Source organism: Achromobacter sp. (assembly GCF_050285565.1).
In the GTDB taxonomy this organism is placed as follows: Bacteria; Pseudomonadota; Gammaproteobacteria; order Burkholderiales; family Burkholderiaceae_B; genus Achromobacter.
The window spans coordinates 1-194,383 of record NZ_JBLZXG010000012.1; the positions used below are offsets into that span (position 1 = coordinate 1).

A 194,383-nucleotide genomic window follows, 5' to 3' on the forward strand; every position below is an offset into this window, starting at 1 on the left:
TGGAGGTAAGCGGGATCGAACCGCTGACCTCTTGCATGCCATGCAAGCGCTCTCCCAGCTGAGCTATACCCCCGTTCTTCTAATCAACTCCTGCTCCGTTTTACGCATTTTCGAGCACTTTCGTGTTCGTCGATTCGTATCTCGTTGCCGGTTTTGTTTAGTGCCGTTGGCGAAGAAACGAGATTATGCACGAACTAATTTCGGCGTGCAAGTCGATCGAATGCAAAAAATGAAAAAGTTGCGCGGATGTCGTTTTCAAGGGGACATATGCGCGGGGAGCCTGGGCCGCGAGGGGGAGGCCGACGCGGGCGGGCGGCAGGGCAAGCGCCGCGTGCGTGAGTGCTATCGTGAGAGGAGTGTCGGCACGCGCGCGGTGTCCCGCGATGGCCTGGCCGGCAGGAGATTTTCCGCATGAGCACCAAGACTTCTTTTCCCACGCGTTCGTTGGGGCGCAGCGACATGTCCATCACGCGCATCGGGCTGGGCGCCTGGGCCATGGGCGGCAACGCCTGGGCCCTGGGCTGGGGCCCGCAGGATGACCACGACTCGATCGCCGCGATCCGCCTGGCGGTGGACCGCGGCATCAACTGGATCGACACCGCCGCCGTCTACGGGCTGGGGCATGCCGAGGAAGTGGTGGGGCGCGCGCTGGCGCAGATGAGCCCAGGCGACCGGCCCTATGTCTTCACCAAATGCGGCCTGACCTGGTCCGCCGACCAGCCGCGGGCGACGCCGCGGCGCAATGGCGCGCCGGCCAGCATCCGTCGCGAAATCGAGGGTTCGTTGCGGCGCCTGGGCGTGGAGCGCATCGACCTCTACCAGATGCATTGGCCGGCCGGCGACGGCACGCCGCTCGAAGCCTATTGGCAGGAACTGCTCGACCTGAAGCAAGAAGGCAAGGTGCGCGCGGTGGGGCTGTCGAACCATAACCTGGCGCAGTTGCAGGATGCCGAGGCGCTCGGCCATGTGGATTGCCTGCAGCCGCCGTTCTCGGCGATCCAGCGCGGCGCGGCCCTTGACCTGATTCCGTGGTGCGCGCAGAACGGCACCGGCGTCATCGTCTATAGCCCGATGCAGTCGGGCCTGCTCAGCGGCGGTTTTTCCGCCGAGCGCGCCCAGGCCCTGCCGGCTGATGACTGGCGCTCACGCAACGCTGAATTCCAGGCGCCCAACCTGGCGCGCAACCTGGCATTGGCCGAAGCGCTCAAGCCCATCGCCGAACGCCACGGCACCACCCAGGCGGCCGTGGCCATCGCCTGGACGCTGGCGTGGCCGGGCGTCACCGGCGCCATCGTCGGCATGCGCAACGCGGGTCAGGTCGACGGGGTGCTGGGCGCGGCGGAACTGGAACTGGACGACGACGACATGGCGCGGATCGCGGCGGCGATCGAACTTACCGGGGCGGGCGCCGGCCCGCTGCGCCCGGTCGATGACAGCGGCGCGCTGCCCGACCTGTTGCGCTGAGCACGGCCGGAAACGACCGGCCGGGCAACGGGGGCGCGGCAGGCACGACCGGGGACGGCCCGCGCGTGCCATGGCCCGGCCGCGCCTCAGGGACGGCGCGCGCGGCCGGCGCCGAAGGCGGCGATGAGGGTCAGGCCGATCAAGGCCAGCGCCGATTTGTCGCCGAAGCGGGCGTAGGGTGTCAGGCCGGTCATGCCCTGCACCGAGACCGGCAGCACCCCCGGCTGCAACGGCGCTAGCTGGGCCGCCACGTGGCCCTTGGCGTCGATGGCGGCGGTGATGCCGGTGTTGGTGGCGGTCAGCATGGGGCGCGCGGTTTCGATCGTGCGCAGGCGCCCGATCTGCAAGTGCTGGCGCAAGGCCCAGGTATCGCCGAACCAGCCCAGGTTGCTGACGTTGACCAGGATGGTGGCCCCCGGCTCGCCATTGGCGCCGGGTTGCAGCGCCGGCAGCAGGTCGGGGCCGAACAGGTCTTCGTAGCAGATGTTGAAGGCAATGTGCTGGCCGCCCACCGCGAACGGCGTCTGGCGCGCGGGACCGCGGTCGAAATCGCCCAGCGGGATGTTGAGCATGTCGACGAACCAGTGGAAGCCCGGCGGCACGTATTCGCCCCACGGCACCAGGTGGCGCTTGTCGTAGCGCATGGGGGTGCTGCCGCCGGTCAACTGCTCCAGCGGCGTCTGGCCGTCGAAACCCATGACGCTGTTGGTATAGCGCTCGCGCCCGTCGCGCACGTCGTGGATCGGCACGCCCATGGCGATCACGGCGTTCTGCCGCGCCGCCACCTGGCGCCAGACGTCCCACACGCGGGGATCGAGCTGGTTCTGGAAGATCGGCAGCACGGTTTCCGGCAGGATCAACATTTGCGGCGGCGGCACGCCCGGTGCCGGCGGCAGGGCCGCCAGTTCGAGGTGGCGGCGTAGGCTCTGGTCCAGCAGCGCCGGGTCGAATTTCTGCGATTGTTCGATGTTGCCCTGGACCAGCCGCACGTTCAGCGCCTCGCCGCTGGGGGCGGACCAGTCGATGCGCGACAGCGGCCAGCCGGCGGCGGCCAGCGCCAACGCCACGCCGGCGGCCAGCGCGCGGCGGCCGTCGCGCGGCTGCTTCTGGAGGCCCGCCGGGCGCCACAGGCTGGCGATGGTGGCGGCGGCGAAGGCCGACAGCAGCGCCATGCCGTGCACGCCCAGCAGCGGCGCCCAGCCGGCGATGGGACTGTCGACCTGCGCGTAGCCGATATTGAGCCACGGGAAGCCGGTCAGCAGCACCGCGCGGATCCATTCGAAGCCAGCCCACAGCGCGCCCCAGGCCAGCGTGCCGGCCAGTACCCGCCGCGGCGCCGAGTCCGCGTCCAGGGGGGCGTAGCGCCGCGCCAGCGCGCCGGCCGTGGCCGGGAACAGCGCCAGGAAGGCCGACAGCGCCAGCACCGCCGCCACGGCCAGCGGCGCGGCCAGGTCGCCGTAGCGGTGCAGGCTGATGAAGATCCAATACAGCCCCAGCGCGTAGGTGGCGAAGCTGAACAGCCAGCCGCGCAGCCAGGCCTGGCGCGCCGAGGGCGCGTACAGCGTGACGCGGGCGGCCACGGCCAGCGCCAGGATCTGGGTGATCGCCAGGGCCCAGTCCGGCAGCGGGCCGGGGGCGAAGGCGAGGGCGTGGATGGCGCCGGCCAGCGTCAGGCCGGCCGCGCCCAACAGCGCGGGACCGCGGGCGGCGCGGCTCATGCGTCGGCGTCGGCCGAGATGCCGCGGGACGGCGCCACGCGCTTGACGCGCAGCCAGATGGCGCGGCGCGCGTCGCCACGCGCCACCTCCAGTTTCAGTCCGTCGAATTCGGCGACGTCGCCGCGACGCGGGATGCGGCCCAACTGGCCGCCCATCCAACCGCCGACGCTGTCGTACTCGTCGTCGGGCAATCGGCAGCCGAACACGTCGTTGAAGTGCGAGATGTCGGTGGCGGCCAGCACGCGCCACTGGTTTTCGCCTTCGGGGAAGATCGAGTCTTCCTCGGTTTCATCGAATTCGTCTTCGATGTCGCCGACGATCTGTTCCAGCACGTCTTCCATGGTCACCAGCCCGGAGATGCCGCCGTGCTCGTCGATGACGATGGCCTGGTGGTTGCGGCTGGCGCGGAATTCGTGCAGCAGCACGTTCAGGCGCTTGGATTCGGGAATGAACACGGCCGGGCGCACCAGCGAGCGCACCTCGATATTGGGTTCGAGCATGCAGCGCAAGAGGTCCTTGGCCAGCAGGATGCCGATGATGTTGTCGCGGTCGCCTTCGTAGACGGGGAAGCGCGAATGGGCGGTCTCGATCACCGAGGCCACCAGGTAGGGGATGGGCTGCGTGACGTCGAGCAGATCCATGCGCGAGCGCGGCACCATGATGTCGCCGACGGTGCCTTCGGACACGGCCAGCGCGCCCTTGATCATCTTGTAGGACTCCGCGTCCAGCAGGTCGCGGTCGTGCGCGGCTTCCAGGATGGCCTTGATGCCTTCGCGGTCCTCGGGCTCGCGGCGCACGAGGGAAAGCAGGCGGTCTAGAAGGGATTTGGTGGCGGGTTTGGATGAGCGAGAGGGATTCGCTTCGGGGGCAGGATAAGGGTCAGACATCGTCCGGGAGGACAAGTTATGGAGGGGCCAGCATAACCGAATCTGGCGCGCAATTTGTAACGCGGCCCGTGAAAATGGGGCCAACCGACGCGATCTGCGCCTTGCAGGCCGCCATTTCGCGTCGATTGCTCAGGGTTGACCCCAGGGCGGTTTCAGGCCGCCTGATACGGGTCGGCGATGCCCATGCGCGCCAGCGTGGCGGTCTCCAGGCCCTCCATGCGGCGCGCGTCGCGGGCCTTGATGTGGTCGTAGCCAAGCGCGTGCAGCACGCCGTGCAGGGTCAGGTGGGCGGCGTGGTCGAGCAGCGCCTTGCGCTGTTCGCGCGCCTCGCGCACCAGTACCGGCACGCACATCACGATGTCGCCGCGCGCCACGCCCTGCGGGTCGACGCCGTACTCGAACGTCAGCACGTTGGTGGCGTAGTCGCGCTGGCGGAAATCGCGGTTCAGGCGGCGCCCTTCGGCCGCGCCCACCAGGCGCAGGCTGAGTTCGGCGGCGCTGAAGTCCACCAGCCCGTCCTCGGCCGCGGCGGCCAACGCCCGCTCGGCCCAGCGGCGCAGCCGCCAGCGCGGCAGGCGGGGTTCCTCGACCCCGTACTGGACGGAAAGGGACAGATCAGGCGTCATTTTCGGCGGCCCGGTCGTAGGCATCGACGATGCGCGCCACCAGCGGATGGCGCACCACGTCGCGGCTGGTGAAGCGGGTGGTGGCGATGCCCTGCACCTCGTGCAGCACTTTGACGGCGTGCGCCAGGCCGCTTTCCTGGCCGCGCGGCAGATCCACCTGCGAGGGGTCGCCGGTGATGACGGCCTTGCTGCCGAAGCCGATGCGCGTCAGGAACATCTTCATCTGTTCCGGCGTGGTGTTCTGCGCTTCGTCCAGGATGACGAAGGCGTGGTTCAGCGTGCGGCCGCGCATGTAGGCCAAGGGGGCGATCTCGATGGTCTGCTTCTCGAACAGGCGTTGCACCTTCTCGAAGCCCATCAGGTCGTACAGGGCGTCATACAGCGGGCGCAGGTACGGGTCGACCTTCTGCGCCAGGTCGCCGGGCAGAAAGCCGAGCCGCTCGCCGGCCTCGACCGCCGGGCGCGTCAGCACCAGGCGCTGCACCGTGTCGCGCTCCATCGCGTCGATGGCGCAAGCCACCGCCAGCCAGGTCTTGCCGGTGCCGGCCGGGCCCACGCCGAAAGTGATGTCATGCTTGAGGATGTTGTTCAGGTAGTCGCGCTGGCGCGGGGTGCGCGGCCGCAGGTCGCTGCGCTTGGTGCGCAGGGCGATGGCGTCGCTGTCGTCGTCCAGCGCCGGCAACGGCTCGGCCTCGCGGGCGGGCGCTTGCTGCAGCTTGTCTTCCTGGCGGCCGATGCCGATCTCGACCAGTCCCAGCTGGATGTCGTCGACCGACAGGGCGCGGTGCACGGCCTGTTCATGGAAGCGGCGCAGCACGCGTCCGGCCAGCTCCGCCCGTTCGCCTTCGATGGTGACGCGGCTGCCGCGGCGCGCGAGCTTCACGCCCATGCCGTCGGCCAGTTGGCGCAGGTTCTCGTCCAGCGGGCCGCACAGATTGGCCAGGTGGGTGTTGTCGCCGTCCAGGACGACGACGGCGGGCAGGGGGCGGCGGGCGCGGGGGCGGGAAGTGGTCATTCGGCCTCTTGGGAGTCGCGGTCGATGTCGGCCACCCGGGCGCGCAGCGAATTGGTGTGCGCGTCGGTGATGATGACGTCGACCATCTGTCCGATGAGCCGCGCGGGCGCGGCGAAGTTGACGATGCGGTTGTTCTCGGTGCGGCCCATCAGCTCGTTCGGGTCGCGCCGCGAGGGGCCTTCGACCAGCAGGCGCTGGCGGGTGCCGATCATGTTGCGGGCGATGGCGGCGGCCTGCTCGTTGATCAGCGCCTGCAGGCGCTGCAGGCGGCGCAGCTTGACGTCCTGCGGGGTGTCGTCGTGCAGGTCGGCGGCCGGCGTGCCGGGGCGGCGCGAGTAGACGAACGAGAACGAGGTGTCGAAGCCGACGTCCTCGATCAGCTTCATGGTCTTTTCGAAGTCTTCCTCGGTTTCGCCGGGAAAGCCGACGATGAAGTCGGACGACAGCGTCAGGTTGGGGCGGGCGGCGCGCAGGCGGCGCACCACCGACTTGAATTCCAGGGTGGTGTAGCCGCGCTTCATCGCCGCCAGCACGCGGTCGCTGCCGGCCTGCACCGGCAGGTGCAGGAACGACACCAGCTTGGGCAGGCGGGCGTAGGCGTCCACCATGCGCTGGGTCATTTCCTTGGGGTGCGAGGTGGTGTAGCGGATGCGCTCGATGCCGGGGATCTCGTGCACGTATTCCAGCAGCATGGCGAAATCGGCGATTTCGCCGCTGTCGCCCATGCGGCCGCGGTAGGCGTTGACGTTCTGGCCCAGCAGGGTGACTTCCTTGACGCCCTGGTCGGCCAGGTCGGCCACTTCGACCAGCACGTCGTCGAACGGCCGCGAGACTTCCTCGCCGCGCGTGTAGGGCACGACACAGAAGCTGCAGTACTTGCTACAGCCTTCCATGATCGAGACGAAGGCGGTGGCGCCGTCCACGCGCGGGGGCGGCATGTTGTCGAACTTCTCGATCTCCGGGAAGCTGATGTCGACCTGCGAGCGGCCCTCGGCGCGGCGGCGCTGGATCAGGTCCGGCAGGCGGTGCAGGGTTTGCGGGCCGAACACCACGTCCACGTAAGGCGCGCGCTTGACGATGGCCTCGCCTTCCTGGCTGGCGACACAGCCCCCCACGCCGATCACCAGGTTCGGGTTGGCCTTTTTCAGGTGCTGGACGCGGCCCAGGTCGGAGAAGACCTTTTCCTGGGCCTTTTCGCGTACCGAACAGGTGTTGAACAGGATGACGTCGGCCTCTTCCGGGTTGTCGGTCAGTTCCAGCCCCTGGTCGCCGCGCAGCACGTCGGCCATCTTGTCCGAGTCGTACTCGTTCATCTGGCAGCCAAAGGTGCGGATGTACAGCTTGCGGGGGGCGCCGGTGGCGGGGGCGGGGGGGACGGCGGCGGCGCCGTCTTGCGCGTGCGGCACGCGCTTCAGGGAGGTTTCTTGCATGTCGGTCGCCGTGACGGGTGTAGATCCCGGGGGCTGGGGAGAAAGGAAAAGCGGAATTTTACCCCTTGCAGCAAATTTCCTTCATCGATATGCAATGCAGAGTTACGATAGTTGGCCCTCGCCGATTCCTTTCCGAGAACAATTATCCCTACGCGACCGGTCCGATGACGACGAATCCCTCCCTTCCGCCGGCAGCCGCGCTGGCCCCCGGCCGCGCGCGCATCGCACCGGACGAATTCCGCAACCCGCTGTCGATCCGCGCCTGGCTGCTGGCTGGCGTCGCGGTGGCGGTGCTGGCGGCGGTCTGTGCGCGCTGGGTCGACCTGCCCTTGGCGATCTGGATCCGGCAGTCGGTCAGCGACGGCGTCAACACGTCGTTCGAATGGATCGGTGAATTGGGCGAAAGCGGCCGCTACATCGGCGTGGCGCTGGCGTTCTACATCATCGGTCTGGCGGGCCTGGCGCGCGGCTGGCGCAATCCGGTGCGCATGAGCTACGCCAGCATGGCGCGCGGCAGCCTGCTGATGCTGTCGACCATGGCGGTGGGCGGGCTGGTGGTGCTGGCGCTCAAGCGCTCGGTGGCGCGGGCGCGCCCCGAACTGTTCTTCGAGAAGGGCATCTACGGCTTGGGCGAATCGTTCTCGCGCGCCAACCAGTTCAATTCCTTCCCGTCCAGCCACACCTATGCCGCGTTCGCGGTGGCGGTGGTGCTGGGTATCCTGGCGCCGCGCTGGCGCTGGGCCTTCCTGGCATTGGCCGCGCTGGTCGCCGCCAGCCGCCTGGTCAACCTGGATCATTATCTGTCCGACGTGCTCACCGCCGCCGCCATCGCCATCGCGGTCGGCCATCTGCTGGCGCCGCGGGTGCTCTGTAGCAAGTATCAGTGGCCGCTGCGCGGGCCGTGGCGCTGGTGGCAAAAGGGCTGAGCGGGCTGCGCTTGCCGGTCAACGAGGCCGCCTTCATGGCGGCCTTTCGTTTGGCGGGCGTCCGCCACGCCGATGGCGGGCAAGCGAGGATCAGGCCGGCGCGAACGCCACCACCACGCGCCGGTTGCTGCGGCTTTTCTTTTCGATCTTGGTGATGATCACCGGGCCGATTTCGCGGGTGTTGGCCACGTGCGTGCCGCCGCAGGGCTGGCGGTCCACGCCGGGAATCTCGATGATGCGGATGCGCTCGGCGCCGGCCGGCGGCGCCGCGCCGATGGTGCGCACCAGGTCCGGCTGCGCCGCCAGTTCCTCGGGCGTGATGGCGTTGACGCTGACGTCGGTGGCGGCCGCGATCAGCGCGTTCAGGCGCTCGGTCAGGTCGGTCTTGTCCAGCGTTGACTCGGGCAGATCGAAGTCGATGCGCGCCGAATCGGGCGAGATGCTGCAGCCGGTGACGGGCGCGGGCACCAGCGCCCCGAGCAGATGCAGACAGGTATGCAGGCGCATCAGCCGGTGGCGGCGCGGCCAGTCGATGGCCACGGTGACGCGCGCGCCGACCTGGGGCGCGGCCGCGCCTTCGGCCAGCACGTGCACGATGCGGCGGCGGTCGTCGGCGTAGACCGTGTCGGCCAGCGCCAGCACGCGGCCGTCGGCCAGCGTCAGCGTGCCGCTGTCGCCGGCCTGGCCGCCGCTGCGGGCGTAGCAGACGGTCTGGTCCAGTTCGACGCCGTCGGCGCCGACGGCGATGACGGTGGCGTCGCACTGCCGTTCATAGGGCGCGTCGTCGAAGCGCTTGCGGGTCACGCTCATGGGGGAAGTCTCCGTGTCGTTGTCGGTGTCAGGCCAGGGTTCTGATGCCCTGCGGGGTGTCGATGGTGGCGCGCAGGCGCGGCGGGCCGTCCGCCTGCTCGACGCTGATGAGGTGGCCTGCCCCCAGCCACGCCAGTCCCTGGCGCAGCAGCGCCGCGCGCGGATGGCTGCCGGCCAGCGCCGCCAGGGTCAGCGGTTGGGGCGGCAGACTGACGCCGGGATAGGCGTCCACATCCCACTGGATCAGCGTCGGCAGCAGGCCGTCGCCGGCTGCTTGGCCGCCTTCGCGCCAGGCCGGCAGGCTGCCGTCGGCGGGCACGGTAAGGCGCCAGCGCAGGTCGCCGCGGGTCATGGGGATGGCGGGCGCGATGCGCTCAGGGTGGCGCGCCTGCCATGCGCTCAGGTCATCGGGGGCCGTGACGCGGGCCGCCCAGTGCGCCAGGAACGGCCCTTCGGCCAGGCGCGCCCGCATGGCCGGCTGGTCCAGCCCGAACCAGCGCGGCCGCTGCGGCGCCGGCGCGTCCGGATCGATGGCGATCACCTCCAGGTACACGCCGCCGGCCATGCCCAGCACGCGGTTGTGGGTGCCCATGCGCGGATGCGCGCCGCCGCCGGCCGGCGCGATGCCCAGCAGGTCGGCCACGTGGCGCGCGCCGCTGTCCAGGTCCGCGGCGGCGACGACGAGATGATCGAGAGCGAGTTTCATGAGGCCTATGGTAGCGAATAAGGGGACGGCCGTACCCGTACAGCGGGTGGGCGGGGCGTCTGTACAGTGGCCTTGCCACGCATAAAAAAACCCGCCACGCGGCGGGTTTTCCAAAAAAAGGGAAACGGTTCAGGCGACTTCGCCTTCCTCGCCTTCCTTCTTGACCGGCTTGACCAGGTCTTCGCGCTTGACGCCCATCCACATGGCCAGCGCGGCGGCGACGAACACCGACGAGTAGATGCCGAACCAGATGCCGATGGTCAGGGCCATGGCGAAGTAGTGCAGGGTGGGGCCGCCGAAGAACAGCATGGCCAGCACCATCATCTGGGTCGAGCCGTGGGTGATGATGGTGCGCGAGATGGTCTGGGTGATCGCGCTGTTGATGACTTCGTGCACGTCCGCCTTGCGGTACTTGCGGAAGTTCTCGCGGATCCGGTCCATGATGACCACGGATTCGTTCACGGAGTAGCCCAGCACCGCCAGCACGCCCGCCAGCACCGACAGCGAGAACTCCCACTGGAAGAAGGCGAAGAAGCCCAGGATGATGACCACGTCGTGCAGGTTGGCGATCACGCCGGCCACGGCGAACTTCCATTCGAAGCGAAAGCCCAGGTAGACCATGATGCCGATGACCACCACCAGCAGGGCCATCAGCCCGTTGTGCAGCAGTTCCTGGCCCACCTGCGGGCCGACGAACTCGACGCGGCGCAGTTCCACGCCCTGGTCGGCGGCCTTCAGGGCGGCCATGACGGTCTCGCTCTGGGTGGCCGACGTCTGGCCTTCCTGCAGGGGCAGCCGGATCATGACGTCGTGCGAGGTGCCGAAGTTCTGCACCTGGAAGTCGGTGTAGCCGAGCCTCGAGACCACGCCGCGCACGCTTTCGAGCTGCGCCGTCTGGGCGTAGTTGACTTCCATGACCGTGCCGCCGGTGAATTCGATCGACAGGTGAAAGCCGCGCGTGAGGATGAAGAAGACCGCCGCCACGAAGGTGACGAGGCTGATGATGTTCAGCACCAGCGCGTGGCGCATGAACGGGATGGTGCGGTGAATCCGGAAAAATTCCATGTTTTGCCCTGGCTAGTCGGCGGCGGGCGGCGTGGCCGCCCGCATCCATGTTCAGTTGGTCTTCGGCTTCCAGACTTCGCCGATGGAGATCGACGTGAGCTTCTTCTTGCGGCCGTACCAGAGGTTGGCCAGCGCGCGCACGCCCACGACCGACGAGAACATCGAGGTCAGGATGCCCAGGCAATGGACTACCGCGAAGCCGCGGATCGGGCCGGAACCGAATGCCAGCAGGGCCAGGCCGACAATCAGCGTGGTGAGGTTGGAGTCGAGAATCGTGCCCCAGGCGCGCTCGAAGCCTTGGTGGATGGCTTGTTGCGGCGTCGCCCCGTTGCGCAGTTCTTCCCGTATCCGCTCGTTGATCAGCACGTTCGAGTCGATCGCCATGCCCAGTGTCAGCGCGATGGCCGCGATGCCCGGCAGTGTCAGCGTGGCCTGCAGCATCGACAGCAGGGCCAGCAGCAGCAGCACGTTCAGGGTCAGGCCGACGGTCGAAAACACGCCGAACAGGTGGTAGTAGATGATGATGAAGACGGCGATCGCCAGGAAGCCGTACAGCGTCGAATGGAAGCCCTTCGAGATGTTGTCGGCGCCCAGGCTCGGGCCGATGGTGCGTTCCTCGATGATCGACATGGGCGCGGCCAGCGCGCCGGCGCGCAGCAGCAGCGCGGTGTCGGCGGCTTCCTCGGAGCTCATGCTGCCCGAAATCTGCACCTGGCCGCCGGCGATTTCGCTGCGGATGACCGGGGCCGTGACCACTTCGCCCTTGCCGTTTTCGAACAGCAGGATGGCCATGCGCTTGCCGATGTTGTCGCGGGTGACGTCGCGGAAGATGCGGGCGCCCTTGGAGTCCAGCGTCAGGTGGACGGCGGCCTGCTGGGTCTGCGAATCGCGGCCGGGTTGGGCGTCCTGCAGGTTTTCACCGGTCAGGACCACCTGGCGGCGCACCAGGATCGGGCGGCCGTCGCGGTCGGAATAGCGCTCCAGGCCGAACGGCACGGTGCCGCCCAGCAGCGCGGCCTGCGCGGCGGGCGAGTCGTCGACCATGCGGATTTCGAGGGTGGCGGTGCGGCCCAGTAGTTCCTTGGCCTTGGCCACGTCCTGCACGCCGGGCAGTTGCACCACGATGCGGTCCGAACCCTGTTGCTGGATGACCGGTTCGGCCACGCCCAGTTCGTTGATCCGGTTGTGCAGGGTATTGATGTTCTGCTTGAGGGCCGAGTCCTGCACGCGGGTGACCGCGGCCGGGTTCAGCGCGCCCAGCAGCAGCAGCTTGCCGTTTTCCTCGCTTTCGGTGAATTCCAGGTCGGGCAGGCGGCTGCGCAGCGTCGAAATGGCGCGGTCGCGGTCCTGCGCGCTGGCGAAGGTGGCGGCCACGCTCATGCCCGAGCGCTCGACGCCAGCCACGTTGACTTTCTGGTCGCGCAGCACCGAGCGCACGTCGGCGGCCAGCGAGTCGTAGCGGGCGGTCAGGGCGCCCTGCATGTCCACTTGCAGCAGGAAGTGCACGCCGCCGCGCAGATCCAGGCCCAGGTACATGGGCTTGGGCGCGAACCAGCCCATCGCGCGCATCCAGGTGGGCGAGGCCGGCAGCAGGTTCAGTGCCACGGTGTAGTGCGGGTCGCCCGGCACGGTATTGAGGGATTTGTCGATCAGGTCGCGCGCCTGCAATTGCAGGTCGGTCGAGGTGAAACGGGCGCGCACGGTGCCGAGCGTGCCGTTCTGTTCGTAGTAGACCCCTTCATTGGGGATCTTGGCGTCGGTCAGGATCTGCTCGACCCGGCTCAGCATGGCCGGATCCACCTTGATGGTGGCCTTGGCGCTGGAGACCTGGACGGCGGGGGACTCGCCGTAGAAATTGGGAAGCGTATACAGCAGGCCGATAAGGACCGCGATCAGGACCGTAATGTACTTCCAGAGGGGATAGCGGTTCATTGCCGGCTACGTCATGTAAGAGTGGAGAAAAGGCCGCCCGGGCGGCGGGGCGGCTGCCGTCGGACCCGGGGCCCGGCGGCGGCGCTCCCATGGGACGCTTACAGGGCCTTGATGGTTCCCTTGGGCAGAACGGTCGAGACCGACGACTTCTGCATGATGATCTCGACCGGCTTGTCGGCCAGTTCCGAGACTTCGACGGTAACGTAGCTGTCGTTCACCTTGGTGACCTTGCCCAGCATGCCGCCGGCGGTGACGACTTCGTCGCCCTTGGCCAGGGCGGCGATCAGGTTGCGGTGTTCCTTCTGGCGCTTCATCTGGGGACGGATCATCAGGAAATAGAGGATCACGAACATCAGGATGATGGGCAGCATGCCCATCAGCGCATTGCCTTCGGGGGCGGCGGCCTGGGCCACGACGAGGCTGGCGGTATCGATAGCGGACATGTAATTCTCCTGCGTTTGGTCTGTTTGGGTTTGTTTGTTTGTATCGTGCTGTCGCCGATCTTGTTCTGCGCCCATCCCCGCGCGAGCCATGGATAGGGCAAGCCGACTATTGTAGCGAGGTTTAAGGGCCCCCACGCCGCGCGCACGTCGTGCGCTGGCTGCCCCCCGAGGGGGCTGCCCCGCCTTGGGGCGGCCCGGCGGCGGGTGGCTGTTCTTGCGTAGCGTTCGGCCTGTGCGCAGTGATGGGGGCGGATTCTCAAATAAATAGCCCCCGGCGGTCTCGTGGTTTTCACTAGGTTGGCTGGCGCCGCGCCCCGCTACTCCACCCCGCGCGCCCGATCTGCCGCGAATTGCGCGCGCCAGGCGTCGAAGCGGCCCTCGGCGATGGCCTCGCGCATTTCCTTCATGATGGTCAGGTAGAAGTGCAGGTTGTGCAGCGTGTTCAGGCGCGCGCCGGTGATCTCGTTGGCGCGCTGCAGGTGGTGCAGGTAGGCGCGCGAGAAGTTGGCGCAGGTGTGGCAAGCGCAGCTCGGGTCCAGCGGACGGGTGTCGTCGCGGTACTTGGCGTTGCGGATCTTGACGTCGCCGTAGCGGGTGAACAGCCAGCCGTTGCGGGCGTTGCGGGTCGGCATGACGCAGTCGAACATGTCGACGCCGCGGCTCACGCCCTCGACCAGGTCTTCCGGCGTGCCCACGCCCATCAGGTAGCGCGGCGCCTGGGCCGGCAGCTTGGGGGTGACGTGCGCCAGGATGCGCATCATGTCTTCCTTGGGCTCGCCCACCGACAGGCCGCCGATGGCGTAGCCATGGAAGCCGATGTCCTGCAGGCCGGCCAGCGATTCGTCGCGCAGCGATTCGTACATGCCGCCCTGGACGATGCCGAACAGCGCGTTGGGGTTCTGCAGCCGGTCGAATTCCTCGCGCGAGCGGCGCGCCCAGCGCAGCGACATGCGCATCGAGCGGGCCGCTTCCTCGACGGTCGCGGGGCGGCCGTCGATCTCGTAGGGCGTGCATTCGTCGAACACCATGACGATGTCCGAGTTCAGCGAGCGCTGGATGCGCATCGATTCCTCGGGCGTCAGGAACAGCCGCGCGCCGTCGATGGGCGAGGCGAACTTGACGCCTTCCTCGGTGATCTTGCGCATGCCCTGCAGGCTGAACACCTGGAAGCCGCCCGAGTCGGTCAGGATGGGTTTGTCCCACTGCATGAAGCCATGCAGGCCGCCATGCTTTTCCATGATGTCCGTGCCCGGGCGCAGCCACAGGTGGAAGGTGTTGCCCAGCACGATCTGCGCGCCGATGTCCTTCAGTTCGTGCGGCATCATGGCCTTGACGCTGCCATAGGTGCCCACGGGCATGAAGATGGGCGTTTCCACCACGCCGTGGTTGAGCGTGATGCGGCCGCGGCGGGCGCCGCCGTCGGTGGCGAGCAGTTCGAAATTCAGTTCGGTCATGGGGCGGGGGCTTCGATGAACATGGCGTCGCCGTAGCTGAAGAAGCGGTAGCGCTGGGCCACGGCGTGGGCGTAGGCGCGGCGGATCGGCTCGACGCCGGCCAGCGCCGACACCAGCATCAGCAGGGTCGACTGGGGCAGGTGGAAGTTGGTGACCAGCGCGTCGATGACGCGGTATTGGTAGCCAGGGGTGATGAACAGGCGCGTGTCGCCTTGCGCGGCGGCCAGCGGCAGCCCGGGGGCGGTGCGGCCCTCGGTCTGGGCGGCGGCCGATTCCAGGGCGCGCACGCTGGTGGTGCCGACCGCGATGACGCGGCCGCCACGGGCGCGCGCGGCGGCGATGGCGTCCACCGCGGCCTGCGGCACGGTGAACCATTCGGCGTGCATGATGTGGTCGGCCAGCTTGTCCACGCGCACCGGCTGGAAGGTGCCGGCGCCCACGTGCAGGGTGACGAAGGCGCGTTCCACGCCCTTGGCCGCGAGGCGGTCCAGGGTGGGCTGGTCGAAATGCAGGCCGGCGGTCGGGGCCGCCACGGCGCCCGGTTCGCGCGCGTAGACGGTCTGGTAGCGGTCGTCGTCGCCGGCATCGGCGGCGTGGGTGATGTAGGGCGGCAGCGGCGTGGCGCCGTGGGCATCCAGCAATTCCAGCACCGGGCCGGGGAAGCGGATGTCGAACAGCTCGCCCTCGCGGCCCAGCACCGTGGCGTCGAAGGCCTCGGCCAGCCGCAGCACCATGCCGGCGCCGGGCGACTTGCTGGCGCGCACGTGCGCCAGGGCGCGGTCGGTGTCGGTGATGCGCTCGACCAGCACCTCGACCTTGCCGCCGGTGATCTTGTGGCCGGCCAGGCGCGCCTTGATGACGCGGGTGTCGTTGAACACCAGCAGGTCGCCGGGGCGCAGCAGGCCTTCCAGGTCGGCGAACTGGCGGTCATGCAGGTGGCTGGCGGCGTCCAGATGCAGCAGGCGGCTGCCCGTGCGCTGGGCGGCGGGCGTCTGCGCGATGAGCTCGGGAGGCAGCTCGTAGTCGAAATCGGAAACGGTAAGGGCTTGCACGGGTATCGGAGTCAGGGGCGGGCGCGGCGTGGGCCGCCGCCGGGCCGCCGGCCAGGCGGGCGGCAAAAAAGCGAGCCGGACCTGTCGGGGCGGCTCTGGGCAACTGGCTATTGTAAAGGGGCTGGCGAAAAGGCCGGCCGCGGCGGCGCGGCCGCCGGTTCGGCGGGGGGCGAAGGGCGCTGCGGCATGGCGCATCCGCGCCGGGGCGCCGGCAGGCAGGCTTTTGTGGGGCGCCGTCTGCGGACGGGGCGGTTGCCCTTCAACGCGCGCCGCGCCAGCCGAGCCGGCGCGAGCAGTCGGCGGCCGCGGCCGTCAGCGCGCGCAGCGGCGCGCCCTCGGGCGCCAGGTCGAAGCCGCCATGCAGCCCCAGGCCGGTGATGGCGCCGGCCAACTGCCCCTGGGCATCGAACACCGGCAACGCGGCCGAGTCGATGCCATGCAGCAGGTGGCCGCTGACGCAGGCGTAGCCGCGGTCGCGCGTTGCCTGCCAGCGGGCCCGCAGGGCGGCGGCGGGATCGGCCGGATCGAGCGGCACGCCTGGCGCGGCGGGATCCGCCAGCAGTTGGACGGGGTCGGCGCCCTGGCGCCGCGCCGTGTCCCATTCGGCCAGGGCGCGCGGCAGCGCCAGCGCTTGCGACAGCCAGGCGGCGAAGACGCGTCCGGTGGCGCTGTTGAGCAGCGGCAGCACCGAGCCGACGCGCACGTTGACGGTGACCGGCAGCCGCGCGTCGCGCCATTGGACGATGGTGGGGCCGTGCTGGCCCCAGACCGAGATGAAGACAGTCTGGCCGATGGCCGCGCTCAGGTCTTCCAGGCAGCCGGCCGCGACTTTGACGAAATCCACCTCGGCCAGCGCCGCCAGCCCGGTATGCAGCGCCTGCGGCCCGAGCCGGTAGCGGGCGCTGGCGGGGTCCTGCTCGACGTAGCCGCGCCGCTCCAGCGATACCAGGTAACGGTGCGCCTTGGCACGCGGCATGTCCAGGCTGCGGCCCAGTTCCGACACCGACACGGCGCCGCCCAGTTCGGCCAGCCGGGTCAGGACGTCCAGGGCGATTTCGGCGGACTGAATCCCGGTGCTGCTTTCTGTTGACATCAATTCGTCTCTTATTAGAATACGTGTATCACTAAAAAATACATGAACCTGCCGTGGCGGACAAATATCCGCCCACGCGCGGACGGACAACGACGGAGACAAGCAATGAAGATGTCCATCTTCTCGGTGCAGGACCACTACCCCGACCAGCCGCGCAGCCTGGGCCAGCTCTACGGCCAGGTGCAGGAGCAGGCGCGCCGCGCCGAGCAACTGGGCTATGACACCTTCTGGGTGGCCGAGCACCACTTCCACGAATATGGCGCGGTGCCGAATCCGGCGGTGTTCCTGGCGGCGCTGTCGCAGCAGACGACGCGGCTGCGGCTGGGCACTGCGATCTCGATCCTGACCTTCCACAACCCGCTGACGGTGGCCGAAAACTATGCCCTGGTGGACCAGCTTTCGCAAGGCAGGCTGTCGCTGGGCGTGGGCTCGGGCTACCTGAAGCATGAGTTCGAGGGTTACGACGTCGATCCGGTCACCAAGCGCGAGCGTTTCGACGAGAATCTGATGCTGGTCGAGCGCCTGCTGGCCGGCGAACGCGTCAGCCACGAAGGCAAGTACAACCGCATCCACGAGGTGCGCCTGAACGTGCAGCCGGTGCAGCAGCCGGTGCCCGTTTACGTGGCGATCCTGCGCCGCGAGGCCGCCTACCACGTCGGCCGCCAGGGCCGCCGCATGCTGTTCGTGCCGTACGCGGCGGTGGACAACTTCGAAGAGATCGGCCTGATGATGCAGGACTACCGCCGCGGGCTGGCCGAGGCCGGCATCGAGAACGCCGCCGGCATGGCCGCTGTGGCGCTGCACACCCACGTGGCCGAGACCGACGCCCAGGCGCGCGAGCGCGCCGCCCGCGCCTTCGACCTGTACGTGGAAACCCGCCTGTACGCGCGCAGGCAAGTCTACGACGACATCATCGGCAGCGGCCTGTCGCTGTTCGGTTCGGCCCGCACCGTGGCCGACAAGCTGGCGCGGCTGGCCGACATGGGGCTGGACCACGTCATGAGCCTGCACAACTTCGGCCTGATGCCGCAGGAGCGGGTGCTCGATTCGATGCAGCGCCTCATGACCGAGGCCCTGCCGCTGTCCGGCGTGCGCGCCGCCAGCGCGCTGCCGGCCTGAGCGGCGCGCACGCGCGAGCCGCCATGAGCGCCAGCCTCGATCTCAGTCCGGCCCGCCTGCGCCGGGCGCTGGGGCGCTACGCCACCGGCGTCACGGTGGTGACCGCCGCCGGCGCCGACGGCCCCATCGGCCTGACGGTCAACTCCTTCGCGCCGGTGTCGCTGGAGCCGCCGCTGGTGCTGTGGAGCCTGCGCCGCGCCAGCATGCACTACGCCGACTTCACCACCCGCGGCGGCTTCGCCATCCATGTGCTGGGGGCGCGGCAACGCGATCTGGCGCGGGTGTTCTCGCAGCCGGTGGCCGACCGCTACGCCGGCCTGGACTGGTACGCCACCGAGGACGGCATTCCCGTGTTCGACGACTGCGCCGCCCGCTTCGAGTGCGCCACCCACCAGGTGCTGGAGGTAGGCGACCACGCCGTCCTGATCGGCGCGGTGCGGCGCCTGCATGCGCCCGACGCGCATGGCGGCGCCCTGGTTTTCCATGATGGCGCCTTCCTGCCACAGCGGGAGGATCCCGTCGTATAACGCTTTTACGCCGTAGCGGATCGGCCAGACGCATAACGATATCCGCGCCCCAAAGGAGACACCGCATGACCCCTCGTAGCACTCTGACGGCCGCGTTGGCGGCCCTGCTGGTCGCGGGCGCCGCGCCCGCGCTGGCGCAGGTGAAGATCGGCGCCACCCTGTCCACCACCGGTCCCCAGGCCTCGCTGGGCATCCCCGAACGCAACACCATCAGCCTGCTGCCCGCCGAGATCGGCGGCGCCAAGGTCGAATACGTGGTGCTGGACGATGCCTCGGACACCACCCGCGCGGTCAGCAATTCGCACAAGCTGATCTCGGAAAACCAGGTCGACCTCATCATCGGCTCGTCCACCACCCCCAACACCATGGCGATGCTGGACACGGTGGCCAGCGGCGCCACCCCGGTGATCACGCTGGCCTCGTCGGCGCGCCTGATCGATCCGGTCGACGACAAGCGTCGCTGGGTCTTCAAGACGCCGCACTCCGATTCCCTGATGGCCGAGGGCATCGCCCGCCACGCCGCCGCCAACGGCGTCAAGAAGCTGGCCTTCATCGGTTTCAACAATGCGCTGGGCGAGACCTTCTGGGTCGAAGTGGAAAAAGCCGCCAATCAGCACGGCATCGAGATCGTCGGCAAGGAAAGCTTCGCGCCCGCCGACACCTCGGCGGTGGCGCAGACGCTCAAGCTGGTCGGCGCCGCGCCGGACGCGGTGGTGGTGGGCGCCTCCGGCACGCCGGCGGCGATGCCGGCCCGGGCGCTGCGCGAACGCGGTTTCAAGGGCAGGATCTATTTCAACCACGGCGTGGCCAACAACGACTTCCTGCGCGTCTGCGGCGCGGCCTGTGATGGCGCCTGGGTGCCGGTGGGGCCGGTGATGGTGGCGGATCTGCTGCCGGACAGCCATCCGGTCAAGGCCACTGCCCAAGCCTTTGCCAAAAAGTACGAGGCCGCCAACGGCGCGGGCAGCGTTTCCCTGTTCGCCGCCTATACCTGGGATATCGGCCTGTTGTTGCAGCAGGCGGTGCCGGCGGCGCTCAAAGTGGCCAAGCCGGGCACACCGGAATTCCGCGCGGCGCTGCGCGACGCCCTGGAAAACGTCAAGAACCTGCCCACCGCCACCGGCGTGGTCAACATGAGCCCGACCGACCACAACGGCCTGGACGAGCGCGCGCTGGTCATGGCCACCGTGGCCGGCGGCAAGTGGAAACTGCAGTAGCCGCCCTCCGGCGGGGGCGGCCGGCGCGCGCTTTCGGCGGGCGCCGCCGCCCGTAACCGTCCCAGGTTTTGTATGCTCACGGTTTTGCAGGACGAGCAACCGGGTGGACAGGGCATGACGGGACGAGGGAAAAAGCGTGTGGGCGGGCCGCGGCAATGGCTGGCCGGTGGACTGCTGGCCCTGGCCGCCGGCGCCGCCTGCGCCCAGGTGCCGGGCCTGCCGCCCAGCGTGGTCAACGCCTGGAAGGCCAGCAAGCTGCCGGACAGCTCCCTGTCGCTGGTGGTGCAGGAGGTCGGCGGCCCGCGGCTGGCGGCCCTGAACGCCAAGGAGGCGCGCAATCCGGCCTCGGTGATGAAGCTGGTCACCACCTGGGCGGCGCTGTCCGAGCTGGGCCCCAATTATGTCTGGCGCACCGCTTTCATGACCGAGCCGGGCGCCCGGCCCGATGCCAAGGGCGTGCTGCCGGGGCCGCTCTACCTGCGCGCCGGCGGCGATCCGCAATTCCTGATGCAGGACCTGTGGGTGCTGCTGCGCGAACTGCGCCTGCGCGGCGTCAAGCAGATCAATGACCTGGTGATCGACCGCAGCATCTTCGGTCAGGTCGCCATCGACCCCGGCGCCTTCGACGGCGCGCCCGACCGAGCCTACAACGCCAGCCCCGACGCCCTGATGGTGGGCTTTGGCGCCGTGCGCATCCTGTTCACCCCCGACCCCGCCGCCAACAAGTGGGTGCCGCTGATCGACCCGCCCTTGCCCGGCCTGAAGATCGAGGGCCGGGTCGAATGGAGCGACGCCCGCTGCCCGGGCGCGCCCGTCGTCAACACCGACCCGGTGATCACCCAGCAGGGCGTGACCCTGCGCGTCAGCGGCAAGGTGGCCGGTTCCTGCGGCGAATTCGACCTGTACCGGCTGGCGCTGTCGCAGACCGACTACGCCACCGAGCTGTTCCGCCTGCTGTGGAAGGAACTGGGCGGCACCTTCAAGGGCCAGGTGCGGGCCGGCATGGTGCCGGGCGATGCCGTGGTGCTGGCCTCGCACGATTCGCCGACGCTGGCGGAAGTGATCCGCCAGATCAACAAGCGCAGCAACAACGTCATGGCGCGCACGCTGCTGCTGACGCTGGGCGCCGAGCGCGGCCGCCGCCCCGCCACGGTGGCCAGCAGCGGTACCGTGGCCAAGGATCTGTTGGCCCGGCAGGGCCTGGACATGCCGGAGCTGGTGATCGACAACGGCGCCGGCCTGTCGCGCGATGCGCGGGTGTCGGCCGACAGCCTGGCGTCGATGCTGACCCTGGCCTGGAATTCCCCCGTCATGCCCGAGTACATTTCGTCCCTCGCCATCGCCGGCGTCGACGGCACGGTGCGGCGTCGCCTCAAGGGTGAAGGCACGCTCGGCATGGCCCACCTGAAAACCGGCTCATTGCGCGACGTGCGCGCGATCGCCGGCTATGTGCTTGGCGCCAGCGGCAAGCGCTACGTGGTGGTCAGCATCGTCAATCATGAGCAGGCCGGCGCCGTGCGGGCCTTCGACGATGCCCTGATCGCCTGGCTGGCCGAACAATAAAGGTTGACGCGGCCCCCTGCATCCACCCGGTAAACCGATTACGATTCCCAGGCGCGCGCCGCATTCGCGGCGGCGCCTGAGGCGAACCAACCCTGCCTATCAATAATTCTGGAGATTTACGCACATGCCCGTGCACGAAATCCGCCATCCGCTGATCCGCCACAAGCTCGGGATCATGCGGCGCGCCGACCTCAGTACCAAGAGCTTCCGTGAACTGTCGCAGGAAGTGGGCGCGCTGCTCACCTACGAAGCGTCCAAGGATCTGCCGCTGGCGCCCGCCACGGTCGAAGGCTGGTGCGGCCCGGTGCAGGTCGAGAAGATCGCCGGCAAGAAGGTCACGGTGGTGCCGATTCTGCGCGCCGGCATCGGCATGCTGGACGGCGTGCTCAGCCTGATTCCCGGCGCCAAGGTGAGCGTGGTGGGCGTGGCCCGCAATGAAGAGACGCTGGAAGCCCACACCTACCTGGAACGCCTGGTGGGCGAACTGGATCAGCGCCTGGCGCTGATCGTCGACCCGATGCTGGCCACCGGCGGCTCCATGGTGGCCGCCATCGACCTGCTCAAGCGTGCCGGCTGCAAGGAAATCCGCGCGCTGGTGCTGGTGGCCGCGCCGGTCGGCATCGACGCGGTGCTGTCCAAGCACCCGGACGTGCACATCTACACCGCGTCCATCGACGATGGCCTGAACGAGCACGGCTACATCATGCCGGGCCTGGGCGATGCCGGCGACCGCATCTTCGGCACGACCCAGAAGACCGATTGACCTTCCCGGCGGGCGGCGAGGCCCGGCGATGCCGGCGGCGGCCGTGAGCGGTCGCGCCAGCCGGGCGCTAAGCCGCCAGCCGTTGCGGCGCGCCTTCCAGGTGTTCGCCGAACCAATGCAACGATTGCGCCAGTCCCGCCACCTCGCCCACGATCAGCAGGGCGGGCGAGCGGATGGCGTGCGCCCGCGCCAGTTGCGGCAGGTCGCGCAGCGGACCCGACAGCACCCGCTGCTCGGGCCGGCTGCCATTCTCGATCAGCGCGAACGGCGTGTCCGGCGCGCGGCCGTGGCGGATCAGCCGCTGCGTCAGCAGTTCCAGTTGCCCGACCCCCATGTAGAACGCCAAGGTCTGCCGCTCGCGCGCCAGCGCCGGCCAGTCGAGGTTGTCTTCGTCCTCGCGGCAGTGCGCCGTCACCAGCCGCACCGACTGCGCGTGCTCGCGGTGCGTCAGCGGAATGCCGGCGTAGGCGGCACAGGCCAGTGCCGCCGTGATGCCGGGCACGACTTCGTAGCGCACGCCGTGCGCGCGCAGGTGTTCCAGTTCCTCGCCGCCGCGCCCGAAGATGAAGGCGTCGCCGCCTTTGAGCCGCACCACGCGGCGACCGGCGCGGGCGTGCTCGACCAGCAGGGCGTGGATGCGCGCCTGGGTGGCATGGTGATCCTCGCCCGGCAGCTTGCCCACCGATACGCGTTCGGCGTCGCGGCGTGCCAATGACATGACCTCGTCGCTGACCAGCCGGTCGTACAGGATCACGTCGGCCTCGTTCAAGGCGCGCAGCGCCTTCAGGGTCAGCAGGCCCGCGTCGCCGGGCCCGGCGCCCACCAGCACCACGCTGCCTTCGGCCGGCGTCAGCGGTTGCGCCAGCGCCGCCTCCAGGGCGGCGGCGGCGGCCTCGGGCCGTTGCTGGCGCAGCAGGCCGGCCACCGGGCCGTCCAGCAGCCAGTCGTAGAAGCGGCGCCGCGCGCCCAGGTCGGGATGGCCGGCGCGGATGCGCGCGCGATAACGCTCGGCCAGCGCGGCCAGGCGGCCCAGGCTGTGGTCGAACAGCGATTCGATGCGTTCGCGCAGGCGCCGCGCCAGCACCGGCGCCACCCCCGACGAAGAGATGGCGACGATCAGCGGCGAGCGGTCGACGATGGAAGGCACCTGGAACGAGGACAGTTCGGGGTCGTCCACCACATTGCTGAAAATACGGCGGGCCGCGGCGGCGGCCGAGACGGCGGCGTTGACGCTCCGGTCATCCGTGGCGGCCACCGCCAGCCAGGCGCCGTCGAGCCAGGCGGGATCGAAAGGGCCGGGCAGATGGCGGATGCGGCCCTCGGTGACCAGGGCGGCCAGGGCCGGGGTCAGGGCGGGCGCGCCGACGGCGACCGTGGCGTGCGCCTCGAGCAGCGCGAGGGTCTTGCGCTCGGCCACCGCGCCACCGCCCACGACCAGCACGGGCCGGTCTTTCAGATCGGCAAAAATCGGGAAAAGCTTCATTACGCAGCCTCGGGCGCACCCGGCAGAAGGTCGAACGATCATAGGGACGGGGTTTCATCCCCACAACTTCTGATTTCTTGAATCCATATAGCCATAACTTATTTGGCGCGCCGCGTTTGCGTGTTTGCGTGTTTGCGTAGTTGCGCGTCGCGCCAGCGCAGGCCATGCAAGATCCATGCCCACGCGCAGGGGCGGGGCAAGGCAGGGCGCGCGGCGGGGGCGCGGCGCGCGGGCGGAAAGCGCCGCGAGGGCAACCGGGCCGCCGGGCGCCACGCCATGGGCCCGGTCCGCACACCGATGGTGCGCCGCGGCAGCCGTTCGCGCACCAAGTTGGATCGACCGCCGCGCCGGCGGACCCCGGTTGGGGGACCCGACCCGGCCCCGCGCGAGCCCGCGGCCCGCCGCAAAGCCAATGGGCGCGCGGGTGCGAGGCCAGCGAGAGGGGCGCGGCAGCGGTCTTGGCACGCCGATTGCTTAACGGTTCATGGGCGGGCCCGAGCGCTTCGTCCACGCCAAGTGCCGCGATCCGCGGCAGGGAACAACGACGTTCCGCAGCGCCAACGGGAGCATTCCCGCGGGGCGCGCGGGACGTTTTTTTTTGCCAGGAGCCTCGTATGACGCCAGTGAAACCCCGCCTTCCCGCCACCGTCGCGGGCCCGGATTCGACCACCGACGCCAGCCGCCGCAAGTGGCTGGCCGGCTCCGCGCGCGCGCTGGCGGGCGCTGGCCTGTTGTCGCTGGTCGATCCGCTGGTGCGCGCCGGCGCCTGGGCCGCCGGCAGCGACGCGCCCGAGAAGACCGAGGTCAGGATCGGCTTCATTCCCTTGACCGACTGCGCCTCGGTGGTGATGGCCTCGGTGCTGGGCATCGACAAGAAATACGGCGTGACCATCACGCCGTCCAAGGAAGCCTCCTGGGCGGCCGTGCGCGACAAGCTGATCAATGGCGAACTGGAGATGGCTCACGTGCTGTACGGCCTGATCTACGGCGTGCAGATGGGCGTGGGCGGCCCGAAAAAAGACATGGCCGTGCTGATGAGCCTGAATCAGAACGGGCAGGCCATCACCCTGTCGAACAAGCTGCTGCAGGCCGGGGCCCGCGATGGCGAGTCGCTCGCCAAGCTGATGGCGTCCGAGCAGCGCGAGTACGCGTTCGCCCAGACTTTCCCCACGGGGACCCACGCCATGTGGCTGTACTACTGGCTGGCGGCCTACGGCATCGACCCGATGAAGGACGCCAAGGTCATCACCGTGCCGCCGCCGCAGATGGTGGCCAATATGCGCGTGGGCAACATGGACGGCTTCTGCGTCGGCGAGCCGTGGGGCGCGCGCGCCATTCTCGACAAGATCGGCTTTACCGCCGTGACCTCCCAGGCTATCTGGACCGATCATCCCGAAAAGGTGCTGGGCACCAGCGCCGACTTCGTGGCGCGCAACCCGAATACCGCGCGTGCCGTCACCGCCGCGATCCTGGAAGCCGGCAAGTGGATCGACGCTTCGCCCGAGAACCGCCGCAAGACCGCCGAGACCATCGCGGCCAAGTCCTACGTCAATACCGACGCCAGCGGCATCGTCGACCGCATGCTGGGCCAGTACGACGACGGCCTGGGCAAGCGCTGGAGCGATGCCCACGCGATGCGCTTCTCGGGCGACGGCGCGGCCAATTTCCCTTACCTGAGCGACGGCATGTGGTTCCTGACGCAGCACAAGCGCTGGGGCCTGCTCAAGAACCATCCCGACTACCTGGCCGTTGCGCGCCAAGTCAACCGTATCGATATCTACAAGCAGGCCGCGCAGGCCGCCGGCATCGCCGTGCCCGCCAGCGAGATGCGCAGTTCCAGGCTGGTCGACGGCGTGGTCTGGGATGGCAGCAACCCGGCGGCCTACGCCGACGCTTTCAAGGTCAAGGCCTGAGCGCCGCCACGCATAGGAGAGACTCGCGATGTCTACCGTAACGAATATGGAACGCGCCGCGCCCGCCGCCGCGGCCGCGCGGGCCGTGCCCTGGACCGATGCCTGGCGCGAACGGCTGGAAGCGGCGCTGCGCGCCGTGGTCGGCCCGGTGGCCGGTTTCGCGCTGTTCGTGCTGGTGTGGCAGGTGGTGGCCATGCGTATCCCGGAGATCCCCACGCCCGGGGTGACCTGGCGTGCGGCGGTGGAACTGTTCGCGGATCCGTTTTACGACAACGGCCCCAACGACAAGGGCATCGGCTGGAACCTGCTGGCTTCGCTGCAGCGGGTCGGCAGCGGCTTCGGCCTGGCGGCGCTGGTGGGCATCCCGGTGGGGTTCGCCATCGGCCGCTACGCGCCGGTGCGGGCGATGTTCTCGCCCATCGTCAGCCTGCTGCGGCCGGTGTCGCCGCTGGCGTGGCTGCCGCTGGGGCTGCTGCTGTTCAAGGCCGCCAACCCGGCGGCGATCTGGGCGATCTTCATCTGTTCGATCTGGCCCATGATCATCAATACGGCGGTCGGCGTGTCGCGCGTGCCGCAGGACTACCTGAACGTGGCGCGCGTGCTGAACCTGTCGGAATGGAAAGTGACCACCAAGGTGCTGCTGCCGGCCGTGCTGCCCTACATGCTGACCGGCGTGCGGTTGTCGATCAGCACCGCCTGGCTGGTGATCGTCGCGGCCGAGATGCTGACCGGCGGCACCGGCATCGGCTTCTGGCTGTGGGACGAGTGGAACAACCTCAAGGTCGAACACATCGTCATCGCCATTTTCGTGATCGGCATCGTCGGGCTGATCCTGGAAACGCTGCTGGTCGCGCTGGCCCGCCGCTTCACCTATACCGAGGAGTAGCGCCATGAAGAAATTCGTACGCATCGAGCGCGTCGGCCAGACCTTCGCCACCCGCAAGGGCGCTTTCGTCGCGCTGCGCGACATCGACCTGACGGTGGCGCAGGGCGAGTTCATCACCCTGATCGGCCATTCCGGCTGCGGCAAGTCGACCCTGCTGAACCTGATTGCCGGGCTGACGCGCCCGACCAGCGGCGTGCTGCTGTGCGCCGAGCGCGAAATCACCGGGCCCGGCCCGGACCGCGCGGTGGTGTTCCAGAACCATTCGCTGTTGCCCTGGCTGACCTGCTTCCAGAACGTGCACCTGGCGGTGGAGCGGGTCTTCGGCGTCACCGAGAAGCGCGCCCAACTGGCCGAGCGCACCCGCGCCGCGCTGGACCTGGTGGGCCTGCTGCCGGCCCAGAACAAGCTGCCGCGCGAGATCTCGGGCGGCATGAAGCAGCGCGTCGGCATCGCCCGCGCGCTGGCGATCGAGCCCGGTGTGCTGCTGATGGACGAGCCGTTCGGCGCGCTCGACGCGCTGACCCGCGCGCATCTGCAGGACGAACTGCTCAAGATCGTCGCCAAGACCCGCACCACCACCATCATGGTCACGCATGACGTGGACGAGGCGGTGCTGCTGTCCGACCGCATCGTCATGCTGACCAACGGCCCGGCCGCCACCATCGGCGAGATCCTGGCGGTGCCGCTGGCGCGCCCGCGCGACCGGGTGCGCCTGGCCAACGACCCGGTCTATCTGTCGTGCCGCGCCGGGGTGGTCGACTTCCTGCATCGGCGCCATGGCAACCCCGAGCGCGCCCAGCCGGTGGCGCTGGCGGTCGTGCCCGAATCGGCGGGCGAGGCGCGCGAGGCCGGCGCCTCGCCCGCCGTGGCCTGAGCGGACGCGGCGGCCGGTGCGCGGACGCCGGCCGTGCGAACTGGCCGCCCGAGCCGGGCGCCCGTCATCGGCAGCGGCGGTTGCGCGCCGCGCGCCTGACACGTTCGGTCATGCGCCGCCCGGGCCAACCGGTGTAGTATCAAGCCAGCCGCGCGTCGACGGCGCGCGGCCTTTTCTGGATTTCTGGAGTGGCTTGTGGCGTTGCGAAAATTGGCATCCCTGGTAGTGGCTGTGGCTGGCGCGTCGGGCGCGGCCGGCGTGGCGCAGGCCGGCGTCTGCGACGCGCAGTTCATGCACGAGGGCGGCGCGGTTCAGCTCACCGGCTCGGGCAACATCGCGTTGGGTGCCGACTTGAACTTCTCCGAAGTTACAAAAAGCAATGGCGACAACTGCCGGGCGCGCGTGCAGGGCGTGGCCCGCTTCAGCTACGCGGGCCTGCCGCCGGGCAAGTCCAATCTCGACTACCTGATGACCGTCAAGGGCGGCCAGGCCACCTTCCTCAAGTACGCCAGCGCCGGCGAAGCGCCGCGCCCCGCCGAAGGCCAGTTCGACCTGCGCATGCTGGGCCTGTTCGCCTACGACGGCAAGCTCAACGCCGGCCAGAAACTGCCCGGTTCGTCCTTCCGTCTGAAAATCGGCAAGGATGCCCCGGTGGGCGGCCAGCCCAGCACCACGGTGCGCATCGGCGAGAAAATCGTGGGGCGCCTGGCCAGCATCAAGACCGCGCTGGGCCAGCATTCCTGCCATCCCATCTCGTACTCGCGCAATTCCGATCCCACCATGGCCACCTTCCAGGGGCTGACCATCCCCATTCCCGGCATGAACACCACGGTCACCGACTGGTTTTGTCCGGCGCTCAACCTCGTCATGAAGCAGGATATCGACCAGGGCGGCGTCAAGTCCGCCGTTGAGATTACGCAAATCAAGTAGCACACGGTAGCAAGCCGGCCGAGCCTGATGCGAGACGGCTGGTATGATGGTTTCGTCATAGACACACTACAGGAGCTCAAAACATGGCCACGAGAAAATCCGAAGACGTCGCAAAAGAAAAACTCATCGACAGTGTCAAGACCAGCCTGAACGATGCGGAAAGCCTGCTGCGCGAAGCCGCCAGCAGCACCGGCGACAAGGCCGCCGAGTTGCGCGAACGCGCCATGACCTCGCTCAAGCGCACCCGCGAAGCCTTGTACGAGGCCCAGGACGCGGTGCTCGAACGCGGTCGCAAGGCGGCGCGCGCCACCGATGACTACGTGCACGACAATCCCTGGCAAGCCATCGGCATCGCGGGCGTGACCGGCCTGCTGCTCGGCTTGCTGGTCAGCCGCCGCTGACAAGGCAGGACTTCCGGGCGGGTGGCGCCGGCGTGTTGCCGGCTCGCCCGCCCGGTGTCCTTTTTGCCATGGGTCTACGCAAATCTGTGTTTGGCGTGGCGTCCAGCCTGGTCGGGTTGATGCGCACGCGCCTGGAACTGCTGGCGCTGGAGGCGGCGGGCGAAAAGGCGCGCCTGCTCAAGCTGCTGGGCATGGCGTTCGCCGCCTTGCTGTTCCTGACGCTGGCGGTGCTGGTGTTCACCATCACGGTCGCGGTGGCGTTCTGGCCCACCGAAGACCGCTACCTGGCCTTGGGCCTGCTGGCGGCCTTCTACCTGGTGGTGGGCGTGGGGTTGCTGCTGGTGGTGCGTCACGGCCTGGTCTACGGGCCGGCGCCGTTTGCCGCCACCCTCGAAGAGCTGGGCCGTGACGCCGAACTGCTCGAACGGGTGCGCGACGCGCAGGACGATGACCGCGCGCAGCGGCGCCAGGAGGACTGATCATGACGAAAAGGTCTCCCACCGTCGACCGCGCCGTGCGCATCGAACTGCTGCGCGCCCGCGCCGCGATCGAGCGGGAATCGCTGGCCCAGGGCATCGTGTCCGCCGGGCGCAAGCTCGAACCGGCCGCCTTGTTCCGCAGCCTCTTGCCGGGCCTGGCTTCGGGCGGCGCGTCGCGCTGGGCCATGCAGGCCGTCGGCCTGGCGCGGCGTTACCCCATCATCAGTTCGTCGCTGTCGGCGCTGTTCATGCGCGGCGGAGGCAAGTCGAAATTGCTCAAGCTGGCTGGCAGCGCGCTGGTGGGCTGGCAGTTGTTCAAGCTCTGGCGCGATTCGCGCGACGACGCGCGCTGAGTTCCCGCGCCGCGCCTGCGCCAAAAAGAAGACCCCGCCAAGCCACCCGGCGGGGTCTTCTTTTTGGCGCAGGCGTGGCTGCCCGGCCTACAGGCCCAGCTGGCTCCACATGGCGTCCACGCGTTTCTTGACGTCGGCGTCCATGGCGATGGGCGTACCCCATTCACGCTGGGTCTCGCCCGGCCACTTGTTGGTGGCGTCCAGGCCCATCTTGCCGCCCAGGCCGGACACCGGTGAGGCGAAGTCCAGGTAGTCGATGGGGGTGTTCTCGACCAGCAGCGTGTCGCGCACCGGATCCATGCGGGTCGTCATGGCCCACACCACTTCCTTCCAGTCGCGCGGATTGATGTCCTCGTCCACCACCACGATGAACTTGGTGTACATGAACTGGCGCAGGATGCTCCACAGTCCGAACATGACGCGCTTGGCGTGGCCGGCGTACTGCTTGCGGATCGACACCACCGCCAGCCGGTAGCTGCAGCCTTCGGGCGGCAGGTAGAAGTCGACGATCTCCGGCAACTGGCGCCGCAGCAGCGGCACGAACACTTCGTTGAGCGCCACGCCCAGCACGGCGGGCTCGTCGGGCGGTTTGCCGGTGTAGGTGGAGTGGTAGATGGGGTTGCGGCGCATGGTGATGCGCTCGACCGTGAACACCGGAAACCAGTCCTGCTCGTTGTAGTAGCCGGTGTGGTCGCCGTAGGGGCCTTCCAGCGCCATCTCGTAGCCGCTGTCGGGCGGCGGATTGACGCCGTCAGGCACCACGGGGGCGATGGCGCGCGGATCGGACGACGGCAGCAGATGGCCTTCGAGCACGATCTCGGCCCAGGCCGGCACCGACAGATTGCTGCCCAGCGCCTGCGCCACCTCGGTGCGCGAGCCGCGCAGCAGTCCGGCGAACTGGTATTCGGACAGGCTGTCCGGCACTGGCGTGACCGCGCCCAGCGTGGTCGCCGGATCGGCGCCCAGCGCCACGGCCACGGGGAAGGGCGTGCCGGGGTGGGCCAGCGCATGGTCGCGGAAATCAAGCGCGCCGCCGCGGTGCGACAGCCAGCGCATGATCAGCTTGTTCGGGCCCAGCAGTTGCTGGCGGTAGATCCCCAGGTTCTGGCGGCGGGCGTTGGGGCCGCGCGTGATCACCAGGCCCCAGGTCAAGAGCGGCGCCACGTCGCCGGGCCAGCAGGTCTGGATCGGCAGACGCGTCAGATCCACGTCCTTGCCTTCCCAGACGATCTCCTGGCAGGCCGGGCCCTTGACGGTCTTGGGGCTCATGTCCCACAGGGCCGACTTCAACATCGACACCTTGGCCAGCGCGTCGCGCAGGCCCTTGGGCGCCTCGGGCTCGCGCAGCGAGGCCAGCAGTTCGCCGATGTCGCGCAGGGCGCTGACGTTGTCGGCGCCCATGCCGCGCGCCACCCGCGATGGCGTGCCGAACAGGTTGGCCAGCACCGGCATCCCGGCCGGCCGGCCGTCATGCTGGGCATTCTCGAACAGCAGGGCGGGGCCTTCGGCGCGCAGCACGCGGTCGGAAATCTCGGTCATTTCCAGGCGCGTCGAGACCGGCGCGGCGATGCGTTTGAGTTCGCCCATGCGTTCGAGTTGAGCGAGGAAGTCTCTAAGGTCGCGGTATTTCACTACAGATCCCGGCGATTTGGTTACATTTTGGTCGGAAAGAGAGGTTAACATTGACTCCCTCTTTTTCCACGCAGGAGGTTTTCATGCCCGATGCGTCAGTGGCCAGCCTGTTCAGGAACATGGCCCAAGGAGTGCACCAATATCTTGCCGAGTCGCTGCGCATCTGCTCCGTTTATCTGGGCATCGCGGTGATTGTGACGGTAAGCATGGGATTCGCCCTGCCTGGTTTGCGCGACCAGGCATTGCAAGTGCACAAAGCCTTGTTGACCGCCCTCGCGCCTTCATCCATGCAGCCTGGCATCGAAACCGAAGCCGGGTCCGAGTCCGGCGCCGATTCCTCGTCGGCGATTGCCATGGCCGTACCCACCGCGCCGTCCAGCAATGCGACGGGCATGCTCGGGCCTGCCCGCAGCGCGCCGGCGACGCCCAAGAAGCCCGCCATGGTCGCCACCGGCCCGCAGGCCGAAGCGTTGCGCAACTACATTTCGCGCAAGTACAAGGTCGCCTATGACGCCACCGGCCCGCTCTTGAATACCGTGTACAAGGTCGGCCGCGACAAACAGCTCGACCCCCTGCTGCTGCTGGCGGTGATCGCCATCGAGTCGCGCTATAACCCGCTGGCCGAGAGCCACGTGGGCGCGCAAGGCCTGATGCAGGTGATGACCAGCGTGCACCAGGACAAATTCGACGCGGTAGGCAAGAACCCGCTCGATCCGGGCGCCAACATCACGGTGGGCGCGACGATCCTGAAGGACTGCATCAACCGGCGCGGGTCGGTCGATGGCGGCCTGGCCTGCTACGTCGGCTCGACCGGGCCGGACGACAACGGCTATGGGGCCAAGGTGCAGGCGGAGCGGCGGCGGTTGGCGCTGGCTTCCGGGATCGCGTTGGCGCGGGACTGATCAGCATTGTCTCGCCGGCTGTCTCGCAGAGGGGCCGCTTCTGTTGGAGCGGCCTTTTTTCCGGCTTATCGGCCGAGCAGCTTGCCCATGCGGGCCACGGCCTCTTCCAGCCGGTCCAGGCCGGTGGCGTAGGAAAAACGCATGGTGTGGTGGCCGTGGGCGGGGCCGAAGTCCAGGCCCGGGACGGCGGCGATGCCGGCTTCGAGCAGCAGGCGTTGCGAGAAGCTGGCGCTGTCGGTGCCGAGCCCGCTGATGTCCGCGTAGATGTAGAAGGCGCCGTCGGGCTTGACCGGCACTTTCAGGCCCAGGCGCTCGAATTCGGGCAGCAGGTAGTCGCGGCGCTGCTTGAAGGCTTCGCGGCGGTGCTCGAAGGTGCGCAGGGCGTCGGGCGCGAAGCAGGCCAGCGCCGCGTGCTGCGCCAGGGTGGGCGCGCAGATGGCGAGGCTGCCGGCGATCTTCTCGACGGGGGCGACCATGTCTTCGGGCACGATCATCCAGCCCAGGCGCCAGCCGGTCATGTGGAAGTACTTCGAAAAGCTGTTGATGACGATGATGTCGTCGTCCAGCGTCAGCGCCGAGCGCGGCTGGCCTTCGTAGGACAGGCCCAGGTAGATTTCGTCGACGATGGCGAAGCCGTTGCGGGCACGGACCTGGGCCAGCAGTTCGGCCAGCTCGCCGTGGTCGATGGAGGTGCCGGTGGGGTTGCTGGGCGAGGCCACCAGCACACCCTGGGTGGCCGCGGTCCAATGCCGGGCCACGTCGTGCGCCGACAACTGGAAGCGTTTGTCGGCCGAGCTGGGGATCAGGCGCGGCCGGCCGCCGGCGGCGAGCACGAAGTTGCTGTTGGCGGGGTAGGAGGGATCCGGCATCAGCACTTCGCCGCCCGGGTTGACCAGGGCGGCGCAGGCCAGCGTCAGGGCGCCGGAGGCGCCGGCCGTGACGATGACGCGCTTCGGGTTGATCGTGGCGCCGAACTGGTCGTGGTAGAAGCGGGCGATGGCCTCGCGCAGCGGCATCAGGCCGGCGGGGGCGCTGTAGCCGCTCTGGCCAGCGTGGGCGGCGCGTTGCAGCGCTTCCACGACCTGGGGCGGCGCGGTAAAGTCCGGTTCGCCGATGCCCAGGCTGATGATGTCCTTGCCCGCCGCCTGCAGCGCTTGCGCCTGCTTGAACAGTTCGACGACCTGGAAGGTCAGGAATTCGTTGGTGCGGGCGGCAAGGCGGGGCATTGGACTCTCGAAGGCTACTTGAAGCGGAATAAAGGGAATTGTAGTCATGCAGCCATCGCGGCGCGCTTTCCTCCTGGGCCGCAGGCCCGTCCAGACGCCCTGGGCCACGTTTCTGCAACGGCTGGCGCTGCGGTGCCAGGGGACGGTGCGCGATCAGGGCGGACTGCCGGGCCAGGCGCCGCGCGCCGTGCTGGCGCCGTTGCGCGAGGCCGACGTGGTTCATGCCCGCGCGCTGTGCGCCGAATACGGCGTGGTGCTGGCGCTGGCGGATGCCGAGGGGCCGTTCGCGCCGGCCGCCGGCGCGCTGCTGCGGGTCGATCCCGGCCGCTTGGCGGGGTTGGCGCGGCTGGCCGGCGCGGCGCCGCGCTGGCGCGCCCAGCCGGGCGTGCCGCTGGCGGCGCTGGCGCAGGCGGGGCTGCGGCAGTTCGATGGGCTGCCCGGCGCCATGACGCTGGCCCAGTGGCTGGCGGCGCCGGCCCCCTGGGCGGCGGGCGACTGCGCGGCCTCCGGGGTGCTGGGGGTCGATCTGCTGTTAGCGGACGGGGTGGAGGAATCGCTGGGGCCCTTCGGGGCCGACGACGTGCAGCCCTTGCGTTCGGCCACGGTGCAGCGGCTGGTGCCGGCGCTGTTCCAACTGGCAGGAGGAGAACTGGCCGCCGCCTGCCGCGGCGCCGACCGCTGGCAGGCGCGTTACCGCTTGGATGCCCTGGCTCCGCGGGCGCCGGCCGGCGTGAATCTGGCGCACTTGTTGCTGGGGCACGGCGGCACGCTGGCCTGGGTGCGGTCGGTGACGCTGGCCGCCGCGCCGGCGCCCGGCAGCGCGCGCGCGGAAAGTGGGGAGGGCGGGGCGTGGCCCTCGCACGCCATCGCCTTGCAGGCGCGAATCAAGGCCCTGTTCGATCCGCATGGGCGTTTTCCCGCATTGGCGGCGGGTCCGGATGGCGACAATTTGTAAACCGAGGGGGTAAGATGGGCCGCGCCCGCAGCCGCCCTGGATGTGCGCCCTGGAGGCTGCAGGGGAACGTTTCGCCCGGTTCGCCATCGGAATAGAATTGCCTCCTTTCCGTCCTCACTCTAGCCAGTAGCCGCCCCTATGGATGCCAACCTCCGCAAAGCCGCCCTTGAATACCACGAGCACGGCCGTCCCGGCAAAATCTCGGTCACGCCGACCAAGCAACTCACCAACCAACGCGATCTGGCCCTGGCATACTCGCCGGGCGTGGCGGCGGCCTGTGAGGAGATCGTGGCGGACCCGGCCAACGTGTTCCGCTACACCGCGCGCGGCAACCTGGTGGGGGTGATCACCAACGGCACCGCGGTGCTGGGCCTGGGCAACATCGGCGCGCTGGCCTCCAAGCCGGTGATGGAAGGCAAGGCGGTGCTGTTCAAGAAGTTCGCCGGCCTGGATGTGTTCGACATCGAGATCAACGAAACCGACCCGGACAAGCTGGTCGAGATCATCGCCGGCCTGGAGCCGACCTTCGGCGGCATCAACCTCGAAGACATCAAGGCGCCCGAGTGCTTCACGGTCGAGCGCAAGCTGCGCGAGCGCATGAAGATCCCCGTCTTCCATGACGACCAGCACGGTACCGCCATCACCGTGTCCGCCGCCTTCATCAACGGCCTGAAGGTCGTCGGCAAGCAAATCGACAAGGTCAAGGTGGTCACGTCCGGCGCCGGCGCGGCCGCGCTGGCCTGCCTGGATCTGATGGTGGACCTGGGCCTGCCGCTGGAGAACGTCTGGGTCACCGACATCGAGGGCGTGGTCTACGAGGGCCGCACCGTGCTGATGGATCCGGACAAGGCGCGTTTCGCGCAAAAGACCGACGCGCGCAAGCTGGCCGAGGTCATCGAGGGCGCGGACGTGTTCCTGGGCCTGTCGGCCGGCGGCGTGCTCAAGCCGGAAATGGTGGCCAAGATGGGCCCGCGCCCGCTGATCCTGGCGCTGGCCAATCCGACGCCGGAAATCCTGCCCGAGCTGGCCCATTCGGTGCGCGACGACGTGGTCATGGCGACCGGCCGTTCGGACTACCCGAACCAGGTCAACAACGTGCTGTGCTTCCCGTACATCTTCCGCGGCGCGCTGGACGTGGGCGCCACCACCATCACCCGCGAGATGGAAAAGGCGGCGGTGCACGCCATCGCCGCGCTGGCCGAGGAAGAGCAGAACGAAGTGGTGGCCGCCGCCTACGGCACCTACGACATCTCGTTCGGCCCCGAATACCTGATTCCCAAGCCGTTCGACCCGCGCCTGATCGTGCGCATCGCGCCGGCGGTGGCCAAGGCCGCCATGGAAGGCGGCGTGGCCACGCGCCCGCTGGCCGACCTGGAAGCCTACGAAGAGCAGTTGCAGCAGTTCGTGTACCACTCCGGCGCTTTCATGAAGCCGCTGTTCTCGGCCGCCAAGCGCATCGTGCGTGGCGGCGGTAAATCGCGCATCGTCTTTACCGAAGGCGAAGACGAGCGCGTGCTGCGCGCGGTGCAGGTGGTGGTGGACGAAGGCCTGGCCCGGCCGATCCTGGTGGGCCGTCCCGCCGTGCTGCTGTCGCGCATCGAGAAGTTTGGCCTGCGCCTGCGCCTGGGCGAGGATGTCGAAGTCACCAACCCCGAATACGACGAGCGCTTCCACCAGTACTGGACCACGTACTGGGAGCTGATGTGCCGCCGCGGCATCACCAAGGAAATGGCGCGCGTGGAAATGCGCCGCCGCCTGACCCTGATCGGCGCGATGATGGTGCACCTGGGCGACGCCGACGGCATGGTCTGCGGCACCGTCGGCGCCTATCACGATCACCTGCGCTTCATCGACGAAGTGATCGGCCGCCGCCCCGGCGCCAACGTCTACGCCGCGATGAACATCCTGCTGCTGAACGAGCGCACGGTGGTGCTGGTGGACACGCACGTCAACGATGAACCGACCGCCGAGCAGATCGCCGAGTTCACCATCGCCGCGGCCAAGGAAATGCAGCGCATGTTCCTGGCGCCCAAGGTGGCGCTGCTGTCGCGCTCGAACTTCGGTTCGGGCAGCTCGGCCTCGGGCGCCAAGATGCGCCGCGCGCTGGAATTGGTGCGCGAAGCCGAGCCGGAGCTGGAGATCGACGGCGAGATGCACGGTGACTGCGCCTTGGACGAGGCGCTGCGCCTGCGCATTCTGCCGTCCTCGACCCTCAAGGGCCAGGCCAACCTGCTGGTGTGCCCCAACGTGGACGCCGGCAACATTGCCTACAACCTGCTCAAGACCGCGGCCGGCGGCAACGTGGCGGTGGGCCCGTTCCTGCTGGGCGCCAACGCGCCGGTGCACATCCTGACCTCCAGCTCGACCGTGCGCCGCATCGTCAACATGACCGCGTTGACGGTGGTCGATGCCAATACCCCACGTTGAAGTCACCCGCGGCGGTCCGGCGTGCCCGCGTACGCCGACCGGCCTGGTTCTGACCGGGGGCGGCGCCCGCGCCGCCTACCAAGTGGGCGTGCTCAGCGCCATCATGGAACTGCTGGACCCCGACTGGCATTCGCGTTTCAGGAATCCCTTCGACATCATCTGCGGCACCTCCGCCGGCGCCATCAACGCCGCCGCGCTGGCCTGCCGCGCCGAGCGGCCCCACCTGGGCGTGCGCCGCATCCGGCGGCTGTGGTCTTCGCTCCATACCGACATGATCTACCGGGCCGACGCGCCCGGCCTGATCCGCACCGGCGTGCGCTGGCTGGGCCTGCTGGCGCTGGGATGGATGTATTCCGGCCTGACGCGCAAACGGCCCCAGTCGCTGCTGGACAACAGCCCGATGCAGATGCTGCTGAACCGGGTGCTGAACTTCGACCACCTGCAGTCCAGCCTGGAGAGCGGCGCCCTCTCGGCCCTGGCGATCACGGCCTCGGGCTACACCAGCGGCGAACACTTGACCTTCTACCAGGCGCACACGCCGATCCAGCCGTGGCGCCGCTACCTGCGGTTGGCCATTCCCACCCCCATCACCATCGACCATCTGATGGCCTCGTCCGCCATCCCCTTCGTCTTTCCGGCCCGGCAGATCACGGTGCACGGCAAGGGCGAGTGGTGCGGCGACGGCTCCATGCGGCAACTGGCGCCGATCAGCCCCGCCATCCACCTGGGCGCGCACCGGGTGCTGGTGATCGGCACCGGTTTTCGTGACGATACCCACCCCGAGCACCGCGAGGATTCACCCCCGTATCCGTCGCTGGCCCAGGTCGGCGGGCACGCCCTGTCCAGCATCTTCCTGGATGGCTTGTCGATGGACGTCGAGCGCCTGGAGCGGATGAATTACCTGGTCGACCATGTCATTGCCCGGGAGGGCGGCGAAGCGGTCGCCGTGCGCCGCATCCAGGTGCTGACGATCACCCCCAGCCGTTCGCTGGATTCGCTGGCCCTTGAGCATCTGGACGATATGCCGCCCCAGGCCCGTGCCCTTTTTCGCGTACTCGGTGTATCGTCCGACCCAGGCCGCCCCGGGGGCGGCGCGCTGATGTCCTACCTGTTGTTCGAGTCCAGCTACACCAAGCGATTGATCGAACTGGGTTATGCCGATACGATGCAGCGTAACGATGAAGTGATCGCCTTTTTCAAGGAGGCACAGGCATGACGCGCAACGCCCAATCCACCCTGCACAAGCAGTTGAAGCGAGGTGGTGCGCTGCCCCATGACGGGCTGGACAAAAAGGCGGTGGTCGACGCCGCGCACGAGCTCGGCCTGGCACTGTTTGTGGCCAATTGCGACCCGGCCCGCAGCCGCTCGGCGGTGCTGCGCGCCATCGTCAAGGCGGTGGACTTCCCCGAGTATTTCGGCGGTAATCTCGATGCGCTTTACGACTGCCTGTGCGACACCGTGCTGGACCACAAGACCGGCGTGGTGCTGTGGCTGTACAAGCTGCATTCCGGCGATCCGGCGCTGGAGGAAGACGCCGCCCGCATCGAATCGGTGTGCGCCGACGCCGCGGAATTCGCCCACGAAAATGGTCGTACGTTCGCGTATGTGGTGGAGCACGCGGGCAAGCACCCGGATCCCGAGCCCGGCGTGGCCGCCGCGCCCTACGGTGAGAACGACTGACGGCCCTGGCTGGTGGCATTCGCGCCACCCGCCCGTCATGCGCCTGTCATGCACTATGGACGGGGCGGCCCGTTCCCTGGCCTGTTCCCCGACCGATTCCTCATCACCAGCCCAGCAGCGCCCCGCAGGCTGAAATCAAGGCCAGGCCAGCCGTTTCCGTGCGCAGCACGCGCGGGCCGAACCTGACGGCCTGCACGCCCGCCTCGCGCGCCAGGGCCAATTCCTTGTCCGACCAGCCGCCCTCGGGGCCGACCAGCAGGGTCAGTGAAGCCAGGCCGGGTGTGGCGCCGAGCAGGCCGGCCAGGTCGGTGTCGGCCTCCGGGTGGCACAGCAGGCGCAGGCCATCGGCGGGCTGCGCCAGCCAGTCGGCCAGCGCCACGGGCGCGTCGACGGCCATCAGGCGGTTGCGGCCACATTGTTCGGCGGCCGACTGGGCGATGCGCTGCCAGTGGGCCACCCGTTTTTCGAGCCGCGGGCCGGCCAGTTGCAGCACGCTGCGCTGCGCGGCGATCGGGCTGACCCGGGCGGCGCCCAGTTCCACGGCTTTTTCCACCACCCAGTCCATCTTGTCGCCGGCGGGCAGGCCCTGCACCAGCGTGAGGCGGCCGGCCAGCTCGGCTTCGCGCGGATCGAACGCGCCCAACTGGGCGAAACCGGCCTTGCCCTCGATTTCCAGCACTGCCTGGTATTCGCCGCCCTGGCCGTTGAACAGCGCCACGGTTTCCCCCGCGCGCAGCCGCAACACCCGGATGGCGTGGTGCGCCAGGGCCTCCGGCAGGGCGATGCGGGCGCCAGCGGACAGGGGAGCGTCGCAGAAGAAGCGGGGGACGGACATGGGTGTTGCGGCGATGAACGGACGGTGGACGTGGGGCCGGGCGCAGACCCGGGGCGCGGCACCGGGCGGCGGCCCGGAGACTCAGGGGCGGGCCGGTGGCCCGGTCACCTGAGCGCGTAGCCTACCACCTTGATGCCCCAGTCGATCAGGTTCGGAGCGCTGGACGCCAGTTGCAGCGTCAGCAGGGTCAGGAAGCCGACCGTCATTTTCTTGTCCAGGCGCAGGACTTGCTCGACGGTGGCGAAGCGCTTGAGTTCTTCGCGGGTGGGCAGTTGCGCGACGATCTTGGCGAGTTTGTCGAAATGTTCCTGGGAGGCGCGCTTGGCGATGTCGCGTTCGAGTTCGGCACGTTCGCGAGCGAAGTCGACGCGTGAGAGGGCATAGGCCTGCAGTTCGGCCCGTGCCTCCTCGTGCGCACGCTTGATCAGTTCCGCTTCGCCCTGCAGGCGGGCATGTTCCAGCGCCTGCGCCACCGCGATGGCGCGTTCCTCACCCAGCGCGTTGCGCAGGGCCAGGATACCGGCGGCGGGAATGGTGAAGCTCAGCATGGCAAGCATGATACGGATTCCAACAAAGGGCTGTGCCAAGCCATCATGAATGTCGGACGGCCCCACCGCAATTGTGGGAACTACGCCATGCCGTTGGGGTCTCCACCCCGGGAGCCCGTGTTTCACCCAGGGGGCGCCGTCCATTTGGCGGACCCCGCCGCCCGCCGCCGGCCGGCCCATCCCCAGGTGTTAAAATCGTCTGCTTCGCAACCTACTCAACTGGCCCCCATTTCCTGCGTGGGCGCGCCAGCCTCAAAGAGCCTTCCGAATGAGCAATCCGACCGCCCCTAAACTTGCCTTGGCGGATGCCATCCGCGTCCTCGCGATGGATGCCGTGCAACAAGCGAACTCCGGGCACCCGGGCGCTCCCATGGGCATGGCGGAAATCGCCCAGGCCCTCTGGATCGGCAATCTGCGCCACAACCCCAAGGATCCCGCCTGGGCCAACCGCGACCGCTTCGTGCTGTCCAACGGCCACGGCTCGATGCTGATCTACGCGCTGCTGCACCTGACCGGCTACGACCTGCCGATCGAAGAACTGAAGAATTTCCGCCAGTTGCATTCCAAGACGCCGGGCCACCCCGAAGTGGGCATCACCCCGGGCGTGGAAACCACCACCGGCCCGCTGGGCCAGGGCCTGGGCAATGCCGTCGGCATGGCGCTGGCCGAAGCGCTGCTGGCCGCCGAATTCAACAAGCCCGGCCACACCATCGTCGACCACCACACCTACGCCTTCACCGGCGACGGTTGCCTGATGGAAGGCATCTCGCACGAAGTGTGCTCGCTGGCCGGCACGCTCAAGCTGTCCAAGCTGGTGGTGCTGTATGACGACAACGGCATTTCCATCGACGGCCACGTCGAGCACTGGTTCGCCGACGACACCGCCAAGCGCTTCGAAGGCTACGGCTGGAACGTCATCCGCGGCGTCGACGGCCACGACGCCGCCGCCGTGGACGCCGCCATCAAGGCCGCCCGCGCGCAATCGGAAAAGCCCACGCTGATCGTCTGCCGCACCGTCATCGGCAAGGGTTCGCCCAACATGGCCGGCACCCACAACGTGCACGGCGCCCCGCTGGGCAAGGACGAGATCGCCGCCACCCGCGCCGCGCTGGGCTGGACGGCCGAGCCGTTCCAGATCCCGCAGGACATCTATGACGGCTGGGACGGCCGCCAGGCGGGCGCCGCCGCGCAGGCCGAATGGCAGTCGGCGTTCAACGCCTACGCCGCCGAATTTCCGGCCGAGGCCGCCGAGTTCACCCGCCGCATGAAGGGCGAGCTGCCCGCCGGCTACGCCGAACAGTTCCAGGCTTTCCTGAACGCCACGCTGGAAAAGGCCGAGACCGTCGCCACGCGCAAGGCCTCGCAGTTCGCGATCACGGCGCTGGCCGCCGCGCTGCCGGAGCTGCTGGGCGGCTCGGCCGACCTGACCGGCTCGAACTTCACCGACTGGAAGGGCGTGGCCGCCGTGCGCGCCGGCGACAAGGGCATCCAGTTCGGCCGCCACATCAACTACGGCGTGCGCGAATTCGGCATGGCCGCCATCATGAACGGCGTGGCGCTGCACGGCGGCTACCTGCCGTTCGGCGGCACCTTCCTGACGTTCTCGGACTACTCGCGCAACGCCATCCGCATGGCCGCGCTGATGAAGCAGCGCGTGGTGCACGTGTTCACGCACGACTCCATCGGCCTGGGCGAAGACGGCCCGACCCACCAGTCGATCGAGCACGCCGCCAGCCTGCGCCTGATCCCCAACCTGTCGCTCTGGCGTCCCTGCGACACGGCCGAGACCGCCGTGGCCTGGAACGCTGCCGTGACGCGTCCGGCCAGCATCGGCATGGACGTGCATGACGGCGGCCCGACGGCCCTGCTGCTGTCGCGCCAGAACCTGCCGTTCGTGCAGCGCGACGCCGCCACCGTGGACGCCATCGCCCGCGGCGGCTACGTGCTGCGCGACGCCGAAGGCGCCCGCGCCGTGATCATCGCCACCGGTTCCGAAGTCGCCATCGCCCTGGACGCGCAAGCCCAACTGGCCAAGGAAGGCATCGCGGTGCGCGTGGTGTCCATGCCCAGCACCGACGTGTTCGACAAGCAGGATGCCGCCTGGAAGCAGTCGGTGCTGCCCAAGGGCCTGCCGCGCGTGGCCGTCGAGGCCGGCGTGACCGCCTTCTGGCACAAGTACGTGGGCCTGGAAGGCGCCGTGGTCGGCATCGACCGCTACGGCGAATCCGCGCCCGCGGGTGCGCTGTTCAAGTTCTTCGGGCTGACCGCCGACAAGGTGGCCGAGACCGTCAAGCAAGTTCTGTAAAAAAGGAGCCTAGTTATGACCATTCGCGTCGCCATCAACGGTTACGGTCGCATCGGCCGCAACATCCTGCGTGCCCACTATGAAGGTGGCAAGAAGCACGATATCGAAATCGTCGCCATCAACGACCTGGGCGATCCCAAGACCAACGCCCACCTGACCCGCTACGACACCGCCCACGGCAAGTTCCCGGGCACCGTCGAAGTCGACGGCGAGTACATGGTCGTCAACGGCGACAAGATCCGCGTGCTGGCCAACCGCAACCCGGCCGAACTGCCGTGGGGCGAGCTGAAGGTCGACGTGGTGCTGGAATGCACGGGCTTTTTCACCACCAAGGAAAAAGCCGGCGCGCACATCAAGGGCGGCGCCAAGAAGGTCATCATCTCGGCCCCCGGCGGCAAGGACGTTGACGCCACCGTCGTCTACGGCGTCAACCATGGCGTGCTGAAGTCGACCGACACCGTCATCTCGAACGCGTCGTGCACCACCAACTGCCTGGCCCCGCTGGTCAAGCCGCTGAACGACAAGCTGGGCCTGGAAAACGGCCTGATGACCACCGTTCACGCCTACACCAACGACCAGGTCCTGACCGACGTCTACCACGAAGACCTGCGCCGCGCCCGTTCGGCCACCATGAGCATGATCCCGACCAAGACCGGCGCCGCCGCCGCGGTTGGCCTGGTGCTGCCGGAACTGAACGGCAAGCTGGACGGCTACGCCATCCGCGTCCCGACCATCAACGTGTCGATCGTCGACCTGTCCTTCGTGGCCAAGCGCGACACGACCGTCGAGGAAGTAAACAGCATCCTGAAAGCCGCCTCGGAAGGCGAGCTCAAGGGCATCCTGGACTACAACACCGAACCCCTGGTCTCGGTGGACTACAACCACAACCCGGCCTCCAGCACCGTTGACGCGTCGCTGACCAAGGTCTCGGGCCGCCTGGTCAAGGTCTCGTCCTGGTACGACAACGAGTGGGGCTTCTCGAACCGCATGCTCGACACCACCGTCGCGCTGATGTCGGCCAAGTAAGCATCGCTGTCGGATCGAAGGGGACGAACGGGTTTTCCGCCACGGCGGAAAGCGGGTTCGTCCCCTTCGTTCGCCAACTCTAGGAGACGCAAAGCATTATGTCCAAGGTCAATACCCTGTCCGCGCTGGCCAAGGCCGGCGCCCTGTCCGGCAAGCGCGTGTTCATCCGCGCCGATCTGAACGTGCCGTTCGATGACGCCGGCCGCATTTCCGAAGACACCCGCATCCGCGCCTCGGTGCCCGGCATTCGCCTGGCGCTGGACGCCGGCGCCGCGGTGATGGTCACCTCGCACCTGGGCCGCCCGAAAGAGGGCGTGCTGACCGAGGCCGATTCGCTGGCCAAGGTCGGCCAGCGCCTGTCCGAGCTGTTGGGCATGCCGGTGCCGCTGGTGCGGGACTGGGTCGACGGCGTCAAGGTCGAGCCGGGCCTGGTGGTGCTGCTGGAAAACTGCCGCGTCAACGTCGGCGAGAAGAAGGACGACGAGGCGCTGTCGCGCAAGATGGCGGCGCTGTGCGACGTCTACGTCAATGACGCCTTCGGCACGGCGCACCGCGCCGAGGCCACCACGCACGGCATCGCGCGCTTCGCGCCGGTGGCCTGCGCCGGCCCCTTGCTGGAAGCCGAGCTGGACGCGCTTGGCCGCGCGCTGCACGAACCCAAGCGCCCGCTGGTGGCGATCGTCGGCGGCTCCAAGGTGTCGACCAAGCTGTCGATCCTGCAATCGCTGGCCGACAAGGTCGACCAGCTGGTGGTGGGCGGCGGCATCGCCAACACCTTCATGCTGGCCGCCGGGCTGCCGATCGGCAAGTCGCTGGCCGAGCCGGACCAGGTGGACCAGGCGCGCGCCGTGATCGAACTGATGAAGCAGCGCGGCGCGGATGTGCCGATCCCGGTGGACGTGGTGTGCGCCAAGTCGTTCGGCGCGGATGCCGAGGCCACCGTGAAGGCGGCCGACGATGTGGCGGCCGACGACATGATCCTGGACATCGGCCCGCAGACCGCGCAGCAACTGGCCGCGATCCTGAAGCAGGCCGGCACCATCGTCTGGAACGGCCCGGTGGGCGTGTTCGAGTTCGACCAGTTCGCCAATGGCACCAAGGTGGTGGCGCAGGCGATCGCCGATTCCGAGGGCTTCTCGATCGCGGGCGGCGGCGACACGCTGGCGGCGATCGCCAAGTACGGCATCGGCGAGCAGGTGGGCTACATCTCCACCGGCGGCGGCGCGTTCCTGGAGTTCCTGGAAGGCAAGACGCTGCCGGCGGTGGCGGTGCTGCAAGAGCGGGCCAAGTAATCGGCCTGCCTGTCGCGCGCCAAAGCCGCTCCTTCTGGAGCGGCTTTTTTTTCATGGTCGGCCGTGGCGGCGCGCCGGGCGAGAATCGCGCCCGGCCCCGCGCAACGGGGCGCCTACTCCATCTTCGCGCCCGACAGCTTGACGATGTCGGCGTAGCGGTCGATCTCGGCGCGCATGAAGGTGCCGAAGGCGGCCGCGGTCTGCCCGGCGGGGACGATGGCGCCCATGGCTTCCATGCGCTGGCGCATGGCGGGGTCGGCGGTGATGGCGTTGATCTCGCGGTTCAGGCGGGCAACGATATCGTCCGGCGTGCCGGCGGGGGCGACGATGCCGTACCAGGCCGAAGCGTACATATCGCTGACGCCGGCCTCGGCGAAGGTGGGCACGTTGGGCAGGGCCGGCAGGCGCTGGCGCGAGGCGACGGCCAGGGCGCGCAACGCGCCGGCCTGGACCTGGGCGAGCGAGCCCGTATCGATCATCATGTCCACCTGGCCGGCCAGCAGGTCGGAGACGGCCGGGCCGCTGCCCTTGTACGGAATGTGCAGGATATCGACGCCCGTGCGGGCCTTGAACATGGCGCCGGCCAGGTGCTGGGACGAGCCCACGCCGCCCGACCCGTAGTTGAGCTTGCCGGGCGCGGCCTTGGCCGCATCGATCAGTTGCCGCACGGATTGGTAGGGCGACTGCTTCGGCACTTCGAGGATGTTCGGAATTTCGGCGACAAAGGCGACGGGGGTGAAATCCTTGACCGGATCGAAGCCCAGGCGGGCATACAGGTGCGGGTTGGCGGCGTTGGTCGAGCTGGTGGCGACCAGCAGCGTATAGCCGTCGGGTTTCTCGCGCACGAAGGCCGCGGTGCCGATGTTGCCGCCGGCGCCGGCCTTGTTGTCGACGATGACGGTCTGCCCCAGGCGCTCGGTCAGGCGCTGGGCCAGCATGCGGCCCAGGGCGTCGGTGGCGCCGCCGGGAGGCCATGGCACCACCAGCTTGACGGGGCGATCGGGGTAGGCCTGGGCCTGCGACAGGGCGGGCAAGGCGGCAAGGGCGGCGAATGCGAGCGCGGCGCCGACGGCGCGGCGCAGGAAGGCGTGGGGCATGCGGGGGGTCTCCTGGTGCGCGGTCCGGTGCTCGGCCGCGCTGTTGTTCATGGGCCGCCCGGGCGGCCCCGTGTGCGGCGATGAGGCCGCGTTTGTTGTGCCCACGACTCTACGCAATCCCCAACTTGATAAAAAGGGATAAATATTTAAGAAAATACATTCCTTTTCGGAATGAAGTGTCGAGGCGTGGGCGCATGCCGCTTGATCCGCCACCGCGATCGGCGACGCGGACTGGTGTAGGCTTGGCGCTCGCCCGCCCCGCGCGGATTTCCTGTTCCCGTTTCGCCTGCCCGCAGCACCATGAACCTACGATTCCTTCCCGGCCTGAACAACCTGCGAGGCATGACGCGGGCGTCCGCCGGCCGCGACATCGCCGCGGGCCTGAGCGTGGCCGCGGTGGCGCTGCCGGTGGGACTGGCGTATGCCGCGATGATGGGGGTGCCCCCGGTGGCAGGGCTGTGGGCGGCGATCGCGGGCATGCTGGGTTACGCGCTGTTCGGTTCCTCGCGCACGCTGATCGTGGGGCCGGACACGGCCACCTGCACGCTGATCGCGGCCACCTTGACCGGCATGGCGCTGACCACGCCCGAGGATCGCCTGATGGCGGCCACCGCCATCGCGCTGACGGTGGGCGTGGGCTGCCTGATCGCGCGGCTGCTGCGCCTGGGCGTGCTGGCCAACCTGCTGTCGCGGCCGGTGCTGATCGGCTACATGGCGGGCGTGGCCGTGACCCTGGCGTTGTCGCAATTGAGCGGCCTGACCGGGGTTGGGCTGCGCAACAGCGGCCTGGTGCATCCGTTCCTGGAACTGTCGCGGCGCGTGTCCGAGATCCGCATCCCGACCCTCTGCCTGGGCCTGGCCTCGTGTCTGTTGCTGGTGGCGATCAAGCGTTGGCGGCCAAGCTGGCCCGGGCCGATCCTGCTGGTGGTGGGCGCCTGTCTGCTGTCGTGGTTGTTCGATTTTCCCAGTCTCGGCATCGCCGTGGTAGGCGAGGTGCCGGCGGGCTTGCCGGCCTTGCGCCTGCCGGTGCGCCTGGAAGGCGTGGACGACATTCTGCTGGGCGCGGCGGGAGTGTTGGTGGTGAGTTTTTCCAGCGGCATCGTGACCGCGCGCAGTTTTGCCGCGCGCACCGGCGAGCACGTCGATCCGAACCGCGAGCTGGTCGGCTTCGGCGCGGCCAACGTGGCTGCCGGGCTGTTCCAAGGCTTCGTGGTCACGGGCGCCGACTCGCGCACGGCCGTGGGCCTGGCGGCCGGCGGCTCGTCGCCGTTGGTGGGCGTGAGCGCGGCGGTGGCGCTGGCGGTGGTGGTGGGCTTGCTGAGCGCGCCACTCTATTGGCTGCCGCAGGCGGTGCTGTCCGCGATCCTGCTGCTGGCGGCGGCCAGCCTGTTCGATGGCCAGGCTTTCTTGCGGCTGGCGCGCATCTCGCGTATCGAGCTGGCCTTCGGCATCCTGGCGGCGGTGGGCGTGGTGGGTTTCGGCGTGCTGCAGGGCGTGGCGGTGTCGGTGGGCGCGACCCTGCTGTATGCCATGTACGTGTCGGGCAATCCTCGCGACGCGCTGCTGGGCCGCCTGCCGGGCGAGTCGGTGTTGGGCAAGATGCACCTGAATCCCCAGGCGCGGCCGGTGCCGGGCACGGTGATCTGGCTGTTCGAATCCTCGGTATGGTTCTTCAACGCCGACGCATTCCGGCGGCGCGCGCGCGAGATCATCGCGCAGGCCGGCGATGCCACCTGGTTCGTGCTCGATGCCGAGGCCATGACGCAAGCCGACGCCGATGCGATCGAGGCGCTGTACGAGCTGCGGCGCGAGTTGCGCGATCGTGGCATGGTGCTGCTGGTGGCCGGCGGCCATGGCCAGTTCCGCATGGCGCTGGAGCGCTCCGGCCTGGCCGAGCGCATCGGCCGCGACAAGATCTTCCCCACGCCCGAGCAGGCGGTCGAGGCCATCGAGCGCTGGCGCCAGGGCCCGGCGCCGGCCACGCTGGCGTAGCGCGGTCGGCGGGCGGCGCGGGCCCCGCATGTGGCCGGCGCGTGGCCGCCGCGGCTTTTCAATCGATGATGTGGTAGCCGCCGTCGATGTACAGCGTCTGCCCGGTCATGCGGCGGGCGGCGTCGGTGGCGAGCCAGGCGGTGGCTTCGCCGACATCGTCGATCGACACCAGGCTGCGCGCCGGCGCCTTGGCCTGGGCGCGGTCGAGCAGCGCATCGAACTCGGCGATGCCCGAGGCGGCGCGGGTCTTGAGTGGTCCGGGGGAAATGGCGTGCACGCGGATGCCCCGCGGGCCGAGTTCGGCCGCCAGGTAGCGGGTGGCCGATTCCAGCGCGGCCTTCACCGGGCCCATCATGTTGTAGTGCTCCACCACCATCTGCGAACCGTAGTAGCTCATGCAGAACAGGGTGCCGCCCGCCGGCATCAGGGGCTCGGCCAGCTTGGCCATGCGGATGAACGACCAGCACGACACATCCATGGCCGTGAGAAAGCCGCTGCGCGAGCAGTCGGTGACGCGGCCGTGCAGGTCTTCGCGCGGGGCGTAGGCGATGGAATGCAGCACGAAGTCCAGCCCGCCCCATTGCGCGGTGATGCGCTCGAACACGGCCTCGAGTTCGCCTTCGCGCAACAGATCCAGCGGCAGCAGCAGCGGCGCCTGGACCTGCCGCGCCAGCGGCTCGACGTGCGGGCGCGCCTTGTCGTTCAGGTAGGTCACGGCCAGTTCCGCGCCCATCGCGCGGAACGCCTTGGCGCAGCCCCAGGCGATGGAGTCGGCGTTGGCGATGCCGGTGACCAGGCCGCGCTTGCCGGCAAGAGGCAGGGCGGCGCTCATCGTTGTTTCACCAGGGCCAGCGTGTGCTGGGCGATGATCAGCTCTTCGTTGGTGCGCACCACGTACACGCCGATGCGGCTGTCGTCGCTGGAAATGCGCGGTCCGTGATGCGCGTTGCGCGCCGGGTCGAGCTTGATGCCGAGCCAGCCCCAGTGCTCGCTGATGGCCTGGCGGATCTCGGCCGAGTTCTCGCCGACGCCGGCGGTGAAGACGATGCCGTCGATGCCATTCATGGCGCAGCCCAGCCCGATCATGCCCTCGGCCACGCGCCAGGCGAAGTACTTCAGCGCCAGCTTGGCCGACGGCGCATCGCTGGCCAGCAGCTCGCGCATGTCGTTGCTGATGCCCGACAGGCCCTTCATGCCGCAGTCGTGGTACAGCATGTGTTCGATGTCGTCGTGCGACATGCCCTGTTCCATCATCCACAGCACCACGCCGGCATCCAGGCGGCCCGGCCGCGTGCCCATGGGCAGGCCCTCCAGCGCGGTGAAACCCATGGTGCTGTCGACGCTCTTGCCCTGGTGCATGGCGCAGGCCGAGACGCCCGAGCCCAGGTGCGCGGCGATGATCCTGCCCATGGCGATCTCGGGCAGGGCCTGGCGCAGCCGCTGCGCGATGTACTCGTACGACAGACCATGGAAACCATAGCGCCGCACGCCCTGCTGGTACAGGCTTTCCGGCAGGGCGTAGCGGTCGGCCACGTCGGAATGACTGCGGTGGAAGGCGGTGTCGAAGCACGCCACCTGCGGAATCCAGGGGCGCCGCTCGCGGATCACGCGGATCGGCGCCAGGTTGTTGGGCTGGTGCAGCGGCGCCAGCGGCGTGAAGGTATCCAGCCTGGCGAGGATGGCGTCATCGATCAGCACCGGCTCGGACAGGTCGGGACCGCCGTGCACCACGCGGTGGCCCACGGCCAGCGGCGCGCCGCCCAGATGGCCGCTGAGCCAGGTGCCGACCACTTCCTGGCCGTTGGGCACGTCGGGCGCATGGCTGGGCGCGATGTCACGCTCCACCAGCGTCTGGCCGGCGGCATCGCGCACCCGCAGGCGCGGATGGCTGGTGCCGATGCCTTCGAGCTGGCCGCCCAGGCGCGGCGCCAACCCCTGCTTGTCGTCGATGTCGTACAGGTAGAACTTGATGCTGGAACTGCCGGCGTTGATGACGAGAATGGTGTCGGACATGGAGTCGATCGCTTCTTGATACAACGGACAAGGCGGGGCCGCGGCCCCGCCGCTTCAGGCCAGTGGGCGCGCCTGCTGCGTCGCCAGATGGTGCGCGTAGATCGCCGCCACCGCGCACGACGCCAGTCGCGAACGGGGGCTGTCGGCGCGGCTGGTCAGGATGATCGGCACGCGCGCGCCCAGCACGATGCCGGCGGCCTCGGCATTGGCCAGGAAGGTCAGGTTCTTGGCCAGCATGTTGCCGGCTTCCAGGTCGGGCACCACCAGCACCTGCGCCACGCCCGCCACCAGCGAACGGATGCCCTTGATGCGGGCGGCCTCGGGGCTGATGGCGTTGTCCAGCGCCAGCGGGCCATCGAGCACGCCGCCGACGATCTGGCCGCGATCGGCCATCTTGCACAAGGCGGCGGCCTCGATGGTGCTGGGGATCCTGGGCGTGACCTGTTCCACCGCCGACAGGATCGCCACGCGCGGCTCGCCCAGGCCCAGGCCGTGGTGCAGGTCGATCACGTTGCGGATGATGTCGGCCTTGGTTTCGAGGTCCGGGAAGATGTTGATGGCCGCGTCGGTGATGAACAGCGGCTCGGGGTAGGTCGGCACTTCCATGATGAAGACATGGCTGATGCGCCGGCCGCTGCGCAGGCCGGTGGTGCGGGCCACTACCTCGTGCATCAGCTCGTCGGTGTGCAGGCTGCCTTTCATCAGCAGCGCGGCCTGGCCGCCGCGCACCAGGGCGACGGCGGTCTCGGCCGCGGCGTGGCTGTGCGGCGCGTCGACGATGCGGGCGTCACCCAGATTCAGCTTGTATTGCGCGGCCGTGTCGCGGATCTTCTGTTCCGGGCCCACCAGGATCGGGCGCAGCAGGCCCAGGTCGCGCGCTTCCAGCGCGGCCGATAGTGACGGCTCGTCGCAGGGATGGGCGATGGCGCAGAACGCGGGCGCCAGGGTCTGCGCGCGCGCGATGAGCTTGTCGTAGTGCGTGGAGGTGGGCAGGCTCATTCCGGTTTGGCCTTGGCGGTGGCGGGTTTGCGGACGCGCGCGGGCGCGGCTTCGTTGTTGCGGGCGGCGGCCTTGACGGCGGCCTGCGGCGTGGACTTGGCGGCGGCCGAGACCTTGGCGCCGCGTCGCGCCGGGGCCGCTTTGCGGGCGGCAGGCCGCGGTGGCGCCGAAGGCTCCAGGCTGGGGCTGGCGGCACGCGCCGCCCGGCGCGCGGCGGACGCCGGTTTCTGCGCTTGCGCGCGGCGCGCGGCGGTTTCGAAGATCTGCTCCATTTCGGCCAGGCTGGCGCGCGCGGCCGGGCTCAGCGGCTCGGCGGCTTCCAGCACGTGCTTCATGCTCTCGAGCGCCTCGCGGATGGCGGCCGGCGACGAGCCTTCCAGCAGCGTCGGCATGGTCTGCAGCACCGCGGCCGAATCGAGCCGCATCATCATGGCCTGATCGCGGGTGATGTCCTTGAATTCCTGCAGCGTCATGGCGTTGCCGGCCTCGGCGCGCATCTTGCGGATCAGCGCGAAGCTGCGCTCGTCCAGGCCGCCCTCGGCGCCGGCCACGTACAGCAGCATGCGGATCGCGGCCACGCGCAGGCCGCCTTCCTGCAGCAGCGAACGCAGCTCGGCGGCGCGCTCCTGCATGAAGCGGCGGTGTTCCGGCGACACGCCAGGGTGGCGGCGCGGCTGGCCGTCCTTGCCGCCCAGGCCGGCCAGGTCCTGCACCAGCGGCGAGCCGTAGACGCTCATGAAGGTGCGCTCGTCGGCCGAGTCGCGCAGTTCCTGGTAGATGTTCAGGCTGGTTTCGATCAGCGAGGAGAACATTTCCTGGGCCAGCAGGAACGGGTTGTCCGGCGACACCGGCTGGCGGTGTTCGCGCACCTGTTCGGCCACCTGCGCGATCGGCGCGATCAGCGGGTTGCGGTCGGACACCAGTTCGTAGGGCAGGCGCAGCGGGTGCAGGCGCTGGCTCCATTCGGCCGATTGCGGCGTCACCAGGGCGCGCACCCAGGGCTGCAGGAAACTGCGGTACAGGCCCAGGTTGATGTCGGAGATGCGGGCCACGGCGGCAAAGCGGCGGTCGTCGTCTTCCTTGCGCTCGACGATGGCGCGCACGTCTTGCATGGTGCGCTGCGCGAACGACAGCACGTAGTTGCCGTAGGCCAGGTCGGCGTTGGGCGTATCCGGCGTCTTGTCGGTGATCTCGGCCTGGTAGATGCCCGGCGGCAGCACATCGATCATGTCGATGTTGGAGGTGAATTCCTGGTGTTCCTTGCGCGCCACGCTGCCGGACACGAAGATGCCCAGGTGGCCGATGCTCTCGTGCACGGCGTAGACGATGGTCTGGTCGTGCGCCAGCACCTCGGTGTCGTCCTGGTACAGGTCGGGAATCCAGCCCAGCGCCTGCGGCGGCGGGGTGATGTTGTCGCCCTTGGAGCAGAACACCACGATCGGCGAGCGGATGTTGCGCAGGTCGATGCGGATGCCGTCGGACGTCACCAGCCCGGCGGTCGACAGGCGGTTGCCGACGAACAGGTTGTCGACGATGTACTGGATTTCCGGCCCGTTCAGGAAGACATGGCCGCCCCACCATTTCTCGAAGCTCAGGTAGCGGCCGGCTTCGGTGTCGACCTTGGCGTACAGGTTGTACTGCTTGGACCAGAGCGTGTTGGCGGGATTGAGGTTCTCGAAGTTCTGCACCAGCCAGGCGCCGTCGAACTTGCCGTCTCCCAGGTCGCTGGTCAGCGCGGTGAGCCAGCTGCCGCCGAGCAGGCCGCCAGCGTAGCGCATCGGGTTCATGCCGCGCCAGCCGGCCCAGTAGGACAGCGGCGCGCCGGCGATGATGATGGGGCCGAACAGGTCGGGACGCATCGCGGCGGTCATCATGATCTGCCAGCCAGCCTGGCAATTGGCCACCACCACCGGCTTGCCTTCGGCATCGGGGTGGCGCGCGATGATCTGTTCCAGGAAGTGCGCCTCGGCCCGCATCACGTCCTCGACGGTCTGGGTCGGCACGGGCTGCGGCAGGAAGGTGGCGAAATAGCAGGGGTGGCCGGCGCGCACCGCCACGCCGATCTCGCTTTCGGGCTTGAAGCCGCCGATGCCGGGGCCGTGCCCGGCGCGCGGATCGACCACCAGGAAGGGCCGCTTGATCGGGTCGACCGTCACGCCCTCCGGCGGCTTGATGCGCAGCAGGCCGTAGTTGACCGGGCGCGGCAGTTCGCGGCCGTCCAGCACCAGCTCGTACTCCATGCTGAGCACGTTGGGGGCCCGCTTGGCCATGTGGTCGTGATACTGGTTGCCGCGTTGACGCATCACGTCGGCGTACAGCACGCCGCGCTGCCAGGCATCCACGGCATATTCATAGGCGGCCGTCCAGGGGTTGAAGGACGGCGCTGCGATGCGATCGGTGCCGGATCCGGCCATGGCGATCTCCTGTAGGTAGCACCCGGCAGCGGGTTGCTACCGGCCCGGTTCCGCAAGTGGAACCAGCTGACTTGACCTCCCATTACACCTGAATGGATGTTGCATCGCAACATGGGGACGGTTGATGCAGGTCAAATGCCCGGAACTATCCGTCCCTGCTTGATTGCGGCCGCGCCCTGGGGCTGCAGGGCGCGTCGTGGCAGACGGCTTCGATACGGTTGCCGGACGGATCCGACAGGAAGGCGGCGTAGTAATGCGGATGGTAGTGCGGCCGCGGGCCCGGCGCGCCCGCGTCGCGTCCGCCGTGGGCCAGTCCGGCCGCGTGGAACGCGTCCACGGCGGCCCGGCTGGCGGCCTTGAAGCACCAGTGGCGGCGCGCCGGCGCCGTCGGCGCTGCCGCCGGATCGGCCTGCACGCTCAGGTACGTATGGCCGCTGTCACCGGGACCGCAACGTTCGCCGTAGCCCAGCGCGTCGGCATGATCGTAGACCTTGGCCGCGCCCAGGGCGGCCATGACGGCGTCATAGAACGGCCGGGCGGTGTCCAGTCCGGCGACGCTGATGGAGACGTGATCCAGCAACTGCATGGCGGCGCCGGCGCGGCGATCAGGCGCGGGCCGCCGCGTTGTGTTCCCGCCATTGGCGGATCGAGGGCCGCTGCCACTGGGATTCGACATAGTCGCGCAGCGGATCGGGCAGGCCGTCCTGCCACAGGCGCCGCAGCGCCACCGCCAGGTCCAGGTCGGCGATGCTCCAGGCCTCGAACAGGCGGGTCTGGCCGGCGCCGATCAGGGCCCCGGCCACGTGGATCAGCTTGGCCGCGGCCGCATGGCCGGCATCCGACAGCGGCTGGCCGGCATCGCCGTAGAACACCGCTTCGGTGGGGCGTTCCTGGCGCAGGGCGGCCAGGTCGCTGCGCAGCCAGGCCTGCAGTTGGCGCGCGCGCGCGCGCTCGCGCGGCGGGACCGGGTACAGGGCGGTGCTGGCCGGCGCCGGGTACAGGTCTTCCAGGTATTCCGCGATGGCGGTGGATTCGGTCAGGTTGAAGTCGCCGTGGGTCAGGGCCGGCACGCGCGCGGTCAGGGCGCGGCATTGGTACGGCTGCATACGCTGTTCGCCCGCGTCCAGATCGATCAGGCGCACCTCGAAGGGCAGTTGTTTCTCGGCCAGCGCCACATAGGCCGACATGGCGTAGGGGCTGAGGAACTGGGAATCGACGTACAGCGTAAACGGGGCGCCCAAGTGCATCTCCGGTCCGGCGGTTGAAAAAAAGCCTCCCCTCAGGCTGCGCTTTCGGCGTGCCGCCCCCCGAGAGGGGCGACTTCATCGTGAGGCGGCTCGGCGATGAAAAAGGGGTGCGTAGCGCAAAGCGTAACGCAACTGAAATTTCGCGTGTCGCGCCGGCGCGTCAGTCGACGATGAACAGTTTGGCGCCGACGGCGGTGGACGAGCGGTGCGGTTCGGCCTGGTCGGCCACCTGGTAGCTCATGCCGGGCGTCAGCACGAAGGTGCGGCCGTCTTCCAGCTCGGTATGCAGCTCGCCTTCCAGGCACAACAGGATGTGGCCCTTGCTGCACCAGTGATCCGCCAGGTAGCCGGGCGTGTATTCGACCATGCGCACGCGCAGGTCGCCGAACTGGAGGGTGCGCCAGTAGGCCATGCCGGTGTCGCCGGGGTGCTCGGTGGCTTCGATTTCGGCCCAGTCGGTGGTGCCGAAGGGGATGTTGCTCATTTTCATGCTGATATTTTCCCTTGGGGGCGGCGCGCCCCGCGCGCCGCGAAAACCATGCAAGACTCAGGCGGCCAGTTTCTTTTGCCAGAACATGGCGCGGCCAGTGTCCTCGTCCAGCGAATAGCCTTCATAGCCCAGTTTGCGGTACAGGCCCTGCGCCACATCGTTGCCTTCCAGCACTTCCAGCGTGATCTTGCAGCAGCCCAAGCGGCGGGCGCGGTCTTCCAGCGCGGCCAGCAATTGCTTGCCCACGCCCTGGCCCTGGAAGCGCGGCGACACGGCCAGGTCGTGCAGGTTCAGCAGCGGCCGGCAGGCGAAGGTCGAAAAGCCTTCGAGGTAGATGGCCACGCCGGCCGCCGCGCCATCGACCCGGGCCAGCAGCGCGCGCGCCGTCGGCCGTTTTGCCAGTTCCGCGATCAGGTTGCGCCGCGTGTACTCGGGCAAGGGCGTATTGCCGCCCATGGGGCCGCTGGCGTACTCGTTGAGCATGGCCAGCACCTGCTGGCCGTGTTCCGGGTTGTTGAAGTCGACGTCGATGATTTCCAGCACGATCGGTTCCTGTTCGTTGGCGATGGCTCGCCGCGCCCGGCGGCGGGCGATGCAACCGTCCATTATGCTCGAAGCGGCGCGACTGACGAAACGCATTGAAAAATCGCCCTGTAACCCCTATCGTCTTTCCAATCAGGGCCGAATCCGGCGCGAGCCGCCTTTGGCTGCAACCCTTACCATGGGCTGGAAAATGGAGTTCAAGGACTACTACAGCATTCTTGGTGTGGAGCGCGGCGCCACCGAAGACGAAATTCGCCGCTCCTACCGCAAGCTCGCCCGTAAATACCACCCCGACGTCAGCAAGGAAAGCGACGCCGAGGCGCGCATGCGCGACGTCAACGAAGCCTACGACGTGCTGCGCGACAAGGAAAAGCGCGAGGCCTATGACAATCTCGCCGCCGGCGTGTCGCCGGGCGGGGGCTTTCAGCCGCCGCCGGGTTGGGACGAGGGCTTCGAGTTCCATCGCGGCCCGGCCTCGGGCGAAGAAGCCCAGTTCAGCGAGTTCTTTTCGTCGCTGTTCGGCGGCCGCGGCCGCCGCGGTCCGGGCCGCGCACACGAACAGGAGTTCCGCGCCCGCGGCGACGACCATCACGCGGCGATCGAGGTCGACCTCGAAGACGCGCTGCAAGGCGCCACCCGCGACATCAGCCTGCGTTCCATGAAGGTCGACGAGCAGGGCCGTCCGCAGATGCAGACCCGCACACTCAGCGTGCGGATCCCGCCCGGGGTGCGCGAAGGCCAGTTCATCCGCCTGTCCGGGCAGGGCATGCCGGGCTATGGCGGCGGCGAAAACGGCGACCTGTACCTGGAGGTGCGCTTCAAGCCGCACCCCCGTTACCGCGTCGAAGGCCGCGACCTGTACATGACGCTGCCGGTGGCGCCCTGGGAAGCGGCACTTGGCGCCAAGGTCAACGCGCCTACGCCGGGCGGCACGGTCGAGGTCGCGGTGCCGGCCGGCTCCGGCAACGGCCGCAAGCTGCGGCTGCGCGGCCGCGGCATCCCGGGCGACCCGCCCGGCGATCTGTACCTGGTGCTCGAACTGGCGTTGCCGCCGGCCGACAGCGAGGCGGCCAGACAGGCCTACCGCAAGCTGCAGCAAGACCTGCCGTTCAACCCGCGCCGCCACCTGGGGGTCTGACATGAAGAAAATCGTCATCAGCAGCGCCACCGTGGTGGGCAAGTCGCAGCCGCTCAGCGCCGACGATCTGGCCCGCGCCTGCGGCGCCGAGGTGGACTGGGTTGCGCAACTGGTCGAGGTCGGTATCGTCGCGGCCAGCGGCCCGCGCCCGGCCGAGTGGCGTTTCTACAGCATGGATCTGCAACGCGCGTTGCACGCGCGCCGCCTGGAGCGTGATTTCGGCGCCGGCCTGGATGCCGTGGCGCTGATCCTGGACCTGAGCCAGGAGGTGCGCCGCCTGAAGGCGCAGTTGCGCGCGCTGGGCGCCGAGGAATAGGGCGCGGGCCTGTCACGGTGGCCCCGCCTGGGCCCGGTGGTGGGTGATCGGCGAGGCGGCCCATGCCTGACCTGGCTGTGGCCTATTCCACCGGCGTATTCGAGCCGGCCATGACCGAACGCGCCTTCAAGGCGGCGCGCCAGCAGGGCTGATCACGTCAGGCGCGCGCGCAGATCCGCCTGCCATTGCGACGGGCGCCCCAGGAAGCGGGCCGGTTCCAGCAGCTCACAGACGCCGTCCCGTTCCAGCGCCAGCGTCGGAAAGCCCGAACCGCGCACGCGCCCGAGCAGGGCGCGGCTCTCGGCAATGTGGCGTTCGGTGGCCGCGCCTTCGGCGGCGGCGTAGGCGGACTGGAAGGCCGCGCCGTCCAGCCCGATCTGCTCGGCCTGGCGCCGTAGTTCGGCCGGGTCGGCGATACGCCGGCCCTCGATGTAATGGGCGCATTGCAGCCGCTGCAGCAGATCCAGGCCGCGGCGCTCCAACGACTGTGCCGCCAGGATGGCGGTGGTGGGCGGGGCCGAATCGAACACCGCGCCGCTGTCGCGCAGCAGACCGTCGAAATAATCCGGGCCGAACACCTGGCCGGTCAGGCCGGCGATGCGTTCGTCATGCGGCATGACATAGCGGCGCAAGGCCTCGGTGACCGGCTGGCGGTTGCCGCCGGTCATCATGCCGCCGCCGTGCAGCGCAAGGGCCAGGCCGTCGATGCCGCGGGCGGCCTGCACCAGCGGCGCGGCGCCGTAGCACCAGCCGCAGAGCGGGTCGTAGATGTAATGCAGGATGGGGGAAGAGGTCGCCATGGCGCCATGGTAGGGGCGCGTGCGCGCCGGCGATAGCCCGGCGCGGTAGCCACTGTGTTGCGCCGGCCGGGCAGATGCGGCGCGCGGCCGACGGGGGGGTCAGCCCGCGATCTGCACGCCGATCCAGAACAGGCCGGCCGCCAGCAGCATCGAGGCCGGCAGGGTCAGGATCCAGGCCAGCAGGATGTTGCGCACGGTGCCGCCCTGCAGGCCGCTCTTGTTGGCGACCATGGTGCCGGCCACGCCGGAGGACAGCACGTGGGTGGTGGACACCGGCAGGCTGAATACGTTGGCCAGGCCGATGGCGCCGACCGCCGTCAATTGCGCCGACATGCCCTGGGCGTAGGTCATGCCCTGCTTGCCGATTTTCTCGCCCACCGTCAGCACCACGCGGCGCCAGCCGACCATGGTGCCGGCGCCCAGCGCCAGCGCCACCGCCACGATCACCCAGAAGGGCGCGTATTCGGTAGTGGCGGTCAGGTCGGCGCGCAGGCGCTGCAGGTCGGTGCGCTCGCGCGCCGGCAGGCCCTCGATGCGCGCCACCTTCTTGGCCGTGTCGTCCAGGCACAGCAGGTAGCGGCGCACGTCGATGCGCTTGGCCGCGGGCAGGTCGGCGTAGTTGCTGACGCCGCGCAGGTCGGCCTGCAGCGCGTCGATGGTGGGCAGGGTCAGTTGCGGATCGCAGCGGAAGTTGCGCGGCAGGTCCGAGGCCGAGCCGGCGCGCTTGAGCGCCAGGAAGTCGCCCAGCATGGCTTGGTTGCGCTGGTAGAACGCGCTCAGGTGGGCTGCGGCGTCACGCGTGCGTTCGATCTGGTAGGTGGTGCTGTTGGTGTCCAGCACGAAGTTGGCCGGCACGATGCCGATCAGCACCAGCATGATCAGGCCGATGCCCTTCTGGCCGTCGTTCGAGCCGTGCACGAAGCTCACGCCCATGGCCGACAGCACCAGCACCAGGCGGTTCCAGAACGGCGGATGCTTTTTATTGTCGATGGCGCGGCGCTGCTCAGGCGTCTTGTGCATCTTGGACAGCGGCAGCCAGCGCTTGAGCGCCAGCAGCAGGCCGCCGGCCACCAGGAAACCGGCCACCGGCGACACCACCAGCGAGGCGCCGATGTCGATCGCCTTGCCCCAGTTCACGCCGTCGGCCAGCGGCAGGTCGGTGATCAGCGCGTTGGCCAGGCCTACGCCCAGAATCGAGCCGATCAGGGTGTGCGAGCTGGAGGCCGGGATGCCGAAATACCACGTGCCCAGGTTCCAGGCGATGGCCGCGGCCAGCATGGCGAACACCATGGCCAGCCCGCGTCCGGTATCGACGTTGATCAGCAGTTCGACCGGCAGCAGGTGGACGATGGCATAGGCCACGCCCACGCCGCCCAGCAGCACGCCGAGGAAGTTGAAGATGCCCGACAGCACCACCGCCAGGTGCGGTGGCATGGCCTTGGTGTAGATGACCGTGGCGACGGCATTGGCCGTGTCGTGGAAACCGTTGATGAATTCGAAGGCCAGGACGAATGTCAGGGCCAGGACGAGGCTGAGGCCGACCCAGAGATCTAGGCCGTGGAAGAGGGTGGACATTGGGGGGCGGGGAGAGGTTCCGGCGAGCCCAGATTATTACAGATTTGTGACCTGTCCCCGGTTGCGTGCGGCAAATTTCTCGGCCCGGTCGCGCCCCGTCCCGCGCGGCCGTACCGCCGCGCCGCTAGAACTTCTGGTACTGGAACTCGATTTCCAGTGGCTTGCCCAGGTTGGCCGAGGTATCGGCCTGGATCAGCATGACCGCCAGCAGTCCCAGGTAGAGCAGGCACAGCCACAGGGTTTTTTTCATCACGCGGCGTCCTTGGCGGGGTTCGGCGGGTGGGGTGGGCGGCTTCATGGGCGGAAGACCTCGGCGATGCGCTGGTTGACCCGCAGCCAGCCCAGCTCGCCCAGGTGCTGCACGTCGCGCAGGGTGCCGATTTCGTAGGGCGCGTCGTACATGTTCATGCAGGCCATGGCGTAGCGCGCGCACAGCGCGTCCACCTGGCGTTGGATCGGGGTGAAGCGGTCCAGATCCTTGAATACCAGCGGGTGCAGCGGCTGCATCACGAACAGCGCGTTGACGCCGTGGTGGTGCAGCAGCCGCATCAGCGTCTCCAGTTCGCGCAATTCGTCCTTGCCGGTCAGCGGTTGCGGCAGGAAAGCGGTCTTGCCGCCGGCCGGCACCGCCTGCAGGTACTTGTCGAAGAACTCGTTGCGCACGGCATAGCGGTTGCGCGTCATCTGCGCCTGCTCGGCCTCCTGCGCCTCGCGCGCCAGACCTTCCCAGTCGACCACCCGCGCCGCGGCCGCCGGGCCCACGGCTTGGGCCTCGGGCGCGGGCGCGGCATGGGCCGGGGTCCACAAGTCGACCAGCCGCTGGCGAAAGACATAAGCCTGTTCGGCCGCCATCGACCACGCCACCCGGGCGTCGCCCTTGTCGCGCAGCCAGCGCGTCAACTGCTCGCGGCCTTCGGGCTGGCGCACCAGGCGCGGCAGCAGGGGATTGGCGTGTTCGCGGAATTCGTCCGGCCCCAGGCCGCCGTCGCCATCGAACCAGCCGGGCGAGACCATGACCACCACGCGCGAGGCCGGCGACAGGTCTTCGGCCAGCGCCGCCAGCACCAATTGCATGCCGAGCGACTGGAAACCCGAATGGCCATAGGCCATGACCGGCATGCGCAACTCGTCGGCCAGGAAGCGGTAGGGCACGAAGCGCAGATCGGTGCTGGTCAGTTCCGACGAACCCAGCACCACCAGCCGGTCGCCGGTGCGCAGCGCCTGGCTCAGGCGCGACAGGTTGCGGGTCTGATCCTGCAGGGTGTTGCCAAGGTTATGGATATAGACGCCGTTGGCGGCATCCGGCACCGGGCCGGTGCGCAGGGCCAGCGCATGCCAGGCGCCCCAGCCCGCGGCCAGCGCGACCGCCAAGGCCAGCGCCGCCGCCAGCGCATGCTGCCCGAGGGTGCGTGTGAACATGAGAAACCAGTAAGGCGCGGCGCGCGGGTCGGGGTGGAAGAGAACAATGTGAGCGGATGTTATCCAGCCGCCATGACCGAGACAAGCGCGCAAACCCGGGGTTTCCCCTTTTTGCCACAGGGCGCCGGCCCGGCGGCCGCCACGCCGGCGGGGGAGAATGCGCTAGCATCCCCTGTCCGACCTCTTTACTTCCGCCTGCCATGACCTCTCCCGCCCGCATCGCCCGCCGCCACCCCGACGAACTGATCATCGGCCTGGTGTCGATCTCCGACCGCGCCTCGGCCGGCGCCTACCAGGATCAGGGCCTGCCCGCCCTGCGCGAATGGCTGGGCGGGGCGCTGGCCTCGCCGTGGCAGGCAGTGGACCGGTTGATTCCCGACGAGGCGGCGCGCATTTCCGAGACCCTCATCGAACTGGTCGACACCTGCGGCTGCGATCTGGTCCTGACCACCGGCGGCACCGGCCCGGCGCGGCGCGACGTCACGCCCGAGGCCACGCTGGCGGTGGGCACCAAGGAAATGCCCGGCTTTGGCGAGCAGATGCGCCAGATCAGCCTGCGCTTCGTGCCCACGGCGATCCTGTCGCGGCAGGTCGCCGTCATCCGCGAGCGGCCGGCGCACGCCGCGCTGATCGTCAACCTGCCGGGCCAGCCCAAGGCGATCCGCGAAACCCTCGAAGGCCTGCGCGCCGACGATGGTTCGGTGCTGGTGCCGGGCATTTTCGCCGCCATTCCCTATTGCATCGACCTGATCGGCGGGCCCTATGCCGAGACCCGCCCCGAGGTCATTGCCGCGTTCCGCCCCAAGTCGGCGCGCCGGCCGCAACCGTCGCCGGACGCTGCGGTATAGTTGGCCGCCTCTTTCCATTCATCGCCAGAGAGTCCTGATATGAAGGCCCGTACCGCCTTGTCCCTTACCGCCGCCGTGCTTGCCGTGTCGGCCTGCGCCAACGTCAAAGACGTCCGCGACCGCGATCCGGTGTTCTACGGCTCGACCCACCGTACGGCCGAGGACTACACCAATTGCGTGGCCGACGCCTGGAAAAGCCTGAACGTGAATTTCGAGCGCAAGCCGGTGCGCAACGGCTTCGAGCTGATCCAGTCGGACAGCCTGGGCGTCGAGGCGGTGCTGACCACCACCACCTGGAAGGGCAAGACCGAGGCCCGCCTGTCGACCCGTATCGCGCGGCGCGACCAGAGCCTGATCGAACCGGCCAACCTGTGCCTGCAACAATGATGCCGCAGCGCCGCGACATGCTGCGGCTGGGCCTGGCCGCGGCGGCCGTGTGTCTGGCCCTGCCGGCCCGCGCCAGGCAGGCGCCCGCCGCGCCGGCCGGCGGCTTCATCAGCCGCAAGCTGAACGCGCCGGTGCCGGGCGGCGTCGCCGTGCTGGCGCTGGGCGATGCCGCGGCGGCGCCCGAGGTCACTTACCGCGACCGTCGGGTGCTGGTGGTGCGCGAGGACGGCAAGCAATGGATCGCCGTGGTCGGCATCCCGCTGGCGGTCAAGCCCGGTCCGCAGGAAGTCTTCGTGCGCGACGCTGCCGGTACGCGCCCGTTGCCGTTCACCGTGCGCGCCAAGGAATACGTGGCGCAGCACATCACGCTGAAGAACCCGCGCCAGGTCAATCCCGATCCCGACGACATGCGGCGCATCGAGCGCGAAATGGCCGAGCAGAGCGCCGCCAACCGGGCCTATCGCGCCGGCGTCACGCCCAGCAACCTGTTGTTGGATCGCCCCGTCAGCGGCGGCCGCCTGTCCAGCCCGTTCGGGTTGCGCCGCTTTTTCAACGGCGAAGAGCGCAATCCGCACTCGGGCCTGGATTTCGCCGTGCCGGCCGGCACGCCGATCAAGGCGCCGGCCGCGGGCGTGGTGTCGCTGGTGGGGGACTATTTCTTCAACGGCAAGACCGTTTTCCTGGATCATGGCCAGGGCTTCGTGAGCATGTTCTGCCACATGTCGGCGATCGATGTGAAGGTGGGCGACAGCGTTGCCCGGGGCGGGGTGGTCGGCAAGGTCGGGGCCACCGGCCGGGCCACCGGTCCGCACCTGCACTGGAACGTCAGCCTGAACGACGCGCGTGTCGATCCCGCCATCTTCATCGGCGCGTTCAAGCCCTGACGGCGCGGCCGAGCCCGGCGAGGCAGGCGCCGCCTCAGGCGGTGGCGGCCTGGGGCCGCGCCGCGGCGGCGTCCTGCGCTTGCTGCATGGCGATGCGATGCAGGATGTACTGGTGCATGCGCTCGGCGTAGCGCATCTGTTCCAACATGTCGTGCAACTGGATTTCCTGCTCGTCCAGGCAGTTGTCGTACTTGGTTTTGGCTTCGGCGTAGGTCAGGCCGGTATTGCGCAGGCTGTTGATGAACGCCTCGCGCGATTGATGCAGCAGGCGCAAGCCTTCTTCTCCCTTGGCGAAGCGTCTTCGCGTCAGGGAAAGCTGGTCGGCGGCGTCTTTCAGTTCCTGTGTCAGATCCATCTTGCTGCGTCATGCGTTGCCGCCGGGCCGGGCGCCGGGCGCAGCGCCATTCTTTCATGAACCGGGGTCTTGCGCATTACTACGGCAGCGCGCGGGCGGGTTTAAGGCCGCGTGGCGCGCGAGCGGGGCGGAGGGCCGGCGGGCGCCGGCCCCGCGCTTCAGCGGCGGTGGTGGTGCTGGGGACGGCTGGGGGCGGGGCCGCGCTCGTCCTTGTGGCGGAAGTTGATGCGGCCCTTGGTCAGGTCGTACGGTGACATTTCCAGCGTGACGCGGTCACCGGCCAGGATGCGGATGCGGTGCTTGCGGATGCGGCCGGAGGCGTAGGCGCCCACTTCGATGCCGTTGTCCAGGGTGACGCGGTAGCGGCTATCGGGCAGCACTTCGTCAACGATGCCGTCCAGTTCGATGAGTTCTTCTTTAGCCATTTTCTACTCCTTGATCAATACGCGCCGCCATGCCGTCGGCATGGCGCGCCACCCGGGGATGGCGTGCGCGTCGGACTCTGTTAGCCAGGTCCAGCGGTTGAACGTAAAACGTCCGGGCAAGCGCGGGTAGGGGCCACGGCATCCCGATTGGATGTCTGAAATGACGGATACTCGCGCCGCGAGGGCTGTGTGCGCGTGATGCGCAGCTTGGTCGCGGCTTGGCGCTTGTGGCGCGTCGCCGGAAGAAGCGGTTGGAGTGTCTGCTGCAACGCCGGGCGGTGCGCAATGCGCCGCGGGGCGGGGGCAGGGTTCACCCAAGAAAACCGGTTGCCACGCTACAGGCATGGCGGGCGTAAGTCCGACATGACCCACGACTGCGGGGGCGGTACTCAGACTGCCACCGTGGGTTGGCACTCAATGCTGGGAACAAAGCCCGGTTTTTGCGGAAAAATCACGCACTTATGTTACTGCAAAGCGCAATGATTAGCCAGTTTTTATGCGCCAGGACGGCGTGATAGTTGCTGGTGAACGACTGCGCCGCGCCCTCGCCCTGGGCGGGGCCACGCCGCCTCGCCCGCGCAGAGGACGTGGCGCGCGCCCCGGGTGGCAGCGCTAACGCGCCGGGATGCGCGCCTGGTAGTCGGCTTCCCAGCGCAACAGCGCCGACCAGAACGGGCCGGGCGCGCGGCCGGCCAGACGCGCCGCCAGCACTCCCAGGTGCGTGTGCCAGCCGCCGGCCACGTCGATCATGTCGGCGCGCGAGGCCAGCTTGCGATGGGTCAGCACCAGCCGCGTGTCGTTCCCCTCCGGCGACAGTTCGAATGTGACCTCGGATGGTTCGCCCTGCGAGCCGCCCCAGGTGAACGCCAGCAGCCGCGGCGGCTCGCAGCGGGTGATGACGCCATGGGTGGTGACGCCGTTCTCGTAAGGCCGGTACGGTTCGGGCGTGGGTTCGGCCACCGAGGAAAGATCGGCGTGCACGAAGCGCAGCGTGACGCCTCCGCCCTCGCGCAGTTCCATGTCGCCGCCCGCCAGCCACTGGCCCCGCTTGTCGGATTCGGTCAGGAAGGCCCACACCCGTTCCACGCTGCCGGGCAGGATGCGGGTGAAACAAAGGGACGTGGGGCTGGTGACGACAGCGTGATCACTCATGTTGCTCTCCTGGGGGGCGGGCCGGGGGCGCATGGGCGGCCAGCGCGGCAGCAAGCGCGTCCAGGCGGCCCGACCAGAAATGTTCATAGAATCGCAGCCATTGCATGGCATCGGCCATCGGGGCCGGATTGAGGCTGCACACGTGGCTGCGGCCCTTGACGGTGCGCCGCAGCAGGCCGGCCCGTTCCAGCGCCTGCACGTGCTTGGAGGCGCCAGCGAAACTCATGCGCAGGGGCGCGGCCAGTTCGCCGATGGTCTGGTCTGCGCCAGCCAGGCGGTGCAGCATCTCGCGGCGCGTGGGGTCGGCCAGCGCGCGAAACACGGCATCGAGGGACGGGGAAGGCAAAGATTCAACCATGGGGTTGAATATAGGCCCTTCGCCCGTCTTTATTCAACCGCATGGTTGAATTTTTATGTAACCGCGCTAGGCGGCCGCCTCAGGTGACCGCGTGCGGCAAGGCGTTTCCGGCGTCCGGGTAACCCTCGCGGTAGCGCGGCAGGCCGTCGGTGATGTCGAACCAGGGGGCCTTGTTCGCCACGTGGCAGTGCGCGCCGGGTTTGACGCCGGGGTCGTCGTCCAGGGCGCCCAGGGGCAGGCCGTAGATGTCGGGCGTCTGGTCGAAGCGGCTGAGCAGCGGCGTGCCGCAGGCTTCGCAGAAGCCGCGGTAGTTGCCCGGCGACGAGCAGTACCAGGTGACGTGGTTTTCCCCCTTGATCCAGGCGAAGTCCGTGGCCTGCACGGTGGCGCGGCTGCGGAACGCGGCGCCGTGCGACTTGCGGCACATGGCGCAATGGCAATTGAGGGCGTCGGTAAGCGGGCCGCTGACCTGATAGGCAACGCGGCCGCAAAGGCAGGAACCGTTGAGCATGATGACCGCCTGTTGGAAAGAGGGGATGGTTCGAATATACCCGCGGCCCGCGACGGTGGCGCGGCCGTATGTGACGGATGTTTTTCAGTCGGTTGCCATGCCCCTATTTTCCGCCAACGGATTCGATTGCCGGGTCATCGCGCTGTCATGCCGCCAAAACAGAATGCGCGAATGAACCATTCCTGGGGGATTGACCGATGACCTACGCCATCGAAGTACAGGGGCTGAGCAAGTCCTTCCATCCCGGCGCGCTGGCGCTGGACAACGTCGACCTGCGCGTGGCCGACGGCGAGATGGTGGCGCTGCTGGGGGCCTCGGGCTCGGGCAAGTCGACCTTGCTGCGCCACCTGGCCGGCTTCGTGGCCGGCGATGCCGGGCACGGCAGCGTCAGCGTCAATGGCCACCTGATCCAGCGCCACGGCCGCCTGTCGCGCAATGTGCGCGCGGCCCGCGCCGGCATCGGTTTCGTGTTCCAGCAATTCAACCTGGTGGGCCGCCTGCCGGTGATCACCAACGTGCTGACCGGCCTGCTGCCGCGGGTGCCGCTGTGGCGCAGCCTGGCGCGCGTGTTCCTGCGGGCCGAAGTGCGCCAGGGGCTCGACGCGCTTGCCCAGGTTGGTATAGACGACTACGCATTTCAGCGCGCCTCGACGCTGTCCGGCGGCCAGCAGCAGCGCGCCGCGATCGCCCGCACGCTGGTGCAGAACGCCCGCGTGATCCTGGCCGACGAGCCGATCGCCTCGCTCGATCCGGAATCGTCGCGCCGCGTGATGGACACGCTGGCGCAGATCAACCGCAGCCGCAAGGTGGCCGTGGTGGTGTCGCTGCACCAGGTCGAGGTGGCCCTGCGTTACTGCCCGCGGGTGGTGGCGCTGCGCCATGGCAAGGTGGTCTACGACGGCCCTTCGGCCGACCTGACGCCGGCCATGCTGCGCGATCTGTACGGCTCGGAATTGAGCGAATTGTTGCCCGAATACGCGCAGCCGGTCCTGCCCATGCCGGGCCTGGCGCCGCTTGCCCGCCAGGCCTGCGCGGCCTGACGACACCTGTTTCCTACCCGGAGCTTTCCATGCTACGCAGAACCTTTCTCGCCCTGATCGCCGCCGCTGCCCTGTCCACGCACGCCCAGGCGCAAGACGCCAAGCCGCTGAACTTCGGCATCATCTCGACGGAGTCGTCGACCAACCTGAAGTCGGTCTGGCAGCCCGTCATCGACGACCTGAGCCGCGCCATCGGCGTGCCGGTCAAGCCGTTCTTCGCCTCCGACTACGCCGGCATCATCGAAGGCATGCGCTTCAACAAGGTGCAACTGGCCTGGTATGGCAACAAGTCGGCCATCGAGGCGGTGGATCGCGCCGGCGGCGAAGTGTTCGCCTCGGTGATCGACAAGGACGGCAACCCGGGCTACTGGTCGCTGCTGATCGTCAACAAGGACAGCGATCTGAAGACCCTGGACGACGTGCTCAAGCGCCGCGGCCAATTGACCTATGGCGCCGGTGATCCCAACTCGACCTCGGGCACCGCCGTGCCGGGCTATTACCTGTGGGCCGCCAACAAGATCGAGCCGAAGACCTTCTTCAAGGCCGTGCGCGTCAGCAACCACGAGACCAACCTGCTGTCGGTGATCAACAAGCAGGTCGACGTCGCCGTCAACAACACCGAGGCGCTGGAACGCTATCGCCTGAGCACAGGCAAGGACGCCAATGACAGCGTGCGCATCCTGTGGAAGTCGCCGCTGATTCCGGCCGATCCGCTGGTCATGCGCAGCGACCTGCCGGCCGACCTGAAGGCCAGGATCCGCGACTTCTTCGTCAACTACGGCAAGGGCAAGGACGCCGCGCGCGAACTGGCCAACCTGAAGGCGCTGACCTACCAGGGCTTCCGCGCCTCGGACAACCAGCAGTTGGTGCCGATCCGCCAGATCGAGCTGGCGCGCGAGAAGGCCAAGATCGAAGCCGATGCCACCATTGGCCAGGCCGAGAAGCAGAAGCAGTTGGCCGAGCTGGACGCCAGGCTGGCCAGCCTGGGCCAGCCTGGCGCCAAGCAGTAACGGTGCCGCGCCGGCGCCTGCCCGCCGGGCGCCGGCGCGTGTTCATCCGATTTTTCCACTCCGGAATTCCCATGTCCCTGGCCGTGCCTTCTTCCCGTTCTCCCGCCGCGCCGCGCTCGTCGCTGCCGGTTCTGCTCGTATGGGCCTTCGTGCTGGCGCTGCTGGTGATGTCCTGGCGCGGCGCCGACATGCGGCCGCTGGATCTGCTGCGGGACTCGGGCAACATGGCCCGCTTCGCCGCCGACTTCTTTCCGCCCAATTTCCGCGACTGGCGCATGTACCTGGACGAGATGATCGTGACGGTGCAGATCGCGGTCTGGGGTACGTTCCTGGCGATCGTGGTGGCGGTGCCGCTGGGGCTGCTGTGCTCGTCGAACATGGTGCCGGCCTGGGTCTACCAGCCAATGCGGCGCCTGATGGACGCTTGCCGCGCCATCAATGAAATGGTGTTTGCCATGCTGTTCATCGTGGCGGTGGGCCTGGGGCCCTTCGCCGGCGTGCTGGCGCTGTGGGTGCACACCACCGGCGTGCTGGCCAAGCTGTTCTCCGAGGCGGTCGAAGCGATCGACCCGCGCCCGGTGGAAGGCGTGCGCGCCACCGGCGCCAATGCGCTCGAGGAGATCGTCTATGGCGTGATCCCGCAGGTGCTGCCGCTGTGGATTTCGTATTCGCTGTACCGCTTCGAGTCGAACGTGCGCTCGGCCTCGGTGGTCGGCATCGTCGGCGCCGGCGGCATCGGCACGGTGTTGTGGGAGATCATCCGCAGCTTCCGTTATGCGGAAACCTGCGCGGTGATGATCATCATCGTCGGCTTCGTGGTCGTGATCGATATGGCGTCGGCCCGCATTCGCCGCGCCTTGATCTGAGCGCGGGGCGCGGCGTGCCGCGCCCCTTTGTTCCGGCTCAACCCGCCGGCGTCGGCGCCAGGAAGGCCGGCAGGGCCAGCAGGCCGGCCAGCCGGGCGGCGGCCAGGTCGGCCGGCGCCAGCGCCGCGCGCGGCATCAGGAAGTTGACGGTGCCCAGGCAGGCGCCGTCGAACACCACCGGCACGTTGATTACCGAGCGCAGGCCGAGTGCCTGGATGGCGGCGTGATCGTCGAAGAACTCGCGGATCGCCTCGCCCCCCTCGCCGACAAAGACCTTGCGTTCGAGCAGCACGTGGCGGCCCCAGGCGGTGCCGCGCTTGTCTTTGCTGCCGCCCGGGGGATAGGCGGCCGGATTCGAGCTGTACAGCCGCACCACCCGCATGCGTTCGGCGTCATGGCGGTTGATGGTGCACAGCGTGTGCCCCAGGGTGGCGTGGGCGTGCGCGTCGAGCGCGGCGAAGGCGGCCGGCGCCGAGGCCTCGGCATAGGCTTGCGCGAGGCGCTCGACGGCGGCGGTGTCGGATGGGGCGGTCATTCGGCGGTGATTCCCAGTTCCTTGATCAGCTTGCCGTACTTGTCGGCATCGCGCGCCAGGACTTGGCCGAATTGCGCCGGCGTGGTGTCCAGCAGCAGCACGCCCATGTCGCCCATCTTCTTGATGACTTCCGGGCGCTTGAGAATCTTGTTGATCTCCTGGTTCAGGCGCGCCGTCAGTTCGGGCGGCATGCCGGCCGGGCCGAAGGCGCCGTACCAGACCGCCAGCTCGTAGCCGGGCAGCGTCTCGGCCACGGTCGGCACGTCCGGCAGCAGCGGCGAGCGCTTTTCCTCGGTGACGGCCAGCAGCTTGAGTTTGCCGCTTTGCACGTGCGGCAGCGTCTGTGTGCCGGCGCTGAACAGCACCTGGGTGCGGCCGGCCACCGTGTCCAGCACCGCCGGCGCGCCGCCGCGGTAGGGGATGTGCATCATCTTCACGCCCGCGGCCTTCTCGAACAGCGCGGCGCTCAGGTGGTTGGTCGATCCCTGGCCGGCCGAGGCATAGGCGACCTTGTCGGGGTTGGCCTTGACGTAGTCGATGAACTCCTTGACGTTGTTGGCCGGCACCGACGGATGCACCACCAGCGTGTTGGTGACCAGCGCCAGTTCGGCGATGGGCGTGAAGTCCTTGACGCCGTCGAACGGCATGCTGCTGTACAGCGCCTGGTTCATGGTGTGGGTACTCATCGAGCCGACCAGCAGCGTGTAGCCGTCCGGCTTGGCGCGCGCCACGAAGGTGCTGCCGATGTTGCCCGAGGCGCCCGAGCGGTTTTCGACGATGACGGGTTGGCCCAGCGATTGCGTCAGGCCTTCGGACAGCACGCGCGCGAGGATGTCGGTGGAGCCGCCGGCCGCCCACGGCACGATCAGGGTAATGGGCTTTTCGGGCCAGGCGGCGTGGGCCAGCGCCGGCGCGGCGCAGGCCAGGGTCAGGGCGCAGGCGCGCAATAGTCGTCGGATGGTCTTCATGGTGTTTACCCCTTGCGAGAAGGCCGGTCTGGTCGCCGGCTGGATGGAAAATCGGTTCATCGGCCGACCGCGTAGCCCTGCATGCCGCGCGGGTTGGCGGCGGCGCGCAGCAGCAGGCCGCCGCCGGCCGCGGGTTCGCGGGTGCAGGCGCTGATGCGGCCTTCCGACCAGTCGGGCCCGACGCGCAGGTCGTGGCCTGCCGCGCGCAGCGCCTGCCGCGTGGCTTCGGGCAGGCGGCCCTCGACGGTCAGGCGGTTCAGCGTCAGCGCGCGCGGCCAGAACGAGCCCGGGAAATGGTCGATGTGCCAGGACGGCGCATCGATCGCTTCCTGCAGGTTCAGTCCCATGGCGTGGCGCAGGAAGAAGGCCACGGTCCACTGGTCCTGCTGGTCGCCGCCCGGCGTGCCGAAGGCCATGTAGGGCAGGCCGTCGCGCAGCACCAGGCCGGGCGACAGCGTGGTGCAGGGCCGCTTGCCGGGTTGCAGTTGGCCGGGCACGCCCTCGTCCAGCCAGGTCATCTGCAGCCGCGTGGTCAACGGGAAGCCCAGCGCCGGCACCACCGGGCTGGACGACAGCCAGCCGCCGGACGGCGTGGCCGCGACCATGTTGCCGTGGCGGTCGATGACGTCGATCTGGCAGGTGTCGCCGACGAAGATCTCGCGCTGGGCCCATTCGGCCACCGGTGGCAGCGCGGCGAAGGTCGGCTCGCCCACGCCGAAGCGGGTGTCGGATGCGGCCAGCGTGCGCGCGGCGGCCTCCAGGTCGGGCAGGCGCGGCGCGCGGCCCGCGGGGGCGCCGGGTTGCAGTGTGGTGGCGGCGCGCGGGCCGATAGCGGCGGCGCGCGCGCGGGCATAGTCGTCGCTCAGCAGCGCGGCCAACGGCACGTCGACGAACTCCGGGTCGCCGTACCAGGCGGCGCGGTCGGCGAACGCCAGCTTGGCGGCTTCGGCCACGCGGTGCACGAACTGCGGCGAAGCCGGGTCCAGTGCGTCCATCTCCAGGTGGCGTAGCAGCGCCAATTGTTGCAGGTGCACCGGGCCTTGCGACCACACGCCGCACTTGGCCACGGTGTAGCGCCCGTATTGCAGTGTGACGGGATCGTCATAGCGGGCGCGCCAGTCTGCCAGGTCGGCCTTGCGCAGCAGGCCGCGATTGCGCTGGCCGGTGGTGTCGCGCACCGCCTCGTGGGTGTAGTAGTGGTCGATTTCGTCGGCGACGAAGCCGCGATACCAGATGGCCAGCGCGGCATCGATGCGGCCCGCGCGGTCGGTCGCGGCCGCGTGCGCCTCGTCCAGGATGCGGGTGTAGGTGGCGGCGATGGCCGGCGTGCGCAGCAGCGCGCCAGGGGCGGGCACCTTGCCGTCGGGCAGCCAGACGGCGGCCGAACTGGTCCATTCGTCGCGGAACAGGGCCTGCACCGCCAGGATGGCCTGCGAAATACGCGGCACCAGCGGAAAGCCGTTGCGGGCATAGTCGATGGCCGGGCGCAGCACGTCGGCCAGCTCCCAGGTGCCGTAGTCGCGCAGCAGGGTCAGCCAGGCGCCGAAGGCGCCCGGCACGGTCGCGGGCAGCAGGCCGATGCCGGGTACCAGGTCCACGCCCAGCCCGCGGAACCAGGCTGGCGTCGCCAGCGCCGGCGCCGGCCCTTGCCCGCACAGCGCGCGCATGCGGCCTTCCTGCTCGCTCCACAACAGGATCGGCACTTCGCCGCCGGGGCCGTTCAGATGCGGCTCGACGATCTGCAGCGTGAAACCGCCGGCCACGGCCGCGTCGACGGCGTTGCCGCCGCGTTCGAGCACGCCCATGGCGACCTGCGAGGCCAGCCAGTGGGTGGAGGAGGCGACGCCGAAGGTGCCGCGGATTTCCGGACGGGTGGTGAATTGGGACATGGGGGGTCGGCGAGGATGGCTTGGGTCGCAGTATAGGAGCCGGAAATAACTCGAGTGACCATTATTGGCATAATTGAATAACCAATCATTTATAGGATCAGGCAGTGACCTGGGATGCCGCCCGCCTCGCCAACCGCCTGCGCCCACGCCATCTGGCGCTGCTGCAGAACATCGCCCGCCATGGCACGTTGACGCGCGTGGCGGCGGCCACTGGCATCAGCCAGCCGGCCGCCACCAAGGCGCTGGCCGAACTCGAGGCCATCTTCGGCGCGCCGTTGTTCCTGCGCACCGGACGCGGCTTGCAGCCCACGCCGCTGGGCGAACTGGCGCTGGTGCGCGCGCGCCGCATGCAGAGCGATCTGGAACTGTGGGCGCGCGAGGTCGAGGCGCTGCACGACGGCCGCGCCGCCCATCTGCACGTGGGCGTGGTGCCTTATGTATCGAGCGCGCTGCTGACGGCCGCCATTGGCCGCCTGCACCAGCGCCACGGTGTCACCCTGACGCTGCACCGGGCCACCACCGATCACCTGGTGCCGATGCTGCGGCGGCACGAGCTCGATTGCATCATCAGCCGCGCCACCTCGACGCTGGCGCAGGACGACCTGACGCATTGCGTGCTGTACCGGCAGCGGCCGCGCGTCATCGCGCACAGCCGCCTGGCGCAGCGCCTGGCGCGGCGGCCACCGGACTGGGCGGCGCTGGCGCGGATGGACTGGGTGTTGCCGGCGGTCAACACGCCGACCCGGCAGCTGATCGTCGAACATTTCATCCGCGCCGGCTTGCGCTCGCCGTCGCCAGTGCTGGAAGCCTATTCGACCGATGTCATCGAGGGCATGCTGAGCGCCAACCCCGCGCTGGTGTCGGTGGTGCCCGAGGACATCGCGCGCGAACTGTGCCAGCGCGGCAAGCTGGGCATGGTGCCGTGGGATTTCGGTTGGGAACTGCCGCCCATCAACCTGATCCGGCGCCGGCGCGAACAGGCGCTGGCCGCCGAAGCGCGTTTTTCCGACATTCTGCTGGAACTGTGCGCGGATCCGGACCCCGGCGCGCGGCCGCGCGACTGAAGCGGTCGCGGCGGGCGCGGGGCGGGGTCACGGCGCCAGCCGCGCGCGGGCGATGTCGAGCAGAGCGGCGGCGGCGGCTTGCGGCGCGCCGTTGTTGCCCACGCGCAGCAGGCGGCAGCCCGCGGGCACCGGGAAATCCTGCGTGGCGCGGCGCAGGCGCTCGGCGATCTGCGCCGGGTTCTCGCGGCCGCGCGCGGCCAACCGGCGCGCCAGCACGCCGGGTTCGACGGTGATTTCCACGGCGGTCAGCATTGGATAGCGCCGGTGCGCTTCGCCCAGGTGGGCGCGCGAGCCGTTGATGATGACCGCCGCGCCGCCCTCCAGCCAGGTATCGACCTCGATGCCGATGCCGTAGTGCAGGCCATGGCTGGCCCAGCGCAGCGCGAAGCAGCCTAGCGCGGCGCGGCGCGCGAACTCGTCGACGCTCAGGCGCAACGCATCCTCGGTGGCGCCGCTGTCGCGCGTGATGTAGCGGTGTGCCACCAGCACCGGCTCGCCTGCGCGCAGGCCGCTGCGCAGCAGGCGCAGCAAGGTGTCTTTGCCACTGCCCGAGGCGCCCATCAGGTAGACCAGGCGCGCGCCGTTGGCGGGAGCGGTGGGGGTCATGCGGTCGCGGGGCCTTGCAGGTAGGCGGCGCCGGCCGCGTCCGTCAGGCCGCCGTCGAAGTGGTAGTGGCGCGCCGCGATGAAGTCGGCCCCCGCTTGCGGCTGCACGTAGACGCTGACGCCGGGCACCGCCATCGGCCGGCCGCGCAACGGATCGGCGAAGGCGGCGATGCCCGCCCGGGCCCGTTCCAGCGTCTGGCCATCGAGCTTGCCGGTCAGCGTGATGTGGAAGGTGAAAGTGTCGAACACGTACGGATAGCCCCAGCGCGCCAGCATGGCCTGCTGTTCGGGCGACAGCGCGTGCGCCTGGCGCCGCGCCAGTTCGTCGGCGCCGGGCGCGGCGCGCAGGTCGTCCAGCCCGCGCACGGCGGCGGCGGCCAGGGCGTTGATGCGGGCGCGGCCTTCGCCGTCGGCCGGCGCGATGCGCCAGGCCAGGAAGCCGCGCAGCGGCTCGCATTCGAGCTCAATGGCGAAGGCGCTGTCGCTGGCGGCGAGGCGGCGCGCGGCGGCATCGACATCCTGCGGCGTGGCGCCGGGGCGCAGCCGGAACGGCGGCTTCAGCGTGGCGTGCAGGCCGTAGTGGCGCGGTGCCTCCGTCCAGGCCCGCGCGGCCTCGGGCTGGCCGGGCAGTGGCGGCAGGGCGGCGCCGGTGTCGGCGCAACGGCCCAGCCAGCGGCTGCCGAGTTCACGCCAGGGGCCGGTGGGGGCGAGATACAGCGCGTAGCGGTGGGCCGACGGCATGATCAGGCCGCCATGCGCTGGGGGCGGTCGTCGCCGAAGGCGCGGGTGGCATAGCGCAGCTCGCCGCCGACGATGGCGGCGCAGACCCGCGGCAGGCCCGGCACCTGATCGTCGACCACGATGGCGTCGGCGATCAGGCCGGGCGCCAGCATGCCGCGATCCTGCAGGCCGGCGGCGCGCGCCGGATTCAGCGATACCAGGTTCCAGGCCTGTTCCAGCGGCAGCACGCCGTCGTTGGCCAGGCGCAGCACCGCCGCCAGCGGCGCGGGGTAGTAGTAGTCGGAGGTCAGGATGTCGCACAGGCCGGCGCGGATCATTTCAGTGGCGCTGGGGGCGTTGGTGTGGCTGCCGCCGCGCACCACGTTGGGGGCGCCGAACACCACGGCATTGCCCAGGTCGCGGGCGACGCTGGCGGCCTCGCGCGTCAACGGGAATTCCGCCACGCCGCAGCCCAGTTGGTGGTAGTAGCGGCGGGTGGCGGCGTCGGGGTCGTCGTGCGAGGCGACCCGCAATCCGGCCGCCTGCGCGCTGGCGGTCAGCTCGCGCATGGCATCGGCCACCGCATCGGCCGCGCCCATCGCTCGGCGGATGCGTTCCTGGAAGGTGTCCAGGTCGCATTCGGCGCGGTCGGCGTATTGCAGCAGCTTGCGGTCGTCGCCCAGGCGGCGCGCCATGCTGGGCAGGTGGTCATTGAGCGCCACGAAGCGCACGCGGCCCTCGCGGATCCATTGCCGGGCGGTCGCGACGCCGCCGATGTGGTGGGTCTCGAAGCGCAGGTGCACGTAGTGGCGCGCGCCCATGATGGGCTGCATGCGTTCAAGGGCGGTGAACATGCGCTCGGCATAGGCCTCGCCGCGCAGGCCGCCTTCCCACGACAGCGTGACGCCGTGGAATTCGGTGGTGATGCCGTTGGCCAGCAACTGGCGGTCGACGTCGAACAGCGCGCCGTCGTAGGGAAAGGTGACGCTGGGCCGGGGCATGATGGCGCGCTCGAAGGCGTCGCCATGCAGGTCGACGATGCCGGGCAGCACCAGCAGGTTGCCGGCGTCGAACCAGGCCGCGCCGCGCGCGGGCGCGCCGCCGGCGTCGTCGATCAATCCGCCATGGAATCGCAGGCTGGCGGGCGCGATGCCGCGCGGGGTCAGGATACGTTGGCCTGTGACACCGGCCAGGGGCGAGGGGGCGTGTGCGGGGTTCATGCGGAAGAAGTTAGCGGGGTTGCATTACAACCAGATGTCTAGATGAGTAAAACGCGGCGCGGCGCGCCAGGCCGCCTGGCGGCGGCCTCGACCGGACTCAACCGTCGTCAGCCACCATGAGCTGTACCAGGTCGCCGACGAAGCGGGTGATGCTGTATTGCAGCGGCGCGCCGGCCTGGTCGACGTTGAGCGCTTCCACCTGCAGGATCGGGCGGGTCTTGGGCTGGCCCAGGATGCGCGCCACTTCCGGCGACGGCAACGTGGCGGTGATGCGCGACCATTTGCGGGTGTAGTCGCCGATGCCATAGTGGGCGTAGACCTTGGACACCGAGCGCAGGGCGTTCATGCGCTCGATGAAGTCGGGGAAGCGCTTGTCGTCGAAGTAGTGCTCCGAAGCGCTGATGGGGCGGTTCTCGGCCTTGCCGACCATCTGCACCCGCAGCAGCGGCGCGTTGCGCGCCAGGCCCAGGTGCTTGGCGATGTCGGCGGCGCGCAGCGTTTGGCTGCCCAGGGCTTCGAGGTGGCCGAGCATGCCCTGGCTGCGCAGGTTCTCGGAAAAGCGCGTGCGCTTGCCGATGGCGTAGTCGATGGCGTGTTCCTGCACGAAAGTGCCTCGGCCCTGCTCGATGCGTACCAGCCCGCTCTGCTCCAGTTCGCCCATGGCGCGCCGGATGGTATGGCGGTTGACGGAGAACTTGGCGGCCAGCTCCGGTTCCGAGGGCAATTGTTCGCCCGCCATGTACAGCTTGTTGCGGATGTCGTCCGCGAGGGACTCGCCAATCTGTCGCCACACGGCGATACCGGAACCTCTTTCGACCATGGGATGTGCTCGTGCTGTCATGTCAGCTTCATCAAGAATGGCTGTGATTGTGCACCATGCGGCGGGCGCCGGATAGGCGAGGCGTCCCCGCCGCAACTGTCATCAAAGATTCACGCCAGGCTGTTGAACTTCGGCCTGAACGCGATCATACTCCATCCGGTCGTCTAGACGTTTAGAGGAAAAAATGGATCATCCACAGACCGCGCCGGCTTCGGACCCGGCGCAACGGGCCGCCTGGATGCGAGTGCTGGCACTGGCCGATCCGGCCCTGCTGGAGGGGGCGTTCGGCTCCCTGGGCGGCCTGCCGCCGCACCGGCTGCTGCGCCCGGCGCAGACCGGCATGGCCATGGTGCGGGCCCGCGGCGGCGGCACTGGCGCCCGCTTCAACCTGGGCGAAATGACGGTGACACGTTGCGCCGTCAGCCTGGATAGCGGCGTGGTCGGCATCGCCTACGTGCAGGGCCGTTCGCTGCGCCATGCCGAACAGGCGGCGCTGGCCGACGCGCTGCTGCAACTGCCCGACTGGCACGACACGGTGCAGGCGCAGCTGATCCGGCCGCTGGCGCGCGAACGCGCCGAGCGCGTCGAGCGCCAGGCGCGCGTGGCCGCGCAGACCAAGGTCGAATTCTTCACGATGGTGCGAGGCGAGGACTGACATGCATCGACAACTTCCTGGCGCCGCAGCCGCCAGCCGCCGACTGCTGCCGGGCTTCGCGGATCCGGTGAACGATGCGCAGGCCACCTTCCGCACTGCGCTCGACGCCATGGCGCATCCGGGGCGCGTGTACGAAGTGGCTGCCCACAGCGGCGTGCCGGCCGGACTGTCGCCGGCGCAGACGGCGCTGCTGCTGACGCTGGTGGATGGGGACACGCCGTTGTGGCTGCCGCCTGGCCTGGATGGAGGCGTGCTGGATTTCCTGCGCTTCCATTGCGCCTGCCCGGTGGTGCCGTCGGTCTCGCTGGCGCGTTTCGCCGCGGTGCCGGCCGGTCGCGTGGCGCCGTCGCTGGCGTCCTGCCACCCGGGTGATCCGGCCTATCCGGATCTGTCCGCCACGCTGCTGATCGAGGTCGCGTCGCTGGACGCCGGGCCCGAGGTCTGCCTGGCCGGCCCGGGCATCCAGCGCCGCCAGGCGCTGCGCGCCGCCGGCTTGCCGGACGGCTTCTGGCGCGACTGGCGCCTGAACCATCAACGTTTTCCGCTGGGCGTCGACGTGTTCCTGACGCACGGGCGGCAACTGTGCGCGCTGCCCCGCAGCACGCGCCTGGAGCGCTGACATGTATGTAGCCGTCAAAGGGGGCGAACGCGCCATCCTCAATTCCTACCGCATGCTGGACGACTACCGGCGCGGCGACCGGGGCCTGCCCGAACTGAGCCTGGATCAGATCCGCGAACAGATGCCGCTGGCGGTGTCGCGGGTGATGGCCGAAGGCTCGCTCTACGATCCGCAACTGGCGGCGCTGGCGCTCAAGCAGGCGGCCGGCGATGTGATCGAAGCGGTGTTCCTGCTGCGCGCCTATCGCACCACCCTGTCGCGCTATGGCTACACCCAGCCGATCGATACCGGCGCCATGCGCCTGCAACGCCGCATCTCGTCGACCTTCAAGGACGTGCCGGGCGGCCAGATCCTGGGGCCGACTTACGACTACACCCAGCGCTTGCTGGACTTCTCGCTGCAAGCCGAGCGCGAGGCCGACGCCCTGCCGGCCAGCGGCGAGCCGCTGGACAGCGCCATGCCGCGCGTCACCGACCTGCTGGCGCACGACGACCTGATCGACGCCGAGCCGGTGCCCGAGGGCGATCCCGAGCCGTTCGACCTGACGCGCCAGCCGCTGGATTTTCCCGCCTCGCGCGCCGCTCGCCTGCAGAACCTGGCGCGCGCCGACGAAGGCTTCCTGCTGTCGATGGGCTATTCCACCCAGCGCGGCTACGGCAATACGCACCCGTTCGCCGCCGAGATCCGCTACGGCTTTCTGGAGGTCGAGATGCATATCGAGGAACTGGGCTTCGCCGTCACCGTGGGCGAGATCGAGATCACCGAATGCCAGATGGTGAGCCAGTTCGTCGGCACCGCCGAGGACGGCCCCAAGTTCACGCGAGGCTATGGCCTGACCTTCGGCTACGGCGAGCGCAAGGCCATGTCGATGGCGCTGGTGGACCGCGCCCTGAAGGCGCGGGAGCTGGGCGAACGCGCCGACGCGCCGGCCAACGATCACGAGTTCGTGCTGTACCACAGCGACAACGTCGAGGCCTCCGGTTTCGTGCAGCACCTGAAGCTGCCTCATTACGTGGACTTCCAGGCCAACCTGGAACTGCTGCGCCGCCTGCGCGCCGAGCGCGCCGCGCCGGCTCCCGAGAACACCCGCCCGTTGGATGAGGCCGTTGCGCCATGAACACTTGCCACACTCCCGCCGCGGTCGAACGCGACGCCCACTACAACTTCGCTTACCTCGACGAATCCACCAAGCGCATGCTGCGCCGCGCGCTGCTCAAGGCGGTGGCGATTCCCGGCTACCAGGTGCCGTTCGGCAGCCGCGAAATGCCGCTGCCCTATGGCTGGGGCACGGGTGGCATCCAGGTCACGGCGGCCATCATCGGGCCGGACGACGTGCTCAAGGTGATCGACCAGGGCTCGGACGACACCACCAACGCCATCAGCATCCGCCGCTTTTTCGGCCGCGTGACCGGCGTGGCCACCACCGAATCGACGCGCGAGGCCAGCATCGTGCAGACGCGCCACCGCATTCCGGAAACGCCGTTGCGCGCGGGCCAGATCATGGTGTTCCAGGTGCCGATCCCCGAGCCGCTGCGCTGGCTTGAACCGAGCGAGACCGAGACCCGCACCATGCACGCGCTGGCCGAATACGGCGGCATGCACGTCAAGCTGTACGAGGACATCGCCCAGCATGGCCACATTGCCACCACCTACGACTACCCCGTGATCGTCAACGACCGCTACATGATGCGGCCGTCGCCCATCCCCAAGTTCGACAACCCCAAGCTCGACAACAGCCCGGCGCTGATGTTGTTCGGCGCCGGCCGCGAAAAGCGCGTCTACGCGGTGCCGCCGTACACGCGGGTCAAGAGCCTGGATTTCGAGGATCACCCCTTCACCGTCGAGAAATGGTCGGAATGCTGCGACCTGTGCGGCTCGCGCGACAGCTTTCTCGACGAGATCATCCTGGACGACGCCGGCGCCCGCCGCTTCGTCTGCTCCGATACCGAATACTGCAACGACCGCCAGGCCGCGCAAGCCGCAAAGGAAGCCGCCGCATGAACGCCCAACCCTTGCTTTCCGTGCGCGGCATGACGCGCACCTGGGACGGCGTGCACGGTTGCCGCAACGTCAGTTTCGACCTGTTCCCCGGCGAAGTGCTGTGCGTGGTGGGCGAATCCGGATCCGGCAAGAGCACGCTGCTGTCGGCCGTGTCGTACCAGACCCGGCCCGACGCCGGCAGCGTCTGGTACGACACCCGCGACCAGGGCTTCACCGATCTGGCGACGCTGCCGGGCGCGCGCCTGCGGCTGCTGGCGCGCACCGACTGGGGCTTCGTGCGCCAGAATGCTCGCGACGGCCTGCGCATGCAGGTCAGCGCCGGCGCCAACATCGCCGAGCGTCTGATGGCGGTGGGCGAGCGCCACTACGGCGAGTTGCGCCAGGCCGCCGGCAACTGGCTGCGCAAGATGGAGATCGACGCCGGCCGCCTGGACGACGCGCCGGCCGCGTTCTCGGGCGGCATGCAGCAGCGCCTGCAGATCGCCCGCAACCTGGTGACCCATCCGCGCCTGGTGTTCATGGACGAGCCGACCGCGTCGCTGGACGTGTCGGTGCAGGCCCGCCTGCTGGACCTGCTGCGCCAGCTGGTGAGCGACCTGGGCCTGGCCGCGATCGTCGTCACCCACGACCTGGCGGTGGCGCGCCTGCTGGCGCACCGCACGCTGGTGATGCGCGGCGGCGAGGTGGTGGAAAGCGGCCTGACCGACCAGATCCTCGACGACCCGCAGCATCCCTACACCCAGTTGCTGGTGTCTTCCATTTTGCAGAGCTGACCATGACTGTTGCGACTCCCATGATCGAGGTGCGGGGCCTCGGCAAGACGTTCACCCTGCACAACCAGGGCGGCATGCGCCTGCCGGTGCTGCAGGCGGTGGACTTCGACGCCGCCGCCGGCGACTGCCTGGTGCTGGCCGGCCCGTCGGGCACCGGCAAGAGCACGCTGCTGCGCTGTCTCTATGGCAACTACCTGGCTACCGAAGGCAGCGTGCGCGTGCGCGCCGGCGATGACTGGGTCGAGCTGGTCGGCGCGCCCGAGCAGCGCATCCTGGCGCTGCGGCGCGAGGTCATCGGCTACGTCAGCCAGTTCCTGCGGGTGATTCCGCGCGTGTCGGCGCTGGACGTGGTGGCCGAGCCGCTGCGCACGGCCGGCGCCGAGGCTGACGCGGCGCGCGAGCGCGCTGCCGCCATGCTGCGGCGCCTGAACGTGCCGCAGCGGCTGTGGGGGCTGGCGCCCGCCACCTTCTCCGGGGGCGAGCAGCAGCGCGTCAACATCGCCCGCGGCTTCATCGCGCGGCATCCCATTTTGCTGCTGGACGAGCCGACCGCGTCGCTGGATCCGGACAACCGCGCCGTGGTGGTGGATTTGATCCGCGAAGCGCGCGCCGCCGGCCGCTGCCTGCTGGGCATCTTCCACGATGCCGAGGTGCGCGACGCGGTGGCATCCCGCATCCTGGCCCTGCGTCCCGCGCCGGCCGCCGTCGAACGGGAGTGAGCATGCAAAGTACCTATCTGACCCACGCCCGCGTCGTGCTGCCTGACCGAGTGCTGGAGGACAGCGCCGTCCTGATACGGGACGGTGTCATTGCCGCCATCGCGCCGGACGGCGCCGTGGCCGACCGCGAGATCGACCTGCAAGGCCTGACCCTGGTGCCGGGCCTGGTCGACCTGCATTGCGACGCCATCGAGAAGGAGGCCGAGCCGCGCTCGAAAGTGCTGTTCCCGCTGGATTTCGCGGTGGCGCAAGTGGACCGCCGCAACGCCGCCGCCGGCATCACCACGCCGTACCACGCGCTGTCGTTCGCCAACAGTGAGTGGGGCGTGCGCAACAACGAGACCGCCGCCCAGGTGGTGCGCGGCGTGCGCGCCTTCGGCCAGCACAGCCTGGTCGACAACCGCGTGCATTGCCGCTATGAAGTCACGGACGCCACCTCGGTGCCGGTGTTGCAACAACTGATGGACGAGGGCGCGGTGGATCTGCTCTCGGTGATGGACCATTCGCCGGGTCAGGGGCAGTTCAAGACCCTGGAGTCGTACCTGCAATACATGATCGGCAACCATGCCATGAGCCGCGAGCAGGCCGAAGCGGCCGCCTGCGCCAAGACCCGGGCCAAGGACGGCGCGGTGGCGCGCGTCCAGACCCTGTTGGCGCATGCGCGCGGCCTGGGCATTCCGACCGCCAGCCATGACGACGACTCGATCCACCGCATCGCCACCATGCGCAATCTGGGCGTGGCGATGAGCGAATTCCCGATCACGCTGGACACGGCCCGCGCCGCCGTCTCCTGCGGCCTGCCCACCATTCTGGGCGCGCCCAACGTGCTGCGCGGCAAGAGCCAGAGCGGGTCGATGCGCGCCATCGACGCGATCCGGGCGGGCGTGGCCAGTTGCCTGTGCTCGGACTACCAGCCGGCGACCCTGATCGCCGCCGCCTTCGCGGTGGCGGCGCAGACCGACCTGACGCTGCCGCGGGCGATCGCGCTGGTGACGGCGAATCCAGCCGACGCCTGCGGCCTGACCGATCGCGGCCGCATCGCGGTCGGCCAGCGCGCCGACCTGGTGGCGGTGGCGCAGGTGGGCGCGTTGCCGCTCGTCAGCCACACCTGGAGCGCCGGCCGCCTGGTGTTCTCGACCCACTACGCGCCCAGCCGCGCGGCGGCGCCCGCGGTCGGGGCCGGCGCCTTGGTGGCGGCCTGAGGACGCGAATCCTTGCCGCCGGACAAGCGGCGGACACGCGCATCTGGTTAAATGGGTGATCGAGGATGTGGCCGCGGTTGCGAGCGGCCCGTCTGTCTCATTTTCCGGAGCGCGCAATGGCACGATTCAATTTCACCCAGGACCCCGAAGAACCCGATCTCTGGGCCGCCGAAAACGTGCCCGTGGGCGAGGGCCGGCCGCCCATTCACATCATGGTTCAGACCGACGGCGAAGAACCCTCGGGCGCGGCCGCCAAGGTGGTCAAGGCCATCATCGACAACCTCGATGAGCAGATCCTGGCCGCGGCCGACTTCCTGCTGGACAACTATTCGTACGAGCACTGCAAGAAGCTCGGCATCGAAGACGATCAATTGCCGCGCGAGGAAACCGCCGAAGAAATGGCCGGGAAAGCCGTGTTGCGCGCATTGTGGCTGTTCGACGAGGACGGCGACGGCTACGAACTCTGGTTCACGCTGCCGTGGGACCCCGTGCACACCTATGACGTGGAGTTCGAGGACGGCGCGCCGGTGTCGTGTTCGGTGAACGACTGAGCCAGGGCGGCGTGCGCGCGCGGCTCACTGCCGCCCGCGCGCGCCGCCGGCCGTGGGATGGCGGCGCGCGCCTGGGTCAGGCCTCGCGCGAGGCCGCGCGGGCCGCTTGCGTCTCCGTTTCGGCGGGCGAACGGGCCGTGGCGTCGGCCGCCAGGTCCTCTTGCTTGCCTTCCATCTTGGCGATGACCGCCGTGGCCAGGCTATTGCCGACCACGTTGGTGGCGGTGCGGCCCATGTCGAAGAACTGGTCGATGCCCATGATCAGCAGCAGGCCGGCCTCGGGCAGGTGGAACATCGGCAGCGTCGCCGCCACCACCACCAGCGAGGCGCGCGCCACGCCGGCCATGCCTTTGCTGGTCACCATCAGCACCAGCAGCAGCGTCAGTTGCTGCGAGAAGCTCATTTCGATGTTGTAGGCCTGCGCGATGAACAGCACCGCGAACGACTGGTACATCATCGAGCCGTCCAGGTTGAACGAGTAGCCCAGCGGCAGCACGAAGCCGGAGATGCGCTTGGACACGCCGAAACGCTCCAGCGCCTCGATGGTCTTGGGGTAGGCCGATTCGCTGCTGGCGGTCGAGAAGGCCAGCAGGGTCGGTTCCTTGATCAGGCCGCCCAGGCGGAAGGTGGACTTGCCCAGGAACAGGTAGCCCACGCCGAACAGGATGGCCCACAGCAGCGCCAGGCCCAGGTAGAACTCGCCGATCAGCTTGCCGTAGCTGACCAGCACGCCCAGGCCCTCGGTGGTGATGGCGGCGGCCATGGCGGCGAACACGCCCAGCGGCGCGAAGCGCATCACGTAGTCGGTCACGCGGAACATGATCTTGGCCAGCTCGTCGATCATGTTGTAGATCGTGTTGTGGCCCTTGCCGCGAATGAACGACAGCGCCGCGCCGAAGAACAGCGAGAACACCAGGATCTGCAGGATCTCGTTGTTGGCCATGGCTTCGGCGATGCTCTTGGGGAACACGTGCGCGATGAAGGCCTTGAGGGTGAAGTCGCCGGTCTTCAGGCCGGCGCTGGCGGCCGCGTCGGGCAGCGCCAGGTTCAGGTGCGCGCCCGGCTGGAAGATGTTGACCAGCGCCAGGCCCAGCAGCAGCGAGATGGCCGAGGCGGCGATGAACCAGAACATGGCGCGCAGGCCGATGCGGCCGACGGCGCTGGCGTCGCTCATGCTGGCCAGGCCCGACACCAGGGTGGCGAATACCAGGGGCGCGATGATCATCTTGATCATGCGCAGGAAGATGTCGGTGATCAGGTTGAAGTACGAGGCGATGTCCTTGGCCTCTTGCGCGTTTTGCGCGTACTTGTTGCAGAAATAACCCACCACGACGCCCAGCACCATGGCGATGCCGATGTAACGCGTCAGCTTCTTAGTATTCATCTTCAAAAACAGGAGAACGGGGATCGCCGCGGTCGGCCCGGGGCAGGCCTTACCCGCCGGCATGGGGCGGGGCGGAGCGGTCCAATGACGGATATGCCGGAGGGCAACCGGAGCGCGGGTTAACCCTTGGGGCGCGATGTTAACGCCGCCAACCTGACAGCCAGTTGTCAGGTTGGGGACGGGTCAACCCCGACTGCCGCCGCGCCGGCGGCATGACAAAATGGCCGGGCCCGGATCGCGCAAGCGCGCCCCGGGAACCTTCCTCAATAAAGATAAAGACAGGGCCATGCCGGCCCACCGCCACGATCAGGAGACTAAGCCATGCCGCAACGCGAATTGTCCGTCTTGGCCTCGGGGTACACCTACCTGGAGGGCCTGCGCTGGCGCGACGGGCGCCTGTGGGCGTCGGACTTCTATACGGGCAAGGTGATCGCCGTCGACCTGCAGGGCCGGGTCGAGGTCATCTGCCGCGTGCTGGAACAACCGTCCGGCCTGGGCTGGCTGCCCGACGGGCGCCTGCTGATTTCCTCCATGAAAGACCGCAAGCTGCTGCGGCGCGAGCCCGACGGCCAGCTGGTCACGCATTGCGATCTGTCCGCCCTGACCGGCGGCCCGGTCAACGACCTGGTGGTCGACGAGCAGGGCCGCGCCTACGTGGGCAATTTCGGCTTCGACCTGATGGCCGGCGAGCCCTTCGCCACCACCACCCTGGTGCGGGTGGATCCGGACGGGGTGGCGCAGGTGGTGGCGGACGGACTGTGGTTTCCCAATGGTTCCTTCATCACCCCCGACGGCAAGACCCTGATCGTCAACGAGACCTTCGGCAACCGCATCTCGGAATTCGACATCCTGGCGGACGGCGCGCTGGGGCCGCGGCGCGACTGGGCCCATTTCGGCGCCTTGCCGGAGTTGGACGACCTGGCGGTGCTGATCGCGGCCTCGGCCATCGGGCCGGATGGCGGCGCGCTCGACGCCGAGGGCGCGCTGTGGGTGGCCGACGCCATCGGCAAGCGCATCGTGCGGCTGGCGCGCGGCGGCCGGATTCTGGAACAGATCGATACCGGCGAGCTGGGCATCTTCGCCGCTGCCCTGGGCGGCCCGGACGGCAGGACGCTGTTCATGGCGGCGGCGCCGGACTTCATCGAGGCCAACCGCCGCGCCAAGCCGGAAGGGCGGATCCTGATGACCGAGGTGGATGTGCCGCGCGCCGGACGGCCGTAGGGCGGGCGCGGGCCGGACGGGGAGACGGTGCGGCGGCGGGTCGGACCGCTGGTTTAGTCCTGGTGGATAGGGATACCGGCCGTTTCAAGACCTTTCTTCGAATCCCCCGTAAAATCCCACCATTCCGCTCGATTTCAACCATCTTTCAATCGACAGTACCTAAGGAGGACCACACATGGCCCTAGTCTCCATGCGCCAGTTGCTCGACCACGCCGCCGAGCACGGCTACGGCATTCCGGCATTCAACGTCAATAACCTGGAACAGGTCCAGGCCATCATGGAAGCCGCGGCGGAGACCGACAGCCCGGTGATCATGCAGGCCTCGGCCGGCGCCCGCAAGTACGCTGGCGAAGGCTTCCTGAAGCACCTGATCCAGGCCGCCGTGGAGTCCTACCCGCACATTCCCGTGGTCATGCACCAGGATCACGGCCAGTCGCCCAAGGTCTGCCAGGGCGCCATCGACCTGGGCTTCTCCAGCGTCATGATGGACGGCTCGCTCAAGGAAGACGGCAAGACCATCGCCGACTACGACTACAACGTCGAGGTCACCAAGAAGGTGGTGGACGTGGCCCACAAGCTGGGCGTGACGGTCGAAGGCGAACTGGGCTGCCTGGGCTCGCTCGAAACCATGGAAGGCGACAAGGAAGACGGCCACGGCGCCGACGGCAAGCTGACCATGGACCAGTTGCTGACCGACCCGGAGCAGGCCGCCGACTTCGTGCGCCGCACCCAGTTGGACGCCCTGGCCATCGCCATCGGCACCAGCCACGGCGCCTACAAGTTCACGCGCAAGCCCACCGGCGACATCCTGTCGATCTCCCGCATCAAGGAAATCCACGCCCGCCTGCCCAACACCCACCTGGTGATGCACGGCAGCTCCAGCGTGCCGCAGGAACTGCTGGCCGAGATCCGTGAATTCGGCGGCAACATGAAGGAAACCTACGGCGTGCCGGTCGAGGAAATCCAGGAAGCCATCAAGTACGGCGTGCGCAAGATCAATATCGACACCGATATCCGCCTGGCCATGACCGGCGCGATCCGCCGCTTCTTCGCCGAGAACCCCGAGAAGTTCGACCCGCGCGAATACCTGAAGCCGGCCCGCGCCGCCGCCAAGGCGATCTGTGTGGCTCGCTACACCGAATTCGGCACCGCCGGCAACGCCAGCAAGATCAAGGCGCTGCCCCTGACCGAAATCGCCGCCCAGTACGCCTCCGGCAAGCTGGCCCAGGTGGTGCAGTAAGCCGTCCGCCGCTTTCCTTCACGGGAGGCGGTGCGCAAAAAAGGCGGGCCCGCGAGGGCCCGCCTTTTTTTGCGCGTCACGGCCGCGTCAGGCGGGCGGGGCGTTCCTGGGAAAATGCGGCACGGTTCTGTCGACGTGGTGCCAGGACGGCGCCGAGTCCGTCCACAGGCTGACACGGGTGCGGAAAGCTTCGGGGTCGTCGAGCGAACCGGCCCGCACCACTTCGTAGGCCATGCCTTCCGAGGCGCCGAACAGCGGCGTGCCGCAGTCCGCACAGAAGCTGCGCATCACGGTGTGGCCGGAATCGCCCTGGTAGCGGTGTTCGCGCGCCTGGCCGCGCAGCAGGGTGACCGCGCCGGCCGGCAGGATCAGCGCGTGGGCCGGCGCGCCGCCGCTGGAATACTGGCAGTCGCGGCAATGACAGGTGGCCGCCATGATGGGTTCGTCGGTCACCGCGTAGCGCACCGCGCCGCATTGGCAGCCACCGGTCAGGTGGATCTGCGCGTCGGCGTGGGCCGGGCGTTTCTGGGTTGCATCCTGCATACGACTGAGTCTCCTCCAGGGGTAAAGGGGACGCCGTGACGCGGGTGCGCGGCTGGCGCATTTTTTGGAATCCGGCCAGACTAACCCGCGCTCCGCCGCCCGGCAAGACGGGACTATTTGCAGTAACCTATGCGCTTTGCGCGACCCCCATTTTTGCCATAGGCCATTTTTCCGTGACTTCTGCTTTGCATCAATCCAGCATCAAGTCCTTGCCGCTGCTGGGCCGCGGTAAGGTCCGCGACATGTACGCGGTGGGCGACGACAAGTTGCTGATCGTCGCGTCGGACCGCATCTCCGCGTTCGACGTCATCCTCGACGATCCCATCCCCGGCAAGGGGCAGGTGCTGACCGAACTGACCGAGTTCTGGCTGCAGAAGCTGGCCCACATCCTGCCGAACCACTCCACCGGCATCAAGCCCGAAGACGTGGTGGCGCCCGACGAAGTCGAACAGGTGCGCGGCCGCGCCGTGGTGGTCAAGCGCCTCAAGCCGATCCTGGTGGAGGCGGTGGCCCGCGGCTACCTGATCGGTTCGGGCTGGAAGGACTATCAGGCCACCGGCGCCGTCTGCGGCATCAAGCTGCCGGCCGGCCTGCAGCAGGCCAGCCAGTTGCCCGAGCCGATCTTCACGCCGGCGGCCAAGGCTGAATTCGGCATGCACGACGAAAACGTCGATTTCGCCCACGTGGTCAAGGAAGTCGGCCAGGAAATGGCCGAGCGCATCCGCGATGTCACGCTCAAGCTGTACACCGAGGCCGCCCGCTTCGCCGCCACCAAGGGCATCATCATCGCCGACACCAAGTTCGAGTTCGGCCTGGACGACGACGGCACGCTGCACCTGATGGATGAAGTGCTGACGCCGGATTCCTCGCGCTTCTGGCCGGCCGACGGCTACCGCGTCGGCATCAGCCCGCCCTCGTTCGACAAGCAATTCGTGCGCGACTGGCTCGAGACCCAGACCTGGGACAAGACCCCGCCGGCCCCGCGCCTGCCCAAGGATGTGCTGGAAAAGACCGCCGCCAAGTACCGCGAAGCGCTCGACCGCCTGGTGGCCTGACGCGCGCGTCGCCCCGACAACCGCCCGCGAGCCGGGCGGTTTTTTTTGTCCGCGGCCGTCGCGCAGTCAGGGAAATCCCTGCGTTTCGGTAAGAATTATTGCTTATTGTTACGCTATACTCGCCGGCAACCTGCATCCGGAGGCTGGCGGCGCGTCCGCGCGGCTTCCGCTTTGTCAACTTGCCGGACGCGGCCCGCAGCCGCCGCGTGGGCGTCGCGCCCACCGGACAAAGAAAGGAGCTGCGCATGATCATGATGTTGCCTTTCCTGACCGGACTGGTCGCCGTGTGGTTCGGCATGCTGGGCAAGCGCCGCGCGTGCGTCGCCTTCTGGCTGATCACGCTGGCGGTGTTCGCCGCCTGGTGCCAGTTCCACATGACCAGCCCGCTGGCCCTGTCACTGTAGGCCGGCCACCATGATCTTCTCCCGCAATCCGGCGCGCGGTTCACGCGTGCTCAACGGCCTGGCCCTGCTGGGCGTGACCGCGATCCTGGGCATGGCATTCGCCTGGCAGTTCGCCTACGACGAATTGCCGTGCCCGCTGTGCCAGCTGCAGCGCGTGGCCTTCATCCTGGCCGGCGTGGGCCTGCTGCTGAACCTGCGGTTGGGGCCTTCGCCGATGCACTACGCCATGACCATCGCCGCCGCGTTGGGCGGCATGGTGGCGTCGGGGCGCCAGGTGCTGCTGCACATCGCCCCGGGCGACGCCGGCTATGGCATGCCCTTCCTGGGCCTGCACTTCTATACCTGGGCCTTCATCGCTTTCTGCGCGTTGATCGTGTTCTGCGTGCTGATGCTGTCGGCGGACCGTAAATGGGGCGACAACATGCTCAAGCGGCCGCTGTCGGCGCTGGGCGTGATCGTCATGGCCCTGTTTTTCCTCCTGGTGCTCGCCAACCTGGGCAGCACCACGCTGCAATGCGGTTTCGGGCCTTGCGAAGACAACCCCACGCGGTATCTCTGGCTGGATTCGGGCAGCGCGCCGTAGGCTTGGCGCCGACGCCGGGTAAAATACCGGGTTTCGCGGCACGGCCGCGGCCTTTCAACGACTCGACACCGGTTATGACAGCCAAGACTTCCGCAGCGGCAGAGGCCCCCCCCGTGGTGGGCGTGATCATGGGTTCTTCCAGCGATTGGGAGGTCATGAAGCACGCCGTCACCATGCTCGAAGACTTCGGCGTGCCGTACGAGGCGCGCGTGATCTCCGCGCACCGCATGCCGCAGGACATGGCCGAATACGGCGCCGCCGCGTTTGATCGCGGCTTGCGCGGCATCATCGCCGGCGCCGGCGGCGCGGCCCACCTGCCGGGCATGATGGCGGCCCTGACCGACGTGCCGGTGTTCGGCGTGCCGGTGCCGTCCAAATACCTGCGCGGCGAGGATTCGCTGCTGTCCATCGTGCAGATGCCCAAGGGCGTGCCGGTGGCCACCTTCGCCATCGGCGAGGCTGGCGCCGCCAACGCCGCGCTGCACCTGATCGCCACGCTGGCGGGCACCGATGCCGGCCTGCGCCAGAAGCTGGTGGCGTTCCGCGCGCGCCAGACGCAGGCGGCGCGCGACATGAAGGTTCCGCCCGAGGCTTGATCCCCATGACGCAATCGACTGCTTTCACCATTGCTCCTGGCGGCTGGCTCGGCCTGCTGGGCGGCGGCCAACTGGGCCGCATGTTCTGCCACGCGGCGCAAAGCCTGGGCTACAAGGTCGCGGTGCTGGACCCGGCCGCCGAATGCCCCGCGGGCATGGTGGCGGATCTGCACATCCAGGCCGCCTATGACGACGACGCCGGCCTGGCGCGCCTGGCGCAGACCTGTCAGGCCGTCACCACCGAATTCGAGAACGTGCCGGCCGCCAGCCTGCGGGCGCTGGCGACGCGTTGCCGCGTCAGTCCGGCCGCCGACGCGGTCGCCATCGTGCAGGACCGCATTTCCGAGAAAGCCTTCATCGCCGGCCAGGGCATCGCGGTCGCGCCGCACGCCGCCATTCGCGGCGAAGCGGACCTGCGCGCCGCGCCCGACAGCCTGTTTCCCGGCATCCTCAAGGTGGCGCGCCTGGGCTACGACGGCAAGGGCCAGGCCCGCATCGACACGCGCGAGGCCGCGCTGGCCGCGTTCGCCGAGTTCGGCGGCGTGGCCTGCGTGCTCGAAGCGCTGATGCCGCTGGACTACGAAATCTCGGTGGTGATCGCGCGCGGTTTCGACGGCGCCAGCGTGGTGTTCCCGGTGGCGCGCAACGTGCACCGCGACGGCATCCTGGCGGTGTCGACGGCCGCGCCGGTCAAGCTCGACGCTGCCCACGCCGAACGCCAGGCGCAGGCCACCGCGGCCGCGCAGGCCATCGCGCAGGGGTTGGGCTACCACGGCGTGCTGTGCGTGGAATTCTTCGTGCTCAAGGACGGCAGCCTGATCGTCAACGAGATCGCGCCGCGTCCGCACAACAGCGGCCACTACACCATGGACGCCTGCGTCACCAGCCAGTTCGAACAGCAGGCGCGCGTCATGGCCGGCCTGCCGCTGGGCAGCACCGACCTGCTGGCGCCGGCGGTGATGCTGAACCTTCTGGGCGACATCTGGTATGCGTCGGCCACCGGCGATGCGCAGCGCGAGCCCGACTGGGCAGGCGCGCTGGCGGTGCCCACGGCCAAGCTGCACCTGTACGGCAAGCGCGAGGCGCGCCGCGGCCGCAAGATGGGCCACGTCACCATCGTCGCGCCGACGCTGCAACAGGCCCAGGCCGATGCGGCGCGCGTGGCCGCCGCGCTGGGCATGCAGGCGCCCGAGTAACGCCATGTCCGCTTCGTCCGACTCCGCCAGCGCCGCGGACATCGCCGACGCCGCAAGGCGCCTCCTGGCTGGCGAGCTGGTTGCGTTCCCGACCGAGACCGTCTACGGCCTGGGCGCGGATGCCGAGAATCCGCTGGCGGTGGCCCGGATCTACGCCGCCAAGGGCCGGCCGTCGAACCACCCGGTGATCGTGCACATCGCGCCGCGGGCCGATCTATCGTACTGGGCGGCCGAGGTGCCGCCCGAGGCGCGCCGGCTGATCGACGCCTTCTGGCCGGGTCCGCTGACCTTGATCCTCAAGCGCGCGCCGCACATCGCCGACACGGTCAGCGGCGGCCAGGACAGCATCGGCATCCGCTGTCCCTCGCATCCGGTGGCCCAGGCGCTGCTGGCGGCGTTCGCGGCCGGCAAGCCGAACGGGCAGGGCGGCGTGGCCGCGCCGTCGGCCAACAAGTTCGGCCAGGTCTCGCCGACCCGCGCCGATCACGTGCGCAGCGAATTCCCCGACGAGGTCGCGGCCGGCATGCCGGTGCTGGAAGGCGGCGCCTCCGAGGTCGGCATCGAATCCACCATCCTCGACCTGTCGCGGCTGGATCGCGGCGCTGGCCCGGTGCTGCTGCGCCCCGGCCACATCAGCGCCGCGCAGATCGAAGCCGTGCTGGGCACGCAGGTGTTCGCGCCCGACGCGGCCGCGCCGCGCGCCTCGGGCACGCTGAAGGCCCACTACGCGCCGCGCACCGCGCTGGAACTGGCGTCCGATGCCCGTCTGCAAGCGGTGCTGCAAGGCCGCGGCCTGCCGCCGGGCAAGGTCGTGGTGGTGGCGTACACGCCGCCGCCAGCGGCCTGCGATGCGCGCATCCAGTGGCAGCAGGTGCCGGCCGATCCGGCGCGCTATGCGCAGGCCTTGTATGCGCTGCTGCGCGACCTGGACGGCAAGGGCTTCGAGCGCATCATCGTGCAGGCGCCGCCGGCCAGCGACGACTGGCTCGCGGTCAACGACCGCATCGGCCGCGCCGCCGCCGCGTTCACGCTGGATACGACCGACCTGTAGGACGGGGCGGCGGTTCAGGCCGCCAGGAATTCCCCGATCCTGGCCACCGCCTGGCGCATCGGCTCCAGGAATTCCTCCGTCAGCCGCTCCAGCGGCACCCGCGCCGCCTTGACGCTGACGTTGACGGCGCCGCAGGCCTTGCCGCTGGCCGAACGCACCGGCACCGAGATGGCGCGCACATTCAGTTCCAGTTCCTGGTCGACCACCGCGTAGTCCTGCTCGCGGATACGCGCCAGCTCGGCCCGCAGCCGCGCTTCGCTGGTGAGGGTGAACTCGGTGTACGGCTGCAATTCGGTGGCGGCGAAGTAGCGCGCCAACGCCGGCTCGGAGAGTTGCGCCAGCAGAACGCGGCCGATCGAGGTGCAGTGGGCCGGCAGGCGGCTGCCCAGCCCCATCGAGGTGGCCAGCAGGCGGTTCACTTCCGAGCGCGCCAGGTAGAGCATCTCGTGCCCTTCCATGATGGCCAGGGCACAGGTTTCATTGACGCTGGCGCTCAGTTCTTCCAGCACCGGCTGCGCTAGCGAGACGAACGGCGTCGACGAGAAATAGGCATAGCCCAGCCCCAGGATGCGAGGCGTCAGGATGTACTGGCGGCCATGCTGTTCGGCGATGCCAAGCAGGATCAGCGTATGCAGGCAGCGCTGCACCACCGCGCGCGGCAGGGCGGCGCGGCGCGCCAGTTCGGCCGCCGTTTGCGGATGGCGGCGCGTGCCGAAGGCGCGGATGATGTGCAGGCCGCGCGCCAGCGTCAGCATGTAGTCGGGATCGCCGCGCAACTGGTCGGGGTGATCCTCGGGGGCGAGGGGCGCGGCGTAGCCGGGCGGGGGGAGGTTGGGCGGCATCAGCCTGCGCGCAGCGGCGCGCCGGTGCGCGCCTGCAGCGCGGTCAATGTCATGCCGTCGATCATATCCCGGACGAGCAGGCCGCCGGGCGTGACGTCGATCACGGCCAGGTCGGTGTAGATGCGGTCGACCACGCCGGCGCCGGTCAGCGGGTAGGTGCAGCGCTCGACGATCTTGGGCGAGCCGTCCTTGCTGTTGTGCTCCATCAGGATGTAGACGCGGCGCGCGCCCACCGCCAGATCCATGGCGCCGCCCACGGCGGGCGCCTCGCCGGGTTTGGCGAGCGACCAGTTGGCCAGGTCGCCGTTGGCCGCGACCTGCATGCCGCCCATGACGCAGATGTCCAGGTGGCCGCCGCGCATCATGGCGAAGGAGTCGGCGTGGTGGCAGTAAGCGCCGCCTGCGAGCAGCGTCACCGGCTGCTTGCCGGCGTTGATCAGGTCCAGGTCTATGTCGTCCTCGGCGGGCGGCGGGCCCATGCCGAGAATGCCGTTTTCGCTGTGCAGCACGATTTCGCGGCCGGCGGGCAGGTGCGCGGCCACCAGCACCGGCATGCCGATGCCCAGGTTGACGTAGCTGCCGTCGGGGATGTCTTGCGCCAGGCGCCGCGCCATGGCGTCGCGGGAAAGGGGAGTGGGCATGGGAGTTCCTTCAGCTCGAAAACGCGGAGTGTTCCACCTGCGTGACACGCTGCACGAAGATGCCCGGCGTCACCACGGCTTCCGGCGACAGTTCGCCCAGCGCCGCCTTGGCGCGCACCTGCACGATGGTGGTTGTCGCGGCCATGCACATGATGGGGCCGAAGTTGCGCGCGCTCTTGCGGTAGGTGAGATTGCCCCAGCGGTCGGCCTGGTCGGCCTTGACCAGCGCGAAGTCGCCGCGCAGCGGCGTCTCGAAGACATGGCCACGGCCGTCGATGATGCGGGTTTCCTTGCCGGCGGCCAGGTCGGTGCCATAGGCGGTGGGGGTGAAGAAGCCGCCCAGGCCGGCGCCGGCGGCGCGCAGCCGTTCGGCGATGGTGCCCTGCGGCACGCATTCCAGTTCGATGGCGCCGCGCCGGTACAGATCGTCGAAGACCCACGAATGCGAGGCCTTGGGAAACGAGCAGATCACCTTGCGCACGCGGCCGGCCTTGATCAAAGCCGCCAGGCCGGTTTCGTGGTTGCCGGCGTTGTTGCTGACCACGGTGAGGTCGCGCGCGCCCTGCTCGATCAGGGCGTGCAGCAGTTCGGTGGGCATGCCGGCGCCGCCGAAGCCGCTGACCAGCACCGTGGCGCCGTCGTGAATGTCGGCCACGGCGGCCGCGGCAGTGTCGATGAACTTGTCGATCATGGTTGTTGCTTCCGAGGAGGGCGCGCGGGCGGCGCGCCCCGTGTGGCTCAATCCACGGTGATGCGGGCCTGCTTGATGATCCCGGCGTAGCGCGCCGCGTCCTGCTGCATCAGTTCGGCGAACTGCGCGCAGGTGCCGCTGGCCGGCAGGAAACCCGCGTCCAGGAATTTCTGGCGCACGTCCGGCTCCTGCACGATCTCGCTGATCTCGCGCGCCATGCGTTCGATGATCGGCCTGGGCGTGTTGGCCGGCGCCATCAGGCCGGCCCAGGAGCCGGTGACGAAGCCCGGCATGCCGGCCTCTTCCATGGTGGGTATCGATGGCTCGGTCGGCCAGCGCTGCTTGCCGGTGAAGCCGAGCGCCTTCAGGCGGTTCTGCTTGACGTACTGCATCGGCACCAGGATCGGGTCGAACACCATCGACACCCGGCCGCCCAGCAGGTCGGTCAGGATCGGCGCGCTGCCCTTGTAGGCCACGTGCGTCATGGTGATCTGGTTGCGCAGCGCGAAATCGGCGCCGGTCAGGTGGGCGCTGGAACCGTTGCCGCTGGAGGCGTAGGTGAGCTTGTCGGGATGTTTGCGGGCGTATTCCACCAGCTCGGCCACGCTGTTGACGGGCAGGTCCTGCGCCACGAACAGGAACAGCGGCAGGTCGGCCATCTGCGCCACCGGCGTCAGATCCTCGGGCTTGTAGCCCAGCTTGTAGAGGTGGAAGTTGATGATGTAGGCCGGCAGGATCGACAGGAAGGTATAGCCGTCCGGGTCGGCCTTGGCGGCGATCGCCGCGCCCACGCTGCTGTTGGCGCCGGGGCGGTTCTCGACGATGATGGTCTGCTTCAGGCGCGGGCCGAGCTTTTCCATCACGATGCGGGTGACGATGTCGGTGGAGCCGCCCGGCGTGTAGGGCACGATGATCTTGATGGGTTTGCTGGGCCAGTCGTCCGCGTGGGCGGGGCCGGCGGCCAGGCCGGCGGCGGCCAGGGCGGCGCACAACAGGGTCTTGAGGGCGTGGCGGCGATACCTTGCCGCGCGGCTGCGAAGCTGCGGTTGCCTTGCGAGTGCCATGGATTTGTCTCCTCCATGAATCGGTCGATTTCCGGCATGCGTCCCGCGGTTTTTGTTGTGGCGCGGCCGGTTTTTTCCGTGAGTCGGTGAGTGCGCCGTCCAGGGACAGGGCGCAAAAAAAGTATGGCACGCAGGGCCGCGCCTGCCGTGCCAAAGGCCCATCGATAAAGTTCGATCACCGGACTTTGCGTGCATGTCTCGAACCGCTTGCTACTCGGGTTTCCACTAGGCCCGCGCGCGTTGTTCACACCGTGGACATGGCGTAATCTGGCGGCCGGCCCGCAAAGCATGGGCTTGGTTTCAGCCGCCGCGGGCCTACAGGCCGGCGCGGGCATCTAATTCAGGAGAAGCAATAATGAAGCGGTTGATTTCGTTTGCTGCCGGCGCGCTTGCCCTGGCGTGCGCATCCCAGGCGGCGGTGGCCGGCCCCACGCTGGATGCGGTCAAGAAGAAGGGTTACGTGCAGTGCGGCCTGACCGACGGCGTTTCGGGCTTCTCGGCCACCAATAGCAAGGGCGAATGGGAAGGCATGGACGTGGACATCTGCCGCGCCGTCGCCGCCGCCGTGTTCGGCGACCCGACCAAGTTCAAAGGCACCGCGCTGTCGACCCAGCAACGCTTCACCGCGCTGCAATCGGGCGAAGTCGACGTGCTGCTGCGCACCGTCACCCTGACGCAGACGCGCGATACCTCGCTGGGCCTGTCGGCCGTGGCGGCCAGCTTCTACGACGGCCAGGGCATTCTGGTGAACAAGAAGCTGGGCGTGAAAAGCGCCAAGGAACTGAACGGCGCCACCGTCTGCGTGCAACCGGGCACCACCACCGAGCTGAACCTGGCCGACTGGTTCCGCGCCAACAACATTGAATTCAAGCCGGTCGTGATCGACAAGGTCACCGAGGTCGTGCGCGCCTTCGAATCGGGCCGTTGCGACGCCTTCACCGACGACGCCTCGCAACTGGCCGCCGTGCGCGCCACCCAGGTCGCCAAGCCGGACGACTACGAGATCCTGCCCGAACGCTTCTCCAAGGAGCCGCTCGGCCCCATGGTGCGCCAGGGCGACGAGAACTGGCTGGGCATCGTGCGCTGGACGCTGTTCGCGTTGCTGGAAGCCGAGGAATACGGCATCACGCAGAAGAACGTGGACGAAATGCTCAAGAGCAACAACCCCAACATCTCGCGCATCCTGGGCGTGACGCCGGGCGCCGGCAAGAACATGGGCCTGGACGAGAAGTGGGCCTACAACGCCATCAAGGCCGTGGGCAACTACAGCGAAGTGTTCGAGCGCAACGTCGGCAAGGACAGCAAGCTGGGCCTGCAACGCGGCACCAACGCGCTGTGGAGCAAGGGCGGCGCCATGTACCCGTGGCCGATCCGCTGAGCGCGGTGACCTGAGCACCAACGCCAACGGCCCGCTTTGCGCGGGCCGTTTTGTTTGGCGGCGGGCGCCACGCGATGGGATCGTCATGCGATATGACCGAAGCGTTATGCGGTACGCTATGCGCTTTTCCACCGGACGCATCCCGCGCAATGACGCAGACCCGACCCGAGGATTCCCCGTTGTTCATCGCCGCGCTGGCGCGCGGCGTTTCCGTGCTGCGGGCCTTCAGCGAAGGCCGGCCGGCGATGACGCTGCCGGAACTGGCCGAGGCCACCGGCCTGAGCAAGAGTTCGGTGCAGCGTTTCACGCACACCCTGTGGACGCTGGGCTATCTGCGCAAGGACCCGGCCAGCAAGAAATTCTCGCTGGGCCCGTGGTCGCTGGAACTGGGCATGAAGTACGTGCAGACCAGTCCGCTGGTGCTGGGCGGCAACCCGTTCCTGCATACGCTCAACCGCAATTGCCAGGAGACTTGCAGCCTGGCCGAGCCCGACGGGCTGGACATGGTCTACGTGGCGCGCTTTGCCACCCACAAGGAAATGTTCGTCAACATGCCGGTCGGCATGCGGTTGCCGCTGTACTGCACCGCGGCCGGGCGCGCGGTGCTGGCGCGGCTGGACCCGCAGGTGGCGCGCGACCTGCTGGAACGCGGTGAGCGCAAGGCCTATACCGCCGCCACCCTCACCGACCTGGATGCCCTGCTGGCCGAAGTCGATTTCGCGCGGCGGCACGGCTTTGCGCGCTCGAACGGCGAGTTCTATCCGGGCGACATCACCGTCAGCGCGGCCGTGCTGGATGCGGGCGGCACGCCGCTGGGCGCGGTCAATGTCTCGGTGCCGTCGAGCCGCTGGTCGTTCGAGCAGGCGCAGGCCGTGTTCGGGCCGCAGGTGGTGGAGACCGCGCACGCCATCAGCGCGTCGCGCACCCTGGGGCGCTCGCATCCCTTCTACGAACTCGAACCGCCCGGCGGCGCTTTGCGCGCCGCGCCCTTGGCCGACGACAGCGCCTGACACGGCAAACGGCCGCCGTTGCCGGCGCGCCGGCCGCACTGGATAGGTGCCGGCACGCGCTAAATCCATACTGATTCTGTCGGATATTTGATGCGCAATTCAGGGGAACACCCTAATTGGCGCGCTATCTTTCTGCGCGTTAAGCTATTTCTGACACGATCGTATCGCTATGCGATTTGATCGAATCTAAATATTCGACCTGCCGCTTTGCCGCCAGGTCGTCGACCTGGAGCCGCGCCGTGCCGCCGTCCGCTGAAGTCCGCTTTCATCCCGTGCCCGGATTCATGGGCCTGCCGCCGTCCCGCCCGGCCGGAACCGGCGCCGCCCGCGCCTGCGTGGTGGGGATTCCATTCGATTGCGGCACCCATCCGTTCCGGGTCGGCTCGCGCCAGGGGCCGGACGCCATCCGCGAACAGTCGCGGCTGCTGCGGCCGGTGGACATCTTCCGTCGCCAGGGCATCGACAACCCGCCGGAGTTCCTGCGCGCCATCGACGTCGGCAACGTGGCCTGCCATCCGGGCGACCCCGAGGCGTCGTACCCGCTGATCGAGGCCGGCATCGGCGCCATCCTGGACGCCGGCGCGATCCCGATCTCGATGGGCGGCGACGGCGCCGTGACGCTGCCGCAACTGCGCGCCGTGGCGCGGCGCCATCCGGATTTCGTGGTGCTGCATTTCGATTCGCACACCGACACCTATCCAATTCCGGGCTACAACACCGCCACCACCTTCACCCGCGCCGCCGAAGAGGGCCTGCTGGACGTGCGGCGCAGTTTCCATGTGGGCACGCGCGGCAGCTCGTTCATGCCGGGCGTGATCGAGTTCGGCCGCGAGGTCGGCTACACCATCGTCCCCTTCGACGAGTTCGATGAAGACCAGAAGGGCGCGCTCGACGACATCAAACAGCGCATCGGCCAGCGGCCGGTGTACCTGTGCTTCGACATGGACATCTTCGATCCCTCCTGCGCGCCGGGCGTCTGCACGCCGGAGTGGGGCGGCCTGTCGCCCAAGGAAGGGCTGGGCCTGTTGCGCCAGTTGGCGGGCCTGAACTTCGTGGCTTTCGACGTGAACACCGTGTCGCCGCCGCAGGACGTGCAGGGCGCCACGGCGTTCCTGGCGGCCACTGTCATGCAGGAATTCTGCGCGCTGGCGGCGGTGGCGGTACGGCAGTACCCGCAAGGACGCCCGGACTGAACCGGCGCATTGCGGCATCCATTTCATACAAGGGGAATTGCATGAAACTCAAATCCATCCTGCTCGGCCTGGCTTCGGCCGCGCTGCTGGCCCAGGCCGGCGCCAGCATGGCGCGCACGCTCGACGAGGTGCGCGCCGACAAGACCCTGAACGTGGTCACCACCGCGTCGGCGCCGCCGCACGGCTTCAAGAACCCGCAGTCGAACCGGCTCGAAGGCATCATGGTCGACGTGGCGGCGGCGGTCGCCAAGCACCTGGGCGCCAGCGACAAGCTGGCCGACGTGCCGTTCTCGGGCCTGATCCCGACGCTGACCTCGGGCCGCGCCGACCTGATGTCGGCGCCGCTGTTCATCACCGAGGAACGGGCTCGCGCCATCGACTTCTCGGCGCCCGTGTACGAATGGGGCGAAGGCATCGTGGTCAGCGACAAGGCCAAGCGCCGCTACGCCAGGTTCGAGGACATGCAGGGCCAGAAGGTCGGCGTGCTGGTGGACTCGGTGCAGTTCAACATGATCAAGGACATGCCGGGCACCAAGGTGTCCACCTACCAGGACTATTCCACGCTGCTGGCCGACGTGCGCGCCGGCCGCATCGACCTGGGCATTGTCGATCCGCCCAGCATCATCTACCAGATCAAGACCAAGAACATCCCCGGCGTGATGCTGGATACCGGCTACCAGCCGCAGCGCAAGTGGCAGGTGGGCATGGCGGTGCAGAAGGGCAACACGGCGCTGCTGGAGGCCGTCAACGCCGCGCTGGCCGAGATGAAGCGCAACGGCGAACTCGCCGCGATCGGGCAGAAGTGGGGCGTGTCCGACCTGCTCAGCAAGTAAGCCCGTTGCGGTATCGACAAGGAGCCCGAATTGGATCTCGCTACGTTGCGCATGTACCTGAGTCCCCTGGCCGAGGGCACGCTCTGGACCCTGGCGCTGTTCTTCTGTTCGGCCTTCCTGGCGGTGGCGCTGGGCCTGGTCGTGTGCCTGTGCCGCCTGTCACGGCGGCCGCTGGTGAGCCGCGCCGCGCGCGTCTACATCGACGTCATTCGCGGCACGCCGCTGCTGCTGCAATTGTTCTACATCTACTACGGCCTGCCGGAGCTGGGCGTGGTGATCAACGGCTTCGTGGCCGGCGTGCTGGGACTGACGCTGAACTTCGGCGCCTACCTGGCCGAGCTGTTCCGCAGCGGCATCCAGTCGGTGGACGCGGGCCAGTACGAGGCGGCGCGCGCGCTGGGTCTGCGGCGCGCGCAGCGGCTGCAGCGCATCGTGCTGCCGCAGGCGCTGCGCACCATCTTCCCTGCGCTCGGCAACTACGCGCTGGTGCTGGTCAAGGAGACCTCGCTGGTGGCGGTGATCAGCGTCTACGAACTGATGCGCGCCGGCGAGATGCTGGCGGGCGCCACCTTCCAGGCGCTGACGGTCTACACCATGGTGGGCGTCATCTATTTCGCGCTGTGCAGCGTGCTGGCCTACCTGTTCCGCCGCTCGGAAAAGCGCCTGACCGTGCCGGGCTACTGGAGCGGCGCCGGCGACAACCATGACATTTCAAAGGCCTGAGGCGATGGACGGACTGAACTGCGCGGCGCCCATCATCACGATGCGGGGCGTGTCCAAATGGTATGGCGACTTCAAGGTGCTGGACGGGCTGGACCTGGAGGTGCGGCCCGGTGAAAAGCTGATCCTGTGCGGCCCGTCCGGCTCGGGCAAGTCCACCACCATCCGCCTGCTGAACCGGCTGGAAGAACACCAGCAGGGCACCATCGTGGTCGACGGCATCGAGTTGAATGACGATGTCGGCAATATCGAGCGCATCCGCGCCGAGGTCGGCATGGTGTTCCAGCACTTCAACCTGTTCCCGCACCTGACGGTGCTGGAGAACTGCACGCTGGCGCCGATGCTGGTCAAGGGCGTGGCGCCGGCGCAAGCCGAAAGCCGCGCCATGCAGTACCTGGAACGCGTCAAGATCCCGCAGCACGCCGCCAAGTATCCGGGGCAGTTGTCCGGCGGCCAGAAGCAGCGCGTGGCGATCGCCCGCGCGCTGTGCATGCAGCCGAAGATCATGCTGTTCGACGAGCCCACCTCGGCGCTCGATCCGGAGATGGTCAAGGAAGTGCTGGATACCATGGTGGCGCTGGCGCGCGACGGCATGACCATGGTCTGCGTGACCCACGAAATGGGGTTTGCGCGCGAGGTCGGCGACCGGGTGGTGTTCATGGACCAGGGCGCGATCGTCGAGACCGACACGCCCGACAACTTCTTCCGGGCGCCGCGCTCGGAACGCGCGCAGGCCTTTCTCGGGCAGATCCTGGCGTAGGCCCGGCTCCGATGGCGCCGGGGCCGGAATTCCGGTTGCCGGAACCTATCGAATGGTTCCATGCCGGCCGGCGCAAATGGCTCTACCGGGTTTGCGCTACGCTACCTATCATGCCAAATCGGGCCGGCGCGCCGCCGCCGGCCCGAGCCTATGTAAAAAACAACCAGGGAAACACGATGAACGGCGCTGATAGTCTTTGCGATACCCTTCTGGCCAATGAGGTGGATGTGTGCTTTGCCAACCCGGGCACGTCCGAGATGCACTTCGTCGCGGCGCTGGATCGCAAACCGAAGATGCGCTGCGTGCTGGGCCTGTTCGAAGGGGTGGTGACGGGCGCCGCCGACGGCTACGCGCGCATGGCCGACAAGCCGGCCGCCACGCTGCTGCACCTGGGCCCGGGCCTGGGCAACGGCCTGGCCAATCTGCACAACGCCAAGCGCGCGCGCACACCGATGGTCAACATCGTCGGCGATCACGCCACCTATCACGTGCAGTACGACGCGCCGCTCACCAGCGACGTCGAAGGCGTGGCGCGGCCTATGTCGCACTGGGTCAAGCGCGGCATGTCGGCCGAATCGATGTCGGCCGACGCCGCCGAGGCCATCGCCGTGGCGCGCCGCCATCCGGGCAACATCGCCACCCTGATCCTGCCGGCCAACGCCGCCTGGACCGAACTGCCGGCCGGCACCGCGGTGGCCAAGGTGGCCGACGAGGCCGTGCCGCACACCAGCATCGAGGCGGTGCGCGCCGCCGCCAAGGCGATCCGTTCCGGCGAGGTCACCACGCTGCTGTTGGGCAGCACGGCGCTGCGCGAGCGCGCGCTCAAGGCCGCCGGCCGCATCGCCCGCGCCACCGGCGTGCGGCTGCTGTCCGAGACCTCGAACCGCCGCGTCGAGCGCGGCGGCGACCGCACGCCAGTGGATCGGCTGCCTTATCCGATCGACCTGGCCGTGGCCAAGCTCAAGGACGTGCGCCACCTGGTGCTGGTCGGCGCCAAGGCGCCGGTGGGCTTTTTCGCCTATCCCGGCAAGCCCAGCCTGCTGGCGCCCGAGGATTGCGAGAAGGTCGTGCTGGCCACCGTCGAGCAGGACCTGGCGCATGCGCTGGAATGGCTGGCCGACGAACTCGGCATCGCCGCCGACGCGCCGCGCCTGGCCGCGCCGGCGCCGGCCTACGAGGTGCCGGCCAGCGGCAAGCTGACCGGCGCCGCCGTCAACATCCTGGTGGCGCATCACCTGCCCGAGAACGCCATCGTCTGCGACGAGTCCATCACCCAGGGCCGCGAATTCCCCATCTACAGCGCCAGCAGCGCGCCGCACGACTGGCTGATGCTGACCGGCGGCGCCATCGGCATCGGCCTGCCGCTGGCGGCCGGCGCGGCGGTGGCCTGCCCGGAGCGCAAGGTCATCACCTTGCAGGCCGACGGCAGCGGCATGTACACGCTGCAGGCGCTGTGGACGCAGGCGCGCGAAAACCTGGACTGCCTGACGGTGATCCTGGCCAACCGCTCCTACGCCACGCTGCACGGCGAAATGAAGAACGTGGGCGTGCAGGAACCGGGCCGCAACGCGCGCCGCATGCTCGATCTGGAAGAGCCCTATCTGGACTGGACCCACCTGGCGCGCGGCATGGGCGTGGAGGCGGTCAGCGTCGATACGGTCGAGGGCTTCGCCCGCGCCCTGCAGGACGGCCTGAAGCGCCGCGGCCCGTTCCTGATCGAAGCGCTGATCTGATGCCACCCGCCCCGCGCCGGCAGGGTCCGGCGCGGGGCGTTCAGACGCCCAGGTAGCGCGTCAGTTGTTCGGGCCGGGCGGCCAGCGCTGCGCTGTCGCCGTCTTGCACGATCAATCCCTTTTCCATCACCAGGCAGCGGTCGGTGTGCGCCAGCACCGCGCGGTAGTTGCGGTCGACGATCAGCGTCGACATGCCGGTGGCGCGGATCCGCCGGATGATCTTCCAGATCTCGGCCACGATCAGCGGCGCCAGGCCCTCGGTGGCTTCGTCCAGGATCAGCAGGTCGGGGTTGGTCATCAACGCCCGGCCGATCGCCAGCATCTGCTGTTCGCCGCCTGACAACTGCTGGCCGCCATGGCCCAGCCGTTCCGTCAGGCGCGGGAAGGTCTCCAGCACCCGCGCATAGGTCCAGTCGCGCCGCCCCCGTTCGCCGGCGCGCGCCGCCACCAGCAGGTTCTCGCGCACGCTCAGGTTGGGAAAGATGCCGCGGCCCTCGGGCACGTAGGCCACGCCCATCCGCGCGATGGCGTGCGGCCGGGCGCGGGTGCAATCGGCGCCACGCACCGCCACGCGGCCCTGGGCGCTGCGCAGCTGCCCGACCAGGCTGCGGATCAGGGTGGTCTTGCCCATGCCGTTGCGGCCCACCAGCCCCACCGATTCACCTGCGGCGATGCGCAGGCCGACGCCGCGCAGCACGTGGCTGGCGCCGTAATACACATGCAGGCCGTCGGCCTCGATCAGTGCGCCCATGCGTGCTCTCCGTCCAGGTCTTCGCCCAGGTAGGCGGTGCGCACCTCGGCGTTGGCGCGGATCCGCGCCGGGTCGCCGCTGGCGATGCTGCTGCCGTTGACCATCACCGTGATGGTGTCGGCGATGCGGAACACCGCGTCCATGTCGTGCTCGACCAGCAGGATGGCGTGGTTGGCCTTGAGCGATTGCAGCAGCGCCAGGATGCGGTCGGTTTCCTCCGGGCCCATGCCGGCCAGCGGCTCGTCCAGCAGCAACACCTGCGGTTCGCCGGCCAGGCACATGGCGATCTCCAACTGGCGCTTGCGGCCATGCGGCAGCAGGCCAGCCAACCGAGCGGCGTCGGCCGTCAGGCCGGTGCGTTCGAGCGCCTGCGCGGCCAGCCCGGCGCTGGCCGCGCAGGCCGAGGCCGGCCGCCACCAATGCCAGAAGCGCTGGCGCCGCGCCTGCGCGGCGAGGCGGCAGTTCTCGAACACGCTCAGTTCCGGGAACAGGGTCGAACGCTGGTAGCTGCGGCCCAGGCCGGCGCGGGCGCGTTCGGGCTGGCCCCAGGCGGTGATGTCGCGCCCGCCCAGCGACACCTGGCCGCTGCTGGGCGCGAGTTCGCCGGACAGGATGTTGATCAGGGTCGACTTGCCCGCGCCATTGGTGCCGATGACGGCATGCACTTCGCCGCGCCGCAGCGCCAGCGACACGCCGTTGACGGCAGTCAGGCCGCCAAAGCGCCGGGTGACCGCGTTGGCGGCCAGCAGGGAATCAGGCATGGGGCTCTCCTTGAATCGGCAGCGGCAGGGGCTTGGCGGCGGCCGAGGCGGCCGGTGGGGGCGAGACAGCCGCCGTGCTGGGGGCCTGGCGCGCGCGGCACCGGCGCCACTGCGCCGGCAGGCCGGCCAGTCCGTCCGGCAGCAGCGCCACCAGCGCGATGATGGCCAGGCCCAGCGGCAGGTGCCAATGGCGCGCGTAGTCGCCGAACAGCGCCTGCGACTGGAACAGCTCCTGCAGCAGCACCAGCGTTGCCGTGCCCAGCACCGCGCCGCCCAGGCTGCCCATGCCGCCCAGGATCACCATCAGCAGCACCAGCCCCGACTGTTCCCAGGCCAGCAGCTCGGGCGTGACGAAGCCGTCCTTGAGCGCGAACAGCAAGCCGGCCAGGCCCGCCAGCGCGGCGCCGATCACATACGCCGCCAGCTTGTACGGATAGGTCGAATAGCCTGCCGCCCGCATGCGCTGTTCGTTGCCGCGGATGCCGGCCAGCGCCGCGCCGAACGGCGAGCGCCGCAGCAGCGCCAGGAAACCCCAGGTCAGCGCCAGGCAGGCCAGCACGAAGAAGTAATAAGCGTGGCCCTGATCCAGGTCGAACGGCAGCCAGCCGGCGATATAGGCTTGCGGCCGGAAGTACAGGTAGATGCCGTCGCTGCCGCCGCCGACCTTGGTGTCGTGGAACACGTAATAGGCCATCTGCGCGAAGGCCAGCGTCACCATGATGAAGTACACGCCGCGCGTGCGCAGCGCCAGCGCGCCGGTCAGGGCGGCGTAGGCGGCCGCGGCCAGCAGCGCCGCCGGCAGAAGCAGCCACAGGCTGGCCGCCTCCGACTGCGGCGACAGCAGCGCGGCGACGTAGGCGCCGATGCCGAAGAACGCCGCATGGCCCAGGCTGACCAGCCCCGCGCCGCCCACCAGCAATTGCAGGCTGAGCGCGAACACCGCGTAGATCATGATCTTCACGGCCAGGCCGGTGTAGTAGTCGCTGCCGCTCCAGGCGAAGGCGGCCAGCGCCAGCAGGGTCGCGACAGGCAGGAGTCGATTCACATTCATGGTCAGCCCTGTTTGAACAGCCCTTCGGGCTTGCACAGCAGAATCGCGGCCATCAGCACGTACACCAGCACGCCGGCGGCGGCCGGGAACAGCACCTGACCGAAGGTCTCGACCACGCCCACCAGCATCGCCGCCAGGAACGCGCCGCGGATCGAACCGATGCCGCCGATCACCACCACCACGAAACAGATGATCAGCACGCCGTTGCCCATGCCCGGATACACCGACGACACCGGCGCGGCGATGCTGCCGGCCAGCGCCGCCAGCGCCACGCCGGCGGCGAACACCAGCCGGTACAGCTTGTTGATGTCGATGCCCAGCGAGCCGGTCATCTCGCGGTTGCTGGCGCCGGCGCGCAGCATCATGCCCAGCCGCGTGCGCGCGATGACCCAGTACAGCAGCAGCGCCACCGCGATGCCCACCGCCGAGATGAACAGCCGGTACACCGGGTAGGTCATCACCTCGCCCAGCGCGATGCTGCCCTGCAGCCAGGACGGCAGCGGCACGCCGTGGACATCGTTGCCGACCAGGATGCCGCGCAGTTCCTCGAACACCAGGATCAGGCCGTAGGTCATCAGCACCTGCTGCAGGTGGTTGCGGCGATACAGGTAGCTGAAGAACGCCGCCTCCAGCAGGTAGCCGAGCGCGGCGGCGGCCAGCACGCACACCGCCAGCGTGGCGATGAAGCCGCCGCCCAGCCAGCGGTCCACCGCCGGCCCGAGCGCGAACGCCATGTAGGCGCCGATCATGTAGAAGCTGCCGTGCGCCAGGTTGATGATCCCCATGATGCCGAAGATCAGCGTGAGCCCGCTGGCCACCAGGAACAGCAGCAGGCCGTACTGGAAGGCGTTCAGGCTCTGGATGAGCAGGATGCCGAGGTCCATGGGGCCGCCGTTCCTAGAGCTTGCAGCCGCGCGCGGGGTCGGCCAGCTTGCGCACGGCGACCTCGACCACCTTGTTCTCCAGGCCGTCGACGCGGCGCAGGTAGATGTCCTGCACCGGGTTGCCGGCCTTGGACAGCGTGAACGCGCCGCGCGGGCTGTCGACCGTGGCGCCGCGCATGGCTTCGCGGAACGCCGCCTTGTTGCCGAAGTCGCCCTTGACCGCCGCCAGCCCCGACTGCATCAGTTGGGCCGCGTCGTAGCCCTGCACCGCGTAGACGTCCGGCTGCATGTTGTAGGCCTTGCCGTAGTCGGCGCGGAAGGCGTTGTCGCGCGGCGTGTTCAGGCCGTCGGCGTAGTGCAGCGTGGTCAGCAGCCCCTGCGCCGAGGCGCCCTGCGCCTGCAGCGTGCCGTCTGTGAGAAAGCCCGAGCCGTACAGCGCAATGGTCTTGTCCAGGCCGGCGGCGTGATAGTCCTGCACGAATTTCACCGCGCCGCCGCCGGCGAAGAAGGTGAACACCATGTCGGGCTTGAGCGCGGCGATCTCGGTCAGCAGCGACTGGAATTCGACATTGGGAAAGGGCAGGCTCAGTTCCTTGACCACCTTGCCGCCGGCCTGCTCGAAACCTTCCTTGAAACCGCCGATGGCCTCGTCGCCGGCCGCGTACTTCCAGGTGATGGTGACCGCCGTCTTGTGGCCGCGTGCCTTGGCCACCGGGCCCATGGCGTAGGCCGGCTGCCAGTTGGTGAACGAGGTGCGGAAGATGCCGGGGCCGCACAGCGGGCCGGTGATGGCGTTGGCGCCGGCGTTGGTCACGATGAGCGTGGTGTCGGCGTCCTTGGCGGCCTTGGCCAGCGCCATCGCCACGCCCGAGTGCACGGTGCCGATCAGCACGTCGACCTGGTCACGCTTGATCAGGCGGTTGGCGTTCTCGGCGGCCTTGGACGGATTGGATTCGTCGTCGACCTTGAAGTATTCGATCTCGCGCCCGCCGAGCTTGCCGCCCTGTTCGGCCACATAGAGCTTGAAACCGTTCTCGATGGCGTTGCCCAGTGCGGCGTAGGTGCCGCTGTAGGGCAGCATGAAGCCGACTTTGAGCTTGTCGGCGGCCAGCGCGCCGCCGCTTGCGGCCAGCATCAGCGCCGCGCCTAGCGCGGCCCGGGTCAGGGCGTGGGTCATGGTGGAGTCTCCGTGCTTGTCATGGGCTGCCACTGGGGCGGCCGGGTTGATCCAGCGCGCCGACGAAGCCGGCGATGGCCTGGATAACGGTGGCGGGCTGGTCCTTGTGCGGCGAATGGCGGCAGTCGGGAATCTCCAGCAGTTGCGTTTGCGGCGCGGCGCGGCGGATGCCGCGGATCTGTTCGAGCGTGCCGTATTCATCGTCCACGCCCTGCATCGCCAGGACCGGGCAGGCGATGCGCGGCAGGTATGCTTCGATGCTCCAGCGCCGGAAGGCGGGATCGAGCCAGATATCGTTCCAGCCACGGAAGGCCGAATCGACGTCGTCGTGATGGCGCGCCAGCCGCGCGCGCAGGTCGGTGTCGCGGTAGGCCTGGCGCGCCTGTTCGATATGCGCCACGGTGCGATCCTCGACCAGGATGTGCGGCGCGGCCACCACCACGCCCGCCACCGCGGCGGGATGCATCGCGGCATGAAGCAGGGCGATAGAGCCGCCGTCGCTGTGGCCGAACAGGATGGGACGGTCGCGGGTCGCGTCGATGCCGAGCGCGGCGAACAGCGCCGGCAGCACCTCGGCGGCCTCGCGGTGCATGAAGTCGACCGGCCGTTTTTCGCCCGCGGCCAGCGGCGTGGAGCGGCCATAGCCGTAGCGCGAATAGACCAGGCCGCGGCAGCCGGCGGCCGCACAGGCCTGCCGTGGCCAATCCTTCCACATCGACACCGAGCCCAGCCCTTCGTGCAGGAACACCAGCAGCGGCGCATCCGGGCGCGATGCCGCGATCCACTGGTATTCCAGCCGCAGGGGACGGCCGAGCGCGCGCAGGCCGGCGCTGGCGCCGGATGCGGGAAGCGGCAGGGCGCTCATGGCGTGACCTGTTCCAACTGCCGCAGCCGGAAGCGCTGGATCTTGCCCGTGGCGGTCTTGGGCAGTTCGTCGGTGAAGTCGATCTGGCGCGGGTACTTGAAGGGTGCCAGGTGCTGCTTGACGTAGCGTTGCAGGTCGGCGCCCGTGTCCGCGTCCGGCACGTAGCCGGGCCGCAGCACCACATAGGCCTTGGTCTTGACCAGCCCGTCGTGATCGGGCACGCCGATCACCGCGGCCTCCAGCACCGCCTCGTGCTGCACCAGCACGTTCTCGACCTCGACCGGCGACACATATTGGCCGCTGACCTTGATCATGTCGTCGCTGCGGCCCGCGTAGGTGTAGTAACCGTCGGCATCGCAAAGGTATTTGTCGCCGCTCTTGAGCCAGTCACCCAGGAAACACTGGCGCGTCTTGTCGCGGTTGTTCCAGTACATCAGCGCGGCGCTGGGGCCCTTGATGTAGAGGTCGCCGATGGCGCCGGGCGCGACCGGCGCCCCGTTGTCGTCGCGTAATTGCACCTCGTAGCCGGGCACCGGCTTGCCGGTGGTGCCATAGCGCAACTGGCCGGCGCGGTTCGACAGGAAGATGTGCAGCATCTCGGTCGAGCCGATGCCGTCCAGGATGTCACAGCCGAAATGGCGCTGGAAGCGTTCGCCGATGTCGCGCGGCAGCGCTTCGCCGGCCGAGGTGCAGACGCGCATCGCCACCTGTTCGCGCGACGGCAGATCTGGCGCGGCCAGCATGCTGGCGTACAGGGTCGGCACACCGTAGAACACGGTCGGCCGGTGCCGCACCAGGCGCTGGAACACGGCTTGCGGCGTGGGCCGCTCGGCCATCAGCACGACGGTTGCGCCGACCGACAGCGGAAAGGTCAGTCCATTGCCCAGGCCGTAGGCGAAGAACAGCTTGGCGGCCGAAAACGCCACGTCGTCCTCGCGGATCCCCAGGATCGGCTTGGCGTACAGCTCGGCGGTGTGCCACAGGTTGCCGTGGGTGTGGACCACGCCCTTGGGTTTGCCGGTGGAACCGGAGGAATACAGCCAGAAGGCGATCTCATCGGACAGCGTGCGCGCCGCAGGGGCCAGCGGGGCGGCGGCCAGCAGCGCCTCGAAGGCATGCGCGCCGTCCGGCAGGGCCGCCGTGGGCCGCGACACCACCAGGTGTTCAACCTCGCCAGGCGCCTGCGTCAGCGCCGCTTGCAGCGTCGGCAGCAGGACGCCCGACACGAAAGCCGCCCGCACCCGGCTGTGGTTGAGGATGTAGGCGTAGTCGTCCGGCGTCAGCAGCGTGTTGATGGCCACTGGCACCACGCCGGCATGCAGCGCGCCCAGGAACACCACCGGCCAGTCGGCCGTGTCCTGCATCAGCAGCAGGATGCGTTCCTCGCGCCGCAGGCCCAACTGGCGCAGGGCCCCCGCCATGCGGGCCACGCGCTCGGCCAGTTGGCCGTAGGTGATCTGGCCGGTGTCGTCGATGTAGGCCGGCTTGGCGGCGCGCGCCGCATTCAAGGCGGCCAGGTGGCTGGCGAAATTCAGTTCGGCGGGGCAGGCATTCACGGTTGTCTCCTGGTGTCCTGGCGGGCGGGGCGGCCGTTGCGGCGGTCCGCAAGCGTCTGGCGGCTTGTCGTGACCGGCGGCAAGGCGTGCGGCGTGGGTCAGCCCGCGCCGGCGGCGGGCCGGCCGCGCGCGGTGCGGCTGCGGCGGGGATGCGGGCGCGGCTTCATGACCGGGTGAACTCGATGGCGCCGCCCGGCAGCAGGTACAGCACCAGCGCGCGTCCCTGAGTCACGGTGGGGCGGTGGGCGCTGCCGGGGCCGTAGACCAGCCAGCCGGCGCCGTGGCCGTCAAAGCGGGCGCCGGCGGTCAACGGCATGATCATGTCGATCTCGCCATTGGGATGGGCGTGATGCGGGCCGGCCAGGTCGTCCATGTCGACCACATCGACCGAGCAGCCCGCCAGGTCGTCGGCCGGCTTGATGACGCGCCCGTAGCGGATGCCGCCGCCTTCGCGGTCGCACATCCAGCCCTCTGCCACGCCCTGCCGACAGGTGGCGAAGATGTCGTCGTACAGTGCGCTGCCGGGGCCGGCCTCCTGGTTCAGGCGTTGCTGCAGGGCGCCGTCCAGCGCCTGCCCGGCCATCAGGCCGGTCACCTGGCGCATCAGCGCGTGGAATCGTTCTGGCGTGCTCACCCCGTCTCCTCCTATACACTGTCGGCGCTTCAGCGAGCGGATGCAATCCAGTGCTGTTTTGCCGCACCTGACGCCTTGTTGAAGCTGTTGAAGGAAAAATAGTGCTTCCATTGATGTGGGTCAAGCACTATAGTGCATAAATCGGGTGTTATCAGGGTTTTTGCGGAGTCAGCCACACCATGAACCAAGCGCTAGAAGACGCGGCGCCAACCGAACCCAGGCGGGAAGCTTTCCTGGTGGCATTGGGCGAGCGGGTGCGCCGCCTGCGGGCCATCCGCGGCATGACGCGCAAGGGGCTGTCGCAGGTGACGGGCGTGTCCGAGCGGCACCTGGCCAATCTTGAGCACGGCGTGGGCAATGCCTCGATCCTGGTCCTGTTGCAGATCGCCAAGGCCTTCAACTGCGCGCTGGCCGAACTGGTTGGCGACGTCACCACGGAATCGCCCGACTGGTTGCTGATCCGCGAGCTGCTCAGCGGCCGCACCGAATCCGACCTGCAACGCGCCCGCGAGGCGCTGATTCAACTGTTCGGCGTGGGCGCCGGCGCCCAGCGGCCCAACCGCACCCAGCGCGTCGCGCTGATCGGCCTGCGCGGCGCCGGCAAGTCCACCCTCGGCCAGATGCTGGCCGATGATCTGGGCTATCCGTTCGTCGAACTGAACCGCGAGATCGAGCGCGTGGCCGGGTGCAGCATCCTGGAAATCCACAATCTCTATGGCCCCAACGCCTACCGCCGCTACGAGCGCCGCGCGCTCGAAGAAGCGGTGCAGATCTACCCGGAAATGGTGCTGGCCACGCCGGGCGGCCTGGTGTCCGAGCCCGCCACGCTCAACCTGCTGCTGGCCCACTGCTACACGGTGTGGCTGCGCGCCACGCCCGAGGAGCACATGGGCCGGGTGATGGCGCAGGGCGATTTCCGGCCCATGTCCGGCAATAACGAGGCGATGGCGGACCTGAAGCGCATCCTGGCCGGGCGCGAGGCGTTCTACGCCAAGGCCGACCTGACCTGGGTCACCAGCCACCTGGACGTGCAGGAAAGCTTTGCCGGCCTGCGCGCGCAGGTACGCAAGGCTTGTGGACTGCCGTTGTAACGCACGCCTCTTCCGGCGGACACCGGGGCCGCCCTTTGGGGTGGCCATTCCTGGGGCGGCCATTTCTGGGGTGGCCATTTCTGGGGTGGCCATTTCTTTGCGCCAGCGGCGCGTGCCGCTGGCCGCGGCGGCATTGTTGGACGCGGCCGGCCTTCCTTGATCTGCACTTTTATGCATCTTTTGCTTGACGCGGCTTCTCGCCTGCACTAATCTGCATAATAATTCATGTCCTGCAGTATTTTTCCTATCCCGCCAGGGCGCCAGGAGACAAGCGATGAGCAGCACCGCCAGCAAGGTCGACTTTCGAACCGATCCCACCCAGTACCGTCATTGGCGCTTGTCGTTCGATGGCCCGGTCGCCACGCTGGCGATGGACGTGGCCGAGGACGGCGGCCTGCGCCCCGGCTACAAGCTCAAGCTCAATTCCTACGACCTGGGCGTGGACATCGAGCTGCACGACGCGCTGCAGCGCGTCCGCTTCGAGCACCCCGAGGTGCGCAGCGTGGTTGTCACCAGCATGAAAGACCGCATCTTCTGTTCGGGCGCCAACATCTTCATGTTGGGCCTGTCCTCGCACGCCTGGAAGGTCAACTTCTGCAAGTTCACCAACGAAACCCGCAACGGCATCGAGGACTCCAGCCGTCACAGCGGCCTGAAGTTCATCGCCGCGCTCAACGGCGCCTGCGCCGGCGGCGGCTACGAGCTGGCCCTGGCCTGCGACGAAATCCTGCTGATCGATGATCGCTCGTCCTCGGTCGCCTTGCCGGAGGTGCCGCTGCTGGGCGTGCTGCCCGGCACCGGCGGCCTGACCCGCGTCACCGACAAGCGCCGCGTGCGTCACGACCACGCCGACATCTTCTGCACCCTGGTCGAAGGCGTGCGCGGCCAGCGCGCCAAGGACTGGCGCCTGGTCGACGACGTGATCAAGCCGGCGCAGTTCGAGGCCGCGGTGCGCGAGCGCGCGTTGGCGCTGGCCGCCGGCAGCGACCGTCCGGCCGGCGAGGCGGGGGTGAACCTGACGCCGCTGGCGCGCGCGGAAAGCGCCGATGCCTTGGCCTACCGCTACGTCGACGTGCGGCTCGATCGCGCCAAGCGCCAGGCCACCTGGACGGTGCGCGCGCCGCAAGGCCCGGTCGAATCCGAACTGGCCGACATCCTGGCCGCTGGCGCGGCCTGGTGGCCGTTGCAGATGGCGCGCGAACTGGACGACGCCATCCTGTCGCTGCGCACCAATGAACTGGACATCGGCACCTGGATCTTCAAGACCGAGGGCGACGCGCAGGCGGTGCTGGCGGCCGATGCCGCGTTGCAACGCCACGCCGATCACTGGTTCGTGCGCGAAACCGCCGGCCTGCTGCGCCGCACGCTGGCGCGCCTGGACGTGACTTCGCGCAGCCTGTTCGCGCTGGTCGAGCCGGGCTCGTGCTTTGCCGGCACGCTGTTGGAACTGGCGTTGGCGGCCGATCGCAGCTACATGCTGGACAACGAGGGCGAAGAGGGCGACGCGGCGCATCTGATCCTGGGTGACACCAACTTCGGCGCCTACCCGATGGTCAACGGCCAGAGCCGCCTGCAACGCCGCTTCCACGAGGAAACGGCGCCCTTGGAAGCGGTGCGGGCCCGCGCCGGCCAGCCACTGGCCGCCCGCGAGGCGCTGGAACTGGGGCTGGTGACCTACGCGCCCGACAGTATCGACTGGGACGATGAAGTGCGCTTGATGTTGGAAGAGCGCCGCGCGCTGTCGCCCGACGCGCTCACCGGCCTGGAGGCCAACCTGCGCTTCGGCGGCCGTGAAACCATGGAAACGCGCATCTTCGGCCGCCTGACCGCCTGGCAGAACTGGATCTTCAACCGCCCCAACGCGGCCGGCGAGAAGGGCGCGCTCAAGCTGTACGGCAAAGGCGAACAGGCGGCGTTCGACTGGAACCGCGTCTGAGCGGCGGCGCACGTCCGCGCGCCGCAAGTCCCGCACCACACGGCGCCGGCCACCGCAGCGCGGCCGGCGCCCCACGTACCCGACGCCGCCACGACGCGGCCTTCCATCCAGGAGCAGAGACAATGTCAGGCATCAACTACAGCGACAGAATTCCCAACAACGTCAACCTGTCCGGCGACCGCACGCTGCAGCGCGCGCTGGAGCACTGGCAGCCCAACTACCTGCAATGGTGGCAGGACATGGGCCCGGACGGCTCGCACGGCTTCGATGTCTACCTGCGCACCGCCGTCAGTGTGGAACCCGATGGCTGGGCCCACTTCAACCACGTGCGCATGCCCGACTACCGCTGGGGCATTTTCCTGGCGCCGCAGGACAGCCAGCGCAAGATCCACTTCGGCGAAAACATGGGCCGCGACGTATGGCAGGACGTGCCGGGCGAACACCGCGCCAACCTGCGCCGCATCATTGTCACGCAGGGCGACACCGAGCCGGCCTCGATCGAGCAGCAGCGTCATCTGGGCCTGACCGCGCCGTCGCAGTACGACCTGCGCAACCTGTTCCAGATCAACGTCGAGGAAGGCCGCCACCTGTGGGCCATGGTCTACCTGCTGCACCGCTACTTCGGCCGCGACGGCCGCGAAGAGGCCGACGCGCTGCTGCAACGCACCTCCGGAGATTCCGACAACCCGCGCATCCTCGGCGCCTTCAACGAGAAGACGCCCGACTGGCTGGCGTTCTACATGTTCACCTACTTCACCGACCGCGACGGCAAGTTCCAGTTGTGCGCGCTGGCCGAATCCAGCTTCGATCCGCTGGCCCGCACCACCAAGTTCATGCTGACCGAAGAGGCGCATCACATGTTCGTGGGCGAATCCGGCATTTCGCGCGTGATCCAGCGCACCTGCGAAGTGATGAACCAGCTCAAAACCGACGACCCGGCCGCCGTGCGCGCCGCCGGCGTGATCGACCTGCCGACGATCCAGCGCTACCTGAACTTCCACTACAGCGTCACCATCGATCTGTTCGGCGCCGACCAGTCGTCCAATGCCGCGATCTTCTACGGCTCGGGCCTGAAGGGGCGCTACGAAGAGAGCAAGCGCAACGACGACCACCAGCTCAAGAACGACACCTACCGCGTGCTGTCGGTCGACCACGGCAAACTGCGCGAAATCGAAGTGCCGATGCTGAACGCGCTGAATGAAGTGCTGCGCGACGACTTCATCCGCGATTCGGTGGCCGGCATCGGCCGCTGGAACAAGGTGATCGAGAAGAGCGGCATCGCTTTCCGCCTGCAGGTGCCGCATAAGGCTTTCAACCGCCAGATCGGCACGCTGGCCGGCATCCGCATGTCGCCCGAGGGCGAGATCCTGTCCGAAGCGCAATGGCAGGCGCATCGCCACCAATGGCTGCCCACCCCTGAGGACCGCGCGTTCGTCGCTGCGCTGATGGGCCGCGTGACCGAGCCCGGCAAGTTCGCCAACTGGATCGCGCCGCCTGTCATGGGCATCAACCGCCAGCCCGTGAACTTCGAGTACGTTCGTTTCAACTAAGGCCGGGGCGGCGGCGCCCGGCGCCGCCGCCCGCGCAATCGGATGACCGCGATGAACGCCGCCCTGCCCGTAGCAGTCCTGAAGCAGCACCTGATCGATCCCGAGATCTGCATCCGCTGCAATACCTGCGAAGAAACCTGTCCCATCGACGCGATCACGCACGACAGCAACAACTACGTGGTCGACCCCGATATCTGCAACGGTTGCATGGCCTGCGTGCCGCCGTGCCCGACCGGCTCGATCGACAACTGGCGGCTGGTGGTGCGCAGCGACGCCTACTCGGTGCAGGACCAACTGGGCTGGGACGAACTGCCGCGCGAGCAACCCTTGCCGGACGCCTTGGCCGCCGCGCAGCCGGCCGTGGATGCGACCGTCGAGCCCGCGCCGGCCGCTTCGGCGGCAGCGCAGGCCGCCGTGACGCCTGGCGCCAGCGTGCCGCCCTGGTCCGCCGCGCATCCCTACGTCAATCTCTACACTCACAAGGCCCCGGTCACCGCCACCGTGGTCGGCAACTACCGCGTCACCGGCGCCGACACCGACAGCGACATCCATCACATCGTGCTGGACTTCGGCGAGCTGCCATTCCCGGTGCTGGAAGGCCAGTCCATCGGCATCCTGCCGCCCGGCACCGACGCCCAGGGCCGGCCGCACCACGCGCGCCAATACTCGCTGGCCAGCCCCCGAGATGGCGAGCGCGCCGGCTACAACAACCTGTCGCTGACGGTCAAACGCGTCACCCAAGACCACCAGGGACGGCCGGTCAACGGGGTGTGCTCCAACTACCTGTGCGACCTTGCCAAGAACGACACGGTGCAGGTGATCGGGCCGTTCGGCCATACTTTCCTCATGCCGAACCACCCGCGCGCCAACCTCATCATGATCTGCACCGGCACTGGCTCGGCGCCGATGCGCGCGATGACCGAGCGCTGCCGGCGCCGCATCGAGACGGGCGAGAACGGCCGCCTGATGCTGTTCTTCGGCGCCCGCACCGAACGCGAACTGCCGTACTTCGGCCCGCTGATGAAGCTGCCGCGCGACTTCATCGACATCAACCTGGCCCTGTCGCGCGAAGCCGGCCTGCCCAAGCGCTATGTCCAGGACCTGATCCGCGAACGCGCCGCCGACGTGCGCGACCTGCTGGCCGATCGCAATACCTGCATCTACGTCTGTGGCCTGAAGGGCATGGAAATCGGCGTACTGGACGCCTTGCGCGAGGTGACAGTGCAAGCGGGACAGGATTGGACTATCCTGCACGATGTGCTGCGCCGCGAGGGGCGGCTGCACTTCGAGACCTATTGAACGCGCGGCCGCCGCAAAGGCCGGCGTCGATCGGTCGCACACGCCAGGGGAAGTCCACCAATGAAGTTCGCTGATTTCAAGGACGGCATGCTGATCAAGGCCGGCCCGGTCACCATCACGGAAGCCGAAATCCTCGAGTTCGCCCGCAAGTACGATCCGCAGTGGTTCCACACCGACCTCAAGCGCGCCGCCGAAGGCCGCTGGGGCGGTCTCATCGCCAGTGGCTGGCATACCTGCGCGCTGGCCATGCGCATGGCGGTCGATGCCGCCTTGCACGATTCCGAATCGTTCGGTTCGCCCGGCCTGGGCGAAGTCCGCTGGCGCACGCCGGTGCGCCCCGGCGACCAACTGCGCCTGGAAGCCCGCGTGCAGGGCGTGCGCACCTCGTCATCGCGTCCCGACCTGGGCATCATCACCTGGGCCTGGACGGTGATCAACCAACACGACGAAGGCGTGCTGGAGCTGGACGCCACGAGCTTGTTCGATCTGTCGGGGGACTAGGCCGCTTCGGCGATCAGGGCCGCCGCATCGCCTTCAGGATATTCACTCCATCCGCCCCTGCCGCCGCTTCCCATTGTTTCACCGAATCCGCCGCCGCTTCCTTGAGCGCGCGGCGTACCGGCGTGGGCACCGCGGTATCGATGGTCACGCCGTTCTTGCGCATGTTGGCGTAGTTCTGCTGCAACCTGCCCTCGATGCGCTTCCATTGTTCGGCCTCGGTCTGCGCGGCCGCCTGGTCGATGGCCTTGCGCGAATTGGCGTCCAGCGCCTGGTAGGCCCCCAGGTTCATCGTCGCCACCGAAATCGGCATGGCGTAGTGGATCTCGGCAAAGCGCGGCAGGTGCTCCCATAGCTTGCGGCCGGCGCCGCCGTCGCCCGAGGACAGCACCGCGTTGACCTCGCCCGAGGCGATGCGCGGCATGGCGTCGGCGAACGAGATGTTCTGCGCGCGCGCGCCGGCCTTCTGCATCACGGCCTGCGAGGTCGCGTCGTAAGTGCGGATGCTCAGGGCCTTCAGGGCCGCCACGCTGTCGACTTTTTCCTTGGACCAGATGCCCGAGGCCGGCCAGGGCGTGGTGTAGAGCAGCTTCTGGCCATGCGCGGCCAGCAGTTTCTCGTAGGCCGGGCGCGCGGACTTGTTGAGCGCGCGGGCCTTGGCCAGCGAATCGGCCAGGAACGGTAGCGAGGACACGCCGAACAGCGGGTATTTCGTTGCCAGCGCGCCGGCGAAGGCGTCGCCGGCATCGACCTTGCGCGCCTGGACGGCATCGATCATGTCGCCCGACTTGATGCCGCGGGCGGCGTCGAAGCTGGTGTCGATCAGGACCTGGCCGCCGCTCTTGCTGCGCACCAGGTCGGCGAAGGTGGACACGCCTTGCCCCGGCATCGAAGTAGCGGGGTACTCGGTGGTCATGGTGAGGGTGGTGGCGGCGAATGCGCCGTGGCTGGCAAAGACGATGACGATACCGGCCCACAGGCGCAACGAGGGACTGCCGTGCATGCGCGACTCCTGGTCGTGACGAAAAATCCGGGGTCGGGCAGGCCGATGCAGCGGGCCGGCGCCAGGCCAATGCCGCACAGCGTACGGCAAGGGCCGCAAGCCGGCTAGTTCCTGATAACCCTAGGTCGCCATGGTGTCGTGGGTCCGCGCGGCGAACGCGCATTGCCGGGCCGGCCAGCCGGGCAATGCGCGCTTAGAACTTCAAGCTGGCGCTCAGCCCGTACGTGCGAGGGTCGCCGGCCTTGACGTAGTTGGGACTCTGGTACAGCCAGTAGCGCTTGTCCGCCAGGTTGTTGATGCCGGCCCGGAAGGTCGTCTCGTAGCCACGGATGCGGGTGTCGTAGGTGGCGCCGATGTTGACGATGGCGTAGCCGGGCACATCGATCTGATTGGCGGGATCGAGCATGGTCTTGCCGGTGTACTTGACGTCGGCGCGCAGCTTCAACCCTGGCAGATGCGGCACCGAGTACGCGACCTGCGCCGCCGCCACGAACCGCGGCGCGCCGGCCACGCGGTTGCCGCTGAAGCCGACGCCCTTGCGATACTCGGAATCCAGCAGCATCACGCTGCCGCCCACGTTCCAGTTCGTCGCGACGCGGGCGGAACCGGCCAGTTCCAGTCCCTGGTAGACCGACTTGCCATCCTGCACCAGCACGCGGTCGGCGTTCGAATACTCGGCCTTTTTCTCGATGCGGAACAGCGCCGCCGATGCCGCCCAGTCCTCCTGTTCGGTCTTGAGGCCAAGTTCATATTGCTTGCTTTTGAGCGGATCGAGCAGGGCGCCGTAGTTGGCATACTGCGTGCCGACCGAGGAGCCCGGCTCCAGCGACTCCATGTAGCTGGCGTAGGCCATGGCCTGCGGCGTGATCTTGAACATCAGCGCGACCGTGGGGGTGGGCACGCCGTTCTTCTGGTAGCGCGAGGTGCGGGTCCCGCTCGTGTCGAAGCCGGTCTGCTCGTAGTGGGTGTAGCGCACGCCGCCCAGCACCGACCAGCGTTCGGTCAGGTCCACCGTGTCGCTGGCGAACAGCGCCTTCTGGGTGATCTCGGCGGCGCGGTACAAGTGCAGGTTGCCGTCGCTGTAGTAGGTGTTGGTGTTCTGGATGCGCAGGTTGCCGGTGCCCATCAACTGGTACACGCCGTTGGCGCTGTAGTCGTTCTTCTGCTTCTGCCACGAGGCGCCCAGCACCACGTGGTGCCGCAGCGGACCGGTCGTGAACTTGCCCTCGGCCATGCCCTGCCATTGGTTGTACTGGTAGGCCTCGCCATAGTCGGAGCGGTAGTCGTCGTAGTCGCCGGCGCCATTGCGCAGCGTCAGCACGGACTCGTTGCGCCGCGTCCGCGTGGAGCTATAGCTGTAGCTGGTGCTGAATGTCCAGGCGTCGTTCAATTGGTACTTCAGGCCGGTGGCGTAGAAGCGGAAGTGGTTGTTGGCGTAGGGGCCTTCGCCCACCAGGGTGTCGCTGTTGCGCACGGTGCCGGGCAGTTTGCCGCCCGTCATGGCGCTGGTGGTGATGGTGGGTTCGATGCCGATCGCCTTGCGATCCTGGTAGATCGATTGGAAGTCCCAGGTCAGGCGCTCGCTCAGGCGCGCGTCCAGCGCCAGCGAAACGGAATCGCGGTAGAGCGAACCGTCGTTGTAGGTCTTGCCTTCCTCGTGGGTCGCGTTCAGGCGGTAGCCGAAGGCGCCGCTGGCGCCGGCACGGCCACCCAGGTCCACGTGTTCGCGCAGCAACCCCTTGGACACATAACCCAGGTCGATGGCGCGCACGGGCTCGTTGGTTGGCTTCTTGGTCACGTAATTGATCAGGCCGCCGGGCGTGCCGAAACCGTACATGAAGCCCGACGCGCCCTTGAGCAGATCGATCTGTTCGAAATGCTCGTAGGGCAGCGTGGTCACATAGCTCAGGAACGGTTTGCCGTCGATGCGGTAGGAGTTCTGCCAGTCCAGCGGCAAGCCGCGCACCGTCAGGTAGCTGGCCCAGGCGCCGTTGGCCGAGCTGTTGTCGGAGACCGAGGCGTCCAGCGCGAACACGTCGCCCAGCTTGCCGACTTGCCGTGCCTCCATATCCGCCGCCGTGACGACGGTGGTGGAGAAGGGGGTTTCCAGTTGGCTGCGGCTGCCCAGCGCGCCGCCGTTGACCGGGCGGTTCAGGTGGATCAGCGTGTCGTCAATCGCCGCGGCGTTCACCGTTACCGCCGGCAACTGTACGGCATCGGCGGATTGGGCCACCGCGCCGCTCGCGGGGGCCAGGCCCAGCGCCGTGGCCAGCAGGGCGGGCGTGAAAAAGGGACGTGGGCAGGGGAAGGGCTTCCCTGGGGCGGGGAACGGGCGGGCCAAGATGGGTCTCCAGCGGAAAGGGATGAATATTATTGGTGGCGCGAATCATTATCAATAATTATTTCTCGTTGTTGCTTCGGCGCCGCCTGGCCTGCGCTGGTCCCGCCCTGGACGCCCGCGCCAAAAAAAAACGCCCCTCGAAAGGGGCGCCCAATCTTCGCCACGCCGGCGAACCGCGCGTCGGGAGCAGAGCCGGGCTCCGTCCGCGCGGCGTACTGCAAATCAAATCAATAGAAGGCCTGGATGCCGGTCTGCGCGCGGCCCAGGATCAGGGCGTGCACGTCGTGGGTGCCTTCGTAGGTGTTGACCACTTCCAGGTTGACCAGGTGGCGGGCCACGCCGAATTCATCGGAGATGCCGTTGCCGCCCAGCATGTCGCGGGCCAGGCGGGCGATGTCCAGCGCCTTGCCGCAGGAATTGCGCTTCATGATCGAGGTGATCTCGACGGCGGCGGTGCCTTCGTCCTTCATGCGGCCCAGGCGCAGGCAGCCTTGCAGCGCCAGCGTGATCTCGGTCTGCATATCGGCCAGCTTCTTCTGGATCAGCTGGTTGGCGGCCAGCGGGCGGCCGAACTGCTTGCGATCCAGGGTGTACTGGCGGGCGGTGTGCCAGCAGGCTTCGGCGGCGCCGACCGCGCCCCAGGCGATGCCGTAGCGGGCCGAGTTCAGGCAGGTGAAGGGGCCCTTCAGGCCGGACACGCCGGGCATCATCTGGTCGGCGGACACTTCCACTTCGTCCATCACGATTTCGCCGGTGATCGAGGCGCGCAGGCCGACCTTGCCGTGGATCGCGGGGGCGGACAGGCCCTTGGTGCCTTTTTCCAGGATGAAGCCGCGGATCTTGCCGTCGAACTCGCCGCCGACGCACTTGGCCCACACCACGAACACGTCGGCGATGGGCGAGTTGGTGATCCACATCTTGTTGCCGGTCAGCTTGTAGCCGTCGGCGGTCTTGACCGCGCGCGTTTCCATGCCGCCGGGGTCGGAGCCGTGGTTGGGTTCGGTCAGGCCGAAGCAGCCGATCCACTCACCGCGGGCCAGCTTGGGCAGGTACTTCTGCTTTTGCGCTTCGCTGCCGAATTCGTTGATCGGCACCATCACCAGCGACGATTGCACGCTCATCATCGAGCGGTAGCCGGAGTCGATGCGTTCGACTTCACGGGCGATCAGGCCGTAGCTGACGTAGTTCAGGCCGGCGCCGCCGTATTCGGCGGGAATGGTGGCGCCCAGCAGGCCCAGCTCGCCCATTTCGGAGAAGATTTCCGGATCGGTCTTTTCGTTGCGGAAGGCGTTCAGCACGCGCGGAGCCAGCTTGTCCTGCGCATAGGCGTGGGCGGCGTCGCGCACCATGCGTTCTTCTTCGGTGAGCTGCTGGTCCAGCAACAGGGGGTCTTGCCAATGGAACGAGGGATTCGAGGACATGCTGGGTCTCCGCTATGGATTTCCGTTTTCGGAATCTGGAAAGTTTAAACCTAAAATAATTGGCGCGGCAACCCGGGGTTTACACGACGCGCGCGGGCGCGTCGCCGTGGGTTGCCGCCGCCCCGGGTATCAGTGCTGGGCCTTGAGCGCCGCGTCGCGGATCTTGTCCAGCGTGGTCGACGGCGTGATCGTCTGCGGATCGATGAAGCAGTGCAGGATGGCCGGCTTGCCGCTGGCCAGCGCGCGTTCGAAGGCCGGGGCGAATTGTTCGGTGGTCTCGACGCGTTCGCCGTGGCCGCCGAAGGCGCGGGCGTAGTCGGCGAAGTCCGGGTTCTTCAGCTCGGTGGCGGAAATGCGCCCGGGGTAGTGCTTTTCCTGGTGCATGCGGATGGTGCCGTACATGCCGTTGTCGACCAGCACCACGATGATGGGCAGGTCGTACTGCACGGCGGTGGCGAATTCCTGGCCATGCATCAGGAAGCAGCCGTCGCCGGCGAAGCACACCACGGTCTTGTCGGGCCAGACGCGCTTGGCGCCCACGGCCGCCGGCAGGCCGTAGCCCATCGAGCCCGAGGTCGGCGCCAGCTGCGTGCCGAAGCGCGTGAAGCGGTGGAAGCGGTGCAGCCAGGTGGCGTAGTTGCCGGCGCCGTTGGTCATGATGGCGTCGGCCGGCAGGGTCTTTTCCAGGTAGGCCATGACCTGGCCCATCTGCAGCGCGCCGGGGGTGGTGATGGTGGCGGGGTCGCTCCACTTCAGGTACGACGCGCGCATGGCCTGCGTGCCTTCGGCCCAGGCCGGCTGGGCGGGCGCCTTCAGGCCGGCCAGCGCCGCGGCGAAGGCGGCCGGCGAGGTGTTGATGGCCAAGGTCGGGCGGTACACGCGGCCCAGTTCGGCGGCGTCCGGATGCACGTGCACCAGCTTCTGCCTGGGCACCGGGATGTCCAGCAAGGTATAGGCCTGGCTGGGATTTTCGGACATACGGCCGCCGACCAGCAGCACCAGGTCGGCGTCGGCCACGCGCTTGAGCAGCGCCGGGTTGATGCCCAGGCCGACGTCGCCGATGAAGCACGGATGGTCGGCGGGGAATAGCATCTGGCGTCGGAACGACACCGCGGTGGGCAGCGCATGGCGCTGCGCGAAATCGGCGAACTGCTGCACCGCGCGGGCGTCCCAGCGCGTGCCGCCGAGAATCGCGACGGGGTTCTTGGCCTGCGCCAGCAGTTGTTCCAGGTCGGCCAACTGGCCGGCGGTGGGAGCGGAGTCGATGACCTCGTAGCGCGGCGCGTCGGCCACCTGGGCGGCTTCGACCAGCATGTCCTCGGGCAGCGCGATCACCACCGGGCCGGGACGGCCCGAGGTGGCGATGTGGAAGGCGCGCGAGATCAGTTCGGGGATGCGTTCGACCTGGTCGATCTCGGTGACCCACTTGGCCTGCGTGCCGAAGACGGCGCGGTAGTCCATTTCCTGGAAGGCTTCACGCTCGCGCATGCCGCGCTCGATCTGGCCGACGAACAGGATCATCGGGGTCGAGTCCTGCTTGGCGATATGCACGCCGGCCAGCGCGTTGGAGGCGCCCGGGCCGCGGGTCACCATGCAGATGCCGGGTTCGCCGGTCAGCTTGCCATGGGCGTCGGCCATCATGGCCGCGCCGCCTTCCTGGCGGCAGACCGTGACCTTGATATCGGCGTCGTGCAGGCCGTCCAGCACCGCCAGATAGCTCTCGCCGGGAACGCAGAAAACGTGTTTGACGCCTTGGGCGACGAGCTGGTCGACCAGGATGTGGCCGCCGAGGCGGGATGCTTGCTGGGACATGGTGGGTGTCAGGATGAGCCGAGATTAAGACCCCCGAGCATAATGTTCCTTGATCGCACAAAGCAATTGATAAAATTGCACAATCTATTGAGCCGCCGGCACGACCCGGCGCCAGGCGCCACGCGGCGCCCGGCGGCGGTTTCCGGCTTTGTTGCGTCCCTGGATCCATGAGAAACGGCATCCCCAATCTGAGCGCCCTGCAGGCCTTCGAGGCATCGGCCCGGCTGGGCAGTTTTTCGCGGGCGGCCGAGGAACTGGCGTTGACCCACAGCGCCGTCTACCGGCAGGTGGCCAGCCTGGAGGCGCGGCTAGGGGTGCAATTGTTCACCCGGGTGCGGCGGCGCATCGTCCTGACCGACCACGGCGCGGAATATGCGGGACGCATCCGGCACCATCTCGACCAGATCGAGAAAGACACCTTCGGCCTGGTCAGCCGCACCGGCATGGGCCGCAGCATCCACATCGCCGTGGTGCCGACCCTGGCCACCACCTGGCTGATCCCGCGGCTGGCGGATTTCCAGCGCGCGCAACCGGACATCACCGTCAGCCTGTCGGTGCGCACGCTGCCATTCCAGTTCAAAGACCAGCCGTTCGACGGCGCCCTCTACCACGGCGACACGCTGTGGCCGGGCACCCAGGGCGTGCTGCTGTTTCCGGAGCGCGAGCTGGTGCCGGTCTGCGCGCCCCAACTGGCGGCCCGCGTGACCGAGGCCGGAGCCGGCGCGCTGACCGGAATGACCCATCTGCATCTGAGCTCCCGCCCGGACGCCTGGCGCCAGTGGTACGGCGCCAACAGCTACCTGTATGGCCCGCAGGCCGCCGGCGGGCCGCGCTACGAGTTGTTCACCATGGTGATGGCGGCGGTGCAGGCCGGGCTCGGCGTGGGCCTGATGCCGCGTTTTCTGGCGCAGCCGGCGCTGGACCAGGGCACGCTGGCGATGCCGGTGCCGCAGTCGCTGACGGTCAGCCAGGGTTATTACTTCGGTTATCCGCAGCGCAGCGACCGCTCCGAGGCGCTGAAACTGTTCGAGGCCTGGCTCAAGTCGGCCGCCGCTCCCCTTTCCTGACGCATCGCATCCCATGCCCGACGCCCACCCGCCGCTCGCTTCCCAGGCCGACATCGACGCATTCATTGACGCCGTCTGGCTCGAGGACGGGCTCTCGGCCAACACCCTGGCGGCCTATCGGCGCGACCTGACCGGTTTCGCGCGCTGGCTCGAAGACCCCGAGGCCTACGCCCGCGAGATGGCCGGCCGTTACGGCGATGCGGCCGCGGCGCACGCCTTGCCGGCCGGTCCCGCCAAGGCGTTGGCCGAGGCCGATAAGGCCGACATCGAAGCCTGGTTCGCCTTCCGCCATGAGGAAACCCGCGCCACCACCGCCAACCGCCGCCTGGCCGCGCTGCGGCGCTTCTACGCCTGGGCCTTGCGCGAGCACCGCGCCGCGCGCGACCCCTGTCTCACGTTGGTGGCCGCCAAGCAACCACCGCGCCTGCCCAAGACGCTGTCCGAACAGCAGGTCGACGCGCTGTTGCGCGCGCCCGACCTGAAGCAGCCGCGCGGCCTGCGCGATCGCGCCATGCTGGAAACGTTGTACGCCACCGGCCTGCGCGTGTCCGAGCTGGTCGGCCTGCGAGCGCTGGACGTGAGCCTGAACGAGGGTGTGGTGCGCGTGGTGCTGGGCAAGGGCGGCAAGGACCGCCTGGTGCCGCTGGGCGCGGAGGCGGCGCACTGGATCGACCAGTACATGAAGATCGCGCGCCCCGAACTGGCCGCCGGCCGCGTCAGCGACGCGCTCTTCATCACTGGCCGCGCCGAGGCCATGTCGCGCCAGGCGTTCTGGCAACTGGTGAAGAAATACGCGGTGCTGGCGGGCGTGCACGCGCCGCTGTCGCCGCATGTGCTGCGCCACGCTTTCGCCACCCATCTGCTGAATCACGGCGCCGACCTGCGCGTGGTGCAGATGCTGCTGGGCCACGCCGACATCTCCACGACGCAGATCTACACCCACGTGGCGCGCGAACGCCTGAAGGCGTTGCACGCCGCGCATCACCCGCGCGCTTGACGCCGGCGTTTGCGCGCCGTCGTCCGCCTGCCTACACTTTTGCCTTCGCCATCCACCGCACAGCCATGAGCAAAGCCCGCCACGTCTCCGAAACGCCCGCCACCCAGTTCCTCAAGCAGCACAAGGTGGCGTACACCGAGCACACCTACGACTACGTTGACCACGGCGGCGCTGGCGAGGCCGCGCGCCAGCTTGGGCTGGATCCGCACGCGGTGGTCAAGACGCTGGTGATGGAAGACGAAGCGGCCAAGCCGCTGATCGTGGTGATGCATGGCGACCGCGAAGTCTCCACCAAGAACCTGGCGCGCCAGGCCGGCCTGAAGAAGGTCGAACCGTGCAAGCCCGAAGTCGCGCAACGCCATTCCGGTTTTCAGGTGGGCGGCACTTCGCCGTTCGGCACGCGCAAGAAGATGCCGGTGTGGGTCGAGGCCGAGGTGTTGCAGTACCCGGTGGTCTACATCAACGGCGGCCGCCGTGGTTACCTGGTCGGTATCGACCCGAACGTGCTGGTGAGCCTGCTGGGCGCCAAGCCGGTGACGGTGGCGCTGGAATAAGGGTCGGCACCGTCCCAGGGTATCGCCGGCCGCGTGGTATCCCGTTACCACCCCGGCGCGCGCCGGCGGGGGCACAATGGTCGCAGAACATCAAGAACCGGCCGCCCGATCCGCGGGCCCCACAGCCGGCGATTCCCCCATCCCCAGGAGACAATCATGAGCAAAAGACTATTGATGCTGGTCGGCGATTACGCCGAGGACTACGAAACCATGGTGCCGTTCCAGACGCTGCTGGCGGTGGGCCATACGGTGCACGCGGTCTGCCCCGGCAAGAAGTCCGGCGAGAGCATCGCCACCGCCATCCACGACTTCGAGGGCGCGCAGACCTACAGCGAAAAGCGCGGCCACAATTTCGCGCTGAACTACGACTTCGATCGCGTCGAGGCGGGTTCCTATGACGGCCTGGTGATCCCGGGCGGCCGCGCGCCGGAATACCTGCGCCTGAACGAAAAGGTGCTGGAGATCGTGCGCGCCTTCGACCAGGCCAAAAAGCCGATTGCCGCCGTCTGCCATGGCGCCCAGTTGCTGGCGGCGGCGGGCATCCTGGAAGGCCGCACCTGCTCGGCCTATCCCGCGTGTGCGCCGGAAGTGCGGCTGGCCGGCGGCACCTATGCCGAGATCGGCATCGACCAGGCCTATACCGATGGCAACCTGGTGACGGCGCCGGCCTGGCCCGCGCATCCGGCGTGGCTGGCGCAGTTCCTGGCCGTGCTCGGCACCAAGATCACGCCTTGAGGCGCTACGCGCGCGGCGCGGGTCATGCCGCGCCGGCGCTGCAACGCAAAGGCGCCTGCCGTGGCAGGCGCCTTTTGCATGGCGCGACGGAAATTACGCCGCCATGTCCAGCACGATGCGGCCTTCGATCTGGCCCCGGCGCATGCGCTCGAACACGCTGTTGATGTTCTCCAGCTTCTCGGTGGCGACGGTGGCGTGCACCTTGCCTTCGGCGGCGAACTGCAGCGATTCCTGCAGATCCAGGCGCGAGCCCACGATCGAGCCGCGCACGGTCACGCCGTTGAGCACCATGTCGAAGATCGACAGCGGGAAGTCGCCGGGCGGCAGTCCGTTGAGCGCCACCGTGCCGCCGCGCCGCACCATGCCCAGCGCCTGCTCGAAGGCCTTGGGCGAAACCGCGGTGATCAGGGCGCCATGAGCGCCGCCAATCTCCTTCTTCAGATACGCTGCCGGATCGGTGGTCTTGGCATTCACCACCACCTCGGCGCCGAGGCGCTTGGCAAAGGCCAGTTTGTCGTCATCGATGTCCACCGCCGCCACGTTCAGGCCCATGGCGCGCGCATACTGCACCGCCATGTGGCCCAGGCCGCCAATGCCGGAGATCACGACCCAATTGCCCGGCCGCGTGTCGGTCATCTTCAGTCCCTTGTAGACGGTGACGCCCGCGCACAGTACCGGCGCGATGTCGACGAAGCCCACGTTCTTCGGCAACAGGCCCACGTAGTCGGCCGCCGCCAGCGCGTACTCGGCGAAGCCGCCGTTGACGGAATAGCCCGCGTTCTGCTGCTGTTCACACAGCGTTTCCCAGCCGCCCAGGCAATGCTCGCAATGCCCACAGGCGGAATACAGCCATGGAATGCCGACGCGATCGCCTTCCTTGACGTGCGTCACGCCTTCACCCACCGCCACCACGTGACCCACGCCTTCGTGACCAGGAATGAACGGCGGATTCGGCTTGACCGGCCAGTCGCCCTCGACCGCGTGCAGGTCGGTGTGGCAGACGCCGCAGGCTTCGATCTTCACCAGCAGTTCGCCGGCGCCGGGGCGCGGCACGTCGACTTCTTCGATTTCCAGGGGTTTGCCGAATGCGCGAGCCACCGCGGCCTTCATGGTTTTGTTCATTGCTACCTCCGAAGTCAGATCAGTCTTAGCATGCTCGGATGGGGACGCGTCCGAGACCTTGATTTATATCAACGGGGTCGGGCAAGGGGCGCCGCGAGAAACTTATCGTTGCAGAAAGGCGGCCCTGGCCCCTCGGGCGCGTCTCTTGCCGGGCCGGCGGCTATCGTCGTACAGTGGCCCGCAGGCATCATGTCCGCACCAGGAGCGCCCATGTGTGAAATCTTCATCCGCGCAAGCGAACAGTCCTACGCGCCCGAGACCCGTTCCCTGCGCCTGCATGGCGCGGCCACCAGCCTGCGGCTCGAACGCCTGTTCTGGCAGGTGCTGGAAGAGATCGCGGCGCGCGACGGCATGCGGGTGACGCAACTGATCGAGCGCCTCTACGACGAATTGGTGGAATACCGCGGCGAGGCCGCCAATTTCACCTCGTTCCTGCGCGTGTGCTGCCTGCGCTACCAGCTGCTACAGGCCGAAGGCCGCATTCCGGCAGACGCGGCGGTGCCGATCCGCTCGCTCAACGCCAAGGCGGTGCTGGAAGGCCTGCCGCCTTCGATGTACGACCCGCAGCCGTTGCGGCCGAAACGGCCGGTCGCGGCATAGCCGCGCCACGCTCGCGCCGCGGACGAAAAAAAAGCCCGATCCTGGATCGGGCTTTTTCATTGACGGGCGCCGCGCGGATCAGCCGCCGGGCTGGGCCGAGGCCATGGCCACCTCGCTTTGCACGATGCGGCGGATGCGCACGGCGTCGCCGATGCGCGAGAGCTTGCCTTGCGAGTCCAGCAGCACGATCGCCAGGTCGCGGCCATTGATGCGGGCCAGCATCACCAGGCACTCGCCGGCTTCGTTGATGTAGCCGGTCTTGGAGACCTTGATGTCCCAGTCGGGCTTGCGCACCAGCAGGTTGGTGTTGCGGAAGGTCTGCGTGCGGTTGTTGATCTCGACGTCGTACTCGGTGTCGGTGGAGTAGCGGTGGATGAGCGGGCGCTGCGACGCGGCGCGCAGCAGGCGGGCCAGATCGTGCGGCGACGACACGTTGTCGCTGGACAGGCCGGTCGGCTCGATGAAGTGGGTGCTGGTCATGCCCAGCGACCGCGCCTTGGCGTTCATGGCGGCCACGAAGGCGGGCAGGCCGCCCGGGTAATTGCGGCCGAGCGCGTTGGCGGCGCGGTTTTCCGAGGACATCAGCGCCAGGTGCAGCATATCGCCGCGCGACAACTTGGTGCCCACGCGCAGGCGCGAGGTCGTGTGCTTGAGGCCGTCGATATCTTCATCGGTGATCTCGAGCATTTCGTCCATCGGCTGGTTGGCGTCCACCACCACCACCGCGGTCATCAGCTTGGAGATCGAGGCGATGGGGCGCACCACGTTCTCGTTCTTGGCGAAGATCACCGTGGACGTGGCCAGGTCCTGTACGTAGGCGGTGCTGGAGCGCAGCGCGGCGGCTTCGGCGCGCACCGACACCGCGGGCGGCGGCATGGCGGCGGCTTGGGCCGCTGCCGCCGTGCGCTGCGCGCGCGACGGCTTGTTCGGCTTGCCGTTCTTGCCGACGGCGCCCTTCTTGGAGGCGGTCTGTTGGGCGACGGCCTGCCTGCCGCCCTTGGGCGGGGCCTTGTTGCCGGCGGCCTGCTTGGGCGTGCCCTTGGCCGCGGCCTGCTTGCCGGCGGCACCCTTGGGGGAAGATTTGGCGGCGGCCGATTTCGGCGCGGCCTGCTTACCGGCGGCGGCCTTGGGCGCGCCCTTGGCCGCGCTTTGCTTGGGGGCGGCGGCCTTGTTGGCGGGGGCCGGGGCTTTCTTGGCTTGTTGCGCCTTGCAAGCGGCCGACTTGGCGTTGGTCTTGCAAGGGTCGGTATTCTTCGCGGCGAGCGCGGCGGAGGGCAGGAGCGCGCACATCGCCAGCGCCGCCGGCGCTACCGCGTTCGCAATTGCACGTTTCCAGTTAAATGCCATGGTTTGAGCAGGCTTGTCAGTCTGTGAAGAATTGTTTCCCCGGTCGGGTTGCCGACGGTTCGGGAAAAGTCCAGATGAATTAGGGGCTTACGCGTCGAATTTAAACAGTAATTTCAAGTGGTGCGCAAGGCGATTCGCTATGTTCGCCTGAAAAAATATTGGGGTTGTATTGACGGATGGCGTATTCGTCACCAAACGCGTCCCGAGACGCTACCGTCGCGTGGCGCGTGAGCGTAGCCCGGATTAACCCTCATCTGGCTGAAAGCGTGGGATTTTCTTGCGCCGGCCGGCGCAGTCGCGGCCGGGGAGGGTGGCCTCGCCGGGTGGAATCGAACCACCAATTGACCCTTAGGAGGGGCCGGTTATATCCATTTAACTACGGCGAGACGGTGCGGGCGGCGGGGGCCGGCGGTCGCAGGGGCCTGAACCCGGAGGCCTCGGCAGGCCCGAGGCGGGGCGCCCGCGCCTTGATGCTAGTGCCTTGATATTCCAGGGAAAGACCCGGGGCGCAAGTGTATCACCATTGGTTGGTGACCATAAGCGCGGCAGGGCGCAGTCTATCAGGTGCGGATCGCCCGCGCCCAGGCGTGGCGGGCGGGATGCGGCGACAGGCCTGCGGCGACCAGAAAAAATAGTGGATTAAATCAACTATCTGCCCTATATTGCCTGCCATGGCCGGATCAGGTGCGCCCCGCACGGTCGGCCCGATACCGAGAACATCCAGGAGCAGGCATGACCCCGACTTTCCACACGATCCTGCTGGACGTGCAGGACCGTGTCGCCACGGTGACGTTGAACCGGCCCGACAGCCGCAACGCGCTCAATTCCCTAATGTGCGCCGAGTTGGTGCAGGCCATGCAGCGGCTGGCGGACGATCCGGACGCGCACGTGGTGCTGATCGCGGCGGCGGGTGCGGCGTTTTGCGCCGGCGCCGACCTGAAAGAGCGCAAGACCATGTCGACCGCCGAGCTGACGGCGCGCCGGGTGCAGGGCTTTGCCGCCTATGCCGCCATCGAGCGCATGCCGCAGCCGGTGATCGCGGTGGTGCAGGGCGCCGCATTCGGTTCCGGTTGTGAGATCGCCGCGGCCTGCGACTTCGTGCTGGCGTCGTCCGATGCCACCTTCTGCTATCCGGAAGTGGGCTGGGGCACCGTCGGCGCCACGCAGCGCCTGCCGCGCATCGCCGGCGCCCGCAAGGCCAAGGAATTGCTGTTCACCGGCCGCCGCTTCGACGCGGCCGAAGCGCGCGAGATCGGCCTGGTCAACCAGGTGCATGCGCCCGAGGCGCTGGTGCCCGAGGCCGCGCGGATGGCGGCGGCAATCGCGCGCGCCGCGCCGCTGACCGTCAGGCTGACCAAGCGCAGCATCGACCAGGGCCTGGCGACGACACGCGAAGGCGCGATGGCGATCGAGTTGCTGGCCATCGAGGAAAACCTGCGCGGCACCGACTGGAAACAGGCCATCGCCGGCTTCGGCGCGGCGGGAGACCCGGCATGATCGACCCGGCGATCCTGTCGCGGGCGCTGGCGCGCCAGGTGAGCGCACGCGCCAGCGCCGAAGCGTTTGTCGCGCCCGGCGAACGCCACACTTGGGCGGCGCTGCAACAAGGCGCGCGCCGCATCGCCCTGGGCCTGCATGCGGCCGGTGTGCGGCGCGGTGATCACGTCGGTGTGCTGCTGGGCAATGGCGGCACCTGGGTACAGGTGTTCTACGCCTGCGCCCTGCTCGGCGCCGTGACGGTGCCGGTCAATACGCGCTTCAAGACCGACGAACTGGCGTTCTGCTTGAAGCAGGCCGACGTCCAATTGCTGCTGACCGCCGACACGTTCCTGGGCATCGACTTTCTCGATCTGCTGACGCAGGTCGAGCCGGCGCTGGAGACCGCCTTGCCCGGCCAGGCCCTGCCGTTGCTGCGGCGCGTGGTGGTGCTGGGCGAGCGCTGTCCCAAGGGCGCGCAATCGTGGCAGGACTTCCTGCGGGCCGGCGCGGCGGTCGATGAGGATGAACTCGACGCGGCCATGCGGGCCGTGGTGCCGGACGACGTACTGTTGATCCAATACACCTCGGGCACCACCTCGTTTCCCAAGGGCGTGATGCTCACGCACGCCAACATGCTGACCAACGCCTGGGCCGCGGCGCAGCGTATCGGTGTGCGGCCCGGCGATCGCTACTTCAGCATCCGGCCGTATTTCCATGTGGCCGGCACCACCTTGTCGATCCTGGTTAGCCTGATGACCGGCTGCTGCCTGTTGACGCTGCCGAAGTTCGACGTGGCCGAGGCATTGCGCATGCTGGACGAGGAACGCTGCACGCTGACTTCCGGCAACGACACCATCTTCCTCATGCTGATGGGGCATCCGGAATTCGACCGCAGCCGCATCCACCTGCGCGGCGGCTGGGCCGCCGCCGGCCCGCAGGTGATGAGCAAGATTCGGGATGTGATGGGTGTGCCCGGCATCTGCAACGCCTACGGCCAATCCGAGGCCTCGCCCAACATCACGCTGTCGGCGCACGACGACCCGTTCGAACTGCGCGCCATGGGCTGGGCGCTGCCGCATCCGGGCATGCAGGTGCGGGTGGTGGACCCGGGCACGGGCGTGCCGCTGCCGGCCGGCATGCAGGGCGAGATCCAGGCGCGCGGCTGGAGTGTGATGAAGGGCTACTACAAGATGCCCGAGGCCACCGCCCGCGCGCTGGGCGCGGATGGTTGGCTCAGCACCGGCGACCTGGGCGAAATGGATGCGCAAGGCCGTCTGCGGATGGTCGGTCGCCTCAAGGACATGTTCCGCGTGGGCGGCGAGAACGTCGCGCCCGCCGAAGTGGAAGAGACCCTGCATGGCCACCCCGCCGTGCGCATGGCGCAGGTGGTGGGCGTGCCGGACGCGCGGCTGGGCGAAGTGCCGGCGGCGTTCGTGCTGCTCAAGGACGGCCAGCGCTGCTCGCCGGACGAGCTGACCGCCTGGTGCAAGGCGCGTTGCGCCAATTTCAAGGTGCCGCGCTATGTCGAGATCGTCGATAGCTTCGAGCATATCGGCATGACCGGCAGTTCCAAGGTACAGAAGAACAAGCTGCGCGCCCATGCGCTGGCGCGGTTCGGGCTGGAGCAACAGGCATGAGCGCGCGCGACGTGGTGCTGTGCGAATGCTTTGCGCGCGATGGCCTGCAGCACGAGCCCGATTTCATCGACACCGCGGTCAAGGTCGACTTGATCGACCGTTTCGCCGGGCTGGGATTCGAGCGGGTCGAGGCGACCTCGTATTCCAATCCCAAGGTGGTGCCGCAATTTGCCGACGCCAGCGAGCTGCTGGCGGCGCTGCCGCGCCGCGCGGGCGTCTGGTACAAGGCCACCTGCGCCAACGCGCGCGCCGTCGAGCGGGCGCTGGCTGACCTGGACGCCGGCCTCGGCGCCAACGAGATCAGCCTGCTGGTTTCGGCCAGCGAATCGCATTCGACGCGCAACCTCAAGCGCGAGCGCGCCGCGCAATGGGACAACATCGCCGCGATGGCGCGATTGGCGAATGGCCGCTTCCGGCTGATCGGCACGATCTCGGTGGCCTTCGGCTGCCCGTTCGAGGGCGCGGTCGACCCGGACGCGGTCATGGCCGACGTGCGCCGTTTCGCCGCCCTGGGCGTGGGCATCGTGACGCTGGGCGACACCACCGGCATGGCCACCCCGGCGGCGGTGCGCGGCCTGTATGGCCGCATGGCGCGCGAGGCGCCCGAGGTGACGCCGGTGGCGCATTTTCACGACACGCGCGGTACCGGCCTGGTGAACTACGTGGCGGCGCTGGAGGCAGGGGTGACCCATTTCGATTGCGCCTTTGGCGGCGTCGGCGGACATCCTGCCAAGGTGCGTTATGGCGGCGGCCATACCGGCAACGTGGCCACTGAAGACCTGGTCAACCTGTTCGAGTCCATGGGGGTGCGCACCGGCCTGGATCTGCCGGCGCTGGCGGCGGTCTCGGCGCGCTGCCAGGAGGTGCTGGGACACGCGCTGCACAGCCGGGTGGCGCAAAGCGGGTTGAATCCGCTGATCGGCGTGGCCGCGGGAGCGGCCGCATGAGGACCGCGCGCCGCCTTTGTATATCATGCGGGCAGTGGCGCGCGCCGAGCGCGCGCGCCGCGTTTTTCCGCATTTGACGAGTCCGCCATGGCCACCCGCACCGCACCCAAGTCCGCTCCCGCCGCGCGTCCTGAACCCCGCGCATTGAAGCAACTGTTCTCGTACCGCCTGAACCGGCTGGCCTATGTGTCCAGCCGCATCGCCGCCGGTTTGAACGAAAGCCGCTACGGTGTCGGCCCGCGAGAATGGCGCATCATCGCGTTGCTGGGCGCCGCGCCGGACATGTCGCTCAACGCCGTCGCGCGCGAGGCCAACATCGACAAGAGCCAGGCCAGCCGCACGGTGTCCGAGCTGATCGAGCGCGGTCTGATCCAGCGCAGCGCCGACAGCCAGGACGGCCGTGGCGTCAGCCTGGATCTGACGCGCGCCGGCCGCGCGCTGTACGACGAAATGTTCCCGGCCGCGGTCGAGCGCAACGAGCGCATGCTGTCGGTGCTGTCGGACGCCGAGCGCGAGGCCATGGAACGCATGCTGGACAAGCTGACGGCGCACGCGCTGGAAATGTTGAACGACTGCAAGGCGGAGGTGCCGGCGCGTCGCGGGCGCGGCGTGCAGCCGCGCTGAATGCGTGGGGCGGCGCCTTGCGCCTTTTTTTACTTTTATTGTTGATTTAATCAATCAATTTACGCATCGTCATTGCAAGAGGATATTCCTGATGTCGGAACTGATCATCGAAGACCTGGGCGCCGTCCGGCTGCTGCGCCTGAACCGCCCGGAAAAGCACAACGCCCTGAACACCGCGTTGACCACGGCGCTGTTGGAAGCGCTGCGCCAGGCGGACCGCGACGAGTCCGTGCGCGCGGTGGTGCTGACGGGCAATGGCAAGTCGTTCTGCGCCGGCGCCGATACCACCGAATTCTCGGCGCTGACGCCGGAACAGCCGGACGCGGTGCTGCGCCGCGCCGACCTGACGACCGATCTGCACCTGGTGTTCTCGCGCATGGCCAAACCGGTCATCGGCGCGGTGCACGGTAATGCGCTTGGCGGTGGCGCCGGCCTGGCGCTGGCCTGCGACCTGACGGTGATGGCCGAGGACGCGCGCTTCGGCTATCCGGAATTGCGCCACGGCATCGTGGCCGCCGTGGTCATGGCCAACCTGGTGCGGCAAGTGGGCCGCAAGCATGCCTTCGAGCTGGTGGCGATGGCCGAACCCGTCGACGGCGCGCGCGCGTCGCAGTTGGGCATCGCCAACCGCGTGGTTCCCGCCGCGCTAGTGCTGGACGCCGCGCTGGCAATGGCGCAGCGCCTGGCCGGCTGGGAACCCGCGGCCATGGGCCTGACCAAGCGCGCCTTCCACCGCGCGGCCGACCTGGGATTGGCCGAGGCGCTGGGCGTGGGCCGCGACGCCAACGTCATCATGCGCGGCTTCCGTCAGGGAGCGGCGCGATGAGGCCGCTGGAGGGCGTCACTATCCTGGACCTGTCGCGCGTGCTGGCGTGCCCGTTCGCATCGATGATCCTGGCCGAACTGGGCGCCGAGGTCATCAAGGTCGAACAGCCTGGCGGCGGCGACGAGACGCGCGGCTTCGAGCCCAAGGTGCGGGGCGAAGGCGGCACCGAGTCGGCCTACTACCTGGCGTTCAACCGCAGCAAACAGTCGGTCACGGTGAACTTCCGCCACGCCGAGGGCCAGGCGTTGATCCGGCGCCTGGCGCAGACCTGCGACGTGGTGGTCGAGAATTTCCCGGTGGGCACGCTGGCCAAGTATGGGCTGGACCGCGACCACATCGCGCCAGACAACCCCGGCCTGATCTATTTCTCGTGCACTGGCTTCGGCATGACCGGGCCGTACGCGCCGCGCAAGGGCTATGACACCGTGTTCCAGGCCATGGGCGGCATCATGAGCCTGACCGGCGAGCGGGGCGGCGGTCCGGTCAAGCCGGGCCTGCCGGTGAGCGACCTGACCTCGGGGCTGTGGGCCGCCATCGGCATCCTGTCGGCGCTGGTGGGGCGCGCGCGCTCAGGGCACGGCTGCCACATCGACTTCTCCATGCTGGACGGCCAGGTCGGCCTGCTGTCGCTGGCGGCCGCGCGTTATTTCGCGTTGGGCGAAGTGCCGCCGCGCCTTGGCACCGAACATCCCGGCCGGGTGCCGTCGGCCGCCTTCGAATGCGGCGATGGCCGCTGGGTGCAAATCACGGGCAGCGACCAGCATTGGAAGCCGCTGTGCGAGGCGCTCGACCTGCCGCAATGGGCCGACGATCCGGAACTGGCGCGCAACGCCGTGCGCGTGGCGCGCCGCGAGGAAGTCATGGCCGGCCTGTCCGCCGCCGCCGCCCGGCTGACCCGCGACGAACTGTGCCGCCGTTGCGACGCGCGCGGCGTGCCGGCCGGCCCGATCCTTGACGTGGAGGAGATCCTGCACAACGAACACGTGCTGGCGCGCGGCATGGTGGCCAGCTACGAGCATCCCGCCATCGGCCGCTTCGGCGCGGTGCCGGTGCCGTTCAAGTTCCACGGCTTCGACGATCCGCGGCTGCAGCGGCCGCCCTTGCTTGGCGAGCACACCGATGGCGTGCTGGCCGGCCGGCTGGGGCTGTCGCCCGCGCAGATCGAGGCGTTACGCGCGCAGGGCGCGATCTAGCCGGCCGGGGCGAGATGCCCCGGAAGGTCATCCCTCGCACAACACCACGCATAAAACACAATATTCCAGGAGACAAACCATGAAGATTCTGAAGCGCCTGCTGTGCGGCGCGGCGGTGGCGGGCGCGCTGTGCGCGTCGGCCGTCGCCGCCGATGCCTATCCCTCGCAACCGATCACGCTGGTCAACCCTTACGCCGCCGGCGGTCCCGCCGATGTGCTGGGGCGGGCCCTGGCGCGCGAGCTGGAAAAGCAACTGGGCAAGCCCGTCATCGTCGAGAACAAGGCCGGCGGCGGCGCGGCCATTGGCGCCAACTTCGTCGCGCGCGCCAAGCCGGACGGCTACACGCTGCTGCTCGGTACCTCGGCCGCCCACGTCGTGACGCCGCTGATGCAGCAGACGCCCTACGACGGCATCAAGGACTTCGCTTTCGTCTCGATCGTTGCCAACCAGCCCAACATGCTGGTGGTGCGGCCCACGCTCAAGGCCGACAGCGTCGAACAATTAATTGCGATGGCGCGCAAGGAGCCGGGCCGCATCAACTATGCGTCGGCCGGGCCGGGCAGCTCGCCGCATCTGGGCGCCGAACTGTTCCGCGAACGCGCCGGCGTGGACATCGTCCACATCCCCTACAGCGGCGCGGCGCCGGCCATCAACGACCTGGTGGGCGGGCAGGTGGACATGGCGGTGCTGAACCTGGCCGCCAGCCTGCAGTTCATCCGCAGCGGCCGCCTGAAGGCGCTGGCTTACGCCAACGGTCATCGCTCGCCGTTGCTGCCGGACGTGCCGACGCTGGCCGAATCCGGCGTGAAGGGCGCGGAATCGGCGTCCTGGTACAGCCTGGCCGCGCCCAAGGGCACGCCGCCGGAAATCCTGCGGCGCCTGAACGACGCGGTGGCCAAGGTCAACGCCAATCCCGAATACAGCAAGCTGATGCAAGCGCAGGGCGTGGACCTGTGGAACATGACGCCGCAGCAAGCCACCGCCTTCGTGGAGCAAGACCAGGCCGCCATGCGCAAACTGGTGCAGGCGGCGGGGCTGATGAAGAAATAGGATGAATCCCGCGGCTGTGATGGCGCTTTGCAGCCCTCGATGGATCCTGAGGTTCGCCATCGAGGACTACTGGCGCCTGGCCGGCAAAAAGCGAAGTATCGTCAGCGCGCTGTCGATGCCCGGCCTGGCCGACACCGAACTCGATGCCCCCCGCTCACCCGAATTGCCCGTCCCGCGGACGTCCAATGATGTTCCTGCTGGATACCAACGTGGTTGCCGAACTGCGCCAGGCTGCACCTGCCGGACCTTGTTCGGAACGGGACGCCGTCATTGCCGCCGAAGCGATGCCGGGAACGGCCGATACGCCACCGAGAGGCGCGGCATGGCGGCGCGCCGCCACTCACTGCGCCAGCAGCGCCACGCGCCTGAGCGCCGCGCGCGTTTGCGCCACCAATTGCTCGACCACCGCGCCGGCCGGTTGCAGGCTCTCGATCAAGCCCGCGCTCTGGCCGGCCTCGACCTTGCCGCCTTGCACGTCGCCGTCGAAGGCGGCCTGCTTCAAGGAACTGCCGGCGAACATCGTCTCCAGCATGGCCGGGTCGCCGTCGCGTTCTGCCGCGAGATAGTCGCGGGCGAACGCGTTGCGCAGCATGCGCACCGGCGAGCGGCCACGGCCCACCAGCGTGGTGTCGGCCACGCCGGCCGCCAGCACCGCCGCCTTGTAGGCATCGCAGACGCCGGCCTCGGGGGTCAGCAGGAAGCGGGTTCCCAGTTGCGCGCCCGCCGCGCCCAGGCACAGCGCGGCTGCGATGCCGGCGCCGTCGGCGATGCCGCCGGCCGCCACCACCGGCACCGACACGCGCCGCACGACGGCACGCAGCAGCACCTGCAGGCCGATTTCATCGGGGCCGGGATGGCCGCCGGCTTCCAGCCCGACCGCGATCACCGCATCCACGCCGGCCGCTTCGGCCTTGACGGCATGCTCGGGGCTGGCGATCACCTGCAGCCATTTGGCGCCGGCCTGGCGCGCCCGGCCGATGTGCTTCTGCGGTCCGCCCTGCGACGCGATGATGACCGGCACGCCTTCGGCCAGCACGATGTCCATGTGTTCCTGCGCGCGCTTGTTGTAGAGCGGGATATTGACCGCGAAAGGCGCGTCGGTGCCGGCGCGGACTTCGCGGATGGCGGCCAGCAGCGCCTCGGGGTACATGGGGCCGGCGGCGATCACGCCGAGTCCGCCGGCGCGCGACACGGCCAGCGCCAGCGCCGCGTTCGACGAGGCCCAGCTCATGCCGCCCTGGATGATCGGATAACGCGTGCCCAGCAGGCGGGTCAACGGGGTTTGCAGAGTCATGGCTTGGTCTGAGGGGAGAAAGTCCCATTCTGGAATATATGGTTGATAAAATCAACTATATTCCGGGGGCGGCGCGTACCGCCGGCGCGGCGCACGCACGGTCGGGCCACCGATGCCGCGGCCGGACTGGGGCCGTGATACGCGAGCCGCCGACGCGGGTATTGCCGGCCGCGTCCGGTTATTTGTTTATGATGTGCGCGTCTGGCCGTCCGCCCGACCGTCCCGAGGAGGGGGCGCCCGCCGTCATCAATAAGAACAACCATGTCCAGCACTACCGATACCCGTTACGTCCGCACCCTCATCCTGGGTACCCTGGTGGTGCTGCTGGCCATGGGCGTGCGCGCTACCTTCGGCCTGTTCATGCAGCCGATGGGCCTGGCTCATGGCTGGGGCCGCGAGGTGTTTTCCATGGCCTTCGCGTTACAGAACCTGGTCTGGGGCGTAGCCTGCATTTTCATGGGCATCCTGGCCGACCGCTATGGTTCCGGCCGCACCATCGCGCTGGGCGCGGTGCTGTACATGCTGGGCATGATCGGCACGCGTTTTGCCACCGACGAAACCACGCTGTACCTGAGCGCCGGCCTGCTGGTCGGCCTGGGTCAGGCCGGCACGACCTTCCCGGTGATCCTGCCGGTGGTGGCGCGCGCCGTGCCGCCCGCCTATCGCAGCACCGCCATGGGCATCGCCAGCGCCGGCGGTTCGCTCGGCCAGTTCGCCGTGGTGCCGACCGGCCAGGTGCTGATCACCGGCCTGGACTGGCCGGGCGCGCTGTGGGTACTGTCGCTGTTCGTGGCCTGCGCCGCGCCGCTGGCCTATTACCTGCGGGGTCGCCCGCAGGCGCATGGCGGGCCGCAGCAATCGCTGGCGGCGGCGGTGCGCCAGGCGGTGCGGCATCCTTCGTTCCACTTCCTGTTCTGGAGCTATTTCGTCTGTGGCTTCCACACCGCGTTCATCACGCTGCACCTGCCGGCCTATGTCACCGACGGTGGCCTGACGCCGGGACAGGGCGCCACCGCGATCGCACTGATCGGGCTGTTCAACGTGCTGGGCTCGTTCTACGCCGGCAAGCTTGGCGGCAAGTACAGCAAGAAGCGACTGCTCGCGGTGGTCTACGGCATGCGCGCCTTCGGCATCCTGTTGCTGCTGTGGCTGCCGCTGTCGGCGTGGGTGCTGTATGCGTTCGCGGCCTGGATGGGCCTGTTCTGGCTGGGCACCGTGCCCTTGACGCAGGGGCTGATCGGCCAGATCTACGGCCTGCGCTACGCCGCGACCCTGTCCGGCATTGTGTTCCTGGGGCACCAGGTCGGCAGCTTCATCGGGGTCTGGCTGGGCGGCTATGCCTATGCCAGGACCGGCAACTACGATCTGGTGTGGTGGCTGGGCGTGGCGTTGGCGGTGGCCGCGGCGTTGCTGTGCCTGCCGGTGCGCGAACAGCCGTTGGCGCAGCCGGCCGCTGCCTGACATGCCGCCGCCCGTCATGCGCGCCACGCCTTGCGCCCCCGCCGCGCGCCGCCATCGCGGCTGGCGGCTGCTGGGCTGGGCGGCGCTGGCGCTGGTGCTGGGCCTGGCCTTCTGGGGCTACACCACGCCCGACATGCAGATCCACTGGGAAAACCTGGCCTCGCTGTGCGGTTTTTAGCCACGCCGCCGGCGCGGGCTCGCGGTATCCTACGGCGTTGAATGACTCTTCGCCTTGCCATGCAGGACGCGCCGCTTTCCTACCCTGATCTCAGCCTGTCCGACCTCGGCGCCATGCCCGCCGCCGATCTGTTGGTGCTGACGGTCAACAACCGCCTGTCGCGCCGGCTCACGCTCGAGCTGGCCGGCCTGTTGCGCCAGGAACGCCAGGTCAGCGAATTGCCCCGCATCTTGCCGCTGTCCGCGTGGCTGGTCGAGTCCGCCAACGAACTGGCGTTCGACGACGGCCAGGACGTGCCGGCCTATCGCCTCGACAGCTTCGCCACCCAGTTGGTCTGGACCGAAGCCATCCGCGCCGAAGAAGCCGAACGCGTGCTGCTCGACGCCAGCCAGGCCGCCCGCCTGGCGATGGACGCCGACCTGCTGATGGACGAATGGACATTGCAGGTGCCGTCCGGCGCCGATACCGATGAATACCGCGGTTTTGCCCGCTGGCGCCAGCGCTACCGCAAGGCCCTGGCCGCCATCGACGCCGAGGACGCCAACCAGGGCTACGCGCGGGTCTTGCGGGCGCTCGAAGACGGCCGCCTGGCTATTCCCGGCCACCTGGCGCTGGCCGGCTTCACCGACCTGTCGCCACGTTTCCAGCGCCTGTTGCGCGCCTTCGAAGCGCAGGGTTGCCGGATCGCGCAATGGCGCGATGCGCAACGCGCGCCGGCTACGCCGCGGCGCTTCGAAGCGCCCGACCAGGGCGCGCAGTGGCGCGCGGCGGCCGAATGGGCCGCGGGCCAGCTTGCTGCGCATCCCACCGGCCGCTATGCCATCGTCTCGCCGCAACTCGAGGCCGAGTCGCCGTTCGCGCGCCGTATCCTGAGCCAGGCCCTGGCGGGCCGCGATGGCGCGCCGGCGTTCGCCTTCAACGTGGCGGTTGGCCGTCCGCTGGACGAATGGCCGCTGGCGCGCGCCGCGCTGGCCTGGTTGCGCGCGTTGGCCGAATGCGCGGCGGGCAAGGGCTGTGGCGTCGAGGTATTGGGCGCGGCATTGCTGGCGGGGCACTGCGCCGGCGATGTCAGCGAGCGGGCGCGCCTGGCCGCCATCGATGCGCGCTGGCGGCGGCGCGGCCAGATCCACCTCGGCGCGGCCGAGTGGCGCAAGCAACTGGCGGCGGTGCCCGCGTTGGCGCAGGCCTGGGAGCAGGCCATGGACATCTGGACACGCGGCGGCGCCCGCGCCGCCTGCGACGTCTGGATGCTGCGCATGAAAGCGGCGCTGACGGCGCTGGGGTTTCCCGGCGAGGGCGTGCTGGACAGTGTCGGCTACCAGGTGCTGGGGGCGCTGGGCGAGGCCCTGGGCAGCTTCTCCGCGCTGGCGCCGGCCGCCGGCAAGCTGGGCGGCGTGGCGGCGGTCAATCTGCTGCGGAGCGTGGCGCGCTCGGCCTCGTTCCAGCCGCAGCGCGATCCGCTGGCGCGGCTCGATGTGCTGGGCCTGCTCGAGGCCGAGGGCGGCTTCTGGGATGGCATCTGGATACTGGGCCTGACCGACGACGTGCTGCCGGCCTCGCCCAAACCGAATCCACTGCTGCCGCTGGCCGTGCTGCGCCAGGCCAAGGCGCCACGCGCCACGCCCGAGCGCGAGCGCGAATGGGCCGAGGGCATCTACGCGGCGTTGTGCCGCTGCGCGCCGCAGGTGATCGTCAGCCACGCGCACATGGATGGCGAACGCGAACTGCGGCCCTCGCCGCTGATCGCCGCGGCGGTTCTGACCGACTGGCGGCCGGCCCCGCTTGCCGCCGTCGCCGCCTTGCCGCAGGAGTCGCTGGACGATACGCGCGGGCCGCCCCTGGCGGCCGATGATCGTGGCGGCGGCGGCCTGGACGTCCTCGATACCCAGGCGCGCAACCCATTGTGGGCCTTTGTGCGGCATCGGTTGGGCGGGCGCGAGCTGGCGCCCTATGCTGACGCGGCCACCGTCAACGTGCGCGGGCAGTTTCTGCACAAGGCGCTCGAATTGGTGTGGGGCATGCTGCCCGACCAGGAGGCCCTGCACGCCACGCTGGCCGGCGGCCGTCTGCCGGCGCTGCTTGAGCAGGCGGTGGCGCAGGCGGCGGACGAGGAACTCACGCAATACGCGCCGGCCCTCAAGGCGCTGGAATGCGCGCGGGCTCGCGCGGTGCTGGCGTCATGGCTCGACCTCGAAGCGCGGCGCCTGCCATTCGCCGTGGCGCAGGTCGAGAAAAACCACCAATGGCGCCATGGCGCGCTGCACCTGAAACTGCGGCTGGACCGCATCGACACGCTGGCCGATGGCCGCAGTGTCATCGTCGACTACAAGACCGGCGTGGCCGCCGCCAAGCCCGAGCCGGATTGGTCGCGCAGCCGCCCCGTCAACGTGCAGTTGCCGTTCTACGCCTCCGTGCTGGCCGACGCGGCCGGCGGCGAGGTCGCCGGCCTGGTGCTGGCCCAGATCCACGCGCGCCAGGTGGCCGCGCAAGGGCTGGCCGACGCAGACCTGGGCCTGGAGGGCGTGACGCTGGCCGCCGAGAGCAAATATTTCGACGGTCTCTCCTGGCCCGAGATCCGCCAGCGCTGGCGCGCCGCGATCGAATCGCTGGCCGATGAATACGTGGCGGGCCATGCCGCCAATGTCGCCTACCGGCGCGATGACCTGAAATACTGCGATGCGCTGCCGTTCCTGCGCTTGCACCTGGACGATGAGGACGCCTGAACCATGGCCGAAGTCGAACGCCAGCCCCGGGACCACGCCGCGCGCGCGGCCGCGCTGGATCCCGCGCGCTCGTTCCTGGTACAGGCGCCCGCCGGCTCCGGCAAGACCGAGCTGCTGACCGACCGCATCCTGGCATTGCTGGCCACGGTCAACCGGCCCGAGGAAATCGTCGCCATCACCTTTACCCGCAAGGCTGCCTCCGAGATGCACGCGCGCGTGCTGAGCAAGTTGCGGCGCGGCCTGGAGGCGCCGCCCCAGGCCGCGCACGAACGGCGCAGTTGGGAACTGGCGCGCGCCGCGCTGGCGCGCAATGACGCGCAGCAGTGGCATCTGCTGGAACACCCGGCGCGCCTGGCCATTCGCACCATCGACTCCTTCTGCGCCGGCCTGGTGCGCAGCATGCCGTGGCTGTCCGAGCTGGGCGGCATGCCCGAGATCACCGATGACGCGCGCGCGCACTACGAAGCCGCGGCCCGCGCCACGCTCGACCTGGCGGACGATTACGATGCGGTGCGCATCCTGCTGCAGCACATGGATGTGGATGTGCAGGCCGCCAAGGACGCCATCGCCGACATGCTGGGCCAGCGCGACCAGTGGCTGCCGCTGCTGCGCCACGGTTCCGACCGCGAGGCATTGGAACAGACGCTGGCCGAAGCCATCGGCGAAGACCTGGACGGCCTGTGCCAGGCCATGCCCCGGGGCTGGGCCGACGCGCTGTGCGGCCCGGCGCGTCTGGCCGCGGCGCAATTGCGGGACGGCGGCGAAGACGACCGGCTGGCGGCACTGCTCGACTGGACCGATGAGCTGCCGCCCGACGCCGAGGCGCTGGACCAGTGGCGCGCCGTCGCGCATCTGCTGCTGACCGGCGCCGGTTCCCTGCGCAAGACCGTCACCAAGACCCTGGGTTTTCCGGCCAAGTGCGCGCACAAGGAACCCTTCGTCGCCTGGCTCGAAAGCGCGGACGGCGACGCGCCCTGGGTGCGGCGCCTGGCCGCCGTGCGCGACATGCCCGCGCCGCAATTGAGCGATGCCCAGTGGGAAGTGCTGGGCGCGCAGTTGATGACGCTGGCGCTGGCGGTGGCGCAACTGCGGCTGCGCTTCGCGGATACCGGCGAGGTCGACTTCATCGAGATCTCGCAGCGCGCGGCCGCGGCGCTGGGCAGCGCCGACGACCCCGGCGAACTGCTGCTCAAGCTGGACGCATCCATCCGCCATCTGCTGATCGACGAATTCCAGGACACCAGCCAGACGCAGCTCGACCTGCTGCGCACGCTGACCTCGGGCTGGCAGGCGGGCGACGGCCGCAGCCTGTTCCTGGTGGGCGATCCGATGCAATCGATCTACCGTTTCCGCAAGGCGGAAGTGGGCCTGTTCCTGGAGGTTGCGGAGCAGGGCGTGGGCGAACTGCAACCGGCGTTTCTCAACCTGACCGACAATTTCCGCTCGCAGGCGGGCATCGTCGAATGGGTCAACCAGTCGTTCGCGCAACTGCTGCCCAAGCGTAGCGATGCCAGCGCGGGCGCGATCAAGTACAGCCCCTCCAGCGCCTTCCACGAGGCGCTGCCCGGCGCGGCCGTGCGTTTCCATCCCGCCTGGTCGCGCGCCGGCGCCGCCGCGGCCGAGGAACAGGCCGAGGACATCGCGGTCGGCCTGGTGCGGCAGGCGCTGGCCGAGCACGCGGGCAGCAAGCACCCGGTCGCGATCCTGGTGCGGGCCCGCAGCCACCTGGGCAACCTGACGCGGCGGCTGGCGCAGGAAGGCATCCGCTGCCGCGCCGTGGATCTGGTGCCGCTGGCGTTGCGGCCGGTGGTGGCGGACCTGGTGCAACTGGTGCGGGCGCTGTCCCATCCGGGCGATCGGTTGGCGTGGCTGTCGGTGCTGCGGGCGCCGTTCTGCGGCCTCACGCTGGCGTCGCTGCAGCGCCTGTTCGGCGCCGACCACGTGACGCCGGTGCCGGTGCTGCTGGAGCGCTTGTTGCGTCCGGCGCCGGTGAAGGCAGCGCCCGTGGTCGCTGCGCCGGCGGCGCGCCAGGGATCATTGTTCGACGACGCCGAGAATCCGGCGCAAGGAGCCTTGTCCGACGATGCGGCGCCCGAGGTATCGGGGGGCGATCCGGCGTTGACGCCGGCCGCGGCGAGCGATGTGGACGTCCCGCGCTCGGCCGAGGCCTTGCTGCATCCCGACGAATACGCGCGCCTGCGGCAGGTGGCGGCGATATTGCTGGACCCGCGCAACGCCTCGGGCGCCATGCCGTTCGCGGCCTGGGTCGAAGCGCTCTGGCGCCGCTTGGGCGGCCCCGGGCTCTACAGCGGCCCGTCGGTGGCCAACGATGCCGAAAGCCTGTTCCAACTGGTCGAACGCCTGGCGCCGCACGGCGCCATCGACCCGGCCGCGCTGGACGCCGGCATCGCGCGCCTGTTCGCGGCGCCCGACGCGGCCGACGAAGAGGCCGCCGTCGAGGTCATGACCATGCACAAGTCCAAGGGCCTGCAATTCGAAACGGTGATTCTCTATGGCCTGCACCGCGCGCCGCGCGGCGACCAGCCACCGCTGGTGCGCTTCGAGCAAAGCGCTGGCCGGGTGCTGTTCGGCCCGGTCAAGCCCCGCGCCGAAACCGAGGCCGATCCGGTGTCGCGTTACCTCGGCGCGCGCGAGGCGCGCCGCGCCGCCTACGAAATCGATCGCCTGCTGTACGTCGCCGCCACCCGCGCCCGCAAGCGCCTGCACCTGGTTGGCCACGTCGCCCTTGACGAAGCCACCGGCCAGCCCAAGACGCCGCCTTCCGCCAGCTTGCTGGGCCGCCTCTGGCCGTGCCTGGAAACGCCCGTGCCACCCGCCACGGACGGCGACCCCGCCGCTCCCCGTGACGATGGCCCCGAATGGCAAGGCGAGCCGCTGCGCCGGGTGCACCGGGACGGCCTGACACAACTGGCGCGCCAGGCCGATGTCAGCATCAGCCCCGGCTTCGCCGCGGCCGCGCGCGGCGCCTGGGGCGACAGCGCCGAGCATCCCGCCTGGCAACTCGAATCCGGCTACGACGCCGCCATCGGCACCCTGGCCCACGCCTGGCTGGCCCGTATCGGCCACGACGGCGTCTCCGCCTGGCCGGTCGGCGCCCTGGCCCAACGCCTGCCCGCGATACGCCGCCAACTGACCCGCGCCGGCATCCCCGCCAGCCAGGCCGACGCTGCCGCCGAAGCCGTCCTCGACACCCTCCAATCGACCCTGGCCGACGAGCGTGGCCTCTGGCTCCTGTCCCAATCCGGCGCCCGCCGCGAGTGGCCCCTCATCGACGCCGCCGGCAAAGTCTCCGTTATCGACCTGGCCCTCAGCACCGAAGACGGCTGGCTCATCGTCGACTACAAGACCGGCCGTCCGCAACCCAACGAGTCCCCCGCCGCCTTCGCCCAACGCATGCGCCAACGCCACGGCGACCAACTCCTGCGCTACTGCGCCCAAGTCACCGCCCTGGACGGCCGCAAGGCCCGCGCCGCCCTCTACTTCCCCCGCGCCCAAGCCTGGATCGACCTATAAAAAACAGCAGCCCCCACCAAAGCAAAGCGAAGCAAGCCGTCAAGACAAGGCAAAGCGAAGCGAGCCGTCAAGACAAGCGAAGCAACGTCTTCCCTCCCTCCCCCTCGGGGGGAGGGCCGGGGAGGGGGCGCACATACAGCCCCCCGGGGCCCGCCAAGCAAGAGGCTAGCCGAGCGAGCAACGCGAAGCTCTGCTAGAATCTTGCTTGGCGGGCCCCTTCGCATGGTTCGACGGTGAACCTGGTCAGGTCGGGAACGAAGCAGCCATAGTCGTTTAGGGTCAGTGCCGGAGTAAGGCTCGCCAACCGGTTTCTCAAAGGGGACGGGGTTGTTTTCCAAGGGGGATTCCCCCGGAAGATGATTCCGTCCCTTTTGCATTTCGCGCCAGCAATCGCATAGGCTCTTGCAAAGGCTCTACAATCCCGCCATGACTTATCTGGTACTGGCCCGCAAGTGGCGGCCGCGATCGTTCGAAACCCTCGTGGGACAGGATCACGTGGTGCGCGCGCTGACGCATGCGCTCGACACCCAGCGCCTGCACCACGCCTGGTTGTTCACCGGCACCCGCGGCGTCGGCAAGACCACGCTGTCGCGCATCCTGGCCAAATCGCTCAACTGCGAAACCGGCATCACCTCCAAGCCCTGCGGCGTCTGCCGCGCCTGCACCGAGATCGATGCCGGCCGTTTCGTCGACTACCTCGAACTGGACGCCGCCTCCAATCGTGGCGTCGAGGAAATGACCCAGTTGCTGGAGCAGGCCGTCTACGCGCCGGGCGCGGGCCGCTTCAAGGTCTACATGATCGACGAAGTGCACATGCTCACCGGGCACGCGTTCAACGCGATGCTCAAGACGCTGGAAGAGCCGCCGCCGCACGTCAAATTCATCCTCGCCACCACCGACCCGCAGAAGATCCCGGTCACGGTGCTGTCGCGCTGCCTGCAATTCAATCTGAAGCAGATGCCGGCCGACTCCATCGTGGGCCACCTGCAGGCGGTGCTGGGCGAAGAGCAGGTCGGCTTCGAAGTGCCGGCCCTGCGCCTGATCGGGCAGGCCGCGTCGGGCTCCATGCGCGATGCGCTGTCGCTGACCGACCAGGCCATCGCCTATAGCGCCGGCAACCTGACCGAGGACGCCGTGCGCGGCATGCTCGGCACCATCGACCAGCGCCACCTGGTGCGCCTGCTGGACGCGCTGTCCAGCGGCGATGCCAAGGGCGTGCTGGCGGTGGCCGACGAACTGGCCACGCGCGGCCTGTCGTATGCCGGCGCGCTGGCCGATCTGGCCGTGCTGCTCTCGCGCGTCGCCATCGAGCAGCGGGTGTCGGGCGTGATGCCGGCCGAGGATCCGCTGGCGGCCGACATCGCCCGTCTGGCGCAGACCCTGCATCCCGACGCGGTGCAGTTGTTCTATTCGGTGGCGGTGCACAGCCGGGGTGAACTGACCCTGGCGCCGGACGAGTACGCCGGTTTCATCATGGCCTGCCTGCGCATGCTGGCGCTCAACGGTGACGCCGGTCCGCAGACCGCGATCGAGGCGCCCGCCACGCCGGCGCGCCAGACGGCCGAGCCCGCCGCGCAGCCGCCGCAAGCGGCGCCGGTCGCCGCCGCGCCGGTGGCGCCACGGGCCGCGCCGGCCGCGCAAGCGGTTGCTCCCGCGCCGCCCCCGGCCGCCCCCGCGCCGTCCGCCCCCGCTAGCGCACCGCAAGCGAACGCCGCGCCGGCCCCGGCCGCCGCGCCCGCCGCCGTGCCGCCCGCGCCGGTGGCCGCCACGCCCGTCGCCACGCCCGCAGCGGTCCAGCCGGCCGCCCAATCCGCCGCCGCCAGCGTGCCGCCTTGGGAAGATGCCCCCGCTGCCGCGGGTTCGGCTCCGGCCGCTGGCGAAGCCTCAATTCGGCCGTCGACGCCCGCCGCGGATACCGCCGCCACCGTCGAGGATGCGCCCGCCACGGACGCCCCCGTCGCTGCCCCGACAGCCGCCAAGTCGGCCCCGCTGGCCTTGACACCCGCTGCTGCCGCGGTCGCGCCGGCCGCGGAAGACGACGGCCCGCCGTCGTGGGTCGACGAGGAAATCCCGTTCGAGGCCGAAGGCGGTTTCGTCCCGGACGGCGGCTTCACGTCGGATCCCGACGACGATTTCGAAACCCTGGCCAGCGCGCCATCGGCCGCGCCCGCGCCGTCGGCGGCGCCCGTGCGGCGCGAAGGCGCCGCGCCGGCGCGCAAGCGCCAGTCGCGCGCGCGCCTGGCCGACATGACTCCCGCCGCCTGGCCCGAGCTGGCCGCGCGCCTGCCGGTCACCGGCCTGGCCGCCGAGCTGGCGCGCCAGAGCGAATGGGCCGGCGTGCAGGGCGACGCCATCATCCTGCGCGTGGCGGTCAAGACGCTGGCCGAAAGCGAAAGCCGCGTGCGCCTGCAGACGGTGCTGTGCGAACACTTCGGCCAGGGCATCCGGCTGGACGTGGACGTTGGCGCGGTCGGTGAAGCCACCGCCCACGCCGTGGCCCAGGCCGAGCGCGCGGCGCGCCAGCAGGCCGCCGAGGACGCGGTCGCCGTCGATCCCTTCGTGCAGGCGCTGGTGGCCGACTTCGGCGCCCATGTCGTGGCCGGTTCGATCCGCCACGTCGATTCCCCTTCCGCCGCCGCGTAACGCGCCGGCAATCCCCACATTCCCTCGTTCAAGGAAGCACCATCATGATGAAAGGACAACTGGCCGGCCTGATGCGCCAGGCGCAGCAGATGCAGGAAAACATGAAGAAGGCGCAGGACGCGCTGGCCGAGATCCAGGTCGAAGGCGCCTCCGGCGGCGGCCTGGTCAAGGTCACCATGACCTGCCGCCACGACGTCAAGCGCGTCGAGATCGATCCGTCGCTGCTGGCCGACGACAAGGACATGCTGGAAGACCTGGTCGCCGCCGCTTTCAACGACGCGCTGCGCAAGGCCGAAGCCACCTCGCAGGAAAAGATGGCGTCCGTCACCGCCGGCATGCCGCTGCCCCCGGGCATGAAGCTGCCGTTCTGATTGCACGTCCCGGCCGCGGCCGCTTCCGGCGGCGCGGCCTTTGCCGCCCGCAAGTTTTCGCCGTGTCATGGATCCTCTACTGCCCGAACCCGAACCGCTGGTCTCGCTGATCGAGGCGCTGCGGCGCCTGCCCGGCGTGGGCGTGCGTTCCGCGCGGCGCATGGCCTATCACCTGTTGCAGCACGACCCCCAGGGCGCCGACATGCTCGGCCGCGCGCTGGCCGGGGCGGTGCGCGACCTGCGCCATTGCTCGCGTTGCAACAGCTTCGCCGAAGAGGACGTGTGCGCCACCTGCGCCAATCCCAAGCGCGATCCCTCCCTGTTGTGCATCGTCGAGACGCCGGCCGACCAGAACATGATCGAGTCCAGCCACGGCTATCGCGGCCTGTATTACGTGCTGATGGGCCGCGTGGCGCCGCTGGAAGGCATCGGCCCGCGCGAGCTGGATTTCGACCGCGTCATCCGCCGCGCCACCGACGGCGTGGTGCAGGAGGTCATCCTGGCCACCAACTTCACCGCCGAAGGCGAGACCACCGCGCATTTCCTGGGCGAGGCCCTGGGCGAGCGCGGCCTGCGGGTCACGCGCCTGGCGCGCGGCGTGCCGGCCGGCAGCGAACTCGAATACGTTGACGCCGGCACCATCGCCTGGGCGCTGATGGAGCGCAAGACCACCTGATACGCATCCACGATAGTCCGCCGGCAATGTACCGGCGGGCATTGGAAGAATGGCCAGCCCACGCGGCGCGGCCTCCACGAGAGGAAGACAACCGCCATGTCAGCCCTGACCGGCCTGAAGGTCCTGGAACTCGGCACGCTCATCGCCGGCCCGTTCGCCGCGCGCATCTTCGGCGAATTCGGCGCCGACGTCATCAAGGTGGAAACGCCGCACGGCCCCGACGGCACCGGTGGGGGCGACCCCATCCGCAGCTGGCGCCATTTGCACGAAGGCAATTCGTTGTGGTGGACGGTGCAGGCCCGCAACAAGCAATCCATCGCCCTCAACTTGAAGCACCCCGAGGCCCGCGAGATCGCCCGCAGGCTGGCGCTGGACGCCGACGTGGTGGTCGAGAACTACCGCCCCGGCGTGCTGGAGAAGTGGGGCCTGGGCTATGAACAACTGCGCGCCATCAATCCCGCGCTGATCATGGTGCGTTTGTCCGGCTATGGCCAGACCGGCCCGATGAAAGACCAGCCCGGCTTCGGCGCCATCGGCGAATCCATGGGCGGCCTGCGCTACGTATCGGGCCATCCCGACCGGCCGCCGCTGCGGGTCGGCATTTCGATCGGCGATTCGATCGCCGCGCTGCATGGCGTGATCGGCGCCATGATGGCGCTGCGCCACCGCGACGCCACCGGCGGCCGCTGGAACGGCGTGCAGGGCGAGGGCTGCCAGGCGGGGCAAGGCCAGATGGTCGATGTGGCGCTGTACGAGGCCGTGTTCAACATGATGGAGAGCCTGGTGCCCGAGTACGACGTGGCCGGCGTGGTGCGCGAGCGCACCGGCGGCGCGCTGCCCGGCATCGTGCCGTCCAACACCTATACGACGCGCGATGGCCAGAACATCGTCATCGCCGGCAATGGCGATGCGATCTTCCACCGCCTGATGCGGGCCATCGGCCGCGACGATCTGGCCTCGGACCCCGAGCTGGTGCGCAACGATGGCCGCGCCCGGCGAGTCGCCGAGATCGACGGCGCCATCCAGCAATGGTGCGACGGCCGTGGCATCGAAGAGGCGCTCAACACCCTGAAGGCGGCCGACGTGCCGGTCGGCAAGATCTACAGCGTGGCCGACATGTTCAGCGATCCGCAGTTCCTGGCGCGCCGCATGATCGAGCAGCATCACTTCGCCGATGGCAGCCCGGTCAAGTTGCCGGCGGTGGTGCCCAAGCTCTCGGAAACCCCGGGCGGCACGCGCTGGGTCGGCCCCTCATTAGGGGAACATACCGAGGAAGTCCTGAAATCGCTGGGGTATGATTCAGCGGCTATCGACAAGCTGGCGCAGACCGGCGCTATCGGTATCCCCGATCCCAAGGAGACAATACATGTCAGTCACACGCCGTGATTTGCTCAAGATGGCCGGCGCCGCCGGCGTCATGGGCATGGCCCCCGCCATCGTGCGCGCTCAGAAGCTGGAAAAGACCAAGGTTCAGATCGCCGTGGGCGGCAAGCCCCTGATCTACTACCTGCCGTTGTCCATCGCCGAGGCGCGCGGTTATTTCAAGGACGAGGGCCTGGACGTCTCCATCGCCGACTTCGCCGGCGGTTCCAAGGCCTTGCAGGCGGTGGTCGGCGGCAGCGCCGACGTGGTTTCGGGCGCCTTCGAACACACCCTGTCGATGCAATCCAAGGGCCAGGCCTACCGCGCCTTCGTGCTGCAGGGCCGCGCGCCGATGATCGGCGTGGGCGTATCCAAGAAGAACCTGCCCAATTACAAGGGCCCCGCCGACCTCAAGGGCAAGAAGATCGGCGTGACCGCGCCGGGTTCGTCCACCAACATGGTGGTCAGCTTCTTCCTGGCCAAGCACGGCCTGAAGGCCTCGGACGTCTCCATCATCGGCGTGGGCGCCGGCGCCGGCGCGGTGACCGCGCTGCGCAGCGGCCAGATCGACGCCATCTCCAACACCGACCCGGTGGTGTCGATGCTCGAGATGCCGGGCGACATCCAGATCATCGTCGACACCCGCACGCTCAAGGACACCCAGGACATCTTCGGCGGCAACATGCCGGCCGGCTGCCTGTACGCGCCGCAGGCATTCATCGACGCCAATCCCAACACCGTGCAGGCGCTGACCAACGCCATGGTGCGGGCCGACAAGTGGATCCAGAAGGCCGGCCCCGACGAGATCGCCAAGGTCGTGCCCGAGACCTACCTGCTGGGCGACCCGGCGGTGTACAAGGCCGCCATCGGCAAGAGCCTGGAAGGTCTGTCGCCCGACGGCATGATCCCCGAGGATGGCGCCGCCACCGCGCTCAAGGCGCTGGCCGCCTACCAGGCGGACTTCGACGGCGCCAAGATCGATCCGTCCAAGGTCTGGACCAACGACTTCGCCCGCCGCGCCAACGAGAAATACCCCAATGGCTGACGCTGCGCTATCGCTGGAAAACATCAGCTGCACCTTTGTCTCCCGCGACGATCGCTCGCAGCGCTACACCGCCGTCAGCGACACCAGCCTGGCCATCGCGCCGGGCGAGTTCGTGTCGGTGGTGGGCCCGACGGGCTGCGGCAAATCCACCCTGCTCAACGTCAGCGCCGGCCTGCTGGCGCCGTCGTCGGGGCGGGTGTTGGTGTTTGGCCAGCCGCTGGCGGGCATCAATGCGCGCGCCGGCTACATGTTTCAGGGCGAGGCGCTGCTGCCCTGGCGCAGCGCGCTCGACAACGTGGTGGCCGGGCTCGACTTCGCCGGCGTGCCGCGCGACGAAGCGCTCGAGCGTGGCCGCGACTGGATGCGCCGCGTCGGCCTGAGCGGCTTCGAAAGCCGCTATCCGCACCAGATGTCGGGCGGCATGCGCAAGCGCGCCATGCTGGCGCAGACGCTGATCCGCGATCCCGACATCATCCTGATGGACGAGCCGTTCTCGGCGCTCGACATCCAGACGCGCCAGCTGATGGAAAACGAGGTGTTGGACCTGTGGATGGCCAAGCGCAAGGCGGTGCTGTTCATCACCCATGACCTGGACGAAGCCATCGCCATGAGCGACCGCGTGGTGGTGCTGTCGGCCGGGCCGGGCACGCATCCCATCGGCGAGTTCGCCATCGACCTGCCGCGTCCGCGCGACGTGGCCGAAGTGCGCAACAACCCGCGCTTCGTCGAACTGCACGCGGCCATCTGGGCCGTGCTGCGCGAGGAAGTGCTCAAGGGCTATGCCCAACAACAGAAGCGGGCCTGAGGCCGATGCCTGATTCCGGCCACGCCCGCTTCCCTACGTACAGGCCCTGACCATGTCCAAGTCGTTCAAACCGGGTTCCGCCAGCCTGCGCTTCTGGCAGTTGCTGCTGCTGGTCGTCATCCTGGGCGTGTGGCATTTCGCCTCGCGCGATTCCAAGGTGGCGTTTTTCTTCGGCGAACCCCTCAAGGTGTGGGGCCGCATCTGGGCCTGGTTCGTCACCAACGCCGACATCTACACCCATCTGTGGGTCACGCTCACCGAAACGGTGCTGGCCTTCTTCATCGGCACTATCGCCGGGCTGGGGTTCGGCCTGTGGCTGGGACTGTCGCCGCGCGCCAGCGCGATTCTCGATCCCTACATCAAGGCGGCCAACTCGATGCCGCGCGTGATCCTGGCGCCGATCTTCGGCATGTGGTTCGGGCTCGGCATCTGGTCGAAGGTGGCGCTGGCGGTGACGCTGGTGTTCTTCATCGTCTTTTTCAACGTCTACCAGGGCGTGCGCGAGGTCAGCCCGACGTTGCTCGACAACGCCCGCATGCTGGGCGCGCGCCAGCGCCAACTGCTGCGCCATGTCTACCTGCCGTCGGCCACCAGCTGGGTGTTTTCCAGCCTGCACACCTCGGTGGGCCTGGCCTTTGTCGGCGCGGTGGTGGGCGAATACCTGGGCTCGGCCAGCGGCGTTGGCTACCTGATCCTGCAGGCCGAAGGCACCTTCGATGTCAACACCGTTTTCGCCGGCATCGTGGTGCTGACCGCGTTCGCGCTGGTGCTCGATTACATCGTCGGCATCGGCGAGAAGCGCCTGATGAAGTGGCAGCCCAAGTCGGGCGAGACCGAGAAACTCTGAGGCGCGGGCGCGCCTCAGGCCCGCAGCGCGCGCTGCTGCCGCAGCCAGGCGGTGAGGCTGTCGAACGCGTCCAGCGCGCCGCGCAGCGCCTGCGCTTCCTGGCCGCGGGCGGCGCTGTCCAGGTGCGCCAGGAAACCCTTCCAGAGCGTGCCGGTTTCCTCGCCGTAGCCGCGCAGATAACCCAGCGGCAGGGAGGGCGCCGTGTGCGCCAGCCGTTTGGCCAGGAAACGTCCGCCCAATTGCGATCCTTCCACCACGTAGGCCACCCCCAGGGCGTAGGCATCGGCGGCTTGCGGCGCCGGCGCGTCTGGGCATTGCGGCACCGGTGTGGTATCGCCCGCGGCCCGCAGGTCGGCGCGGATCAGCGCGCTCTTGCCGGCCCGGGCCGGGGCCCGCAGTTCGGCCGGCCACGCCTGTTGCCATAGCTGCCGTTCGACCGGCTCCAGCCAGCCGAGCAGGGCGCGCAGGTAGGTCAGATAGCGGGCCTGGCTGAGGGTGTCGCCGGTCAGCGCCAGGCCCTGATCCAGGGTTTCATGGCGTTCGCGGGTGCCGTCGCGCAGCAATTGGTGCACGGCGCAGATCATGCGGACGCCTTGCGCGCCGGAGCCGGCAGATACAGCGACCAGCAGCGCGCCTGGCGCTCCAGGCGCCCGCCGGACACGGTGGCCAGCGACTCGATATCCTGCGGCGTGAACAGGCCCGGCGTCGCCGGCGGACCGGCCTCGGCGGGAAGACGGGCGTGCCATACGGCGGGATCGGCCGCATCCAGTTCGAGCTCGGCGTCTTCCGGCAGCCAGGGCAGCAGGCACAGCACCCACGCCATCACCAGATAACGCGCGGCGTACGCCGGCAGTTCGACCGGCGCGGGAGCGTCGGGCCAGCGCACGCGGCGCTTGGACCACATCAGCTGCGAAAACAGCAGTTTGCGGCATTCGCTCAGCAGCGTCGCCGCCGGTAGCGAGGCGCCGTTGTCGTCAAGCCACTGGTCCAGCCCGCGGATCACGTCGACGCTGTCCTCCAGCATCTGTTGCAGCTCGCTGCCCAGGCGCTGGGTGCGTTGCCGCAGCGCCTGGGCGTCGGCGTCTTCGGGCGCCTGGCGCAGCATGGCGGTAGCCAGGGTGGCGTTGGAGAGCGGCGCGATGACCTCATGGCGCAGTACCGGAAAGATCTGCGCCAGGACCTTGAAGCGCACGCCCTGCGCGGCCAGGGCGTGGGTGGACGAATCGACGTGCATCGGCAGCCTCAGCCCGCCTGCCGCAGCAGGCTCAGCAGCGCGTCGGGATCGGCGGGCTTCTCGACCCAGCCGTCGAACAGGCGGGCCGCGTCCTGGTGGCGTTCGTGGCGCGCCAGGCCGCTCAGGGCGTAGATGCGCGAGCCAGTGTTGCGCTCGCGCAGCCGCCGCGCCAGCTCGTAGCCGTCCATGTCGGGCAGCAGGATGTCGACCAGCACCGCTTGCGGATCGAAGTGGGCGGCCTGCGCCAGGGCGTCTTCGCCGGTGCCGGCGCAGCGCGTTTCCAGGCCGGACATGGCCAGGAATTCGGCCAGCAGTTCCGAGCCCATTTCGTTGTCATCGACCAGCAGGACGCGTAACACGCGCGCTTCGTTCAAAAGATGTCTCCAGGAATCAAGGGGCGGGCGGCGCATCCGCGCCACGCGGCAGGGTGACAGTGAAAATGACCAGGCCATCGCGGCAGGCGACGGCGATCTCGCCATCGTGGTCGCGCACGACTTGTTCGGCAATATACAGGCCCAGCCCCAGCCCCGTCCGGTTGCGGGCGTGGCCCAGCGATTCCGGTTTGAAGGGCGAGAACAGGTGCGCCATGACATCAGCGGGGATCGGCGCGCCGTGGTTGGCCACCACCAGTTCGATGGCGTCGCCCGCCTGCCTGGCCACCACGCGGATCGGCATGCGCGGCGCGCCATGCTGGCGCGCATTGCTCATCAGGTTGGTGACCACCTGGGCGATGCGGTCGGTGTCGGCCATCAGCGTCAGCCCGGCTGCCACCTCGGGCTCGATGCGCAGGCCGGGGTAGGCCTGGCGCTTTTCCTCGATCAGGCCGTTCAGCAATTCGGACAGCCGGCATTCGCGCTTCTCGATGCCCAGGCCCATGCCGCCCTGCAGGCGCGAAAGATCCAGCACCTGCGAGATCAACCGCTGCATGCGGCCGCTCGAATAGCGGATGCGTTCGCCCATGCGGGCGCCCGAGTCAGTCTTGGACAGCAGCGTGGCCGCCATCGAGATGGATTGCAGCGGGTCGCGCAGGTCATGGCCCAGCATGGCCAGCAGGGCGGTGCGGGCGCGGTCGACGTCGGCGGCGCGGCTGGTGGCGATGTGCGAGAGCTCGTCGCGCAGATTGTCGACCGCTTCCAGTTCGGCGGGCAGCCACGGCGCGCTGGTGTCGCGCACCACCTCGCGCCAGGCTTCGAATGAACCGCGCGGTGTCAGGCGCGGCCCCAGCGTGCCCACGGCGTACTGCTTTTCGGGCTTGCCGCCCCAGACCACGGTTTCGACCTGTTCGCGCCGCAGCCAGATCAGCCAGCCGTTGTTCATCGGGTCGAACTTGCAGGCCAGCAGGCCGGCGTAGGGCACCAGGTCGGTCTGCAGGTCGGGGTAGTCGCGGGCGATGTTGTGGGTGTGCACCAGCCGCTGGCCGCTCTGATCCAGCGCGCACAGGATGCCGGCCAGTTCGCCGCGGGGCGCGATGCCGCCGAATACGGTCACGCTGTTGCCCCACAGGCACAGCGCGGCGTCGTTGGGAACCAGCGCGGCCGGCGTGTCCGGGCCGCCGGACAGGGCCTGGTGCACGTTCTCGGAATCCGACACGCGTTCGGCCAGGCGGCTGACCAGCGCGGCGCTGCGGCGCGCCCGTTCGGCGCGCTCGCCGCCCTCGATGTTGGCCAGGGCGGCCGACAGCACCTGCGCCAGCGCTTCGCAAGCCAGCCGGGCGGGGTAGGGGATCTGGCGGGGCGCATGATGGTGGCACGCGATCATGCCCCACAAGCGGCCGCCGATCACCAGCGACAGGCTCATCGTGGCGCGCACGCCCATGTTGGCCATGTATTCCAGGTGTACCGGCGAGACGCTGCGCAGCACGGAAAAACTCATGTCCAGCGGCACGCCGCCGTGGCCGTCCTCGCCCAGCACGCGCACGGGCCGGTACTGGCCGTCGGCGATCTGGCGCAAGGTGTTCACGGTATACAGGCGGCGCGCCTGCGCCGGAATGTCACCGGCCGGATAGCGGCGTCCGACCCAGTCCTCGAGCGTGGCGTCGCCGCGTCGCTCGGCCACGATTTCGCCGCTGTCGTCGGGGTGGAAGCGGTACGCCATCACGCGGTCGAAGCCGGTGGCGCGCTGTACTTCCTGCACGGTGCGGTCGAGCAGTCCGGCGATGTCGCGCTGCAAGCGGATGCGTTCGATGCCGCGGTAGATGCGCGCGGGGTCGGCGATGTCGGGGGCGTCGCCGCGGCGCTCGAGTTCGATCAAGGTCAGGTCGTCGGCGTTGCGGTGCGCGATGACGTCATAGGTATGTCCGCCCAGCGCGATGGCGAGCGGATCGAAGACCGGGTCGGTGTTCGCCAGCCAGGCCGGCAGGGCGTGCGCCAGGCCGGGCGGCAGGGCGTCGGGCGCACAGGGGTAGCCCAGCGCCAGCGGCATGTCCAGCAACTGCGGGGCGTTTTCGCTGGCATAGCGCAGCACGCCCGCGGCGTCGAACGCAAGCAGCGCACCGAACGGCTGAATGGCGCCCGGGACGTGGATCGGTTCGCTGTCGCAGTTGGCGAGCGTGACTAGCGGGTGGGACTGGGTAGGCGCATTCATGCTAGGCCTGTCCTCGAGGTGCGCAATGTTCTGTCATTATGTCAAAGTTCTTGTGAATGTGTGCATTTGCAGCGCATCGGTTTTTTGGCCTGGACCGGGCCTAGGATCTTGGCTTTCATCCCTACGGAGTTTTCATGGCACGTCTTCCCTACGCCGATCTGTCCCATCCCGATGCGCGGCCGCTGGTCGAGCGCATCGTTGCCGAGCGCGGCAGCGTGCTGCACCTGTACCAGATGCTGCTGCACAGCCCGGCCGTGGCCGGCGGCTGGCTCAACTACCTGACCGCGATCCGGCAACTGTCGACCTTGCCGGGCGATATCCGCGAACTTGTGATCATGCGGGTGGCGGCGGTCAATGGCGCGCCATACGAAGCCGACCAGCACGCGCCGATCGCGCTGAAAGAAGGGGTGTCGCAAGCCCAGTTGGATGCCTTGCCCGATTGGCAGGCGTCGACGCTGTTCAGCGAGCGCGAGCGCGCGGTGCTGGCCTATACCGACGCCATGACGCGCCAGGTGCAGGTGCCCGAAGCGGTGTTCCAGGCGGCCCGCGCCGCCATGGGGTCGGAAAAGCTGATCGTCGAACTCACCGCCACCGTCGCCGCCTACAACATGGTGTCGCGCTTTCTGGAAGCGCTACAGGTGCATTCGCACGATCACCGCTGAGTGCGTCCGGCCCGCGGAACCGGGCGGGGCGCGTCACGCGCGCTGCGCCTCGATCAGCGCGTCCAGCTTGATGGCATCGGCCACGAAGGCGCGGATGCCCTCGGCCAGCTTGTCGCTGGCCATGGCATCGTCGTTGAGCTGGGTGCGGAACGCCACTTCGTCCGAGGCGATGCGGGCGCTGTCGCCGCCGGCCATGTCGGCGCGCAACTGCGCCGGGGCGTCGCCCTCGGTCCGCGACAGTTGCGTCAGCAGCTCGGGGCTGATGGTCAGCAGGTCGCAGCCCGACAGCGCCAGGATCTGGCCGACATTGCGGAAGCTCGCGCCCATGATCTCGGTGGCGATGCCGAAGCGCTTGTAATACTGGTAGATGCGGGTCACCGACTGCACGCCGGGGTCGCGCGCGCCGGCATGATCGGCTTCGACCCAGGCGGCGCCGGCCGCCTTCTTGTGCCAATCATAGATGCGGCCGACGAAGGGCGAGATCAATTGCACCTGGGCATCGGCGCAGGCCACCGCCTGCGGCAGCGAGAACAGCAGCGTCAGGTTGCAGCGCACGCCCTCGGCCTGCAGCGCGCGGGCCGCCTGGATGCCTTCCCAGGTGGACGCGATCTTGATCAGCACGCGTTCGCGCGGCACGCCGGCGGCTTCATATAGCGCGATCAGGGCGCGGGCGCGCTCGATGGTGGCGCGGGTGTCGAACGACAGACGCGCGTCGACCTCGGTCGAGACGCGGCCGGGCACGATGTCCAGGATGGCGCGGCCGAAGGCGACCAGCAGGCGGTCCATCAGTTCGGGGGTGGGCGCGCCGCGGTGGTCGCGGGCGGTTTTCTCGAGCAACGGCCGGTAAGCGTCCTGCTGCACGGCCTTCAAAATAAGGGACGGGTTGGTGGTGGCGTCGGTGGGACGCAGCGCCTTCATCGCTTCGAAATCGCCGGTGTCGGCGACGACGGTGGTGTGATTGCGCAGGGCGTCAAGTTGGCTGGGCATGGACAATACGGCTCGCGGCATCGGGGTGGAAGGTGCCTTAGCGTATCACCGACCCGGCGGCGCAGTCCTCATCGGTACGGCGGCGGGCCGCGACCGGCCCGGCGCGCAGGCTGAAATCTTCGATTCCAGCCTTATTTGGCGCGGCTTCCCGGGAAAAACGGCCGCTCAAGGTATAATTCCAAGGTTTGATTATCGATTCTAAAACCGGGGTTTACTGTGCTGCCGCAACTTTTTCCCGAGGGGATCAACCGCTTCCCTCCTGCAATTCTGGCTCTGGCGGACGGTACCATTTTTCGAGGCGTGTCGATCGGTGCGCCTGGCCATACCGTTGCCGAAGTGGTGTTCAACACCGCGATGACCGGGTACCAGGAAATTCTCACCGATCCCAGCTATAGCGGCCAGATCGTCACGCTGACCTATCCGCACATCGGCAACACCGGCGTCAACGCCGAGGACGTCGAAGCCAATCGTGTCTACGCCGCCGGCTTGGTGGTGCGCGACTGTCCGGCGCGCGTGTCGAACTTTCGTGCCACGCAATCGCTGCCCGAGTACCTGTCCGAGCAGGGCATCGTTGCCATTTCCGGCATCGACACCCGCAAGCTGACCCGCATCCTGCGTGAAAAGGGCGCCCAGGGCGCCTGCATCTTCGTCGGCTCGGATGCCGACCGCGCCGTCGAACTGGCGCGCGGCTTTGCCGGCATGGCGGGCCAGGACCTGGCCAAGGTCGTCTCCATCAAGGACAGCGCCACCTGGACCGAAGGCACCTGGCAACTGGGCGAAGGCTACACCCAGCCCGACCAGTCCCGGTTCCACGTCGTCGCCTACGACTTCGGCATCAAGTCGAACATCCTGCGCCTGCTGGCCGATCGCGGCTGCCGCCTGACGCTGGTGCCGGCCCAGACCAGCGCCGAGGACGTCCTCAAGCTCAATCCCGACGGCGTGTTCCTGTCCAACGGCCCCGGCGACCCCGAGCCCTGCGACTACGCCATCGACGCCACCCGCGTGTTCCTGGACAAGAAGCTGCCGCTGTTCGGCATCTGCCTGGGCCACCAGATCATGGGCCTGGCGGTCGGCGGCAAGACGCTCAAGATGAAGACCGGCCACCACGGCGCCAACCACCCGGTGCAGGACCTGGCGACCAAGCGCGTCTTCATCACCAGCCAGAACCACGGTTTCGCGGTCGACGCGGCCAGCCTGCCGGCCAATGCGCGCGTCACGCACGTCTCGCTGTTCGACGGCACGCTGCAGGGCTTCGAGCTCACCGACCGCCCGGCCTTCTGCTTCCAGGGCCACCCCGAAGCCAGCCCGGGTCCGCACGACATCCTGGAGCTGTTCGACAAGTTCATCAGCCTGATGTCCGGCCAAAAGTAAAGATTGCATCATGCCCAAGCGTACAGACCTAAAAAGCATTCTCATCATCGGCGCCGGCCCCATCATCATCGGGCAGGCCTGCGAATTCGACTACTCCGGCGCGCAAGCTTGCAAGGCGCTCAAGGCCGAGGGCTACCGCACCATCCTGGTGAACAGCAACCCGGCCACGATCATGACGGACCCGGAAACGGCCGACGTCACCTACATCGAGCCCATCACCTGGCAAGCCGTCGAAAAGATCATCGAGCGTGAAAAGCCCGATGCGCTCCTGCCCACGATGGGCGGCCAGACCGCGCTGAACTGCGCGCTGGACCTGGCCCACCACGGCGTGCTCAAGAAGCACAACGTCGAGCTCATCGGCGCCAACGAACACGCCATCGAAAAGGCCGAAGACCGCCAGAAGTTCAAGCAGGCCATGACCGACATCGGCCTGGAATCGGCCAAGTCGGGCGTCGCCCACAGCATGGACGAAGCCTGGGAAGTGCAGCGCCGCATCGCCGCGGAAGTCGGCACCTCGGGCTTCCCCGCCGTGATCCGCCCCAGCTTCACGATGGGCGGTTCGGGCGGCGGTATCGCCTACAACGCCGAAGAATTCGAAACCATCTGCCGCCGCGGCCTGGAAGCCTCGCCCACCAGCGAGCTGCTGATCGAAGAGTCGCTGCTGGGCTGGAAGGAATTCGAGATGGAAGTGGTCCGCGACAAGGCGGACAACTGCATCATCGTCTGCTCCATCGAAAACCTGGACCCCATGGGCGTGCACACCGGTGACTCCATCACCGTGGCGCCGGCCCAGACGCTGACCGACAAGGAATACCAGATCATGCGTAACGCATCGATCGCGGTGTTGCGCGAGATCGGCGTGGATACGGGCGGCTCGAACGTGCAGTTCGCCGTCAATCCCAAGAACGGCCGCATGATCGTCATCGAGATGAACCCGCGCGTGTCGCGTTCGTCGGCGCTGGCGTCCAAGGCCACGGGCTTTCCCATCGCCAAGGTCGCCGCGCGCCTGGCCGTGGGCTACACGCTGGACGAGCTCAAGAACGAAATCACCGGCGGCGCCACGCCCGCCTCGTTCGAACCGTCGATCGACTACGTGGTCACCAAGGTGCCGCGTTTCGCCTTCGAGAAATTCCCCACCGCCGACGCCCGCCTGACCACCCAGATGAAGTCCGTGGGTGAAGTCATGGCCATCGGCCGCACCTTCCAGGAATCGTTCCAGAAGGCGCTGCGTGGCCTGGAAGTGGGCGTCGACGGCCTGAACCAGAAGACCACCGACCGCGAAAAGCTGCAGGTCGAGCTGGGCGAACCCGGTCCGGAACGCATCTGGTACGTGGGCGACGCCTTCGCGCAAGGCTTCACGCTGGACGAAGTGCACAACATCACGCACATCGACCCCTGGTTCCTGTCGCAGATCAAGGAAATCGTCGACATCGAACTGGCGCTCGAACAGAAGACGCTGTCCGACCTGGATCAGGCCACCCTGTGGGAACTGAAGCGCCGTGGTTTCTCCGACCGCCGTCTGGCGTTCCTGCTGGACACCGTCGAATCCGAAGTGCGCAAGCTGCGTCACCAGTTGAACGTGCGCCCGGTCTACAAGCGCGTGGACACCTGCGCCGCCGAATTCGCCACCCGCACCGCGTACATGTACTCCACGTACGAGGAAGAGTGCGAAGCCGCGCCCACCGACCGCAAGAAGATCGTGGTGCTGGGCGGTGGCCCGAACCGCATCGGCCAGGGCATCGAATTCGACTACTGCTGCGTGCATGCCGCGCTGGCGCTGCGCGAAGACGGGTACGAGACCATCATGGTCAACTGCAACCCGGAAACCGTCTCCACCGACTACGACACCTCCGACCGCCTGTACTTCGAGCCGCTGACGCTGGAGGACGTGCTGGAAATCGTCCACAAGGAAAACCCGGTCGGCATGATCGTCCAGTACGGCGGCCAGACGCCGCTGAAGCTGGCGCGCGCGCTGGAAGCCAACGGCGTGCCGATCATCGGCACCAGCCCGGAATCCATCGACATCGCCGAAGACCGCGAGCGCTTCCAGAAGCTGCTGAACAAGCTCGGCCTGCGCCAGCCGCCCAACCGCACGGCCCGCACCGAAGCCGAGGCCCTGGCCCACGCCGCCGAGATCGGCTACCCGCTGGTGGTGCGTCCCAGCTACGTGCTGGGCGGCCGCGCCATGGAAATCGTGCACGAGCAACAGGACCTCGAACGCTACATGCGCGAGGCCGTCAAGGTCAGCAATGACTCGCCGGTGCTGCTGGACCGCTTCCTGAACAACGCCACCGAAGTCGACGTGGACTGCCTGGCCGACGGCGAAACCGTCTTCATCGGCGGCGTCATGGAACACATCGAGCAGGCCGGCGTGCACTCGGGCGACTCGGCGTGCAGCCTGCCGCCGTACTCGCTGTCGGCGGAAGTCATCGCCGAGATCAAGCGCCAGACCACGATGATGGCCAAGGCCCTGAACGTCAGCGGCCTGATGAACGTGCAGTTCGCCATCCAGGGCGGCGACGTCTACGTGCTGGAAGTGAACCCGCGCGCCTCGCGCACCGTGCCCTACGTGTCCAAGGCCACCGGCCTGCAACTGGCCAAGATCGCCGCGCGCGCCATGGCCGGCCGGACGCTGGCGGCGCAGGGCATCACCCGCGAAGTCGTGCCGCCTTACTTCTCGGTCAAGGAAGCCGTGTTCCCGTTCGTGAAGTTCCCGGGCGTGGACACCATCCTGGGCCCGGAAATGAAGTCGACCGGCGAAGTGATGGGCGTGGGCACCAGCTTCGGCGAAGCCTTCGTCAAGTCGCAGCTGGCCGCCGGGGTGCGCCTGCCGGAGTCCGGCACGGCGTTCATCAGCGTCAAGAACCAGGACAAGCCCCGCGCCGTGGAAGTGGCGCGCGGCCTGCACGCCCTGGGCTTCAAGCTGGTGGCCACGCGCGGCACCGCCGCCGAGATCGAAGCGGCCGGCATCCCGGTGCAACTGGTCAACAAGGTCACCGAAGGCCGCCCGCACATCGTCGACATGGTCAAGAACGGCGAGATCGCGCTGGTCATCAACACCGTCGAAGAGCGCCGCAACGCCATCGCCGACTCGCGCACCATCCGGACGCAGGCGCTGGCCGCGCGCGTGACCTTCTTCACCACCATCGCCGGCGCCCGCGCGGCCGTCGAAGGCATGCAATATCTGCGCCAGGGCTTGGGCCTGCAGGTGTATCCGCTGCAGGAACTTCACGCGTCCTTGTCGGACAAATAACGCTTGGGCGCGCAGAGGGCGCGCCGCAAGTGCATTGAGGACAAAAGAATGAAGTGGTTCATTCTGGCGTTATTCATCGTATGCGCCACGGTAGTCCACTACCGTGGCCGCGTCCGACACCGGTTCTCGCGGCAGGCGTTGGATCACTCCACGTTCACGGCGCCGCTGAACTGTTTCATGTACGCGTTCTCCAGCGTGCCCAACAAGCCCTATCTCGACCTGGACCAGTTCCCGGAGCTGAAGGTCTTGCTGGATCGCTGCGACGAGATCCGGGCCGAGGCCGTCAACCTTTACGGTGACGGCCACATCAAGGCCTCGGACAAATACAACGACGCGGGCTTCAATTCGTTCTTCAAGACGGGCTGGAAGCGCTTCTACCTGAAGTGGTACGACGCCGATCATCCGTCGGCCGAGGCCCTCTGTCCGGTCACCACCAAGCTGCTGGCGGGCATTCCGACCATCAAGGCGGCGATGTTCGCCTCGCTGCCGCCGGGCAGCCGCCTGCCGCGCCACCGTGATCCGTACGCCGGTTCGCTGCGTTTCCACATGGGCCTGATCACGCCGAACAGTCCCGACTGCTACATCAACGTCGACGGCCAGGAATATTACTGGCGCGACGGCGAAGCGGTGGTGTTCGACGAGACCTTCATCCACTACGCCGAAAACAAGACCGACCAGAACCGCATCATCCTGTTCGCGGACGTCGAGCGCCCCATGCGCTACCGCTGGGCCCAGGCCTTCAACCGCGTGGTCGGCGGCTTCCTGCTGCGCGCGGCGGCAGCGCCCAACCAGGAAGGCGACGCCACCGGCGGCATCAACCGCATCTTCGGCGTGGTGTATGCCGTGCGCCGTTTCGGCAAGGCGCTCAAGAAGAAGAGCAAGCCGCTGTACTACCTGTCCAAGTGGGCGCTGGTGGCGGCGATCTTCGCGCTGATCTTCCTGTAATCGCGGCGTCGGTGTTCCTGTAGCATAGCGGGCGGAGCCTCTCATCCGGGAGGCTTCGCCTTTTTTCATCCGACCCGGGGCCAGCCTCCATGGATAGAGTATTCATCACCGGCGCCAGCAGCGGCCTGGGCCGCGCCCTGGCGCAACGCTACGCCGCCGGCGGCGCCACGCTCGGCCTGCTGGGCCGGCGCGAGGACGCGCTGCGCGAACTGGCCGCCAGCCTGCCCGGCCAGCATCGTTGCTACGCCGTGGACGTGTGCGATCGGCAGGCGCTGCACGCGGCCGCTCAGGATTTCATCGCGTTCTGCCAGGGGCGGGTGGACGTGGTCATCGCCAGCGCCGGCATCAGCGCCGGCACGCTGACCGGGCAACACGAGGACTACGAGGTCTTCAAGGCCATCGTCGACACCAACCTGCTGGCGACCGTGGCGACCTTCGAACCGTTCGTAGAACCGATGCGCGCCGCCGGGTGCGGCCGTCTGGTCGGCATCGCCAGCGTCGCTGGCGTGCGCGGGTTGCCGGGCGCGGGCGCCTACAGCGCGTCCAAGTCGGCGGTAGTGACCTACTGCGAAAGCCTGCGGCTGGAATTGGCGGGCGACGGCATCCGCGTCGTCACCATCGCGCCGGGTTACATCAGGACCGCGATGACGGCCCACAATCCGTACAAGATGCCGTTCCTGATGGACGCCGACAAGTTCGCGCAGCGCGCCCATGCGGCCATCGGACGCGGCACGTCGTATACGGTGATCCCCTGGCAGATGGGCGTGGTGGCGAAACTGATGCGCCTGTTGCCCAATGCGGTCTACGACCGGCTGGCGCGCAACGCGCCGCGCAAACCGCGCAAGGCGGACACGGCTGGCTGAGAAAACAAGCCGGCCGTCATGGCACGACGTCGTCGCCGACCTCGGCGGCCACGTGGCTCACGTCGCCCCAGTCCAGCACTTGCCACTGGCGCCCGCGCACGCCCACGCGGTTGATGCTGACGTTCAGCAGCGCCGCGTCGCGCGGCGCGTTCAGCGGCACGCCGCTGGCATGGCGCCAGATGATGTCCAGCACGCCGCCATGGGTGAACATCAGTATGCGTTCGCCCTCGTGACGGCCGGCAATGTCGTCCACCGTCGAAATCACGCGCGACTGGAACTGGCCCAGCGTTTCGCCGCCGTCCAGCGCGCGCAGCGGATCGCGGCTGCGCCAGGCGGACGCCGCTTCCGGCGCCAGCACGTCGATGCGCTCCAGGTCGAGCCCTTCCAGCACGCCGAAACCGCGTTCGCGGATGCCGGGCTCGACCCGCACGCGCAGGTCGAGTTGTTCCGATACCGGCGCGGCGGTGGCGTGGGCGCGTTGCAGGTCGCTGCTGTAGATCGCGTCGATCGGCGTGCTGCGGGCCTCTTCGCGCAGGCGCGAGGCCAGCAGGCCGGCCTGGTTGCGGCCGAACTCGTTCAGCGGGATGTCTTGCCAGCCCTGCAGGCGGCGCTGGCGGTTCCAGTCGGTTTCGCCGTGGCGGATGAACCAGATTTCAGTCATTACGGTGTCGATACGGTGGGGAAGGGCGCGCAACGGTACGGCTAGAGCGGGTCGGGCGCGACCGGCGCGCGCGGCTTCCAGATGGCTTGAATCACTGAGCTTAACGCGACCAGCGCGGGCTCGCTAGCGCGTTCGTACGGCAGGATGAAGCCCAGCACCGCATCGGCGCGCGCCTGGCCCCAGACCATGAAGTCGCCCGAAGCGGCCCCGGCCAGCGCGGTCTCTTCGCGCAACAGCGCGCAGCCGGCGCCGGCCCGCACCAGCGCCTCCAGGTTGGCCTGGTCGTCATTTTGCATGGCGACGCGCGGCGAAAGCCCATGGCGCTCGAACATGTCGCGCAGCAACAGGTGGGTATGGCTGCCGGCCGGGCCGTCCAGCCATGGCAGTTGCGCCACCTCGCGCCAGCCGCCGCGCTTGAGCACGGCGGCATGCTCGGTCGGCAGCGCGATGCGATAGCGCACGCTGCGCAGCGGCAGCCACAGCACGCCGCGCGGCGGATGCGCGGCGATGGTCAGCGCCGCTGGCAAGCGGCCGGTGCTGACCTGCTCGGCCAGCACGGCGGTGGGCAGGATCTGGGTTTTCAGTTCGATCAGCGGCAGCCGTTGCGTGATGGCCGCCGCCAGCTCGCCCAGCCGCAGGAAGTCCGGCTTTTCGCTGGGCAGCCCCAGTTCCACCACGCCTTGCAGGCTGCCCTGGAGCTGCTGCGCCTCGGACTTGAACTGCGCGCCCAGCACCAGCAGCGATTCGGCCGTGGGCAGCAGCATCTCGCCGGCCTTGGCCAGCGCCAGCCGTCCGCCGTTGCGGTCGAACAGCGCCACGCCCAGGCTCTGCTCCAGCGCCTTGATCTGGGCGGTAACGGCCGGCTGGGTCAGCGACAGCGCTTCGGCGGCCCGTGTCAGGTTGCCCAGGCGGGCGACGGTGACGAAGGCGCGGATCTGATAGATTTCCATGCCGCCTTTGTAGGAGAAGCCGGCTCAGGCGGCAAGCAGCCGCACCTGGGTCGGCTCCAGGCCGATCGACACCGGCGCCCCCACCGGGAACGGCGACAGCCCCGCCAGGTGCGACTGGTCGGCCGTCAGGCGCTGTTCGCCGATCTGCACCTGGTAGCGGGTGAACTCGCCCAGGAATTCGCTGCTCTCCACCACGCCCGGCAGCCACACATAGCGCGCGTCGCCCAGCCCGTCCGCCATCTCGATCTGCACCGTGTGCGGCCGGAAGCTCGCCGCCAGGCGCTGCGCCGCCGGCGCCTCGGCCGCCAGGGGCAGGTGCAGGTCGCCCACGCCTTCCACCGCCAGCACCACGCTGCCGCTGGTGCGCTCGCGCACCTCGCCCTCCAGCACGTTCATGGTGCCGACGAAGTTGGCCACGAAGCGGTTCACCGGGTAATCGAACAACGTGCTGGGCGCGCCGATCTGCTGCACCACGCCGTGGTCCAGCACCGCCATGCGGTCGGCGGTGGTCATGGCCTCTTCCTGATCATGGGTGACGAAGATGGTGGTGATGCCGAGTCGCCGTTGCAGGCTCAGCAGGTCCTGGCGCATCTGCACGCGCAGCTTCTTGTCCAGGTTCGACAGCGGTTCGTCCAGCAGCAGCACCTGCGGCTCGATCACAATGGTGCGCGCCAGCGCCACGCGCTGCTGCTGGCCGCCGGACAACTGGTTGGGACGGCGGCGCGCGTATTGCGACAATCCCACCAGCTCCAGCGCGGCCTCGACCTTGGCGCGGATCTGCTCGCGCGGCAGCTTGCGTTCGACCAGCCCGAACGCGACGTTGTCCCACACCGTCATGTGCGGCCACAGCGCGTAGTTCTGGAACACCATGCCGATGTTGCGGTTCCAGGGCGGGATGGCGCTGATGTCTTTGCCGTCCACCAGCAACTGGCCGGCGTCCTGGCGGTTGAAGCCCGCGATCAGGCGCAGCAGGGTGGACTTGCCCGAGCCGGACGGCCCCAGCAGGGCGAAGAATTCGCCCGGCTCGATGCTGATGTTGACGTCCTTGAGCACTTCGGTCTTGCCATACGACAGCCGGATATTGCGGCATTCAACGCTGACTTTCTTCATGTCGATTCCCCTTGATTCAGGCCGTCTCGTCGTGACGCGCCGGGCGCTGGCGCGCCTGGGCGCGTTCCACCAGCAGATGCGAGACATACGTGCCGATCGCGACCGCGGCCACCGCCAGCACCCCCAGCGCCGCGCCCGGGCCCCGGCCCGCCGCGCTCTGCATGTACAGATAGATGCCATAGCTCATCGGCGCCTGACTGTCCTTGGTGACCAGCATGATGGTGGCCGACAGATCCACCGCCGCCGTCACGAAGCTGGTGACGAAGCCGGCCAGCATGCCGCCGGCCATCAGCGGCACCACCACCCGCCGGATGGTGCGCAGGCGGGTCGCGCCCAGCGATTGCGCCGCTTCTTCCAGCGACACGTTGATCTGCTGCAACGCCGCCACGCACGAACGCAGCGCGTAGGGCAGCCGCCGCACCGAATACGCGATCATGATGATGATCCACGACGAGGTCAGCAGCGTGCCGGTGCCCGGGATCTCGACCCCGCGGAAGGTGCGCAGCAGGCCGATGGCCAGCACGATGCCGGGGATCGCCAGGGCCGCCGACGCCAGCAAGTCCAGCCACTGGCGCGCCGGCAGCCGGGTGCGCAGCATCAGGTAGGCGATGGCGGTGCCCAGGATCACGTCCACGCCCGCCGCCAGGCCGCAATAGAGCAGAGTGTTGGCGATCATGCCCTGCGACTCGCTGAACACCGCGCTGTAATGCGCCAGCGTGTAGCCGTCGGGCAGCGGCGCGAAGCTCCAGACGCTGGCCAGCGACAGCAGCAGCACGCCCATGTGCGGCGACAGCACCAGCAGCAGCACTAGGCTGATCCAGCCATAGGCCAGCACGCTTTCGGCCGGGCGCAGCTTGCGCTTCTGGATCGAGTTGCCGCCCTTTTGCAGCGTCGAATAGTCGCGGCCCTTGAGCACCCGCGCCGACAGCCACAGCGCCAGGATCGAGAAGGCGATCATGATGACGCTGATGACGTAGCCCAGCGGATCCTCCAGGCCCACCTGCGTGATGCGCAGATAGGCCTGCGGCGCCAGCATGTTGGTGGTGCCCAGCACCAGCGGCGTGCCCAGGTCGTCGAACACCTTCACGAACACCAGCGACGCGCCGGCCACATAGCCGGGCAGCGCCAACGGAAAGATCACGCGGCGGAACAGCCGCAAGCCGCGCGCGCCCAGGTTGAAAGCCGCTTCCTCCATCGCGCCATCGATGTTGCGCAGGGCCACCACCAGGTTCATCAGGATGAACGGAAAGTAATGCAGCGCCTCGACGAAGATGACGCCGTTCAACCCTTCCATGAACGGAATGGTGAAACCGAACCAGTCGTTCAGCAGCAGGTTGACGCTGCCCGAGCGGCCAAAGAGCAGCTGCATCGCCACCGCGCCCACGAACGGCGGCATGATCAGCGGCAGCACCCCCAGCGTCTGGATGATCAGCGCGCCACGGAAGTCGAAGCGCACCGTGAAGTACGCCAGCGGCACCGCGATCAGCGAGGCCAGCAGGGCCGACCAGCCCGCCACGTAGAGGCTGTTGAAAAATGCCTCCAGCATCAGCGGCTGGTTGAAAAACGCGCCGAAGTGGCCGAGGGTGAAGCCGCCATCGGCGTTGACGAAGGCGCTGTAGAACACCGTGCCCACCGGCACGGCCAGGAACAGCGCCAGGAAACCCAGCACCAGGAGCGCGGCCAGCACGGGGCCGGCGGGCAGGCGTGAATGGCCCGGAAGATTCATCGAAATTCCCGTAATGGTTCAAGACAGGCCGCCCGCTGCGGGGCGGCGGCCGGACGGGGCGAGCCCCCCGTCCGGCGCGAGCCGGGCCTACAGCGCCGCGGCTTCCCGTGCCAGCTTCACGGCCTGCTCATAGTTGCTCTTGGCCGTGCCGTTCCACTCGCCTTCCAGCTTGGTGATCTGCTGGTTGACCGTGGCGTCCTTCTTGTTGCCGCTGAAGATCTTCAGGAACTCGGGATCGGCGGCCTGCTTGCCGTCGACCAGCGGCGCCCAGGCCAGCTTGCGCGCCTGCGCCAGCAGTTCGGCCGGCTTGCCGCTCTTGGCCTTGTCGCCGAGCTTGGCCTCGGCGTCGTAGATCGCCTTGGTCGCCGCCTGCAATTCCTTCAGGCGGAACGTGACGGTCTGGTCGTACAGCGACTGCACCACGTAGTAACGCGTCTGCGACAGGTCGGCGTTGAACTGCACCTTGCTGCGGCGCGCGATCTCGGCCGGGTCGGGATAGCCCTGCGGCACCTTGCCGGCCAGCGCCGCATACGGCAGCACCGGCAGGCGCGAGATCTTCGGCTCCAGCAGCAGTTCCTGCCCCGCCTGGCTGAGGGTGAAGGCGATGAATTTCTTGCCTTCCTCGGCGTTCCTGGCGCCGTCGATCAAGGCGATGTTGGCCGGCACGATGGCGGTCTCGGAGGGATAGACGAATTCCACGGGGAACTTCGAGTACTTGCTCGACAGGCCGAAGAAGTCGATCACCGGCCCGGCGCCGAACTGGCCGTTGTTGACGCCGTCCGGCACGCCGAACGAGCGTTCGGTCACGGCGCTGCTGTTGCCCGACATGCGCAGCAGCGTGTTCCAGCCGTCGTCCCAGCCTTCGCCTTGAAGGATGGTCTCGACCGTCAGGTGCATGGTGCCCGAGCGCGACGGCGAGGTGATACCGACGTGGCCGAACCAGTGCGGCGCCAGCAGGTCCTTCCATTCGACCGGCGCGGGAATCTTGTGCGCCGCGATGTAGCGCGTGTTGTAGACGATGCCGTAGCCGGCCAGCGCCTGGCCCAGGTACATGCCGCCCGGGTCGTTGATGGGGTAGTTGCCGATCTTGTCCGGCACGTCCTTGTTGGCAACGTCCGACGACTTGGCCAGCAGCTTGTCGCGGCCCAGCACCTCGAAGGCGTCCGGCGCGCTGGCCCAGAACACCTCCGGGCGCTGCCCGGCCGGCGTTTCGCGCACATAGGCGATGCCGGACACGGTGTTCTTGTTGAGGATTTCCAGCGTGATGCCGGGGTTGGCCTTCTCGAACGCGGTCTTGTAGGCCTGGGTCAAATCCTTGGGGAACGACGTGATTACCGTGACGGTGCCCGCCAGGGCGGGTACGGCGCAGGCGGCCAGCAGCGCCCCTGCAAGGGCTGTGCGCATTGCATGCATGGGTTGTCTCCGTGGTTTTTCGATTTGTCCGGAGACCTTAGCGGCTACGCGCGCCGCCAGTCCAATCACAAATTTTGATGCGCGCCATCAGCCCGGCGGGCATTCGGGAGAACCCGTGCTAGCGGCGCCTAGGCCGTGGCCGAGACGCCGCCGTTCGCCTTGGTCATCGCCTTGATCTTTTCGTTCATCACCTGCTGGATCTGGTTCATGATCTGCAGCGCCTGCCCGTTCAACGCCTGCAATTGGGTTGCCTTCTGCTCCGCCGACGCATTGCTGTCGCGCACGCGTTCGATCTGCTCCATGACGCGCTTGAGCTGGCGCTGCAGTTCCTTGATCTGGCGGGTGTAGTGGTCGTCGTTTTCGGACGATTCGGTTTCCTCGGTCTGGCCGACTTTCATGGCGCCGGCGCTGGTGACGCGGATCTTGCCGTCGGGGGTGACGGTGACGCCCTTGTTGTCGTCCTTGGCATCCTTGTTGGCCTGGATCTTCTGCGCCCACAGGTCGGCCATGCTGCCGATGCGCGAGGTACCGCTGATGGAATCGATGGCCATGGACGTCTCCAGAGAAAAGGGTAACCGGGGGTTTCCACTAATACGGCATGCCGGCGGAGAACTTAAGTTGCCGCCCGTTCCTGGCCCCCTTTACACTGGCGCCCGCTCACACCAATCATTCCCGGGGATTCCATGTCCAATTCCTATTTTCCGCGCTGGCGCCTGGCGGACGACGCCCAGCCCGGCGTCATCATCGCGCCCGACGAACGGCTGTCCTGGCCCAAGAATGTGGCCATGGGGGCGCAACACGTGGTGGCGATGTTCGGCTCCACCGTGCTGGCGCCGCTGCTGATGGGCTTCGACCCCAACGTCGCCATCCTGATGTCGGGCATCGGTACCCTGATCTTCTTCCTGTTCGTGGGCGGCCGCGTACCCAGTTACCTGGGATCCAGCTTCGCTTTCATCGGCGGTGTCATCGCGGTCACCGGCTATGCCGGCGGCGGCGCCAACGCCAACATCGGCGTGGCGCTGGGCGCCATCATCGCCTGCGGCCTGGCCTACACCCTGATCGGCGTGCTGGTCTGGATCGCCAACGGCCGCGCGGGCGGCGGCGCCAACTGGATCGACACGCTGATGCCGCCGGTGGTGACGGGCGCCGTGGTCGCGGTGATCGGCCTGAACCTGGCGCCCATCGCCGCCAAGGGCGCCATGGGCGCCTCGGGCTTCGACAGCGCCATGGCCATCGTCACCATCCTGTGCGTGGGCGGCATCGCCGTCTACACCAAGGGCATGGTGCAGCGCCTGCTGATCCTGGTGGGCCTGATCCTGGCCTGCGTGGTGTACGCGATCTGCGCCAACGGCCTGGGCCTGGGCAAGCCGATGGACTTCGCGGCCGTGGCGGCCGCCGCCTGGTTCGGCCTGCCGCATTTCGCCGCGCCGGTGTTCAAGGCCGAGGCCATGGGCCTGATCGTGCCGGTGGCCATCATCCTGGTCGCCGAGAACCTGGGGCACGTCAAGGCGGTCAGCGCCATGACCGGCCAGGACCTGGACCGCTACCTGGGCCGCGCCTTCGTCGGCGATGGCGTGGCCACGATGGTGTCCGGGGCGGTCGGTGGCACCGGCGTCACCACCTATGCCGAGAACATCGGCGTGATGGCGGTGACCCGCATCTATTCGACGCTGGTGTTCGTGATCGCGGCGCTGATCGCCATTGTGCTGGGCTTCTCGCCCAAGTTCGGCGCCCTGATCCAGACCATTCCGGCGCCGGTGCTGGGCGGCATGTCGGTGGTGGTGTTCGGCCTGATCGCCATCGCCGGGGCCCGCATCTGGGTCGTCAACCAGGTCGATTTCAGCGACAACCGCAACCTGATCGTGGCCGCGGTCACGCTGGTGCTGGGCGCGGGCGACTTCACCGTCAAGCTGGGCAACTTCACGCTGGGCGGCATCGGCACCGCGACCTTCGGCGCCATCATCCTGTACGCGCTGCTGCGCCGCAGGAAGTAGGGCGGCTGCGCGCCGCCCGCGCCGGTTGCATGCTCGGCTCCGGCGTGGCCTGGCGGCCGCTCAGGAGCGCGACAAGCGCGATGCCGGGGGGTTGCCCGCCATCCGCACCGGCGCCGCCTCGATCACCTGGCCCGATTGGGTCTTGAACGCCGCGGTGGCTTCCGCCAGGCGTCGCGCCTGATCCGCCATCGCCGAGGCGGCGGCCGAGGCCTGTTCCACCAGCGCGGCGTTCTGCTGCGTCACCTCGTCCATCTGCGAGACCGCCAGGCTGACCTGGTCGATGCCGCCGGCCCGCGCCGCCTCGACCGCCGCGTTCAGGGCCAGGATATTGGTCTGGAAGGCGATGCCGTCGATCACCGAGACAATGTCGGCGATGCGCTGTGAACTGTCGGAAATGCCCTGCATCGTGGCCACCACCTGGCCAACCGCCCGCCCGCCGCGCTGCGCCACCTCCATGCTCACCGCGGCCAACTGGTTGGCCTGGGCCGCGTTCTCGGCGTTCTGCTTGACCGTGGCGGCCAGTTCCTCCATGGTCGAGGCGGTCTGTTCCAGCGCCGCGGCCTGTTCTTCGGTGCGGGTCGACAGGTTGGCGTTGCCGGCGGCGATCTCGGCCGCGCCCACGTTGATCTCCTCGACGCCCTGGCGCACCGTCGTCACCGTGCGGGTCAAGCCATCCTGCATGCGGCGCACCGCCGAGAACAGCAGGCCGATCTCGTTGTTGGCGCGGGCGTCCACCCGCTGGGTCAGATCGCCGGCGGCGATGCGATCGAAATGGCGGCCGGCATCCTGCAGCGGCAGCAGCACGCCGCGGCGGATGAAGACCCAGCACAGCGCCGCCAGCAGCACGGCCGCCGACAGCAGCACGATGGCCGACAGCCGCGCCGTGGCGTAGGTGTTCTGCGAGCGTTCCAGCACGCCGTCGCTGCGCTCCTGAACCCGCGCCAGGAACGCCTGCATGTCCTTGGCGAAGGCCGCATCGGCCTGGCGCGCCTGCGCCTGGCCCTGCTGGTAACGGGCGACCGAGCGCTCCCTGAGGGCCGCTTCCAGTTCGTCCAGCGCCGCCACATAGGCATTGAACCGGCCCTGCAGGCTCTGCGCCAATTCCTGGCCGCGCTCGCTCTTGGGCACGGCCATGTAGCGGGCAAAGCGCTCGCGGGCCTGGCGCAACTGACCCGCGCCAGCGGCTGCCGGGGCCGCGGCCTGATCATTGGCGCCCGCTTGCAGATCGCCGCTGCCGCCGCCCAGCGCCAGCCGCGCGCGCAGCAGGGCGGTGCTGGTTTCATAAAGCGGATCGACTTGATGCACGGCGACATTATTCAAGTCTTCGATTTCCCGGGCGCTGCTCTCGGCATTCATCCAGCTCAAACCGCAAGCCACTGCCAGCGTCATGACAAAACAGGCCAGCACCAGCATCATGCCCGTACGGACTTTGATCTTTTCCAGCATGGGATCTCCCGTTCTTGAACGCGCTCCACCGCGGTCACGGGCGCTCGCCCGCAGGCGCCGCGATAGAGGGACGAACGTCGAGCCCGGATGACTGCGATGCGTCCGCCCAACCTGCACACGCACAATCAATCGCTTCCCGCGGGGCCGTAACGGTGGCCCGCGTATCCCTTCGTCGAAAACAGGAAAATGCCGGCGAATACCGGCAGGTATTTAGTTGTTGTATTTAATTGTTATTAATCGCCCGGTTTTCCGGTTATACCTTTTTTATCGAATGTCTCTGGGCGTTTTTACATAAACCGCCGGGCGCGCGGGTTTATTCCTATCGGCCAGTATCTTTTACGCAACGCCGGAGCTGAAAACGCAAACGACGGGTTTTAGCGGGTTACAGCGGCGAAATGCGCCGAAAACGCCGGTTTCTCCAGTGGCTTGCAATTCCGGCGGACTTTGACCACAATATGAACTTGATTGCCCCGGTTCCGACCCGAGCCGGGGTTTTGTTTTGGTCGCAGCTTGCCGCATTCGCCTGGCGGGCCGGCCCGAGCGGGCGCAAGGGGATCCATCGGGTTCAGCTTTGCCCGTCCCTGGCCGTTCCGTTCCTGGCGATGCCCGTCATGTATCCGCTTCCGACGGCGCCCATGCGTCAGGTCCAAGACCTTCACACCGAGAACGCTCCGTCGGGGGCGTTTTCTACTTTTGTTTGGGAAACGACATGTCTGCCATTCCTTTGACCGTGCGCGGGGCCGAGCGCTTGCAAGAAGAGCTCCAGCGGCTGAAAACCGTGGAACGTCCCGCCGTCATCAACGCTATCGCCGAAGCGCGCGCGCAGGGCGATCTGTCGGAGAATGCCGAGTACGATGCGGCTCGCGAGCGCCAGGGTTTCATCGAGGGCCGGATCGCCGAGCTTGAGGGCACGCTTTCCAATGCCCACCTGATCGATCCGACCTCGCTCGAGGCCGAAGGTCGTGCCGTGTTCGGCGCCACCGTCGACATCGAAGACCTGGACTCGGGTGATCGCGTGACGTACCAGATCGTCGGCGACGTCGAAGCCGACATCAAGTCGAACCTGATCTCCGTGTCGAGCCCGGTGGCCCGCGCGCTGATCGGCAAGAGCGAAGGCGATGTGGTCGAGGTCAAGGCCCCGGCCGGCGTTCGCGAGTATGAAGTCCTGAGCGTGCGTTACATCTGACGCAGGCTCTGAGCAGTAAAATCAGCAAAACACCATAGCCCGTACCGGCCATCCGGCAGGGCAATATTGCGGAACGCTATGGTGGACCGGGCGCGTAAAGCGCCCGTTTTTGTGCCCGGCGGGACTACCTTTTGGGCGACGACTTGCGGCTGGTGCCGCTGCGTGCCCCGGCCCGCAGGCTCAGCGCGCTGCCGGCGCGGCGCGGGATGCCGTGGCTGCCGGTGGCGGTTTTCTTGTTGCTGGGGCGCATCGGCTTGCCGTTCTTGTTGAGCTGGTCCTGCGGCACGAAGCGCGTCTTCGGCTTGGGCTCTTCGGTTTCGGAACGGCGCGGGCGCTTGGCCAGGGTCTTGCCTTCGGCGGCCAGCTTCTTGGGCGTATGCGGCTCGGAGGCGCGGCGCTTGGCGGGGCGTTCCGGTTCAAGGGCGGCCAGCACCGGCGGCTTGATGTTGCCGGCCAGCGGGCGGAACAGGATCAGGGTCTTGCCCAGGTGGTGCACCGGGGCGCAGGACAGGGTCTCGCAGATGGTCGACAGCATGGCCTCGCGGGCCTCGCGATCGTCGCCGCCGGCCCGGACCTTGATCAGGCCGTGGGAAGTGAGTGCCAGGTCGATTTCCTTGAGCACGGCTTCGGTCAGGCCGTTGTCGCCGATCAGGACGACGGGGCGCAGAGGGTGAGCGGCGGACCGAAGGTCGCTGCGCTCACGAGAGGTAAGTTCTAATATAGGCATGCGTGGAATTGTACGGTAATGGCCAAGAATAAATTCTCCAAAGACTGGATTCACCAGCACATCAACGATCCCTATGTGAAGATGGCGCAACAGAAGGGCTACCGGGCCCGCGCCGCCTTCAAACTGATCGAGATTCTCGACACCGAGAAACTGCTGCGGCGCGGCGACCTGGTCGTCGATCTGGGGTCGGCCCCCGGCAGTTGGTCGCAGGTGGCGCGCGAGCGCCTGGCGGGCCCGGGCGGGGTGGTGGACGGGCGCATCATCGCGCTCGACATGCTGCCCATGGAACCGATCGCCGGCGTCGAATTCATCCAGGGCGACTTCCGCGAGGATGACATTTTGAAACAGTTGGAAGACATGGTCGGATCGCGCGCGGTGGACCTTGTAATCTCCGACATGGCCCCCAACTTGTCAGGCGTGGGTATCGCCGACGCCGCGCGCATCCAGCACGTGTGCGAACTGGCGATGGAATTTTCCCTCGCCCACCTCAAGCCCAACGGGGCGCTGATCGTCAAGGCATTCCACGGAACCGGCTTTTCGCAGATCGTGGAGTCCTACAAACAGCACTTCAAGCGGGTGGTCGAGCGCAAGCCGAAAGCCTCGCGGGACAAGTCCTCCGAAACCTTTCTGGTCGCGCGCGATCTTAAATAAACCCGCGCCGGGGCCCAGGCCCTGGTGTCACAAGAACCCACCGGCCCGAGCGCGGCCGGCCTGCCGAGACCCAGACCAGCAAAATCACGAATCAGACGTAACTTAGCGGCCCGCCCCTTCCCAGGACGCAACCCCGTCCGACAGGGTAGAATGGGCTATTGACATACTTGTGACTGTGCCATATGCGGGTGCGCGGTCGCCGGTCGGAATCGAAAGCAGGAGATCGACCTTGAATAATTCATTTTCGAAAGTCGCCGTCTGGATGGTGATAGCCCTGGTGCTATTCACGGTCTTCAAGCAGTTCGACGGACGCGCGCAAACCCAGGACGGCGTGACCTACACGCAGTTCATGGACGACGCCAAGGCGGGACGTATCCGCAAGGTGGACGTGCAAGGTGGCCCGGGCGGCGACGTGCTCTACGTCACGCCGGACGCGGGCCGCGCCTACACTTTGACCTCGCCGGGCGACCTCTGGATGGTTTCCGACCTGCTCAAGTACGGCGTGCAGGTGTCGGGCAAGCCGCGCGAAGAGCAGTCGCTGCTGATGAGCATCTTCGTGTCCTGGTTCCCCATGCTGCTGCTGATCGGCGTATGGGTGTTCTTCATGCGCCAGATGCAGGGCGGCGGCCGGGGCGGCGCGTTCAGCTTCGGCAAGTCGCGCGCCCGCATGCTCGACGAGAACACCAACCAGATCACCTTCGCCGATGTGGCCGGTTGCGATGAAGCCAAGGAAGACGTCCAGGAACTGGTCGATTTCCTGCGCGACCCGAGCAAGTTCCAGAAGCTGGGCGGCCGTATTCCGCGCGGCGTGCTGATGGTCGGTTCGCCCGGCACCGGCAAGACGCTGCTGGCCAAGGCCATCGCCGGCGAAGCCAAGGTGCCGTTCTTCAGCATCTCCGGTTCGGACTTCGTTGAAATGTTCGTCGGCGTGGGCGCGGCCCGCGTGCGCGACATGTTCGAGAACGCCAAGAAGCATGCGCCCTGCATCATCTTCATCGACGAAATCGACGCGGTCGGCCGCCAGCGTGGCGCCGGCCTGGGCGGCGGCAACGACGAGCGCGAGCAGACGCTGAACCAGATGCTGGTGGAAATGGACGGCTTCGAGTCGGGCCAGGGCGTCATCGTGATCGCCGCCACCAACCGTCCCGACGTGCTGGATCCGGCGCTGCTGCGTCCGGGCCGCTTCGACCGTCAGGTCGTGGTGCCGCTGCCCGACATCCGCGGCCGCGAGCAGATTCTGAAGGTTCACATGCGCAAGGTGCCGTTGTCGCCCAACGTCGACGCCACCATCCTGGCGCGCGGCACCCCGGGTTTCTCGGGCGCCGACCTGGCCAACCTGGTCAACGAGGCGGCGCTGTTCGCCGCGCGCCGCAATGGCCGCACGGTCGACATGTCGGACTTCGAAAAGGCCAAGGACAAGATCATCATGGGCGCCGAGCGCCGCTCGATCGTCATGCCCGAAGAGGAACGCAAGAACACCGCGTACCACGAGTCCGGCCATGCCATCGTGGCCCGCATGCTGCCCAAGACCGACCCGGTCCACAAGGTCACCATCATTCCGCGCGGCCGCGCGCTGGGCGTGACGATGCAATTGCCCGAAAGCGATCGCTACAGCATGGACAAGAGCCGCCTGCTGTCGACCATCGCCGTGCTGTTCGGTGGCCGCATCGCCGAAGAGCTCTTCATGAACCAGATGACCACCGGCGCCTCGAACGACTTCGAACGCGCCACCGCCATCGCCCGCGACATCGTCACGCGCTACGGCATGACCGACGAGCTGGGCCCGATGGTCTACGCCGAGAACGAAGGCGAGGTCTTCCTGGGCCGCAGCGTGACCAAGACCACGCACATGTCCGAAGCCACCATGCAGAAGGTGGATTCCGAGATCCGCCGCATCATCGACGAGCAGTACGGCGTTGCGCGCAAGATCCTGGAAGACAACCGCGACAAGGTCGAAGCCATGACTGCCGCGCTGCTCGAATGGGAAACCATCGACGCCGACCAGATCGACGACATCATCCAGGGCCGCCCGCCGCGTCCGCCGAAGACGCCGCAAGGCCCGTCGGACACGCCGGACACGCCGCCGACCGGCTTGGCCGCCGGTGGCAATACGGCAGCCGCGGTCTGAGGTCTTTCGTCCTGATTTATGGCGAATAACTTCCTTTGCGGGCGCTTCGAGTTCGACCTCGAGCGCCCGCTTGTCATGGGTATCGTCAATGTCACGCCGGACTCGTTTTCCGACGGCGGCCAGCACGACGATACTGATTCGGCGGTGGCGCATGCGCGCCAATTGATCCAGGAAGGCGCCCATATCCTGGATCTGGGTGGCGAGTCCACACGTCCCGGGGCCGAGCCAGTGTCGGTCGCCGATGAACTCGACCGGCTGCTGCCGGTGATCGAGGCGCTGCGCGATTGCGGCGTGCCCCTGTCCATCGACACCTTCAAACCCGAGGTCATGCGCGCGGTGCTCGACGCCGGCGCCGACATGATCAACGACATCTACGGCTTCCGGCAGCCCGGCGCCATCGAGGCGGTGGCGCAGTCGCGCTGCGGATTGTGCGTGATGCACATGAAGGGCGAGCCGCGCACCATGCAGGCGACGCCGCCCGAATATTCCGACCTGATCGGTGAAATCGGACTCTTCCTGGGATCGCGGGCGCAAAAGTTACGCGCGGCCTGGGTCGATCCCCGACGCATCGTGCTGGATCCCGGTTTTGGATTTGGCAAGACCACCGACCAGAATTTCCAATTGCTGCGCCGGCTGTCCAGCCTGCGCAGCGGCGGTTATCCATTGCTGATCGGCCTGTCGCGCAAGAACATGATCGGCCAGGCCACCGGCCGGCCCGTCGGCGACCGGCTGCCCGGCAGCATTGCCGCCGCGCTTGCCTGCGTGGCCCGTGGCGCTTCCATCGTGCGGGTGCACGATGTGGCGGCCACGGTCGACGCGCTCAAGGTCTGGCAGGCGGCCGAACAAGGAGCAATCAATTCATGACTCAACGCAAGTATTTTGGTACCGACGGTGTGCGCGGCGAAGTCGGCGGCCCGGTGATCAACGCTGAATTCGCCCTGCGCCTGGGGTACGCCGCCGGCCGCGTGCTAGCCCGCGAACATGCGGTGCGCGGCGGCAGCCGCCCGCAGGTCGTGATTGGCAAGGACACGCGCATCTCCGGTTACATGCTGGAATCGGCGCTCGAAGCCGGCCTTTCGGCCGCGGGCATCGATGTGCTGCTGGCCGGCCCGATTCCCACGCCCGCCGTGGCTTACCTGACGCGCGCGTTGCGTCTGGTCGCTGGCATCGTGATCAGTGCGTCGCACAATCCGTACCAGGACAACGGCATCAAGTTCTTTTCGGCCCAGGGCATGAAGCTGCCCGACGAGATCGAGGCGGCCATCGAGGCCGCGCTGGACGAGCCGCTGGGCTGCGTCAGTTCCGAAGGACTGGGTCGCGCCCGGCGCATGTCGGACTCGCAGGGCCGCTACATCGAATTCTGCAAGAGCACCTTCCCCAACGATCTGGACCTGAACGGCATGACGATCGTGGTGGACGCTGCCCACGGCGCCGCCTACAACATCGCGCCGCACGTGTTCCGCGAACTGGGCGCCGAAGTGCATGCCATCGGCGTGCACCCGGACGGTTTCAACATCAACAAGGGCGTGGGCGCGTTGCATCCGGAACTGCTGGCCAAGGAAGTGAAGGCCCGCGGCGCCCAGCTTGGCATCGCCCTGGATGGCGACGCCGACCGCCTGCAGGTGGTGGACGGCGACGGCCGTATCTATAACGGCGACGAACTGCTTTACGCCATCCTGCGCGAGCGCATGCAGCGCGGCAAGGTCGAGGGCGTGGTCGGCACGCTGATGACCAACTTCGGTTTCGAACGCGAGCTGCAGCGCCTGGGCGTGGGTTTCGAACGCGCCAAGGTGGGCGACCGCTACGTGCTCGAGCTGATGCAGGAGCGGGGCTGGCTGTACGGCGGCGAAAGTTCCGGCCACCTGCTGTGCCTGGACTGCCACTCGACCGGCGACGGTATCGTGGCGGCGCTGCAGGTGCTGACGGCGCTGCGCCGCAACCAGACCTCGATGGCCGAATGGGTCAAGGATCTGCGCATGTATCCGCAGAAGATGATCAACGTGCCGTTGGCGGCGGGCCTGGATTGGCAGACCCATCCCGGCTTGACCGCGGCACGCAAGGCCGTGGAAGCCGAACTCGGGGGCCGCGGCCGCGTCCTGATCCGCGCTTCCGGCACCGAACCCAAATTGCGCTTGATGGTCGAGGCCGAGGACGAAACCCTGGCCGTCACCTGCGCCGAGAAGCTGGCGGCCAGCCTGGAATAACTCCCCTTTTTTGCCCTGATCGGACATGGCCATTCATTGTTTTGCGATGAATGGCCATTGTTTGTGAACATTGCGTATTATTTTGTAAAGTTTTGTCGAGCTTTGCGGGATTTTGACTCCATCGCTCCGAACTAAACTTCATAGTCACGTAACATATTGGTCAAGTCTTTGACATACAGGGCGTCCAAACTGACCGGACTCTCTAGGAGCTTCGCGCAATGCTGGAACTAGCACGCATCAATCCAAGCCGTAACGCCGCCGAACCGTGGACCGGTCCCGCCTCCAGGGTCCTGGTGGTCGGCTTGGCGCGCACGGCCGAGGAAATTGAACAGATCCAGCGCTTGCGCTACCACGTCTTCACGGAAGACATGGGCGCGGTGTTCCCGGACGCGCAGGACGGGATCGAGCATGACCGTTTCGATCCCTTCTGCGAGCATTTGATGGTGCGCGAGCTCGACACCGGCCGCGTCGTGGGTACCTACCGCATCCTCACGCCCGAGAAGGCGCGCGAGGCCGGCGGCTACTACTCGCAATCCGAATTCGACCTGTCCGGTCTGGGCAGCATTCGCGACGAACTGGTGGAGGTGGGGCGCTCGTGCACCCACGCCGACTACCGCAATGGCGCGGTCATCATGCTGTTGTGGTCGGGCCTGGCGGAATACCTGCGCCGCGGCGGCTACCAATACGTGCTGGGATGCGCCAGCGTCAGCCTGCGTGACGATGGCGTCACGGCGGCCGAAGTGTGGCGCACCGTGTCCAAGCAGATGCCCAAGGACGGTGAGCCGCGGGTCACGCCGTTGCATCGCTACCCGGTGGAAAAGCTCAACAGCACGCTGCCGGCGCGCGTGCCGCCGCTGATCAAGGGCTACCTGAAGCTGGGCGCCACGGTGTGCGGCGAGCCGGCCTGGGATCCTGATTTCAATGCGGCCGATTTCCCGGTGCTGCTGAAGATGGACGGCATGGACGAGCGCTACCGCCGCCATTTCGGCCTGGACCAACCGATCGTCAACGGTCAGCGCTGATCATGCGCCGCCTGTTCCGCCGTATGAGGATCAAACTGATACGGCGGGCCACGCGGCCTTTCCGTCTGGAGCTCAAGCAGCTCGACCGCCAGACCGATCTTTCGCCGTTCTAGCGTTCGCCGTTGCATGGCGCAAGGCCCCGGAATTCCGGGGCCTTGTCGTTTTCAGTACTCCAGCAGCTCGAACGAGAAGCCGACCTTCGACCATTCCGCCTCTTCCGCGCGCAGTGTGAAATCGCTGAGCGGGTGTTGCGCCAGCCAGTCGCGGTTCACGCGCACCACGATCGAATCGTTGCGCATGGACGCGGTCAGGGGCAGGGGCTCGATCTCGCCGCGGCGGCGGAACAGCAGCACCGCCAGGCGCAGGCTGAGGATGGCCATCCACTGAGCCCGGCTGCGCACCAGCGGTTCCAGCTTGCTCAGCTTGCCCTGGTGCCCCAGCGCCAACAGCGCCAGCAGTTGCTGGTCGGCGCGCGAGAACCCCGGCATGTCGGCGTTTTCGAGCACGTAGGCGGTGTGCTTGTGATAGGCGTTGTGGGCGATCGACAGGCCGACTTCGTGCAAGTCCGCGGCCCAGCCCAGCGCGGCGCGCAAATCGGCGCGTTCGGGACCTTCGGGCATCATCGCGTCGAACAGGCTGAGCGCGGCATGGTGCACGCGGCGCGCCTGGTTGACGTCGACGTGATAGCGCTTCATGAACTGGCGCACCGATTCGTCGCGCTTGTCGTGCTCGTCGTCGCGGCCCAGCAGGTCGTACAGCACGCCCAGGCGCAGGGCGCCGTCGCCGGTGTGCATGACGTCGATGCCGAGTTCGTCGAACAGCGCGCTCATGATGGCCAGCCCGCCGGGCAGCACGTCGGCGCGCTCGACCTTGATGCCGGGCAGTTCCGACGGAATCACGCGGCCGGCGCGCACGATGCGATCCTTCAGCTTGCTCAGGCCGGTGCGGGTGATGCCGCGGTCGGACATGCCGCCTTCGGTGAGGATGGCGAACAGCGCCTTGGCCGTGCCGGAAGAGCCGTAGGCTTCCTTCCAGCCCGCCTTGCGGTATTGCTTGGCGATGACTTCGATCTCGCGCCGCGCGGCCAGCTCGGCCTGCTTCATCTGGTGGGCATCGACGATGCCGTCCGAGAAGAACTGGCGGCTGTAGCTGACGCAGCCCATGTAGAGCGAGGACATCAGGCCGGGCTCATGGCCCTTGCCGATGATGACTTCGGTGGAGCCGCCGCCGATGTCGATCACCAGGCGCTTGTTGGGGGAGGGGGGCAGGGTGTGGACCACGCCCGAGAAGATCAGGCGGGCCTCTTCGCGGCCGGCGATGACTTCGATCGGAAACCCCAGAGCGGCTTCGGCGCGGGGCAGGAAGTCGCGGGTGTTGCGCGCGACCCGGAAGGTGTTGGTGGCCACCGCGCGCACGCGGTTGGGGTGGAAACTGCGCAGGCGATCGCCGAAACGCTCCAGGACGGCGATGGCGCGCTCGATGGCGTCGTCGCCCAGGCGTTTTTCGGCGTCCAGCCCGGCGGCGAGCCGGACGGTTTCCTTGAGGCGGTCGATCTGGTAGATCTGGGGCGTACCGTCCTGCTGAACGATGCGTCCGATGGAGAGGCGGAAGCTGTTGGACCCGAGGTCCACGGCGGCCAGAAGTTGATCCATGCGGCTCGTAATATTGGCTGTGAGGTGGCCTGATTATAGAGACCCCATGTGACAGCGCCGGCCCCATCGGGTTTTCGCTTATGGAACAGGGAGTTGGCGCGGGCGGCACATGCTCCATGCGTCCCGGTTTTGTCGTACGCTACGCATTTGATGCAGTGTCATAGAACCGTCACTCTTTTGAAGTAAAACTCCACGCTTTCCCCTCGTATGGAATCCGGTATGACCACACGCCCGCCCGCCGAGCCTCTGCTCCTGAATCGCGAGTTGTCGCTGCTCAAATTCAACGAACGCGTGCTGGCGATGGCGGAAAACCCGAGCACACCCCTGCTCGAACGGCTGCGTTATGTGTGCATCGTCAGCTCCAACCTGGATGAATTCTTCGAGATCCGGATCTCCAGCCTGAAAGAGCAGCAGCGCCAGTCGCCCAACCTGGTGGGGCCGGACGGCATGACGCCGGACCAGGCGTTCGAGAATGTGCAGCAGGCGGTGCACGAACTGGTGGGACGCCAGTACGCCCTGCTGAACGACGCCATTCTGCCAGCCTTGCAGGCCGAGGGCATTGCGCTACACCATGCGTCGGAATGGAATGCCGAGCAGCAGGAGTGGGCGCGCGAGGTCTTCAGTCGCGACGTCATGCCGCTGCTGACCCCGATCGGGCTGGATCCGGCGCATCCGTTCCCGCGGGTCTACAACAAGAGCCTGAACTTCATTGTGTCGCTGTCGGGCGCCGATGCCTTCGGCCGCCAGGCCTCGATCGCCGTGGTGCAGGCGCCGCGCGCGCTGCCGCGCCTGATCAAGATGCCGCCGGAGCTGTCGGGCCATCCGGAAGGCTACATCCTGCTGACGTCGTTGCTGCGCGCCTTCGTCGGCGAGCTGTTCCCGGGCCTGGAGATGCTTGGCTGCTACCAGTGGCGGGTGACGCGCAACAGTGACCTGTTCGTCGACGAGGAAGAGGTCACCAACCTGCGCCACGCCCTGCAGGGCGAGTTGTCGCAGCGCAACTTCGGTGCCGCGGTGCGCCTGGAGATCGACAAGCTGACGCCGGTCGAGCTGGAAACCTTCCTGCAGCGCGAGTTCTCGCTCAAGCCCGAAGACACCTACCGGGTGCCGGGGCCGGTGAACCTGTCGCGCCTGATGCAGTTGTGCAACTCGCCCAATCGGCCCGACTTGCTGTTCCCGGATTACCGTGCGCCGCTGCCGGCGCCGTTCGACCGCGTGGGCGACAAGCCGGCCGAGCTGTTCGAGGCCGTGGCCGAGCGGGACCGCCTGCTGCACCATCCGTATCAATCGTTCCAGCCCGTCATCGATTTCCTGACTGCCGCCGCGCTGGATCCGGACGTGATGGCCATCAAGCAGACCATCTACCGCACCGGCGAGGATTCCGAGCTGATGAAGATCCTGATGGCCGCGGCGCGCGCCGGCAAAGAAGTGACGGTGGTGGTGGAGTTGATGGCGCGTTTCGACGAGCAGACCAACATCAACTGGGCTTCCAAGCTGGAGGAAGTGGGCGCGCACGTGGTCTACGGCGTGGTGGCGCACAAGACGCACGCCAAGATGGCGGTGGTGCTGCGGCGCGAAAAAGGCCGCCTGCGCCGCTACGCGCACCTGGGCACCGGCAACTACCATCCACGCACTGCGCGGCTGTACACCGATTTCGGCCTGCTCACCGCCGACCCCAAGCTGTGCGAGGACATGGACAAGGTGTTCGCGCAACTGACCGGCCTGGGCGCGCGGCGCGCGCTCAAGTCGTTGATGCAGTCGCCGTTCACCATGCATGATGGCATGGTGGCGCTGATCCGCGCCGAGGCCCGCGCCGCCAAGGCGGGCAAGCGCGCGCGTATCATGGCCAAGATGAACTCGCTGCTGGAAGAGCAGATCATCGAGGAGCTTTACAAGGCCAGCCAGGCCGGCGTGAAGATCGACCTGATCGTGCGCGGCGTCTGCGCGCTGCGGGCCGGCGTGCCGGGGCTGTCGGAAAACATCCGGGTGCGCTCCATCGTCGGCCGCTTCCTGGAGCACTCGCGCGTGTTCTATTTCTACGCCGAGGGCGCGGAGACGGTGTACCTGTCCTCGGCCGACTGGATGGATCGCAATTTCTTCCGCCGCGTCGAAATCGCCTTCCCGATCTACGACAAGGCGCTCAAGAAACGCGTCATCGACGAGGCCTTCACCTTCGCCCTGCGCGACAACCAACTGGCCTGGCAGCAACAGGCCGACGGCGACTACGCCCGTGTGCGCAGCCGCCGCGAGCCTTTCAATCTGCACCAATACCTGATGCAGAAGCTGGGCGCGTAACACCCGGGCGGGCACCGCCGCGCCGCGCCGTCCCTGAAGGCGCCACGCGCCCGTCGAGGCGCACCCTCCCCAAGCCAGGCCGCGCCCATCCGTCCCTGAGGGCGCCGCGCGCCCGTCGAGGCACGCCCTCCCCAAGCCAGGCCGCGCGGATCCGGCTCCGCCGGTCCGCCACCGGCGCCCCCTGGGGGGAGGCGCTACGCGCCTCGGGGGGGGCAAATGTGACTGTCACTATCTTGTCACGTTGGACTTCTAAGATGCGAGGGTCGCTGAAAGACGGGCGGTAGAAAACCTGCCAAAGACTCCTCTAACGAGCACAGAAGGAACCAAGATGTTCAAACGTGTCTTCAAACAAGTTTCCCTGGGCGTCGCGCTGAGCGCCGCCGTTTTTGCCGTCCAGGCCGCCGATGTGACCGGCGCCGGCGCGTCGTTCCCCTATCCCATCTACGCCAAGTGGGCGTCGGACTACAAGGCTGCCACCAATAACGCCGTGAACTACCAGTCGATCGGTTCGGGCGGCGGTCAGCAACAGATCATCGCCAAGACCGTCGACTTCGGCGCGTCGGACGATCCCATGAAGGCCGCTGACCTGGAAAAGAACGGTCTGCTGCAGTTCCCGGCGGTCATCGGCGGCACCGTGGCCGTGGTGAACATCGACGGCATCGAGCCGGGCAAGCTGAAGCTGTCGGGCAAGGTTCTGGGCGACATCTTCCTGGGCAAGATCAAGAAGTGGGACGACGCCGCCATCAAGGCGCTGAACCCCGACCTGAAGCTGCCGTCGGCCGACATCATCGTCGTGCACCGTTCGGACGGCTCGGGCACCACCTTCGGCTGGACCAACTACCTGTCCAAGGTGTCGCCGGAGTGGAAGGCGCAGGTCGGCGAAGGCAAGGCCGTCAAGTGGCCGGTGGGCCAGGGTGGCAAGGGCAACGAAGGCGTCGCCGCCTACGTCGGCCAGCTCAAGAACTCGATCGGCTATGTCGAATACGCCTACGCCAAGCAGAACAAGCTGGCCTGGACCCAGTTGCAGAACAAGGACGGCAAGTTCGTCCAGCCGGAACAGAAGGCCTTCGCCGCCGCCGCCGCCAATGCCGACTGGAAGAGCGCGCCTGGCATGGGCGTGGTGCTGACGGACGAGCCGGGCGCCGATTCGTGGCCCGTGACCGCCGCCACTTTCATCCTGGTGCACAAGTCGCAAGACAAGCCGGCCCAGGGCAAGGCGGTGCTGGAGTTCTTCGACTGGGCCTTCAAGAACGGCGCCAAGTCGGCCGAAGCCATGGACTACGTGCCGCTGCCGGAAGCCGTGACCAAGGAAATCCGCGCCGCCTGGGGCGAAGTCAAGGCCGCCGACGGCAAGCCGGTCTGGAAGTAAAGCGCTTGCCTGGCGCGCCGGCCCCGCCGCGCGCCGGCATCGTTCAACTGCCCTGGCATCCGGTTCGCCGGTTGCCGGGGCGGGTCCCCGGGCCCATTCGTCGTTTCCCCCAAGGTTTCCTAAGGAAAGTCCATCCATGAGCGCGGTAATGGATAATAGTGTGCCGCTTTCGCCCAGCGTGGCGGACTCCGTGACTACCGGCACGCCTTCGCCTATGAAGCAAAATAAAAATGCGCTGATGGATGCGCTGTTCAAGAACCTGACCCGCCTGTTCGCCTTCCTGGTGTTCATCCTGTTGGCGGCGATCCTGATTTCCCTGGTCTACGGCAGCCGTGAATCGCTGGCCAAGTACGGCCTGTCGTTTCTGTGGCTGAACGATTGGGATCCGGTGCAGCAGAGCTACGGCGCGGTGGTGCCCATCATCGGCACGCTGCTGACCTCGGCCATCGCCCTGATAATCGCCGTGCCGGTGTCTTTCGGCATCGCCATCTTCCTGACCGAGCTGTCGCCGACCTGGCTGCGCCGCCCGCTGGGCACCGCGGTCGAAATGCTGGCGGCGATTCCGTCGATCATCTACGGCATGTGGGGCCTGTTCGTTTTCGTGCCGGTGTTCCAGCAGTATGTGCAGCCGTTCCTGATCGCCACGCTGGGCAGCGTGCCGATCATCGGCGGCATCTTCGCCGGGCCGCCGTTCGGCATCGGCATCTTCACCGCCGGCCTGATCCTGTCGATCATGATCATCCCGTTCATCGCCGCGGTGATGCGCGACGTGTTCGAACTGGTGCCGGCCATGCTCAAGGAATCGGCCTACGGCCTGGGCAGCACGACCTGGGAAGTGATGTGGCGCGTGGTGCTGCCGTTCACCAAATCGGGTGTCATCGGCGGCATCATGCTGGGGCTGGGCCGCGCGCTGGGCGAGACCATGGCGGTGACCTTCGTCATCGGCAACGCCTTCAAGTGGTCGGGCTCGCTGTTTTCGCCGGGCAACTCGATCGCCTCGGCGCTGGCCAATGAATTCAATGAAGCCGGTGGCATCCAGAAGTCGGCGTTGCTGGAACTGGGCCTGATCCTGTTCCTGATCACCACGATCGTGCTGGCGCTGGCGAAGATGCTGCTGGTGCGTCTGTCGGCCCACGAAGGCAAGCGTACCTGACCCGCCGCCCAAGGAAAAGAACATGGCTGCAGTATCCGTACTCAATATGCAGAATGGCGTGTACCGCCGGCGCCGGGTGGTCAACCGCATCATGCTGACCATCTCGCTGGCCACGCTGGTGTTCGGGTTGTTCTGGCTGTTCTGGATCATCCTGACCCTGCTGCTCAAGGGCGCGCCCGCGTTGTCGTTGACGCTCTTCACCGAGATCACGCCGCCGCCGGGGCAGTCCGGCGGCCTGGTCAACGCGATCTTCGGCAGCGTGATGATGGCGGGCGTGGGCACGCTGATCGGCACGCCGGTCGGCATCCTGGCCGGCACCTACCTGGCCGAATATGGCCAGCGCGGCTGGCTGGCGCCGGCCACGCGCTTTCTGAACGACGTGCTGCTGTCGGCGCCGTCCATCATCATCGGTCTGTTCATCTACGCCGTGTACGTGGCGCAGGTCGGGCACTACTCGGGCTGGGCTGGCGCCATCGCGCTGTCGATCCTGGTGATTCCGGTGGTGGTGCGCACCACCGACAACATGTTGCTGCTGGTGCCCAACAGCCTGCGCGAAGCCGCGGCCGCGCTGGGTTGCCCCAAATGGCGCATGATCACGCTGGTGTGCTATCGCGCCGCCAAGACCGGCATCATCACCGGCGTGCTGCTGGCCATCGCCCGCATCTCGGGCGAAACCGCGCCGCTGCTGTTCACGGCGCTGTCGAACCAGTTCATGTCGACCAACATGAACGGCCCGATGGCCAACCTGCCGGTCGTGATCTACCAGTACGCCGCCAGCCCCTTCAAGGACTGGAACGACCTGGCCTGGGCCGGCGCCACCCTGATTACGCTGCTGGTGCTGGGCATAAACATCATTGCCCGCAACATGTTCCGCAAGTAAAGATCGCTTTGCCGGCGCGCCCGCCGCGCCGGACCTAGGGAAACCAAATGGAAAACACCGCTACCGCCGTCAAGAACAAGATCGAGGTCAAGAACCTGAACTTCTACTACGGCAAGTTCCATGCGATCCGCAATGTGAACATGTCGATCCAGGAAAAGAAGGTCACCGCCTTCATCGGCCCGTCGGGCTGCGGCAAGTCGACGCTGTTGCGCACCTTCAACCGCATGTTCGAGTTGTACCCGGGCCAGCGCGCCGAGGGCGAGATCATCCTGGACGGCGAGAACCTGCTGACCGCCAAGACCGATATTTCGCTGATCCGCGCCAAGGTCGGCATGGTGTTCCAGAAGCCCACGCCGTTTCCCATGAGCATCTACGACAACATCGCCTTCGGCGTGCGGCTGTTCGAGCGCCTGTCCAAGGGCGAGATGGACGAGCGCGTGGAATGGGCCTTGAGCAAGGCCGCGCTGTGGAACGAAGTGAAGGACAAGCTGCACCAGAGCGGCAACAGCCTGTCGGGCGGCCAGCAACAGCGCCTGTGCATCGCGCGCGGCGTGGCCATCAAGCCCGAAGTGCTGCTGCTGGACGAGCCGTGTTCGGCGCTGGATCCGATCTCGACCGCCAAGATCGAAGAACTGATCGCCGAACTGAAGAACGACTACACCGTCGTCATCGTGACCCACAACATGCAGCAGGCGGCCCGCTGTTCGGACTTCACGGCCTACATGTACCTGGGCGAGCTGATGGAATTCGGCCAGACCGACCAGATCTTCGTGAAGCCGTCGCGCAAGGAAACCGAGGATTACATCACCGGCCGTTTCGGCTGAGCGCCGGAATCGGCAACCGGACGGCGGCCGGGTTCCCGGCGGTTACCCGTCATGCAAAACAACGGCGCGCCCCAGGCGCGCCGTTGTCATTGGAGCCGCCCCGACGCCTGGCGGGGGGAAGGCCGCCGCGCGCCTCAGGAGCGCTGTTGCTCCAGCTTGCGCGCGCGGGCGGCCGACCGCGGTGCTGGCGCGCCGCCGGCATAGCGGCCCGGGATCAGGATCACGAACACTGCCGCCAATACCGCCGCGCACGAGAACGCGATGAAGTTCCACGCCAGCGGCAGTTGCAGGCCGGCCAAGTAACCGCCGACGATGGGGCCGCTCATCGCGCCGATGCGCGCGAATGACAGCGCCCAGCCGGTGGCGGCGCCGCGCGCATGCGCCGGGTAGTAGCCCGCCAGGTAGCCTGTCAGGATCAGGGACGATGAAATGCTGCCGATGCCCGCCAATGCCACCCACAGGTAATTGACCGCCAGCGGGTTGTTGTAGGTCAGGCAATAGATGCCGATGGCGCCCACCAGGTAGAACAGCGCTACGATCCTGCGCGGCTCGCTCTTGTCGGCGAACTGGCCCAGCACCAGGCCACCGATGGCCGAGGCCAGGCTGAAGACCAGCAGGAACGAGATGCTCGAGCCCAGGTCGTAGCCGTTCTTGCGCATGATCTGCGGCAGCCAGGTGTTCAAGCCGTACACCAGCATCATGCCCAGGAACAGCGCGCCCCAGAAGCACAACGTGGCGCGCAGGTGGCGCGGCGCGAACACCGCGGCCATCACATCGCGCCAGGTGGTCTTCTCGCCCGCGACCTCGCGCGGACGGAACGGCTCCAGCGACGTGATGCCCAGGCGCTGCGCCATGGCGCGCGCGCCGGCTTCATCGCCTTTGGCCAGCAGGTACTCCAGCGATTCGGGCAGCAGGCGGGCCAGCAAGGGCACCAGCAGCAGCGGCGCGGCGCCCACCAGGATTACGCCGCGCCAACCCCAGTGCTGCAGCACCGCCATGGCCACGGCGGCCGAGCACAGGATGCCGAGCGAGTAGCCGGAATACATCACGCCGTAGTTGAACCCCCGCTTGGCGGGCGGCGAATACTCGATTGTCAACGCCGCCGCCACCGGAATCACGCCGCCCAGTCCCAGGCCGCCGATGAAGCGGAAGGTGGCGAACCACGTCGGCGTCGGCGCCCAGGCCGCGCCGATCATGGTCAGCGAAAACAGGGTCACGCACGCCAGCAGCATGCGCCGGCGCCCCAGCAGGTCGGACAGCGTGCCGACGGCGAACGAACCGACGAACATGCCCGCCAGCGCGTAGCTGCCCAGCATGCCCAGTTCGATGGACGTCAGGTTCCAGCGCTTGTCGTCGGCCAGGGCGGGCAGCACGGCGCCCATCACGCCCACGTCATAGCCTTCGAACAGGATTGCCAGCCAGCAGACGAACAGCACGGTGTAAGTGGTCCGCGCGGGCGTGGCCCAGTCGGACGAAGAGGAGGCATTTGCCATGAGGTTCCCGATGTATGTCGTTATGAGGTGTGCCGATGACGCCCGCCGTTGGCAACGGGCGTTTCCAGCGCGGGGCCGGGCCGCAGGGGAGGGGCCGCAAGGCCAGGCACCGCAACGCTGAAAGCCGTATTTAATTTATGCTTCAACTATATAGGTGTCAATCAGGGGATCGCCGGCCCGGGCGCCTGCAAGGCGGCCCGGGCGGGGGGCAACGGCGGCGCGCCGGTATCTGGTATAGTTCCGTCCCTCGGGGCGTAGCGCAGCCTGGTAGCGCATCTGCTTTGGGAGCAGAGGGTCGCGAGTTCGAATCCCGCCGCCCCGACCAATAAAACAAAGGCCGTTAGTGATAGTGTTCACTAACGGCCTTTGCCTTTTTGTCGGTTGTGGGGCAACTTATGGGGCAACTGGAGAAATGTTGCTTACACGATTCCCAGGTCGCACAGTTGTTCGAAAAGGTCCAGGACAGAAAATACGGGAGCTATCTGCTCGCATCAACGTCGACAAGGCTAGATCCTTCTCAGGGATGAGCATTAGCTTCGACTTTCCAGTAACGGCCATCGTTGGGCCGAACGGCGGCGGAAAGACCTCCCTAGCAGGCAAAAACCCGAAACGGGGACCCTTACTCCGAATTCCACTTCGGCGCCGCGGTGAACGGAAATCTCTACCAAGGTAAGCTCGATATCACATCTCTGAGAGCCATCAGCGGACAAGTGGACTCTCAGCTAGTCATATTTGTGTAGGACAATTTCGCGAAAAATCGGGTTGAAGAGATACTGCGAAATCTGCCTGACATTGCCATGGACGGTCTTAGCGTCCATGCAATGAAATGAGATGGCATTGCCGCCCGGGTTCACAGGGACCGCAACCTGAATCCGTCCATCACTCAACCTTCCGTCTGCTTATTGGATGGAGATTCAAAGGTGAGTGAAGACGCTGCCGCCATGATATTCAAGCTTCCCGGACTCTGCCCGGAACACCAAGCGGGATCCGCACTTACTCTTTTCCCAGGTCGGGAAGCCATTGGGTCTCTTGCCGGAAGCGCGTGCTTGGTTGTGCGCGCTTCGCGTGGCTTGTACTGCTGGACATCGGCCTCACGCAGGTATTGCCTGATCGTATTGCGTGAGCAGCCCAATTGTCTGGCCATCTCCCGAATACTGACGCCACGACGCGCCATTACCTTGATCTCCACTGCTTGCTCCTGAGTCAACATCTTCGGCGGCCAAAGCGCCACTATCATTGCCCAGGTGGGTCAGATTTACTCCCACGGGGCGGGTCAGTATTACATCGGCGTTGACAGCAAGTCACACCACGCCGCTGATTGCATCACCATACCAGCCAAAAACTTGCCGTTCGATATTCAAAATTAATAAGCAGGAAATAGAAGTGGAACCCTCACGGCCCGTACACCATTGTGGCGGAGAGATGTCGGTGCAAGAAAACTTATTCGGAGGGAGCATGGTAGCCGTGCGAGAAGCGGGATTCTACGAGTCGGACAATTACAGCGTGACGCTACGATTTGAGCCGGCAAAGGCCAAGGT

At 68.2% G+C, this 194,383-nt stretch carries 180 protein-coding genes, 3 tRNA genes, 1 other RNA gene and 1 pseudogene; 103 read left to right on the plus strand and 82 right to left on the minus strand.

The annotated features are described in order from the left end of the window. Nucleotides 1–73 (minus strand) — tRNA-Ala (locus ACN6O8_RS22630). A 338-nt stretch (nucleotides 74–411) separates the two neighbouring features. Between ACN6O8_RS22630 and ACN6O8_RS22635 the strand changes: the two genes are divergently transcribed. Then, nucleotides 412–1,464, plus strand: coding sequence for an aldo/keto reductase (locus ACN6O8_RS22635; RefSeq protein ID WP_427993233.1), 1,053 nt, complete (start codon nucleotides 412–414; stop codon nucleotides 1,462–1,464). An 86-nt stretch (nucleotides 1,465–1,550) separates the two neighbouring features. Here ACN6O8_RS22635 and lnt read toward each other — a convergent pair whose 3' ends face one another. From lnt to miaB, 5 genes are all read right to left on the minus strand, one after another. Next, complete coding sequence (lnt, locus tag ACN6O8_RS22640) at nucleotides 1,551–3,182, minus strand: apolipoprotein N-acyltransferase (RefSeq protein WP_427993234.1); 1,632 nt, start codon at nucleotides 3,180–3,182, stop codon at nucleotides 1,551–1,553. After that, nucleotides 3,179–4,069, minus strand: a complete 891-nt coding sequence (locus ACN6O8_RS22645) for an HlyC/CorC family transporter (protein WP_427993235.1) — start codon at nucleotides 4,067–4,069, stop codon at nucleotides 3,179–3,181. The genes lnt and ACN6O8_RS22645 overlap by 4 nt, the downstream gene beginning before the upstream one ends. Nucleotides 4,070–4,221: 152 nt before the next feature. Next, on the minus strand, nucleotides 4,222–4,695 hold the full coding sequence (gene ybeY / locus ACN6O8_RS22650) for an rRNA maturation RNase YbeY (RefSeq protein ID WP_427993236.1): 474 nt from the start codon (nucleotides 4,693–4,695) through the stop codon (nucleotides 4,222–4,224). Next, the gene (locus ACN6O8_RS22655; RefSeq protein WP_427993237.1) at nucleotides 4,685–5,710 is read right to left on the minus strand and encodes a PhoH family protein; all 1,026 of its coding nucleotides are present in this window, start codon (nucleotides 5,708–5,710) and stop codon (nucleotides 4,685–4,687) included. Before ACN6O8_RS22655 ends, ybeY begins: the two co-directional genes overlap by 11 nt. Next, nucleotides 5,707–7,140 carry a tRNA (N6-isopentenyl adenosine(37)-C2)-methylthiotransferase MiaB gene (gene miaB / locus ACN6O8_RS22660; RefSeq protein ID WP_427993238.1) on the minus strand — a complete coding sequence of 478 codons (1,434 nt, stop codon included), beginning with the start codon at nucleotides 7,138–7,140 and terminating at the stop codon, nucleotides 5,707–5,709. The genes ACN6O8_RS22655 and miaB overlap by 4 nt, the downstream gene beginning before the upstream one ends. 164 nt (nucleotides 7,141–7,304) lie before the next feature. Here miaB and ACN6O8_RS22665 point away from each other — a divergent pair, with 164 nt between their 5' ends. Then, complete coding sequence (locus ACN6O8_RS22665; RefSeq protein ID WP_427993239.1) at nucleotides 7,305–8,066, plus strand: phosphatase PAP2 family protein; 762 nt, start codon at nucleotides 7,305–7,307, stop codon at nucleotides 8,064–8,066. 90 nt (nucleotides 8,067–8,156) lie between these two features. On the opposite strand, the gene ACN6O8_RS22670 is transcribed toward ACN6O8_RS22665, so the two are convergent. From ACN6O8_RS22670 to ACN6O8_RS22705, 8 genes are all read right to left on the minus strand, one after another. Continuing rightward, nucleotides 8,157–8,876: an alanyl-tRNA editing protein gene (locus tag ACN6O8_RS22670; RefSeq protein ID WP_427993240.1), complete on the minus strand. Its 720-nt coding sequence runs from the start codon at nucleotides 8,874–8,876 to the stop codon at nucleotides 8,157–8,159. 28 nt (nucleotides 8,877–8,904) lie between these two features. Further along, nucleotides 8,905–9,582, minus strand: coding sequence for a VOC family protein (locus ACN6O8_RS22675; RefSeq protein WP_427993241.1), 678 nt, complete (start codon nucleotides 9,580–9,582; stop codon nucleotides 8,905–8,907). Nucleotides 9,583–9,711: 129 nt separating this feature from the next. Further along, on the minus strand, nucleotides 9,712–10,647 hold the full coding sequence (secF, locus tag ACN6O8_RS22680; RefSeq protein WP_427993242.1) for a protein translocase subunit SecF: 936 nt from the start codon (nucleotides 10,645–10,647) through the stop codon (nucleotides 9,712–9,714). A 51-nt stretch (nucleotides 10,648–10,698) separates the two neighbouring features. Further along, nucleotides 10,699–12,579: a protein translocase subunit SecD gene (gene secD, locus ACN6O8_RS22685; RefSeq protein WP_427993243.1), complete on the minus strand. Its 1,881-nt coding sequence runs from the start codon at nucleotides 12,577–12,579 to the stop codon at nucleotides 10,699–10,701. A 98-nt stretch (nucleotides 12,580–12,677) separates the two neighbouring features. Continuing rightward, complete coding sequence (yajC, locus tag ACN6O8_RS22690) at nucleotides 12,678–13,022, minus strand: preprotein translocase subunit YajC (RefSeq protein ID WP_006386647.1); 345 nt, start codon at nucleotides 13,020–13,022, stop codon at nucleotides 12,678–12,680. A gap of 317 nt (nucleotides 13,023–13,339) precedes the next feature. Further along, a complete protein-coding gene (gene tgt, locus ACN6O8_RS22695; RefSeq protein WP_427993244.1) occupies nucleotides 13,340–14,476 on the minus strand; it encodes a tRNA guanosine(34) transglycosylase Tgt in 1,137 nt (378 codons plus the stop codon). Then, on the minus strand, nucleotides 14,473–15,534 hold the full coding sequence (queA, locus tag ACN6O8_RS22700; RefSeq protein ID WP_427993393.1) for a tRNA preQ1(34) S-adenosylmethionine ribosyltransferase-isomerase QueA: 1,062 nt from the start codon (nucleotides 15,532–15,534) through the stop codon (nucleotides 14,473–14,475). Before queA ends, tgt begins: the two co-directional genes overlap by 4 nt. 253 nt (nucleotides 15,535–15,787) lie before the next feature. Then, nucleotides 15,788–16,621 (minus strand): IclR family transcriptional regulator, encoded by an 834-nt coding sequence (locus ACN6O8_RS22705; RefSeq protein WP_427993245.1) that lies wholly within the window; start codon nucleotides 16,619–16,621, stop codon nucleotides 15,788–15,790. Between the two features lie 105 nt (nucleotides 16,622–16,726). On the opposite strand from ACN6O8_RS22705, the gene ACN6O8_RS22710 reads away from it, so the two are divergent. From ACN6O8_RS22710 to upp, 5 genes are all read left to right on the plus strand, one after another. After that, complete coding sequence (locus tag ACN6O8_RS22710; RefSeq protein ID WP_427993246.1) at nucleotides 16,727–17,740, plus strand: LLM class flavin-dependent oxidoreductase; 1,014 nt, start codon at nucleotides 16,727–16,729, stop codon at nucleotides 17,738–17,740. A 23-nt stretch (nucleotides 17,741–17,763) separates the two neighbouring features. Then, nucleotides 17,764–18,267 (plus strand): flavin reductase family protein, encoded by a 504-nt coding sequence (locus tag ACN6O8_RS22715; protein WP_427993247.1) that lies wholly within the window; start codon nucleotides 17,764–17,766, stop codon nucleotides 18,265–18,267. A 65-nt stretch (nucleotides 18,268–18,332) separates the two neighbouring features. After that, on the plus strand, nucleotides 18,333–19,484 hold the full coding sequence (locus ACN6O8_RS22720; RefSeq protein WP_427993248.1) for an ABC transporter substrate-binding protein: 1,152 nt from the start codon (nucleotides 18,333–18,335) through the stop codon (nucleotides 19,482–19,484). A gap of 114 nt (nucleotides 19,485–19,598) precedes the next feature. Beyond that, nucleotides 19,599–21,047: a D-alanyl-D-alanine carboxypeptidase/D-alanyl-D-alanine endopeptidase gene (gene dacB, locus ACN6O8_RS22725; protein WP_427993394.1), complete on the plus strand. Its 1,449-nt coding sequence runs from the start codon at nucleotides 19,599–19,601 to the stop codon at nucleotides 21,045–21,047. Between the two features lie 124 nt (nucleotides 21,048–21,171). Beyond that, nucleotides 21,172–21,810, plus strand: a complete 639-nt coding sequence (upp, locus tag ACN6O8_RS22730; RefSeq protein WP_020926674.1) for a uracil phosphoribosyltransferase — start codon at nucleotides 21,172–21,174, stop codon at nucleotides 21,808–21,810. 67 nt (nucleotides 21,811–21,877) lie between these two features. On the opposite strand, the gene cysG is transcribed toward upp, so the two are convergent. Further along, nucleotides 21,878–23,293 carry a siroheme synthase CysG gene (gene cysG, locus ACN6O8_RS22735; RefSeq protein WP_427993249.1) on the minus strand — a complete coding sequence of 472 codons (1,416 nt, stop codon included), beginning with the start codon at nucleotides 23,291–23,293 and terminating at the stop codon, nucleotides 21,878–21,880. Between the two features lie 614 nt (nucleotides 23,294–23,907). Here cysG and ACN6O8_RS22740 point away from each other — a divergent pair. The 7 genes from ACN6O8_RS22740 to ACN6O8_RS22770 all read left to right on the plus strand — a co-directional run bounded on the left by ACN6O8_RS22740 (nucleotide 23,908) and on the right by ACN6O8_RS22770 (nucleotide 29,129). Continuing rightward, a complete protein-coding gene (locus tag ACN6O8_RS22740) occupies nucleotides 23,908–25,206 on the plus strand; it encodes a CmpA/NrtA family ABC transporter substrate-binding protein (protein ID WP_427993250.1) in 1,299 nt (432 codons plus the stop codon). A 28-nt stretch (nucleotides 25,207–25,234) separates the two neighbouring features. Further along, nucleotides 25,235–26,092, plus strand: coding sequence for a nitrate ABC transporter permease (gene ntrB, locus ACN6O8_RS22745; protein WP_427993251.1), 858 nt, complete (start codon nucleotides 25,235–25,237; stop codon nucleotides 26,090–26,092). Nucleotides 26,093–26,096: 4 nt separating this feature from the next. Next, the gene (locus ACN6O8_RS22750; protein ID WP_427993252.1) at nucleotides 26,097–26,966 is read left to right on the plus strand and encodes an ABC transporter ATP-binding protein; all 870 of its coding nucleotides are present in this window, start codon (nucleotides 26,097–26,099) and stop codon (nucleotides 26,964–26,966) included. Nucleotides 26,967–27,167: 201 nt separating this feature from the next. Beyond that, complete coding sequence (locus ACN6O8_RS22755; RefSeq protein WP_427993395.1) at nucleotides 27,168–27,896, plus strand: hypothetical protein; 729 nt, start codon at nucleotides 27,168–27,170, stop codon at nucleotides 27,894–27,896. A gap of 83 nt (nucleotides 27,897–27,979) precedes the next feature. Then, a complete protein-coding gene (locus ACN6O8_RS22760; protein WP_427993253.1) occupies nucleotides 27,980–28,297 on the plus strand; it encodes a DUF883 family protein in 318 nt (105 codons plus the stop codon). Between the two features lie 68 nt (nucleotides 28,298–28,365). Beyond that, nucleotides 28,366–28,776 carry a phage holin family protein gene (locus ACN6O8_RS22765; RefSeq protein WP_427993254.1) on the plus strand — a complete coding sequence of 137 codons (411 nt, stop codon included), beginning with the start codon at nucleotides 28,366–28,368 and terminating at the stop codon, nucleotides 28,774–28,776. A 2-nt stretch (nucleotides 28,777–28,778) separates the two neighbouring features. Then, entirely contained in the window at nucleotides 28,779–29,129 is a 351-nt protein-coding gene (locus ACN6O8_RS22770) for a hypothetical protein (protein ID WP_427993255.1), read from the plus strand. An 87-nt stretch (nucleotides 29,130–29,216) separates the two neighbouring features. Here ACN6O8_RS22770 and ubiD read toward each other — a convergent pair whose 3' ends face one another. Next, nucleotides 29,217–30,761, minus strand: a complete 1,545-nt coding sequence (gene ubiD, locus ACN6O8_RS22775) for a 4-hydroxy-3-polyprenylbenzoate decarboxylase (protein ID WP_427993256.1) — start codon at nucleotides 30,759–30,761, stop codon at nucleotides 29,217–29,219. A gap of 83 nt (nucleotides 30,762–30,844) precedes the next feature. On the opposite strand from ubiD, the gene ACN6O8_RS22780 reads away from it, so the two are divergent. Beyond that, complete coding sequence (locus tag ACN6O8_RS22780; protein WP_427993257.1) at nucleotides 30,845–31,663, plus strand: transglycosylase SLT domain-containing protein; 819 nt, start codon at nucleotides 30,845–30,847, stop codon at nucleotides 31,661–31,663. A 65-nt stretch (nucleotides 31,664–31,728) separates the two neighbouring features. On the opposite strand, the gene ACN6O8_RS22785 is transcribed toward ACN6O8_RS22780, so the two are convergent. Continuing rightward, nucleotides 31,729–32,889: a pyridoxal phosphate-dependent aminotransferase gene (locus tag ACN6O8_RS22785; protein ID WP_427993258.1), complete on the minus strand. Its 1,161-nt coding sequence runs from the start codon at nucleotides 32,887–32,889 to the stop codon at nucleotides 31,729–31,731. 46 nt (nucleotides 32,890–32,935) lie between these two features. Here ACN6O8_RS22785 and ACN6O8_RS22790 point away from each other — a divergent pair, with 46 nt between their 5' ends. The 4 genes from ACN6O8_RS22790 (at nucleotide 32,936) to ACN6O8_RS22805 (ending at nucleotide 37,951) form a co-directional block, all read left to right on the plus strand. Beyond that, the gene (locus ACN6O8_RS22790) at nucleotides 32,936–33,844 is read left to right on the plus strand and encodes an FAD-binding protein (protein ID WP_427993259.1); all 909 of its coding nucleotides are present in this window, start codon (nucleotides 32,936–32,938) and stop codon (nucleotides 33,842–33,844) included. Between the two features lie 138 nt (nucleotides 33,845–33,982). Further along, nucleotides 33,983–36,271, plus strand: a complete 2,289-nt coding sequence (locus ACN6O8_RS22795; RefSeq protein ID WP_427993260.1) for an NADP-dependent malic enzyme — start codon at nucleotides 33,983–33,985, stop codon at nucleotides 36,269–36,271. Then, complete coding sequence (locus tag ACN6O8_RS22800) at nucleotides 36,252–37,487, plus strand: patatin-like phospholipase family protein (RefSeq protein ID WP_427993261.1); 1,236 nt, start codon at nucleotides 36,252–36,254, stop codon at nucleotides 37,485–37,487. Before ACN6O8_RS22795 ends, ACN6O8_RS22800 begins: the two co-directional genes overlap by 20 nt. After that, nucleotides 37,484–37,951, plus strand: coding sequence for a barstar family protein (locus ACN6O8_RS22805; RefSeq protein WP_427993262.1), 468 nt, complete (start codon nucleotides 37,484–37,486; stop codon nucleotides 37,949–37,951). Before ACN6O8_RS22800 ends, ACN6O8_RS22805 begins: the two co-directional genes overlap by 4 nt. 103 nt (nucleotides 37,952–38,054) lie before the next feature. On the opposite strand, the gene ACN6O8_RS22810 is transcribed toward ACN6O8_RS22805, so the two are convergent. Both ACN6O8_RS22810 and ACN6O8_RS22815 read right to left on the minus strand, forming a co-directional pair. Next, entirely contained in the window at nucleotides 38,055–38,786 is a 732-nt protein-coding gene (locus tag ACN6O8_RS22810) for a 16S rRNA (uracil(1498)-N(3))-methyltransferase (RefSeq protein WP_427993263.1), read from the minus strand. A gap of 104 nt (nucleotides 38,787–38,890) precedes the next feature. Continuing rightward, complete coding sequence (locus ACN6O8_RS22815; protein WP_427993264.1) at nucleotides 38,891–39,343, minus strand: hypothetical protein; 453 nt, start codon at nucleotides 39,341–39,343, stop codon at nucleotides 38,891–38,893. Nucleotides 39,344–39,602: 259 nt separating this feature from the next. On the opposite strand from ACN6O8_RS22815, the gene tkt reads away from it, so the two are divergent. From tkt to ACN6O8_RS22830, 3 genes are all read left to right on the plus strand, one after another. Further along, entirely contained in the window at nucleotides 39,603–41,639 is a 2,037-nt protein-coding gene (tkt, locus tag ACN6O8_RS22820; protein WP_427993265.1) for a transketolase, read from the plus strand. A gap of 15 nt (nucleotides 41,640–41,654) precedes the next feature. Next, nucleotides 41,655–42,665, plus strand: a complete 1,011-nt coding sequence (gene gap / locus ACN6O8_RS22825) for a type I glyceraldehyde-3-phosphate dehydrogenase (RefSeq protein WP_049075573.1) — start codon at nucleotides 41,655–41,657, stop codon at nucleotides 42,663–42,665. 98 nt (nucleotides 42,666–42,763) lie between these two features. After that, on the plus strand, nucleotides 42,764–43,957 hold the full coding sequence (locus tag ACN6O8_RS22830) for a phosphoglycerate kinase (protein ID WP_427993266.1): 1,194 nt from the start codon (nucleotides 42,764–42,766) through the stop codon (nucleotides 43,955–43,957). A 113-nt stretch (nucleotides 43,958–44,070) separates the two neighbouring features. On the opposite strand, the gene ACN6O8_RS22835 is transcribed toward ACN6O8_RS22830, so the two are convergent. Then, nucleotides 44,071–45,054 carry a Bug family tripartite tricarboxylate transporter substrate binding protein gene (locus ACN6O8_RS22835; protein ID WP_427993267.1) on the minus strand — a complete coding sequence of 328 codons (984 nt, stop codon included), beginning with the start codon at nucleotides 45,052–45,054 and terminating at the stop codon, nucleotides 44,071–44,073. A 300-nt stretch (nucleotides 45,055–45,354) separates the two neighbouring features. On the opposite strand from ACN6O8_RS22835, the gene ACN6O8_RS22840 reads away from it, so the two are divergent. Then, nucleotides 45,355–47,046 (plus strand): SulP family inorganic anion transporter, encoded by a 1,692-nt coding sequence (locus ACN6O8_RS22840; RefSeq protein WP_427993268.1) that lies wholly within the window; start codon nucleotides 45,355–45,357, stop codon nucleotides 47,044–47,046. A gap of 58 nt (nucleotides 47,047–47,104) precedes the next feature. Here ACN6O8_RS22840 and fabI read toward each other — a convergent pair whose 3' ends face one another. The 8 genes from fabI to ACN6O8_RS22880 all read right to left on the minus strand — a co-directional run bounded on the left by fabI (nucleotide 47,105) and on the right by ACN6O8_RS22880 (nucleotide 54,752). Then, entirely contained in the window at nucleotides 47,105–47,878 is a 774-nt protein-coding gene (gene fabI, locus ACN6O8_RS22845) for an enoyl-ACP reductase FabI (protein WP_427993269.1), read from the minus strand. After that, on the minus strand, nucleotides 47,875–49,059 hold the full coding sequence (locus tag ACN6O8_RS22850) for an acetate/propionate family kinase (protein ID WP_427993270.1): 1,185 nt from the start codon (nucleotides 49,057–49,059) through the stop codon (nucleotides 47,875–47,877). Before ACN6O8_RS22850 ends, fabI begins: the two co-directional genes overlap by 4 nt. 54 nt (nucleotides 49,060–49,113) lie before the next feature. After that, nucleotides 49,114–50,058, minus strand: coding sequence for a phosphate acetyltransferase (locus ACN6O8_RS22855; protein ID WP_427993271.1), 945 nt, complete (start codon nucleotides 50,056–50,058; stop codon nucleotides 49,114–49,116). Then, a complete protein-coding gene (locus ACN6O8_RS22860; protein WP_427993272.1) occupies nucleotides 50,055–52,472 on the minus strand; it encodes a DUF3141 domain-containing protein in 2,418 nt (805 codons plus the stop codon). Before ACN6O8_RS22860 ends, ACN6O8_RS22855 begins: the two co-directional genes overlap by 4 nt. A gap of 145 nt (nucleotides 52,473–52,617) precedes the next feature. Beyond that, nucleotides 52,618–53,058 (minus strand): VOC family protein, encoded by a 441-nt coding sequence (locus tag ACN6O8_RS22865; RefSeq protein WP_427993273.1) that lies wholly within the window; start codon nucleotides 53,056–53,058, stop codon nucleotides 52,618–52,620. A gap of 19 nt (nucleotides 53,059–53,077) precedes the next feature. Continuing rightward, entirely contained in the window at nucleotides 53,078–53,713 is a 636-nt protein-coding gene (gene yfcF / locus ACN6O8_RS22870; RefSeq protein ID WP_427993274.1) for a glutathione transferase, read from the minus strand. A 166-nt stretch (nucleotides 53,714–53,879) separates the two neighbouring features. After that, a complete protein-coding gene (locus ACN6O8_RS22875; RefSeq protein ID WP_427993275.1) occupies nucleotides 53,880–54,209 on the minus strand; it encodes a DHCW motif cupin fold protein in 330 nt (109 codons plus the stop codon). 57 nt (nucleotides 54,210–54,266) lie between these two features. Continuing rightward, nucleotides 54,267–54,752, minus strand: a complete 486-nt coding sequence (locus ACN6O8_RS22880; RefSeq protein ID WP_427993396.1) for an N-acetyltransferase family protein — start codon at nucleotides 54,750–54,752, stop codon at nucleotides 54,267–54,269. Between the two features lie 190 nt (nucleotides 54,753–54,942). Between ACN6O8_RS22880 and ACN6O8_RS22885 the strand changes: the two genes are divergently transcribed. Next, complete coding sequence (locus tag ACN6O8_RS22885) at nucleotides 54,943–55,890, plus strand: DnaJ C-terminal domain-containing protein (protein ID WP_427993397.1); 948 nt, start codon at nucleotides 54,943–54,945, stop codon at nucleotides 55,888–55,890. 1 nt (nucleotide 55,891) lies between these two features. Continuing rightward, nucleotides 55,892–56,206 (plus strand): chaperone modulator CbpM, encoded by a 315-nt coding sequence (locus tag ACN6O8_RS22890; RefSeq protein ID WP_427993276.1) that lies wholly within the window; start codon nucleotides 55,892–55,894, stop codon nucleotides 56,204–56,206. Between the two features lie 152 nt (nucleotides 56,207–56,358). Here ACN6O8_RS22890 and ACN6O8_RS22895 read toward each other — a convergent pair whose 3' ends face one another. From ACN6O8_RS22895 to ACN6O8_RS22910, 4 genes are all read right to left on the minus strand, one after another. After that, complete coding sequence (locus ACN6O8_RS22895) at nucleotides 56,359–57,006, minus strand: DsbA family protein (protein ID WP_427993277.1); 648 nt, start codon at nucleotides 57,004–57,006, stop codon at nucleotides 56,359–56,361. A gap of 99 nt (nucleotides 57,007–57,105) precedes the next feature. Then, complete coding sequence (locus tag ACN6O8_RS22900; RefSeq protein ID WP_427993278.1) at nucleotides 57,106–58,581, minus strand: inorganic phosphate transporter; 1,476 nt, start codon at nucleotides 58,579–58,581, stop codon at nucleotides 57,106–57,108. A gap of 124 nt (nucleotides 58,582–58,705) precedes the next feature. After that, nucleotides 58,706–58,831 (minus strand): hypothetical protein, encoded by a 126-nt coding sequence (locus tag ACN6O8_RS22905; RefSeq protein WP_427993279.1) that lies wholly within the window; start codon nucleotides 58,829–58,831, stop codon nucleotides 58,706–58,708. Nucleotides 58,832–58,875: 44 nt separating this feature from the next. Beyond that, the gene (locus tag ACN6O8_RS22910; protein ID WP_427993280.1) at nucleotides 58,876–60,000 is read right to left on the minus strand and encodes a D-alanyl-lipoteichoic acid biosynthesis protein DltD; all 1,125 of its coding nucleotides are present in this window, start codon (nucleotides 59,998–60,000) and stop codon (nucleotides 58,876–58,878) included. Between the two features lie 200 nt (nucleotides 60,001–60,200). Between ACN6O8_RS22910 and mog the strand changes: the two genes are divergently transcribed. The 3 genes from mog to ACN6O8_RS22925 are packed head-to-tail and all read left to right on the plus strand — an operon-like array spanning nucleotide 60,201 to nucleotide 62,119. Then, nucleotides 60,201–60,848, plus strand: a complete 648-nt coding sequence (gene mog / locus ACN6O8_RS22915; RefSeq protein WP_427993281.1) for a molybdopterin adenylyltransferase — start codon at nucleotides 60,201–60,203, stop codon at nucleotides 60,846–60,848. Nucleotides 60,849–60,887: 39 nt separating this feature from the next. Further along, the gene (locus ACN6O8_RS22920; protein ID WP_427993282.1) at nucleotides 60,888–61,235 is read left to right on the plus strand and encodes a hypothetical protein; all 348 of its coding nucleotides are present in this window, start codon (nucleotides 60,888–60,890) and stop codon (nucleotides 61,233–61,235) included. Nucleotides 61,236–61,267: 32 nt separating this feature from the next. Continuing rightward, nucleotides 61,268–62,119 carry a peptidoglycan DD-metalloendopeptidase family protein gene (locus ACN6O8_RS22925; RefSeq protein WP_427993398.1) on the plus strand — a complete coding sequence of 284 codons (852 nt, stop codon included), beginning with the start codon at nucleotides 61,268–61,270 and terminating at the stop codon, nucleotides 62,117–62,119. A 34-nt stretch (nucleotides 62,120–62,153) separates the two neighbouring features. Here ACN6O8_RS22925 and ACN6O8_RS22930 read toward each other — a convergent pair whose 3' ends face one another. The 5 genes from ACN6O8_RS22930 to ACN6O8_RS22950 all read right to left on the minus strand — a co-directional run bounded on the left by ACN6O8_RS22930 (nucleotide 62,154) and on the right by ACN6O8_RS22950 (nucleotide 64,920). Beyond that, nucleotides 62,154–62,474: a hypothetical protein gene (locus ACN6O8_RS22930; RefSeq protein WP_427993283.1), complete on the minus strand. Its 321-nt coding sequence runs from the start codon at nucleotides 62,472–62,474 to the stop codon at nucleotides 62,154–62,156. A gap of 158 nt (nucleotides 62,475–62,632) precedes the next feature. Next, nucleotides 62,633–62,899, minus strand: coding sequence for a translation initiation factor IF-1 (gene infA / locus ACN6O8_RS22935; RefSeq protein WP_427993284.1), 267 nt, complete (start codon nucleotides 62,897–62,899; stop codon nucleotides 62,633–62,635). Nucleotides 62,900–63,511: 612 nt separating this feature from the next. Further along, nucleotides 63,512–64,051: an SRPBCC family protein gene (locus ACN6O8_RS22940; protein WP_427993285.1), complete on the minus strand. Its 540-nt coding sequence runs from the start codon at nucleotides 64,049–64,051 to the stop codon at nucleotides 63,512–63,514. Beyond that, on the minus strand, nucleotides 64,044–64,409 hold the full coding sequence (locus ACN6O8_RS22945; protein WP_427993286.1) for an ArsR/SmtB family transcription factor: 366 nt from the start codon (nucleotides 64,407–64,409) through the stop codon (nucleotides 64,044–64,046). The genes ACN6O8_RS22940 and ACN6O8_RS22945 overlap by 8 nt, the downstream gene beginning before the upstream one ends. A gap of 79 nt (nucleotides 64,410–64,488) precedes the next feature. Beyond that, nucleotides 64,489–64,920 carry a GFA family protein gene (locus ACN6O8_RS22950; RefSeq protein ID WP_427993287.1) on the minus strand — a complete coding sequence of 144 codons (432 nt, stop codon included), beginning with the start codon at nucleotides 64,918–64,920 and terminating at the stop codon, nucleotides 64,489–64,491. A gap of 197 nt (nucleotides 64,921–65,117) precedes the next feature. Between ACN6O8_RS22950 and phnC the strand changes: the two genes are divergently transcribed. The 3 genes from phnC (at nucleotide 65,118) to phnE (ending at nucleotide 67,836) form a co-directional block, all read left to right on the plus strand. After that, nucleotides 65,118–65,960 carry a phosphonate ABC transporter ATP-binding protein gene (gene phnC / locus ACN6O8_RS22955; protein ID WP_427993288.1) on the plus strand — a complete coding sequence of 281 codons (843 nt, stop codon included), beginning with the start codon at nucleotides 65,118–65,120 and terminating at the stop codon, nucleotides 65,958–65,960. 29 nt (nucleotides 65,961–65,989) lie between these two features. Beyond that, nucleotides 65,990–66,970, plus strand: a complete 981-nt coding sequence (phnD, locus tag ACN6O8_RS22960) for a phosphonate ABC transporter substrate-binding protein (RefSeq protein WP_427993289.1) — start codon at nucleotides 65,990–65,992, stop codon at nucleotides 66,968–66,970. 71 nt (nucleotides 66,971–67,041) lie between these two features. Continuing rightward, nucleotides 67,042–67,836: a phosphonate ABC transporter, permease protein PhnE gene (phnE, locus tag ACN6O8_RS22965; RefSeq protein WP_427993290.1), complete on the plus strand. Its 795-nt coding sequence runs from the start codon at nucleotides 67,042–67,044 to the stop codon at nucleotides 67,834–67,836. A 37-nt stretch (nucleotides 67,837–67,873) separates the two neighbouring features. Here phnE and ACN6O8_RS22970 read toward each other — a convergent pair whose 3' ends face one another. Genes ACN6O8_RS22970 through ACN6O8_RS22980 form a run of 3 tightly spaced genes read right to left on the minus strand, consistent with a single transcriptional unit; the run spans nucleotide 67,874 to nucleotide 71,228 of the window. After that, nucleotides 67,874–68,371 carry a GAF domain-containing protein gene (locus tag ACN6O8_RS22970; RefSeq protein WP_427993291.1) on the minus strand — a complete coding sequence of 166 codons (498 nt, stop codon included), beginning with the start codon at nucleotides 68,369–68,371 and terminating at the stop codon, nucleotides 67,874–67,876. Beyond that, a complete protein-coding gene (locus ACN6O8_RS22975; RefSeq protein ID WP_427993292.1) occupies nucleotides 68,368–69,339 on the minus strand; it encodes a Bug family tripartite tricarboxylate transporter substrate binding protein in 972 nt (323 codons plus the stop codon). The genes ACN6O8_RS22970 and ACN6O8_RS22975 overlap by 4 nt, the downstream gene beginning before the upstream one ends. A gap of 56 nt (nucleotides 69,340–69,395) precedes the next feature. After that, nucleotides 69,396–71,228, minus strand: a complete 1,833-nt coding sequence (locus ACN6O8_RS22980) for a gamma-glutamyltransferase family protein (protein ID WP_427993293.1) — start codon at nucleotides 71,226–71,228, stop codon at nucleotides 69,396–69,398. 104 nt (nucleotides 71,229–71,332) lie between these two features. On the opposite strand from ACN6O8_RS22980, the gene ACN6O8_RS22985 reads away from it, so the two are divergent. Beyond that, entirely contained in the window at nucleotides 71,333–72,292 is a 960-nt protein-coding gene (locus ACN6O8_RS22985) for a LysR family transcriptional regulator (RefSeq protein WP_427993294.1), read from the plus strand. A 27-nt stretch (nucleotides 72,293–72,319) separates the two neighbouring features. Here the strand turns inward: ACN6O8_RS22985 and phnN are convergent, their stop codons facing one another. The 4 genes from phnN to phnF form a co-directional block, all read right to left on the minus strand. After that, entirely contained in the window at nucleotides 72,320–72,898 is a 579-nt protein-coding gene (gene phnN, locus ACN6O8_RS22990) for a phosphonate metabolism protein/1,5-bisphosphokinase (PRPP-forming) PhnN (RefSeq protein WP_427993295.1), read from the minus strand. After that, nucleotides 72,895–73,638, minus strand: coding sequence for a DUF1045 domain-containing protein (locus ACN6O8_RS22995; protein WP_427993296.1), 744 nt, complete (start codon nucleotides 73,636–73,638; stop codon nucleotides 72,895–72,897). The genes phnN and ACN6O8_RS22995 overlap by 4 nt, the downstream gene beginning before the upstream one ends. A 2-nt stretch (nucleotides 73,639–73,640) precedes the next feature. Continuing rightward, nucleotides 73,641–74,837, minus strand: a complete 1,197-nt coding sequence (locus ACN6O8_RS23000) for an alpha-D-ribose 1-methylphosphonate 5-triphosphate diphosphatase (RefSeq protein WP_427993297.1) — start codon at nucleotides 74,835–74,837, stop codon at nucleotides 73,641–73,643. A gap of 97 nt (nucleotides 74,838–74,934) precedes the next feature. Continuing rightward, the gene (phnF, locus tag ACN6O8_RS23005; RefSeq protein ID WP_427993399.1) at nucleotides 74,935–75,657 is read right to left on the minus strand and encodes a phosphonate metabolism transcriptional regulator PhnF; all 723 of its coding nucleotides are present in this window, start codon (nucleotides 75,655–75,657) and stop codon (nucleotides 74,935–74,937) included. Nucleotides 75,658–75,841: 184 nt separating this feature from the next. Here phnF and phnG point away from each other — a divergent pair, with 184 nt between their 5' ends. The 8 genes from phnG to ACN6O8_RS23045 all read left to right on the plus strand — a co-directional run bounded on the left by phnG (nucleotide 75,842) and on the right by ACN6O8_RS23045 (nucleotide 82,177). After that, nucleotides 75,842–76,312: a phosphonate C-P lyase system protein PhnG gene (phnG, locus tag ACN6O8_RS23010; protein WP_427993298.1), complete on the plus strand. Its 471-nt coding sequence runs from the start codon at nucleotides 75,842–75,844 to the stop codon at nucleotides 76,310–76,312. 1 nt (nucleotide 76,313) lies between these two features. Further along, complete coding sequence (phnH, locus tag ACN6O8_RS23015) at nucleotides 76,314–76,931, plus strand: phosphonate C-P lyase system protein PhnH (RefSeq protein ID WP_427993299.1); 618 nt, start codon at nucleotides 76,314–76,316, stop codon at nucleotides 76,929–76,931. A gap of 1 nt (nucleotide 76,932) precedes the next feature. Further along, nucleotides 76,933–78,048: a carbon-phosphorus lyase complex subunit PhnI gene (locus tag ACN6O8_RS23020; RefSeq protein ID WP_427993300.1), complete on the plus strand. Its 1,116-nt coding sequence runs from the start codon at nucleotides 76,933–76,935 to the stop codon at nucleotides 78,046–78,048. Then, nucleotides 78,045–78,932, plus strand: a complete 888-nt coding sequence (locus tag ACN6O8_RS23025) for an alpha-D-ribose 1-methylphosphonate 5-phosphate C-P-lyase PhnJ (RefSeq protein ID WP_427993301.1) — start codon at nucleotides 78,045–78,047, stop codon at nucleotides 78,930–78,932. Before ACN6O8_RS23020 ends, ACN6O8_RS23025 begins: the two co-directional genes overlap by 4 nt. Beyond that, a complete protein-coding gene (gene phnK / locus ACN6O8_RS23030; RefSeq protein ID WP_427993302.1) occupies nucleotides 78,929–79,705 on the plus strand; it encodes a phosphonate C-P lyase system protein PhnK in 777 nt (258 codons plus the stop codon). Before ACN6O8_RS23025 ends, phnK begins: the two co-directional genes overlap by 4 nt. A 2-nt stretch (nucleotides 79,706–79,707) precedes the next feature. Further along, complete coding sequence (phnL, locus tag ACN6O8_RS23035) at nucleotides 79,708–80,424, plus strand: phosphonate C-P lyase system protein PhnL (protein ID WP_427993303.1); 717 nt, start codon at nucleotides 79,708–79,710, stop codon at nucleotides 80,422–80,424. Between the two features lie 2 nt (nucleotides 80,425–80,426). Then, nucleotides 80,427–81,626 carry an alpha-D-ribose 1-methylphosphonate 5-triphosphate diphosphatase gene (locus tag ACN6O8_RS23040; protein ID WP_427993304.1) on the plus strand — a complete coding sequence of 400 codons (1,200 nt, stop codon included), beginning with the start codon at nucleotides 80,427–80,429 and terminating at the stop codon, nucleotides 81,624–81,626. A 116-nt stretch (nucleotides 81,627–81,742) separates the two neighbouring features. Next, nucleotides 81,743–82,177 (plus strand): hypothetical protein, encoded by a 435-nt coding sequence (locus ACN6O8_RS23045; protein WP_427993305.1) that lies wholly within the window; start codon nucleotides 81,743–81,745, stop codon nucleotides 82,175–82,177. A gap of 76 nt (nucleotides 82,178–82,253) precedes the next feature. Here the strand turns inward: ACN6O8_RS23045 and ACN6O8_RS23050 are convergent, their stop codons facing one another. Continuing rightward, the gene (locus ACN6O8_RS23050) at nucleotides 82,254–83,561 is read right to left on the minus strand and encodes a dicarboxylate/amino acid:cation symporter (RefSeq protein ID WP_427993306.1); all 1,308 of its coding nucleotides are present in this window, start codon (nucleotides 83,559–83,561) and stop codon (nucleotides 82,254–82,256) included. Between the two features lie 321 nt (nucleotides 83,562–83,882). Here ACN6O8_RS23050 and ACN6O8_RS23055 point away from each other — a divergent pair, with 321 nt between their 5' ends. After that, nucleotides 83,883–84,782, plus strand: coding sequence for an SMP-30/gluconolactonase/LRE family protein (locus tag ACN6O8_RS23055; RefSeq protein ID WP_427993307.1), 900 nt, complete (start codon nucleotides 83,883–83,885; stop codon nucleotides 84,780–84,782). A 175-nt stretch (nucleotides 84,783–84,957) separates the two neighbouring features. Further along, a complete protein-coding gene (fba, locus tag ACN6O8_RS23060; protein ID WP_427993308.1) occupies nucleotides 84,958–86,022 on the plus strand; it encodes a class II fructose-bisphosphate aldolase in 1,065 nt (354 codons plus the stop codon). An 87-nt stretch (nucleotides 86,023–86,109) separates the two neighbouring features. On the opposite strand, the gene ACN6O8_RS23065 is transcribed toward fba, so the two are convergent. Continuing rightward, nucleotides 86,110–86,565, minus strand: a complete 456-nt coding sequence (locus tag ACN6O8_RS23065; protein WP_427993309.1) for a GFA family protein — start codon at nucleotides 86,563–86,565, stop codon at nucleotides 86,110–86,112. Nucleotides 86,566–86,738: 173 nt separating this feature from the next. Here ACN6O8_RS23065 and ACN6O8_RS23070 point away from each other — a divergent pair, with 173 nt between their 5' ends. The 6 genes from ACN6O8_RS23070 (at nucleotide 86,739) to ACN6O8_RS23095 (ending at nucleotide 91,450) form a co-directional block, all read left to right on the plus strand. Continuing rightward, the gene (locus tag ACN6O8_RS23070; protein ID WP_427993310.1) at nucleotides 86,739–87,620 is read left to right on the plus strand and encodes a phosphoribosylaminoimidazolesuccinocarboxamide synthase; all 882 of its coding nucleotides are present in this window, start codon (nucleotides 86,739–86,741) and stop codon (nucleotides 87,618–87,620) included. A gap of 245 nt (nucleotides 87,621–87,865) precedes the next feature. After that, nucleotides 87,866–88,024 (plus strand): DUF5993 family protein, encoded by a 159-nt coding sequence (locus ACN6O8_RS23075; RefSeq protein WP_427993311.1) that lies wholly within the window; start codon nucleotides 87,866–87,868, stop codon nucleotides 88,022–88,024. 10 nt (nucleotides 88,025–88,034) lie between these two features. Beyond that, nucleotides 88,035–88,607: a disulfide bond formation protein B gene (locus tag ACN6O8_RS23080; protein WP_427993312.1), complete on the plus strand. Its 573-nt coding sequence runs from the start codon at nucleotides 88,035–88,037 to the stop codon at nucleotides 88,605–88,607. 74 nt (nucleotides 88,608–88,681) lie between these two features. After that, nucleotides 88,682–89,203 carry a 5-(carboxyamino)imidazole ribonucleotide mutase gene (gene purE, locus ACN6O8_RS23085; RefSeq protein ID WP_427993313.1) on the plus strand — a complete coding sequence of 174 codons (522 nt, stop codon included), beginning with the start codon at nucleotides 88,682–88,684 and terminating at the stop codon, nucleotides 89,201–89,203. Between the two features lie 5 nt (nucleotides 89,204–89,208). Further along, the gene (locus ACN6O8_RS23090; RefSeq protein ID WP_427993314.1) at nucleotides 89,209–90,399 is read left to right on the plus strand and encodes a 5-(carboxyamino)imidazole ribonucleotide synthase; all 1,191 of its coding nucleotides are present in this window, start codon (nucleotides 89,209–89,211) and stop codon (nucleotides 90,397–90,399) included. Between the two features lie 4 nt (nucleotides 90,400–90,403). Further along, on the plus strand, nucleotides 90,404–91,450 hold the full coding sequence (locus ACN6O8_RS23095) for an L-threonylcarbamoyladenylate synthase (protein ID WP_427993315.1): 1,047 nt from the start codon (nucleotides 90,404–90,406) through the stop codon (nucleotides 91,448–91,450). Between the two features lie 14 nt (nucleotides 91,451–91,464). Here ACN6O8_RS23095 and ACN6O8_RS23100 read toward each other — a convergent pair whose 3' ends face one another. From ACN6O8_RS23100 to ACN6O8_RS23115, 4 genes are read right to left on the minus strand one after another with little or no spacing between them, the layout of a single operon-like run. After that, nucleotides 91,465–92,292 (minus strand): IclR family transcriptional regulator domain-containing protein, encoded by an 828-nt coding sequence (locus tag ACN6O8_RS23100; protein ID WP_427993316.1) that lies wholly within the window; start codon nucleotides 92,290–92,292, stop codon nucleotides 91,465–91,467. Further along, nucleotides 92,292–92,933 (minus strand): 3-oxoacid CoA-transferase subunit B, encoded by a 642-nt coding sequence (locus tag ACN6O8_RS23105; protein ID WP_427993317.1) that lies wholly within the window; start codon nucleotides 92,931–92,933, stop codon nucleotides 92,292–92,294. The genes ACN6O8_RS23100 and ACN6O8_RS23105 overlap by 1 nt, the downstream gene beginning before the upstream one ends. 10 nt (nucleotides 92,934–92,943) lie before the next feature. Beyond that, nucleotides 92,944–93,624 carry a 3-oxoacid CoA-transferase subunit A gene (locus ACN6O8_RS23110; protein WP_427993318.1) on the minus strand — a complete coding sequence of 227 codons (681 nt, stop codon included), beginning with the start codon at nucleotides 93,622–93,624 and terminating at the stop codon, nucleotides 92,944–92,946. A gap of 47 nt (nucleotides 93,625–93,671) precedes the next feature. Further along, nucleotides 93,672–94,688, minus strand: coding sequence for a Bug family tripartite tricarboxylate transporter substrate binding protein (locus ACN6O8_RS23115; protein ID WP_427993319.1), 1,017 nt, complete (start codon nucleotides 94,686–94,688; stop codon nucleotides 93,672–93,674). Between the two features lie 355 nt (nucleotides 94,689–95,043). Between ACN6O8_RS23115 and ACN6O8_RS23120 the strand changes: the two genes are divergently transcribed. The 7 genes from ACN6O8_RS23120 to ACN6O8_RS23150 all read left to right on the plus strand — a co-directional run bounded on the left by ACN6O8_RS23120 (nucleotide 95,044) and on the right by ACN6O8_RS23150 (nucleotide 102,315). Beyond that, on the plus strand, nucleotides 95,044–96,066 hold the full coding sequence (locus tag ACN6O8_RS23120; RefSeq protein WP_006385546.1) for an amino acid ABC transporter substrate-binding protein: 1,023 nt from the start codon (nucleotides 95,044–95,046) through the stop codon (nucleotides 96,064–96,066). Between the two features lie 149 nt (nucleotides 96,067–96,215). Then, on the plus strand, nucleotides 96,216–97,076 hold the full coding sequence (locus ACN6O8_RS23125; protein ID WP_427993320.1) for an IclR family transcriptional regulator: 861 nt from the start codon (nucleotides 96,216–96,218) through the stop codon (nucleotides 97,074–97,076). 284 nt (nucleotides 97,077–97,360) lie between these two features. Further along, nucleotides 97,361–98,269, plus strand: a complete 909-nt coding sequence (locus tag ACN6O8_RS23130) for an arginase family protein (protein ID WP_427993400.1) — start codon at nucleotides 97,361–97,363, stop codon at nucleotides 98,267–98,269. Between the two features lie 41 nt (nucleotides 98,270–98,310). Beyond that, nucleotides 98,311–99,102 (plus strand): ABC transporter substrate-binding protein, encoded by a 792-nt coding sequence (locus tag ACN6O8_RS23135; protein ID WP_427993321.1) that lies wholly within the window; start codon nucleotides 98,311–98,313, stop codon nucleotides 99,100–99,102. A 30-nt stretch (nucleotides 99,103–99,132) separates the two neighbouring features. Further along, nucleotides 99,133–99,825: an amino acid ABC transporter permease gene (locus ACN6O8_RS23140; protein WP_427993322.1), complete on the plus strand. Its 693-nt coding sequence runs from the start codon at nucleotides 99,133–99,135 to the stop codon at nucleotides 99,823–99,825. Between the two features lie 4 nt (nucleotides 99,826–99,829). Beyond that, nucleotides 99,830–100,582, plus strand: a complete 753-nt coding sequence (locus tag ACN6O8_RS23145) for an amino acid ABC transporter ATP-binding protein (protein ID WP_427993401.1) — start codon at nucleotides 99,830–99,832, stop codon at nucleotides 100,580–100,582. A 176-nt stretch (nucleotides 100,583–100,758) separates the two neighbouring features. Then, nucleotides 100,759–102,315, plus strand: coding sequence for an acetolactate synthase large subunit (locus ACN6O8_RS23150; protein WP_427993323.1), 1,557 nt, complete (start codon nucleotides 100,759–100,761; stop codon nucleotides 102,313–102,315). 40 nt (nucleotides 102,316–102,355) lie between these two features. Here the strand turns inward: ACN6O8_RS23150 and ACN6O8_RS23155 are convergent, their stop codons facing one another. The 8 genes from ACN6O8_RS23155 to ACN6O8_RS23190 form a co-directional block, all read right to left on the minus strand. Next, nucleotides 102,356–103,066 (minus strand): ABC transporter ATP-binding protein, encoded by a 711-nt coding sequence (locus ACN6O8_RS23155; protein WP_427993324.1) that lies wholly within the window; start codon nucleotides 103,064–103,066, stop codon nucleotides 102,356–102,358. Then, nucleotides 103,054–103,827, minus strand: coding sequence for an ABC transporter ATP-binding protein (locus ACN6O8_RS23160; protein ID WP_427993325.1), 774 nt, complete (start codon nucleotides 103,825–103,827; stop codon nucleotides 103,054–103,056). Before ACN6O8_RS23160 ends, ACN6O8_RS23155 begins: the two co-directional genes overlap by 13 nt. Further along, a complete protein-coding gene (locus ACN6O8_RS23165) occupies nucleotides 103,820–104,878 on the minus strand; it encodes a branched-chain amino acid ABC transporter permease (protein WP_427993326.1) in 1,059 nt (352 codons plus the stop codon). The genes ACN6O8_RS23160 and ACN6O8_RS23165 overlap by 8 nt, the downstream gene beginning before the upstream one ends. 2 nt (nucleotides 104,879–104,880) lie before the next feature. After that, nucleotides 104,881–105,762 (minus strand): branched-chain amino acid ABC transporter permease, encoded by an 882-nt coding sequence (locus ACN6O8_RS23170; RefSeq protein WP_427993327.1) that lies wholly within the window; start codon nucleotides 105,760–105,762, stop codon nucleotides 104,881–104,883. A gap of 13 nt (nucleotides 105,763–105,775) precedes the next feature. Then, complete coding sequence (locus tag ACN6O8_RS23175) at nucleotides 105,776–106,939, minus strand: ABC transporter substrate-binding protein (protein WP_427993328.1); 1,164 nt, start codon at nucleotides 106,937–106,939, stop codon at nucleotides 105,776–105,778. Nucleotides 106,940–106,958: 19 nt separating this feature from the next. Beyond that, nucleotides 106,959–107,804, minus strand: coding sequence for an alpha/beta fold hydrolase (locus ACN6O8_RS23180; protein ID WP_427993329.1), 846 nt, complete (start codon nucleotides 107,802–107,804; stop codon nucleotides 106,959–106,961). Then, on the minus strand, nucleotides 107,801–109,360 hold the full coding sequence (locus tag ACN6O8_RS23185) for a benzoate-CoA ligase family protein (RefSeq protein WP_427993330.1): 1,560 nt from the start codon (nucleotides 109,358–109,360) through the stop codon (nucleotides 107,801–107,803). The genes ACN6O8_RS23180 and ACN6O8_RS23185 overlap by 4 nt, the downstream gene beginning before the upstream one ends. A gap of 163 nt (nucleotides 109,361–109,523) precedes the next feature. Beyond that, complete coding sequence (locus ACN6O8_RS23190) at nucleotides 109,524–109,994, minus strand: DUF4863 family protein (protein WP_427993331.1); 471 nt, start codon at nucleotides 109,992–109,994, stop codon at nucleotides 109,524–109,526. Between the two features lie 179 nt (nucleotides 109,995–110,173). On the opposite strand from ACN6O8_RS23190, the gene ACN6O8_RS23195 reads away from it, so the two are divergent. From ACN6O8_RS23195 to ACN6O8_RS23215, 5 genes are all read left to right on the plus strand, one after another. Continuing rightward, the gene (locus ACN6O8_RS23195) at nucleotides 110,174–111,085 is read left to right on the plus strand and encodes a helix-turn-helix transcriptional regulator (RefSeq protein ID WP_427993332.1); all 912 of its coding nucleotides are present in this window, start codon (nucleotides 110,174–110,176) and stop codon (nucleotides 111,083–111,085) included. Between the two features lie 274 nt (nucleotides 111,086–111,359). Next, the gene (gene boxC, locus ACN6O8_RS23200) at nucleotides 111,360–113,021 is read left to right on the plus strand and encodes a 2,3-epoxybenzoyl-CoA dihydrolase (protein ID WP_427993333.1); all 1,662 of its coding nucleotides are present in this window, start codon (nucleotides 111,360–111,362) and stop codon (nucleotides 113,019–113,021) included. Between the two features lie 122 nt (nucleotides 113,022–113,143). Continuing rightward, on the plus strand, nucleotides 113,144–114,571 hold the full coding sequence (boxB, locus tag ACN6O8_RS23205; protein ID WP_427993334.1) for a benzoyl-CoA 2,3-epoxidase subunit BoxB: 1,428 nt from the start codon (nucleotides 113,144–113,146) through the stop codon (nucleotides 114,569–114,571). A gap of 51 nt (nucleotides 114,572–114,622) precedes the next feature. After that, on the plus strand, nucleotides 114,623–115,870 hold the full coding sequence (gene boxA, locus ACN6O8_RS23210; RefSeq protein WP_427993335.1) for a benzoyl-CoA 2,3-epoxidase subunit BoxA: 1,248 nt from the start codon (nucleotides 114,623–114,625) through the stop codon (nucleotides 115,868–115,870). 60 nt (nucleotides 115,871–115,930) lie between these two features. Beyond that, the gene (locus tag ACN6O8_RS23215) at nucleotides 115,931–116,371 is read left to right on the plus strand and encodes a MaoC family dehydratase (protein ID WP_054417183.1); all 441 of its coding nucleotides are present in this window, start codon (nucleotides 115,931–115,933) and stop codon (nucleotides 116,369–116,371) included. Between the two features lie 13 nt (nucleotides 116,372–116,384). Here the strand turns inward: ACN6O8_RS23215 and ACN6O8_RS23220 are convergent, their stop codons facing one another. From ACN6O8_RS23220 to ACN6O8_RS23235, 4 genes are all read right to left on the minus strand, one after another. Continuing rightward, complete coding sequence (locus ACN6O8_RS23220; RefSeq protein WP_427993336.1) at nucleotides 116,385–117,371, minus strand: TRAP transporter substrate-binding protein; 987 nt, start codon at nucleotides 117,369–117,371, stop codon at nucleotides 116,385–116,387. 193 nt (nucleotides 117,372–117,564) lie between these two features. After that, nucleotides 117,565–119,712: a TonB-dependent siderophore receptor gene (locus tag ACN6O8_RS23225; RefSeq protein WP_427993337.1), complete on the minus strand. Its 2,148-nt coding sequence runs from the start codon at nucleotides 119,710–119,712 to the stop codon at nucleotides 117,565–117,567. Between the two features lie 227 nt (nucleotides 119,713–119,939). Then, nucleotides 119,940–121,133, minus strand: a complete 1,194-nt coding sequence (locus ACN6O8_RS23230) for an acyl-CoA dehydrogenase (RefSeq protein ID WP_427993338.1) — start codon at nucleotides 121,131–121,133, stop codon at nucleotides 119,940–119,942. Between the two features lie 129 nt (nucleotides 121,134–121,262). After that, nucleotides 121,263–122,945, minus strand: a complete 1,683-nt coding sequence (locus ACN6O8_RS23235) for a thiamine pyrophosphate-binding protein (RefSeq protein ID WP_427993339.1) — start codon at nucleotides 122,943–122,945, stop codon at nucleotides 121,263–121,265. 167 nt (nucleotides 122,946–123,112) lie between these two features. On the opposite strand from ACN6O8_RS23235, the gene ACN6O8_RS23240 reads away from it, so the two are divergent. The 4 genes from ACN6O8_RS23240 (at nucleotide 123,113) to ACN6O8_RS23255 (ending at nucleotide 126,298) form a co-directional block, all read left to right on the plus strand. Then, entirely contained in the window at nucleotides 123,113–124,012 is a 900-nt protein-coding gene (locus tag ACN6O8_RS23240) for a LysR substrate-binding domain-containing protein (RefSeq protein WP_427993340.1), read from the plus strand. 13 nt (nucleotides 124,013–124,025) lie between these two features. Continuing rightward, nucleotides 124,026–125,009, plus strand: coding sequence for a site-specific tyrosine recombinase XerD (xerD, locus tag ACN6O8_RS23245; protein WP_427993341.1), 984 nt, complete (start codon nucleotides 124,026–124,028; stop codon nucleotides 125,007–125,009). 65 nt (nucleotides 125,010–125,074) lie between these two features. Next, nucleotides 125,075–125,563 carry a Cys-tRNA(Pro) deacylase gene (ybaK, locus tag ACN6O8_RS23250; RefSeq protein ID WP_427993342.1) on the plus strand — a complete coding sequence of 163 codons (489 nt, stop codon included), beginning with the start codon at nucleotides 125,075–125,077 and terminating at the stop codon, nucleotides 125,561–125,563. 156 nt (nucleotides 125,564–125,719) lie between these two features. Then, on the plus strand, nucleotides 125,720–126,298 hold the full coding sequence (locus ACN6O8_RS23255; protein ID WP_427993343.1) for a DJ-1/PfpI family protein: 579 nt from the start codon (nucleotides 125,720–125,722) through the stop codon (nucleotides 126,296–126,298). A 93-nt stretch (nucleotides 126,299–126,391) separates the two neighbouring features. Here the strand turns inward: ACN6O8_RS23255 and adhP are convergent, their stop codons facing one another. Further along, nucleotides 126,392–127,420: an alcohol dehydrogenase AdhP gene (gene adhP / locus ACN6O8_RS23260; RefSeq protein WP_427993344.1), complete on the minus strand. Its 1,029-nt coding sequence runs from the start codon at nucleotides 127,418–127,420 to the stop codon at nucleotides 126,392–126,394. A gap of 210 nt (nucleotides 127,421–127,630) precedes the next feature. On the opposite strand from adhP, the gene ACN6O8_RS23265 reads away from it, so the two are divergent. Beyond that, nucleotides 127,631–128,020 (plus strand): ribbon-helix-helix domain-containing protein, encoded by a 390-nt coding sequence (locus tag ACN6O8_RS23265; RefSeq protein ID WP_427993345.1) that lies wholly within the window; start codon nucleotides 127,631–127,633, stop codon nucleotides 128,018–128,020. Between the two features lie 78 nt (nucleotides 128,021–128,098). Here ACN6O8_RS23265 and pbpG read toward each other — a convergent pair whose 3' ends face one another. Both pbpG and ACN6O8_RS23275 read right to left on the minus strand, forming a co-directional pair. Further along, the gene (gene pbpG, locus ACN6O8_RS23270; protein ID WP_427993346.1) at nucleotides 128,099–129,310 is read right to left on the minus strand and encodes a D-alanyl-D-alanine endopeptidase; all 1,212 of its coding nucleotides are present in this window, start codon (nucleotides 129,308–129,310) and stop codon (nucleotides 128,099–128,101) included. A 368-nt stretch (nucleotides 129,311–129,678) separates the two neighbouring features. Then, nucleotides 129,679–129,753, minus strand: a tRNA-Arg gene (locus tag ACN6O8_RS23275). Between the two features lie 346 nt (nucleotides 129,754–130,099). On the opposite strand from ACN6O8_RS23275, the gene ACN6O8_RS23280 reads away from it, so the two are divergent. From ACN6O8_RS23280 to ACN6O8_RS23310, 7 genes are all read left to right on the plus strand, one after another. Continuing rightward, on the plus strand, nucleotides 130,100–130,864 hold the full coding sequence (locus ACN6O8_RS23280) for an enoyl-CoA hydratase/isomerase family protein (RefSeq protein WP_427993347.1): 765 nt from the start codon (nucleotides 130,100–130,102) through the stop codon (nucleotides 130,862–130,864). After that, a complete protein-coding gene (locus tag ACN6O8_RS23285; protein ID WP_427993348.1) occupies nucleotides 130,861–132,483 on the plus strand; it encodes an AMP-binding protein in 1,623 nt (540 codons plus the stop codon). The genes ACN6O8_RS23280 and ACN6O8_RS23285 overlap by 4 nt, the downstream gene beginning before the upstream one ends. After that, complete coding sequence (locus tag ACN6O8_RS23290; RefSeq protein ID WP_427993349.1) at nucleotides 132,480–133,430, plus strand: hydroxymethylglutaryl-CoA lyase; 951 nt, start codon at nucleotides 132,480–132,482, stop codon at nucleotides 133,428–133,430. Before ACN6O8_RS23285 ends, ACN6O8_RS23290 begins: the two co-directional genes overlap by 4 nt. A gap of 87 nt (nucleotides 133,431–133,517) precedes the next feature. Further along, a complete protein-coding gene (locus tag ACN6O8_RS23295) occupies nucleotides 133,518–134,054 on the plus strand; it encodes a MarR family winged helix-turn-helix transcriptional regulator (protein WP_427993350.1) in 537 nt (178 codons plus the stop codon). A gap of 91 nt (nucleotides 134,055–134,145) precedes the next feature. Further along, nucleotides 134,146–134,880, plus strand: coding sequence for an enoyl-CoA hydratase/isomerase family protein (locus tag ACN6O8_RS23300; protein ID WP_427993351.1), 735 nt, complete (start codon nucleotides 134,146–134,148; stop codon nucleotides 134,878–134,880). Then, nucleotides 134,877–136,073: a CaiB/BaiF CoA transferase family protein gene (locus tag ACN6O8_RS23305; RefSeq protein ID WP_427993352.1), complete on the plus strand. Its 1,197-nt coding sequence runs from the start codon at nucleotides 134,877–134,879 to the stop codon at nucleotides 136,071–136,073. The genes ACN6O8_RS23300 and ACN6O8_RS23305 overlap by 4 nt, the downstream gene beginning before the upstream one ends. Before the next feature lie 79 nt (nucleotides 136,074–136,152). Beyond that, nucleotides 136,153–137,124, plus strand: coding sequence for a Bug family tripartite tricarboxylate transporter substrate binding protein (locus ACN6O8_RS23310; protein WP_427993353.1), 972 nt, complete (start codon nucleotides 136,153–136,155; stop codon nucleotides 137,122–137,124). Between the two features lie 340 nt (nucleotides 137,125–137,464). Here the strand turns inward: ACN6O8_RS23310 and ACN6O8_RS23315 are convergent, their stop codons facing one another. Continuing rightward, a complete protein-coding gene (locus ACN6O8_RS23315; RefSeq protein ID WP_427993354.1) occupies nucleotides 137,465–138,418 on the minus strand; it encodes an NAD(P)H-dependent flavin oxidoreductase in 954 nt (317 codons plus the stop codon). A 261-nt stretch (nucleotides 138,419–138,679) separates the two neighbouring features. Here ACN6O8_RS23315 and ACN6O8_RS23320 point away from each other — a divergent pair, with 261 nt between their 5' ends. The 12 genes from ACN6O8_RS23320 (at nucleotide 138,680) to ACN6O8_RS23375 (ending at nucleotide 154,063) form a co-directional block, all read left to right on the plus strand. Then, a complete protein-coding gene (locus ACN6O8_RS23320) occupies nucleotides 138,680–139,879 on the plus strand; it encodes an MFS transporter (RefSeq protein WP_427993355.1) in 1,200 nt (399 codons plus the stop codon). Nucleotide 139,880: 1 nt separating this feature from the next. Continuing rightward, the gene (locus ACN6O8_RS23325; RefSeq protein WP_427993356.1) at nucleotides 139,881–140,057 is read left to right on the plus strand and encodes a hypothetical protein; all 177 of its coding nucleotides are present in this window, start codon (nucleotides 139,881–139,883) and stop codon (nucleotides 140,055–140,057) included. Between the two features lie 59 nt (nucleotides 140,058–140,116). Continuing rightward, the gene (locus tag ACN6O8_RS23330; RefSeq protein ID WP_427993402.1) at nucleotides 140,117–142,780 is read left to right on the plus strand and encodes a PD-(D/E)XK nuclease family protein; all 2,664 of its coding nucleotides are present in this window, start codon (nucleotides 140,117–140,119) and stop codon (nucleotides 142,778–142,780) included. 3 nt (nucleotides 142,781–142,783) lie between these two features. Continuing rightward, complete coding sequence (locus ACN6O8_RS23335; protein WP_427993357.1) at nucleotides 142,784–146,314, plus strand: UvrD-helicase domain-containing protein; 3,531 nt, start codon at nucleotides 142,784–142,786, stop codon at nucleotides 146,312–146,314. 207 nt (nucleotides 146,315–146,521) lie between these two features. Beyond that, nucleotides 146,522–146,619, plus strand: an RNA gene (gene ffs / locus ACN6O8_RS23340) — signal recognition particle sRNA small type. Nucleotides 146,620–146,740: 121 nt separating this feature from the next. Then, nucleotides 146,741–148,957 (plus strand): DNA polymerase III subunit gamma/tau, encoded by a 2,217-nt coding sequence (locus ACN6O8_RS23345; protein WP_427993358.1) that lies wholly within the window; start codon nucleotides 146,741–146,743, stop codon nucleotides 148,955–148,957. Nucleotides 148,958–149,001: 44 nt separating this feature from the next. Continuing rightward, nucleotides 149,002–149,328, plus strand: coding sequence for a YbaB/EbfC family nucleoid-associated protein (locus tag ACN6O8_RS23350; RefSeq protein ID WP_006385500.1), 327 nt, complete (start codon nucleotides 149,002–149,004; stop codon nucleotides 149,326–149,328). 67 nt (nucleotides 149,329–149,395) lie between these two features. Next, nucleotides 149,396–150,004, plus strand: a complete 609-nt coding sequence (gene recR, locus ACN6O8_RS23355; protein ID WP_006385499.1) for a recombination mediator RecR — start codon at nucleotides 149,396–149,398, stop codon at nucleotides 150,002–150,004. Between the two features lie 96 nt (nucleotides 150,005–150,100). Beyond that, complete coding sequence (locus ACN6O8_RS23360) at nucleotides 150,101–151,390, plus strand: CaiB/BaiF CoA transferase family protein (RefSeq protein ID WP_427993359.1); 1,290 nt, start codon at nucleotides 150,101–150,103, stop codon at nucleotides 151,388–151,390. Continuing rightward, on the plus strand, nucleotides 151,371–152,411 hold the full coding sequence (locus ACN6O8_RS23365) for an ABC transporter substrate-binding protein (RefSeq protein WP_427993360.1): 1,041 nt from the start codon (nucleotides 151,371–151,373) through the stop codon (nucleotides 152,409–152,411). Before ACN6O8_RS23360 ends, ACN6O8_RS23365 begins: the two co-directional genes overlap by 20 nt. Continuing rightward, nucleotides 152,404–153,216, plus strand: a complete 813-nt coding sequence (locus tag ACN6O8_RS23370) for an ABC transporter ATP-binding protein (protein WP_427993361.1) — start codon at nucleotides 152,404–152,406, stop codon at nucleotides 153,214–153,216. Before ACN6O8_RS23365 ends, ACN6O8_RS23370 begins: the two co-directional genes overlap by 8 nt. A gap of 52 nt (nucleotides 153,217–153,268) precedes the next feature. After that, nucleotides 153,269–154,063 (plus strand): ABC transporter permease, encoded by a 795-nt coding sequence (locus ACN6O8_RS23375; protein ID WP_427993362.1) that lies wholly within the window; start codon nucleotides 153,269–153,271, stop codon nucleotides 154,061–154,063. A gap of 14 nt (nucleotides 154,064–154,077) precedes the next feature. On the opposite strand, the gene ACN6O8_RS23380 is transcribed toward ACN6O8_RS23375, so the two are convergent. From ACN6O8_RS23380 to ACN6O8_RS23395, 4 genes are read right to left on the minus strand one after another with little or no spacing between them, the layout of a single operon-like run. Continuing rightward, on the minus strand, nucleotides 154,078–154,647 hold the full coding sequence (locus tag ACN6O8_RS23380) for a biliverdin-producing heme oxygenase (protein WP_427993363.1): 570 nt from the start codon (nucleotides 154,645–154,647) through the stop codon (nucleotides 154,078–154,080). Next, a complete protein-coding gene (locus tag ACN6O8_RS23385) occupies nucleotides 154,644–155,297 on the minus strand; it encodes a hypothetical protein (RefSeq protein WP_427993364.1) in 654 nt (217 codons plus the stop codon). The genes ACN6O8_RS23380 and ACN6O8_RS23385 overlap by 4 nt, the downstream gene beginning before the upstream one ends. 8 nt (nucleotides 155,298–155,305) lie before the next feature. Continuing rightward, the gene (locus ACN6O8_RS23390; RefSeq protein WP_427993365.1) at nucleotides 155,306–155,671 is read right to left on the minus strand and encodes a response regulator; all 366 of its coding nucleotides are present in this window, start codon (nucleotides 155,669–155,671) and stop codon (nucleotides 155,306–155,308) included. 16 nt (nucleotides 155,672–155,687) lie between these two features. Then, on the minus strand, nucleotides 155,688–157,880 hold the full coding sequence (locus ACN6O8_RS23395) for an ATP-binding protein (RefSeq protein ID WP_427993366.1): 2,193 nt from the start codon (nucleotides 157,878–157,880) through the stop codon (nucleotides 155,688–155,690). 134 nt (nucleotides 157,881–158,014) lie between these two features. Between ACN6O8_RS23395 and ACN6O8_RS23400 the strand changes: the two genes are divergently transcribed. Next, nucleotides 158,015–158,542, plus strand: a complete 528-nt coding sequence (locus ACN6O8_RS23400; RefSeq protein WP_427993367.1) for a carboxymuconolactone decarboxylase family protein — start codon at nucleotides 158,015–158,017, stop codon at nucleotides 158,540–158,542. Nucleotides 158,543–158,575: 33 nt separating this feature from the next. Here ACN6O8_RS23400 and tal read toward each other — a convergent pair whose 3' ends face one another. After that, complete coding sequence (gene tal / locus ACN6O8_RS23405) at nucleotides 158,576–159,529, minus strand: transaldolase (RefSeq protein ID WP_427993368.1); 954 nt, start codon at nucleotides 159,527–159,529, stop codon at nucleotides 158,576–158,578. Nucleotides 159,530–159,745: 216 nt separating this feature from the next. Between tal and carA the strand changes: the two genes are divergently transcribed. From carA to ACN6O8_RS23425, 4 genes are all read left to right on the plus strand, one after another. Further along, nucleotides 159,746–160,900, plus strand: a complete 1,155-nt coding sequence (gene carA / locus ACN6O8_RS23410) for a glutamine-hydrolyzing carbamoyl-phosphate synthase small subunit (RefSeq protein ID WP_427993369.1) — start codon at nucleotides 159,746–159,748, stop codon at nucleotides 160,898–160,900. 10 nt (nucleotides 160,901–160,910) lie between these two features. Then, complete coding sequence (gene carB / locus ACN6O8_RS23415) at nucleotides 160,911–164,153, plus strand: carbamoyl-phosphate synthase large subunit (protein WP_427993370.1); 3,243 nt, start codon at nucleotides 160,911–160,913, stop codon at nucleotides 164,151–164,153. Nucleotides 164,154–164,201: 48 nt separating this feature from the next. Then, entirely contained in the window at nucleotides 164,202–165,098 is an 897-nt protein-coding gene (gene lpxO / locus ACN6O8_RS23420) for a lipid A hydroxylase LpxO (protein WP_427993371.1), read from the plus strand. A gap of 89 nt (nucleotides 165,099–165,187) precedes the next feature. After that, the gene (locus ACN6O8_RS23425; RefSeq protein ID WP_427993372.1) at nucleotides 165,188–165,961 is read left to right on the plus strand and encodes an SDR family oxidoreductase; all 774 of its coding nucleotides are present in this window, start codon (nucleotides 165,188–165,190) and stop codon (nucleotides 165,959–165,961) included. A gap of 16 nt (nucleotides 165,962–165,977) precedes the next feature. On the opposite strand, the gene ACN6O8_RS23430 is transcribed toward ACN6O8_RS23425, so the two are convergent. The 6 genes from ACN6O8_RS23430 to ACN6O8_RS23455 all read right to left on the minus strand — a co-directional run bounded on the left by ACN6O8_RS23430 (nucleotide 165,978) and on the right by ACN6O8_RS23455 (nucleotide 172,372). Beyond that, nucleotides 165,978–166,622: a histidine phosphatase family protein gene (locus tag ACN6O8_RS23430; RefSeq protein WP_427993373.1), complete on the minus strand. Its 645-nt coding sequence runs from the start codon at nucleotides 166,620–166,622 to the stop codon at nucleotides 165,978–165,980. A gap of 41 nt (nucleotides 166,623–166,663) precedes the next feature. After that, nucleotides 166,664–167,572: a LysR family transcriptional regulator gene (locus ACN6O8_RS23435; RefSeq protein WP_427993374.1), complete on the minus strand. Its 909-nt coding sequence runs from the start codon at nucleotides 167,570–167,572 to the stop codon at nucleotides 166,664–166,666. Between the two features lie 24 nt (nucleotides 167,573–167,596). Further along, the gene (locus tag ACN6O8_RS23440) at nucleotides 167,597–168,682 is read right to left on the minus strand and encodes an ABC transporter ATP-binding protein (RefSeq protein WP_061073683.1); all 1,086 of its coding nucleotides are present in this window, start codon (nucleotides 168,680–168,682) and stop codon (nucleotides 167,597–167,599) included. A 16-nt stretch (nucleotides 168,683–168,698) separates the two neighbouring features. Further along, nucleotides 168,699–170,408: an ABC transporter permease gene (locus tag ACN6O8_RS23445; protein WP_427993375.1), complete on the minus strand. Its 1,710-nt coding sequence runs from the start codon at nucleotides 170,406–170,408 to the stop codon at nucleotides 168,699–168,701. Between the two features lie 87 nt (nucleotides 170,409–170,495). Further along, nucleotides 170,496–171,821, minus strand: coding sequence for an ABC transporter substrate-binding protein (locus ACN6O8_RS23450; RefSeq protein WP_427993376.1), 1,326 nt, complete (start codon nucleotides 171,819–171,821; stop codon nucleotides 170,496–170,498). A gap of 128 nt (nucleotides 171,822–171,949) precedes the next feature. Then, nucleotides 171,950–172,372 carry a FlxA-like family protein gene (locus ACN6O8_RS23455; RefSeq protein WP_427993377.1) on the minus strand — a complete coding sequence of 141 codons (423 nt, stop codon included), beginning with the start codon at nucleotides 172,370–172,372 and terminating at the stop codon, nucleotides 171,950–171,952. Nucleotides 172,373–172,504: 132 nt separating this feature from the next. On the opposite strand from ACN6O8_RS23455, the gene ACN6O8_RS23460 reads away from it, so the two are divergent. Beyond that, nucleotides 172,505–173,815, plus strand: coding sequence for a solute carrier family 23 protein (locus ACN6O8_RS23460; RefSeq protein ID WP_427993378.1), 1,311 nt, complete (start codon nucleotides 172,505–172,507; stop codon nucleotides 173,813–173,815). Between the two features lie 60 nt (nucleotides 173,816–173,875). Here ACN6O8_RS23460 and ACN6O8_RS23465 read toward each other — a convergent pair whose 3' ends face one another. Next, entirely contained in the window at nucleotides 173,876–175,261 is a 1,386-nt protein-coding gene (locus ACN6O8_RS23465; RefSeq protein ID WP_427993379.1) for a methyl-accepting chemotaxis protein, read from the minus strand. Between the two features lie 709 nt (nucleotides 175,262–175,970). Between ACN6O8_RS23465 and greA the strand changes: the two genes are divergently transcribed. Beyond that, a complete protein-coding gene (gene greA, locus ACN6O8_RS23470; RefSeq protein ID WP_006385475.1) occupies nucleotides 175,971–176,447 on the plus strand; it encodes a transcription elongation factor GreA in 477 nt (158 codons plus the stop codon). Between the two features lie 124 nt (nucleotides 176,448–176,571). Here greA and ACN6O8_RS23475 read toward each other — a convergent pair whose 3' ends face one another. Next, nucleotides 176,572–177,174 carry a YhbY family RNA-binding protein gene (locus tag ACN6O8_RS23475; protein ID WP_427993380.1) on the minus strand — a complete coding sequence of 201 codons (603 nt, stop codon included), beginning with the start codon at nucleotides 177,172–177,174 and terminating at the stop codon, nucleotides 176,572–176,574. A gap of 18 nt (nucleotides 177,175–177,192) precedes the next feature. On the opposite strand from ACN6O8_RS23475, the gene ACN6O8_RS23480 reads away from it, so the two are divergent. The 5 genes from ACN6O8_RS23480 (at nucleotide 177,193) to ACN6O8_RS23500 (ending at nucleotide 183,179) form a co-directional block, all read left to right on the plus strand. After that, entirely contained in the window at nucleotides 177,193–177,825 is a 633-nt protein-coding gene (locus tag ACN6O8_RS23480) for an RlmE family RNA methyltransferase (RefSeq protein WP_427993381.1), read from the plus strand. 229 nt (nucleotides 177,826–178,054) lie between these two features. Next, nucleotides 178,055–179,953, plus strand: coding sequence for an ATP-dependent zinc metalloprotease FtsH (ftsH, locus tag ACN6O8_RS23485; protein ID WP_427993382.1), 1,899 nt, complete (start codon nucleotides 178,055–178,057; stop codon nucleotides 179,951–179,953). A gap of 18 nt (nucleotides 179,954–179,971) precedes the next feature. Beyond that, nucleotides 179,972–180,817 (plus strand): dihydropteroate synthase, encoded by an 846-nt coding sequence (gene folP / locus ACN6O8_RS23490; RefSeq protein WP_427993383.1) that lies wholly within the window; start codon nucleotides 179,972–179,974, stop codon nucleotides 180,815–180,817. Next, nucleotides 180,814–182,157, plus strand: coding sequence for a phosphoglucosamine mutase (glmM, locus tag ACN6O8_RS23495; RefSeq protein WP_427993384.1), 1,344 nt, complete (start codon nucleotides 180,814–180,816; stop codon nucleotides 182,155–182,157). Before folP ends, glmM begins: the two co-directional genes overlap by 4 nt. 218 nt (nucleotides 182,158–182,375) lie before the next feature. Next, nucleotides 182,376–183,179: a GNAT family N-acetyltransferase gene (locus ACN6O8_RS23500; RefSeq protein ID WP_427993385.1), complete on the plus strand. Its 804-nt coding sequence runs from the start codon at nucleotides 182,376–182,378 to the stop codon at nucleotides 183,177–183,179. A gap of 164 nt (nucleotides 183,180–183,343) precedes the next feature. Here the strand turns inward: ACN6O8_RS23500 and ppx are convergent, their stop codons facing one another. Continuing rightward, entirely contained in the window at nucleotides 183,344–184,831 is a 1,488-nt protein-coding gene (gene ppx, locus ACN6O8_RS23505; RefSeq protein WP_427993386.1) for an exopolyphosphatase, read from the minus strand. Between the two features lie 219 nt (nucleotides 184,832–185,050). Here ppx and ppk1 point away from each other — a divergent pair, with 219 nt between their 5' ends. The 5 genes from ppk1 (at nucleotide 185,051) to pstB (ending at nucleotide 191,352) form a co-directional block, all read left to right on the plus strand. Next, a complete protein-coding gene (gene ppk1 / locus ACN6O8_RS23510) occupies nucleotides 185,051–187,126 on the plus strand; it encodes a polyphosphate kinase 1 (RefSeq protein ID WP_427993387.1) in 2,076 nt (691 codons plus the stop codon). Between the two features lie 328 nt (nucleotides 187,127–187,454). Beyond that, nucleotides 187,455–188,495, plus strand: coding sequence for a phosphate ABC transporter substrate-binding protein PstS (pstS, locus tag ACN6O8_RS23515; protein WP_427993388.1), 1,041 nt, complete (start codon nucleotides 187,455–187,457; stop codon nucleotides 188,493–188,495). Between the two features lie 136 nt (nucleotides 188,496–188,631). Then, entirely contained in the window at nucleotides 188,632–189,648 is a 1,017-nt protein-coding gene (gene pstC, locus ACN6O8_RS23520; protein ID WP_427993389.1) for a phosphate ABC transporter permease subunit PstC, read from the plus strand. A gap of 22 nt (nucleotides 189,649–189,670) precedes the next feature. Beyond that, on the plus strand, nucleotides 189,671–190,528 hold the full coding sequence (gene pstA, locus ACN6O8_RS23525) for a phosphate ABC transporter permease PstA (protein WP_427993390.1): 858 nt from the start codon (nucleotides 189,671–189,673) through the stop codon (nucleotides 190,526–190,528). 47 nt (nucleotides 190,529–190,575) lie between these two features. Then, nucleotides 190,576–191,352 (plus strand): phosphate ABC transporter ATP-binding protein PstB, encoded by a 777-nt coding sequence (gene pstB, locus ACN6O8_RS23530; protein ID WP_006385463.1) that lies wholly within the window; start codon nucleotides 190,576–190,578, stop codon nucleotides 191,350–191,352. Between the two features lie 134 nt (nucleotides 191,353–191,486). Here pstB and ACN6O8_RS23535 read toward each other — a convergent pair whose 3' ends face one another. Next, nucleotides 191,487–192,845 (minus strand): MFS transporter, encoded by a 1,359-nt coding sequence (locus tag ACN6O8_RS23535; RefSeq protein WP_427993391.1) that lies wholly within the window; start codon nucleotides 192,843–192,845, stop codon nucleotides 191,487–191,489. 248 nt (nucleotides 192,846–193,093) lie between these two features. Between ACN6O8_RS23535 and ACN6O8_RS23540 the strand changes: the two genes are divergently transcribed. Beyond that, nucleotides 193,094–193,170: transfer RNA gene (locus ACN6O8_RS23540), tRNA-Pro, on the plus strand. A gap of 87 nt (nucleotides 193,171–193,257) precedes the next feature. Further along, complete coding sequence (locus tag ACN6O8_RS23545; protein WP_427993392.1) at nucleotides 193,258–193,518, plus strand: ATP-binding protein; 261 nt, start codon at nucleotides 193,258–193,260, stop codon at nucleotides 193,516–193,518. Between the two features lie 372 nt (nucleotides 193,519–193,890). On the opposite strand, the pseudogene ACN6O8_RS23550 reads toward ACN6O8_RS23545, so the two are convergent. Beyond that, nucleotides 193,891–194,055, minus strand: a pseudogene (locus tag ACN6O8_RS23550) (helix-turn-helix domain-containing protein); the annotation flags it as partial. Between the last annotated feature and the right edge of the window lie 328 nt (nucleotides 194,056–194,383).

Bases quoted from the DNA above. Each gene is read 5' to 3' on its own strand.
- ACN6O8_RS23065 (WP_427993309.1), bottom strand. From the start codon at position 86,565: ATGCAGGATGCAACCCAGAAACGCCCGGCCCACGCCGACGCGCAGATC.
- ACN6O8_RS23165 (WP_427993326.1), bottom strand. From the start codon at position 104,878: ATGAATGTGAATCGACTCCTGCCTGTCGCGACCCTGCTGGCGCTGGCC.
- infA (WP_427993284.1), bottom strand. From the start codon at position 62,899: ATGGCTAAAGAAGAACTCATCGAACTGGACGGCATCGTTGACGAAGTG.
- ACN6O8_RS22970 (WP_427993291.1), bottom strand. From the start codon at position 68,371: ATGACCGCCCCATCCGACACCGCCGCCGTCGAGCGCCTCGCGCAAGCC.
- phnE (WP_427993290.1), top strand. From the start codon at position 67,042: ATGTCCCTGGCCGTGCCTTCTTCCCGTTCTCCCGCCGCGCCGCGCTCG.
- tal (WP_427993368.1), bottom strand. From the start codon at position 159,529: ATGCCCAGCCAACTTGACGCCCTGCGCAATCACACCACCGTCGTCGCC.
- yajC (WP_006386647.1), bottom strand. From the start codon at position 13,022: ATGTCCGCTATCGATACCGCCAGCCTCGTCGTGGCCCAGGCCGCCGCC.
- ACN6O8_RS22765 (WP_427993254.1), top strand. From the start codon at position 28,366: ATGGGTCTACGCAAATCTGTGTTTGGCGTGGCGTCCAGCCTGGTCGGG.
- ACN6O8_RS23480 (WP_427993381.1), top strand. From the start codon at position 177,193: ATGGCCAAGAATAAATTCTCCAAAGACTGGATTCACCAGCACATCAAC.
- ACN6O8_RS23400 (WP_427993367.1), top strand. From the start codon at position 158,015: ATGGCACGTCTTCCCTACGCCGATCTGTCCCATCCCGATGCGCGGCCG.
- folP (WP_427993383.1), top strand. From the start codon at position 179,972: ATGGCGAATAACTTCCTTTGCGGGCGCTTCGAGTTCGACCTCGAGCGC.
- ACN6O8_RS23020 (WP_427993300.1), top strand. From the start codon at position 76,933: ATGTATGTAGCCGTCAAAGGGGGCGAACGCGCCATCCTCAATTCCTAC.
- ACN6O8_RS23450 (WP_427993376.1), bottom strand. From the start codon at position 171,821: ATGCATGCAATGCGCACAGCCCTTGCAGGGGCGCTGCTGGCCGCCTGC.
- ntrB (WP_427993251.1), top strand. From the start codon at position 25,235: ATGTCTACCGTAACGAATATGGAACGCGCCGCGCCCGCCGCCGCGGCC.
- ACN6O8_RS22840 (WP_427993268.1), top strand. From the start codon at position 45,355: ATGAACCTACGATTCCTTCCCGGCCTGAACAACCTGCGAGGCATGACG.
- ACN6O8_RS22780 (WP_427993257.1), top strand. From the start codon at position 30,845: ATGCCCGATGCGTCAGTGGCCAGCCTGTTCAGGAACATGGCCCAAGGA.
- ACN6O8_RS23360 (WP_427993359.1), top strand. From the start codon at position 150,101: ATGTCAGCCCTGACCGGCCTGAAGGTCCTGGAACTCGGCACGCTCATC.
- ACN6O8_RS23170 (WP_427993327.1), bottom strand. From the start codon at position 105,762: ATGGACCTCGGCATCCTGCTCATCCAGAGCCTGAACGCCTTCCAGTAC.
- ACN6O8_RS23500 (WP_427993385.1), top strand. From the start codon at position 182,376: ATGCTGGAACTAGCACGCATCAATCCAAGCCGTAACGCCGCCGAACCG.
- ybaK (WP_427993342.1), top strand. From the start codon at position 125,075: ATGAGCAAAGCCCGCCACGTCTCCGAAACGCCCGCCACCCAGTTCCTC.
- ACN6O8_RS22665 (WP_427993239.1), top strand. From the start codon at position 7,305: ATGACGACGAATCCCTCCCTTCCGCCGGCAGCCGCGCTGGCCCCCGGC.
- ACN6O8_RS23475 (WP_427993380.1), bottom strand. From the start codon at position 177,174: ATGCCTATATTAGAACTTACCTCTCGTGAGCGCAGCGACCTTCGGTCC.
- miaB (WP_427993238.1), bottom strand. From the start codon at position 7,140: ATGCAAGAAACCTCCCTGAAGCGCGTGCCGCACGCGCAAGACGGCGCC.
- ACN6O8_RS22740 (WP_427993250.1), top strand. From the start codon at position 23,908: ATGACGCCAGTGAAACCCCGCCTTCCCGCCACCGTCGCGGGCCCGGAT.
- gap (WP_049075573.1), top strand. From the start codon at position 41,655: ATGACCATTCGCGTCGCCATCAACGGTTACGGTCGCATCGGCCGCAAC.
- ACN6O8_RS22975 (WP_427993292.1), bottom strand. From the start codon at position 69,339: ATGAAGACCATCCGACGACTATTGCGCGCCTGCGCCCTGACCCTGGCC.
- ACN6O8_RS23105 (WP_427993317.1), bottom strand. From the start codon at position 92,933: ATGCCCACTCCCCTTTCCCGCGACGCCATGGCGCGGCGCCTGGCGCAA.
- ACN6O8_RS23155 (WP_427993324.1), bottom strand. From the start codon at position 103,066: ATGGGCGCACTGATCGAGGCCGACGGCCTGCATGTGTATTACGGCGCC.
- lnt (WP_427993234.1), bottom strand. From the start codon at position 3,182: ATGAGCCGCGCCGCCCGCGGTCCCGCGCTGTTGGGCGCGGCCGGCCTG.
- lpxO (WP_427993371.1), top strand. From the start codon at position 164,202: ATGAAGTGGTTCATTCTGGCGTTATTCATCGTATGCGCCACGGTAGTC.
- ACN6O8_RS23435 (WP_427993374.1), bottom strand. From the start codon at position 167,572: ATGGAAATCTATCAGATCCGCGCCTTCGTCACCGTCGCCCGCCTGGGC.
- ACN6O8_RS22995 (WP_427993296.1), bottom strand. From the start codon at position 73,638: ATGCCGTCGGCCCACCGCTACGCGCTGTATCTCGCCCCCACCGGCCCC.
- ACN6O8_RS23220 (WP_427993336.1), bottom strand. From the start codon at position 117,371: ATGCACGGCAGTCCCTCGTTGCGCCTGTGGGCCGGTATCGTCATCGTC.
- phnN (WP_427993295.1), bottom strand. From the start codon at position 72,898: ATGACCCCCACCGCTCCCGCCAACGGCGCGCGCCTGGTCTACCTGATG.
- phnD (WP_427993289.1), top strand. From the start codon at position 65,990: ATGCTACGCAGAACCTTTCTCGCCCTGATCGCCGCCGCTGCCCTGTCC.
- ACN6O8_RS23440 (WP_061073683.1), bottom strand. From the start codon at position 168,682: ATGAAGAAAGTCAGCGTTGAATGCCGCAATATCCGGCTGTCGTATGGC.
- ACN6O8_RS23385 (WP_427993364.1), bottom strand. From the start codon at position 155,297: ATGCACGTCGATTCGTCCACCCACGCCCTGGCCGCGCAGGGCGTGCGC.
- ppx (WP_427993386.1), bottom strand. From the start codon at position 184,831: ATGGATCAACTTCTGGCCGCCGTGGACCTCGGGTCCAACAGCTTCCGC.
- ACN6O8_RS22705 (WP_427993245.1), bottom strand. From the start codon at position 16,621: ATGTCAACAGAAAGCAGCACCGGGATTCAGTCCGCCGAAATCGCCCTG.
- boxA (WP_427993335.1), top strand. From the start codon at position 114,623: ATGAACGCCGCCCTGCCCGTAGCAGTCCTGAAGCAGCACCTGATCGAT.
- phnL (WP_427993303.1), top strand. From the start codon at position 79,708: ATGACTGTTGCGACTCCCATGATCGAGGTGCGGGGCCTCGGCAAGACG.
- ACN6O8_RS23240 (WP_427993340.1), top strand. From the start codon at position 123,113: ATGAGAAACGGCATCCCCAATCTGAGCGCCCTGCAGGCCTTCGAGGCA.
- ACN6O8_RS22860 (WP_427993272.1), bottom strand. From the start codon at position 52,472: ATGGCCGGATCCGGCACCGATCGCATCGCAGCGCCGTCCTTCAACCCC.
- secF (WP_427993242.1), bottom strand. From the start codon at position 10,647: ATGGAATTTTTCCGGATTCACCGCACCATCCCGTTCATGCGCCACGCG.
- ACN6O8_RS23235 (WP_427993339.1), bottom strand. From the start codon at position 122,945: ATGTCCCAGCAAGCATCCCGCCTCGGCGGCCACATCCTGGTCGACCAG.
- tkt (WP_427993265.1), top strand. From the start codon at position 39,603: ATGAGCAATCCGACCGCCCCTAAACTTGCCTTGGCGGATGCCATCCGC.
- ACN6O8_RS23100 (WP_427993316.1), bottom strand. From the start codon at position 92,292: ATGCCGCCCAACCTCCCCCCGCCCGGCTACGCCGCGCCCCTCGCCCCC.
- fabI (WP_427993269.1), bottom strand. From the start codon at position 47,878: ATGAGCGCCGCCCTGCCTCTTGCCGGCAAGCGCGGCCTGGTCACCGGC.
- ACN6O8_RS22790 (WP_427993259.1), top strand. From the start codon at position 32,936: ATGCAGCCATCGCGGCGCGCTTTCCTCCTGGGCCGCAGGCCCGTCCAG.
- ACN6O8_RS22675 (WP_427993241.1), bottom strand. From the start codon at position 9,582: ATGAAACTCGCTCTCGATCATCTCGTCGTCGCCGCCGCGGACCTGGAC.
- ACN6O8_RS23430 (WP_427993373.1), bottom strand. From the start codon at position 166,622: ATGACTGAAATCTGGTTCATCCGCCACGGCGAAACCGACTGGAACCGC.
- ACN6O8_RS23285 (WP_427993348.1), top strand. From the start codon at position 130,861: ATGATCGACCCGGCGATCCTGTCGCGGGCGCTGGCGCGCCAGGTGAGC.
- ACN6O8_RS23145 (WP_427993401.1), top strand. From the start codon at position 99,830: ATGGACGGACTGAACTGCGCGGCGCCCATCATCACGATGCGGGGCGTG.
- ACN6O8_RS23350 (WP_006385500.1), top strand. From the start codon at position 149,002: ATGATGAAAGGACAACTGGCCGGCCTGATGCGCCAGGCGCAGCAGATG.
- ACN6O8_RS23075 (WP_427993311.1), top strand. From the start codon at position 87,866: ATGATCATGATGTTGCCTTTCCTGACCGGACTGGTCGCCGTGTGGTTC.
- ACN6O8_RS23125 (WP_427993320.1), top strand. From the start codon at position 96,216: ATGACGCAGACCCGACCCGAGGATTCCCCGTTGTTCATCGCCGCGCTG.
- ACN6O8_RS23280 (WP_427993347.1), top strand. From the start codon at position 130,100: ATGACCCCGACTTTCCACACGATCCTGCTGGACGTGCAGGACCGTGTC.
- ACN6O8_RS22810 (WP_427993263.1), bottom strand. From the start codon at position 38,786: ATGTCCGTCCCCCGCTTCTTCTGCGACGCTCCCCTGTCCGCTGGCGCC.
- ACN6O8_RS23045 (WP_427993305.1), top strand. From the start codon at position 81,743: ATGGCACGATTCAATTTCACCCAGGACCCCGAAGAACCCGATCTCTGG.
- ACN6O8_RS23230 (WP_427993338.1), bottom strand. From the start codon at position 121,133: ATGTCCTCGAATCCCTCGTTCCATTGGCAAGACCCCCTGTTGCTGGAC.
- ACN6O8_RS22720 (WP_427993248.1), top strand. From the start codon at position 18,333: ATGACCCCTCGTAGCACTCTGACGGCCGCGTTGGCGGCCCTGCTGGTC.
- ACN6O8_RS23255 (WP_427993343.1), top strand. From the start codon at position 125,720: ATGAGCAAAAGACTATTGATGCTGGTCGGCGATTACGCCGAGGACTAC.
- ACN6O8_RS22635 (WP_427993233.1), top strand. From the start codon at position 412: ATGAGCACCAAGACTTCTTTTCCCACGCGTTCGTTGGGGCGCAGCGAC.
- ACN6O8_RS23310 (WP_427993353.1), top strand. From the start codon at position 136,153: ATGAAGATTCTGAAGCGCCTGCTGTGCGGCGCGGCGGTGGCGGGCGCG.
- ACN6O8_RS22930 (WP_427993283.1), bottom strand. From the start codon at position 62,474: ATGGATCTGACACAGGAACTGAAAGACGCCGCCGACCAGCTTTCCCTG.
- ACN6O8_RS23215 (WP_054417183.1), top strand. From the start codon at position 115,931: ATGAAGTTCGCTGATTTCAAGGACGGCATGCTGATCAAGGCCGGCCCG.
- pstS (WP_427993388.1), top strand. From the start codon at position 187,455: ATGTTCAAACGTGTCTTCAAACAAGTTTCCCTGGGCGTCGCGCTGAGC.
- ACN6O8_RS22815 (WP_427993264.1), bottom strand. From the start codon at position 39,343: ATGCTTGCCATGCTGAGCTTCACCATTCCCGCCGCCGGTATCCTGGCC.
- ACN6O8_RS23150 (WP_427993323.1), top strand. From the start codon at position 100,759: ATGAACGGCGCTGATAGTCTTTGCGATACCCTTCTGGCCAATGAGGTG.
- ACN6O8_RS22645 (WP_427993235.1), bottom strand. From the start codon at position 4,069: ATGTCTGACCCTTATCCTGCCCCCGAAGCGAATCCCTCTCGCTCATCC.
- fba (WP_427993308.1), top strand. From the start codon at position 84,958: ATGGCCCTAGTCTCCATGCGCCAGTTGCTCGACCACGCCGCCGAGCAC.
- purE (WP_427993313.1), top strand. From the start codon at position 88,682: ATGACAGCCAAGACTTCCGCAGCGGCAGAGGCCCCCCCCGTGGTGGGC.
- phnF (WP_427993399.1), bottom strand. From the start codon at position 75,657: ATGGTCGAAAGAGGTTCCGGTATCGCCGTGTGGCGACAGATTGGCGAG.
- phnK (WP_427993302.1), top strand. From the start codon at position 78,929: ATGAACGCCCAACCCTTGCTTTCCGTGCGCGGCATGACGCGCACCTGG.
- ACN6O8_RS22895 (WP_427993277.1), bottom strand. From the start codon at position 57,006: ATGGCGACCTCTTCCCCCATCCTGCATTACATCTACGACCCGCTCTGC.
- ACN6O8_RS23120 (WP_006385546.1), top strand. From the start codon at position 95,044: ATGAAGCGGTTGATTTCGTTTGCTGCCGGCGCGCTTGCCCTGGCGTGC.
- ACN6O8_RS22785 (WP_427993258.1), bottom strand. From the start codon at position 32,889: ATGCCCCGCCTTGCCGCCCGCACCAACGAATTCCTGACCTTCCAGGTC.
- ACN6O8_RS22910 (WP_427993280.1), bottom strand. From the start codon at position 60,000: ATGTTCACACGCACCCTCGGGCAGCATGCGCTGGCGGCGGCGCTGGCC.
- ACN6O8_RS22900 (WP_427993278.1), bottom strand. From the start codon at position 58,581: ATGTCCACCCTCTTCCACGGCCTAGATCTCTGGGTCGGCCTCAGCCTC.
- upp (WP_020926674.1), top strand. From the start codon at position 21,172: ATGCCCGTGCACGAAATCCGCCATCCGCTGATCCGCCACAAGCTCGGG.
- ACN6O8_RS23290 (WP_427993349.1), top strand. From the start codon at position 132,480: ATGAGCGCGCGCGACGTGGTGCTGTGCGAATGCTTTGCGCGCGATGGC.
- ACN6O8_RS22830 (WP_427993266.1), top strand. From the start codon at position 42,764: ATGTCCAAGGTCAATACCCTGTCCGCGCTGGCCAAGGCCGGCGCCCTG.
- boxB (WP_427993334.1), top strand. From the start codon at position 113,144: ATGTCAGGCATCAACTACAGCGACAGAATTCCCAACAACGTCAACCTG.
- ACN6O8_RS23305 (WP_427993352.1), top strand. From the start codon at position 134,877: ATGAGGCCGCTGGAGGGCGTCACTATCCTGGACCTGTCGCGCGTGCTG.
- ACN6O8_RS23300 (WP_427993351.1), top strand. From the start codon at position 134,146: ATGTCGGAACTGATCATCGAAGACCTGGGCGCCGTCCGGCTGCTGCGC.
- ACN6O8_RS23315 (WP_427993354.1), bottom strand. From the start codon at position 138,418: ATGACTCTGCAAACCCCGTTGACCCGCCTGCTGGGCACGCGTTATCCG.
- ACN6O8_RS23465 (WP_427993379.1), bottom strand. From the start codon at position 175,261: ATGCTGGAAAAGATCAAAGTCCGTACGGGCATGATGCTGGTGCTGGCC.
- ACN6O8_RS23080 (WP_427993312.1), top strand. From the start codon at position 88,035: ATGATCTTCTCCCGCAATCCGGCGCGCGGTTCACGCGTGCTCAACGGC.
- ACN6O8_RS23130 (WP_427993400.1), top strand. From the start codon at position 97,361: ATGGGCCTGCCGCCGTCCCGCCCGGCCGGAACCGGCGCCGCCCGCGCC.
- ACN6O8_RS23365 (WP_427993360.1), top strand. From the start codon at position 151,371: ATGTCAGTCACACGCCGTGATTTGCTCAAGATGGCCGGCGCCGCCGGC.
- ybeY (WP_427993236.1), bottom strand. From the start codon at position 4,695: ATGACGCCTGATCTGTCCCTTTCCGTCCAGTACGGGGTCGAGGAACCC.
- mog (WP_427993281.1), top strand. From the start codon at position 60,201: ATGACCTCTCCCGCCCGCATCGCCCGCCGCCACCCCGACGAACTGATC.
- ACN6O8_RS23115 (WP_427993319.1), bottom strand. From the start codon at position 94,688: ATGGCACTCGCAAGGCAACCGCAGCTTCGCAGCCGCGCGGCAAGGTAT.
- pstA (WP_427993390.1), top strand. From the start codon at position 189,671: ATGGCTGCAGTATCCGTACTCAATATGCAGAATGGCGTGTACCGCCGG.
- ACN6O8_RS23380 (WP_427993363.1), bottom strand. From the start codon at position 154,647: ATGATCTGCGCCGTGCACCAATTGCTGCGCGACGGCACCCGCGAACGC.
- ACN6O8_RS22710 (WP_427993246.1), top strand. From the start codon at position 16,727: ATGAAGATGTCCATCTTCTCGGTGCAGGACCACTACCCCGACCAGCCG.
- ACN6O8_RS23375 (WP_427993362.1), top strand. From the start codon at position 153,269: ATGTCCAAGTCGTTCAAACCGGGTTCCGCCAGCCTGCGCTTCTGGCAG.
- ACN6O8_RS23545 (WP_427993392.1), top strand. From the start codon at position 193,258: ATGTTGCTTACACGATTCCCAGGTCGCACAGTTGTTCGAAAAGGTCCA.
- ACN6O8_RS23295 (WP_427993350.1), top strand. From the start codon at position 133,518: ATGGCCACCCGCACCGCACCCAAGTCCGCTCCCGCCGCGCGTCCTGAA.
- ACN6O8_RS22855 (WP_427993271.1), bottom strand. From the start codon at position 50,058: ATGAGCCTGCCCACCTCCACGCACTACGACAAGCTCATCGCGCGCGCG.
- ACN6O8_RS23345 (WP_427993358.1), top strand. From the start codon at position 146,741: ATGACTTATCTGGTACTGGCCCGCAAGTGGCGGCCGCGATCGTTCGAA.
- ACN6O8_RS22920 (WP_427993282.1), top strand. From the start codon at position 60,888: ATGAAGGCCCGTACCGCCTTGTCCCTTACCGCCGCCGTGCTTGCCGTG.
- ACN6O8_RS22940 (WP_427993285.1), bottom strand. From the start codon at position 64,051: ATGAGTGATCACGCTGTCGTCACCAGCCCCACGTCCCTTTGTTTCACC.
- ACN6O8_RS23025 (WP_427993301.1), top strand. From the start codon at position 78,045: ATGAACACTTGCCACACTCCCGCCGCGGTCGAACGCGACGCCCACTAC.
- ACN6O8_RS23335 (WP_427993357.1), top strand. From the start codon at position 142,784: ATGGCCGAAGTCGAACGCCAGCCCCGGGACCACGCCGCGCGCGCGGCC.
- ACN6O8_RS23160 (WP_427993325.1), bottom strand. From the start codon at position 103,827: ATGCCTGATTCCCTGCTGGCCGCCAACGCGGTCACCCGGCGCTTTGGC.
- ACN6O8_RS23175 (WP_427993328.1), bottom strand. From the start codon at position 106,939: ATGACCCACGCCCTGACCCGGGCCGCGCTAGGCGCGGCGCTGATGCTG.
- ACN6O8_RS23395 (WP_427993366.1), bottom strand. From the start codon at position 157,880: ATGAATGCGCCTACCCAGTCCCACCCGCTAGTCACGCTCGCCAACTGC.
- ACN6O8_RS22865 (WP_427993273.1), bottom strand. From the start codon at position 53,058: ATGCAGTTGCTGGATCACGTCTCCATCAGCGTCGCCGGACTGGACACC.
- ACN6O8_RS22950 (WP_427993287.1), bottom strand. From the start codon at position 64,920: ATGCTCAACGGTTCCTGCCTTTGCGGCCGCGTTGCCTATCAGGTCAGC.
- glmM (WP_427993384.1), top strand. From the start codon at position 180,814: ATGACTCAACGCAAGTATTTTGGTACCGACGGTGTGCGCGGCGAAGTC.
- ACN6O8_RS23000 (WP_427993297.1), bottom strand. From the start codon at position 74,837: ATGAACCCCGCACACGCCCCCTCGCCCCTGGCCGGTGTCACAGGCCAA.
- ACN6O8_RS23135 (WP_427993321.1), top strand. From the start codon at position 98,311: ATGAAACTCAAATCCATCCTGCTCGGCCTGGCTTCGGCCGCGCTGCTG.
- ACN6O8_RS22655 (WP_427993237.1), bottom strand. From the start codon at position 5,710: ATGACCACTTCCCGCCCCCGCGCCCGCCGCCCCCTGCCCGCCGTCGTC.
- ACN6O8_RS22670 (WP_427993240.1), bottom strand. From the start codon at position 8,876: ATGAGCGTGACCCGCAAGCGCTTCGACGACGCGCCCTATGAACGGCAG.
- ACN6O8_RS23090 (WP_427993314.1), top strand. From the start codon at position 89,209: ATGACGCAATCGACTGCTTTCACCATTGCTCCTGGCGGCTGGCTCGGC.
- ACN6O8_RS22795 (WP_427993260.1), top strand. From the start codon at position 33,983: ATGGATGCCAACCTCCGCAAAGCCGCCCTTGAATACCACGAGCACGGC.
- ACN6O8_RS22850 (WP_427993270.1), bottom strand. From the start codon at position 49,059: ATGTCCGACACCATTCTCGTCATCAACGCCGGCAGTTCCAGCATCAAG.
- greA (WP_006385475.1), top strand. From the start codon at position 175,971: ATGTCTGCCATTCCTTTGACCGTGCGCGGGGCCGAGCGCTTGCAAGAA.
- ACN6O8_RS22945 (WP_427993286.1), bottom strand. From the start codon at position 64,409: ATGGTTGAATCTTTGCCTTCCCCGTCCCTCGATGCCGTGTTTCGCGCG.
- ACN6O8_RS22770 (WP_427993255.1), top strand. From the start codon at position 28,779: ATGACGAAAAGGTCTCCCACCGTCGACCGCGCCGTGCGCATCGAACTG.
- pstC (WP_427993389.1), top strand. From the start codon at position 188,632: ATGAGCGCGGTAATGGATAATAGTGTGCCGCTTTCGCCCAGCGTGGCG.
- ACN6O8_RS22890 (WP_427993276.1), top strand. From the start codon at position 55,892: ATGAAGAAAATCGTCATCAGCAGCGCCACCGTGGTGGGCAAGTCGCAG.
- ACN6O8_RS22885 (WP_427993397.1), top strand. From the start codon at position 54,943: ATGGAGTTCAAGGACTACTACAGCATTCTTGGTGTGGAGCGCGGCGCC.
- boxC (WP_427993333.1), top strand. From the start codon at position 111,360: ATGAGCAGCACCGCCAGCAAGGTCGACTTTCGAACCGATCCCACCCAG.
- ACN6O8_RS23195 (WP_427993332.1), top strand. From the start codon at position 110,174: ATGAACCAAGCGCTAGAAGACGCGGCGCCAACCGAACCCAGGCGGGAA.
- ACN6O8_RS23265 (WP_427993345.1), top strand. From the start codon at position 127,631: ATGTGTGAAATCTTCATCCGCGCAAGCGAACAGTCCTACGCGCCCGAG.
- ACN6O8_RS23095 (WP_427993315.1), top strand. From the start codon at position 90,404: ATGTCCGCTTCGTCCGACTCCGCCAGCGCCGCGGACATCGCCGACGCC.
- phnG (WP_427993298.1), top strand. From the start codon at position 75,842: ATGGATCATCCACAGACCGCGCCGGCTTCGGACCCGGCGCAACGGGCC.
- pbpG (WP_427993346.1), bottom strand. From the start codon at position 129,310: ATGTGCGCGCTCCTGCCCTCCGCCGCGCTCGCCGCGAAGAATACCGAC.
- ACN6O8_RS23330 (WP_427993402.1), top strand. From the start codon at position 140,117: ATGCAGGACGCGCCGCTTTCCTACCCTGATCTCAGCCTGTCCGACCTC.
- secD (WP_427993243.1), bottom strand. From the start codon at position 12,579: ATGAACCGCTATCCCCTCTGGAAGTACATTACGGTCCTGATCGCGGTC.
- ACN6O8_RS22835 (WP_427993267.1), bottom strand. From the start codon at position 45,054: ATGCCCCACGCCTTCCTGCGCCGCGCCGTCGGCGCCGCGCTCGCATTC.
- ACN6O8_RS22875 (WP_427993275.1), bottom strand. From the start codon at position 54,209: ATGAAAATGAGCAACATCCCCTTCGGCACCACCGACTGGGCCGAAATC.
- phnC (WP_427993288.1), top strand. From the start codon at position 65,118: ATGACCTACGCCATCGAAGTACAGGGGCTGAGCAAGTCCTTCCATCCC.
- ACN6O8_RS23180 (WP_427993329.1), bottom strand. From the start codon at position 107,804: ATGAGCGCCCTGCCGCTTCCCGCATCCGGCGCCAGCGCCGGCCTGCGC.
- adhP (WP_427993344.1), bottom strand. From the start codon at position 127,420: ATGAACAAAACCATGAAGGCCGCGGTGGCTCGCGCATTCGGCAAACCC.
- ACN6O8_RS22715 (WP_427993247.1), top strand. From the start codon at position 17,764: ATGAGCGCCAGCCTCGATCTCAGTCCGGCCCGCCTGCGCCGGGCGCTG.
- ACN6O8_RS23445 (WP_427993375.1), bottom strand. From the start codon at position 170,408: ATGAATCTTCCGGGCCATTCACGCCTGCCCGCCGGCCCCGTGCTGGCC.
- ACN6O8_RS22980 (WP_427993293.1), bottom strand. From the start codon at position 71,228: ATGTCCCAATTCACCACCCGTCCGGAAATCCGCGGCACCTTCGGCGTC.
- ACN6O8_RS22805 (WP_427993262.1), top strand. From the start codon at position 37,484: ATGACGCGCAACGCCCAATCCACCCTGCACAAGCAGTTGAAGCGAGGT.
- ACN6O8_RS23050 (WP_427993306.1), bottom strand. From the start codon at position 83,561: ATGAATACTAAGAAGCTGACGCGTTACATCGGCATCGCCATGGTGCTG.
- cysG (WP_427993249.1), bottom strand. From the start codon at position 23,293: ATGAAGCTTTTCCCGATTTTTGCCGATCTGAAAGACCGGCCCGTGCTG.
- ACN6O8_RS23325 (WP_427993356.1), top strand. From the start codon at position 139,881: ATGCCGCCGCCCGTCATGCGCGCCACGCCTTGCGCCCCCGCCGCGCGC.
- ACN6O8_RS23370 (WP_427993361.1), top strand. From the start codon at position 152,404: ATGGCTGACGCTGCGCTATCGCTGGAAAACATCAGCTGCACCTTTGTC.
- ACN6O8_RS22905 (WP_427993279.1), bottom strand. From the start codon at position 58,831: ATGAAAAAAACCCTGTGGCTGTGCCTGCTCTACCTGGGACTGCTGGCG.
- xerD (WP_427993341.1), top strand. From the start codon at position 124,026: ATGCCCGACGCCCACCCGCCGCTCGCTTCCCAGGCCGACATCGACGCA.
- ACN6O8_RS23040 (WP_427993304.1), top strand. From the start codon at position 80,427: ATGCAAAGTACCTATCTGACCCACGCCCGCGTCGTGCTGCCTGACCGA.
- dacB (WP_427993394.1), top strand. From the start codon at position 19,599: ATGACGGGACGAGGGAAAAAGCGTGTGGGCGGGCCGCGGCAATGGCTG.
- tgt (WP_427993244.1), bottom strand. From the start codon at position 14,476: ATGACCGAACTGAATTTCGAACTGCTCGCCACCGACGGCGGCGCCCGC.
- pstB (WP_006385463.1), top strand. From the start codon at position 190,576: ATGGAAAACACCGCTACCGCCGTCAAGAACAAGATCGAGGTCAAGAAC.
- ACN6O8_RS23425 (WP_427993372.1), top strand. From the start codon at position 165,188: ATGGATAGAGTATTCATCACCGGCGCCAGCAGCGGCCTGGGCCGCGCC.
- ACN6O8_RS22760 (WP_427993253.1), top strand. From the start codon at position 27,980: ATGGCCACGAGAAAATCCGAAGACGTCGCAAAAGAAAAACTCATCGAC.
- ACN6O8_RS23455 (WP_427993377.1), bottom strand. From the start codon at position 172,372: ATGGCCATCGATTCCATCAGCGGTACCTCGCGCATCGGCAGCATGGCC.
- ppk1 (WP_427993387.1), top strand. From the start codon at position 185,051: ATGACCACACGCCCGCCCGCCGAGCCTCTGCTCCTGAATCGCGAGTTG.
- ACN6O8_RS23110 (WP_427993318.1), bottom strand. From the start codon at position 93,624: ATGATCGACAAGTTCATCGACACTGCCGCGGCCGCCGTGGCCGACATT.
- ACN6O8_RS23320 (WP_427993355.1), top strand. From the start codon at position 138,680: ATGTCCAGCACTACCGATACCCGTTACGTCCGCACCCTCATCCTGGGT.
- ACN6O8_RS23535 (WP_427993391.1), bottom strand. From the start codon at position 192,845: ATGGCAAATGCCTCCTCTTCGTCCGACTGGGCCACGCCCGCGCGGACC.
- carB (WP_427993370.1), top strand. From the start codon at position 160,911: ATGCCCAAGCGTACAGACCTAAAAAGCATTCTCATCATCGGCGCCGGC.
- recR (WP_006385499.1), top strand. From the start codon at position 149,396: ATGGATCCTCTACTGCCCGAACCCGAACCGCTGGTCTCGCTGATCGAG.
- ACN6O8_RS22800 (WP_427993261.1), top strand. From the start codon at position 36,252: ATGCCAATACCCCACGTTGAAGTCACCCGCGGCGGTCCGGCGTGCCCG.
- ACN6O8_RS22750 (WP_427993252.1), top strand. From the start codon at position 26,097: ATGAAGAAATTCGTACGCATCGAGCGCGTCGGCCAGACCTTCGCCACC.
- phnH (WP_427993299.1), top strand. From the start codon at position 76,314: ATGCATCGACAACTTCCTGGCGCCGCAGCCGCCAGCCGCCGACTGCTG.
- ACN6O8_RS23460 (WP_427993378.1), top strand. From the start codon at position 172,505: ATGTCCAATTCCTATTTTCCGCGCTGGCGCCTGGCGGACGACGCCCAG.
- ACN6O8_RS23055 (WP_427993307.1), top strand. From the start codon at position 83,883: ATGCCGCAACGCGAATTGTCCGTCTTGGCCTCGGGGTACACCTACCTG.